The sequence below is a fragment of the Streptomyces sp. NBC_00385 genome, assembly GCF_035917155.1.
Taxonomy (GTDB): domain Bacteria; phylum Actinomycetota; class Actinomycetes; order Streptomycetales; family Streptomycetaceae; genus Streptomyces; species Streptomyces poriferorum.
This window is the reverse complement of sequence record NZ_CP107951.1, coordinates 5,516,854-5,744,486: the sequence shown is the minus strand read 5'-3', so window position 1 is coordinate 5,744,486 and position 227,633 is coordinate 5,516,854. Positions and strand designations below refer to the sequence as shown.

Annotated in this window: 213 protein-coding genes, 5 tRNA genes, 4 pseudogenes and 1 riboswitch (2 of these 223 only partly in view); of the genes and pseudogenes, 111 read left to right on the top strand and 111 right to left on the bottom strand. The window is 70.5% G+C overall.

Translation table 11 applies throughout. The annotated features are described in order from the left end of the window. Both mmsA and OG959_RS25710 read right to left on the bottom strand, forming a co-directional pair. On the bottom strand, window positions 1–1,049 hold the 5' portion of the coding sequence (mmsA, locus tag OG959_RS25715) for a CoA-acylating methylmalonate-semialdehyde dehydrogenase (RefSeq protein WP_326662126.1). Its footprint begins 451 nt before the window's first position; 1,049 of the gene's 1,500 nt are visible here — the first part of the coding sequence; its start codon is at window positions 1,047–1,049; its stop codon lies beyond the left edge, outside the window. 188 nt (window positions 1,050–1,237) lie between these two features. Beyond that, a pseudogene (locus OG959_RS25710) lies at window positions 1,238–1,621 on the bottom strand (5-deoxy-glucuronate isomerase); the annotation flags it as partial. 39 nt (window positions 1,622–1,660) lie between these two features. Between OG959_RS25710 and OG959_RS25705 the strand changes: the two are divergent. The 5 genes and pseudogenes from OG959_RS25705 to OG959_RS25690 all read left to right on the top strand — a co-directional run bounded on the left by OG959_RS25705 (window position 1,661) and on the right by OG959_RS25690 (window position 5,435). Further along, window positions 1,661–2,032, top strand: coding sequence for a peptidoglycan-binding domain-containing protein (locus tag OG959_RS25705; protein ID WP_326662125.1), 372 nt, complete (start codon window positions 1,661–1,663; stop codon window positions 2,030–2,032). Window positions 2,033–2,306: 274 nt separating this feature from the next. After that, the gene (locus OG959_RS25700; protein ID WP_148018752.1) at window positions 2,307–2,504 is read left to right on the top strand and encodes a helix-turn-helix transcriptional regulator; all 198 of its coding nucleotides are present in this window, start codon (window positions 2,307–2,309) and stop codon (window positions 2,502–2,504) included. Between the two features lie 160 nt (window positions 2,505–2,664). Then, a complete protein-coding gene (locus tag OG959_RS25695; protein WP_326662122.1) occupies window positions 2,665–2,973 on the top strand; it encodes a heavy-metal-associated domain-containing protein in 309 nt (102 codons plus the stop codon). A 105-nt stretch (window positions 2,974–3,078) separates the two neighbouring features. Next, window positions 3,079–3,249 (top strand): annotated as a pseudogene (locus OG959_RS38740) (cation transporter); the annotation flags it as partial. A gap of 272 nt (window positions 3,250–3,521) precedes the next feature. After that, window positions 3,522–5,435: a copper-translocating P-type ATPase gene (locus OG959_RS25690; RefSeq protein ID WP_442805623.1), complete on the top strand. Its 1,914-nt coding sequence runs from the start codon at window positions 3,522–3,524 to the stop codon at window positions 5,433–5,435. A 552-nt stretch (window positions 5,436–5,987) separates the two neighbouring features. On the opposite strand, the gene OG959_RS25685 is transcribed toward OG959_RS25690, so the two are convergent. Together OG959_RS25685 and recD2 are read right to left on the bottom strand one after the other, a co-directional pair. Continuing rightward, a complete protein-coding gene (locus tag OG959_RS25685; RefSeq protein WP_148018755.1) occupies window positions 5,988–7,286 on the bottom strand; it encodes a citrate synthase in 1,299 nt (432 codons plus the stop codon). 366 nt (window positions 7,287–7,652) lie between these two features. Continuing rightward, entirely contained in the window at window positions 7,653–9,920 is a 2,268-nt protein-coding gene (gene recD2, locus OG959_RS25680) for an SF1B family DNA helicase RecD2 (protein WP_326662119.1), read from the bottom strand. Window positions 9,921–9,985: 65 nt separating this feature from the next. On the opposite strand from recD2, the gene OG959_RS25675 reads away from it, so the two are divergent. The 3 genes from OG959_RS25675 (at window position 9,986) to OG959_RS25665 (ending at window position 11,345) form a co-directional block, all read left to right on the top strand. After that, complete coding sequence (locus OG959_RS25675) at window positions 9,986–10,285, top strand: hypothetical protein (protein WP_326662117.1); 300 nt, start codon at window positions 9,986–9,988, stop codon at window positions 10,283–10,285. Further along, on the top strand, window positions 10,282–10,752 hold the full coding sequence (locus OG959_RS25670; RefSeq protein ID WP_326662115.1) for a hypothetical protein: 471 nt from the start codon (window positions 10,282–10,284) through the stop codon (window positions 10,750–10,752). Before OG959_RS25675 ends, OG959_RS25670 begins: the two co-directional genes overlap by 4 nt. 68 nt (window positions 10,753–10,820) lie before the next feature. Next, window positions 10,821–11,345, top strand: a complete 525-nt coding sequence (locus tag OG959_RS25665) for a hypothetical protein (RefSeq protein ID WP_326662113.1) — start codon at window positions 10,821–10,823, stop codon at window positions 11,343–11,345. A 13-nt stretch (window positions 11,346–11,358) separates the two neighbouring features. Here OG959_RS25665 and OG959_RS25660 read toward each other — a convergent pair whose 3' ends face one another. After that, window positions 11,359–12,012: an NAD(P)-dependent oxidoreductase gene (locus OG959_RS25660; RefSeq protein WP_326662112.1), complete on the bottom strand. Its 654-nt coding sequence runs from the start codon at window positions 12,010–12,012 to the stop codon at window positions 11,359–11,361. 101 nt (window positions 12,013–12,113) lie between these two features. On the opposite strand from OG959_RS25660, the gene OG959_RS25655 reads away from it, so the two are divergent. Further along, window positions 12,114–12,494 carry a winged helix-turn-helix transcriptional regulator gene (locus OG959_RS25655; protein WP_442805622.1) on the top strand — a complete coding sequence of 127 codons (381 nt, stop codon included), beginning with the start codon at window positions 12,114–12,116 and terminating at the stop codon, window positions 12,492–12,494. Window positions 12,495–12,502: 8 nt separating this feature from the next. Here OG959_RS25655 and OG959_RS25650 read toward each other — a convergent pair whose 3' ends face one another. Beyond that, complete coding sequence (locus OG959_RS25650) at window positions 12,503–12,919, bottom strand: VOC family protein (protein ID WP_326662111.1); 417 nt, start codon at window positions 12,917–12,919, stop codon at window positions 12,503–12,505. 94 nt (window positions 12,920–13,013) lie between these two features. On the opposite strand from OG959_RS25650, the gene OG959_RS25645 reads away from it, so the two are divergent. Further along, a complete protein-coding gene (locus OG959_RS25645) occupies window positions 13,014–13,328 on the top strand; it encodes a hypothetical protein (protein ID WP_326662110.1) in 315 nt (104 codons plus the stop codon). On the opposite strand, the gene OG959_RS25640 is transcribed toward OG959_RS25645, so the two are convergent. Then, window positions 13,303–14,085 carry a transposase gene (locus OG959_RS25640; RefSeq protein ID WP_326662108.1) on the bottom strand — a complete coding sequence of 261 codons (783 nt, stop codon included), beginning with the start codon at window positions 14,083–14,085 and terminating at the stop codon, window positions 13,303–13,305. The genes OG959_RS25645 and OG959_RS25640 overlap by 26 nt on opposite strands. Before the next feature lie 483 nt (window positions 14,086–14,568). Between OG959_RS25640 and OG959_RS25635 the strand changes: the two genes are divergently transcribed. Further along, entirely contained in the window at window positions 14,569–15,612 is a 1,044-nt protein-coding gene (locus tag OG959_RS25635) for a MarR family transcriptional regulator (protein ID WP_326662106.1), read from the top strand. A 119-nt stretch (window positions 15,613–15,731) separates the two neighbouring features. Further along, window positions 15,732–17,198 (top strand): NF041680 family putative transposase, encoded by a 1,467-nt coding sequence (locus OG959_RS25630; RefSeq protein WP_326662104.1) that lies wholly within the window; start codon window positions 15,732–15,734, stop codon window positions 17,196–17,198. A gap of 37 nt (window positions 17,199–17,235) precedes the next feature. Here the strand turns inward: OG959_RS25630 and OG959_RS25625 are convergent, their stop codons facing one another. From OG959_RS25625 to OG959_RS25615, 3 genes are all read right to left on the bottom strand, one after another. Continuing rightward, a complete protein-coding gene (locus tag OG959_RS25625) occupies window positions 17,236–17,601 on the bottom strand; it encodes a hypothetical protein (protein WP_326662102.1) in 366 nt (121 codons plus the stop codon). Between the two features lie 308 nt (window positions 17,602–17,909). Beyond that, window positions 17,910–18,251, bottom strand: a complete 342-nt coding sequence (locus tag OG959_RS25620; RefSeq protein ID WP_326662100.1) for a hypothetical protein — start codon at window positions 18,249–18,251, stop codon at window positions 17,910–17,912. Continuing rightward, the gene (locus OG959_RS25615; RefSeq protein WP_326662098.1) at window positions 18,248–18,574 is read right to left on the bottom strand and encodes a hypothetical protein; all 327 of its coding nucleotides are present in this window, start codon (window positions 18,572–18,574) and stop codon (window positions 18,248–18,250) included. The genes OG959_RS25620 and OG959_RS25615 overlap by 4 nt, the downstream gene beginning before the upstream one ends. Window positions 18,575–18,754: 180 nt before the next feature. Here OG959_RS25615 and OG959_RS25610 point away from each other — a divergent pair, with 180 nt between their 5' ends. From OG959_RS25610 to OG959_RS25595, 4 genes are all read left to right on the top strand, one after another. Further along, window positions 18,755–19,594 carry a helix-turn-helix domain-containing protein gene (locus OG959_RS25610; RefSeq protein ID WP_326662097.1) on the top strand — a complete coding sequence of 280 codons (840 nt, stop codon included), beginning with the start codon at window positions 18,755–18,757 and terminating at the stop codon, window positions 19,592–19,594. Next, a complete protein-coding gene (locus tag OG959_RS25605) occupies window positions 19,566–19,790 on the top strand; it encodes a DUF397 domain-containing protein (protein WP_326662096.1) in 225 nt (74 codons plus the stop codon). The genes OG959_RS25610 and OG959_RS25605 overlap by 29 nt, the downstream gene beginning before the upstream one ends. Window positions 19,791–19,905: 115 nt before the next feature. After that, complete coding sequence (locus OG959_RS25600) at window positions 19,906–21,000, top strand: UDP-N-acetylglucosamine--N-acetylmuramyl-(pentapeptide) pyrophosphoryl-undecaprenol N-acetylglucosamine transferase (RefSeq protein ID WP_326666600.1); 1,095 nt, start codon at window positions 19,906–19,908, stop codon at window positions 20,998–21,000. Window positions 21,001–21,093: 93 nt separating this feature from the next. After that, on the top strand, window positions 21,094–21,411 hold the full coding sequence (locus tag OG959_RS25595) for a putative quinol monooxygenase (RefSeq protein WP_326662095.1): 318 nt from the start codon (window positions 21,094–21,096) through the stop codon (window positions 21,409–21,411). A gap of 233 nt (window positions 21,412–21,644) precedes the next feature. On the opposite strand, the gene OG959_RS25590 is transcribed toward OG959_RS25595, so the two are convergent. From OG959_RS25590 to OG959_RS25580, 3 genes are read right to left on the bottom strand one after another with little or no spacing between them, the layout of a single operon-like run. Then, window positions 21,645–22,472, bottom strand: a complete 828-nt coding sequence (locus OG959_RS25590; protein ID WP_326662093.1) for a sugar phosphate isomerase/epimerase family protein — start codon at window positions 22,470–22,472, stop codon at window positions 21,645–21,647. Next, complete coding sequence (locus tag OG959_RS25585) at window positions 22,469–23,614, bottom strand: dihydrodipicolinate synthase family protein (protein ID WP_326662091.1); 1,146 nt, start codon at window positions 23,612–23,614, stop codon at window positions 22,469–22,471. Before OG959_RS25585 ends, OG959_RS25590 begins: the two co-directional genes overlap by 4 nt. A 37-nt stretch (window positions 23,615–23,651) precedes the next feature. Continuing rightward, complete coding sequence (locus tag OG959_RS25580) at window positions 23,652–24,803, bottom strand: Gfo/Idh/MocA family protein (protein ID WP_326662089.1); 1,152 nt, start codon at window positions 24,801–24,803, stop codon at window positions 23,652–23,654. A 150-nt stretch (window positions 24,804–24,953) separates the two neighbouring features. On the opposite strand from OG959_RS25580, the gene OG959_RS25575 reads away from it, so the two are divergent. Both OG959_RS25575 and OG959_RS25570 read left to right on the top strand, forming a co-directional pair. Continuing rightward, a complete protein-coding gene (locus tag OG959_RS25575; protein ID WP_326662087.1) occupies window positions 24,954–26,018 on the top strand; it encodes a LacI family DNA-binding transcriptional regulator in 1,065 nt (354 codons plus the stop codon). Window positions 26,019–26,103: 85 nt separating this feature from the next. After that, window positions 26,104–26,892, top strand: coding sequence for a sugar phosphate isomerase/epimerase family protein (locus OG959_RS25570; RefSeq protein ID WP_326662085.1), 789 nt, complete (start codon window positions 26,104–26,106; stop codon window positions 26,890–26,892). A 111-nt stretch (window positions 26,893–27,003) separates the two neighbouring features. Here the strand turns inward: OG959_RS25570 and OG959_RS25565 are convergent, their stop codons facing one another. Next, window positions 27,004–27,402 carry a VOC family protein gene (locus OG959_RS25565; protein WP_326662082.1) on the bottom strand — a complete coding sequence of 133 codons (399 nt, stop codon included), beginning with the start codon at window positions 27,400–27,402 and terminating at the stop codon, window positions 27,004–27,006. Between the two features lie 92 nt (window positions 27,403–27,494). Between OG959_RS25565 and OG959_RS25560 the strand changes: the two genes are divergently transcribed. Then, complete coding sequence (locus tag OG959_RS25560; protein WP_326662080.1) at window positions 27,495–28,496, top strand: helix-turn-helix transcriptional regulator; 1,002 nt, start codon at window positions 27,495–27,497, stop codon at window positions 28,494–28,496. A 70-nt stretch (window positions 28,497–28,566) separates the two neighbouring features. On the opposite strand, the gene OG959_RS25555 is transcribed toward OG959_RS25560, so the two are convergent. Next, window positions 28,567–29,502 carry an EamA family transporter gene (locus OG959_RS25555; RefSeq protein ID WP_326662078.1) on the bottom strand — a complete coding sequence of 312 codons (936 nt, stop codon included), beginning with the start codon at window positions 29,500–29,502 and terminating at the stop codon, window positions 28,567–28,569. Between the two features lie 114 nt (window positions 29,503–29,616). On the opposite strand from OG959_RS25555, the gene OG959_RS25550 reads away from it, so the two are divergent. After that, entirely contained in the window at window positions 29,617–30,525 is a 909-nt protein-coding gene (locus tag OG959_RS25550; protein WP_326662076.1) for a LysR family transcriptional regulator, read from the top strand. Window positions 30,526–30,534: 9 nt separating this feature from the next. On the opposite strand, the gene OG959_RS25545 is transcribed toward OG959_RS25550, so the two are convergent. The 3 genes from OG959_RS25545 to OG959_RS25535 are packed head-to-tail and all read right to left on the bottom strand — an operon-like array spanning window position 30,535 to window position 35,350. Then, entirely contained in the window at window positions 30,535–31,671 is a 1,137-nt protein-coding gene (locus OG959_RS25545) for a hypothetical protein (protein ID WP_326662073.1), read from the bottom strand. A 42-nt stretch (window positions 31,672–31,713) separates the two neighbouring features. Continuing rightward, window positions 31,714–32,865: a hypothetical protein gene (locus OG959_RS25540; RefSeq protein ID WP_326662071.1), complete on the bottom strand. Its 1,152-nt coding sequence runs from the start codon at window positions 32,863–32,865 to the stop codon at window positions 31,714–31,716. Window positions 32,866–32,902: 37 nt separating this feature from the next. Next, window positions 32,903–35,350 carry a hypothetical protein gene (locus OG959_RS25535; protein ID WP_326662070.1) on the bottom strand — a complete coding sequence of 816 codons (2,448 nt, stop codon included), beginning with the start codon at window positions 35,348–35,350 and terminating at the stop codon, window positions 32,903–32,905. Between the two features lie 400 nt (window positions 35,351–35,750). Between OG959_RS25535 and OG959_RS25530 the strand changes: the two genes are divergently transcribed. Beyond that, a complete protein-coding gene (locus tag OG959_RS25530) occupies window positions 35,751–37,601 on the top strand; it encodes a glycoside hydrolase family 3 protein (protein ID WP_326662069.1) in 1,851 nt (616 codons plus the stop codon). An 84-nt stretch (window positions 37,602–37,685) separates the two neighbouring features. Then, the gene (locus tag OG959_RS25525) at window positions 37,686–38,063 is read left to right on the top strand and encodes a hypothetical protein (protein WP_326662068.1); all 378 of its coding nucleotides are present in this window, start codon (window positions 37,686–37,688) and stop codon (window positions 38,061–38,063) included. A gap of 38 nt (window positions 38,064–38,101) precedes the next feature. On the opposite strand, the gene OG959_RS25520 is transcribed toward OG959_RS25525, so the two are convergent. Together OG959_RS25520 and OG959_RS25515 are read right to left on the bottom strand one after the other, a co-directional pair. Beyond that, entirely contained in the window at window positions 38,102–39,577 is a 1,476-nt protein-coding gene (locus OG959_RS25520) for a S28 family serine protease (RefSeq protein WP_326662065.1), read from the bottom strand. 98 nt (window positions 39,578–39,675) lie between these two features. After that, the gene (locus OG959_RS25515) at window positions 39,676–40,092 is read right to left on the bottom strand and encodes a hypothetical protein (protein WP_326662064.1); all 417 of its coding nucleotides are present in this window, start codon (window positions 40,090–40,092) and stop codon (window positions 39,676–39,678) included. A 184-nt stretch (window positions 40,093–40,276) separates the two neighbouring features. Here OG959_RS25515 and OG959_RS25510 point away from each other — a divergent pair, with 184 nt between their 5' ends. After that, the gene (locus OG959_RS25510; RefSeq protein WP_326662063.1) at window positions 40,277–40,768 is read left to right on the top strand and encodes a hypothetical protein; all 492 of its coding nucleotides are present in this window, start codon (window positions 40,277–40,279) and stop codon (window positions 40,766–40,768) included. A gap of 15 nt (window positions 40,769–40,783) precedes the next feature. On the opposite strand, the gene OG959_RS25505 is transcribed toward OG959_RS25510, so the two are convergent. The 5 genes from OG959_RS25505 to OG959_RS25485 all read right to left on the bottom strand — a co-directional run bounded on the left by OG959_RS25505 (window position 40,784) and on the right by OG959_RS25485 (window position 50,026). Beyond that, window positions 40,784–44,524, bottom strand: coding sequence for an ABC transporter ATP-binding protein (locus OG959_RS25505; RefSeq protein WP_326662061.1), 3,741 nt, complete (start codon window positions 44,522–44,524; stop codon window positions 40,784–40,786). Between the two features lie 140 nt (window positions 44,525–44,664). After that, complete coding sequence (locus OG959_RS25500) at window positions 44,665–46,080, bottom strand: nucleobase:cation symporter-2 family protein (protein ID WP_442805621.1); 1,416 nt, start codon at window positions 46,078–46,080, stop codon at window positions 44,665–44,667. After that, window positions 46,077–47,519, bottom strand: coding sequence for an amidohydrolase family protein (locus OG959_RS25495; RefSeq protein ID WP_326662059.1), 1,443 nt, complete (start codon window positions 47,517–47,519; stop codon window positions 46,077–46,079). The genes OG959_RS25500 and OG959_RS25495 overlap by 4 nt, the downstream gene beginning before the upstream one ends. 100 nt (window positions 47,520–47,619) lie before the next feature. Beyond that, the gene (locus tag OG959_RS25490) at window positions 47,620–48,621 is read right to left on the bottom strand and encodes a 2OG-Fe(II) oxygenase family protein (protein ID WP_326666596.1); all 1,002 of its coding nucleotides are present in this window, start codon (window positions 48,619–48,621) and stop codon (window positions 47,620–47,622) included. A 403-nt stretch (window positions 48,622–49,024) separates the two neighbouring features. Continuing rightward, window positions 49,025–50,026 carry a serine hydrolase gene (locus tag OG959_RS25485; protein ID WP_326662057.1) on the bottom strand — a complete coding sequence of 334 codons (1,002 nt, stop codon included), beginning with the start codon at window positions 50,024–50,026 and terminating at the stop codon, window positions 49,025–49,027. Between the two features lie 162 nt (window positions 50,027–50,188). Between OG959_RS25485 and OG959_RS25480 the strand changes: the two genes are divergently transcribed. Continuing rightward, window positions 50,189–50,548 (top strand): type I-C CRISPR-associated protein Cas8c/Csd1, encoded by a 360-nt coding sequence (locus OG959_RS25480; RefSeq protein WP_326662055.1) that lies wholly within the window; start codon window positions 50,189–50,191, stop codon window positions 50,546–50,548. A gap of 47 nt (window positions 50,549–50,595) precedes the next feature. On the opposite strand, the gene OG959_RS25475 is transcribed toward OG959_RS25480, so the two are convergent. Both OG959_RS25475 and speB read right to left on the bottom strand, forming a co-directional pair. Next, complete coding sequence (locus OG959_RS25475) at window positions 50,596–52,281, bottom strand: thiamine pyrophosphate-binding protein (RefSeq protein ID WP_326662053.1); 1,686 nt, start codon at window positions 52,279–52,281, stop codon at window positions 50,596–50,598. Next, window positions 52,278–53,288 (bottom strand): agmatinase, encoded by a 1,011-nt coding sequence (gene speB / locus OG959_RS25470; RefSeq protein ID WP_326662051.1) that lies wholly within the window; start codon window positions 53,286–53,288, stop codon window positions 52,278–52,280. Before speB ends, OG959_RS25475 begins: the two co-directional genes overlap by 4 nt. Window positions 53,289–53,462: 174 nt before the next feature. Here speB and OG959_RS25465 point away from each other — a divergent pair, with 174 nt between their 5' ends. From OG959_RS25465 to OG959_RS25455, 3 genes are all read left to right on the top strand, one after another. Then, a complete protein-coding gene (locus tag OG959_RS25465) occupies window positions 53,463–54,908 on the top strand; it encodes a PucR family transcriptional regulator (RefSeq protein WP_326662049.1) in 1,446 nt (481 codons plus the stop codon). A 202-nt stretch (window positions 54,909–55,110) separates the two neighbouring features. Beyond that, window positions 55,111–56,361, top strand: coding sequence for a hypothetical protein (locus OG959_RS25460; RefSeq protein ID WP_326662047.1), 1,251 nt, complete (start codon window positions 55,111–55,113; stop codon window positions 56,359–56,361). Further along, window positions 56,333–57,103 carry a hypothetical protein gene (locus OG959_RS25455; RefSeq protein WP_326662045.1) on the top strand — a complete coding sequence of 257 codons (771 nt, stop codon included), beginning with the start codon at window positions 56,333–56,335 and terminating at the stop codon, window positions 57,101–57,103. The genes OG959_RS25460 and OG959_RS25455 overlap by 29 nt, the downstream gene beginning before the upstream one ends. Before the next feature lie 115 nt (window positions 57,104–57,218). Here OG959_RS25455 and OG959_RS25450 read toward each other — a convergent pair whose 3' ends face one another. Continuing rightward, window positions 57,219–58,733, bottom strand: coding sequence for an MDR family MFS transporter (locus tag OG959_RS25450; RefSeq protein ID WP_326662043.1), 1,515 nt, complete (start codon window positions 58,731–58,733; stop codon window positions 57,219–57,221). A gap of 26 nt (window positions 58,734–58,759) precedes the next feature. Further along, window positions 58,760–59,356, bottom strand: coding sequence for an NADPH-dependent FMN reductase (locus tag OG959_RS25445; protein ID WP_326662041.1), 597 nt, complete (start codon window positions 59,354–59,356; stop codon window positions 58,760–58,762). Between the two features lie 126 nt (window positions 59,357–59,482). Between OG959_RS25445 and OG959_RS25440 the strand changes: the two genes are divergently transcribed. The 4 genes from OG959_RS25440 to OG959_RS25425 all read left to right on the top strand — a co-directional run bounded on the left by OG959_RS25440 (window position 59,483) and on the right by OG959_RS25425 (window position 63,487). Beyond that, window positions 59,483–60,235 (top strand): TetR/AcrR family transcriptional regulator, encoded by a 753-nt coding sequence (locus tag OG959_RS25440; RefSeq protein WP_326662039.1) that lies wholly within the window; start codon window positions 59,483–59,485, stop codon window positions 60,233–60,235. A 148-nt stretch (window positions 60,236–60,383) separates the two neighbouring features. Beyond that, entirely contained in the window at window positions 60,384–61,541 is a 1,158-nt protein-coding gene (locus OG959_RS25435) for an acyl-CoA dehydrogenase family protein (protein WP_326662037.1), read from the top strand. Between the two features lie 18 nt (window positions 61,542–61,559). Further along, the gene (tesB, locus tag OG959_RS25430) at window positions 61,560–62,447 is read left to right on the top strand and encodes an acyl-CoA thioesterase II (RefSeq protein WP_326662035.1); all 888 of its coding nucleotides are present in this window, start codon (window positions 61,560–61,562) and stop codon (window positions 62,445–62,447) included. Window positions 62,448–62,485: 38 nt separating this feature from the next. Next, entirely contained in the window at window positions 62,486–63,487 is a 1,002-nt protein-coding gene (locus OG959_RS25425; protein WP_326662034.1) for a cation diffusion facilitator family transporter, read from the top strand. Here OG959_RS25425 and OG959_RS25420 read toward each other — a convergent pair. Beyond that, the gene (locus OG959_RS25420) at window positions 63,484–64,656 is read right to left on the bottom strand and encodes an epoxide hydrolase family protein (RefSeq protein ID WP_326662032.1); all 1,173 of its coding nucleotides are present in this window, start codon (window positions 64,654–64,656) and stop codon (window positions 63,484–63,486) included. The genes OG959_RS25425 and OG959_RS25420 overlap by 4 nt on opposite strands. A gap of 63 nt (window positions 64,657–64,719) precedes the next feature. Between OG959_RS25420 and OG959_RS25415 the strand changes: the two genes are divergently transcribed. Further along, entirely contained in the window at window positions 64,720–65,697 is a 978-nt protein-coding gene (locus OG959_RS25415; protein WP_326662030.1) for a helix-turn-helix transcriptional regulator, read from the top strand. A gap of 16 nt (window positions 65,698–65,713) precedes the next feature. Here the strand turns inward: OG959_RS25415 and OG959_RS25410 are convergent, their stop codons facing one another. Both OG959_RS25410 and OG959_RS25405 read right to left on the bottom strand, forming a co-directional pair. Then, window positions 65,714–66,493, bottom strand: a complete 780-nt coding sequence (locus OG959_RS25410; protein WP_326662028.1) for a phosphatase — start codon at window positions 66,491–66,493, stop codon at window positions 65,714–65,716. Between the two features lie 73 nt (window positions 66,494–66,566). Next, window positions 66,567–67,190: an SACE_7040 family transcriptional regulator gene (locus tag OG959_RS25405; RefSeq protein ID WP_219569532.1), complete on the bottom strand. Its 624-nt coding sequence runs from the start codon at window positions 67,188–67,190 to the stop codon at window positions 66,567–66,569. Window positions 67,191–67,323: 133 nt separating this feature from the next. On the opposite strand from OG959_RS25405, the gene OG959_RS25400 reads away from it, so the two are divergent. Genes OG959_RS25400 through OG959_RS25385 form a run of 4 tightly spaced genes read left to right on the top strand, consistent with a single transcriptional unit; the run spans window position 67,324 to window position 73,174 of the window. Then, window positions 67,324–68,931 (top strand): carboxyl transferase domain-containing protein, encoded by a 1,608-nt coding sequence (locus OG959_RS25400; protein WP_306070148.1) that lies wholly within the window; start codon window positions 67,324–67,326, stop codon window positions 68,929–68,931. A 7-nt stretch (window positions 68,932–68,938) separates the two neighbouring features. Beyond that, on the top strand, window positions 68,939–71,026 hold the full coding sequence (locus OG959_RS25395) for an ATP-binding protein (protein WP_326662025.1): 2,088 nt from the start codon (window positions 68,939–68,941) through the stop codon (window positions 71,024–71,026). After that, a complete protein-coding gene (locus tag OG959_RS25390; protein WP_326662023.1) occupies window positions 71,023–72,000 on the top strand; it encodes a hydroxymethylglutaryl-CoA lyase in 978 nt (325 codons plus the stop codon). Before OG959_RS25395 ends, OG959_RS25390 begins: the two co-directional genes overlap by 4 nt. Before the next feature lie 7 nt (window positions 72,001–72,007). Then, window positions 72,008–73,174 (top strand): acyl-CoA dehydrogenase family protein, encoded by a 1,167-nt coding sequence (locus OG959_RS25385; RefSeq protein ID WP_219569530.1) that lies wholly within the window; start codon window positions 72,008–72,010, stop codon window positions 73,172–73,174. Window positions 73,175–73,178: 4 nt separating this feature from the next. Here the strand turns inward: OG959_RS25385 and OG959_RS25380 are convergent, their stop codons facing one another. After that, window positions 73,179–73,454 carry a hypothetical protein gene (locus OG959_RS25380; protein WP_326666595.1) on the bottom strand — a complete coding sequence of 92 codons (276 nt, stop codon included), beginning with the start codon at window positions 73,452–73,454 and terminating at the stop codon, window positions 73,179–73,181. 363 nt (window positions 73,455–73,817) lie between these two features. On the opposite strand from OG959_RS25380, the gene OG959_RS25375 reads away from it, so the two are divergent. The 9 genes from OG959_RS25375 to OG959_RS25335 all read left to right on the top strand — a co-directional run bounded on the left by OG959_RS25375 (window position 73,818) and on the right by OG959_RS25335 (window position 80,096). Continuing rightward, the gene (locus tag OG959_RS25375; RefSeq protein WP_326662020.1) at window positions 73,818–74,612 is read left to right on the top strand and encodes a GntR family transcriptional regulator; all 795 of its coding nucleotides are present in this window, start codon (window positions 73,818–73,820) and stop codon (window positions 74,610–74,612) included. Beyond that, window positions 74,609–75,277 carry a YdcF family protein gene (locus OG959_RS25370; RefSeq protein ID WP_326662018.1) on the top strand — a complete coding sequence of 223 codons (669 nt, stop codon included), beginning with the start codon at window positions 74,609–74,611 and terminating at the stop codon, window positions 75,275–75,277. Before OG959_RS25375 ends, OG959_RS25370 begins: the two co-directional genes overlap by 4 nt. 267 nt (window positions 75,278–75,544) lie before the next feature. Beyond that, a complete protein-coding gene (locus OG959_RS25365; RefSeq protein WP_326662016.1) occupies window positions 75,545–76,102 on the top strand; it encodes a hypothetical protein in 558 nt (185 codons plus the stop codon). Between the two features lie 139 nt (window positions 76,103–76,241). Then, entirely contained in the window at window positions 76,242–76,940 is a 699-nt protein-coding gene (locus tag OG959_RS25360; protein ID WP_326662014.1) for a GNAT family N-acetyltransferase, read from the top strand. Between the two features lie 39 nt (window positions 76,941–76,979). Further along, on the top strand, window positions 76,980–77,198 hold the full coding sequence (locus tag OG959_RS25355; RefSeq protein WP_326662013.1) for a type II toxin-antitoxin system VapB family antitoxin: 219 nt from the start codon (window positions 76,980–76,982) through the stop codon (window positions 77,196–77,198). A 119-nt stretch (window positions 77,199–77,317) separates the two neighbouring features. Beyond that, complete coding sequence (locus OG959_RS38735) at window positions 77,318–77,620, top strand: hypothetical protein (RefSeq protein WP_442805620.1); 303 nt, start codon at window positions 77,318–77,320, stop codon at window positions 77,618–77,620. Then, on the top strand, window positions 77,617–77,976 hold the full coding sequence (locus tag OG959_RS25345) for a hypothetical protein (protein ID WP_326662009.1): 360 nt from the start codon (window positions 77,617–77,619) through the stop codon (window positions 77,974–77,976). The genes OG959_RS38735 and OG959_RS25345 overlap by 4 nt, the downstream gene beginning before the upstream one ends. Before the next feature lie 111 nt (window positions 77,977–78,087). After that, window positions 78,088–79,119 (top strand): ABC transporter substrate-binding protein, encoded by a 1,032-nt coding sequence (locus OG959_RS25340; RefSeq protein WP_442805619.1) that lies wholly within the window; start codon window positions 78,088–78,090, stop codon window positions 79,117–79,119. Window positions 79,120–79,121: 2 nt separating this feature from the next. Continuing rightward, window positions 79,122–80,096, top strand: coding sequence for a siderophore-interacting protein (locus tag OG959_RS25335; RefSeq protein WP_326662007.1), 975 nt, complete (start codon window positions 79,122–79,124; stop codon window positions 80,094–80,096). On the opposite strand, the gene OG959_RS25330 is transcribed toward OG959_RS25335, so the two are convergent. Beyond that, the gene (locus OG959_RS25330; protein WP_326662005.1) at window positions 80,023–81,684 is read right to left on the bottom strand and encodes a beta-N-acetylhexosaminidase; all 1,662 of its coding nucleotides are present in this window, start codon (window positions 81,682–81,684) and stop codon (window positions 80,023–80,025) included. The two genes, OG959_RS25335 and OG959_RS25330, sit on opposite strands and share 74 nt — an antisense overlap. Before the next feature lie 330 nt (window positions 81,685–82,014). On the opposite strand from OG959_RS25330, the gene OG959_RS25325 reads away from it, so the two are divergent. Together OG959_RS25325 and glmS are read left to right on the top strand one after the other, a co-directional pair. Next, window positions 82,015–82,290 (top strand): hypothetical protein, encoded by a 276-nt coding sequence (locus OG959_RS25325; protein WP_148018800.1) that lies wholly within the window; start codon window positions 82,015–82,017, stop codon window positions 82,288–82,290. Window positions 82,291–82,399: 109 nt separating this feature from the next. Further along, window positions 82,400–84,229 carry a glutamine--fructose-6-phosphate transaminase (isomerizing) gene (gene glmS / locus OG959_RS25320; protein ID WP_326662003.1) on the top strand — a complete coding sequence of 610 codons (1,830 nt, stop codon included), beginning with the start codon at window positions 82,400–82,402 and terminating at the stop codon, window positions 84,227–84,229. 580 nt (window positions 84,230–84,809) lie between these two features. Here glmS and OG959_RS25315 read toward each other — a convergent pair. Beyond that, complete coding sequence (locus OG959_RS25315; protein ID WP_326662001.1) at window positions 84,810–85,331, bottom strand: universal stress protein; 522 nt, start codon at window positions 85,329–85,331, stop codon at window positions 84,810–84,812. A gap of 377 nt (window positions 85,332–85,708) precedes the next feature. Between OG959_RS25315 and OG959_RS25310 the strand changes: the two genes are divergently transcribed. The 5 genes from OG959_RS25310 (at window position 85,709) to OG959_RS25290 (ending at window position 90,139) form a co-directional block, all read left to right on the top strand. After that, complete coding sequence (locus tag OG959_RS25310; RefSeq protein ID WP_326662000.1) at window positions 85,709–86,002, top strand: hypothetical protein; 294 nt, start codon at window positions 85,709–85,711, stop codon at window positions 86,000–86,002. A 391-nt stretch (window positions 86,003–86,393) separates the two neighbouring features. Beyond that, window positions 86,394–87,641, top strand: a complete 1,248-nt coding sequence (locus OG959_RS25305) for a helix-turn-helix domain-containing protein (RefSeq protein WP_326661999.1) — start codon at window positions 86,394–86,396, stop codon at window positions 87,639–87,641. A 10-nt stretch (window positions 87,642–87,651) separates the two neighbouring features. Continuing rightward, a complete protein-coding gene (gene orn / locus OG959_RS25300) occupies window positions 87,652–88,254 on the top strand; it encodes an oligoribonuclease (protein ID WP_148018804.1) in 603 nt (200 codons plus the stop codon). A gap of 126 nt (window positions 88,255–88,380) precedes the next feature. Next, window positions 88,381–88,453: transfer RNA gene (locus OG959_RS25295), tRNA-His, on the top strand. A gap of 135 nt (window positions 88,454–88,588) precedes the next feature. Further along, a complete protein-coding gene (locus OG959_RS25290) occupies window positions 88,589–90,139 on the top strand; it encodes an FMN-binding glutamate synthase family protein (RefSeq protein WP_326661996.1) in 1,551 nt (516 codons plus the stop codon). Window positions 90,140–90,143: 4 nt separating this feature from the next. On the opposite strand, the gene OG959_RS25285 is transcribed toward OG959_RS25290, so the two are convergent. From OG959_RS25285 to OG959_RS25270, 4 genes are all read right to left on the bottom strand, one after another. Then, entirely contained in the window at window positions 90,144–91,127 is a 984-nt protein-coding gene (locus OG959_RS25285) for an MBL fold metallo-hydrolase (protein ID WP_326661994.1), read from the bottom strand. Continuing rightward, entirely contained in the window at window positions 91,111–91,701 is a 591-nt protein-coding gene (locus OG959_RS25280) for a winged helix-turn-helix domain-containing protein (RefSeq protein WP_326661993.1), read from the bottom strand. Before OG959_RS25280 ends, OG959_RS25285 begins: the two co-directional genes overlap by 17 nt. Before the next feature lie 203 nt (window positions 91,702–91,904). Further along, window positions 91,905–92,450 carry a hypothetical protein gene (locus OG959_RS25275; protein ID WP_326661992.1) on the bottom strand — a complete coding sequence of 182 codons (546 nt, stop codon included), beginning with the start codon at window positions 92,448–92,450 and terminating at the stop codon, window positions 91,905–91,907. Between the two features lie 1,202 nt (window positions 92,451–93,652). After that, window positions 93,653–93,985, bottom strand: coding sequence for a helix-turn-helix domain-containing protein (locus OG959_RS25270; RefSeq protein WP_326661990.1), 333 nt, complete (start codon window positions 93,983–93,985; stop codon window positions 93,653–93,655). Window positions 93,986–94,381: 396 nt separating this feature from the next. Between OG959_RS25270 and OG959_RS25265 the strand changes: the two genes are divergently transcribed. The 4 genes from OG959_RS25265 to OG959_RS25250 all read left to right on the top strand — a co-directional run bounded on the left by OG959_RS25265 (window position 94,382) and on the right by OG959_RS25250 (window position 97,234). Beyond that, a complete protein-coding gene (locus tag OG959_RS25265; RefSeq protein WP_326661989.1) occupies window positions 94,382–95,116 on the top strand; it encodes a DUF6879 family protein in 735 nt (244 codons plus the stop codon). Between the two features lie 9 nt (window positions 95,117–95,125). Further along, window positions 95,126–95,962, top strand: coding sequence for a helix-turn-helix domain-containing protein (locus tag OG959_RS25260; protein ID WP_326661987.1), 837 nt, complete (start codon window positions 95,126–95,128; stop codon window positions 95,960–95,962). A gap of 228 nt (window positions 95,963–96,190) precedes the next feature. Next, on the top strand, window positions 96,191–96,496 hold the full coding sequence (locus OG959_RS25255; protein WP_326661985.1) for a hypothetical protein: 306 nt from the start codon (window positions 96,191–96,193) through the stop codon (window positions 96,494–96,496). Between the two features lie 555 nt (window positions 96,497–97,051). Continuing rightward, window positions 97,052–97,234: a hypothetical protein gene (locus OG959_RS25250; protein ID WP_326661983.1), complete on the top strand. Its 183-nt coding sequence runs from the start codon at window positions 97,052–97,054 to the stop codon at window positions 97,232–97,234. 240 nt (window positions 97,235–97,474) lie between these two features. Here OG959_RS25250 and OG959_RS25245 read toward each other — a convergent pair whose 3' ends face one another. Then, window positions 97,475–98,314 carry an SDR family oxidoreductase gene (locus OG959_RS25245; RefSeq protein WP_326661981.1) on the bottom strand — a complete coding sequence of 280 codons (840 nt, stop codon included), beginning with the start codon at window positions 98,312–98,314 and terminating at the stop codon, window positions 97,475–97,477. 92 nt (window positions 98,315–98,406) lie between these two features. On the opposite strand from OG959_RS25245, the gene OG959_RS25240 reads away from it, so the two are divergent. Further along, window positions 98,407–98,778 (top strand): winged helix-turn-helix transcriptional regulator, encoded by a 372-nt coding sequence (locus OG959_RS25240; protein ID WP_326661979.1) that lies wholly within the window; start codon window positions 98,407–98,409, stop codon window positions 98,776–98,778. Window positions 98,779–98,859: 81 nt separating this feature from the next. Here OG959_RS25240 and OG959_RS25235 read toward each other — a convergent pair whose 3' ends face one another. From OG959_RS25235 to OG959_RS25215, 5 genes are all read right to left on the bottom strand, one after another. After that, window positions 98,860–99,891, bottom strand: a complete 1,032-nt coding sequence (locus tag OG959_RS25235) for a LacI family DNA-binding transcriptional regulator (RefSeq protein ID WP_326661977.1) — start codon at window positions 99,889–99,891, stop codon at window positions 98,860–98,862. Between the two features lie 249 nt (window positions 99,892–100,140). Next, a complete protein-coding gene (locus OG959_RS25230) occupies window positions 100,141–101,601 on the bottom strand; it encodes a GH1 family beta-glucosidase (protein ID WP_326661975.1) in 1,461 nt (486 codons plus the stop codon). Between the two features lie 122 nt (window positions 101,602–101,723). After that, a complete protein-coding gene (locus OG959_RS25225) occupies window positions 101,724–102,644 on the bottom strand; it encodes a carbohydrate ABC transporter permease (protein ID WP_219569510.1) in 921 nt (306 codons plus the stop codon). A gap of 15 nt (window positions 102,645–102,659) precedes the next feature. Continuing rightward, on the bottom strand, window positions 102,660–103,649 hold the full coding sequence (locus tag OG959_RS25220) for a carbohydrate ABC transporter permease (RefSeq protein WP_326661972.1): 990 nt from the start codon (window positions 103,647–103,649) through the stop codon (window positions 102,660–102,662). 229 nt (window positions 103,650–103,878) lie between these two features. Then, on the bottom strand, window positions 103,879–105,207 hold the full coding sequence (locus tag OG959_RS25215) for an ABC transporter substrate-binding protein (RefSeq protein ID WP_326661970.1): 1,329 nt from the start codon (window positions 105,205–105,207) through the stop codon (window positions 103,879–103,881). Between the two features lie 678 nt (window positions 105,208–105,885). Here OG959_RS25215 and aspT (OG959_RS25210) point away from each other — a divergent pair. The 3 genes from aspT (OG959_RS25210) to OG959_RS25200 are packed head-to-tail and all read left to right on the top strand — an operon-like array spanning window position 105,886 to window position 110,945. Next, window positions 105,886–107,562 carry an aspartate-alanine antiporter gene (aspT, locus tag OG959_RS25210; RefSeq protein WP_326661968.1) on the top strand — a complete coding sequence of 559 codons (1,677 nt, stop codon included), beginning with the start codon at window positions 105,886–105,888 and terminating at the stop codon, window positions 107,560–107,562. Further along, complete coding sequence (gene aspT, locus OG959_RS25205; RefSeq protein ID WP_326661966.1) at window positions 107,563–109,266, top strand: aspartate-alanine antiporter; 1,704 nt, start codon at window positions 107,563–107,565, stop codon at window positions 109,264–109,266. It begins immediately after the preceding gene. Between the two features lie 17 nt (window positions 109,267–109,283). Next, complete coding sequence (locus OG959_RS25200; RefSeq protein ID WP_326661965.1) at window positions 109,284–110,945, top strand: bifunctional aspartate transaminase/aspartate 4-decarboxylase; 1,662 nt, start codon at window positions 109,284–109,286, stop codon at window positions 110,943–110,945. A gap of 38 nt (window positions 110,946–110,983) precedes the next feature. Here OG959_RS25200 and OG959_RS25195 read toward each other — a convergent pair whose 3' ends face one another. Then, window positions 110,984–111,688, bottom strand: coding sequence for a FadR/GntR family transcriptional regulator (locus OG959_RS25195; protein WP_442805618.1), 705 nt, complete (start codon window positions 111,686–111,688; stop codon window positions 110,984–110,986). A gap of 211 nt (window positions 111,689–111,899) precedes the next feature. Between OG959_RS25195 and OG959_RS25190 the strand changes: the two genes are divergently transcribed. After that, window positions 111,900–113,642, top strand: coding sequence for a 2-isopropylmalate synthase (locus OG959_RS25190; protein WP_326666592.1), 1,743 nt, complete (start codon window positions 111,900–111,902; stop codon window positions 113,640–113,642). 168 nt (window positions 113,643–113,810) lie between these two features. On the opposite strand, the gene OG959_RS25185 is transcribed toward OG959_RS25190, so the two are convergent. The 3 genes from OG959_RS25185 to OG959_RS25175 form a co-directional block, all read right to left on the bottom strand. After that, the gene (locus OG959_RS25185; RefSeq protein WP_326661962.1) at window positions 113,811–115,301 is read right to left on the bottom strand and encodes a glycoside hydrolase family 18 protein; all 1,491 of its coding nucleotides are present in this window, start codon (window positions 115,299–115,301) and stop codon (window positions 113,811–113,813) included. A 129-nt stretch (window positions 115,302–115,430) separates the two neighbouring features. Next, window positions 115,431–116,882 (bottom strand): sensor histidine kinase, encoded by a 1,452-nt coding sequence (locus tag OG959_RS25180; RefSeq protein ID WP_326661960.1) that lies wholly within the window; start codon window positions 116,880–116,882, stop codon window positions 115,431–115,433. Further along, window positions 116,879–117,589: a response regulator transcription factor gene (locus OG959_RS25175; RefSeq protein ID WP_326661957.1), complete on the bottom strand. Its 711-nt coding sequence runs from the start codon at window positions 117,587–117,589 to the stop codon at window positions 116,879–116,881. The genes OG959_RS25180 and OG959_RS25175 overlap by 4 nt, the downstream gene beginning before the upstream one ends. A gap of 89 nt (window positions 117,590–117,678) precedes the next feature. On the opposite strand from OG959_RS25175, the gene OG959_RS25170 reads away from it, so the two are divergent. Then, on the top strand, window positions 117,679–118,224 hold the full coding sequence (locus tag OG959_RS25170) for a hypothetical protein (protein ID WP_326661955.1): 546 nt from the start codon (window positions 117,679–117,681) through the stop codon (window positions 118,222–118,224). A 57-nt stretch (window positions 118,225–118,281) separates the two neighbouring features. Here OG959_RS25170 and OG959_RS25165 read toward each other — a convergent pair whose 3' ends face one another. Together OG959_RS25165 and OG959_RS25160 are read right to left on the bottom strand one after the other, a co-directional pair. Then, window positions 118,282–119,208, bottom strand: coding sequence for a spermidine synthase (locus OG959_RS25165; protein ID WP_326661953.1), 927 nt, complete (start codon window positions 119,206–119,208; stop codon window positions 118,282–118,284). A gap of 98 nt (window positions 119,209–119,306) precedes the next feature. Then, window positions 119,307–119,777 carry a hypothetical protein gene (locus tag OG959_RS25160; protein WP_326661951.1) on the bottom strand — a complete coding sequence of 157 codons (471 nt, stop codon included), beginning with the start codon at window positions 119,775–119,777 and terminating at the stop codon, window positions 119,307–119,309. A 241-nt stretch (window positions 119,778–120,018) separates the two neighbouring features. Here OG959_RS25160 and OG959_RS25155 point away from each other — a divergent pair, with 241 nt between their 5' ends. After that, entirely contained in the window at window positions 120,019–121,380 is a 1,362-nt protein-coding gene (locus OG959_RS25155; protein WP_326661949.1) for a tetratricopeptide repeat protein, read from the top strand. Between the two features lie 177 nt (window positions 121,381–121,557). On the opposite strand, the gene OG959_RS25150 is transcribed toward OG959_RS25155, so the two are convergent. Further along, entirely contained in the window at window positions 121,558–122,154 is a 597-nt protein-coding gene (locus tag OG959_RS25150) for a histidine phosphatase family protein (protein ID WP_326661947.1), read from the bottom strand. 319 nt (window positions 122,155–122,473) lie between these two features. Between OG959_RS25150 and OG959_RS25145 the strand changes: the two genes are divergently transcribed. The 7 genes from OG959_RS25145 to OG959_RS25115 all read left to right on the top strand — a co-directional run bounded on the left by OG959_RS25145 (window position 122,474) and on the right by OG959_RS25115 (window position 128,893). Next, window positions 122,474–123,445, top strand: a complete 972-nt coding sequence (locus OG959_RS25145) for a phosphatase PAP2 family protein (RefSeq protein ID WP_326661945.1) — start codon at window positions 122,474–122,476, stop codon at window positions 123,443–123,445. Then, a complete protein-coding gene (locus tag OG959_RS25140; RefSeq protein ID WP_326661944.1) occupies window positions 123,351–124,517 on the top strand; it encodes a hypothetical protein in 1,167 nt (388 codons plus the stop codon). Before OG959_RS25145 ends, OG959_RS25140 begins: the two co-directional genes overlap by 95 nt. Next, complete coding sequence (locus tag OG959_RS25135) at window positions 124,508–126,115, top strand: hypothetical protein (protein WP_326661943.1); 1,608 nt, start codon at window positions 124,508–124,510, stop codon at window positions 126,113–126,115. Before OG959_RS25140 ends, OG959_RS25135 begins: the two co-directional genes overlap by 10 nt. Beyond that, window positions 126,112–127,446: an AAA domain-containing protein gene (locus tag OG959_RS25130; RefSeq protein ID WP_326661941.1), complete on the top strand. Its 1,335-nt coding sequence runs from the start codon at window positions 126,112–126,114 to the stop codon at window positions 127,444–127,446. The genes OG959_RS25135 and OG959_RS25130 overlap by 4 nt, the downstream gene beginning before the upstream one ends. A 123-nt stretch (window positions 127,447–127,569) precedes the next feature. After that, window positions 127,570–127,911, top strand: a complete 342-nt coding sequence (locus tag OG959_RS25125) for a hypothetical protein (RefSeq protein WP_326661939.1) — start codon at window positions 127,570–127,572, stop codon at window positions 127,909–127,911. A gap of 198 nt (window positions 127,912–128,109) precedes the next feature. Continuing rightward, window positions 128,110–128,829 (top strand): bifunctional DNA primase/polymerase, encoded by a 720-nt coding sequence (locus tag OG959_RS25120; protein WP_326661937.1) that lies wholly within the window; start codon window positions 128,110–128,112, stop codon window positions 128,827–128,829. After that, window positions 128,820–128,893, top strand: a tRNA-Lys gene (locus OG959_RS25115). Before OG959_RS25120 ends, OG959_RS25115 begins: the two co-directional genes overlap by 10 nt. Before the next feature lie 60 nt (window positions 128,894–128,953). Here the strand turns inward: OG959_RS25115 and OG959_RS25110 are convergent. Further along, on the bottom strand, window positions 128,954–130,168 hold the full coding sequence (locus OG959_RS25110; protein WP_326661935.1) for a M6 family metalloprotease domain-containing protein: 1,215 nt from the start codon (window positions 130,166–130,168) through the stop codon (window positions 128,954–128,956). A gap of 418 nt (window positions 130,169–130,586) precedes the next feature. On the opposite strand from OG959_RS25110, the gene OG959_RS25105 reads away from it, so the two are divergent. Continuing rightward, a complete protein-coding gene (locus OG959_RS25105; RefSeq protein ID WP_326661933.1) occupies window positions 130,587–132,452 on the top strand; it encodes a putative bifunctional diguanylate cyclase/phosphodiesterase in 1,866 nt (621 codons plus the stop codon). Between the two features lie 14 nt (window positions 132,453–132,466). On the opposite strand, the gene OG959_RS25100 is transcribed toward OG959_RS25105, so the two are convergent. After that, a complete protein-coding gene (locus OG959_RS25100; RefSeq protein ID WP_326661931.1) occupies window positions 132,467–133,564 on the bottom strand; it encodes an LLM class flavin-dependent oxidoreductase in 1,098 nt (365 codons plus the stop codon). A 120-nt stretch (window positions 133,565–133,684) separates the two neighbouring features. After that, window positions 133,685–134,464 (bottom strand): maleate cis-trans isomerase family protein, encoded by a 780-nt coding sequence (locus tag OG959_RS25095; protein WP_326661928.1) that lies wholly within the window; start codon window positions 134,462–134,464, stop codon window positions 133,685–133,687. Between the two features lie 210 nt (window positions 134,465–134,674). On the opposite strand from OG959_RS25095, the gene OG959_RS25090 reads away from it, so the two are divergent. The 6 genes from OG959_RS25090 to OG959_RS25065 all read left to right on the top strand — a co-directional run bounded on the left by OG959_RS25090 (window position 134,675) and on the right by OG959_RS25065 (window position 139,954). After that, window positions 134,675–135,634 (top strand): D-2-hydroxyacid dehydrogenase, encoded by a 960-nt coding sequence (locus OG959_RS25090; protein WP_326661926.1) that lies wholly within the window; start codon window positions 134,675–134,677, stop codon window positions 135,632–135,634. A 256-nt stretch (window positions 135,635–135,890) separates the two neighbouring features. Next, window positions 135,891–136,793 (top strand): ectoine/hydroxyectoine ABC transporter substrate-binding protein EhuB, encoded by a 903-nt coding sequence (ehuB, locus tag OG959_RS25085; RefSeq protein ID WP_326661924.1) that lies wholly within the window; start codon window positions 135,891–135,893, stop codon window positions 136,791–136,793. 19 nt (window positions 136,794–136,812) lie between these two features. Beyond that, a complete protein-coding gene (gene ehuC, locus OG959_RS25080; protein WP_326661922.1) occupies window positions 136,813–137,547 on the top strand; it encodes an ectoine/hydroxyectoine ABC transporter permease subunit EhuC in 735 nt (244 codons plus the stop codon). Beyond that, complete coding sequence (gene ehuD, locus OG959_RS25075; RefSeq protein WP_148018841.1) at window positions 137,544–138,188, top strand: ectoine/hydroxyectoine ABC transporter permease subunit EhuD; 645 nt, start codon at window positions 137,544–137,546, stop codon at window positions 138,186–138,188. Before ehuC ends, ehuD begins: the two co-directional genes overlap by 4 nt. Further along, window positions 138,178–139,029 (top strand): ectoine/hydroxyectoine ABC transporter ATP-binding protein EhuA, encoded by an 852-nt coding sequence (gene ehuA / locus OG959_RS25070; RefSeq protein ID WP_326661920.1) that lies wholly within the window; start codon window positions 138,178–138,180, stop codon window positions 139,027–139,029. Before ehuD ends, ehuA begins: the two co-directional genes overlap by 11 nt. A 166-nt stretch (window positions 139,030–139,195) precedes the next feature. After that, window positions 139,196–139,954: an IclR family transcriptional regulator gene (locus OG959_RS25065; RefSeq protein WP_306070182.1), complete on the top strand. Its 759-nt coding sequence runs from the start codon at window positions 139,196–139,198 to the stop codon at window positions 139,952–139,954. A gap of 119 nt (window positions 139,955–140,073) precedes the next feature. On the opposite strand, the gene OG959_RS25060 is transcribed toward OG959_RS25065, so the two are convergent. The 7 genes from OG959_RS25060 to OG959_RS25030 all read right to left on the bottom strand — a co-directional run bounded on the left by OG959_RS25060 (window position 140,074) and on the right by OG959_RS25030 (window position 149,373). Then, complete coding sequence (locus OG959_RS25060; protein WP_326661915.1) at window positions 140,074–141,687, bottom strand: glycoside hydrolase family 13 protein; 1,614 nt, start codon at window positions 141,685–141,687, stop codon at window positions 140,074–140,076. A gap of 71 nt (window positions 141,688–141,758) precedes the next feature. Further along, entirely contained in the window at window positions 141,759–144,281 is a 2,523-nt protein-coding gene (locus OG959_RS25055) for a CBM35 domain-containing protein (protein WP_326661913.1), read from the bottom strand. A gap of 69 nt (window positions 144,282–144,350) precedes the next feature. After that, the gene (locus OG959_RS25050; protein WP_326661911.1) at window positions 144,351–145,238 is read right to left on the bottom strand and encodes a carbohydrate ABC transporter permease; all 888 of its coding nucleotides are present in this window, start codon (window positions 145,236–145,238) and stop codon (window positions 144,351–144,353) included. Between the two features lie 11 nt (window positions 145,239–145,249). After that, entirely contained in the window at window positions 145,250–146,248 is a 999-nt protein-coding gene (locus tag OG959_RS25045; protein WP_442805617.1) for a carbohydrate ABC transporter permease, read from the bottom strand. Continuing rightward, window positions 146,245–147,618, bottom strand: coding sequence for an extracellular solute-binding protein (locus OG959_RS25040; protein WP_326661907.1), 1,374 nt, complete (start codon window positions 147,616–147,618; stop codon window positions 146,245–146,247). Before OG959_RS25040 ends, OG959_RS25045 begins: the two co-directional genes overlap by 4 nt. A 143-nt stretch (window positions 147,619–147,761) precedes the next feature. Next, window positions 147,762–148,772 carry a LacI family DNA-binding transcriptional regulator gene (locus OG959_RS25035; protein ID WP_326661905.1) on the bottom strand — a complete coding sequence of 337 codons (1,011 nt, stop codon included), beginning with the start codon at window positions 148,770–148,772 and terminating at the stop codon, window positions 147,762–147,764. Window positions 148,773–148,857: 85 nt separating this feature from the next. Next, window positions 148,858–149,373 (bottom strand): hypothetical protein, encoded by a 516-nt coding sequence (locus tag OG959_RS25030; RefSeq protein WP_326661904.1) that lies wholly within the window; start codon window positions 149,371–149,373, stop codon window positions 148,858–148,860. 246 nt (window positions 149,374–149,619) lie between these two features. On the opposite strand from OG959_RS25030, the gene OG959_RS25025 reads away from it, so the two are divergent. Continuing rightward, window positions 149,620–149,693, top strand: a tRNA-Lys gene (locus tag OG959_RS25025). A gap of 130 nt (window positions 149,694–149,823) precedes the next feature. Continuing rightward, the gene (locus tag OG959_RS25020) at window positions 149,824–151,353 is read left to right on the top strand and encodes an MFS transporter (protein WP_326661902.1); all 1,530 of its coding nucleotides are present in this window, start codon (window positions 149,824–149,826) and stop codon (window positions 151,351–151,353) included. Here OG959_RS25020 and OG959_RS25015 read toward each other — a convergent pair. From OG959_RS25015 to OG959_RS25000, 4 genes are all read right to left on the bottom strand, one after another. Beyond that, a complete protein-coding gene (locus tag OG959_RS25015) occupies window positions 151,333–153,009 on the bottom strand; it encodes an AMP-binding protein (RefSeq protein ID WP_326661900.1) in 1,677 nt (558 codons plus the stop codon). The two genes, OG959_RS25020 and OG959_RS25015, sit on opposite strands and share 21 nt — an antisense overlap. Before the next feature lie 26 nt (window positions 153,010–153,035). Continuing rightward, entirely contained in the window at window positions 153,036–153,626 is a 591-nt protein-coding gene (locus OG959_RS25010; RefSeq protein ID WP_326661898.1) for a lytic polysaccharide monooxygenase auxiliary activity family 9 protein, read from the bottom strand. 158 nt (window positions 153,627–153,784) lie between these two features. Beyond that, window positions 153,785–156,175: an SPFH domain-containing protein gene (locus OG959_RS25005; RefSeq protein WP_326661896.1), complete on the bottom strand. Its 2,391-nt coding sequence runs from the start codon at window positions 156,173–156,175 to the stop codon at window positions 153,785–153,787. 25 nt (window positions 156,176–156,200) lie between these two features. Continuing rightward, on the bottom strand, window positions 156,201–157,535 hold the full coding sequence (locus OG959_RS25000; RefSeq protein WP_326661894.1) for a peptidoglycan-binding protein: 1,335 nt from the start codon (window positions 157,533–157,535) through the stop codon (window positions 156,201–156,203). Window positions 157,536–157,718: 183 nt separating this feature from the next. Here OG959_RS25000 and OG959_RS24995 point away from each other — a divergent pair. The 3 genes from OG959_RS24995 (at window position 157,719) to OG959_RS24985 (ending at window position 162,210) form a co-directional block, all read left to right on the top strand. Further along, window positions 157,719–157,792: transfer RNA gene (locus tag OG959_RS24995), tRNA-Lys, on the top strand. Window positions 157,793–158,365: 573 nt separating this feature from the next. After that, window positions 158,366–160,279 (top strand): glycosyltransferase family 2 protein, encoded by a 1,914-nt coding sequence (locus OG959_RS24990; protein WP_326661892.1) that lies wholly within the window; start codon window positions 158,366–158,368, stop codon window positions 160,277–160,279. Then, window positions 160,276–162,210: a galactose oxidase-like domain-containing protein gene (locus OG959_RS24985; protein ID WP_326661891.1), complete on the top strand. Its 1,935-nt coding sequence runs from the start codon at window positions 160,276–160,278 to the stop codon at window positions 162,208–162,210. The genes OG959_RS24990 and OG959_RS24985 overlap by 4 nt, the downstream gene beginning before the upstream one ends. A gap of 34 nt (window positions 162,211–162,244) precedes the next feature. Here the strand turns inward: OG959_RS24985 and OG959_RS24980 are convergent, their stop codons facing one another. The 9 genes from OG959_RS24980 to OG959_RS24940 form a co-directional block, all read right to left on the bottom strand. Next, entirely contained in the window at window positions 162,245–163,282 is a 1,038-nt protein-coding gene (locus OG959_RS24980) for a glycoside hydrolase family 6 protein (RefSeq protein ID WP_326666590.1), read from the bottom strand. 352 nt (window positions 163,283–163,634) lie between these two features. Further along, the gene (locus OG959_RS24975) at window positions 163,635–164,366 is read right to left on the bottom strand and encodes a class F sortase (RefSeq protein WP_326661890.1); all 732 of its coding nucleotides are present in this window, start codon (window positions 164,364–164,366) and stop codon (window positions 163,635–163,637) included. A gap of 1 nt (window position 164,367) precedes the next feature. Then, complete coding sequence (locus tag OG959_RS24970) at window positions 164,368–164,931, bottom strand: hypothetical protein (RefSeq protein WP_326661889.1); 564 nt, start codon at window positions 164,929–164,931, stop codon at window positions 164,368–164,370. Window positions 164,932–165,053: 122 nt separating this feature from the next. Continuing rightward, window positions 165,054–165,842 (bottom strand): HAD-IIA family hydrolase, encoded by a 789-nt coding sequence (locus OG959_RS24965; protein ID WP_326661887.1) that lies wholly within the window; start codon window positions 165,840–165,842, stop codon window positions 165,054–165,056. 160 nt (window positions 165,843–166,002) lie between these two features. Then, window positions 166,003–166,725 (bottom strand): phosphonatase-like hydrolase, encoded by a 723-nt coding sequence (locus OG959_RS24960; protein ID WP_326661885.1) that lies wholly within the window; start codon window positions 166,723–166,725, stop codon window positions 166,003–166,005. After that, entirely contained in the window at window positions 166,722–167,846 is a 1,125-nt protein-coding gene (locus tag OG959_RS24955) for a TIGR03364 family FAD-dependent oxidoreductase (RefSeq protein ID WP_326661883.1), read from the bottom strand. The genes OG959_RS24960 and OG959_RS24955 overlap by 4 nt, the downstream gene beginning before the upstream one ends. Before the next feature lie 159 nt (window positions 167,847–168,005). Beyond that, window positions 168,006–168,770 (bottom strand): GntR family transcriptional regulator, encoded by a 765-nt coding sequence (locus OG959_RS24950; RefSeq protein WP_326661881.1) that lies wholly within the window; start codon window positions 168,768–168,770, stop codon window positions 168,006–168,008. Window positions 168,771–168,861: 91 nt separating this feature from the next. Further along, window positions 168,862–169,974, bottom strand: coding sequence for a hypothetical protein (locus OG959_RS24945; RefSeq protein WP_326661879.1), 1,113 nt, complete (start codon window positions 169,972–169,974; stop codon window positions 168,862–168,864). A gap of 150 nt (window positions 169,975–170,124) precedes the next feature. Further along, window positions 170,125–171,288 (bottom strand): ROK family transcriptional regulator, encoded by a 1,164-nt coding sequence (locus tag OG959_RS24940; RefSeq protein ID WP_326661877.1) that lies wholly within the window; start codon window positions 171,286–171,288, stop codon window positions 170,125–170,127. 55 nt (window positions 171,289–171,343) lie between these two features. Between OG959_RS24940 and OG959_RS24935 the strand changes: the two genes are divergently transcribed. Then, window positions 171,344–172,507, top strand: coding sequence for a Gfo/Idh/MocA family oxidoreductase (locus OG959_RS24935; RefSeq protein WP_326661875.1), 1,164 nt, complete (start codon window positions 171,344–171,346; stop codon window positions 172,505–172,507). Beyond that, window positions 172,504–172,983 carry a heme-degrading domain-containing protein gene (locus OG959_RS24930; protein WP_326661873.1) on the top strand — a complete coding sequence of 160 codons (480 nt, stop codon included), beginning with the start codon at window positions 172,504–172,506 and terminating at the stop codon, window positions 172,981–172,983. The genes OG959_RS24935 and OG959_RS24930 overlap by 4 nt, the downstream gene beginning before the upstream one ends. A gap of 183 nt (window positions 172,984–173,166) precedes the next feature. Here OG959_RS24930 and OG959_RS24925 read toward each other — a convergent pair whose 3' ends face one another. The 6 genes from OG959_RS24925 to OG959_RS24900 all read right to left on the bottom strand — a co-directional run bounded on the left by OG959_RS24925 (window position 173,167) and on the right by OG959_RS24900 (window position 178,046). Further along, the gene (locus tag OG959_RS24925; RefSeq protein WP_326661871.1) at window positions 173,167–174,027 is read right to left on the bottom strand and encodes a fumarylacetoacetate hydrolase family protein; all 861 of its coding nucleotides are present in this window, start codon (window positions 174,025–174,027) and stop codon (window positions 173,167–173,169) included. A 135-nt stretch (window positions 174,028–174,162) separates the two neighbouring features. Next, the gene (locus tag OG959_RS24920) at window positions 174,163–174,933 is read right to left on the bottom strand and encodes a YidC/Oxa1 family membrane protein insertase (protein WP_326661869.1); all 771 of its coding nucleotides are present in this window, start codon (window positions 174,931–174,933) and stop codon (window positions 174,163–174,165) included. 130 nt (window positions 174,934–175,063) lie between these two features. Further along, window positions 175,064–175,399 carry a DUF6412 domain-containing protein gene (locus tag OG959_RS24915; RefSeq protein ID WP_326661867.1) on the bottom strand — a complete coding sequence of 112 codons (336 nt, stop codon included), beginning with the start codon at window positions 175,397–175,399 and terminating at the stop codon, window positions 175,064–175,066. A gap of 96 nt (window positions 175,400–175,495) precedes the next feature. Further along, entirely contained in the window at window positions 175,496–177,022 is a 1,527-nt protein-coding gene (locus OG959_RS24910) for a sodium:solute symporter family protein (protein WP_326661865.1), read from the bottom strand. Then, the gene (locus OG959_RS24905) at window positions 177,019–177,177 is read right to left on the bottom strand and encodes a DUF3311 domain-containing protein (RefSeq protein WP_326666588.1); all 159 of its coding nucleotides are present in this window, start codon (window positions 177,175–177,177) and stop codon (window positions 177,019–177,021) included. Before OG959_RS24905 ends, OG959_RS24910 begins: the two co-directional genes overlap by 4 nt. Before the next feature lie 62 nt (window positions 177,178–177,239). Next, on the bottom strand, window positions 177,240–178,046 hold the full coding sequence (locus OG959_RS24900) for a class E sortase (RefSeq protein WP_326661862.1): 807 nt from the start codon (window positions 178,044–178,046) through the stop codon (window positions 177,240–177,242). 125 nt (window positions 178,047–178,171) lie between these two features. Between OG959_RS24900 and OG959_RS24895 the strand changes: the two genes are divergently transcribed. From OG959_RS24895 to OG959_RS24885, 3 genes are all read left to right on the top strand, one after another. Next, window positions 178,172–179,173 carry an SEC-C domain-containing protein gene (locus tag OG959_RS24895; RefSeq protein WP_148016840.1) on the top strand — a complete coding sequence of 334 codons (1,002 nt, stop codon included), beginning with the start codon at window positions 178,172–178,174 and terminating at the stop codon, window positions 179,171–179,173. A gap of 71 nt (window positions 179,174–179,244) precedes the next feature. Continuing rightward, window positions 179,245–179,502: an Arc family DNA-binding protein gene (locus tag OG959_RS24890; protein WP_326661859.1), complete on the top strand. Its 258-nt coding sequence runs from the start codon at window positions 179,245–179,247 to the stop codon at window positions 179,500–179,502. Then, a complete protein-coding gene (locus OG959_RS24885; RefSeq protein WP_326661857.1) occupies window positions 179,499–179,879 on the top strand; it encodes a hypothetical protein in 381 nt (126 codons plus the stop codon). The genes OG959_RS24890 and OG959_RS24885 overlap by 4 nt, the downstream gene beginning before the upstream one ends. A gap of 51 nt (window positions 179,880–179,930) precedes the next feature. Here the strand turns inward: OG959_RS24885 and OG959_RS24880 are convergent, their stop codons facing one another. After that, entirely contained in the window at window positions 179,931–180,803 is an 873-nt protein-coding gene (locus tag OG959_RS24880; protein ID WP_326661856.1) for a helix-turn-helix transcriptional regulator, read from the bottom strand. Window positions 180,804–180,960: 157 nt separating this feature from the next. Between OG959_RS24880 and OG959_RS24875 the strand changes: the two genes are divergently transcribed. The 3 genes from OG959_RS24875 (at window position 180,961) to OG959_RS24865 (ending at window position 182,755) form a co-directional block, all read left to right on the top strand. Beyond that, window positions 180,961–181,815 carry an SDR family oxidoreductase gene (locus tag OG959_RS24875; RefSeq protein WP_326661854.1) on the top strand — a complete coding sequence of 285 codons (855 nt, stop codon included), beginning with the start codon at window positions 180,961–180,963 and terminating at the stop codon, window positions 181,813–181,815. Window positions 181,816–181,868: 53 nt separating this feature from the next. Next, window positions 181,869–182,102, top strand: coding sequence for a 4-oxalocrotonate tautomerase family protein (locus tag OG959_RS24870; protein WP_326661852.1), 234 nt, complete (start codon window positions 181,869–181,871; stop codon window positions 182,100–182,102). A 155-nt stretch (window positions 182,103–182,257) separates the two neighbouring features. Further along, on the top strand, window positions 182,258–182,755 hold the full coding sequence (locus OG959_RS24865) for a GNAT family N-acetyltransferase (protein ID WP_326661851.1): 498 nt from the start codon (window positions 182,258–182,260) through the stop codon (window positions 182,753–182,755). A gap of 35 nt (window positions 182,756–182,790) precedes the next feature. On the opposite strand, the gene OG959_RS24860 is transcribed toward OG959_RS24865, so the two are convergent. Next, window positions 182,791–183,297 carry a nuclear transport factor 2 family protein gene (locus OG959_RS24860; RefSeq protein ID WP_326661850.1) on the bottom strand — a complete coding sequence of 169 codons (507 nt, stop codon included), beginning with the start codon at window positions 183,295–183,297 and terminating at the stop codon, window positions 182,791–182,793. Window positions 183,298–183,723: 426 nt separating this feature from the next. Between OG959_RS24860 and OG959_RS24855 the strand changes: the two genes are divergently transcribed. Both OG959_RS24855 and OG959_RS24850 read left to right on the top strand, forming a co-directional pair. Continuing rightward, window positions 183,724–184,080 carry a hypothetical protein gene (locus OG959_RS24855; protein WP_326661849.1) on the top strand — a complete coding sequence of 119 codons (357 nt, stop codon included), beginning with the start codon at window positions 183,724–183,726 and terminating at the stop codon, window positions 184,078–184,080. Window positions 184,081–184,150: 70 nt separating this feature from the next. After that, a complete protein-coding gene (locus OG959_RS24850) occupies window positions 184,151–187,297 on the top strand; it encodes a DUF3427 domain-containing protein (RefSeq protein WP_326661848.1) in 3,147 nt (1,048 codons plus the stop codon). 76 nt (window positions 187,298–187,373) lie between these two features. On the opposite strand, the gene OG959_RS24845 is transcribed toward OG959_RS24850, so the two are convergent. From OG959_RS24845 to OG959_RS24835, 3 genes are all read right to left on the bottom strand, one after another. Continuing rightward, a complete protein-coding gene (locus tag OG959_RS24845; protein WP_326661846.1) occupies window positions 187,374–188,132 on the bottom strand; it encodes a hypothetical protein in 759 nt (252 codons plus the stop codon). A 491-nt stretch (window positions 188,133–188,623) separates the two neighbouring features. After that, entirely contained in the window at window positions 188,624–188,818 is a 195-nt protein-coding gene (locus OG959_RS24840) for a DUF397 domain-containing protein (protein WP_326661844.1), read from the bottom strand. Continuing rightward, window positions 188,818–189,663, bottom strand: a complete 846-nt coding sequence (locus OG959_RS24835; protein ID WP_326661842.1) for a helix-turn-helix domain-containing protein — start codon at window positions 189,661–189,663, stop codon at window positions 188,818–188,820. The genes OG959_RS24840 and OG959_RS24835 overlap by 1 nt, the downstream gene beginning before the upstream one ends. 202 nt (window positions 189,664–189,865) lie before the next feature. On the opposite strand from OG959_RS24835, the gene OG959_RS24830 reads away from it, so the two are divergent. Further along, the gene (locus OG959_RS24830; protein WP_326666587.1) at window positions 189,866–190,528 is read left to right on the top strand and encodes an ATP-binding protein; all 663 of its coding nucleotides are present in this window, start codon (window positions 189,866–189,868) and stop codon (window positions 190,526–190,528) included. A gap of 660 nt (window positions 190,529–191,188) precedes the next feature. Further along, a complete protein-coding gene (locus tag OG959_RS24825) occupies window positions 191,189–192,313 on the top strand; it encodes a cell wall protein (RefSeq protein ID WP_326661840.1) in 1,125 nt (374 codons plus the stop codon). Here the strand turns inward: OG959_RS24825 and OG959_RS24820 are convergent. Continuing rightward, the gene (locus OG959_RS24820) at window positions 192,295–192,672 is read right to left on the bottom strand and encodes a hypothetical protein (RefSeq protein ID WP_326661838.1); all 378 of its coding nucleotides are present in this window, start codon (window positions 192,670–192,672) and stop codon (window positions 192,295–192,297) included. The two genes, OG959_RS24825 and OG959_RS24820, sit on opposite strands and share 19 nt — an antisense overlap. Window positions 192,673–192,822: 150 nt before the next feature. Between OG959_RS24820 and OG959_RS24815 the strand changes: the two genes are divergently transcribed. Together OG959_RS24815 and OG959_RS24810 are read left to right on the top strand one after the other, a co-directional pair. Further along, complete coding sequence (locus OG959_RS24815) at window positions 192,823–193,419, top strand: hypothetical protein (protein ID WP_326661836.1); 597 nt, start codon at window positions 192,823–192,825, stop codon at window positions 193,417–193,419. An 84-nt stretch (window positions 193,420–193,503) separates the two neighbouring features. Continuing rightward, window positions 193,504–193,890: a nuclear transport factor 2 family protein gene (locus OG959_RS24810; protein ID WP_219572367.1), complete on the top strand. Its 387-nt coding sequence runs from the start codon at window positions 193,504–193,506 to the stop codon at window positions 193,888–193,890. Window positions 193,891–194,393: 503 nt separating this feature from the next. On the opposite strand, the gene OG959_RS24805 is transcribed toward OG959_RS24810, so the two are convergent. After that, window positions 194,394–195,011 (bottom strand): CGNR zinc finger domain-containing protein, encoded by a 618-nt coding sequence (locus OG959_RS24805; protein ID WP_326661832.1) that lies wholly within the window; start codon window positions 195,009–195,011, stop codon window positions 194,394–194,396. A 188-nt stretch (window positions 195,012–195,199) separates the two neighbouring features. On the opposite strand from OG959_RS24805, the gene OG959_RS24800 reads away from it, so the two are divergent. Then, entirely contained in the window at window positions 195,200–195,943 is a 744-nt protein-coding gene (locus tag OG959_RS24800; RefSeq protein ID WP_326661830.1) for a metallophosphoesterase, read from the top strand. A gap of 39 nt (window positions 195,944–195,982) precedes the next feature. Here OG959_RS24800 and OG959_RS24795 read toward each other — a convergent pair whose 3' ends face one another. Next, entirely contained in the window at window positions 195,983–197,299 is a 1,317-nt protein-coding gene (locus OG959_RS24795; protein ID WP_326661828.1) for a hypothetical protein, read from the bottom strand. A 158-nt stretch (window positions 197,300–197,457) separates the two neighbouring features. On the opposite strand from OG959_RS24795, the gene OG959_RS24790 reads away from it, so the two are divergent. Then, complete coding sequence (locus tag OG959_RS24790) at window positions 197,458–197,832, top strand: hypothetical protein (RefSeq protein ID WP_326661826.1); 375 nt, start codon at window positions 197,458–197,460, stop codon at window positions 197,830–197,832. Window positions 197,833–197,908: 76 nt separating this feature from the next. Here OG959_RS24790 and OG959_RS24785 read toward each other — a convergent pair whose 3' ends face one another. After that, entirely contained in the window at window positions 197,909–198,880 is a 972-nt protein-coding gene (locus OG959_RS24785) for a tetratricopeptide repeat protein (protein WP_326661824.1), read from the bottom strand. A 243-nt stretch (window positions 198,881–199,123) separates the two neighbouring features. Here OG959_RS24785 and OG959_RS24780 point away from each other — a divergent pair, with 243 nt between their 5' ends. After that, entirely contained in the window at window positions 199,124–199,747 is a 624-nt protein-coding gene (locus OG959_RS24780) for a histidine phosphatase family protein (protein ID WP_326661822.1), read from the top strand. A gap of 37 nt (window positions 199,748–199,784) precedes the next feature. Here OG959_RS24780 and OG959_RS24775 read toward each other — a convergent pair. Further along, window positions 199,785–199,892: pseudogene (locus OG959_RS24775) on the bottom strand (MerR family DNA-binding transcriptional regulator); the annotation flags it as partial. Between the two features lie 174 nt (window positions 199,893–200,066). Continuing rightward, window positions 200,067–200,453: a winged helix-turn-helix transcriptional regulator gene (locus OG959_RS24770; RefSeq protein WP_326661820.1), complete on the bottom strand. Its 387-nt coding sequence runs from the start codon at window positions 200,451–200,453 to the stop codon at window positions 200,067–200,069. Window positions 200,454–200,560: 107 nt separating this feature from the next. Between OG959_RS24770 and OG959_RS24765 the strand changes: the two genes are divergently transcribed. Next, entirely contained in the window at window positions 200,561–201,496 is a 936-nt protein-coding gene (locus OG959_RS24765; protein WP_326666586.1) for an NADP-dependent oxidoreductase, read from the top strand. A 50-nt stretch (window positions 201,497–201,546) separates the two neighbouring features. On the opposite strand, the pseudogene OG959_RS24760 reads toward OG959_RS24765, so the two are convergent. Then, window positions 201,547–202,164 (bottom strand): annotated as a pseudogene (locus tag OG959_RS24760) (trypsin-like serine protease); the annotation flags it as partial. Beyond that, complete coding sequence (locus OG959_RS24755) at window positions 202,086–202,562, bottom strand: cytidine deaminase family protein (RefSeq protein WP_326661818.1); 477 nt, start codon at window positions 202,560–202,562, stop codon at window positions 202,086–202,088. The pseudogene OG959_RS24760 and the gene OG959_RS24755, both read right to left, overlap by 79 nt. Before the next feature lie 164 nt (window positions 202,563–202,726). On the opposite strand from OG959_RS24755, the gene OG959_RS24750 reads away from it, so the two are divergent. Further along, the gene (locus OG959_RS24750; protein ID WP_326661816.1) at window positions 202,727–204,400 is read left to right on the top strand and encodes a cellulase family glycosylhydrolase; all 1,674 of its coding nucleotides are present in this window, start codon (window positions 202,727–202,729) and stop codon (window positions 204,398–204,400) included. Between the two features lie 52 nt (window positions 204,401–204,452). Here OG959_RS24750 and OG959_RS24745 read toward each other — a convergent pair whose 3' ends face one another. From OG959_RS24745 to OG959_RS24735, 3 genes are all read right to left on the bottom strand, one after another. Further along, window positions 204,453–205,061 (bottom strand): dihydrofolate reductase family protein, encoded by a 609-nt coding sequence (locus OG959_RS24745; protein ID WP_326661814.1) that lies wholly within the window; start codon window positions 205,059–205,061, stop codon window positions 204,453–204,455. Between the two features lie 202 nt (window positions 205,062–205,263). Then, entirely contained in the window at window positions 205,264–205,656 is a 393-nt protein-coding gene (locus OG959_RS24740) for a hypothetical protein (protein WP_326661812.1), read from the bottom strand. 138 nt (window positions 205,657–205,794) lie between these two features. Beyond that, on the bottom strand, window positions 205,795–206,379 hold the full coding sequence (locus OG959_RS24735; protein WP_326661810.1) for a GNAT family N-acetyltransferase: 585 nt from the start codon (window positions 206,377–206,379) through the stop codon (window positions 205,795–205,797). A gap of 126 nt (window positions 206,380–206,505) precedes the next feature. Here OG959_RS24735 and OG959_RS24730 point away from each other — a divergent pair, with 126 nt between their 5' ends. Continuing rightward, window positions 206,506–208,383: a serine/threonine-protein kinase gene (locus OG959_RS24730; RefSeq protein WP_326661808.1), complete on the top strand. Its 1,878-nt coding sequence runs from the start codon at window positions 206,506–206,508 to the stop codon at window positions 208,381–208,383. A gap of 72 nt (window positions 208,384–208,455) precedes the next feature. Further along, window positions 208,456–208,926 (top strand): GNAT family N-acetyltransferase, encoded by a 471-nt coding sequence (locus OG959_RS24725; RefSeq protein WP_326661806.1) that lies wholly within the window; start codon window positions 208,456–208,458, stop codon window positions 208,924–208,926. A gap of 68 nt (window positions 208,927–208,994) precedes the next feature. Here OG959_RS24725 and OG959_RS24720 read toward each other — a convergent pair whose 3' ends face one another. From OG959_RS24720 to OG959_RS24710, 3 genes are all read right to left on the bottom strand, one after another. Then, on the bottom strand, window positions 208,995–209,561 hold the full coding sequence (locus OG959_RS24720; protein ID WP_326661805.1) for a hypothetical protein: 567 nt from the start codon (window positions 209,559–209,561) through the stop codon (window positions 208,995–208,997). Window positions 209,562–209,625: 64 nt separating this feature from the next. Further along, on the bottom strand, window positions 209,626–210,216 hold the full coding sequence (locus tag OG959_RS24715) for a TetR/AcrR family transcriptional regulator (protein ID WP_326661802.1): 591 nt from the start codon (window positions 210,214–210,216) through the stop codon (window positions 209,626–209,628). Continuing rightward, entirely contained in the window at window positions 210,213–211,724 is a 1,512-nt protein-coding gene (locus tag OG959_RS24710) for an MFS transporter (RefSeq protein WP_326661800.1), read from the bottom strand. Before OG959_RS24710 ends, OG959_RS24715 begins: the two co-directional genes overlap by 4 nt. Window positions 211,725–211,924: 200 nt before the next feature. On the opposite strand from OG959_RS24710, the gene OG959_RS24705 reads away from it, so the two are divergent. Continuing rightward, complete coding sequence (locus OG959_RS24705; RefSeq protein ID WP_018517962.1) at window positions 211,925–212,227, top strand: hypothetical protein; 303 nt, start codon at window positions 211,925–211,927, stop codon at window positions 212,225–212,227. A gap of 194 nt (window positions 212,228–212,421) precedes the next feature. Here the strand turns inward: OG959_RS24705 and OG959_RS24700 are convergent, their stop codons facing one another. Further along, window positions 212,422–213,816 carry a DUF445 domain-containing protein gene (locus OG959_RS24700; protein ID WP_442805616.1) on the bottom strand — a complete coding sequence of 465 codons (1,395 nt, stop codon included), beginning with the start codon at window positions 213,814–213,816 and terminating at the stop codon, window positions 212,422–212,424. A gap of 146 nt (window positions 213,817–213,962) precedes the next feature. On the opposite strand from OG959_RS24700, the gene OG959_RS24695 reads away from it, so the two are divergent. Beyond that, complete coding sequence (locus OG959_RS24695) at window positions 213,963–215,207, top strand: SGNH/GDSL hydrolase family protein (RefSeq protein ID WP_326661795.1); 1,245 nt, start codon at window positions 213,963–213,965, stop codon at window positions 215,205–215,207. A 10-nt stretch (window positions 215,208–215,217) separates the two neighbouring features. On the opposite strand, the gene OG959_RS24690 is transcribed toward OG959_RS24695, so the two are convergent. The 4 genes from OG959_RS24690 to OG959_RS24675 all read right to left on the bottom strand — a co-directional run bounded on the left by OG959_RS24690 (window position 215,218) and on the right by OG959_RS24675 (window position 218,656). Next, window positions 215,218–215,910 (bottom strand): DUF1707 SHOCT-like domain-containing protein, encoded by a 693-nt coding sequence (locus OG959_RS24690; protein ID WP_442805756.1) that lies wholly within the window; start codon window positions 215,908–215,910, stop codon window positions 215,218–215,220. Between the two features lie 61 nt (window positions 215,911–215,971). Beyond that, the gene (locus OG959_RS24685) at window positions 215,972–216,964 is read right to left on the bottom strand and encodes an ABC transporter ATP-binding protein (protein WP_326661792.1); all 993 of its coding nucleotides are present in this window, start codon (window positions 216,962–216,964) and stop codon (window positions 215,972–215,974) included. 29 nt (window positions 216,965–216,993) lie between these two features. After that, a complete protein-coding gene (locus OG959_RS24680) occupies window positions 216,994–217,863 on the bottom strand; it encodes an ABC transporter permease (protein ID WP_326661791.1) in 870 nt (289 codons plus the stop codon). Next, a complete protein-coding gene (locus OG959_RS24675; RefSeq protein ID WP_326666585.1) occupies window positions 217,856–218,656 on the bottom strand; it encodes an ABC transporter permease in 801 nt (266 codons plus the stop codon). The genes OG959_RS24680 and OG959_RS24675 overlap by 8 nt, the downstream gene beginning before the upstream one ends. 172 nt (window positions 218,657–218,828) lie before the next feature. On the opposite strand from OG959_RS24675, the gene OG959_RS24670 reads away from it, so the two are divergent. Continuing rightward, a complete protein-coding gene (locus OG959_RS24670) occupies window positions 218,829–221,237 on the top strand; it encodes a transglycosylase domain-containing protein (protein ID WP_326661790.1) in 2,409 nt (802 codons plus the stop codon). Between the two features lie 2 nt (window positions 221,238–221,239). Here the strand turns inward: OG959_RS24670 and OG959_RS24665 are convergent, their stop codons facing one another. From OG959_RS24665 to OG959_RS24655, 3 genes are all read right to left on the bottom strand, one after another. Further along, window positions 221,240–221,560, bottom strand: a complete 321-nt coding sequence (locus tag OG959_RS24665; protein WP_018555875.1) for a DMT family transporter — start codon at window positions 221,558–221,560, stop codon at window positions 221,240–221,242. A gap of 37 nt (window positions 221,561–221,597) precedes the next feature. Further along, window positions 221,598–221,663, bottom strand: a riboswitch (guanidine-III (ykkC-III) riboswitch). A gap of 55 nt (window positions 221,664–221,718) precedes the next feature. Beyond that, entirely contained in the window at window positions 221,719–222,057 is a 339-nt protein-coding gene (locus tag OG959_RS24660) for a GroES family chaperonin (protein WP_136325477.1), read from the bottom strand. 69 nt (window positions 222,058–222,126) lie between these two features. Further along, complete coding sequence (locus OG959_RS24655; RefSeq protein WP_326661788.1) at window positions 222,127–222,447, bottom strand: DUF3618 domain-containing protein; 321 nt, start codon at window positions 222,445–222,447, stop codon at window positions 222,127–222,129. Window positions 222,448–222,574: 127 nt separating this feature from the next. On the opposite strand from OG959_RS24655, the gene bcp reads away from it, so the two are divergent. From bcp to OG959_RS24630, 5 genes are all read left to right on the top strand, one after another. Then, entirely contained in the window at window positions 222,575–223,042 is a 468-nt protein-coding gene (bcp, locus tag OG959_RS24650) for a thioredoxin-dependent thiol peroxidase (protein ID WP_219574234.1), read from the top strand. 151 nt (window positions 223,043–223,193) lie between these two features. Further along, the gene (gene proP / locus OG959_RS24645) at window positions 223,194–224,690 is read left to right on the top strand and encodes a glycine betaine/L-proline transporter ProP (RefSeq protein WP_326661785.1); all 1,497 of its coding nucleotides are present in this window, start codon (window positions 223,194–223,196) and stop codon (window positions 224,688–224,690) included. 161 nt (window positions 224,691–224,851) lie between these two features. Then, window positions 224,852–225,505 carry an HNH endonuclease gene (locus tag OG959_RS24640; protein ID WP_326661783.1) on the top strand — a complete coding sequence of 218 codons (654 nt, stop codon included), beginning with the start codon at window positions 224,852–224,854 and terminating at the stop codon, window positions 225,503–225,505. Continuing rightward, window positions 225,502–226,170, top strand: a complete 669-nt coding sequence (locus tag OG959_RS24635) for an HNH endonuclease (RefSeq protein WP_326661782.1) — start codon at window positions 225,502–225,504, stop codon at window positions 226,168–226,170. The genes OG959_RS24640 and OG959_RS24635 overlap by 4 nt, the downstream gene beginning before the upstream one ends. Before the next feature lie 47 nt (window positions 226,171–226,217). Then, window positions 226,218–226,301: transfer RNA gene (locus OG959_RS24630), tRNA-Leu, on the top strand. 61 nt (window positions 226,302–226,362) lie between these two features. Here the strand turns inward: OG959_RS24630 and rdgB are convergent. From rdgB to rph, 3 genes are all read right to left on the bottom strand, one after another. Further along, entirely contained in the window at window positions 226,363–226,965 is a 603-nt protein-coding gene (gene rdgB, locus OG959_RS24625) for an RdgB/HAM1 family non-canonical purine NTP pyrophosphatase (RefSeq protein ID WP_326661781.1), read from the bottom strand. Window positions 226,966–226,997: 32 nt separating this feature from the next. Further along, on the bottom strand, window positions 226,998–227,393 hold the full coding sequence (locus OG959_RS24620) for a hypothetical protein (RefSeq protein ID WP_306082119.1): 396 nt from the start codon (window positions 227,391–227,393) through the stop codon (window positions 226,998–227,000). A gap of 100 nt (window positions 227,394–227,493) precedes the next feature. Further along, window positions 227,494–227,633, bottom strand: the end of a protein-coding gene (gene rph / locus OG959_RS24615) for a ribonuclease PH (RefSeq protein ID WP_326661777.1). The gene runs 598 nt beyond the window's last position; 140 of the gene's 738 nt are visible here — the last part of the coding sequence; its start codon lies off the right edge, out of view; the stop codon is at window positions 227,494–227,496.

The following is a 227,633-nucleotide window of genomic DNA, read 5'->3' as shown; positions in this document are numbered from 1 at the left end:
CCGTCGAGGACGACGTCGGCGCCCTGGGCGGCCGCGCCCGTGACGTAGGAGGCGACCTTGTCGCGGTGCGTGGCGGTGATCAGCGGGCCCATCTCGGACGTGGGGTCGTTGCCGGGGCCGATCTTGATCTTCTCGGCGCGGTCCTTGATCCGGGCGACCAGGTCGTCGGCGACGGAGGAGACCGCGACGACGGCGGAGATCGCCATGCAGCGCTCACCGGCGGAGCCGTAGGCGGCGGAGACGGCGGCGTCGGCGGCGGCGTCGAGGTCCGCGTCCGGCAGGACCAGCATGTGGTTCTTCGCACCGCCGAGCGCCTGGACGCGCTTGCCGTTCGCGGACGCGGTGGCGTGGATGTAGCGGGCGATCGGGGTCGAGCCCACGAAGGAGACGACGGAGACGTCCGGGTGGTTCAGCAGGCCGTCGACAGCGACCTTGTCCCCGTGCAGCACGTTCAGGACACCGTCCGGCAGACCGGCCTCGGAGGCCAGCTCGGCAAGGAGGTTGGCGGCCGACGGGTCCTTCTCGCTCGGCTTGAGGACGAACGTGTTGCCGCAGGCGATGGCCAGCGGGAACATCCACATCGGGACCATGGCGGGGAAGTTGAACGGCGTGATGCCGGCGACGACACCGATCGACTGGCGGATCGAGGAGACGTCGACCCGGGTGGAGACCTGGGTGGACAGTTCGCCCTTGAGCTGCGTGGTGATCCCGCACGCCAGCTCGACGATCTCCAGACCACGGGCGACCTCACCGAGCGCGTCCGAGTGCACCTTGCCGTGCTCGGCGGTGATCAGCGCGGCGATCTCGTCGCGGTGGGCGTCCAGCAGCGCGCGGTAGCGGAAGAGGATAGCGGTGCGGGTGGACAGCGACGAGGTGCCCCACGTCGCGTACGCGTCCTTCGCCGCGGCCACCGCGGCGTCGACCTCGTCCGGGGACGCGAGTGCGACCTGGGTGGTGACGGCTCCGGTGGCCGGGTCCGTGACCGGGCCGTAGTTGCCCGACGCGCCCTCGACGGTCTTGCCACCGATCCAGTGGTTGACGGTCTTCATACTGTGTCTCCTTCAGAGGTGGCGGCGTCGGTGGGTGAGGTGCCGCTCCCTGATCCGGCCAGGATCTTCAGCACCCTCCTACGTGAACATCCCACCACGCCCGTGCCGGAGGGGGGCCCGACACTGTGTCTGCCGTTTCGGTACCCGCGTAGACAGAAGGAGGGCGGCCCGGAGGCGTCCCGGAGGCCGCACCGGCCCGCCGCCCGGGCCGGGGGCGGGGCCCGACGGGATACCTCCGGCGCGGGGCCGTAGCGAGCGGGGAGCTTCGCTCGCACTTCGCTCCTGCCAGGGCGAAGCGGCCGCCTGCGCCGGAGGCGATCTGTGCATGGGCGTCACGCGGTACGTACGCGAAAGGCGGGCCCCCCGCTGAACACGCTCATCCGGCCCAGCAGTTCAAAGATCTCATCTGAGGTGTGCACCGTACAGCCACCGGTCAACGGCAGTACGGTCCACTCGCCCTCCCCGGTGACAAGTGCGTGAACTCCTCCCCGCTTCAGTTCCCGGCGGCCGTCGGGGAGTGACGTGACGGCGGTACGCGGTGTTGTCCCCGAAGAGAGGACGGGGCACGCCACCCGGCCACCGTCACCGCATCGTTCGAGGAGTACCCCACCGTGATCCGTACGACTCCGTCGTTCCGCCGCTCGGCCCGGGGCTCGGCCCTGGCCGCGCTCGTCCTGGCCGCCGCTCTCGCCGCGGCACCCGGCGCCGCCGCCGACGAGAGCAACGCGACCCCGCCCGGCTCCAGCCCCGTCTGCGCCTTCTACGACGGGGACGGGCTGACCGCCTTCGGCGAACAGGGCGAGCGCGTCTCCCAGGTGCAGTGCATGCTCGCCAACCGGCGCTACCTGCCGTGGGAGGCGGTCGACGGCGTGTTCGGAGCCCGGACCCTCGCCGCCGTCCAGCGCTTCCAGGCCGACCACCCGCCGCTCGTCCCGGACGGCCTCGTCGGCCCGCGCACCTGGTCGGCGCTCTGGCACGCCTGACGGCCGGGGTGCGCCCGGGCCTCTCGGGCGCACCCACGGGGCCGTCCAGGCGTTCGGGGCCTGTTCCCTGTGCTCCTTCTGTCTCAGTGGTGACCCCTTCGTCACGCATGTCTCCGTTACGCGGGTTTTCCGTCACAGGCGGTCGACAGGCCCACCCCACCTCCCGTCGCCCTCGTTCACCGGCCAGAGGCTGAGTGATCAACAGCGTCCGTGCCGCAGCTCCCCCGACGGCCCCCAGGCCACCGCTGCGGCGCAGCGCAGAGAGGTGGCACGTATGACGGACAGAAGGCTCTGGTCCTACAAGGACATCGCCGCGCACATCCGGGTGCAGCCGGACACCGTCCGCTCCTACCGCAAGCACGGTCTCCTGCCGGCACCGGACCACGTGGAGGGCGGAAAGCCCTACTGGTACGCGGACACCGTCCGCGCCTGGGTCGCCGCCCGCCCGGGCAATCGGGGCCGGCGGGAGTGACCACCCGCTCACCCGGTTGGCCCACAGCTCCCGGGGACCACTCGCCTTCATACCCCCTAGGGGTATATAGTCGGTGAGTGTGGAAGCGCACCGGCCTTCCCGGAGTCCCCTTGGGCCCCTTCCGCCACTTCCATTTGTGCTCGTCGAAGAGGAGAACACGATGACCGCCGAGACCCAGCTCCCCCAGGCGACCGGCTCCTGCTGCTCGCCCACCGGTTCCTGCCACGACAGCGCGGACACGGGCGCCGAGCAGGGCGGCGTGACCACCGTCTACCAGGTGACCGGCATGACCTGCGGGCACTGCGAGGGCGCGGTCTCCGAGGAGATCTCCGCCATCGAGGGTGTCACCTCGGTGAAGGCCGTGGCGTCCACCGGGCAGGTGACGGTGGTCTCCCAGTCCCTGCTGGACGACGAAGCCGTGCGCGCCGCGGTCGACGAGGCGGGTTACGAGCTCACCGGCCGGGCCTGACCGCATCGGGATCCACGGCACCCGCATCACCCCTTCGCCGCCGGGCCGGGCCGACCAGCAGATACTGGTGGGGCACGGCCCGGTCGGCGTTTCAGGAGTTCGGACATGCACAGCGCAACAGATGTCGAGGTCGCGGCGGCGGAGAGCTCGCGGGCCGAGCTCACGATCGGCGGGATGACCTGCGCGTCCTGCGCGGCCCGCGTCGAGAAGAAGCTGAACCGGATGGACGGGGTCAGCGCCACCGTCAACTACGCGACGGAGAAGGCCCGGGTCTCCTTCGGCCCGGGAACCGGCCTCGCGGACCTGATCGCCACGGTCGAGAAGACCGGCTACACGGCGAAACCGGTCCCCCGCCCGGCACCGACGCCCCCGCCCCGATTCCCTCCGCCCCGGCTCCGCCCGCCACGGCAACCGCACCCCCGGCACCGGCACCGGCTACAGACGAGGACACCGAGACCCGTGCCGGCGCCGGCACCGGCGACGGCCCCGCCTCCGCTCTCGCCGCTCTGCGCCAACGGCTCATCGTCTCGGCCGTCCTCGCCGCCCCCGTGGTGCTGCTCGCGATGGTCCCGGCCCTCCAGTTCGACAACTGGCAGTGGCTCTCCCTCACACTCGCCGCCCCCGTCGTCATCTGGGGCGGGCTGCCCTTCCACCGCGCCACCTGGACCAACCTCCGGCACGGCGCGGCCACCATGGACACCCTGGTCTCGGTCGGGACCCTCGCCGCCTTCGGCTGGTCACTCTGGGCCCTGTTCCTCGGCGACGCCGGAATGCCCGGCATGCGGCACGGCTTCGACTTCACGGTCTCCCGCGCCGACGGGGCCTCCACCATCTATCTGGAGGTCGCGGCCGGGGTCGTCACCTTCATCCTGCTGGGCCGCTACCTGGAGGCGAAGTCCAAGCGGAAGGCCGGTTCCGCCCTGCGGGCGCTGATGCACCTGGGTGCCAGGGACGTCGCGGTCCTGCGGGACGGTACGGAGGTACGCGTCCCTGTGGGCCGGCTCGCCGTCGGCGACCGGTTCGTCGTCCGTCCCGGCGAGAAGGTCGCCACCGACGGCACCGTCGCCGAGGGGGCGTCGGCGGTGGACGCGTCGATGCTCACCGGCGAGTCCGTCCCCGTCGACGTGCGCCCCGGGGACTCCGTCACCGGCGCCACCGTGAACGTCTCCGGACGGCTTGTCGTCGAGGCCACCCGGGTCGGCGCCGACACCCAGCTGGCCCGGATGGCCCGGCTCGTCGAGGACGCGCAGAACGGCAAGGCCGAGGTGCAGCGGCTGGCCGACCGGATCTCGGCGGTGTTCGTCCCCGTGGTCCTGATGATCGCCCTGGCCACCCTGGTCGCCTGGCTGCTGGTGACGGACGACGTGACGGCCGCGTTCACGGCCGCCGTCGCCGTACTGATCATCGCCTGCCCGTGCGCCCTGGGCCTCGCCACCCCGACCGCCCTCATGGTCGGCACCGGACGCGGCGCCCAGCTCGGCATCCTCATCAAGGGCCCCGAAGTCCTGGAGACCACCCGCCGCGTCGACACCATCGTCCTCGACAAGACCGGCACCGTCACCACCGGAAAGATGACCCTCCAGGCCGTCCACACCGCACACGGCGTCGACGAGACCGACGTCCTGCGCCTGGCCGGAGCCCTGGAACACGCCTCCGAACACCCCATCGCCCAAGCCGTCGCCACCGGAGCCACCGACCGCACCGGCACCGCACTCCCCACCCCCGAGGACTTCACCAACATCCCCGGACTCGGCGTCCAGGGCATCGTCGAGGGCCACACCGTCCTCGTCGGCCGTCCCCGGCTGCTCGCCGACGCCGGAATCGACCTGCCCGAGGCGCTGGCCGCCGCGATGACGGAGGCCGCCGCTCAGGGCCGTACCGCGATCGCGGTCGCCTGGGACGGCGAGGCACGCGGTGCCCTCGAAGTCGCCGACGCGGTCAAGGAGACCAGCGCGGAGGCGGTCGCCGACCTCCGCGCGCTCGGCCTGACACCGATCCTGCTGACCGGCGACAACCGGGCGGTCGCGGAATCCGTGGCCCGCGCCGTCGGGATCGACGAGGTCCGCGCCGAGGTGCTCCCCGAGGAGAAAGCGCACGTCATCGAGCGTCTCCAGGCCGAGGGGCGTTCGGTCGCCATGGTCGGCGACGGGGTCAACGACGCCGCGGCACTGGCCACCGCTGACCTCGGCCTGGCGATGGGCACGGGTACGGACGCCGCGATCGAGGCGAGCGATCTGACGCTCGTTCGTGGAGATCTCAAGGTGGCAGCCGATGCCATCCGGCTCTCCCGGCGCACCCTGGCCACCATCAGGGGCAACCTTTTCTGGGCATTCGGCTACAACGTTGCTGCTCTACCCCTTGCGGCATTTGGCCTGCTCAACCCTATGATTGCGGGAGCGGCGATGGCCTTCTCCTCGGTCTTCGTCGTGACGAACAGCCTGCGCCTGCGGTCCTTCACGTAATTTCCACAAAGAGACTTAGATCACACCGGTTCAGGGGTAACCATTCGGCGGGTTCGCGAGTCTAAGAGTGCGATGCCAAAGGATGTCTTGGGGGACGTCCGACGGAGGGTCTTGGGGGACGCTCCGGGCAAGCGTTGGCCGGGGCACGTGCACCGGGGAGCTTTGAGCGGCCCTCCCGTCGGTACGTACCCCGGCAGACCGCAGGCGGCACGCGCCGGCGGCACGAGGAAAAGCGCAGGACCAGCAGGACCAGTACGACCCAGCAGTACCGAGGAACCCAGGAGCTTCGGCTCCCACTGAACGCCCGGCCGGATCCCGTGGGGGGAATCCGCTCCGGGAAATGGGAAGCGCCTCGTTGTCGGCCCGTGGGGGGATCGACGGCGGGGCGCTTCTCGCTTTCCGGCGGGAGCGCTCCCGCCGGACACGCGGGACCGCGTAGAGGTACCCGGGCAAGCAAATCGCCCCGGACACCGCGCTCTGTGCGAAAGCGCGGCAGTCGGGGCGAAGGCAACCGGCCCACGGGGCCGGGGTGGTGCGGGGGTCGTCCTGAGGTCAGCGGCCCTCGACCGGGACGAAGTCGCGCAGGACCTCGCCGGTGTAGATCTGGCGCGGGCGGCCGATACGGGAACCCGGCTCCTTGATCATCTCGTGCCACTGGGCGATCCAGCCCGGAAGGCGGCCGATCGCGAAGAGCACGGTGAACATCTCGCTCGGGAAGCCCATGGCCCGGTAGATCAGACCGGTGTAGAAGTCCACGTTGGGGTAGAGGTTGCGCGAGACGAAGTACTCGTCGGAGAGCGCGTGCTCCTCCAGCTTGAGCGCGATGTCGAGCAGCTCGTCGGACTTGCCGAGCGAGGACAGCACGTCGTGGGCCGCGGCCTTGATGATCTTGGCGCGCGGGTCGAAGGACTTGTACACCCGGTGGCCGAAGCCCATCAGGCGGACGCCGTCCTCCTTGTTCTTCACCTTCTGGATGAAGCTGTCGACGTCGCCGCCGTTGGCCTGGATGCCTTCCAGCATCTCCAGCACCGACTGGTTGGCGCCACCGTGCAGGGGGCCCCACAGCGCCGAGATGCCGGCGGAGATCGAGGCGAACATGTTCGCCTGCGAGGAGCCGACCAGACGCACGGTGGAGGTCGAACAGTTCTGCTCGTGGTCCGCGTGCAGGATGAGCAGCTTCTCCAGCGCCGAGACGACGACCGGGTCCGGCACGTACTCCTGGGCGGGGACCGAGAAGGTCATGCGCAGGAAGTTCTCGACGTAGCCGAGGTCGTTGCGCGGGTAGACGAACGGGTGACCGATCGACTTCTTGTACGCGTACGCCGCGATGGTCGGCAGCTTGGCCAGCAGCCGGATCGTCGAGAGGTGACGCTGCTCCTCGTCGAACGGGTTGTGGCTGTCCTGGTAGAACGTGGACAGCGCGCTGACGACCGAGGACAGCATGGCCATCGGGTGGGCGTCGCGCGGGAAGCCGTCGAAGAACCGCTTGACGTCCTCGTGCAGCAGCGTGTGCTGGGTGATCTCGTTCTTGAAGGCCGACAGTTCGTCGACCTTCGGGAGCTCACCGTTGATGAGCGTGTACGCGACCTCAAGGAACGTCGACTGCTCGGCGAGCTGCTCGATGGGGTAGCCGCGGTAGCGCAGGATGCCCTGCTCGCCATCGAGGTAGGTGATGGCCGATTTATAGGCAGCGGTGTTGCCGTATCCGCTGTCCAGCGTCACCAGACCGGTGTTCGCCCGGAGCTTCCCGATGTCGAAGCCCTTGTCGCCGACGGTGCTGTCGATCACCGGGTAGGTGTACTCGTCATCGCCGTACCGCAGTACTACAGCGTTGCTGGTGTGCTCGCTCACGTCATCCCTCACCGACGTAGTGCCTCTTCTTCGAGGTTCCCTGACTGTCTCCACCCTCCCCCATTTGGCTCAGGAGAGTGCACTCGGGGTCGTCCATTGGACCTACTCGCGGCACTGAGTGCCGCGAACTTATTCATCCTGCCCCCTTGACTGCGGTTGCGGAAGACCTCCGTGATGTTTCCCACCGATTTGATCGATCATTTTTCGGAGCGTCCGGCAATCGGGGGGTGGAAGAAGGAGCGGGGCTGGGTGCGTGCAGCTGCGAGGCGGAGGATTGAGGCATGGCGGAGCCATGGAGATTGACGACAACGCGGCAGATGCGCGTGCCCAGCCCCGCGACGCCACCCCCCGATTGCCGGACGCTCCTCAGGAGGATCCTCCTTCCGCGCCTCCGCGCAGCCGGTGATCCAGCGCCGTACAGCGCCTGCCTGCGGAAACCGTGCGGACCGCCTGGCCGATCGCCTGCCGGGAGCCGACCAGCACGACGAGCTTCTTCGCCCTCGTCACGGCGGTGTACAGCAGGTTCCGCTGGAGCATCATCCAGGCGCTCTTCGTCACGGGGATGACGACGGCCGGGTACTCGCTGCCCTGGGAGCGATGGATCGTCATGGCGTACGCGTGGGACAGCTCGTCGAGCTCGTCGAAGTCGTAGCTGATCTCCTCGTCCTCGTCCGTCAGCACGCTCAGCTTCTGTTCGTCCAGGTCGAGAGCGGTGACGACGCCGACGGTGCCGTTGAAGACACCGTTCTCCCCCTTGTCGTAGTTGTTGCGGATCTGGGTGACCTTGTCGCCGACGCGGAACACCCGGCCGCCGAACCGCTTCTCGGGCAGATCGGGGCGGCCCGGGGTGATGGCCTGCTGGAGCAGCCCGTTGAGATGGCCGGCTCCGGCCGGGCCCCGGTGCATCGGCGCGAGCACCTGCACGTCCCGGCGCGGGTCGAGCCCGAACTTGGCCGGGATACGACGGGCCGCCACGTCCACGGCCAGCACCCCGGCGTCCTCCGTCTCGTCCTCCACGAAGAGGAAGAAGTCGCTGAGCCCCTGGGTGAGGGGCGGTACGCCGGAGTTGATGCGGTGGGCGTTGGTGACGACGCCGGACTGCTGGGCCTGGCGGAAGATCGTGGTCAGCCGGACCGCCGGGACGGGGCTGCCGTCGGCGAGCAGATCCCGCAGCACCTCCCCCGCACCGACCGAGGGCAGCTGGTCCACATCGCCGACCAGCAGCAGATGGGCGCCGGGCGCCACGGCCTTGACCAGCTTGTTGGCGAGCAGCAGGTCGAGCATGGACGCCTCGTCGACGACGACGAGGTCGGCGTCGAGCGGACGGTCCCGGTCGTACGCCGCGTCTCCGCCCGGCTTCAGTTCCAGCAGCCGGTGCACGGTGGACGCCTCGGCACCCGTCAGCTCGGAAAGCCGTTTGGCCGCCCGCCCGGTGGGAGCCGCCAGCACCACCTTGGCCTTCTTCGCGCGGGCCAGCTCCACGATCGACCGGACGGTGAACGACTTCCCGCAGCCGGGCCCCCCGGTCAGCACGGCCACCTTCCGGCTGAGCGCGAGCCGTACGGCGGCCTCCTGCTCGGGCGCCAGTGTCGCCCCCGTGCGCCCGGCGAGCCACTTCAGCGCCGCGTCCCAGTCCACGTCCCCGAAGGCCGGCATCCGCTCCTCCGGCGTCCGCAACAGCCGCCGCACCTGGGCGGCCAGGGCGATCTCGGCCCGGTGGAAGGGCACCAGATAGACGGCCGTGACCGGCTCACCGCCCTCGGGCGACGGCACCTTCTCCCGTACGACGCCCTCCGGCTCCGCGGCGAGTTCGGCCAGGCACTCGATGACGAGTCCGGTGTCGACCTGGAGGAGCTTGACCGCGTCCGCGATGAGCCGCTCCTCGGGCAGGAAGCAGTGCCCCTGATCGCTGGACTGCGACAGCGCGTACTGCAGCCCGGCCTTCACCCGCTCCGGGCTGTCGTGCGGAATGCCGACGGCCTGGGCGATCCGGTCCGCGGTCAGGAAGCCGATGCCCCAGACGTCGGCGGCCAGCCGGTAGGGCTGGTTCTTCACGACGGAGATCGAGGCGTCCTCGTACTTCTTGTAGATACGGACGGCGATGGAGGTCGAGACGCCGACGCTCTGGAGGAAGACCATGACCTCCTTGATCGCCTTCTGCTCCTCCCACGCGGCGGCGATCATCTTCGTCCGCTTCGGCCCGAGCCCGGGGACCTCGACCAGGCGCTTGGGCTGCTGCTCGATGATGTCGAGGGTGTCCACGCCGAAGTGGGTGGTGATCCGGTCCGCCATCACCGGCCCGATGCCCTTGATCAGTCCGGAGCCGAGGTAGCGGCGGATGCCCTGGATCGTGGCCGGGAGGATCGTCGTGTAGTTCTCGACGGTGAACTGCTTGCCGTACTGCGAGTGGGAACTCCAGCGCCCCTCCATCCGCAGCGACTCACCGGGCTGCGCGCCGAGCAGCGACCCGACGACGGTGAGCAGGTCGTTGCTCCCCCGGCCGGTGTCGACGCGCGCGACCGTGTACCCGTTCTCCTCGTTGGCGTACGTGATGCGCTCGAGTACGCCTTCAAGGACGGCCATGTTCGGCGTGGCCGATGCCGTGGGTGACGTCGTGGAGGGCCTGGTGAACATGGTCGTGACGGTACCGGGCGGGGCTGACAGCGCGAGAGCGTAACACTCAGTGTTACGGTGGTGTCATGGCAACCGAGCGCTTTTCCATCAGCATGTCGGCCGAGGTCCGCGACCGGATCAGGGAGCATGCTGCGGCTGCCGGACTCGATGTCTCCACGTTCCTGACGATCGCCGCCCAGGCGCAGATGGACCAGCAGGACCGCGTCAGGAGAGTCTTCAAGCCCTTCGAGGAAGCTCGCGAGGAGGCCGAGGAACAGGCAGGAACCGGCACTTGGGCCGGCGACGAGATCGAGCCGACCAGGGAAGAACGAGCGGAGGTCGAAGCGATCCTCGGCCGGTCCTCCCACGATGAGGCCGCGGCATGACTCTCGTTGTCTACGACACCGGCATGCTGATGGCGCTGGTGAGCCAGGACCGCCGGGCGCACATCCTGCACAAGGGCTTCGTCGCAGCCGGTGGACACCAGCCGGTCGTTCCTGGCCCCGCCCTCTCCCAGGCCTGGCGAACAAGCCCGAAGACCGCCTACGCGTGGAAGCGTCTTCTCGCCGATGTCGTCGTATTTCCCGGGACCAGGGCCCGCTTCCCCCTTGAGCAGGTACCCCGCTGCCTCCCCTGTGCAGGGGGAATGACCGTCGAGGACTGGAAGACGATCGGCGACATGATCGGTACCGCCGCGCTGCCTCCCAAGAAACGTCCCGACCCGGTGGACGCGCTGGCCGTCTTCGTCGCTGCCGCACACGGCGGGGGCGCCGTGCTGACCTCCGACGCCGACGACATCAAAGCGTACGCCGCCACCCTGCCGAGGGCCGACGTCTCGGCCGTGGCCGTCTGAGCAACGGGGCCCAGAGCCCCAGAGCAGTCCGTATCGACCTTGTCAGAGGCCGTGGTTACGCTGCGGGCATGAGCAACAAGACATGGGATGCCCTGGCGGCCACCCCCCTTCCGGAAGTGCGGCGCCGCGCGACCGTCATGGACAAGCTCGCCGAGGTCGAACCGGTGACGGTGCCCGGCGCACACCGTCTGGCGTGGAACGACCGCGGCGGCCAGTCGGCCGTCTGGTACTTCGCGGAGGACGGCCGCGCGCTGCTGCTGACGTTCGACCACGAGTCGGACCTGAATCTGTTCGCCGAGGACGATTTCGCCCTCCAGGAGTCCTTCTACGAGGGCGTTCCCGACTCCCTCGTCGCCCTGGTCCGCGGCCGTCCCGAGAACTACGAGTCGCTGAACCTCACCGACCCCGCGACGGGCCGGACGATCCACTACGCGGGCGGCGTCTTCTGGTACGACGGCGCGCGCTGGCACGTGGCCGACGGCGTGGCAGAGCACTGCCGCCGCGAGGACATCGACCTCTTCAACGAATCCGGCTTCGACTACTGCCTGCGCGGCTACCTCTTCGGCCAGGAGTTCACCCCGGAGGCTCCGTAGCCACGGGCTGCCGTCAGCCCGCCACCGCGGTGAGCGAGCGGTGGTGCTTCGGCGTCTCGATCTCGTCGATCAGCGCGACCGCCAGGTCCGCGTACGAGAAGGACGGAGCGCCGTCGGCGATCACCTGCTCGCCGCCCGTCCGGTACCGACCGGTCCTTGGGACCTCGTTGTCCAGCATCACCGGCGGCGGGGCGACGACGAGCCAGTCGATGTCCGTCTCGGCGGCTCGGAGCGCGTCGAGTTCCGCGGTGTGGCCGAGCGAGAAGGCTCTGGCCTCCTCCGGGAAACCGGGGGCGTCGTGGACCGCCACGCCGGGAGCGGTCTCCAGCGTGCTCCCGATCCCGATCAGGACCAACCGTCCGACCCCCGCACGGGCCAGGCCGTCCAGCAGGGCGTGGGCGGCGCTCACGTAGAACTCGTCCGAAGGCATGTCGAGCCGGCCTGCCGCGCTGATCACCGCGTCATGACCCGCCGCGACTTCGGCGACGCTGTCGGCCCGGGTGACGTCGCCCGCGACGATCGTCACGCCGGCACCGGCCAGGTCCGTGTACCCGGCCGGGTCCCGCACGACCGCGGTGACCCGGTGACCTCGGGCCACCGCTTCGGCGACCGTATGCCGACCCGCACGTCCGCCCGCTCCGAAAACGACGATGCTGCTGCTGCTCATGGGGATCCCCTCACCAAGGCCCGCCGACCGCCGGCCGATGCAGCGGACGCTAGCCCCGCACCCCATGGTTTCCGCAACGATAGTTACGTACGCTCGTCAGGGTGAGCCAACCACTTGATCCCGAAATGTTCACGGGCTGCTCCCACACCACCTCGCCGTTCCGGATCGGTGGCAAATGGACCCCGAAGATCATCCGGTGCCTGGAGGCAGGCCCCCGGCGCTTCTCGGAACTCGAGGTCCCGCTGCACGGCATCACGCCGAAGGTGCTGACCGAGACGCTGCGGTCGATGGAGCGGGACGGCCTGGTAACCCGTACCGTCGGCGGCGGAGTCCCGCCCCGCGTGGACTACGAACTGAGTTCGCTCGGGCGGACGTTGCTCGGGCCGATGGCGGCCTGCTGCGCGTGGGCGGCGGCGCATCTGCCGGAGCTGGAGGACGCCCGCGAGGCGCACGCGGGTCCGGCGCACAGCACCGCTCCCTGAGGGACTCCTCAGGGAGCGACCCGGGTGTCAGGCGTCGGCCCGTCACCACCGCTGGGCGCGTGACTCAGGTCCACCACACAGAAGATGTTGCCGTCCGGGTCGGCGAGAACGACGAAGTCGGGATCGGGAGGGTAGTGGTCCCAGTCGACGGCTCGCGCGCCGAGACCGACCAGTCGGCGGACTTCGGCCTGCTGTTCCTCGACCGTGTCCGTGAAGAGGTCCAGATGGATCCGGGGGTGCGGCTCGGCCGGGGAAGCGCTGCGCAGCAGGCCGAGGGCTCGGCCGGAGCCATCGGGATGAATGAGCGTCCGCCACGTCTCGCTCTTCCACTCCTCGGCAGCCACGAGGTTCAACGCCGCGGTCCAGAAGGCCACTGCGCGGGGAATGTCCGTGACACCGATGACGGGGATTCCTAGTCTCAGCATGGACGCGAGCCTAAGAGCTGTCCCGTAATGCAGGTCGCAGATCGACCGCTGGATACTGGTCGCAGGTGTTGGGCTGGTTGCGAAGGGGGTTCTGGTGGTTGGCCTGCGGGTTGAGGCGGTCCGGTGGGTGGATGACGCGTTTCCGGGCTGGGTAGAGGTGCAGTTCAGTGACGCGAGGGGCAAGCGTTGGTCCTTGGTCGACAAGGCCCCGGCCTTCGGTACAGCAGAGGAGCTCGGGCCGTGCTCTGACTATCCGCTGGCAGTGAGCGTCGCCTGCGCGATGGTCGAGACCGCGACAGCAGACTTGGAGGACGACGCCGTCGTCACTGTTTCCACCTCCGGGCATGGCATCACCGCCCCCACCGGGGAAGACGAGTTCAGCGTCAGACGGAGCCAGCTCGTTCCGTGACGGCGAGGTTGTGCAGCCGGGCGATGCCGAGCATGGCGGTGTGAACGCCATTGCCCTTCAGACGGCAGTCACGGAGGATCTTCCAGGCCTTCATCCGGGCAAAGACATGCTCGACGCGGGCGCGGACCTGCTTGTGGGACTTGTTGTGGGCCTGTTTCCAGTCGGGTAGATCCTCTGCCTTGCGGCGGCGGTGCGGCATCACCAGCCCAGTCCCCGGGTAGCCGCCGTCGGCGATGGTCATCGTGTTGCCGACGGCGGCCTTCGCGCCGGACTCTGCCCAGGCCCAGCAGTCGTTGCGATTGCCTGGTAGTCGTCGGCCGACCACCACGACCAGGCGGCTGTCGGCGTCGATGACCACCTGATGGTTGGTGGAATAGCGATAGTTCTTCAACTGCTCAGCGACCTTGTGGTCCCGCGTGGGCACCAGGGTGCCGTCCAGGATCAGCACCGCGTCCTTGGCGAACCGCCGGCGGGGATGCAGCGCAAGCCTCGGGCCGAGGTCATCGATCACCCGGTCCGCAGCCGACTTCGACACACCGAACAGCGGGGCCAGTTGCCTCATCGTGAGGTTCGTCCGCCAATACGCGGTGACCAGCAGCACCCGGTCCTCCAACGACAGTTTCCATGGCCGGCCCCGGCCTGAGGAGCCAGCACCCTCACGACGCAGCGCGGTCAGCAACTTGCCGAAGGCGCGCGGGCCCAGCCCGGTGAACGGGGCTATCCAGAGCGACTCGGAGGCCGTGATCACACCTGACACGGGCGAGATCATCGCAGAGCAAGATCACTTACGGGACAGCCCTTAGGCGGTGCCCCGGCCTGATCACCGGCCCACGCTACGACCGCCCGAGCGCGCTCCGGGGCGTAGGCCGGGCGCCGACGCCCGAAGATCGACACTCGGAGCTCGGAGCTCGGAGCTCTCCAGCTTCGAACAGCGTGCGAACCTGCTCACTCCTTCAGGGGTACGAGAAGAAGCGCGGGCCCGACGCTTGAGCTCCGAGATTCGAGGGTCGAGACGCGGGCTCCGAGATTCGAGCGGTGCAGTTATCCGGAAGGAAAAGAAGGGGATTGGGCAAACCCTCCCCACCTCCCCGACCCGTAACGCTCAGCAAGTGTGACTATTCGTGATCAGGTTGCGGCGCGCTGTCACGAATGCATACGTTGCCCTCAACAAGTCGACCCCGACACGGTGTTGTTCGCACCGGCCGGGGTCTCACCCAAAGATCGATCGGAGCTCGACCTCGTGGCTATCGAGAACCTTAGCCCTGCCCCGCGCACACCCGCAGCTTCGCACCCGTACGGCAAAGCCAACCCCAGCTACGGCAAGCGCACGGTCTCCGAGCAACGTCCTCCCAGCGCCGCTGACTTCGCACCGCTGCCGGAACGCGAGCGCTACGTCGCCGGGTATATCGACCGGCTTCCCGACGGAAGCGCCATGGACGTCAAGTCACTGGCCAAGGCGCTCCCCTTGTATGGGCAGATGGCCGTCGGCAGCGCCCTCCGCGCCCTGAGCACGGCCGGTCACCTGCGTCGCGTGCGGTGCCAGGTCGTCGACGCGGAGAGCCAGAGCCGCTGGGTCACCCGAACCTTCTGGTCCCGTACCTCACGCGACAGCGAGTGGTGGAACGCCTTCGCCCAGGCCGGGTCCGCCCCACTGCTCCGGCCTGCTGCACCATCGGACGAGCCCGCGGCTGAGGAGTTTCGAACAGCTCAAGCCGAGCCGGTGCGGCAACCCGAGCGCCCGCACCCCGCTCCCGCGCCTCCCACACCTGCCGCGCCGCTCGTGCCCCGGCAGCGGTCCGTGGCCGAGGGGAACCCGGCCGCCCCCTCGCCCGCGTACCTCGCCCTGGCCCAACTCGGCCGCAGGGAGCCCCGGCTGACCCTGTCGGCCACCGACTGCGCGGTGCTCGAGGAGCTGGCCTCCGCATGGCTGGACCGCGGCGTGAACACGGACTACCTCACCCGGGCCCTCACCGCCGGCCTCCCCGCGCAGGTCGACTCCCCCGTCGGCTTCGTGCGCCGTCGACTCATCGATAAGGTCCCGCCCGGGCTGCCGGCCACGGCGTCACATCAGGCACCGGACGGCCCTGTTCGCCGCATCATGATGGAGTGCACCGAATGCGGCATGCCCGGCCGGTCCGAAGCCCTTCCCGACGGCCTCTGCCGCGCCTGCCGGGCGCCTGCCCAGGCCCCCGGCGACGCCCCGGAGACCCTCACCGAAGCGCCCGTCGAACGCGACATCAACGCACTGGTCGGCAACCTCCGCAATCTGATGCGGACACCCTGACCTAAGCTTGTTCTTTTTCTTCTGGCCTCGAACGGCGTCTCGTACTGAGTCGCTCACCTGGGGATTCACAGGACACAGGGGCGGCCTTCGCCTGATCCTGTGCTCCGACCAGGGTGCACATGACCACGACGAAGGCCGTAAGGGTGAGTCTGCTGTCAGTTGCTGTCCGGAGGGAGGCGTTCGCGGAAGCGTCACGCTTCCGGGGAGAGTTCTACGAGTGTCTGACCGCCCGGCGCGACGAGTTGTTCGAGCTGACCGATGCGGTGCTGTGTGCGGATGGTGCTGTGAAGTCCCCGGTGGACCTGACGCTGTTGCCCGAGCATCGTCGCGGTCACGGAGCGATGTGCGGTGGCTTGAACCACGGCCGGATCGACGTCGACCGGCTGCGGACGGTGCTGGCCGGCCTGCCGCTGCCGCGCTTCGACGGCGGGCGCCTGGTCCTGGCAGTCGATGTGTCGCCATGGCTTCGCTCAGACGCGCCCTGCTCGGCGGAACGCCTTTTCTGCCACGTCTACGGCCGGGCGAAGACGGCCTCGCAGTTCATCCCGGGCTGGCCCTACTCCTTCGTGGCCGTTCTGGAGCCGGGTGCCACCTCCTGGACCGCGATCCTGGACGCGGTCCGGCTCGGCCCTACCGACGATGCGACCGCGGTCACCGCCGCCCAGCTCCGAGGAGTGGTCGAGCGGCTCATTGCCGGGGGCCAGTGGCAGACCGGAGACCCGCACATTGTGATCGTGAGCGACGCCGGCTATGACGTCACCCGCCTGGCCTGGGTCCTGCGCGATCTGCCAGTCGAATTAGTCGGCCGGGTCCGCTCCGACCGTGTCATGCGTCTGCCGAAGCCACCGAGAGGGCCAGGTGTCAGCGGCCGGCCGCCCAAGCACGGGCCGGAATTCCGCTTCAGTAAGCCGGAGACCTGGTCCGAGCCCGCGATCACCACCGTCACCGACACCACCAACTACGGAAAGGCCGAGACCCAGGCATGGGATCGGGTCCACCCAAGGCTTACCCACCGTTCCTCATGGCTTGACCACGACGGCGAACTCCCCGTGGTGGAAGGCACGTTGATCCGACTGAAGGTCGAACATTTGTTGAAGGACCGGGACGCCCCGCCCGTGTGGTTATGGTCCTCCAAGACCGGGGCCACTGCGGACGACGTGGACCGCTTCTGGCAGGCATTCCTCCGCCGCTTCGACCTGGAGCACACCTTCCGCTTCGCGAAGCAGACCCTCGGATGGACCACCCCAAAACTCCGCACTCCCGAGGCTGCGGACCGCTGGACCTGGATCCTGATCGTCGCTCACACCCAGCTCCGGCTCGCACGTCCCCTCGCCGAAGACCTCCGCCGGCCGTGGGAGAAACCGACCACCTCCGACCGGCTCACCCCGGCCCGGGTCCGCCGGGGGTTCAGGAACATCCGCGCTCACCTCGCCTGTCCGGCCCGTGTTCCCAAACCTCGAGGCACCGGACCCGGACGGCCACCCGGCGTTAAGAACAAGCACCGAGCGCCCCGCTACGACGTCGGCAAGACCGTCAAACGCCCCGAGACCCTCAAAGCCATCGGCAGAGCCGGTAGATCCTGGTAGATGCCGACCTCGCGACGCTCGAGGGTCAAGATCAATCTCACCAGACGATGACACCGCCGCCCTCGGCTTTGGCGCGTACGGAGGCGGCAACGATGTTGTCGAAGCATTCGGTGACGTACTCCGTGCCGTAGCCGCTGACCACCCCAAGATGATCCAAGTACGGGCGTACCGCTCCGCACTCGGCCAGGAAGGCATCGATCTCCCTCGGCTCGACCTGGAGGTTGTCGCCATCGAGCCGGGGAAAGAAGTGAGCCCCAAGCACCCGAACCGCCTCAGAGCCCCATAGCTTCTGGCGAGCGCTCTCGAATCCAGCCCTGGTCTTGTTGTAGTCGTCGTCAGGATCTTCCAGAAGGGTCCACTTGCCGTTGGCTTCGTATATGAAGGTGTCCACATTGAGGCTCATGCGCTGATTCTCCGCAGCAAGTCCGTGCCGAGTCGACTGGATTGCAGCTACCGCGCCACGGCTGGCACACAGGGCAGGCATTTCGACACTCTGGTAGCTCTGCGTGACGCCCGTAGATAAAGAACAAGCTAAGGGCTGTCCCGCAATTCCTGGTGGATCAGCGCGCGGCGTCAGATGCGGTGCATCGCAAGGCGGAGAGGCGCCCGCATACTGGATGTATTCGGGCGTTTCGACAACGCGGCGAGGTGCCGTAGCTGTCGTCGTGCGCCCGCCAGGAATTGCGGGACAGCCCATAGCCTCCCCCTGGACTACTCGTCGAGTGCGTGCGCCACGGCAGGCGCGGCCTCGACCCGTGCAAGCCGCGCACCACGGCTCTCCGCAACCCGCTTGACCTCCCGCAGGGACTCGGTCAACCGGCGGGCGAGAAAGTGGATTTCCGGCCCGGTGACCTTCCGGTCCGCCAGGAGGCCGGCGGCGTGGCCGAGCAGGTCGCCTGCCATGCCGAGCTGGATGCCCTCGATGTCGTCCGCCATGCGCGACACGTAGCCGTTGCCGTCCCCGAGGACATAACACGGCTTGCCCTCCGGCCCGGTCCATGGCAGCAGCCTGATCGTGTCGGGGCCATCTTCCTTGTGTCGCTCGCTGTTCATGCGGCGACCTCGACTCCGTGCACGGCGAGCCGAAGCGTGCGCCGGCGGGCGCACCGGCGCTGCTCCTTGACGGCCACCCGAGCCGCCTCCGCGGCCAGTTGCCGCTCGTGCGCGATCAGGTACGGCCGGACGAGCGGGCTGTCCTCGCCGCGCGGCGGCCTCTCGCCGGTTTGGTGCGTGGTCGGCCCGGCTACGTAGTCGCAGGAGTACGGGTACATGTACGTGTACGGGGAGGCGTCCCGCTCCTGCGGATTCCGCCGCCTGGAGCGGATGTCCAGGAACCGCAGCAACGGCTCGAAGAGTCGGGCGATAGCGTGCTTCACGTCAGCCTGCTTTCTCAGGGTGGCCACGCCCCCGGGCCGTTCATGGCGGTCGCGGGGGCTTCTGCGGCGCACGTCCGCTGCTTTCTGTAGCGAACTCATCACAGGTTGGGGTCGCGGATCGCTACGCTGCCAGGGGGTCGGGGATGACAGCACGTTTGTCAAGACGGGGAGTTGGATCGCATGGGGACGAAGCGAAGGCCGCGTACGCCTCGGGAGAAGTACGGCGAGGAGCTGAAGTTACGGCGGATCGCGGCGGGGCTGACGCAGGAGGCGCTGGGCGAGGTGGTGGTCTGCTCTCCCACGCTGATCAGTCATTGGGAGGCGGGGCGGCGGCTCCCCAAGCCGGATGACGCCCGACGCATTGATGTCGCACTGGGCACAGACGGCTTCTTCGCCCGGTGGCTGGAGGACCTGGATTCGAAGTTCGCCCAGTTCTTCACGCCGGTAGCCGAGTTGGAGTGCGAAGCCACGGAAGTACGTCTATACGGCCTGTCTCTCATCCCCGGCCTTCTCCAGACCAGCGCATACGCTCGCGCTGTGTTCCAGGCGTATCGCCCCAACTACCGGGCGGATGAGCTTGACGAACTCATTGTCAACCGCATGGAACGCGGCCGGACACTCAGAGAGTCCGCAACCCCGATCGCATGGGCACTTCTCGACGAGGCATCGCTTCGACGGCGCATCGGAGGCCCGCAGGTCATGGCGGAGCAACTACGTCAGGTCGCAGATATGACGGAATCCGGCCGTCTGAGTCTACACGTGCTGCCCTTCGCGACAGGAGCACACGCGCTTCTGGAAAGCGCCCTCTATCTGCTGGACTTCGCGGATGCCGCTCCACTTGCGTACGTCGAGGGGCTTCGCACAGGGAATCTGATGGACGATCCGGCGTTGGTGGCTGCCTGCCAGGCGTCCTACACTCTCGCCCTGAGCGAGGCGGCCTCCCAACGGAATTCGGTGGACCTCGTCAGGGCCATCGCAGAGGAGCACGAACATGCACAGGATCAACCACACCGCCGCTGAGGCAAGTGCACTGACCGGTTGGGTCAAATCCAGCTACAGCGGAGGGTCCAATGGCGATTGCCTTGAAGTCGCCTCCGGCCACACCGGCGTCCCCGTCCGCGACAGCAAGGCCCCCACCGGACCCGCCGTCGTCTTCTCCCCCGCCGGCTGGTCAGCGTTCGTCCAGGCAGTCAAGGGTGACCACTTCACAGCCTGACTCCTACTGCGCCTCGCAGCCAGTACCGTGCGCAGATGAACAGTGCTTCCCCATCACTCGCGCCTTCCGTCTGATCGTCACAGGCGGTGGAACCGGCGGCCACACATATCCCGCCCTGACTGCTGTCCGTACGTTGCAGGAGCAGCTGGCCGGTGAGGGCCGGACGCTCGATGTGTTGTGGATCGGGACACCTGAGGGTCTGGAGGCCCGGATTGCACCGGCAGAAGGCATCGCCTTCGCCACCGTCGCGACCGGCAAGATTCGGCGCTCCAGCAATCCGTTGAAGATGCTGAGCCTGGCCAACGCGAAGGACATGGCGCGCGTGCCGCTCGGCGTGATCCAAGCCCGCAGGATCATCTCGAAGTTCCGGCCCGACGTCGTTCTCGCCACGGGCGGCTACGTGGCCGTTCCCGCTGGGCTGGGCGCCCGCCTGTGCCGACGCCCCCTGGTCCTTCATGAGCAGACCGTTCGCCTGGGGCTCGCGAACCGCAAGCTGGCGGGCTCGGCCACAAGGATCGCGGTCTCTTCGGAGTCGACGGTGCCGCTACTGCCGGAGGCGGTCCGGGGCGCTGCGGTCGTGACGGGTAACCCGGTGCGTCCTGAGGTGTTCTCGGGGCACCCGGACAAGGCAGTGGAGGCTCTGGGTCTCACGGCCTTCGACCGGCGGCTTCCCACCATGTACGTCACTGGCGGTGCGCAGGGATCGCAGCAGATCAACGACGTCGTACGGGAGTCCCTGCCCTGGCTACTGGAGCGGGCGAACGTGATCCACCAGTGCGGGCCCGCGAACGTGGAGAAGCTGCGCCATCACGCGGCGGGCCTCTCGCTGGAACTTTCGGGCCGCTACCACCTCACCGGATTCATGGGCCCGGAGCTCCCTGACGTACTGGCGCTCGCTGACGTCGTGGTCTCCCGCAGCGGCGCCGGCACGCTTGCTGAGCTCACGGCGCTGGGCAAACCCGCCGTTTTCATCCCGCTCGCCTCTTCGGCCGGGAACGAACAGGCCCACAACGCCCGGCACCTGGCGGAGTCCGGCGCTGCTGTCGCGCTGCTGGGAGAGGTGACGGTGGCGAGCCTCGCCGACGCGGTGGGCCCGCTCCTCACGGATCCTGGTCGTCGGGATGCGATGGCGAATCGGGCCCGGGCGCACGGGAGGCCGGACGCTGCGGCCAGGCTCGTGGATGTGATCCTGTCCGCTGCGTTCGGCTGACGCGAGCCCGGGACGAACCTCAGCCGCCTTGCCGTGCTGTCACTGACTTCGGTCCGTGACAGTCGCCGGGCCGCCAGCCATAGGGTGTGCGTCATGGAATCGAACATACTCGTGGTTGCCGATGTGACATGCAGTCCGGAGAACGCCGTTGAGTTCAGCCAGGTATTGCACGAATTCGCTGCCGCGTGCCGCGAGGAGCCGGGTTGTCTCTCCTATGACGTGTTCCGCTCCGAGGACACACCTGAGCGGTACGTGAGCATCGAGAAGTACGCCGACTCTGTGGCATTCGCGGCTCACCGCGATTCCGACCACTTCCGCGAGATCGGCCTCGCCCGTCTGATGCCGCTGGCGACCGCACGCGACGTGCGGATGTACGACCAGCCTCGCGAGGTCCCGCCCGCGGAACGTTAGCGGGCCGTAGACTAGTTGGCGCCGGTCTCCTACCCCGGACGGCGAAACGGGGCCCGGTCTCTCGACCGGGCCCCTCTCGCTCTCCCCCTGTCAGGCGCCTCCCGATCCCCCCGGACCCCTCCCCGGAAGCTCCTGACTACACATACGACACGGCAGGGCACGGAAGGGTTGCACGCCGGGGCAATCTTTTTGCCTCCGGAGTCGGAGGCGGCGGAAACCGCCCGGTCAGGGCGTCAGCAGGCATGCTCCACATACCGGGCGGCGACCTCGGCCAGGACCTCGGCGCCGTCGCGTGCCCACAGGTCCTCGTTGAAGATCTCCACCTCGATCGGACCGTCGAAGCCGGTGGCCTCCACCGCCGTGCGGAAGGCGCGGAAGTCCACGCTGCCGTCGCCGAGTTGGCCGCGGCCCAGCAGGACGCCCGCAGGGAGCGGGGTGATCCAGTCGGCGAGCTGGAAGGAGTGGATCCGGCCTGCCGCTCCCGCCCGGGCGATCTGGGCGGGAGCCTGGTCGTCCCACCAGAGGTGGTACGTGTCGACGACCACGCCGACCTGTTCGGCCGGGAAGCGTTCCGCGATGTCCAGGGCCTGGGAGAGGGTGGAGACCACGCAGCGGTCCGAGGCGAACATCGGGTGCAGCGGTTCGATGGCCAGGCGTACGCCTCGTTCGGCCGCGTAGGGGGCCAGTTCGGCGAGCGCGTCCGCGATGCGTTCGCGGGCGCCGTACAGGTCCTTGCTGCCCTCCGGGAGGCCGCCGGAGACCAGGACCAGGGTATCCGTGGACAGGCCCGCCGCCTCGTCGAGCGCCGCGCGGTTGTCGTCCAGGGCGCGGGCCCGCTCGGCCGGGTCGAGGGCGGTGAAGAAGCCGCCCCGGCACAGGCTGGTGACGGACAGGCCGGAGTCGGAGAGGAGACGGGCCGTCGCCTCCACGCCGTACTCCTGGACGGGGGCCCGCCACAGGCCGACCTTGCCGATGCCCGCCTTCACGCAGCCCTCGGCGAGTTCGGGCAGCGACCACTGCTTGATGGTCTCCTGGTTGATGGAGAGCCGGCCGTCGCTCATCGGGTACCTCCGTTGACCGTCACAAGCGCGCGCATCCGGGACTCGGCCAGTTCCGGATCGGGGAACAGGCCCAGCTGGTCGGCCAGTTCGTACGCCTTCGCCAGATGCGGCAGCGAGCGGGCCGACTGGAGGCCACCCACCATCGTGAAGTGGTCCTGGTGGCCGGCCAGCCAGGCGAGGAACACCACGCCCGTCTTGTAGTAGCGGGTGGGTGACTGGAAGAGGTGGCGGGACAACTCGACGGTCGGGTCGAGGAGTTCGCGGAATCCCTTGGTGTCGCCCGTGTCCAGGACCCGTACCGCGTGCGCGGCCAGCGGACCGAGCGGGTCGAAGATGCCGAGCAGGGCGTGGCTGAAGCCCCGGTCGTCGCCGGCGATCAGCTCGGGGTAGTTGAAGTCGTCCCCGGTGTAGCAGCGCACCCCGCTCGGGAGACGGCGGCGGACGTCGATCTCGCGCTCCGCGTCGAGGAGGGAGATCTTGATGCCGTCGACCTTGTCGGGGTGTTCGGCGATGACCTGGAGGAACGTGTCGGTGGCCGCGTCCAGGTCGGTGGAGCCCCAGTAGCCGTCGAGCGCGGGGTCGAACATCGGGCCCAGCCAGTGCAGGACGACCGGTTCGGTGGCCTGACGCAGGAGATGCGCGTACGTGTCCAGGTAGTCCTGCGGGCCCTTCGCCGCGGCGGCGAGTGCGCGCGAGGCCATCAGGATGGCCTGGGCGCCGCTCTCCTCGACGAGGGCGAGCTGCTCCTCGTACGCGGAGCGCACCTCGGCGAGCGTGGCCGGGCCGGCGGGGAGCTGGTCGGTGCCGACGCCGCAGGCGATGGCGCCGCCGACGGACTTGGCCTCGGCGGACGAGCGCCGGATGAGCTCGGCCGCGCCGGCCCAGTCCAGGCCCATGCCGCGCTGGGCGGTGTCCATCGCCTCGGCGACACCCAGACCGTGCGACCAGAGGTGGCGGCGGAAGGCGAGGGTGGCGTCCCAGTCGACGGCGGCCGGTGAGTCGGGGCTGATGTCGGCGTACGGGTCCGCGACGACGTGGGCCGCGGAGAAGACCGTACGGGAGGCCAGCGGCGCTCCGCCGGGGGCGAGGTCGAGCGGAGTGGCGCGGGGCTCGTACGGGCCCTGCGGGAGGTGAATCGTCATGCCGTCAACTCCGGTGGTTCCTGCGGGAAATGGAAGGTCACAGGGTCAGCTCCGGCACGTCGAAGCGGCGGCCCTCGGCGGAGGACTTGAGGCCGAGCTCGGCGAGCTGGACGCCGCGGGCGCCGGCCATCAGGTCCCAGGCGTACGGCTCGTCGAGCACGATGTGGCGGAGGAACAGCTCCCACTGGGCCTTGAACCCGTTGTCGAAGACGGCGTTGTCGGGGACTTCCTGCCACTGGTCGCGGAAGGACTCGGTGACCGGGAGGTCCGGGTTCCAGACCGGCTTGGGGGTCGCCGAGCGGTGCTGGACCCGGCAGTTGCGCAGGCCCGCGACGGCGGAGCCGTGGGTGCCGTCGACCTGGAACTCGACGAGCTCGTCGCGGTTGACCCGGACCGTCCAGGAGGAGTTGATCTGGGCGACCGCGCCGCCCTCCAACTGGAAGATGCCGTACGCGGCGTCGTCCGCGGTCGCGGCGTACGGCTTGCCGTGCTCGTCCCAGCGCTCGGGGACGTGCGTCTGGACGTGCGCCTGGACGGTGGTGACCCGGCCGAACAGCTCGTGGAGCACGTACTCCCAGTGCGGGAACATGTCGACGACGATGCCGCCGCCGTCCTCCGCGCGGTAGTTCCAGGAGGGGCGCTGGGCCTCCTGCCAGTCGCCTTCGAAGACCCAGTAGCCGAACTCGCCGCGCACGGAGAGGATCTCGCCGAAGAAGCCGCCGTCGATGAGGCGCTTCAGCTTCAGCAGGCCCGGCAGGAAGATCTTGTCCTGGACGACGCCGTGCTTGATGCCGGCGTCGCGGGCGAGGCGGGCGAGGTCGAGGGCGCCCTCGACGTCCGTGGCGGTGGGCTTCTCGGTGTAGATGTGCTTGCCCGCCGCGATGGCCTTCTTGATCGCCTCGACGCGCGCCGAGGTGACCTGCGCGTCGAAGTAGATGTCGATGGTGTCGTCGGCGAGGACCGCGTCCAGGTCGGTCGACCACTCGGTCAGGCCGTGCTGCTCGGCGAGTGCCTCCAGCGCGTGGGCGCGGCGGCCGACGAGGACCGGCTCGGGCCACAGCACGTCGCCGTTGCCGAGATCGAGGCCGCCCTGCTCGCGGATCGCGAGGACCGAGCGCACCAGGTGCTGCCGGTATCCCATGCGACCCGTGACGCCGTTCATGGCGATGCGCACTGTCCTGCGTGTCACGAAAGTTCCTCCATACAGCCGTAGCAAGCGCTTTCTATGCGGTATGACGCTAGCCTGCCGACAGCGGCCTGGACAAGAGGGGGCGCGCTGATTGGTTTGGTCCACTCCTGCTTCGGTCCCATCCCCCTCATCACTCCTCGGAGGAATGCGATGACAGTCACCCTGGCGGACGTGGCGGCTCGCGCCCGGGTGTCCCCGGCCACCGTCTCCCGTGTGCTGAACGGCAACTACCCGGTGGCGGCGTCCACCCGGGAGCGGGTCCTGCGTGCGGTGGACGACCTGGACTACGTGCTCAACGGGCCCGCGAGTTCGCTCGCCGCGGCCACGTCCGACCTGATCGGGATCCTCGTCAACGACATCGCCGACCCGTTCTTCGGGATCATGGCGGGCGCGGCCCAGACGGAGATCGGCGGTCCGGGCGACGGTTCGGGCCGGGCGGGCGGCGAGAAGCTCGCGATCGTCTGCAACACCGGTGGCACCCCGGAGCGCGAGCTCACCTACCTGACCCTGCTCCAGCGCCAGCGCGCCGCCGCGGTCGTCCTCACCGGCGGCGCGGTCGAGGACCCGGCCCACCAGGCCGCGGTCTCCGCGAAACTGGCGAAACTCGCGGACGCGGGCACCCGGGTGGTGCTCTGCGGGCGCCCCCCGCTGGCCGACAACACCTCCGTGGTGGCCGCGCTGGCCTTCGACAACCGCGGCGGCGGCCGGCGTCTCACCGAGCACCTGCTCTCGCTGGGCCACCGGAGCATCGGCTATGTCGCGGGCCCGGTGGAGCGGACCACGACCCGCCACCGGCTGGAGGGCCACCGCGACGCGATGAAGACCGTGGGGCTCGTGGGCGACGAGGAGCGGCTCACCGTGCACGGCTCCTACGACCGGCGCTCCGGCTACGACGCCACGGTCGAACTCCTGCGCCGCGAACCGGAGATCACCGCGGTGGTCGCGGCGAACGACACGGTCGCCCTGGGCGCCGCCGCGGCGATCCGCGACCGCGGTCTGCGCATCCCCGAGGACATCTCGGTGGCGGGTTTCGACGACCTGCCGTTCTCCGTGGACGTGGTCCCGGCCCTGACGACCGTACGGCTGCCGCTGTTCGAGGCGGGAGCCCGGGCGGGCCGGCTGGCGACGGGCAAGGACGCTCCGCCGCCGGGCGGCATCGCGACGATCGCCGCGGAGCTGATGGTGCGCGGGTCGACGGCCGCGCCCCGGGGATGAGTCGGGCGGCGGGGAGCGGGGTACGCGCCGGACGCGCCCCGGTCCGTACGGTGCAGGGGCACAGACCGACGGAAGGAACACGCACGTGAAGCTCGCCTTCTCCACCCTCGGGGTTCCGGGACTGCCGATGGCCGAGGTCATCCGGCTGGCCGCCGAGCACGGCTACCAGGGGGTGGAGCTGCGCGCCCACCCCGAGGAGCCGGTGCACCCCGGCCTCACGAAGGCCGAACGGGCCGCTGTCGCCGATGAGTTCAAGCGGGGCGGGGTCGAGATCCTGACCGTGGCCGGTTACGTACGGGCGGCCGCCGAGGGCGACGACCAGCCGGTGCTGGACGAGCTCGCCGGGCTGATCGAGCTGGCCCACGACCTGGGCGCGTCGAACGTCCGCGTCTTCCCGGGCGCCGGCGACCAGGACCCCGACGCCGCCGACGCCACGGCCGCTCGCCGGCTGGCCGCCGCCGCGCCGTACGCCGCCGACCTGGGCGTACGCGTCCTGCTGGAGACCCACGACTCGCACCGTGCGGGGCTCGACGTGGCCCGGGTGGTCGGCGCGGTGGGGCACGGGAGCATCGGCGCGCTGTGGGACGTCATGCACACCTGGCTGGCGGGCGAGGAGCCGGTGGCGAGCCATGCAGTGCTGGCCCCGCACCTGGGATACGTACAGGTGAAGGACATCGCCTCGGCCGAGGACACCACCCCGGTGGCCCTGGGCGCGGGGGTGCTGCCGCTGCGGGCGTGCCTGGACACGCTCGACGCGGGCAGCTGGGTCTGCTGGGAGTACGAGAAGCGCTGGCACCCGGGGGCGGCGGAGCTGCCGGGGATGCTCGCCGCGGGGCGCGAGCACCTGTTGCGGCTGGGGGCTCCGAAGGGCTGAAGCGGGTGCGGGGAGAGTCCCCGTCCACGAGCAGCAGGTCGTCCCCCCGCAGGCCCTCGGCGGCCCTGGGCGACCTCAGCGACCTCAGCGACCTCAGCGACCTCAGCGACCTCAGCGCGCGAACTTCTCGATGGCGGACGGGGTGACGGGGGTGAAGAAGTTGACGAGGTTGCCGTCAGGGTCGCGGAACAAGAGCGCGCGGTTGCCCCAGGGCATGGTGGTGGGCTCGTTGACGAAGTCCTCAACGAAGCCGGTCAGGTTCTTGTGCACGCTGTCCACGTCGTCGACAAGGAATTCGAGGATGACGCTGTGGTTCTCGGCCGGGCGGGCGGAGCCGGGCGCGAACAGAGGGACGGTGCGGGTGCTGCCGATCGCGAGGGTGGCGGAGGTGGTCCTGAGCTCGGCGAAGTCCTCGTTGGACCAGTCGGCAGGTACTCCGGTGGCGCGCTCGTAGAAGTCGACGAGGCGGGCGACGTCGCCCGTGATGATGCGGACAGAGACGAAGTCCATGGGTTCTCTCCCTGGTCGGCCGGTGTTTCCGATCGCACGCTACGTCGGATACCGGGCGGAATCCGCCCGGTATATGCGGGAGACTTCTGGCCATGCCTCGACCCATTGCTCGCGTGCTCGCCCTGCTGGAACTCCTGCAGTCGGGCGGCATCCGGACCGTGGCCGAACTCGCCGATCGGCTCGACGTCGACGAGCGCACCGTGCGGCGCTATGCCGGCCACCTCGTCGACCTCGATGTGCCCGTCGAGTCGGTACGCGGCCGCTACGGCGGCTACCGGCTCGCCCCCGGTTACCGCATGCCTCCGCTCATGCTGAGCGACGACGAAGCGCTCGCCGTACTGCTCGGCCTGGTCGCGGGGCGGCGGGCAGGCCTGACCACGGCGACGGGCACGGCAAACGAGACGGCGGCGGCCAAGATCAGGCGCGTGCTGCCCGAGCGGCTGAGCCACAGACTCGACGCCGTGCTCGGGTCCCTTGCCTTCACGGCTCCGCCCGGCGAGGCAATCGCCCCGGAATCCACGGTCCTGCTCTCGATCGCCGACGCGGTGAACCATCACCGGCCGATCTCGATCGGGTACACCGCCGCCGACGGCCGGCGCAGCGAACGCACACTCCACCCGCACGGGGTCGTCGCCCACTCGGGCAGGTGGTACGTAACGGCTGCGGATCTCACGACGGGCGAGGACCGGACGTTCCGGCTGGATCGCATCACCGGCGTGAGAACCGTGCCCGGCTCGTTCGAACCGCCTGCCGGACTCGACCCGGCGAAGCGCGTTCTGACAGGGCTCGCGACGGCTCCGTACCGGCATGAGGTGACCCTGCGGGTCCAGGGGACGGCCGAGCAGATCCACACCCGGCTTCCCGCCGGCGTCGCGATCGTGGAGGAGCTGCCGTCCCCGAGCAGCGCGGATCCGGAGACCGAGGGCTGGTCGCGTGTAGAGCTGCGGGTGGACCGGCTCGGCTGGCTGCCTGCCGTACTCGCCTCGCTGGACCGGCCCTTCGTCATCGAACGTCCGGATGAGCTCCGCGGCCTCGTCGAGGCTCTCGCCGAACGCCTCACGCACTCTGCCCGGCGAAGCCCACCTCGCGTATGACGGATCGGTGAGCCCCTGTGCCGGTCAGCCCTGAGCCCCTCGGCGACGTGGGCTGTTGGGTACCGACGGCCTACGGCACGTTTCCGACGTACTCCGGCTGCCCGGCTACGGGGGCCGGCTCGGGCGTCTCCGGCGCGGCGGCCCGCGTCCGCCGCGCCCCCGCGAGCGAGGTCAGCGCCACCCCGCCGACCAGCAGCGCCGCCGCGCACCACCGCAGCGGGCTCACCGATTCGCCGAGCAGCAGCGCGGCCGACGACATCCCGAACACCGGCACGAGCAGGGTGAACGGGGCCACGGACGAGGCCTGGTAGCGGCTGAGCAGGAAGCCCCAGGCCCCGAAGCCGAAGATCGTGACGACCCAGGCGACGTAGACGATGATTCCGGCGCCGCTCCAGTCCAGCGCGGCGAGCGCGCCCCGGTCGCGGTCCCAGCCCTCGAAGAGCAGGGACAGGCCGAGCAGCGGCAGGACGGGCACGGTCGAGACCCACACCATGAAGTTGAGGGAGTCGGGCGGAGCGGCCCGGCGGGTCAGGACGTTCGACACGCCCCAGCAGGCCGCCGCGGCGATCACCAGGACGAAGGCGAGCACGGGCCCGCTCGCCCCCTCGTCGACGGCGGCCACCCCGATGCCGGAGAGCGCCACCGCCATCCCCAACAGCTTCACCTTTCCCGGCCGTTCACCCAGCGCGAGTGCCGCGAAGAGCGCGGTGAAGACCGCCTGGACCTGAAGGACCAGGGAGGAGAGCCCGGCGCCCATCCCCCGGTCCATCCCGATGAAGAGCAGACCGAACTTGGCCACGCCCAGGGCCAGCCCCACCCCCACGATCCACTTCCACGCGACCTTCGGCCTGCCGACGAAGAACACGGCGGGCAGGGCGGCGACGAGAAAGCGCAGGGCCGAGAAGAGCAGCGGCGGGAAGTGGTCGAGCCCGAGCTCGATGACGACGAAGTTGACGCCCCAGAGGGCGGCCACCAGGGCGGCCAGGGCGATGTGGAGGGGACGCATGTTCCGAGGATCGCGTGCGCTGACCATGTAGCACCAGCACGGATTTCTTCATGGTGAAATTGAGCGTTGCTAATGAATGAATCGATGGGCCCCTCTGGGACCCCGGAGGCTACGGTGCTCGATCTCGCCCGGCTGCGTGCCCTGCACGCCATCTCCGTCCACGGCTCCGTCGCGCGTGCGGCGGCCGCGCTCGGCTACACCCCGTCGGCGGTCTCGCAGCAGATCACCAAGCTGGAGCGGGAGACCCGTACGACGTTGCTTGAGCGGCGCGGACGCGGGGTCGCGCTGACCGAGGAGGCCGTCCATCTGGCCGCGACCGCCCAGGAGTTGCTGGCGATCGTGGAGCGCGCCGAGACCTCGCTGGAGGAGCGCCGGGGGCTGCCGACGGGCCGGCTGTCGATCGGCGCGTTCGCCTCGGCGGCCCGCGGGCTGCTGCCCGGGGTGCTGGCGGAGCTGGACCGCGAGCACCCCGATCTCGACGTGCGGCTGACGGAGGTCGACCCGCATCTCTCGGTGGACCTGGTGGCCAAGGGCGTGATCGACCTGGCCGTCGCGCACGACTGGGACATCGCCCCGCTGCCCGCCCCGGAGGGCGTGGCGCAGGCGGACATCGGGGACGACCGGTGCGATCTTCTGGTGCCCGCGGGCCACCGGCTGGCGGGCCGGGACGGGGTGCGGCGCGAGGAGCTGGCGAAGGAGCGGTGGATCTGCCAGCCGCCGGGGACGGTCTGCCACGACTGGCTCGTCCGGACGCTGCGTACGGCGGGCTACGAACCCGATATCCGCCACCAGGCCGAGGAGAACCACACCCAACTCGCCCTGCTCGCCGCCGGACTCGGGGTGGCGATGATCCCCCGGCTGGGGCGCGGGCCGCTGCCGGACGGGGTGGTGGCGGTGCGGATCGATCCCGTACCGGTGCGGCGGCTGTACGCGCTGTGGCGTACGGAGGCGGCCCGCCGTCCGGCGATCACGGCGGCCGTCTCGGCGCTTCAGGCGCATGGGGCGGACGTGGGGCTGCGGTGACGGGTCCGCTCAGATCGCTCCCGCCTCCTTGAGACGACGCAGCGCAGCCACGCTGCGCGGGTCGATATCCCCGGAGAGGGCCAGGAAGCGCTCCGCGTCCTCGGCGGCGAACCCGCGGAGCACGTACTGCTCCGCGAGGTCCACGGCCCATGGAGCGAGGTCGACCGGCTCCCGCCGCGCGTCGCAGAGCCAGGAGAACATCGAGCCGGCGAGCCATGCGCCGATGCGTGTCGTCCACCGCTCGGCGAAGTCACCGTCGGCCTCCAGAGCCATGCGTGCGGCCTCACGGCGGACTTCGGCCATGCGCTCCCGGGTGACGGTCCGCGGGTGCGGCATGAGATCCCGCAACAGCATCCTCACGCGGACCCAGTCGGGCGCCGCCTCCGGCTCCTCATCCCCCAGGGTCACCATCTCGGGCGGCGGCTCGGGGGCAGCCGGCCGCCGGGCCGGGAGGAGTGCTTGCAGGGCGGCGCGGACAGCGGTGGCGTTCTCCCGGTTCATCGCGACCTGGGGCCATCGGCCGTCCATCCCCCAGGCATCGGCCGGGCTGCGTACCTCTGGCGGCAGCAGGGGGGTCTCGCCCTCCTGGGGCTGTCGGCCCAGCGCGTGGTTGCGCGGCTTGCGTAGTTTCATGAGCCATTCGCGGACGGTCTGCCGGTCCTCACGGTCCAGCGTGTCATCGGCTACGAGGCGCAGCAGTGCCGCCTCACCGTGCGGTGTGCCCAGCCCATGCAGCAATCTCGCCGCAGGGGACGCGTACAGGTTCAGCCCGAGCCAACGCTCAGCCAGCGCGGCAGCCCACTCGGTTTCCCGTAGCCCGGTCGCCCCCAGGCGCTCGTTCAGGGACTCCAGCAGATGCTGCACTGCGGAGATCCGGCGCTCCCGGTCACGCTCCTGCGCGAAGAGATGTTCCTGCTCCTGCGTGAGCGGCGGATGCGGTTCGGGGACCTCCGTGCTCCGGTACTGCTCCCACAGATCGTCCGACCAGTCGTCCGGTTTGGCGCGCAGCACACGCTCTTCGGCGTCTGCGTGCTCGTACAGCTCCCACAGCTCGTCCGTCCACTCGGCCGTCGGCGGCTCGTACGCGTCGAGCGCTGCCGCCAAGGCCTCCAGATACGGCCGCTCACTTCCGCCGCTTTGTCCCACGAAGCTCCCGGGTACTCCATCGCTGTCTTGGGGTCCTTCGGCTCACCGGTCATGCGCGCGTGGCCCAGCTCCCTGATCCCGCCCCGCCTCCGCCCGCCGAATCCACTCCTCGGCCTCCTGAGCAATCCAGGTGGCGATCCACCCCACCCACCGCTCGATGAACTCCTCCTCCCCTGCTTCCTCCCCTGCCTCCGGCACGCCCGGCACTCCGACGAAACGGCACTCCGCGACGGCCCGTGTCATCCGCTCACGGGTCACATGACGTGCGTACGGCACCAGAGGCCGCAGCACCGCACGGATCTCCAGCCACTGCGGCTCGTCCTCGTCGCTCTCCTCGTTCCAGTCCGACTCGGGCCCCGGGGTGTCGGCCCGGCGCAGTGGCTCGCATGCCGCAACGATCCGTGCCGCGCGGTCCAGACGCCACTGGTCCGGTTCGGTGTCCGGCCAGACGAATCCCTCGGCCCACCCGTAGGGCAGTTCTCGCACGACCGCCGGCAGCAACGGCTCCTCGCTCTCGCCCGGTTCGGCAGCAGCCCACTCCTCGGCCCGCGGCAGCCGCAGGCTCCGCAGCCATCGCCGCGCCCAGGCCCGGTCGTCATCACCCAGGCTCTGCGTCCGGGCGATCCGGAACAGAGCTCCTTCCGCTGCCTCCGGAGTCCTGGCCCCCAGCGTATGCAGCAGCGTCACCGCCGTGTCGGTCTCGACCCGACCCCGCGCGCTGCGCTCGGCCGTCGCCACCGCTCGCTCCGGATCCAACAACTGCGCCGCCTGCCGTTCCAGCCAGCCGAGCGCATCGTGCGCAAGCCCTCCGATGACGGACACCGCCCACCACCTCGCCATCTCCGCCACGACGCCGTCGCCCGGCCACGCATCGGTACCGGGCGCCTGCCAGGAACGGAACGCGTCCTCGAAGGTGTCCGTACACAGCTCACCGAACGTGGGCATGAGGACATTGAGCCGGGTGCCGAGAGCGTCCTCGAAGTCCCAGTAGAGCTCCCAGACCGAGTCCGGCCATTCCGGCGGCGGCCCCAGAGCCGACCGGGACACGGCCGCCACCTCAAGTACTCCGTATACGTCCCGCTCCGTCTCGGCGGTGTGCGCCAGCTCACCAACAGCACTGGTACGGCGGTGCGTCGTATCGCACCACGGGGAGGGCAGACCACTCGCGGCAGGGGTCAGCAGGTGTCCAGTCAACGGCCGTCGGTCCTTCGCTGATGCGGCGTCGTATCGGTCATGCGACACCTAGTTCCCTCATCACATCATTCGGGTGCTTCTTACCCAGGCCGCGGAGATAGCCGTCCTTCGCGGCCTGGTCCATTCCCCGAGTCCGCTCCTGCACCGCGTTGTCCATGGCCTTGAGCTGCTGCGGGGTGAAGTCCGTTCCCGCGATCCTTGCCCCGACGTCGCTTTGAGCCATCTGCGAAGCCGGTGTGCCGGGCGGTCGAATCCTGCCTTCGGGCTTCTTGCTCTTCGCCTTCTGGAACCGGTCGAATATCTTGGCCCAGCCGTCCCGGGTCTCGATCTGATAGCGGGCCCGACGGCCGGCGCCGTCTCCCGCTTCCCGCTGCCACTTCCCCAGCGCCTCGATCTGCCTGGACGTCGATGCCTGCGTCGTGGCGTTCCCGGTGTTCTTGACCTCGACGACGTGAGTACGGCCGTCCTTTCCCCGGTAGATCACGTCGGCGTCCGCAATACTCCGTGCGTCCAGTTCGCCGCCCTTGCCGTCCGGCTCCTTCAACCGCTTGGCCCCGGTGCCCAGGGCGGAGTAGACGATGGCTCCGTCAGCGACCTCTTCCTGCGCGACCCTTCGCGCAGCGTTCGCCTCCGCCAGCCCTTCGGCAAGTTTGTCCTTGTTCGGGGCATTGAGGACTTTGTAGGCCAGCATTTCTCGGCTGAGGCCCTGGACGTTCTTCTGCCCCATCAGCTCAGTGACGTGCGCGAGCGCGTCCGCGGCTTCCTTCTTGCTGTATCCCTTCGAGTCCCAAGCCGGATCATCCTCGGCCCGAGCCAGGAAGTCGTCCAGAGCCTTGGGCTGAACCTTCGGCCCCTCCTTGCCTTCGCCCTTGGCTTGGCGCATCGCCTCGCGCAGCACTGCCTCCTGCGCATCGAGGGCCTCCTGCTGGGCCTCGCGGGCGGACTTGACGGCCTCGTCGCCCGGGCCGCACTCCGCGGCACTCGTACGGACGACGGTTCCCGTCACACCGCCACGGAACACGGCCGGTGCGGCGTGCACCCCTTGGGGGCCGGGGCGGACGGCTCCGCCGGCGGTCCCGGTGACAACGACGCGTCCCGGGGCCATCGCGATGTTCTTGCAGGCCTTCTTCTGGCTCTCACGCGCCTTCTCGGCCGCGTCGTCCGCGTGCTTCTGCGCCTCGTCGGCGAACTTCTGAGCCTCGCTCAGATCGCCGCGTTTCGCCGCTTCGTCAGCCTTGCCGGCCGCTTCGGCGGCTCGTCCCACCGCCGTGTCCGGGAACTTCGGCTTCTTGATCTTGCCCAGCTTGGTGAACTTCTTGAAGGTCTTGGGGGAGAGAATGCCCACGACCCCGAGAATCGTGTTCCCGCCGGCTGCCCCGTAGTTGCCCTTCTTCCAGTTCTCCTTGTCGACGAACATGTCGACACCCAGGTCCTTGGCGAAGCCCAGCCCCTTCTTCGTGCCCTCCCAGGCGGCCCCGAGCTTGTCCCCCTTCTTCCACTTCTCGGAGACGCTGCCGCCCTTCTTCTTCCACCAGTCCTTGGTGTAGCCCGTCAGGCCGTTCCAGCTGTCCGTGACGACCTTCTTGGGATTGGTGATCACCGCGAACGTGTCATTGACGAGCCCGGTGAACGGGGACACGAAGAAGCCCCGGGTGTGGTCCCACCAACTGCGGTCGTGCCGCTCGTCAGGTATCAACGGCTCATCGGGGTCCTCCTTGAAGTCGTCGTTGTCGACCTCACGCTCCAGCGGTCCGGGCGCGATCGGGCGCGTGCCACCGTCCCCGCTCACGACCACTACATCGCCCGCATCACCCGAACCGCCGGTGCCACCGGTGCCGCCCGAACCGCCACCGGAGCCGGTCCCGCCGGCATCTCCGGCCTCCGCCGGATCCCCCGCTTCCACATCCGCGCCACCACTACCGCCACCACTGCCACCACCGCAGTCGCCGCCCCCGCCGATCCGGCACACCTGGGCGCCGATCTTCCCCGTCAACTCCTGGCCGATCCCCGTCGCCACGAGCCCTCCGACGACCGCCACGACCACCAGGACCAGGCCCAGGTACTCCATCGCCGTCTGGCCAAGATCACGCCGCCACAGAATCATCCGCTCGATACGGAAAGCCCTCGGCATCTCACGCTGCCCGACCGGCAACGCGAACCAGTCACGCACCTCCGGCCGGCGCAACAGCACCAGCACCGCGATCGGAATCGCGGTCTGGGTGACCCCGCGATAGTCCATGTGCAGCAGCGACACGAACGACAGCCACAACAGCCAGCACTGCACAGCCACCAGCCCGCGGGCCACCCACTCGCCACCCCGCACCGCACGCCGGGCCAGCACCACACCGACCACGCTCGGCAGCGAGTCGTACACCAGCACGCCCAGCAGCTCGCCGTTGACGTAGGACACCATCGACAGCACGGTCATCACGTACAGCAGGGTCAGCCCGGCCTGGACCCACTGCAGGCCCTGAACCCACAGCAAAGACCTCGGCAACGGGACGCGCCCGGCCGCCGGTTGACCGCCGGATCCGCTCCACGCACCGCGATCGCCCTGACCAGCGCTCGCAGGCCTCGACCCCGCATTCACCGCGCGTTCGACGGACTCCGCCCAACCCCCACCCGCACCATTCATGCTCGTACACTAATGCGAATATCGCTGGCCCCGCATGGGCCCCTGGGCCCAACGGCCGCCAACTGTGCCCGAGTTCGCACTGGAGACCACCCCCGCGCCCGGATGCCGCCCCGCACGGGCACGCCCCCGGCCCCTCAGGACGCGCTCAAAACGGTCCGGACCCTTGACCGGAAGTTATTTTCTGTATATCCGTGATCCTTGGCAGTTTCTTTCAACCCCCTCGTCATCGAGTACGGCCGAAGGAGCTCACGTGCACGACCGCACCTCCAGACGCACCCTCCTCACCGCCACCGCGGCAACCGCCGTCGCGGCGGCTGCGGGCATGGCAGCCGCCCCCGGCGCCCTCGCCGCCCAGAAGTCCGCCAGCAGCAGCCACACCTCCGCCGCCACCACGCAGCGGCTGAAGCGGCTCATCTCCCGGATGAGCCTGGAGGAGAAGGTCGGCCAGCTCTTCGTCATGCGGGTCTACGGGCACTCCGCGACCGAGCCCGACCAGGCCGACATCGACTCCAACCTCGCCGAGATCGGGGTGCGTACCGCCGCCGAGATGATCGCCAAGTACCACGTGGGCGGCATCATCTACTTCGCGTGGGCGCACAACACCCGCGACCCGCACCAGATCGCCGATCTCTCCAACGGCATCCAGCGGGCCGGGCTGGCGGGGCCCAACTCCGTGCCGCTCCTCATCTCCACCGACCAGGAGCACGGCATCGTCTGCCGGGTCGGCGAGCCCGCCACGCTGATGCCGGGCGCGATGGCGCTGGGCGCGGGCGGTTCGCGGTCCGACGCCCGCCGGGCCGGGCAGATCGCCGGCGCCGAGCTGGCCGCGATCGGGATCTGCCAGAACTACGCACCGGACGCGGACGTCAACGTCAACCCGGCCAACCCCGTGATCGGCGTACGGTCCTTCGGCTCCGACCCGCAGTCCGTGGCCGGCCTGGTGGCGGCCCAGGTGAAGGGGTACCAGAGCGCCGGGATCGCCTCCACGGCCAAGCACTTCCCCGGCCACGGCGACACCAGCACCGACAGCCACACCGGGCTTCCGGTCATCACCCACACCCGCGAGCAGTGGGCCGAGCTGGACGAGCCGCCGTTCCGGGCGGCGATCGCCGCGGGCATCGACTCGATCATGACGGCGCACATCGTGGTCCCCGCGCTCGACCCGGCCGAGGACCCGGCGACGCTGTCCAGGCCGATCCTCACGGGGATCCTCCGAGAGGAACTCGGCTACGACGGCGTCGTGGTCACCGACTCGCTCGGCATGGAGGGCGTGCGGACGAAGTACGGCGACGAGCGGGTCCCGGTGCTGGCGCTGCAGGCCGGCGTCGACCAGCTGCTCAACCCGCCGAGCCTGGAGGTGTCGTGGAACGCCCTCCTGGCGGCCGTCAAGAACGGTGAGGTCAGCGAGGCCAGGCTCGACGAATCGATCCTGCGCATCCTGCGGCTGAAGACGAAGCTGGGGCTGTTCGACGACCCGTTCGTCAGTCGGCGGGGTGTGGACCGTACCGTCGGCACCCGGTCGCACCTCGCCGCCGCCGACCGGATCGCGGAGCACACCACCACGCTGCTGGCCAACGACGGCGCGCTGCTGCCGCTGTCGCGTCGCTCGCACCGGAACCTGCTGGTGGTGGGGGCCGATCCCGCCTCCCCGTCCGGCACGACGGGGCCGCCGACCACCACCCTCGCGGAGGCGTTCGACGAGCTGGGGTACACGGCCACGGCCCTGCCCACCGGTACCACCCCGACCAGGGCGGCCATCGACGCGGCGGTGGCGGCCGCGCAGGGCAAGGACGCGGTGGTCGTGGGGACGTACAACGTCTCGGCGACGAGTGCGCAGAGGACCCTGGTGCGCGAGCTGGCGGCGACCGGTGTCCCGGTGATCACGGTCGCGATCCGCAATCCGTACGACATCGCCCAGCTGGCCGGGACCGGATACGCGGCGAGTCTGGCCTCGTACTCGTGGACCGACGTCGAACTGCGGGCTGCCGTCCGGGTGATCGCGGGCCGGGCCGAGCCGGAGGGCCGGCTCCCCGTGCCGGTACAGCGCGCGGACGATCCGGCACAGGTGCTGTATCCGGTGGGCTACGGGCTGACGTACTAGCGGGGCGCGGCCGGTGGCGATCGTGTGCAGTGTGCACGATCGCCACCGTTGTCCTGTCCGCCCGGTCTCCCTACACTCGAAGGCATGAAGCCACAGCGGCTCGGGAGGCTCAGCCTCCGGCTCGATGCTCTGTACTGTCTGGTCCTGGGGTCCGTCGTGGCTCTGACCGCACCCGCGACCGTGTCCGCCGTCCCGCTGCCCCTGCCGCTGATCGTCGCGGTCGGGGCCGCGGTCGTCGTGTGGGCGGGTCTGGTGGAGTGGATGCGGGCGAAGCTGCCTCAGCCGCTCGCCCTGCGGATCGTGTTGACCGCCAACATCGCGGCGACCGTGCTCGTCGCCGCGCTGGCCGTGGCCGCCGTCCCCGTACTCGCGGCGCTGGTGATCCTGACCGTCGCCGTGGACATCGCGCTGTTCGCCGGCAGCCAGGCGGTCGCGCTCACCAGGCTGCGTACCGCGGCCTGACCCGCGCCGGCTGCCACCGGCGCGGGTCACGTCACGCGTTACGGGCGCCTGGTGCCGAGCCGGTGCTCGGTCGTCAGGTCCTTCTTGTCGAGCCGCGCGTCGAACTTCGCGAGCGGCTTCGCCTTCGCCGGGTCCGCCTGGACGGCGGCCGGGGCGACGCCCGCCCAGCGCAGGATGGCCGCGGTGGCCGTGGCGTTCTGCTCCGGGGACAGACCGGCGACGTTCGAGCCGTGGTTGCCGCCGGGCACCGTGAAGACGTAGCTGTCACGGGCGCCCTTGCCGAGCCGGAAGCGCTCGGCGCCCCACGGGTCGTTCTCCCCGTACACGTACAGCATGTGGCTGGCGTGGTTCTTCACCCAGGTGTCGACGTCGCGCATCACCGAGGGCTGGAACTTCATCGGGATGGAGCTCGGCACGAAGGTGCGCGGCGGCTGGTAGCCGTAGCGGCTCAGCTTGCCGGTCCAGGGCTGCTTGATGTCGGGCGAGCCGAGCTGGGTGCCGGCCTGGTAGTAGTACGGCGTGTAGTTCGCCAGGCCCTGGTCCGTGTAGAACGAGAAGCCGGAGATCGAGTCGATCGAGTCCCAGATGGCCTGGTCGGTGGCGCTCTTCGCGTCGGCCGGGATGGTGTCGCAGTCGGCGAGCAGGCTGTACTGCCAGTACGCCCAGACGTAGTCCATGACCACGGCCTCGTAGGCCTTGTCCAGATTGCCGACGGTGGTGAAGGTGTAGCCGTTGTCGGCGGCGTACTGCTGGTACTTCTTCTCCAGCGGGGTACGGCGGACCAGCGCCTCGCGCTGCACGCCCTGGAGCCGGTCGCGGCACTCCTTGGTGCCGACGTTGGCGAAGAACCGGTCGTACGCCGAATCCTCCTTGTTGACCACGTCGTTGGGCGCGACGTAGGCGACGACGCCGTCCATGTCCTTCGGGTAGAAACGCTCGAAGTACGTGGCGGTCATGCCGCCCTTGGAACCGCCGGTGGTCAGCCAGTTCTTGGAGTAGATCCGCTTCAGCGCGGTGAAGACCCGGTGCTGGTCACTGGCGGCCTGCCAGATGTCGAGCTTCGACCAGTCGGCGGGCGACGGACGCGACGGGGTGAAGAACCGGTACTCCAGCGAGACCTGGTTCCCGTCGATGATCCGGGTCGGCTCCGAGCGGCTGGGGCTGGTGGAGACGTTGTAGCCGCCTGTGTAGAAGACCGTCGGGCGGGACGTGTCCTTGTGCAGCACCGTGACGCGCTGCTGGAACGTGCCCTTGGACGGGTGCCGGTGGTCGATCGGCTGGGTGTAGTTGAGGACGAAGTAGCGGTATCCCGCGTACGGCTTCTCCTCGATGAGACTCATGCCCGGGATGGCCAGGATGCGGTCCTTGATGTCCGTGCTCGTACCGCTGTCACTGACGGCGGAACGGACCGCGGCCGGTTCTGCGGCGGTGGCCGCCCCGGCCGAAGCACCCGTCGCACTCACTGTGCCGATGAGCACCGCGAGCGACAGGAACCCTCTGAGCGCCTTGCGCATACACCCTCCCCTTGATTCACAACAGACGTCGTGAACCTAGCGGGGCAATACCCGTACCACCAGACCCTGTTGCCCGGGCATGCACACGCGTCACCCGGTCAGCACAGGATCCAGCCCGTGGTTCCGGTCTTTCCGGCGACCGTGCCCGAGGCCCGGACGCAGCGGTTCAGGGCGTGCACGGTCACCGGTCCGGCCCGCTGGGTGAAGGAGCCGCTGTCGACGACGGGCCGGCCGCCGCGGGGCTGGATCTGTACGGACATCGGGCGCCGCGTGCCGGGCTTGGCCGCCACGGCGACGGCGCAGGCGTAGGAGCGGGTCCGGTAGACGCGCAGCTCCCCCGTCGCGAACTTCACCGTCTTCGCGGGCCGTCCGGCGCACACCGAGGCGGCGTCGGCACTGCTTGCCTCCACACCGCCGACGACGAGCCCGAGAGCGGTCGTCAGAGCCAGAGCGAGCAGGCGGAACGCGCCCCCGCGTCCCCTGCGCCCGCCGTGTCTTTCGGTCCCTCTGGTCACCAGCAGCCCCATCGCCTCGTCGAACGCACAAGCCCCTACCCCACACCTGTACGCACACACGTGTATCTGCCTACGACGCGGGAGGCCATCCGGAGGTTGCACCCGGCGCGCTCCGCGTTCCTCCCGGCCGGACCGGCACACGATGGGCCCACCGGACAGAGCCGTACGAAAGGCAGGAACCGCAATGACCCGACTCCGCACCTCCGGGCGTCCTCGTGGCCGGCGCGTCATCGGCCGCACGCTGCTCGCCGCCGCTCTCCTGACCGCCGTGGCCGCCGTCCCGGCCGCCGCCGTCGTGCCGCAGGCCGCACAGGCCGCCGCCACGGTCCGCGCCGCGGCCCCGGCGTACCAGCAGGTCGTCCACTTCTACGGCGCCTACATCGACGCGGTCGCCATCGAGGGCGGCGGTGAACTGTCCGCCTCGTTGCGGGACTTCTACCTCACGCCCGGTCTCCGCGCCGAGCTGGGCGACTGGGAGGCGGCCCACGGCGCCGACGGTGTGCTGCACGCCCAGAACGCCCCGGCCGGCTTCCGCGTCAGCGGGGGCGACAGCGGCGCCGGGCACACCTGGTCGACGGTCCGGCTCACCTGGGGGCCGGCGGACGACCCCACGTACACGTATCTGAAGGTGCGGTCGGACCTGGCGACCGGGAAGATCTCCGGCATCCGTGAGTAGGGCGGAAGTCCGGTCTCAGACGCCCGCGGGCTCGTCCTCCCCTATGAAGGTGCGCCACAGCACCGCGTAGTGCCCGTTGCGGGCGAGGAGTTCGTCGTGGGTGCCGTCCTCGACGACGCGGCCGTGGTCCATCACCACGACCCGGTCGGCGCGGGCGGCGGTGGTGAGGCGGTGGGCGACGACGAGGGTGGTGCGCCGGCCCGCGAGGCGGTCGGTCGCCTGGTTGACGAGGGCCTCGCTGGCGAGGTCCAGGGAAGCGGTGGCCTCGTCGAGCAGCAGGATGTCCGGGTCGACGAGCTCGGCGCGGGCGAGCGCGATCAGCTGGCGCTGGCCGGCCGAGAGGTTGCGGCCCCGCTCGGCGACCTCGTGGAGGTAGCCGTCCTCCAGGGTGGCGATCATGTCGTGCGCGCCGACCGCCCGGGCCGACGCCTCCACCTCGGCGTCGGTGGCCTCCGGCCGCCCGTACGCGATGGCGTCACGCACCGTGCCGGCGAAGAGGTACGCCTCCTGGGGGACGACCCCGAGCCGGTGCCGGTAGGCCGTCATGTTCAGCGCGCGCAGATCGGTGCCGTCCACCGTGACCCGGCCGCCCGTCGGGTCGTAGAAGCGGGCGACGAGCTTGACCAGGGTGGACTTTCCGGCGCCGGTCTCGCCGACGAACGCGACCGTCTGGCCGGCCGGGATGCGCAGGCCGATTCCGGTGAGCGCGGCCTCCTCGCCGCCGTACGCGAAGGACACGTCCTCGAAGGCGATGTCGCCGCGCAGCGACTTCACGTCCTGCGGTTCGTCCCGGTCGGCGGTGGACGTCGGCTCCTGGAGGAGTTCCTGGATGCGGCCGAGGGAGACGGTGGCCTGCTGGTAGCCGTCGAAGACCTGTGAGAGCTGCTGCACGGGGGCGAAGAACAGGTCGATGTAGAGCAGGTAGGCGACCAGCGCACCCGTGGTGAGCGTGCCGTTGTCGACCCGGCCCGCGCCGACGATCAGTACGGCGGCGGCGGCCACCGACGACAGCAGCTGGACGAACGGGAAGTACACCGAGATCAGCCACTGGCCGCGGACCCGGGCCTCGCGGTAGTGGTCGCTGCGGGCGGCGAACCGGTCGGCGCCGTCCCGCTCGCGGCGGAAGGCCTGGACGATCCGGAGGCCGGAGACGGACTCCTGGAGGTCGGCGTTGACGACGCTGATCCGCTCACGGGCCAGCTCGTACGCCTTGACGCTCTTGCGGCGGAAGAAGAACGTGCCGATGACCAGCACCGGCAGTGTCGCGAAGACGACCAGGGCGAGCTCCACGTCCAGGACCAGCAGCGCGACCATGATCCCGAAGAACGTGACGACGGAGACGAAGGCCGTGACGAGACCGGTCTGGAGGAACGTGGACAGGGCGTCCACGTCCGTCGTCATCCGGGTCATGATCCGGCCGGTGAGCTCGCGCTCGTAGTAGTCCAGGCCGAGGCGCTGGAGCTGCGCGAAGATCTTCAGCCGCAGCGAGTAGAGCACGCGCTCGCCGGTGCGGCCGGTCATCCGGGTCTCGCCGGTCTGGGCCGCCCACTGCACCAGGACGACGAGGAGGCCGAAGGCGGAGGCCGTCCAGACCGCGCCGAGTGCCAGCTGGGTGACTCCGTCGTCGATGCCGTTCCTGATCAGTACGGGCAGCAGCAGGCCCGCCCCGGCGTCCACGGCCACCAGCGCCAGGCTGACCAGCAGCGGCAGCCCGAAGCCGCGCAGCAGCCGACGGAGCCCGTAGGACTCCTCGGCGTGCACGGCGCGGGCCTCGTCGATGTCCGGGGTGTCGGTCGCCGGGGGCAGGGCCTCGACCTGGGCGAGGAGCTCGGGCGTGGCGGGGGTGCCGGCCGCGTCGGTCTCGCGCTCCTCCTCCTTGCGGACCCACAGCTCGGGCGTGATGCCCCGTTCGGCGTCGAACTCGGCGTCGATCTCCTCCTGGAGCGCCCGGTCGTCGGCGGGGTCGGTGGCCGCTGCCCTGGAGAGGTGGCCGGGCGAGGAGCCGCCCAGTTCGTCCGGGTCGGTGAGCAGGCGCCGGTAGAGCGCGGAGCGGAGCTCCAGCTCCTCATGGGTGCCGATGTCGGCGAGCCGGCCGTCCTCCAGGACGGCGATCCGGTCCGCGAGGCCCAGCGTGGAGCAGCGGTGGGCGATCAGCAGGGTGGTGCGGCCGGCCATGACCTGGCGCAGCGCGTCGTGGATCTCGTGCTCGACGCGGGCGTCGACGGCGGAGGTGGCGTCGTCGAGGAGGAGCAGCCGGGGGTCGGTGATGATGGCGCGGGCGAGCGCGACGCGCTGGCGCTGGCCGCCGGAGAGGGTGAGTCCGTGCTCGCCGACCTTGGTGTCGTAGCCGTCGGGCAGATCGGCGATGAACCGGTCGGCACGGGCGGAGCGGGCGGCCTGTTCGATCTGTTCGTCGGTGGCGTCGGGAAGCCCGTAGGCGATGTTGGCGCGGATGGTGTCGGAGAAGAGGAAGCTGTCCTCCGGTACGAGGCCGATGGCGGCCCGCAGCGAGTCGAGGGTCAGTTCGCGCACGTCGTGGCCGCCGACGAGGACGGCACCGTGCGTGACGTCGTAGAAGCGCGGCAGCAGCAGCGAGACGGTCGACTTGCCGCTGCCGGACGCGCCGACGACGGCGACGGTCTCGCCGGGTTCGATGGTGAGCGAGAAGCCGTCGAGGACGGGGCGGTCCTCGGTGTAGCCGAAGCGCACGTCGTCGAACTCGACGCCTGCGGGGATACCGGCCGGCAGTTCCTTGGTGCCGTCCTGGAGGGACGGTTCGGTGTCGATCAGTTCCAGTACGCGCTCCACACCGGCGCGGGCCTGCTGGCCGACGGTGAGGACCATGGCGAGCATCCGGACCGGGCCGACGAGCTGGGCGAGGTAGGTGGAGAAGGCGACGAACGTACCGAGGGTGATCTCGCCGCGGGTGGCGAGCCAGCCGCCGAGGGCGAGCATCGCGACCTGGCCGAGCGCGGGCACGGCCTGGAGCGCGGGGGTGTAGCGGGAGTTCAGCCGGATGGTGCGCAGCCGGCCGGCGAAGAGCCTGCGCCCGACCTCGCGCAGCTTGCCGGTCTCCTGGTCCTCCTGCCCGAAGCCCTTGACGACGCGGACACCGGAGACGGCCCCGTCGACGACTCCGGCGACGGCGGCGGCCTGCGACTGGGCGTACCAGGTGGCGGGGAAGAGGCGGGTGCGGGAGCGGCGGGCGATGTACCAGAGGGCGGGGGCGACGGCGACGGCGATGAGGGTCAGCAGCGGCGAGAGCCACGCCATGATCACCAGGGAGATGAGGAAGAGCAGGACGTTCCCGATGGTCATCGGGAGCATGAAGAGCAGGCTCTGGATCAGCTGGAGGTCACTGGTGGCGCGGCCGACGACCTGTCCGGTGGAGAGCTCGTCCTGGCGTCTGCCGTCGAGGCGGGTGATCGTCCCGTACATCTCGGTCCGCAGGTCGTGCTGGACGTCGAGGGCGAGCCGGCCGCCGTAGTAGCGGCGGATGTACGTGGAGACGTACACGAGCACGGCCGCGACGATCAGCAGTCCGGTCCAGACGGCCAGGGACCGGGTGTGGCCGACGACCACGTCGTCGATGATCACCTTGGTGACGAGGGGGACGAGAGCCATCACCGCCATGCCGGCGAGCGACGAGCCGAGCGCCAGCAGCACGTTGCGCCGGTAGCGCCAGGCGTAACCGCTCAGCCTCCGTGCCCAGCCGCGGGGCTGCCCGCCGCTTCCTTGCTCGCCTGCGTCCGACACGCGGTGCCTCCCGATCGACCTGCTCTACCGGAAGGCACCAACGCGGTGTGCTGCGGATTTCATCCCGCTGCAACAAATACGGGACCTTCGACGTAGGTCCTCTCGTTCGGATCCGGCCGGGCCGGAGGAGACGCGGTCCGCTACGTCCGGGCCGGTTCGGTGGCCGCCGGCACCGGGCGGGCCGTGAGCCGCCCCAGATGGTGGAAGAACAGATTGAGCAGGACGGCCGACAGCGTGCCGAGCATGATGCCGCTCTCGAAGAGCACCTGGAGCTGCCGCGTGGGCATGTGCTCCGCGAACTGGGGATAGGCGGTGGGCAGGAAGCCGATGCCCAGGCTCGCCGCGACCAGCACGGTGTTGCGGCCATCGGAGAGGTCGGCCTTGACGAGGATCTGCACGCCGACGACGGCGATCGTGGAGAACAGGACGATGGTCGCGCCGCCCAGCACGGCGGCCGGCATGGCGGCGACCACCGCACCCACCTTGGGCATCAGGCCGAGGACCAGCATGAGCACGCCGGCCGCCGCGACGATCCAGCGGGAGGTGACACGGGTCAGCCGCAGCAGTCCGACGTTCTGCGAGTAGACCGTGGTCGGGAAGGAGTTGACCAGCCCGGCCAGGACGGTCGCCAGTCCGTCGGCGCGCAGGGCTCGGGTGATGTCCCGTTCGTCGACCTCCCGTCCGGCTATCTCTCCGACAGCGAAGAACTGACCGATGGACTCCACCGCGATGATCACGAGGACGAGGACGATCGCGAGGACGGCCATGACGTCGAAGCGCGGTGCCCCGTAGTGCAGGGGGGCCTGCATGCCGACCCAGTCGGCCTCGCCTATGCCGGAGAAGTCCGTACGCCCCACGGTCGCGGCCAGTGCCGTTCCGGCGGCGAGGCCCACGAGCACGGCGACGGAGGCGAGGAAACCCTTGGCGAACCGGGACAGCACCACGATCACCGCCAGAGTGGCCCCGGCCAGGCCGAGATGCGCGGGGGTGCCGAAGTCCGCTGCGGAGGAGTCGCCGCCGCCGACCTGCCGCGCCGCGACTCCCATCAGGGTCACGCCGACGATGATCACGATGGTGCCCGTGACCAGCGGAGGGAAGAAGCGGATGAGCCGGCCGAACACGGGTGCGACGAGGAAGAGGACCACCCCTGCCACGATCACCGCCCCGAAGACCGTGGGCAGTCCCGCCTTCCCACCGCCCGCCGCGACACCGACCGATACCAGGGAGGGCACGGCCGCGGTCGACATGCCCTGGACGACGGGCAGCCGGATGCCGATGCCCGGCAGGCCGACCGCCTGCAGCAGGGTCGCGGCCCCGCAGGCCACCAGCGCGGTGTTGATCAGGGCCGCCGTGTCGGCAGCGGACAGCCCCATGCCCTGAGCCACCAGAAGCGGCATGACCACGGCACCCGCGTAGAACGCGAGGACGTGCTGCAGGCCCAGCACACCGAGTCGCCACCACTGCGGCACCGCCTCGACCGGGTCGGCGGCACTCGTCCCGTCCCGCACGTGTCCTCGGCCCTGCTCCCGCGCCGGTTGCGTGTGTGTGTCGGTCACGATGTCGCCACCCTTCTCCGCCGGTCCTGGTTCCCGTCACGCCACGGCTCGGTCAGAGCCCCGAAATCCGCCCGCCGCACCAGGCGCTCCGCCCGCTCCCGGGCGTGCGCGGCCAGAGCCTCCTCGTCGACGCCCGGGCAGTGGCCGTTCTCGTACACGACGCGCCCGTCCACGAACGTCATCACCACGTCCGACGCACGGGCGGAGTAGACGAGCGCGGACACCGCCCGGTGTACGGGCTGCACCGCTGTTCCCGTCAGGTCCACGACCACCAGGTCGGCCGGCGCGCCCGGCCGGATCACCCCGCCGCCTTCGGTACCCGCGTACCGGGCACCGTCGCGTGTCGCGGCCTCAATGGCCTCCTCGCACCGCACGGCCGAGGGATCGAGCCTGCTCAGGCGCTGCCCGAACAGGGTCTGCTTCATCACCTCGAACATGTCCTGGCGGCCGCCTGCGCCGGGGCCGTCCGTGCCGAGGGCCACCACAGCGCCCGCGTCGCGCAGGCTGCGCCACGGCATCGCGCCGGAGGCCAGATAGGCGTTGGAGCAGGGGCAGTGAGCCACGCCCGTCCCGTACGCGCCGACCGCCTCGGTCTCCTCCTCGTCGAGCCACACCGCGTGGGCCAGTGTGGCGTGCTCGTCCAGCAGGTTCTCCCCCGCCAGCCAGGCCACCGGCCGTTCCCCGTACCGGTCCAGGAAGCTCTGCGGGTCCTTGGCCCCCTCACTGCAGTGGGTGTGCCAGCGGACCCCGTGCTCACGGGCGAGGGCAGCGGCTCCCCGCACGAGGTCCCGGTCGCCGTAGGAAAGGTTCAGGGGGGCGGGCCAGACGCGCACCCTGGACGCGGCGCCACGGGCGGCCATGCACTGCCGGGTGAGGTCGAGTTCCCGGTCGGTGCTGTAGCGGTAGAGAGCGGTCGGCAGGCCGCGTGCCTCCGCGACGGCCGTACGGTCGCCGAGCATGCCGCGGGCGACCGCCCCGCGCAGTCCTATCTCCTCGATCGCGTCGGCGACGGCCAGAACGGTCTCGGGGTCGCTGGGCGCGTAGTGGTGGTCGACGACCGTGGTGATGCCGGCCCGGGCGGCCTCCACGGCACCCAGTCGGGCGGCGATCCGGGCGTCCTCGGAGTCGAGGTGAATGGCGTACGGCCACATGAACTCGTTCAGCCACCGCCCGATGGCCAGGCCGTCACCGATGCCCCGGGCCAGACTCTGGAACAGGTGCGTGTGAGCGTCGGTGAAACCGGGCAGGACGGCGCTGCCACGGCAGTCGACGGTGCGGTGCGGCCGCCAGCGGGCGACCAGATCGGTGGTCGGGCCGACGTCGACGATGCGGTGGCCGTCGACGGCCACCGCCCCGTCGGGGTGAACGGTGCGCGCGTCGTCGACGGTGACCACCTGGGCGCCGGACAGCAGCAGCGTGCACGGACGTGGTGCGGACATGCGGGACCCCGCTTTCGTGCGTGGGTGTCGGAAAGGGCCGCCGCGGCCGCTCGCGTGAGCGGCCACGGCGGCGGAAGCCGCCTCTGCGGGCGGCCGTCCGTCAGCCGGCGAAGTTGGCGGCGATGCGCTGCCGCAGGTACTCCTCGGCGGTGATCGGCGCGTGGCGCCCGTCCGGCGCGGCGATCACCGCGTCCCGGTCGGCCTGCGCGAAGTAGGCGATGGAGTACCGCGGACCCTGGTCGTCCTGTGGACCGGGCGTGGCGACCCGGTGGAAATTGGACGGCAGGAGATCGCCGCTCCACCGCATGAGCATGTCGCCGATGTTGCAGGTGATGAGGTCGCCGCGAGCCGGTACGGGCGTCCAGGCGCGGCCGTCGGCCTCCTTGCCGGGGCACACCTGGAGACCGTCCTGCCCGTCGCGCTGGAAGAGGAGGGTCAGACAGTCGAAGTCGGTGTGAGCTCCGGCGCGCCACCCGCCGTCCGCCCGGCCGCGCGCCTGCTCGGGGACGGCGTAGTAGTGCAGCAGCCGCAGAGTGCTCTGGTGCAGGGGGCTGGCCGGATCATGCCGCCGGGCGAAGAAGTCACGCGCGAATCCGAGGCGTTCCGCGAAACAGGACAGCACCTGGTGGGCGACGGTGTGACAGCGGCGCTCGAATTCGAGCAGGGTCTCGCGGAATCCCGGCAGTTCGGCCTCGTCCGGCCACAGCCCGTCCATGTGCGGCCGGGTGAGCTGGTAGGACTCCTTCTCGTCCGGGGTACCGGTGGAGGGGCGTACCTGACTGCGGTACTCCCAGCCCGTGTTCAGACCCTTCTTGAGCGCGTTGCGGCTCTTGACGCCGACGGGCAGGTCGAAGTACGCCTCGGCCGCGGCGAACGCCGCGTCGGTCTCGGCCGGGTCGAGGCCGTGCCCCGAGAGCTGGAAGAAGCCGATCTCGGTGGCGGCCTGCCACAACTCCGCGGTGATATCGGCGCGGCGGGCTTCGAAGTCGGTCAGATCGACGACCCGGATGTCCCGGGCAGCGGTCGCGGTCCCGGTCGCGGCGCCCATCCGGCGCTCCCGGTCGAGCTCCTGCTCGGCCCCGGTCTCCCGCTCGGCGGGCATGCGGTACGGCTCTGTGGTCAACGTGGTTCTCCCTCTTCGCGGCGTACGCGGCCGTCGAGCCGGTACGCGGGGGAACGAAGCGCGGTCACCGCCCCCGGCGCTTCCACCGGCCCGCACGTGGCGGACCGGGCACGCACGCACCGGCCTTGCTGCCGGACGCGTCGTGAGCTTGCAGCCCCGGCGGGCGGATGAGCCCGTCGATCCCGGGAGCTGCGCGATGCCGAGAGTCTTGCGCCCGGGTGTTACGGGAGAGCTACGGAAGGTGTCCCCTGCGTTAAAGCGAAGGACCGGGAACCGGGCCGCATCGCCTCACCGATGCGGCCCGGCAAGGCGCACGGCCGGGCCGGCCTCGACGCGGCGTCCACTGCCGTGGGCCGAGGACACGGCCTGGGTCCCGGACGGACTACCGCGGGGACACGGTGAGCATCCGGCCGGCCGGCGCCTCGGGCACCGGCGGGATCGCCTCCTGGAGGAGGGGCGCCACGGTGGGGGCGTCCGCCCGGTGGAGGGTGCGGGCGGACAGGTCGTGCATGATGCGCGGTTTCGCGGGCGGCAGGTTCAGGTCCTTGTGGACGGCCTTGGCGACGGCCTGGATGGTGTTGACGCCGTCCGTCATCGTCTTGTTGTCCTGGGTGAGCACCGTGAGCACGTAGTCGTGGCCCTTGCCCGTGAAGGCACCGATGCTGTGGACCCGCCAGCCGTGGGTGGCACGCTGCAGCCAGCCGTTCTTGACCTGGACGGTGACGCCCGCCGGGGCCCCGGCGGGCGTGCCCCAGCGCTGACCGGAGACGACCTTGCGCATCAGGCCGAGCTCGTAGGAGCGGGCGCTGTCGGTGAGCACGGAGTTCTTCGCGGTGAGGAGGATCAGCAGCCGTTGCTCGTCCTGGGCGGTGATCTGGGTCAGCCCCCAGTAGCCGCCGGACCCGGGCACGGTGTGGGTCATCCCGGCCGCCTTGAGGAACGCGTTGACCTTGGTGACACCGAGCTGCTTCCACAGGGCGGTGGTCGCGTTGTTGTCGGACTTGGTGATCATCGCGGTGCTGAGGTCGGCCTCGCGCTGCGTGAGGTGGCGGCCCTGCTTGGCGTTGTCCCAGAGCAGCGTGGCCAGCACCGTCGCCTTCACGACGCTGGCGGAGTCGTACTTCGACGTGGCCCGGAGCGTGCACGTGGTCTTCGTGGTCCGGTCGTAGAGGGCCACCGCGGTGGTCGACGTGCGCCCCTTGAGCGCGGCGGTGATGTCCTTCGACAGCTTGGCTGCGAGGCCGGCCCGCGCCGAGGTGCAGCTCGCCGCCGGTGCGGCGGCCGCGGCAGGTGCCGCGGTGACCGCCACGGGTGCGAGCACTCCGACGGCGAGCGCGGCAGACAGTGCGCCGCGGGCACGTCGGGATATGCGGGGTGTCTTCATGTGTGTGGCTTCCCGTCCCCTGAGGTTCGTGGGCACGCCCCCGGCGTGCCCACTGGGTTGACTCGCGGGCGGGCGGAAAGTTGTACGCGCCGGGTGTCCGGCGTTCCCCGGCGGCCCGGGACGGGTAGGGATGGCCTCCGCCGGTGGAATCGGGGAGGGACCATGTCGGACGCTCAGCCCACGGATGCCTATCGTTGTGGGCAGTTGTACGCGGCGTTGGCCGCGCTGGAGCGGCTCGGCGCGCCGAACGCGAAGGCGTCGCTGGACCGGCCCGGTGCCCGGGCCACAGCGTCGAAGAACCCCCGGGGCGCGCTGAAGGACCACCTGGACCGAGTGGTGACGTACCTCATGCGCGCGCGGAACCAGCGCAAGGGGGAGGCGTCGGTGGCCATCTTCCGGTCCATACCCGACCTGCTGCCCCGGACCAGGGAGTTGCCCGGGTCACTGACGTCGGCGCAGCAGGAGGAGTTCTGCGACGGGTGGCACGCTCAGGTCCAGGCGCTGGAGACGGCCCCGCGCTGAGACGCACCCGTGCCCCTGGGCCACCGCCCCGGGGCACGGCAGGCTCTCTACAGGTGCGTCGGCGCGAACATCCGCAGCAGCGCCGGGAGTACGACGACCGAGGGGCCGGGCTGTGCGAGGGCCTTGGCCAGGTCGTCGGTGAGCGCCTGGGGGTTCGTACGGACCGCGGGGACGCCGAAGGACTCGGCGAGGGCGACGAAGTCCGGGCGGGACAGCTCCGTCGCGCTGGTCTCGCCGAACGCGTCCGTCATGTACTCGCGCAGGATGCCGTAGCCGCCGTCGTCGACGATCAGCCAGGTGACGGGCAGGTCGTACTGGCGGGCGGTGGCGAGTTCCGCGATCGAGTACATCGCGCCGCCGTCTCCGGACACCGCGAGGACGGGCTTCGTCCGGTCGGCGGCGGCCGCGCCGATGGCGGCCGGGAAGGCGTAGCCGAGGCCGCCCGAGCCCTGGGCGGAGTGCATGGTGTTGGGGTGACGGGCGTCGAAGGCGGCCCAGGCCCAGTAGCCGAGGATCGTCATGTCCCAGAAGCTGGGTGACGCGTCGGGCAGGGCGGTCCTGATCCCGGCGACGAGGCGCTGTTCCAGGGTGAGTTCCTGGCCGTCGAGCCGGTCCCGCACCCGGCCGAGCACCGCCGCGACGCGCTCGGCGGCGGCCGGGTCCCGGCGCGGGGTGACCGCTTCGAGGAGGTCGGCCAGCGCGTCGCGGGCGTCGGCGTGGATGCCGAGGGCCGGGTGGTTGGACTCCAGCTTCCCTGCGTCGGCCTCGATCTGCACGACGCGGCCGCGGGGCGCGAACGTGTGGTAGTTCGAGGAGAGTTCACCGAGTCCGGAGCCGACGACGAGCAGGACGTCGGCGTCCTCCAGGAAGTCCGTCGTGTGCCGGTCCTCGATCCAGGACTGGAGGGAGAGCGGGTGCTCCCACGGGAAGGCGCCCTTGCCGCCGTACGTGGTGACGACCGGGGCGCCGACCTTCTCCGCGAGGGCGCGCAGCTTGCCGGACGCGTCGGAGCGTACGACTCCGCCGCCCGCGATGATCGCCGGACGCTCCGCGTCCGACAGCAGGCGCGCCGCCACCGCGATGAGTTCGGGGCGTGCGTGCACCTCGCGCGGGGTGGCGTCCATCGCCGTGACGACGGGCAGGGTCGTCTCGGCGATGAGCACGTCCTCGGGGATCTCGATCCAGACCGGGCCGTGCGGGGCCGTGAGCGCGGACTCCCAGGCGGCGGCGATCGCGGAGGGGATCTGCGAGGCGGTACGGACGGTGTGCACGGACTTCACGATGTCGCGGAACGACGCCTTCTGGTCGCGCAGTTCGTGCAGATAACCGTGCCGGCCGCCGCCGAGGCCCGCGGTCGGGATCTGGCTGGAGATCGCCAGTACGGGGGCGGAGGCGGCCGCAGCCTCCTGGAGTGCGGCGAGCGAGGTGAGCGCGCCGGGTCCGGTGGACAGGAGGAGCGGGGCGACCTCGCCGGTGATGCGCCCGTAGGCGTCGGCGGCGAAGCCCGCGTTGTTCTCGACGCGCAGGCCGACGTAGCCGAGGGACGAGCGGCGCAGCGCGTCGAACATGCCGAGCGCGTGCTGCCCGGGCAGGCCGAAGACGGTGGTGGCGCCGAGGCCCTGGAGCGTCTCGACGACGAGGTCGCCGCCGTTGCGTCCGGGCGGCGGGTTCAGCGCGGCGGCGATCTGGGCGGGGGTGAGCTCGGGTCGCTCGTCGTGGTGGTCGTGGCTCACTTCTGTCGTGCCTCCGTGGTCCGGTCCTGGGCGTCCGCGATCGGGTTCCGGGCGTCCGCGATCTGGCGGGTCATGATCGTCGTCAGTTCGTACGCGGTGTGCGAGGCCGCGACGGAGGTGATCTCGGCGTGGTCGTACGCGGGGGCGACCTCGACCAGGTCGGCGGAGACCAGGTTGCAGGAGGACAGTCCGCGCACGATCTCCAGCAGCTCCCGGGAGGTGAGGCCGCCGGCCTCGGGGGTGCCCGTGCCGGGGGCGTGGGCCGGGTCCAGGACGTCGATGTCGATGGAGATGTAGAGCGGCCGGTCGCCGATGCGCTGACGCAGCTGGTCGGCGACCTCGTCGACGCCGCGCCGCATGACGTCGGCGGAGGTGACGATGCCGAAGCCCATCTTGGCGTCGTCGGTGAGGTCCTGCTTCCCGTACAGCGGGCCGCGGGTGCCGACGTGGGAGAGCGCGGACGTGTCGAGGACGCCTTCCTCGACGGCGCGGCGGAACGGGGTGCCGTGGGTGTACGCGGCGCCGAAGTAGGTGTCCCAGGTGTCGAGGTGCGCGTCGAAGTGGAGCAGCGCGACGGGGCCGTGCTTCTTGGCGACGGAGCGCAGCAGCGGCAGCGCGATGGTGTGGTCGCCGCCGAGCGTCATCAGCCGGGCGCCGGTGGAGAGGAGGTCGTCGGCGGCGGCCTCGATCGTCTCGACGGCCTCGTTGATGTTGAAGGGGTTGGCGGCGATGTCCCCGGCGTCGGCGACCTGGGCGAGGGCGAACGGCGAGGCGTCCTGCGCCGGGTTGTACGGGCGCAGGAGCCGGGATGCCTCCCGGATCGCGTTGCCGCCGAAGCGGGCGCCGGGCCGGTAGGAGACGCCCGAGTCGAAGGGCACCCCGACGACGGCGACCTCCGTGGTGCCGACCTCGTCGAGACGGGGCAGCCGCGCGAACGTCGCGGGTCCGGCGTACCGCGGGACGCGGGACGAGTCGACGGGGCCGCGCGGCGCTGCGTTGCTGCTCATGGGGTGGAGGGCCTTTCCTTCGTTCCTCAGGTGACGCGCTGGTTCGAGTGTGCCGGATCCCCCGGAGGGGCACGGAGGCGCGCGTACGGGTCAGCCCCGACGCTAAGCGGCCGGGGGGCCGCCCTAAAGTGTATGTTTCATCCATTGTGACCGTTTAGAACGGACGAACCATCCATGCCCGACTCCCCCGCCGGACCGCCCACCCCGCCCGTTCCGCTGGCCGGACTGCTGGCCCTGGAGGAGCTCGGGCTCCGCCTGATCGCGGGGCCGGCCGACGCCGAGCTGCTGTGGGTGCACACCTCGGAGATGGCGGACCCGTACCCGTATCTGCTCGGCGGCGAGCTGCTGCTGAGCGCCGGGGTGCTGCTCACGGACCCGGACACGTATGTGGCCCGGCTGGTGGAGGCGGGGGCGGCGGCGCTCGGTTTCGGGGTGCGGCCGGTGCACGAGGCGGTGCCGCCGGCTCTGGTCGCCGCCTGTGACCGGTACGGGCTGCCGCTGGTGGAGGTGCCGCCGGGAACCCCGTTCACCGCGATCGCGCGGGCGGTGTGGGGGCTGATGGCCGCGGCACGCCACCGTGAGCTGCGCCGGGTGACGCGGGCCCAGCAGGCCCTGGCTTCGGCGGCGGCGCGGCCGGACCCGGTCCCCGCGGTGCTGCACCAGCTGGCGGTCCGGCTGTCGGGGCGGGCGGCCCTGCTGGCGGCCGGCGGCGAGGAGCTGCACGCGGCGGGCCGGCCTCCGGACCCGGAGGTGCGGGCGGCCCTGACCCGGCTCGCCCGGGTGGTCGCCCCGGGAGCCCGCCCCGCGCCCGCCTCGGCCACCGACACCGTGGGCGGGGCGCATCTGTCGGCGTACGCGCTGGGCGGCGGGCAGGGGCTCGCCCTGACCCTGGCCACGGACCACCGCGAGGCGGGCGACCACACCGTCGCCGGGATCGCGGTCGTCCTGCTCTCCCTGCTGGCCGCCCCGCACCAGGGCGCCGGCGCGGCGGCACGCTCGGCGGCGCTCGTCCGGCTGCTGCTCGGCGCGGACCCGGTGGACGTCGCGCCGCTGCTGGACGGGGACGGGCGGTGGACGGTGGTGCACGCGCGCCGCAGCGACGGCGGTGCGGCGGCCCCTCTCACCGCGGGCGCGCTCGGTGCGGCCCTGGGCTCGGCGCTCGTGGACGCGGACCGGGGCGACGAGACGGTACGGGTCCTGGTCCCGGGCGGCGACCGGATCACCCCGCAGCCGGGCTGGACGCTCGGCGCGTCGGCACCCGTCCCGGCCGACGCGCTGGAGACCGCCGGCACCCGGGCCGCGCGCGCCCTCGGCCGGGCGGCGGCGACCCGCGCCCCGCTGGTGGTGGACGCGCCGGCGTCCGGCCTCGCCGCGCTGCTCCCGCCCGGCCCGGCGGCCGACCGCGCCCGCGAGCTCCTCGCCCCGCTCACCGGGCCGCTCGCCGAGACCCTGCGCTGCTGGCTCTCCCTGCACGGCAGTTGGGACCGCACGGCGGTGGCCCTGTCCGTCCACCGCAACACGGTCCGCCAACGCATCGCACGGTGCGGGGTGTTGCTGGGAGCGGACCTGGACGACATGGATGTGCGAACGGAGTTGTGGCTCGCCCTGCGGCAGGAGTGATCCCGCACCCTGGCCCGTACAGCAGATACCCGTTGCCCGCCGTGGGGCCCCGTGAGAGCATCGGGATTCTCGGCGGTCCGACTCCTTTCTTCCGCGCTTCTCCTCTGCGCCTCGCACGCGAAGGAAGTGAGTGCGGACCATTGCCATGTCCACGGGGGGTTTGAGCGATCTGCCGGGATCCGCGAAGGACAGGTACGGGTTGATGGACACCACAGAACGGACAGAGGCATGCCTCCACGCCGCGGGCAACGTCCTGGTCGCGCCCGCGGAACTGCATGGCCATGACGCGATCAGGGACTTCTTCGGGGAGACCGTCACGCCGGAGGACCTGGCTTCCGGTCCGCCCGAGCTCGCGCGTCGGACGGTCTACCTGTGTGGCGACATCTCCGGGATCAGCGGCGGCCAACTGCGAGCGGCCGCCCGGGTACGCGTCATCCGGGAGCTGTCACACGGCTACGACGGGAGCGTCGGCGAACCCTGGACGCCCGTCGGACTCGGCCGGGTTCCCCTCCGCGTACAAGGCGCCGGCGTGTACTACCGCCGGTTCTTCGATCTCGATGACGATCACTTCGGACGGATCCGCACGGAGCACTCGTTCCAGTCCCTGACGGAGTCCACCAAGACGGGAACGGCCCATCGCAGCGGAATCTATCTGACACCGGTCACGCGCCACGGTGACGCACTGCGTTTCCGTCTGCTCCGGTGCTCCACGAAACTCTCGGGTCCGACCGAGGACTTCGGCCCGACCGACACGCGCATCGTCGCGGCCCTGAACGAGGAGGCCGCCGCCCTGTTCCGGGATCAGGCGGCGCTGAATCACGTCCTCGCGCAGATCTACCACAACACCCCGGCCACGGAAGGGCGCAAGCAGTCCAAGGCCAGGATCTCGGCCCATGCGGACAAGACCAAGGACATGCCCGCCAACGGCATCATGGCCTTCTGCACCTTCTATGACGGACTCGACAAGCTGCGGCCTCTGGCCGAGGACACCTTCGACTACGGCGTGAAGGGTGCCAGCGGACTGACCCGGCTCCACTTCCGCCTCAAGGAGCCGGCCGGGAGCCACCAGAACCACGACGGGGCCGTGCTCCCCTCGCAGTTCACCGTGACGCTCCACCCGGGCTCCGTCTTCTTCATGCCGCTGTCCACCAACCGCCTGTACACGCACGAGATCCGGCCCTCGGCTCTGGACGCCGGACTGGTCCCGACCCGCCTGGGATACGTGGTGCGCTGTTCGAACGCCGAAGCCGTTCACCGGGGCGGCCGGACGTTCCTCGAAGCGGCCGGAGACCTGGTGGAGCTGGGGCCGCCCACACCGGCCGGCATGGACGAACTGCGCAGGCTCTACGCCGAGGAGAACCGGACCTCGTCCCACATCGACTACGGCGGCCCATTCGACTTCAGCATGAACACGGGAGATTATCTTGCCCCCGGAGTCCGGGATCTCGGATGAGATCCTCTCGTTCGCTGTGCCGAGCGAGGAGAACCTCTTTGCGGAGCTGGCCGCGTCGGCCCGTTGGGAAGACGCCGGAAAGGGCCGGCAAGGCGCCACGCTCACCAGGACCGACGAGGCGGGCGGGGTGCCTCTCGTGCGTACCACCACCCAGTACAGCAACCCGCCGCAGGGGTTCGGCGCGGTGCACGAACGGCTGGCGCGACGGATACAGGAACATGCGGCGCTTCCGGTCGGCTTCAACAACGCCCTCATCGAGAGCTACACGAACGACTGCACCACCATGGGCAGCCATTCCGACCAGGCCCTCGACCTGGCCGACGGTTCGTTCATCGCCGTCTTCTCCTGCTACCGGCAGGGCGAAGCGAGCCCGCCCAGGAAGCTGATCTTCGAATCAAAGGGTTCCGGTGCCGAGAAGTTCGAGATCCCCCTCACCCACCACGGTGTCGTGGCGTTCTCCGTCGACACGAATCGCCGGCTCCGGCACAGAATCGTGCTGGCCGCGCCCGACCGCGCGACGGACAACCAGTGGCTGGGCCTGACCTTCCGGACGTCGAAGACCTTCGTCCGGTTTCGCGAGGGACTGCCGTATCTCCCGCAGGGTGCGCGCCTCTTGTCGGCCGACGAGGACCAGAGGCGCGAGTTCTACCGACTGCGGCGGCGCGAGAACAAGGAAACGGACTTCGTCTATCCCCCGCTGACGTACACCGTCAGCGAGAGCGATCTGGTGCCGCCCGTCTGACCTGATGGCACACGCGAGGAGCCGCAACCAGGGCCCCTCCGCGTGGGTCAGGGCCCTGACCCACGCCGGCCGGCCACCCGACCGGAGTCTCCAGGATTCCGGCGGCGACGCCCCGTCACTCCTCCCGCAACGGCACCTCCCGCATCAGCCAGGCCACCACGAAGATCACACCCCCGAGCAGCGCCGCCCCCGCCAGTACCCCGTGCAGGCCGTCGGTGACCGCTGTCCGTACCGCGTCCCGGACCACGTCCGGCATGGCGCGTACCGCCTCCGGTGTCCAGGCCGTGCCGCCGTCCGGCATCCCGGACGAGTGGAGCCGGCTCGTGTAGACGGCGCCGAGCACCGCGATGCCGAGGGAGCTGCCGATCGTGCGGACGAGGGTGACGGTTCCCGTGGCGGCGCCCATGTCGCGGGGCGTCGCGCTGTTGATGGTGACGAGGAGCGTGCTCTGCATCAACAGGCCCATGCCCACGCCCAGTACGAGTGTCAGCGCCGAGGTCACCGCCGTGGGCGTGCCGGTGTCCACCGTCAGCAGGACGAGCGCGCCCACGGCCGTCAGCGCACCGCCGATGATGGGGTACGGGCGGATGCGGCCGCCGCCCGCGAGGAGCTTGCCGACCAGGAGTTGGGCGCCGAACATCCCCGCCATCAGCGGGAGCAGCAGCATGCCGCTGGCCGTCGAGGACGCGCCGCGTACGAACTGCATGTACTGCGGCAGGTAGGTGGCCGCCCCGAGCATGGCGGCGCCCACCAGGAACGTCAGCACCTGGGCGAGCGTGAAGTTGCGGTCGGCGAACAGGCGGGGCGGGATGATCGGTTCGGCGGCCCGTCGCTCGACCCGGGCGAACCAGGCCAGGGCGAGGGCGCCGGTCAGCCCGAGGCCGATGATCTGCGGCGACGACCAGGCGTACCGCGTACCGCCCCAGCTGCCCACCAGGGTGAGGGCCAGGATCGCGGCGCTGAGCAGGCCGGCGCCCGCGTAGTCGATCCGTGCCGTGACCGGCTCGGTGCGCAGGTGCAGACGCAGCCCGACAACGAGGAGGGCGAGGGCGCCGATCGGGATGTTGACGTAGAAGACCCAGCGCCAGTTCAGCTGGTCGGTGAGGAAGCCGCCGAGCAGCGGTCCGCCGACCAGGGCGACCGGCATCATCGCCCCGATCATCGCCTGCGAGCGGCCCGCCTGGGAGGGCGGCAGCATGACGCCGATGATGGAGATGGCACCGACCATGAGGCCGCCCGCACCGAGCCCCTGGACGGCGCGGAAGGCGATGAGCTGGCCCATGTCCTGGGCGAGTCCGGAGAGTACGGATCCGGCGAGGAACACCGCGACCGACCAGACGAAGCTGCCTTTGCGCCCGTACAGGTCGCCGAGCTTGCCCCAGATGGGCGTGGAGAAGGAGGCGGTGAGCAGGTAGGCGGTCACCACCCAGGACAGGTGGTCGAGGCCGCCCAGGTCGCCGACGATCGTGGGCAGGGCGGTGCCGACGATCGTGCCGTCGAGCAGGCCGAGCATCAGGCCCAGCAGGAGGCCGAAGAGGACGAGCTTCGACGGGCCTCCGCCCTCGTCGGCGGATGGCCGGGCCACCTCGGGTTCCGGCCGGTCGTGCGTGTCCTTCGTGTACTGGCTCATGATTGCCCCCGGTGCGTGAGGTGCCGTCAGGCGGCGTACGGGTGGGCGGCCCTGGCGTTCCGCAGCGCGTGCGCCCACCAGGCCAGCTGGTCCAGCAGCGCCTTGGCGGCCGTGTCGACCTGGTCGTCGTCGACGGTGCCGTCCGGGCCGAACACGCCGTAGGCGTTGTGGAAGCTGACCGTGTTGCGGATGGTCGTGGCGTTCAGCTCGGCCATGACGACCCGGAGCTGCTCCACGGCGCGCAGACCGCCGGAGAGACCTCCGTAGGACACGAAGGCGACCGGCTTGGCGTGCCACTGCTCGTTGTGCCAGTCGATGGCGTTCTTCAGGGACGCGGGAAAGCTGTGGTTGTACTCCGGCGTGACGAACACGAACGCGTCGGCTGCCGCCAGGCGCGGCGACACGAGGGCGAGGGCCTCCTCCGTGCCCGGTGCCGGCGGCTGACCGAACGCGGGGAAGACGGTGGGCAGCGGGGTCTCGGCGAGGTCGACGACGTCCGTGGCCATGTCGTCGCGCTGGGAGAGGTGGCCCTTCAGCCACTGGGTGACGACGGGTGCGAACCGGCCCTCGCGGGTGCTGCCGACGACGACGGCGACGCGGAGCTGCGGACGGGTGCTGGACATGGGATCCCCCTGGAACCACTGGATGTGTACAACGTATTTCCGTGCGTACAACGTATCCATCAATGTGTACGTTGTCCACTGCTGGATACGCTGTACGCTGACCGCTTACCCGAGAGGAGCCCGCCCGTGGCCGGTCAGAAGAAGGACAGCAGCGAGGACGGTGGCGGCAAGGGGCCCGACCTGTCCCTCTGGCAGCGCCTGGAACAGCCGGCGACCGCACCCCGCGCCTCGCTGACCCTGGAGCGGATCGGGACCGTCGCCGTGGAGATCGCCGACGCGGAGGGGTTCACCGCGGTCACGATGCGCAGGCTCGCCACGGAACTGGGGGTCGCCCCCATGGCCGCCTACCGCCACGTCTCCGGCAAGGACGACCTGTGGGCCCTGATGGCCGAGCGCGTGACCACGGAGATGCGGATCCCCGAAGAGGTGACCGGATGGCGCGAGGTGCTGCGCGCCTTCGGCGTGCTGACCCGGGACATGATGCTGCGGCACCCCTGGGTGGGGCAGCTGCCCACCCATCTCTTCGTGCTCACGCCCGGCCGGCTGGCCATCGCCGAACGGCAGCTGGCGGCGCTCGACGGCCTCGGCCTCGACGAGGACGCGATGATGGTCGCGTTCCGTACCGTCAGCGCCTTCGCCCATGGCGCCGCACAGTCGGAAGTGGCCCTGAAGGAGTGGACGGAGTCCGCGGGCTGGTCCTCCGGCGACGAGACCCGGCTGGGCCTGGCCCCGCAGATGATGTACCTGATGGAGACCGGCCGCTATCCCACGTACCAGCGCTACGGACGGCGCGCGACCCGCAAGGACGACGCGACCTGGGCGTTCGAGACGGGCCTGGACTGCGTACTGGACGGGATCGCCGCCCGCTTCGGCATCTGAGCCGGGCCGCGGGAACAGCGCCCGGCACCCTGCCCCACCGGCGTGCTCAGCATCACCCTGGACAGCCCCGGTGACCGCCGGGTAACTTTTAACCAAGGCTGAGCAAGCGCTTAGCCAAGCCGAGCGAAGCCGACCAGGGAGGCACCCCGTGCGCCGTACGGTATTCAACGAGGACCACGAGGCGTTCCGGGAGACCATCCGCGCCTTCATCGCGGCCGAGGTCGTGCCCGTGTACGACGAGTGGTTCGCGGCCGGCCAGGCCCCGCGCGACTTCTACCTGAAGCTCGGCGAGCTGGGTGTCTTCGGCATCACGGTGGACGAGGAGTACGACGGCGCGGGCATCGACTCGCACAAGTACGAAGCCCTCATCTACGAGGAGACCGCCCGCGCGGGCGTCTCCTTCGGCGGCTCCGGCGTGCACACGCTGCTCGGCCTGCCCTACATCAAGATGCTCGCCACCGACGAGCAGAAGAAGCGCTGGCTGCCGAAGTTCACCACCGGCGAGGAGATGTGGGCCCTCGCGATGACCGAGCCGGGCACCGGCTCGGACGTCGCGGGCATGAAGACCACCGCCAAGCTCTCCAAGGACGGCACGCACTACGTCCTCAACGGCTCCAAGACCTTCATCACCGGCGGCGTGCACGCCGACCGTGTGATCGTCTGCGCCCGCACCTCCGCCCCGCGCGAGGACGACCGCCGCTTCGGCATCTCCCTGTTCGCCGTCGACACGAAGTCCGCGGGCTACTCGATCGGCCGCAAGCTCGACAAGCTCGGCCTGCGGGTCTCCGACACCGCCGAGCTGGCGTTCGTCGACGTGAAGGTCCCGGTCGAGGACCTCCTCGGCGAGGAGAACAAGGGCTTCGGCTACCTCGGCACGAACCTGGCCTCCGAGCGCTGGGGCATCGCCTTCGGCGCGTACGCCCAGGCCGCCGCCGCCGTCCGGTTCGCCAAGGAGTACGTGCAGGACCGCACGGTCTTCGGCAAGACCGTCGCCTCGTTCCAGAACACCAAGTTCGAGCTGGCCGCCTGCCAGGCCGAGGTCGACGCGGCCCAGGCCGTCGCCGACCGCGCGCTGGAGGCGCTGGACGCCGGTGAGCTGACCGCCGCCGAGGCCGCCTCCGCGAAGCTGTTCTGCACCGAGGTCGCGCACCGCGTGATCGACCGCTGCCTCCAGCTGCACGGCGGGTACGGCTTCATGAACGAGTACCCGATCGCCCGCCTGTACGCGGACAACCGGGTCAACCGCATCTACGGCGGCACCAGCGAGGTCATGAAGTCGATCATCGCCAAGTCCATGGGCCTGTAGAGCGGCTACGTTCTCTCCATGAGCTCAGCACCAGACGCCCTGCTCGATCTGCTCGACCTGCTCGACCTGGAGCAGATCGAGCAGGACATCTTCCGGGGCACCAGCCGCTCGGCGATCGTGCCCCGGGTCTTCGGCGGACAGGTCGCGGCCCAGGCGCTCGTCGCCGCGGGCCGCACCGTCCCCGCCGACCGGCCCGCCCACTCCCTCCACTCGTACTTCCTGCGGGCGGGGGACCCGGGCGCGCCGATCGTCTACAGCGTCGACCGCATCCGGGACGGCCGCTCCTTCACCACCCGGCGGGTCGTCGCCGTGCAGCACGGGCAGCCGATCTTCCACCTCTCGGCGTCCTTCCAGACGGACGAGGAAGGGCTGGAGCACCAGGCGGACATGCCGGCCGCACCCGACCCCGAGACGCTGCCCACGGCCGCCGAGATGCTGCCTCGGTACGCGGACCGGTTCAGCGACCCCACCGTCGTGGACCGGCTGATCGAGGCCCGCGCCGCGGTCGACCTCCGGTACGTGGACGCCCCGCCGTTCGGCACCGTCGGCGAACCGCGCGAGCCCCGCTCACAGGTGTGGTTCCGTACCAACGGCAAGCTGGCGGACGACCCGCTGCTGCACGTCTGCATGGCCACGTACGTCTCCGACATGACGCTGCTCGACTCGGTGCTCCTCGCCCACGGGCGCGGCGGCTGGGCGGTCGGCGACGTGGTGGGGGCGAGCCTGGACCACGCGATGTGGTTCCACCGGCCGTTCCGGGCCGACGAATGGCTGCTGTACGACCAGGAGTCACCGTCCGCGTCCGGCGGGCGCGGCCTCGGCCAGGCCCGCATCTACACCCAGGACGGCCGGCTGGCGATCACCGTCATCCAGGAGGGCGTCGTCCGGGTCCCGCGCGGGAACTGAACGGGCCGCGGCCCGCCGATTCCGACATACTCCCCACCATGAGTGACGAGAAGTCTGCTGGTGGGGAGTCCACGTTCACCGTCATCGTCGCGGCGGCGGCCAACCTCGGCATCGCCGTGGCGAAGGCCGTCGCCGGGCTGATCAGCGGATCGAGCGCGATGCTCTCCGAGGCGGCCCACTCCGTCGCCGACACGGTCACCGAGGTGCTGCTGCTCACCGCCCTCAAGCGCAGCGAGAAGCCCGCCGACGAGGAGCATCCGCTGGGTTACGGGCCCGAGCGGTACATCTGGGCGATGCTGGCCTCCGTCGCCACGTTCGTCGGCGGCGCGGTCTTCTCGATCTACGACGGCATCCACACCCTGGTCGCGGGCGAGGAGCTCGGCGACCCGCTCATCTCGTACATCGTGCTCGCCGTCGCCTTCCTGCTGGAGGGCTTCTCGCTGCGCACCGGGCTCCGGCAGGTCCGCGGCGAGGCCGACCGGCTGGGCACTCCCGCCAAGCGCTACTTCCGGCTCACCCCGGACACCGCGGTCAAGGCCGTCGTGATGGAGGACTCGGCCGCGCTGGCGGGTCTGCTGCTGGCCGCGGGCGGGCTGCTCGGCGGCCAGCTCTCGGGTTCCGGGGTCTGGGACGGCATCGCGTCCATCCTGATCGGCGCGCTGCTCGTGTACGTCGCCTGGGTGCTCGGCCGGTCCAACGCGCAGCTGCTGATCGGGCGGCCGGTTTCGCAGTCGATGCGGGCAGGTGTGCGCGAGGAACTGCTCTCGGTGCCGCACATCATCGACGTACTGGAACTGACCACGCTCATCCAGGGACCGACCGAGATCCTGATCGCCGCGAAGGTCGACTTCCGGGACGTGGCCAGTGCCGAACAGGTCGAGTGGGCCTGCGAGGAGGCGGAGCAGCAGCTGCGGGAGCGCTATCCGTCGATCCGCCGGGTGTACCTGGACCCGACACCGGGTCTGGAACAGCGGCGCCGGGCCCGGGCCGCCGGGGGACATCCGGCGGCCGGGCCCGGCGAGGAACCGCCCGAGTTCTAACCGAGGCCGGCGAAGAACTCCCGGATGTCCTTGGTCAGCGGCTCGGGCTGTTCCATCGCGAGGAAGTTGCCGCCGCGGTCGAACTCGGTCCAGCGCACCACGTGGTGGTCGCGCTCGGCGAACCGGCGGATCGCGACGTCGGCCGGCAGGGCGACGGCCACGGCGGTCGGGACGGTGCCGCGGTCCTTCGGCGCCCAGGCGGAGGGGTCGTGGGCCATCTCGTAGTAGAGGTGCGCCGATGAGCCGGCCGTGCCGGTGAACCAGTACACGCTGATGTTGGTCAGCAGCTGGTCGCGGTCGACGGCGTCCTCGGGGAGCTCGTTCGCGGGGTCGGTCCACTCCTTGAACTTCTCGGTGATCCAGGCCAGCTGCCCCACCGGGGAGTCGTGCAGGCCGAACGCCAGGGTCTCGGGGCGGGTCGACTGGATGGCGTTGAAGCCCATCTTGTCGTCGCGGAAGTCCTGCAGGCGCTCCAGCCGGCTCTGTTCGGACTCGGTGAGGCCTGCGAAGTCCGCCGGGTCGTCCGAGGGGAAGGTGACCAGGCCGTTCACATGGATGCCCGTGACCGCCTCGGGGGCGAGACGGCCCATCTCCGCGGCGATCCAGGCGCCGCCGCCGTTGCCCTGGACGCCGTAGTGCGCGTAGCCGAGCCGGTCCATGAGAGTGGTGAACGCCGCGGCGATCCGGCCGGTGGTCCAGCCGGTCGAGGTGAGCGGGCCGGAGAAGCCGACGCCGGGGGTGGAGGTGACGATGACGTCGAAGTCGCGTGAGAGCGGTTCGATGACGTCGGTGAACTGGACGAACGAGCCGGGCCAGTCGTGGATCAGCAGCAGGGCGGGGGCGTCGGCCTTCGCCGAGCGGACGTGGGCGAAGTGGATGTCCTGCCCGTCGATCTCGGTGAGGAACTGCGGGAACTCGTTCAGCCGGGCCTCGGCCGCACGCCAGTCGAAACCGTCGGCCCAGTACGCGGCCAGGCCCGTCAGGTAGTCGGCGGGCACACCCCGTGTCCAGCCCTCGACGCCGGGCAGGCCGGTGTTCCAGCGGGTGCGGGCGAGGCGGTTGCGCAGGTCGTCGACGTCGGCCTGCGGGATCTCGATCCGGAAGGGGCGGATCTCCGTGGCGGCGGTGTCCTGGGCGGTGCGGGCTGCGGTGGCGCTGCTGTTCTCCATGACCAGAACTCTAGGATGGCATCAGGAAAGCTTCGTTCCTAATGAAGGAGCAGTGTTCGGGCCATGCTGGAAACCTCCGCACGCCTGCTCAGACTGCTGTCCCTGCTCCAGTCGCCGCGCGAGTGGCCGGGCACCGAACTCGCCGAACGGCTGGGGGTGAGCGGCCGCACCGTACGCAACGACATCGAGCGGCTGCGCACCCTCGGCTACCCGGTGGACGCCACCCGGGGATCGGCCGGCGGCTACCGGCTGGCCGCCGGGGCGGCGATGCCGCCGCTGCTGCTGGAGGACGACGAGGCGGTCGCGGTGACGATCGCCGTGCGCACGGTCGCGCGGAGCGCGATGCCGGGCATGGAGGAGACCTCGCTCCAGGCGTTGGCCAAGCTGGAGCAGGTGCTGCCGTCGCGGCTGCGCCGGCGGGTGCGGGCCCTTCAGGACTACACCGTGCCGGTCCCCGCCGACCGCGCCGATCCGGGCATCGGCACCGAACTCCTGATGACGCTGACAGCGGCCTGCCGGGACCGCGAACGGCTCCGGCTGGACTACCGGGACCATGCGGGGACGCCGACCCGTCGGCTGGTCGAGCCGCAGCGCGTCGTCAACTGGGGGCGCCGCTGGTACCTCGTCGCGTGGGACGTGGATCGCGACGACTGGCGGATGTTCCGGGTCGACCGGATCACGCCGCGCACACCTTCCGGCCCGCGCTTCACGCCGCGCGAGGACCCTGAGGGGGACGCCGCCGCCTACGTCGCGGGCAAGGCGTCGGCGGCGGCCTGGCGCCACCGGGCACGGGTCACGGTGCACGCGCCCGCGGCAGCCGTACTGGAGCGGATCAACCCGGCGGTGGGCGTGGTGGAGGCCGTCGACGAGCACACCTGTGTGCTGGCCACGGGAGCGGACTCGCTGGACGGCCTCGCCGTCCATCTCGGGCTGCTCGGTCACGACTTCACGGTGACGGAGCCCGCCGAGCTGGTGGACCACCTGCGCGGGCTCGCCGCGCGGTACGCCCGCGCCACCCCCGTACCGCCGGACGGGTCCTGATCCCCGGCATCCGGGGTCAGCGCAGCCCCGCCGCGTCCAGCAGGTACTCCGTCATCGGGTCGTAGAACCTCGGGTCCAGCACGTGGTCGTCCAGCGGGACGGCCACCTGGAGGGTGCCCTCGGCCTCCCCGAGGAACAGGGCCGGGTCGTTGCAGTCCGCGTAGCCGATGGCGTCCAGTCCGCGCTGCGCCGCGCACCCGGCCCAGCCGTGGTCGGCGACGACCAGGTCGGGCATGGGGCGCCCCTCCCGTTCCAGGGCGTCCAGGATCGCGGCCATCGGGGCCGGGGAGTGGGTGTGCCAGAGGGTCGCGCCCCGCTCCTGCACGGCGACGTCCGCGAACTGGAAGACCATGCCCTCGTCGGCCGTGAGCCCGGACGGGATGACCATGATCTCGCAGCCGGCCGCCCGCAGTGCGGCGGCGGTCTGCCGGTGGACGTCCAGGAGCCCGCCCGGGTGACCGGTGGCGAAGAGCACCCGCTCCGTCCCGTCGGCCGCCTTCCGCAGCCGGGCGGCGGCCCGGTCCAGGGCGGCGACGGTGAGCTCGGGGTCGATGGTGTCCTGGCCGAACCGGTGCTCCGGGTCGTCGCTGACGCCGCATCTCTCGGCCATGACCGCCAGGACGTCCTGCTCGTCGCGCCACCGGTCGCCGAGCTCGAGACCCAGCCAGAAGTGGCGGTCGCCGTTGGCGAGCTTGCGGTAGTGGGAGAGGTTGTTGTCGCGCGGGGTCGCGACGTCTCCCGCTATGCGCGTACGGACGAGGTGGTCGACGAGGGCGGCGCGGCTGGGTATCGGCATGAACCCATTGTGCCGTGGGATGTGCGCAGCGTGCCGGGCGTATTGAGGGGTGGGCGGCGGGTCCGGCCGCCGCTCAGACGGCCTTCGGCTCCCCCGCCGCGCCGAAGGCCCCCCGCGCCAGGCGGTGCAGCAGCGCCGCCGTGTCGGTGCGGCCGGGCAGCGCGCCGGGCCGGCCGAGGTGCGGGGTGGAGTTGAGCAGGCCGAACACGGCGTGGACGGTGGCACGGGCCTCGTGCTCGGGGAGTGCGGGGTAGAGGTCGCGGACGACGGCGACCCAGACCTCGACGTACTCGCGCTGGAGCCGGCGGACCCTCTTGCGGTCGGTGTCCCGCAGGCGGTCCAGCTCGCGGTCGTGCAGGGTGATCAGTGGGCGGTCGTCGAGGGCGAAGTCGATGTGGCCCTCGATGAGCGCGTCCAGGAGCGCCTCGGGGGACCTGTCACCGGAGGCGTCCTCGGAGACCCTCAGCTGCCCGCCGGCCAGCAGCCGCTCGCTGATGCCGACGAGCAGTTCGGCGAGCATCGCGTCCTTGCCCGGGAAGTGCCGGTAGAGGCCGGGGCCGCTGATGCCGACGGCGGCACCTATCTCGTCGACGCCGACCCCGTGGAAGCCGCGCTCGGCAAAGAGGCGGGCGGCCTCCTTGAGGATCTGCTCGCGGCGGGTGGGAGCCGCGACGCGGGCGGCGGCATGGGTGCTCATGAACAGTCATTCTAGACAGGTGCGTTAGCGGTCGTTAACCTATGGGATACGTTAACGCTCACTAACAACCTCCCCCCGCTACGGACGGGGCCGAGGTCGTCACACTGCGGTACGGGCAAGGGGGCTCGACAGGATGCAGCAGGCACCGGTGCTGGCGAGCGCGGCCGATCCCGCCTCGGAGGCCTGGCAGGCCAACGAGGCGGCGCATCACGCGCTCACCGACGAGCTGCGCAAGCGGCTCGCCACGGCCAGGCTCGGCGGGGGTGAGAAGGCCCGCGCCCGGCATGTGGCGCGCGGCAAGCTGCTGCCCCGGGAACGGGTGGACACCCTGCTCGACGCGGGCTCCCCCTTCCTGGAGCTGGCCCCGCTGGCGGCCGAGGGGCTGTACGGGGGCGCCGCGCCGGCCGCCGGGGTGATCGCCGGGATCGGCCGGGTCAGCGGCCGCGAGTGCGTGATCGTCGCCAATGACGCGACCGTCAAGGGCGGCACGTACTACCCGATGACCGTGAAGAAGCACCTGCGGGCCCAGGAGGTGGCGCTGGAGAACCGGCTGCCGTGTCTGTACCTGGTGGACTCGGGCGGTGCCTTCCTGCCGATGCAGGACGAGGTGTTCCCCGACCGGGAGCACTTCGGGCGGATCTTCTACAACCAGGCCCGGATGTCCGGGGCCGGGATCCCGCAGATCGCGGCGGTGCTGGGGTCGTGTACCGCCGGTGGGGCGTACGTCCCCGCGATGAGCGACGAGGCCGTGATCGTCCGGAACCAGGGGACGATCTTCCTCGGCGGTCCGCCGCTGGTGAAGGCGGCGACCGGTGAGGTCGTGACCGCCGAGGAACTGGGCGGCGGCGAGGTCCACTCCCGTACGTCGGGGGTCACCGACCATCTCGCGGAGGACGACGCGCACGCGCTGCGCATCGTGCGGAACATCGTGGCCACGCTGCCGGACCGGGGCGCGCTGCCGTGGTCCGTACAGCCGGCCGACGAGCCGAAGGTGGACCCCGCCGGTCTGTACGGCGCCGTCCCGGTCGACTCGCGCACGCCCTACGACGTACGGGAGGTGATCGCCCGGGTCGTCGACGGTTCGCGCTTCGCCGAGTTCAAGGCGGAGTACGGCACGACGCTGATCACCGGTTTCGCGCACATCCACGGCCACCCGGTCGGCATCGTCGCGAACAACGGCATCCTGTTCTCCGAGTCCGCCCAGAAGGGCGCGCACTTCATCGAGCTGTGCGACCAGCGCGGCATCCCGCTGGTCTTCCTGCAGAACATCTCGGGATTCATGGTCGGCCGCGACTACGAGGCGGGCGGCATCGCCAAGCACGGCGCCAAGATGGTCACCGCCGTCGCCTGCACGCGCGTCCCGAAGCTGACCGTGGTGGTCGGCGGCTCCTACGGCGCGGGCAACTACTCCATGTGCGGCCGGGCCTACTCACCCCGCTTCCTGTGGATGTGGCCCAACGCGAAGATCTCCGTCATGGGCGGCGAACAGGCCGCGTCCGTCCTCGCCACGGTCAAGCGCGACCAGCTGGGCGACGACTGGAGCGCCGAGGACGAGGAGTCCTTCAAGGCCCCGATCCGCGAGCAGTACGAGACCCAGGGCAACGCGTACTACGCCACCGCCAGGCTCTGGGACGACGGCGTGATCGATCCCATGGAGACCCGGCAGGTACTGGGGCTCGCCCTGACCGCGTGCGCCAACGCCCCGTTGGGCGACGCCGGCTTCGGCGTCTTCCGGATGTGAGGAACTGATGACGATGTTCGACACGGTTCTCGTCGCCAACCGCGGCGAGATCGCGGTCCGGGTCATCCGGACCCTGCGGGAGCTGGGCGTGCGTTCCGTCGCCGTCTTCAGCGACGCGGACGCGGACGCCCGGCATGTACGGGAGGCCGATACGGCGGTACGGATCGGCCCCGCACCGGCGGCCGAGAGCTACCTCTCCGTGGACCGGCTCCTGGAGGCCGCCCGCCGCACGGGCGCCCAGGCCGTCCACCCCGGTTACGGGTTCCTCGCCGAGAACGCGGGCTTCGCGCGGGCGTGCGCGGACGCGGGACTGGTCTTCATCGGGCCGCCCGCCGCCGCCATCGCCCTGATGGGCGACAAGATCCGGGCCAAGGAGACCGTCGCCGCCGCCGGCGTCCCGGTGGTGCCCGGCTCCTCCGGGAGCGAGCTGACCGACGGCCAACTGGCCGAAGCGGCGCATGAGATCGGCATGCCGGTCCTGCTCAAGCCCTCCGCGGGCGGCGGCGGCAAGGGCATGCGGCTGGTACGCGACGCGGCGCTGCTCGCGGACGAGATCGCCGCCGCCCGGCGCGAGGCGCGCGCCTCCTTCGGCGACGACACCCTCCTCGTGGAGCGGTGGATCGACCGGCCGCGCCACATCGAGATCCAGGTGCTGGCGGACGGCCACGGCAACGTGGTGCACCTCGGCGAACGCGAGTGCTCGCTCCAGCGCCGCCACCAGAAGATCATCGAGGAGGCGCCCTCGGTCCTGCTCGACGAGAAGACCCGCGCGTCGATGGGCGAGGCGGCCGTCCAGGCCGCCCGCTCCTGCGGCTATGTCGGCGCGGGGACGGTGGAGTTCATCGTCCCGGGCAACGACCCGGCCTCGTACTACTTCATGGAGATGAACACCCGCCTCCAGGTCGAGCACCCGGTGACGGAGCTGATCACGGGCCTCGACCTGGTCGAGTGGCAGCTGCGCGTCGCATCCGGCGAACGACTCCCGTACGCCCAGCCAGACATCACCCTCACCGGTCACGCGGTCGAGGCCCGGATCTGCGCCGAGGACCCGGCCCGCGGCTTCCTGCCCTCGGGCGGCACCGTGCTGGCGCTGCACGAACCACAGGGCGGCGGGGTGCGCACGGACTCGGGGCTCGCCGGGGGCGGCGAGGTCGGCAGCCTGTACGACCCGATGCTGTCGAAGGTGATCGCGTACGGCCCCGACCGGGCGACGGCACTGCGCCGGCTGCGGGCGGCGCTCGCGGACACGGTGGTCCTCGGCGTCCCGACCAACGCGGGCTTCCTGCGCCGGCTGCTCGGCCACCCGGCCGTGGTGGCGGGCGAGCTGGACACCGGCCTGGTGGAGCGCGAGGTGGACGCGCTGGTCCCGGACGGGGTACCGGAGGAGGTGTACGCGACCGCGGCGCTGCTGCGGCAGCACTCCCCCGGACCGGCCCGCACGGATGTCTGGACCGACCCCTTCTCGGCCGGTGACGGCTGGCGCCTGGGCGGCACCCCGGCGCGTACGGTGCGGCACTTCCGGATCCCCGGCCACGACCCGGTCCAGGTGGGCCTGCGGCCGTGCGGCGCGGGCGCTGAGCTGACCTTCGGCCACGTCGGGGAGGGCGCCCGGCCACCGCTCCCCGCCTCCGGCACCTGCGGCCCCCTCGGCCCGCTGCCCGGCAGCGCGGAGTCGGCCAGGACCCTGTCCGTCGACGGGGGCCGGATCACGCTCGAACTCGCCGGTGTCACCCACTCGTTCGCGTACGCCACCTCCCCGGATGGCCACTGGCTCGGCCGGGACGGCGACGCCTGGCACGTCCGGGATCACGACCCGGTGGAGGCGTCGCTGTCCGGCGCCGCCCGCTCCGGTGCGGACACGCTCGCCGCGCCCATGCCCGGGACGGTCACCGTGGTGAAGGTGGCCGTCGGGGACGAGGTCGCGGCCGGGCAGAGCCTCCTCGTCGTGGAGGCGATGAAGATGGAGCACGTCATCTCCGCCCCGCACGCCGGCACCGTGACCGAACTCGACGTGACCGCCGGGACCACGGTGGCCATGGACCAGGTACTGGCCGTGGTCGTGCCGCTGGCCACCACCACCGGGGAGGAAGCATGACGCGCACCGACCGCACCCTGCCGATGACCGTGGCCGCACCGGACCTGCCCGCACGGGTCCGTATCCACGAGGTCGGCGCCCGTGACGGGCTGCAGAACGAGAAGGCGGTCGTGCCGACCGAGGTGAAGGCGGAGTTCATCCGCCGGCTCGCGGTCGCCGGCCTCGGCACGATCGAGGCGACGAGCTTCGTCCATCCCAAGTGGGTTCCCCAACTGGCCGACGCGGAGCAGCTGTTCCCGATGCTCGGCGACATAGGGGATGTGGGCGACGTGGCGTTGCCGGTCCTCGTGCCGAACGAGCGGGGACTGGACCGGGCCCTGGCGCTCGGCGCCCGCCGGATCGCCGTCTTCGGCTCCGCGACGGAGACCTTCGCCGCGCGCAACCTCAACCGCACGATCGACGAGTCGCTCGCCATGTTCGAGCCCGTGGTGGCCCGGGCCAAGGCGGACAAGGTGCATGTGCGCGGCTACCTGTCGATGTGCTTCGGCGACCCGTGGGAGGGCCCCGTCCCGGTCCACCAGGTCGTCCGGGTCGCCAGGGCGCTGATGGACCTCGGCTGCGACGAGCTGTCGCTCGGCGACACGATCGGGGTCGCGACGCCCGGCCACGTACAGACCCTGCTGTCGTCGCTGAACGAGTCGGGGGTGCACACCGACACGATCGGGGTGCACTTCCACGACACGTACGGCCAGGCCCTGTCCAACACGCTGGCCGCGCTCCAGCACGGCGTGTCCACCGTGGACGCCTCCGCGGGGGGCCTCGGCGGCTGCCCGTACGCGAAGAGCGCGACCGGAAACCTCGCCACGGAGGACCTGGTCTGGATGCTCGACGGCCTCGGCATCGAGACCGGGGTCGACCTCGACGAGCTCACCGCCACGAGCGTGTGGCTCGCCGGACACCTGGGCCGACCGAGCCCGTCCCGTACCGTCCGCGCGCTCTCGGTGCAACAAACACAGTCCCACAAGGAGCAGTGATCCCCCGATGTCCCTGGACCACCGGCTGACCGCCGAGCACGAGGAACTCCGCCGCACCGTCGAGGAGTTCGCCCACGACGTGGTCGCGCCGAAGATCGGCGACTTCTACGAGCGCCATGAGTTCCCGTACGAGATCGTGCGCGAGATGGGACGGATGGGCCTGTTCGGGCTGCCGTTCCCGGAGGAGTACGGCGGGATGGGCGGCGACTATCTCGCCCTCGGTATCGCCCTGGAGGAGCTGGCCCGGGTCGACTCGTCGGTGGCGATCACCCTGGAGGCCGGGGTCTCGCTCGGCGCGATGCCGGTGTTCCGCTTCGGCACGGAGGAACAGAAGCGGCAGTGGCTGCCGAAGCTCTGCGCGGGCGAGGCGCTCGGCGCGTTCGGCCTGACGGAGCCGGACGGCGGCTCGGACGCGGGCGGCACCCGGACGACGGCGGTGCGCGACGAGGCGACGGGCGAGTGGGTGATCAACGGCTCCAAGTGCTTCATCACCAACTCGGGCACCGACATCACCGAATTGGTCACGGTCACGGCGGTGACCGGCCGCAAGGAGAACGGCGCCCCGCTCATCTCGTCGATCATCGTGCCGTCCGGCACCCCCGGCTTCACGGTCGCCGCCCCCTACTCCAAGGTCGGCTGGAACGCCTCGGACACCCGCGAGCTCTCCTTCTCGGACGTCCGCGTCCCGCTGGAGAACCTGCTGGGCGAGGAGGGCCGCGGCTACGCGCAGTTCCTGCGGATCCTGGACGAGGGCCGGATCGCCATCTCGGCGCTGTCGACGGGCCTGGCGCAGGGCTGTGTGGACGAGTCGGTGAAGTACGCCGCCGAGCGGCACGCGTTCGGGAAGCCGATCGGCTCCAACCAGGCGATCCAGTTCAAGATCGCGGACATGGAGATGCGGGCCCACATGGCCCGGATCGGCTGGCGCGACGCGGCGTCCCGCCTGCTGGCGGGCGAGCCGTTCAAGAAGGAGGCGGCCATCGCCAAGCTGTACTCCTCGACCGTGGCGGTGGACAACGCCCGCGAGGCGACCCAGATCCACGGCGGCTACGGCTTCATGAACGAGTACCCGGTGGCGCGGATGTGGCGCGACTCCAAGATCCTGGAGATCGGCGAGGGCACGAGCGAGGTGCAGCGGATGCTGATCGCGCGGGAGTTGGGCATGTCGGCCTGACGGATCACGGGGCGGAGCCGGTGACGGGACCGGCTCCGCCCCGTCCGCGCCCCGGCAGACCCTTGTGCTGCTGCTTCCAGAGCGCGGTGATCGCCCGCAGTTGCCGATGCTCGTACGCCGTACCGGGCCGAACCGATGCCCATCGACTCTGCCAGGAGACACCGGTGGGGCGCGACAGCGTGACTATCTGACCCACGAACGCGTCAACGACGCCGACCATGTCATGCGCCCGGTCGAACACGACCATCCCGATCCGGATTTCCGTCGGACCGGACGGCATGCTCACGCCTCACCCTCCAAATCCACATAGTCGAGGCAGAGCGAGTGCCCGCACTCGCACGGCGGCCAGCGAAGCGCTGCACCGGGCACCATGTCGGCACCCTCCGCTCCGGGGTCGGCCTTGGGAACGATGAGGACACCATCTGTCCCGAATCTCCCTGTCAGCTGCGACAGCCTCTGCCGCGCCCTACCGGCGTCCGTCATGCCACGACACCTCTCAGTCGACCCGCACCGACCATTGAGTAATCCCTTCAGTCCTAGGACTGCGACCCCAAAACTTGATGGTGGACCATAGTCCCGAGACTGTCAACAGTCTTGGGACTGTGCTTGACTGCCTCTCGAGAGCTGGCGAGAGGAGTTGCGCATGGCACCCAAGTGGCGAGAGCTGGCGGACAGGCTGGCCGACCAGATCCGAAACGGCGCCTACGCACCGGGGCAGCGGCTGCCGCACATCAGAGACCTGGTCGAGGCGGGCGAAGGTTCCAAGTCCACGGTTCACGCGGCATACAAGGCCCTGGAGGCAGAAGGGCTGGTCACCTCGTCGCGCGGGCACGGCACCGTCGTACGGCAGACGCCCCCGCTCAAGCGCCTCGGCATCGACCGGTACGACAAGGTCAAGTGGCGCGACGGCGACGAGGTGGCCTTCATCGCGGACCGCGTGGCCTCCGGGCGCACCCACAACCGCGACGACCAAACACAGACCGTGGCACGTGTCGAGGCCCCACCCGCCGCCGCTGTCGCGCACGGACTGGCCCCCGGCTCCTTCGTGTACGCCCGCGCACGGCTCGTGAAGGAGGCCGGGCAGCCGACGCATGCACTGACCAGCTACTACCGTCCCGAGCATGTAGAAGGGACCCGCATCGTCGATCCCGCTCCGGGCCCCGCGGGCCGCGGCGGCGGCTTTCGCGTGCTGTACGACGCGGGTTACGAGATCGACCGCATGCGAGAGGAGCTCTTCGCGCGCATCCCGACCCCCGAGGAGTCCAAGCTGCTCATGCTGCCCAGCGGTGAACCGGTCGTCGAACTGCACAGGACCGCGTACACGGCCGACGGAACCGTCGTGGAGTTCGCGATAGGCGTGCACGCGGCCTCACGTTTCAGATGGTCGTACGACTTCGAGGTTCCGGACTCGTCCCACGGCGAGGGTGAGCCACGTTGATCTCCACTCAGTCCCGTTCGGATGCCCAACTCGTCTGGGACCACCACCTGATGCACCACGATCCACGCCCCTGCTCGGTCGCGATCGGGCTCGGAAGCCATGACCTCGGGGTCGCGGATGCGGCCGTGGATCTCTACCAACGGGGCATGACGCCCCTCATCGTCTTCACCGGCGCCACCAGCTGCACCACGCGTGCACGCATGCCCCGTGGCGAAGCCGTGCACTACCGGGAACGGGCTCTCGAACTCGGCGTCCCCGACAGCGCCCTCCTCACCGAACCGCGTGCCCGCAACACGGGCGAGAACATCAGCTTCTCCCGTGCGTTGCTCGACGAGGCCGGTGTCGTGGTCTCTTCCGTGCTGCTCGTCAGCAAGCCGTACGAGGAACGGCGCGTCCACGCCACCGCGCGCAAACTGTGGCCGGGAGTCGAGTTCGTGAGTGCGTCGGCCCCTGTCACGTTCAAGGAGTACCTGGCGTCCATCCAGGACGACCGCATGGTCATCGACATGCTGGTCGGCGCATTGCAGCGCCTGATGATCTACCCGGCTCAGGGCTTCATGGCCGCCGACCCCGTTCCCGACGAGGTGACCGCCGCGTACGAGCGGCTGCGCCGAGCGGGCTTCACGAGCCGGCTGGTCGCGGACGGCACCGGTACGCCTTTCTGAGGCGTCCGTACACCTCGTCAGGATTCGACGGCTGCGGGCCCGGCGTGGCAGAAGCGGGAGACGCCGCGAGGCTCGGCGGAACTCGGAATCCCGGTAGACGGCCGCGTCGCGGCGTCCACCCCGCGCCGTGGCGTCGTTACGGCATCCTACGAGCACGCACGTTGCCGGAGTCCGGCATGTCGCGAGCTGACGAACCCGGCATAGCGTGACGGCCGTGCCCGCCGCCAGCACCGGCCGGGCAAAAGGGCGTCATGAAGGAGGACCGTGATGTTCCCCATCGCTTGGGGGGTGGTCGCGACGGCCTTCGGCTGGATCATCGCGACCGATTTCCGGGGAGCCGCCCATCGCTTTCACGCGTATTCCCACGCCGCCACGCCGTTCAGCGGTGCCGGGGAGCCGCCGCTGGGCGTCGGCTTCCTCCGCATGCTGGCAGGCGTGTTCGCCCTGATCGGCCCGGTCGTCCTGGTCAGCGGACTCATGGACGTGTGGCGCGGCAGGGCGGGGCCGGGCGATCTGCCACCGGCTCCCGCCTGGTTCGTCGTGGCGGAGGCGGCGGTCGTCGGTGCCGTCCTGCTGAGAACCTGGCGGCGTTCCGGAGTGCTGCGCCGCGAGTGGGATGCCGGCAACGTCCTGGGGCGTACGGCTCTTGCCGTTCTCACGGCATCGGCGGTCGCCTTCACAGTGACCTTGGGCTTCGGCTGGGACATGTGGATGATGGCCAGTTGGCTGGTAGGTGGCTTGTGCGGGCTGATCCTGTTGTCGAGCGGCCGGCCGGGCACCCCGCCGGAGACCGGATTCACCTCTGCGGACTCGTCGGATTCCTGAACACGCGACACCGCTGCGTCGGCACCTCGAGCGGATACCGACGGCGTCGGCGCAACGGCGCGGAAATCGGGCCCCCTACGGCCGGACCGGCCCCGCAACTCGTTCGACAGCCGTCCGCCGTCCCCGGCAGAGTCGGCCCATGAAGCCTCACGCCTGGCCCCTGTACGGCCTCCGCATCCGCACCCCGCGCCTCGAACTGCGCCTTCCGACACTGGAATTGCTGGACGAGCTGGCCTCTGTCGCCACCGACGGGGTGCACGCGCCGGACGCGATGCCCTTCACCGTTCCCTGGACCGACTGCCCGCCCGCCGAGCGCGGCCGGGCGGTGTTCCAGCATGTGCTGGGCACGGTCGCCAACTGGTCGGACGGGGAATGGGTGTTGAGCCTCGCGGTGGTGCACGAGGGCCGGGTCGTGGGACGGCAGGACCTGACGGCGAAGAACTTCGCGGTGACCGGGGAGGTCAGCACCGGTTCCTGGCTGGGGCTGGCACACCAGGGCCGGGGCATCGGCACCGAGATGCGGGCCGCCGTCCTGCACCTCGCCTTCGCCGGCCTGGGCGCCGGTGTGGCCGTCTCGTCCGCGATGACCGACAACCCGCGCTCGCTGGGCGTCTCGCGCCGGCTCGGCTACCTCCCGGACGGGCTGACGGTCGCGGCGCTGCGGGACGAGCGGGTCACGCTCCAGCGGCTGCGCCTGGAGCGCGCGCGGTGGGAGGAGCAACGCTCGGTCGAGGTCACGGTCGAGGGGCTCGACGGCTGCCGGGAGATGTTCGGCGTATGCGGGCCCCCCAGGGATAGTCGGCGCGTCTGGCAAGGCACGCCACGCGATATATACTGAGTCGAGCCATATATACAACCCGCCGTCCGGGAGGCCCCCGTGTCCAAGACCCTCGTGGACGTCGACGATCAGATGCTCGCCTTCGCCCAGCAGCAGCTCGGCACGTCCACCAAGCGGGAGACGATCAACCGCGCGCTGACGATAGCCGCAGCCGTCAGCGCGGACGACCGCGCGCGAGCGCTGCGATGGCTGCAGGACAACGCGGACCAGTTCCTGGACTTCGACGTCCTCGAAGAGCGGGAGCGGTCCGGCCTGTGACGTACCTCGCCGACACGTCCGCAGTCTGGCGCCTGCTCCGCAAGCAGGTCGGGGACCCATGGCCGCAACGCGTTTCCCAGGGGCTCGTATCCCTGTGCCCACCCGTCGAGGCCGAACTCATGCCGGCTCTTCGGGCGGACCGCGATCACGAACCCTTCTTCACGATGCTCGGCCAGACCTTCGGCTGGGTACCGGCCCTCGAGGACCCCTGGCCGAGGATCATCGACGTCCAGCGCGAGCTGGTGCGGATCGGCCACCACCGGGGCCCCTCGCCCATCGACATCCTGATCGCCCTGACAGCGCGGCATCATCGGCTCGCCGTGCTCCACGTGGATGACGACTTCGGCTCCATCGCCAAGGTCTGCCCCGACATCGTGACGGTGCGGCTCCAGCCCCTGGACGGCGGGGCCTCCGGCGCATGACCCTCCTCGTGCACACCTACGTCCGCGGCAGGAGCGGCAAGGACCACTTCCTGGAGGACCCCGAGCACGGCCTCACCCTCGCCGGTTTCGAGAGCAGCCGGACCAAGCTGTGGGGCTCGCGGCCGGTGCGCGAGCTCGGGGCCCGGTTCTTCCCGGAGCTGGCCACCGCCAACCTCTGCGTGGACCCGGAGGACGTCCCGGCCTTCCTCGCCGAGTGCGGGCTGCTGCGCGACCACATCGCGGAGCTCGCCGCCCACAGCGGCTACGCCGACGACTACGTGGCGGCACGGCTGGCCAACATCACGGCCGCCGCCGAACGGGCCCGGGACGTGGACGGCGGCGTCATCGTCTGGTGAGCCCGGGGGTACGGGACCGGGGCACAGGCTCGACAGTTCGTGAGGTTAGGCTAACCTTCGCTCGAACTTGTCACCGGCCGGCCTCCGGCTCGTACGAAAGCGGACCCCGTCATGCGCACTGCCCGAGTGTCCCGTCCCACCCGCCGCGGCCTGCTGGCCATGGGCGGCGCCGTCGGCCTGGGCGCCGTGCTGGCGGCCTGTGGTGACAGCGACTCCAAGGACTCCGGTTCCACCGGCTCCAAGAGCGCCGACGCCGGACCGTGGAGCTTCAAGGACGACCGCGGGCAGACCGCCGAGGCCAAGTCCGTCCCGAAGAACATCGTCGCCTTCACGGGTGTCGCCGCCGCGCTCCACGACTACGGCGTCGAGGTCAAGGCCGTCTTCGGCCCCACGAAGGCCGCCAACGGCAAGGCCGACGTGCAGGCCGGCGACCTGGACATCAGCAAGGTCGAGATCCTCGGCAACGTCTGGGGCGAGTTCAATGTCGAGAAGTACGCCGCGCTCGGCCCGGACCTGCTGGTCACCGCGATGTGGGAGAAGGACGCCCTCTGGTACGTGCCGGACGCGTCCAAGGACAAGATCCTCAAGCTCGCCCCGAGCGTCGCCCTGTGGGCCGCCCAGACCACGATCCCCAAGGCGATCCAGCGCCACGAGGACCTCGCCGCCTCGCTCGGCGCCGACGTCAAGGCCAAGACGGTCACCGACGCCAAGGCCCGCTTCGAGAAGGCCGCGGCCCGGCTGCGCGCCGCCGCGAAGTCCAAGCCGAACCTCAAGGTCATGATCGGCTCGGCCAGCCAGGACCTCTTCTACGTCTCGCTCGCCAAGATGTCCGCCGACACCCTGTACTTCCAGGAGCTGGGCGTGAAGTTCGTCGAGCCGAAGGTGGACGCGGCGGGCTTCTTCGAGAGCCTGAGCTGGGAGAACGTCGACAAGTACGGGGCCGACATCATCATGATGGACAACCGCTCCTCGGCCCTGCAGCCGGACGCCCTCACGTCCAAGCCGACCTGGGCGCAGCTGCCCGCGGTCAAGGCCGGCCAGGTCATCCCGCGCACCACCGAGCCGATCTACAGCTACGACAAGTGCGCGCCGATCCTCGAGGACCTCGCGAAGGCCATCGAGGACGCGAAGAAGACCGCCTGACCATGACGACCGCCGCGCCCGCCACGCCGCCCGTCGACCCCTTCCGGCTCTTCGGCCTGACCGTCCTGCGCACGGAGCGGCTGAGCCCGTCCATGCTCCGGGTCACGTTCGGCGGACCGGGGCTCGACGGGTTCGCCTCCGGGGGCCGCGATCAGAGCCTGTCGCTGTTCCTGCCGCACCCCGGACAGCCGGAACCAGTCGTTCCGGTCGATAACGAGGGCAACTGGTTCGGCCCCTGGCGAGCGCTTCCGGCCGAGGAGCGGGCGGTGCTGCGCTCGTACACGGTCCGCGCACAACGTCGTACCGGCGGCGGTTCGGCCACCGAGATCGACATCGATTTCGCGCTCCACGAGGACGGCGGTCCGGCCTGCCGCTGGGCCGCCGCCGCCTCCCCCGGTGACGTGCTGAAGGCGCTCGGACCGGCCGTCGAGGACAACACGGCCGTCCGCTTCCGCCCGCCCGAGGACACCGACTGGGTGCTGATCTGGGCCGACGAGACGGCGCTGCCCGCCGCGACGGCCGCCCTGGAGTGGCTGCCGGCCCATCTGCGCGCGCGGGTCTGGCTGGAGGTCACGCACACCGAGGACCGCCTGGCGATCGACACCGCGGCCGACGCCCGGATCAGCTGGCTGGTGCGGGACGAGGACGCGCCGGACGCCGTGGAGGCCGTGCGCGCGGCCGAACTGCCCGAGGGAAACCCGTACGTCTGGATCGCGGGCGAGGCGTCCTCGGTACGCACACTGCGACGCCACCTGGTGCGCGAGCGCGGCATCGACCGCAAGCGGGTGACGTTCGTCGGCTACTGGCGCCGCGGCCTGAGCGAGGAACAGCTCCGCGAGGAAGCCGCCTCAAGCCCGTCCGGCGGCCGGGGGCCTCACGCCCCCGGCCGCCGGACGGCCCCGCTCACCCAGCCGCAGCCGGCTCCGCCGGCCACGGCACCTGGGGCGACCGGTAGTAGTCGATCCCCAGCGCGGTGAACCGCGGCCCGAGCGCCGCGAGGCGCTCCTTGTACGTGTCCCAGTCGTGCGTCTCGGCCGGGGACCAGCCCAGCTCCGCAGCCCCGGGCAGCCGCGGGAACGCCATCACGTCGATGTCGTCGCTGTCGGTCAGCGTCTCGGCCCAGATCGGCGCCTCGACCCCGAGCACCGCGTCCGCCGGGGTGTCGGCGAGGTAGGTCGCCGGGTCCCAGTCGTAACTGCGCTGCACCTCGACCAGACCGGCCCACTTCAGGCCCAGCACGGTGTCCTCGTTGTACTTCATGTCGAGGTACACCCGGTCCGCCGGCGACAGCACGAGCTTGGTGCCGTTCTTCGCCGCGTCCGCCACCTGCTGCCGGTCCGCGGCACTCGTCTTGTCGTAGCCCCAGTACTGGGCGACCGCGCCCTTGACCGGCGTCGCGCCGGTGAGCTGGTGCCAGCCCATCACGGTCTTGCCGTGCTTGCCGACAGCGGCCTGCGCCCTCTCCATGATCTTGGCGTAGTCCTCGTGGCTGGTGGAGTGCGCCTCGTCACCGCCGATGTGGATGTACCGGCCGGGGGTCAGCGCGGCCACTTCCCCGATGACGTCGTCGATGAACCGGTACGTGACGTCCTTGCCCGCGCACAGCGAGCTGAACCCGACCTTGATCCCGGTGTAGAGCGGCGGCGCGATGCCGTCGCAGTTCAGCTCCGCGTACGAGGCGAGAGCGGCGTTGGTGTGGCCGGGCATGTCGATCTCCGGCACCAGTTCCATGTAGCGGGAGGCCGCGTACCGCACGATCTCCTTGTACTGGCTCTTGGTGTAGTAGCCGCCGGGCCCGCCGCCGACCTCCGTGGAGCCGCCGTACGTGGCCAGGTTCGGCCAGGAGTCGATGGCGATGCGCCAGCCCTGGTCGTCGGAGAGGTGCAGGTGGAAGGTGTTCATCTTGTACAGCGCGATCTGGTCGATGTAGCGCTTGACCTCGTCGACGGAGAAGAAGTGCCGCGAGACGTCGAGCATCGCGCCCCGGTAGGCGTAGCGCGGCGTGTCGGTGATGCTGCCTCCCGCGACCTTCCAGGGCCCCTTCTGGCGGCTGTCGCTCTCGACCTGGGCCGGCAGGAGCTGACGCAGCGTCTGGACGCCGTGGAAGAGCCCTGCGGGCTTCCGGGCGGTGATGGTGACGGAGCCGTGCCCCGCCGTCAGCGTGTAGCCCTCGGCGCCCAGTTCGCTGTCGCGGGAGCCGAGCCGGAGCCGGATGCCGTCGGAGCCCGCCCGTTCGGTGACCGGCAGGGCGTATCCGGTGGAGGGGCGCAGCACCCCCGCCAGGTACTCGCCGATCTTGCGGGCCTCGCCGGACGAGCCGTCGACGCGGATCCTTGTCGCGCCGGTGATGGAGTACGGGGACCCCCCCGGCCTCACCTCGGCGGGGGCGGGCACGACCTGGCCCAGCGGACGGGGCGCCGACGCGGCGGAGCCGCCGCCCGCCGCAGATGCCGAGGGGGTCGCGCAGGCGGCGGAGATTCCGGCCGCCGTGACGAGGAGCAGCGAGCCGAGAAGACGGGGTAGAGCACGGGGAAGAGCACTGCGCTGCGTCGTGTGCAGTCTCACAGCCGGGTCCCTTTCTGCTGGATCACACCTGGATCTCCTGACCATTCGCACCGTCGCCATGCGTACCCCCTGCCTCACGGATGGTCAAGGTGTAGACCACTCCCCCTTGTCGCCCGCACATGAACGTGGCCGACCGTCCGGGGCGTGTGGCCGAATTCATCCCGTCGGCCCCCACAGCCGCTCCGCGCTCGGCCGTTCCGGGGCACACGCGTCGCCCGCAGACGCTCCGGAATCACCCAGAACGGAAAAACGAGCGCCACTCGACCGCATATCTGCCCGATATCGGGCAGGATTGTTGCGCTGGAGCTCCGCCGGAAGCAATATCGACGGGTGCTCGAACGCCGCTCGTCGCATGACGACCTCATTGACCACCTGGTACGCAGCACCGCGCTCCCACGCGGTGAGGCAGCCCGGGTGATCCTCGACGTACTGGCCTATTTCGACGAGACGACCGACGTCTTCGTCCGCCGCCGCCATCGTGAGCTGCAGTCCGGCGGCCTGGTCAACACGGAGATCTTCGAACGGATCTCGGCCGAGCTGCCGCACCGGGCGGTGGCGCCGCCGGAGCTCTCGCTCCGCCAGCTGCGCCGCATCGTCTACGGCTGAGACCGGCGGACCCGACCGGACCGGCGGACCCGACCGGACCGGACCGGACCCGCGGCCGGGCACCCACTTACTTGCTTGTACCTGTACGTCGATGGAGGGCAGAGGCTCTATGTGCGGAATCGTCGGTTATATCGGAAAGCGTGATGTGGCCCCGCTGTTGCTGGAGGGTCTGCAGCGGCTGGAGTACCGGGGTTACGACTCCGCGGGCATCGTCATCACCGGGAAGCCGGCCGCCGGCAAGCCCGCCGCGCTGAAGATGGTCAAGGCCAAGGGCCGCGTCCGTGAGCTGGAGTCGCGGGTACCCAAGCGCTTCACCGGCACCACCGGCATCGCCCACACCCGCTGGGCCACGCACGGCGCCCCGAGCGACGAGAACGCCCACCCCCACATGGACGCCGACAACAAGGTCGCCGTCGTCCACAACGGCATCATCGACAATGCCTCCGAGCTCCGCGCCAAGCTCGTCGCCGACGGCATCGTCTTCCTCTCCGAGACCGACACCGAGGTGCTGGTCCATCTGATCGCCCGCTCCCAGGCCGTCACCCTGGAGGAGAAGGTCCGCGAGGCGCTGAAGTCCGTCGAGGGCACGTACGGCATCGCCGTCATGCACGCCGACTTCAACGACCGCATCGTCGTCGCCCGCAACGGCTCCCCGGTCGTGCTCGGCATCGGCGAGAAGGAGATGTTCGTCGCCTCCGACGTCGCGGCCCTGGTCGCGCACACCCGCCAGATCGTCACCCTGGACGACGGCGAGATGGCCACCCTCAAGGCCGACGACTTCCGTACGTACACGACCGAGGGCTCGACCACGACGGCCACGCCCACCACGGTGGAGTGGGAGGCCGAGTCGTACGACATGGGCGGCCACGACACGTACATGCACAAGGAGATCTCCGAGCAGGCCGACGCCGTGGACCGCGTGCTGCGCGGCCGTATCGACGACCGCTTCTCCACCGTGCACCTGGGCGGCCTGAACCTGGACGCCCGCGAGGCCCGCGGGGTCCGCCGGATCAAGATCCTTGGCTGCGGCACCTCGTACCACGCGGGCATGATCGGCGCCGGCCTCATCGAGGAGCTGGCCCGCATCCCCGCGGACGCCGAGCCCGCGTCCGAGTTCCGCTACCGCAACCCGGTCGTGGACCCCGACACCCTGTACGTCGCGGTCTCCCAGTCCGGTGAGACGTACGACGTGCTGGCCGCGGTCCAGGAGCTCAAGCGCAAGGGCGCCCGGGTCCTCGGCGTCGTGAACGTCGTCGGCTCGGCGATCGCCCGCGAGGCCGACGGCGGCATGTACGTCCACGCGGGCCCCGAGGTCTGCGTCGTCTCCACCAAGTGCTTCACCAACACCGTGGTCGCCTTCGCGCTGCTCGCCCTGCACCTGGGCCGCATCCGCGACCTGTCGGTCGCCGACGGGAAGCGGATCATCGAGGGGCTGCGCAAGCTGCCCGAGCAGATCGGTCAGATCCTCGAGTCGGAGGGCGAGATCAAGAAGCTCGCCGAGGAGTACGCGGGCGCGCAGTCGATGATGTTCATCGGCCGTGTCCGGGGCTACCCCGTCGCACTGGAGGCCTCCCTGAAGCTCAAGGAGATCTCGTACATCCACGCCGAGGCCTACCCCGCCTCGGAGCTGAAGCACGGCCCGCTCGCGCTCATCGAGCCGGCGCTCCCCACGGTCGCGATCGTCCCGGACGACGACCTGCTGGAGAAGAACCGTGCGGCCCTGGAGGAGATCAAGGCCCGCAGCGGCCGTATCCTCGCCGTGGCCCACCGTGAGCAGGAGAAGGCCGACCACACGATCATCGTCCCGAAGAACGAGAACGAGCTGGACCCGATCCTGATGGGCATCCCGCTGCAACTCCTGGCCTACCACACGGCGCTGGCCATGGGCCGGGACATCGACAAGCCGCGCAACCTGGCGAAGTCCGTCACGGTGGAGTAGCCACGTCCCCGCATACGCGCCGCGAGCGGCCCGGCACCCACGTCCTGTGGGTGCCGGGCCGCTCCCGCGTGCGGGCGGGCGATCCCGCATGCCAACAGCGGCAATCCCGGGGCGAGACGGCCGGGGCGCGGTCGCCGGTGTTTGCCGCAGCGACGCCGTGGGCCACGGCGGACCCTCTTCGAAATCCGGGCGGAACAGAGGGTCGCCGCCGACCCCGGATGCATGCGATCGTGCTGTTCCCCGTGACGCTTATGCATCCTTCACACACGCGCAATAGGCATCTACGGACCGGTAGCTTCGTTTTTTCCGCTGTTTCCGTAGTCGAGTTGACGCCATGTCGGCCCTCTCCGGACGGAAAGAGACCGGCGGTTGACCGAGGTCGGATCACGACGGACGCACAGCGGACCCAAAACAGACCACCCGCTCCCGGCTGACGTGGGAACGGGCGGAACAGGCCCCGAAGCCAGGGCGACTGCGGGCATCCGGAACCGGGCCTACGGGACGGTCCACGGGGCAACGTCGTGGGACAGCCTTGCGGGACGGTCACGGGACGGCCGTACGAGCGGCCTCACGAGACGGCTTACGGGATGACGACGACCGGGCGCTGCGCGCGGCGCGCCAGCCGGCCCGCCACCGAGCCGAAGATCCGGCCGACGATCCCGTGTGTGGAGCCGACGACGATCGCGTCGGCCGAGTACTCCCGGCCGACCTCCTCCAGCTCGTGGCAGATGTCCCCGCCGCGCTCGACGAGCACCCACGGCACCTCGGAGAGGTAGTCCGCGCAGGCGAGCTCCAGACCGAGGACCTCGGTGCGGTGATCGGGGACGTCCACGAAGACGGGTGGCTCGCAGCCCGCCCAGACCGTGGTCGGCAGCCGGTTGGCGACATGGACGATGATCAGGCCGGAGCCCGTCCTCCGGGCCATGCCGATGGCATAGGCGAGGGCCCGCTCACTGGAGGTCGAGCCGTCGAAACCGACGACGACACCGTGCCGGAAGGCGGGATCGCAGGAGTGGCGTGCGTCTTCGGCCGCCTGCTGGTCCGACCGGGGGTCGGCTACCTGCTTGCGGTCCGCGGGTTCGGGGATTTCGTGACCGGCCATCGGTGTCTCGGCGAAGAGAGTCCTCGTGAGGAGAGCGACGTGGGGAAGCTGCGTCAGCGGGCGGTGTTGCGGTGTCCGGGAATCATCTTCCCAACCCCTTACCCCCAAGGGTACGGCGCCACTCCTCCACTGCCCAGACCCGCGCAAAGCGCGTGCGACGTTCCACGGAGCATGCCCGAGACCTGCCCTGTATGGCAATGCCGGTTGCGCGGTACACCGACGTCGCGGGCCCCGGACGGCCGCAATCGGTGACGGGCCGGTGACCGCGTGGTGCCCGGTCCGTTAGCCACGTGTCCATGCCCCCGCAGGCCTGCCGCGGGGGTCCGCCGGCATTCCGTACCGACCGGAACGCCGACCGAACCCCCGGGGAGCATCACGTGCCCGCACCCGTCCCGCCCACGCATCCGGAACCCGCCGCGCAGCCGGCGACCGATGTGGTCCGCTGGGCGGTGTTCGGCTGCCCGCTGGTACCGGCCGTCCTCCTGGCCCACGGCGACTCCGCCGGCGGCGCCGCGGCCGTCGCCCTCGGCCTGGCCGCGATCACCGTGGCCTGCCGGGTCCTGCTCCGCCGGTCCGCCCGGACGGCCGCCCGCGAAGGGTCCGGTCCGGCCCTCCGCCCGACCGAGGGGGCGCACAGGAGTGAGCGCACTCCGCGGGTCGTGCGCCGGTAGAACGACTGATTTCCGCACACGCGACCGTATATTTTCAGCCAACTTCAGGACTCAGTCGAATCCTTGTCGAAATGGCCGATCAACCCCCTTGCCAGCAGGCAGGAAGAGACCAAGCGGTACGCTTCCACCCCATGGGGACGGGCCATGAACGCCAGGCGCACTTCCCTGCACGACTCACGAGTGAAACGCTTCGTGATCGAATGCTTCCCGCCAGGTTGCCTTGTCGACATAAAGCCGGTTGGTGAACTTGTCACGACGGCACCACGGGACGCAGTAGATTCGATCTTGGGTGTCGAAGGCTGGGGACTCGTGCACGACCGAGGGGACATGTGCAGGTGCGACAGGCCCGTAAGGACCAGGAAGACGCGAACACCGAGGGGGGCTTAGCGTCATGAGCCAGGACTCCGCCACCGCAACGGAGGCTGTACGGAAGCTGAGCGGGCGTCGACGCCGTGAGGTCGTCGCCGTGCTGCTGTTCAGCGGTGGCCCCATCTTCGAGAGCTCCATTCCGCTCTCGGTGTTCGGGATCGACCGCCAGGACGCGGGAGTTCCGCGTTATCGGTTGCTCGTGTGCAGCGGCGAAGAGGGACCGCTGCGCACCACGGGGGGACTCGAACTGACCGCGCCCTACGGGCTGGAGGCGATCAGCAGGGCAGGCACCGTCGTGGTGCCCGCCTGGCGCTCGATCACCTCACCGCCGCCCGTGGAGGCGCTCGACGCACTGCGCCGCGCCCACGAAGAGGGCGCACGCATCGTGGGGCTGTGCACGGGAGCCTTCGTGCTCGCCGCCGCCGGTCTGCTGGACGGCCGGCCGGCCACCACGCACTGGATGTACGCGCCGACGCTGGCCAAGCGCTACCCGTCGGTGCACGTCGATCCGCGCGAGCTCTTCGTCGACGACGGCGATGTGCTCACCTCCGCCGGTACGGCGGCCGGGATCGACCTCTGTCTCCACATAGTCCGCTCGGACCACGGCACGGAGGCCGCCGGGGCACTGGCCCGCCGGCTCGTCGTGCCACCGCGGCGCAGTGGCGGCCAGGAGCGCTACCTCGACAGATCTTTACCGGAGGAAATCGGCTCCGACCCGCTCGCGGAGGTCGTGGCCTGGGCGCTGGAGCATCTGCACGAGCAGTTCGACGTGGAGACGCTGGCCGCGCGCGCCTATATGAGCAGACGGACCTTCGACCGGAGGTTCCGCTCACTCACGGGCAGCGCACCGCTCCAGTGGCTGATCACCCAGCGGGTGCTGCAGGCGCAGCGGCTGCTGGAGACGTCCGACTACTCGGTCGACGAGGTCGCGGGCCGCTGCGGCTTCCGCTCGCCGGTCGCGCTGCGCGGACACTTCCGGCGCCAGCTGGGGTCCTCCCCCGCCGCGTACCGGGCCGCGTACCGGGCCCGTCGTCCGCAGGGCGGCGGTCCGGAGCAGGTCGTCACGGCAGCCGAATCGGTGGTGCCCTCCCAGGGCAGCGCCGTGAGCCGTCGCGCCCCGCTGCCGGCCCAGGCGGGTCCGTCCACGGCCGGTCCGTCGGGTCCGTCCACGGCCGTCGCGGACGCGGGGCGCGGGGAGCACGGGAAACCGGGCTCCGAGGCGTACGCCGCGGGCCGCCCGGCCCTGCCGGGACAGCGGAGCGCCCCGTAGGGTGGGGCGCATGAACGACCGCATGGTGTGGATCGACTGCGAGATGACCGGGCTCTCGTTGACGGAAGACGCACTCATCGAGGTGGCCGCACTGGTCACCGACTCGGAGTTGAACGTGCTCGGCGAAGGGGTGGACATCGTGATCCGCCCGCCGGACGCGGCGCTGGAGACCATGCCCGAGGTGGTGCGGCAGATGCACACCGCCTCGGGCCTCCTCGACGAGCTGGCCGCGGGCACCACCCTGGCCGACGCCGAGGAACGGGTCCTGGCCTACATCCGCGAGCATGTGAAGGAGCCCGGCAAGGCCCCGCTCTGCGGGAACACGGTCGGCACGGACCGCGGCTTCCTGTCGCGGGACATGCCGTCGCTGGAGGGCTACCTCCACTACCGGATCGTCGATGTCTCCTCGGTCAAGGAGCTGGCCCGCCGCTGGTACCCGAGGGCGTACTTCAACAGTCCGCCCAAGAACGGCAACCATCGGGCGCTCGCCGACATCCGCGACTCGATCACGGAGATGCGGTACTACCGCGAGGCGGTCTTCGTCCCGCAGCCGGGCCCCGACTCGGAGCGTGCGAAGTCGATCGCTGCGCGCCTGTCGCAGCCCTCGGCCTAGGTCCTTCCTGAAGCCGCTGGTCACGGCCCTTTCCGGGGCCGGGATCAGCGGCGGGGAAACGGGGGCGCGAGCACCCTCTCGGACCCTGTACACTTTTTCTCGGCCGGTCGGAAACGCCCGGACATGGTGGGTATAGCTCAGACGGTAGAGCACCTGGTTGTGGTCCAGGATGTCGCGGGTTCGAGTCCCGTTACTCACCCTGAATGATGAAGGGCCGATCCGCTCAAGCGGATCGGCCCTTCATCATGTGCGGGGCGTATCCCTCCGCGTCCGCCCTCCGCCCGCCGCGCAGCGGTGGTGTCGGGTATCGAGCAGTCGACGAGAGGAACGTTTCATGCGCGCTCGGAGCATCGGTGCGGCCGCCGCCGCGGCATTGGCCCTGGTGGCTGCCCGCGACCTCGTCCAGAAGAAGCACGCACTGCTCAGGAACTTCCCCGTGGTCGGACACGCCCGGTACCTGCTGGAGACGATCGGGCCGGAGCTGCGGCAGTACGTCGTGACGTCCAACGAGGAAGAGCGCCCGTTCAGCCGTGACCAGCGCACCTGGATCTACGCGTCGGCGAAGGAGGAGAACAACTACTTCGGGTTCGGAACCGACGTGGACGTCGAGCATGTGCAAGGGCACGCGTACGTGAAACAGCGGACGTTCGCCGGTGCGCTGCCCGATCTGCACGACCCGCAGAGCCCACTGCCCTCGGCCAAGGTGCTGGGCGGCCCGCGCGGGCGCGCCAAGGCGTTCCGGCCTGCGAGCGTCGTGAACATCTCGGCGATGAGCTTCGGATCGCTGTCCGGCCCGGCCATCACGGCGCTCAACAAGGGCGCGGCGCTGGCCGGCGCGATGCAGAACACGGGCGAGGGCGGCCTCTCGCCGTATCACCGCAACGGCGGGGACCTCATCCTCCAGATCGGGACGTCGTACTTCGGCTGCCGCAACGAGGACGGCACCTTCAGCCTCGACAAGCTCAAGGACGTGGTCGCGGGCGCCCCGGTCAAGGCGATAGAGATCAAGCTCTCGCAGGGCGCGAAGCCGGGGCTCGGTGGGCTGCTGCCGGGCGCGAAGGTGACCCCCGAGATCGCCGGGATCCGCGGCATCCCGGTCGGCGAGGACTGCGCCTCACCTTCTCGGCACACCGCGTTCCACGACGTCGACTCGATGCTCGACTTCGTCGAGCTGCTCGCCACCACTACCGGTCTGCCGGTCGGGATCAAGAGCGCTGTCGGGGAGATGAGCTTCTGGGAGGAGCTGGCCACTCTGATGGCGCGGGGTGATCGCGGGGTCGACTTCGTGACCGTCGACGGAGGCGAGGGCGGCACCGGGGCGGCACCTCTCATCTTCTCCGACTCGGTGTCGCTGCCGTTCCGGATGGGCTTCTCCCGCGTCTACGGTGCGTTCGCGGAGCGGGGTCTGACGGACGACATCACCTTCATCGGTTCCGGCAAGCTCGGCCTGCCGGAGAACGCCGTCGTCGCGTTCGCCTTGGGCGTCGACATGATCAACGTCGCCCGCGAGGCGATGCTGTCCATCGGCTGCATCCAGGCGCAGAAATGCCACACCGACAAGTGCCCCACCGGCATCGCCACCCAGGACCCGTGGCTGGTGCGCGGCGTCGACGCGCCCTCGAAGGCCACGCGCGCCGCCGTTTACCTCCGCACCCTGCGCAAGGAGCTGCTGAAGATCTCGGGCGCTGTCGGCGTCGCCCACCCGGCACTCATCACGACCGCCGACATCGAGATCATGAACGGCGACTACGAAGCCCGCACCCTGGCGAGCGTCTACGGCTACAAGGACGGCTGGGGCGAGCTCGGCCCGGAGCTCGCCCAGGAGATCACCGCGCTCCTCACCACCGAACCTGCCCCTGTCCGTGAGGCCGGTACTGACGTGTGACGAGTTACCGGTGGCCGGTGCCTGACCCGGGGCTCACGCCCGTCCGGCGGCGCCGGGTAAGCGCCGAGCGGAGCTTGTGGGCCAGGCCCCGGGCCATCAGACGGAGCTGGTCGACCGGGCGGGGCTCGTTGTAGAGGACGAAGTCGTCGAAGCGGTGGATGCCGCGCCGGCCGGCAACGGCCTCGGCGGCATCCCGGACGGCCGCGAGATCAGCCGCGGTGAGCTGGAGCGCGCGCTCGTCGGGCTGGTAGGTGGCGCCGAGGGGGTAGTCGCGGCCCGGCTCGCTCGTCATCTCGATGTGGCAGCCGAGCACGTGGACCACCGTGTGCGCCTCGGCGAAGACGACCAGGCGGGCCAGAGTGGCGCGGAAAGCGGTGAAGTCGAATGCGTACAACCGGCCGGGCAGGACCGTGTCGCCGGTGAACATGATGCCGGTCCACGGGTCGTGGACGGTGATGGCGCTCCTGTGGTGGCCGGGCGAACCGAGGACGCCCAGTGCCCGCCCGCCGAGGTCGAAGGTGACGGCCCCGGTCGGCCAGCGGTCTCCGAAGCCGAAGAAGGAGCGGACAGCCTCCTCCTCCCGGGCGACCACGGTGGTCTCGGGACGGTCGGCGAACTGGGCGTCGGCGGCCACGTGATCGCCATGCCCATGGGTGTGCGCGACTACCAGGCCGTACCGTTCGCGCGGATGCCCGTCCAGCCACTCGGTGATCAGCCGGTCGACGGTCGTGCGCAGCGGGAACAGTTCCGGGTCGGCGGTGGCACCGGTGTCCAAGAGCAGGGCGCGTTCGTTGCCGAACAACAGGAAGAGAAACGGGGCCTCGTAGTTGGTCCGCTTGCTCTGGCGGAGGATCACCGTGTGCTCGTCGTAGTGATGGACTTGGATCCTTGGTTCGTCCGCCGTGCCGTGGATCCAGGCGACATCGAGGGATCCCTTGGCCGGTGTCCCGGAGGTGAAGTCGATCAATCCGTCAGTGCTCCGATTCATGCTCACTGTCCCCCGATTCGAATGCTGGTAGCGGCGTGGCCGCCATGAAGTACCGGACGTGACGCTGCCCGGGCAAACGGTCCGCACTGTCCTTCTCGGTCCGCGCGACGTACGGCGCGAGAAGGGCCTTCCACTGTTCTCTGAGCTCGGCGGCCTCGTCGGCGGAGAGCAGGGCCACCGCCGTGACCATGACGCCTGCCTTCTGCCGCCAGCTCACACTCCCGGCGTCCCGGCGTCCCACGTGGTCGAGGATTGCCTGGGCCTCCCGTTCGACGACGATCCGCTCCAGCGCCGGCCCGACGTCCGGACTGTCATCGGCAGCGATCCGCATCTCCCGCCTCGGGTCGGGCACCTGCCAGGCCCGTTCCCGCCGGTCGCGGCCCGGACCGGCATCCTCCACGAAGCCGTACTTGGCGAGTTGGCGCAGATGGAAAGAGCAGCTGGCCTGCGAGACCTCCAACACCCGGCCGCAGTGGGCGGCTGTCGCGGGCCCAGCCGCGGTCAGTAGCTCCAGCAGATCGAGCCGGAGCGGGTGGGCCAACGCCCTGATTGCCTTCGGGTCACTGATCCTCATATCCCAAAGAATACTTTGGGATTCACTGATGCCAAAGGGTTCTTTGGTATCTCGCGATCGGCGCATCGCCGTGGCGCGCCCCGCAGTGGCCCGTCACTCCTTGCCGGACGCAGCCTGAACGATCGGCCGACGGCAGCCCTGGACCTGGCGACCGACTGCCGAATCCGGAGGGACCGACCGCTCAGGAGACACACGACCCGCCCTCACGTACACGCACCCACGCCCGTGCCCGTGCCCGTGCCGGGAGACGACGCTCCACCCCACTCGGCCAGCACCCGGTCGACGAGCCGGTTCGTGTACAGGCGGCGAGTGTCCCTCTCGCCGAGGTTCTCAAGGGCGACAAGGATCAGGCCCCGATCGGCAACGGCGGCCGAGCGGAGTTCGATGACCTCTTCTCGCGTCAGCCCGTCGACACCCGGCGACGGGCCGTCAGCACCCGCCAGGGCGACGACCTCAGCCGCCTCGGCCGACGATTCCCGTACGTCCGCAACAGCCCGGGAGAACGCCGCCGACGGGGGCGCAACGGCGTGCCCCTGCACCACCCGCCGATCGGGCCCGTCGGTCCGCCCGTCATGGTTCAGGGCCGCCGTGATGTACGCCGCCGGACGGGCCGGCCTCCAGTCGAGGGCGAGGCCGTGCAACTCGGCCGCGATGTCGTGGGCGCCGAGGCCACGGTCGATCAGCGGGCGCAGCGCGAACGCCAACCGGCGCAACCCCTCCGGCTGCGTCCAGGCAACCAGCGGGCGCACCTGCCGGGCGAGGGCGATGTCCCTGGCGACCTGGAGGGGGTGTCGTGGCGGCGGGCGGTTGCCGCTCTTCGAGGGCCTGGGGCTCCGGTCTCTCCAACCGCGCCCGGCCGCCGGGCCCCTCCCGCCACCCCTGCCCCTCGGACCCTGGGGAGTTGACGCGGTCGCGGACGTCGCGCGCTCGCGCGAGGTGTAGTTCAACCTCCCACTCGGATCAACCTTGGGCACGTCGTGGCGGGACCCGGGAGAATGGGGTGCACGCCCGCCTGAACTGGGCCTATCCACATCCGAGTTATCCACAGGGTGGCCTGCCGTTCGGAAGGCGTCCACGGCACGAGCCCGACCCGGGTCCGTCACCCCGACCACCCGCGCCCCGTACCCGACCCCCTCCAGCCGGTATCCCATCGCCTCGTCGTACACGGGCGGGATCGTCGCCGCGTAGATCGTCGCCGTACCCGCGTACGACCGGCCGGGTAACCGCAGGTTCCGCTTCGATCCGTGCCTCCGCCACACCAGCACGCCCAGCTCTCGCAGGACCCGGACATGCCGCTTCACCGTCGCCACCGACACCCCGCACCGGACAGCGGTGCGCTCCAGGTCGTACAGCACGAAGCCCAGCCGGTAATCCATCCGCCCGGCCAGATCCCGCGCGACAACCAGCGTCGTCGCCCCTGCCCCTCGGTGCAGGCGCGCCTCGACGAGCCACTCCACAGCACGCAGCCACACCCGCGGCTGCGCATGCCGGGACGCCGTGGCCTCAAGTTCCTGGAGAGCGCGGGGTACGGGGGTCCATGCCGGGTCCGGGCAGGCCGGAGAAGCGCAGCACGAAGCCGCGCCGGTGGGGTGGCGCATCACAGTCCGTGGGGTGAGGGGGCGGCCGCGCGGGCCGCAGAGTCAGCGGGGAGCGATCAGCAGACTTGCGCTACGAGGGCCGCCCTGACCGCAGCATCGGCGGGGCCCAGGGGAGCCCGGCCGGGCGGGAGGGGCCTCATTCGATAGCGCAGGAGTGGTCACCGCGTGGGCGATGGCCGAGCGATCCGCGACGAATCCCTCTCGCAGCTGGGAGTCGGTTCACCGATCAGCGGGGTGACGATCCGACGGTCACCGTAAGCGGGCATGTTCGATACGCTCATCGGAGCGCCTTTCTCTCTCAGGGATCTTGTGCGCTTCGGCCGGGCGGTGGTCAAGACCGCTCGGCCGTCTTCCTACTGCGCCGGGGACTCGTCGCCGACTGAACCCTCGGTGACAGCCTTTTTGCGTGCCTTCGTCCCCCACGCCCCGCCGTGACCTCGCTCGATGTCCTGCACCGTGCCGAGCGAGACCCCCAGCCGAGCGGCGATCTTTCGGTAGGACACCTTCTCGGCACGCAACGCGAGAACTGCTTCACGGCGCATCTCCCGCAGACGGGGCGCTCGCGCGCTGTGGTCCGCGAGGACTTGACTGATGGCTGCCGCCCTTTCGGTCGGATCCTCGATTCCCTCCAGCTCCGACAAGGCGTCAAATACCCGCTTCGCCACTTTGCTCACGTCGTCGGTCACGCCCGCATCCCTTCATGGGCGCGTCCCGGTTGACCAAGCGTATGCCATGCCATACGTTGGCGCCAAGACAGCCCGCTCTGTCGTGCAACAAAGCCCCGACCTGGTGGCGACACACCGAGTCGGGGCCATAGGAACCGGGCCGGTGACGACACACCGGGCCCGACACCCCGACAAGGCAATGACACGCCAAGCCGGGACCAGCCAGACCCCTGCTCCCAGCAGAAGACTCGCCATGCACCATCCTTCCACCCGTCGGACCCGCCGCGCGGCCGGGAGCAACAGCGCATGGCCCAACCGCAAGGGTGCGCGTGACACCCGGCATCCAGCTCTCTACGCACTGTTGCACCCAGGGCTTGTCTGGGTACGGTGCGCGGCACCCCTACCCAGGAGGCTTCAATGACCCGTTACCTGCGCAAGGTCGGCACCAACTCTGGCAACGACGGCTGCCCGACCTTGTACGAGGTCCCCGGAACAGACGGGTACGTGGTCCAGGGCGACCGCGTCACCGACCCCGGCGAACTCACCCAGCTGGACAACCTCACCTCCGACGAGGGCGCGGTTACCGTGCCCCGCGAATTGCTCGCCAACTTCGGGCCGAAGGAGCCGGTGCACGTGCCGCAGCTGATCAGCTTCGAAGAATTCGGCGCAATGTTCGCCAAGGTGAAGCATTCCGCTTGGCGTCTGGAGACCCGTCGTCGGTACGCCTCCGACGAGGCGACCGACACCTACCGTGAGTTCACTGCGGGCCGGACCGTGAGCTGGGACCTGGACGACGAATGGTGCACCAACCGCCGGGAGCGGTCGGAACTCGGGGTCAGGTTCGAGAGGGTGAGGATCCTGGACGAGCCACCCACGCCGGGGCAGCTGTACCTCCTCGACAACGCGCGGCGGAACACGGCGGTCGGAGAGGACATCCGCACGCTGTCCCGGTCCACGGCAGAGGAGTTGAGGTTGCCGGCCGAGGACTTCTGGGTCTTCGACAGCCGAGTCGTGGCTCTGCTGGTCTTCGACGACGAGGACCGGATGACCGGCGTCGAACTGATCACCAACCCGGTGGAGGTCCTGCGTTATGCGCAGGTCCGCGAGGCCGCTTGGCACCATGCCTCCCCGTACGACCAGCCGCGGAGGTAGCTTCGATACGTGAGCACGGACTATCAGCAGGCCAGGGTGTCTCTCGGTGCGCGGCTACGGGAACTGCGCGCCGAGGTCACCGGCCGGGACCTCGCGGCCCGCCTGGGCTGGCCGCAGTCGAAGGTGTCCAAGCTGGAGACGGGCCGGCAGACGGCCACGCCGACGGACCTCAAGGACTGGGCGGTGGCGACCGGGCACCCGGCAGTCGCCGGGGAGCTTCAGGCTCGACTGGAAGGGCTGGAGTCCCATACACGCTCGTGGCGCAGGCAGTTGCGGGCCGGACACAAACCGGTGCAGGACGCCCTCATGGTCGAGTACGAGCGGTCGACCGAGCTGCGCGCCTGGCAGAGCTCCATGGTCGTCGGGTTGCTCCAGACCCCGGACTACGCCCGTGCCCTGTTCGCGCGGTTCGCTGAACTCCACCGCGCACCCCGGGACATAGACGAGGCGGTGCGGTCCCGGATGCGTCGGCAGGATCTGCTGTACCAGCCGGGCCGGACGTTCCACATCCTGATGTGGGAGGCCGCACTCCACGCTGGAGTGTGTCCGCCCGCAGTCCTTGCCGCGCAGCTCGACCGGCTGGCCGGTGTGATCGGGCTGGACACGGTGAGGCTCGGCATCGTCCCGTTCGGCGCCCAGGTCGCGGTGCCGCCCGGCCCCGGATTCTGGATGTACGACGACCGGCTGGCCATCGTCGAGGACTGGCACGCGGAGCTGTGGCTGGACGACGAGCCGACGCTGACCGTGTATCAGCGGGTGTGGGACGCACTCAACGCGTCGGCGGTGTACGGGTCAACGGCACATCGACTGATCAGCAGGGCGCGGGCCCAGATCGTGCACCCGTGAGCATTGCCGGGAATCACCAAGGTGTGCCGGAGAATTTTCGAGAATCAGCGGAGACTCATATTCGCGTGACTCCCTAACGTGCAGGTCATGGCCTCACGGACACGTACTCCGGGATCGGAATGGCTGGCGCTCTCCTCCCCCGACCCGGTGAGAACACACCGGGCATGGGCTGCCGGAGAACTCGCCCGACTGCACTCGGGCCGACTGTGGACGGCCGTTGAAGCAGACGTGCGCCGATCGGTCGACGCGATGCAGCGCATCGGCCCGGACCGGCTCGGTCCGGTGCTCGTCCATCCGTCGGCGGACCTCGCATGGTGGCTCGTCCCGTGCGGGTCCGAGGAGGAGCTGGCGAGCGTTGACTTCCTGAGCGTTCACGCGGCCGGCCGGCCGCTCCGCTGCCCACCGGCCGAACGATATGTGGACGGCCTGGGATGGCTGGAGAAGCCGGACGGCTCCGGACGGCTCACCGACCCCGCCGTGCTGGGCGCCGCGTTCCGACCGGGTCGCCGGCTGCGGGCGGGGGCGTTCTGTTGAGCCCGCCCCTGACGGAACCGCTGCCGCCCGTCGCATCACTGTCTGCCCAGCAGCTGCGTGGCACCAACTGCGTTTGGTGTTCAGCCGAACTGACAGCGAAGACAGCCGTCAATCTCGGGGCCCGACCGGAGTACGAGGGCGCGTCCGTATTCATCTTTCCCCGACGCTGTCGGCCCTGCCCGAAAGAGGTACCCGGTGACTCACACCTCAGCAGGACGATGCAGCCCCGGCACCGGAGTGAGGACACATACAAGAAGTGGGTGGGCCACACGTACGTGTGTGAACTTTGCGGCCTTGGACTGTGCCCGGAGGGTCTGCGTCTGGGGCGGCAGTGGAGGCACGACCGTCGGCAGGAGGCGCGGCCGTGATCTGCGTCGACTGCGATCGGGTGATCACGGGAGCGTACGTCGTGGTTGCCGTCGGCGACTCGATGTCAGCGGCCCGGCAGGACTTCCACGCCCACCCGCCGCAGGCTCCGGACTGCCTGCCCCGCACCGAGCACAGGCGGAGGTTCCGTCGAGAGCTCGACGCCAAGCACTCCCCTCCGGAGCGGCCTTGAGCCGCGCAGACCGGGCCCCGGACTCGGCCACCGGGGCCGCGGTCATGGACCTGATCGTGCGGCTCGGGCGCGGCCACGGGACCACGGTCCTGATTGCCACGCACGAGGGGCAGGTGGCCGAGGCCTGTGACCGGGTGATCGGACTGCGGGACGGGCGGACGGTCACCGACTCGGGCTGACGAGGCCGCCCGGGGAAGGACGGGACCGGAACAGGGCCGGTGTACGGGGCGCGGGTGCGCCCCGTCCGGCCTCGCCCCCTGTGGACGAGCCGTCGGCCCGGCCGGGGTTGCCGGCTGCCACGGTCCCGGTGCCCGGGTCGAGAACCGCCGGACAGCGTCGCGGTGCCCCCTCCGGTCGGGCCCCCGTCGGCCGGCCGCGGAACGGCGAGCGCGAGGAGCCGTTCCCTCGGCGCCGACCGGTCAGCGGAACGCGGCGACGTGGCGGGCGGCCCAGTCGGCGAAGGAACCCGCGGGGCGGCCGAGGATCCGCTCGACGTCCGGGCTGATGCGCAGCTCGGCCGGGCTCGGGGAACCGATGATGTCCAGGGTGTCGTCGGCGAGCTCCCCCGGCATGCTCCGGCTCATGGCGGCCTTGGCCTCGGCGCGGGTGAGTTCGTGGAACGTCACCGGTGTGCCCAGCGCGGCGGCGATGGCCTCCGTCTGCCCGCGCGGAGTGATCACCTCCGGACCGGTCAGCTCGTAGGCGCCGCCGATGTGCCGGTCGTCCAGCAGGCAGGCCGCCGCGACAGCGGCGATGTCCGCAGGGTCGATGACCGGCACCCCGATCTCACCGAACGGCGCGGCGACGAGCCGTCGCGTGCGGACGGACTCGGCCCACCACAGGGCGTTGGAGGCGAAGCCGCCCGGCCGCAGGATGGACCACTCCGGGCCGGACTCGCGCAGCACGTCCTCCAGCTCGCGCATCGCGATCCGCGTCGAGCCGAAGGGCCTGGTCACCACGCCCAGCGTGGAGAGCAGGACGACCCGCCGGACCCCGGCGGCCACGGCTTCGCCGATGATGTCGGCGGGGCCGGCTCCGGCGGCGTGCAGGTCGCCCGAGAGCAGCAGGAACAGTGCCTCCGCCCCGTCCAGCGCGGGCTTGAGGCCGGCCGGCTCGGCCAGGTCGGCCACCACGTGACGGACGCCGTTCGGCACCGGCGCCGTGTGCCGTGACACGGCCGTCACCTCTCGGCCCGCCTCGGCCAGCGCCTGCGTCAACGGCCGGCCGATGTTTCCCGTAGCCCCGGTCACCACGATCATGATCTGCTCCCTGTCGGTTGCCCTTTGTCGCCTGCACGCTAGGAGCAAGGACTAACTTTTGGTAAGGGCATACCTTTGGGTAAGCTCATGCCATGACGGGAAGCGTGCAGGACAGGCAGGCCGGGGCGGGGAAGCCGTATGACGTGTTTCACACCGACTGCCCCGCCCGGAACGTGATCGACCACGTGACCAGCAGGTGGGGCGTCTGGGTGCTGATCTCGCTGCGCGGCAACGGCCTCCGGTTCTACGAGCTGCGCGAGAGCATCCAGGGCATCAGCGAGAAGATGCTCGCCCAGACGCTGCGCGCGCTGGTCCAGGACGGCCTGGTCTGGAGAGAGGTCGAGCCGACGACGCCACCCCAGGTCACCTACGGGCTGACCGCGTTCGGCCGGGAGGTCCGCGAGCCGCTGACGGACCTGTTCGACCTGGTCACGCAGCGGCTGTCACCGAGCAGCGCGGGATAGCGCGGTACGCACAGAGCACGCTCATGCCGCCGATCGCGGAACGACCCGACGGCATCCCCGCGGCTTCCCCCGCCGCCACCCTCACGACGAGTCCCGGACCACCAGCTCGGTCGGCAGCACGATCTGCGGGCGCTCGGCGCTCTCGCCCGCGATCTGCTCCAGCAGCACCCGGGTCATCGCCCGGCCCATCTCCTCGATCGGCTGGCGCACGCTCGTCAGCGCCGGGTCCATGTGACGGGCCACGGCCGAGTCGTCGAAGCCGATGAGGGCCACGTCGTCCGGGATGCGCCGGCCGGCCTCGCGCAGCACCTGGCGGGCGCCCGCGGCCATCAGGTCGGACGCGGCGAAGACCGCGTCCACGTCCGGGCGGCGGGCGAGCAGTTCACGCATGGCACGGACGCCGCCCTCCTCGGAGAAGTCGGCCGGGGCGATCAGCCGCTCATCGGGTTCGTGGCCCGCGTCGGCGAGGGCCTTGCGGTAGCCGTCGAGGCGCCGCTGGGAGGCGTAGACGTCCAGCCGGCCGGTGATGGTCGCGATGGAGCGGCGGCCCCGGGAGACGAGGTGCTCGACGGCTCCGCGGGCGCCCTCGAAGTTGTCCGAGTCGACCGAGGGCAGCGGCTCGGTGGCGGACCTGCGGCCGTTCATGACGGCGGGCATGCCGAGCTGTTCCAGCAGATCGGGCAGCGGGTCGTCGGCGTGCACGGAGACCAACAGGACGCCGTCCACGCGGTGCGCGGTCAGGTACTGAGCGAGTCTTCGGCGTTCCCGGTCGCTGCCGACGAGGGTGAGCAGCAGCTGCATCTCGGTGTCGGCGAGGGCCGCTCCCACGCCGCGGACGATGTCGGAGAAGTAGGGCTCCGCGAAGAAGCGGCTCTCCGACTCGGGAACGACGAGCGCGATGGCGTCCGTCCGGTTCCCGGCCAGGGCGCGGGCCGCCCGGTTGGGTACGTACCCGAGCTCGGCGACGGCCGCCTCCACCGCCTCGCGCGTGTGCGCGCTGACCCGTGGTGAACCGTTGATGACCCGCGAGGCGGTGCCGCGCCCCACCCCTGCCCGTGCCGCGACCTCTTCGAGCGTGGGCCGGCCCCCGCTCCGTACTCGCGCTGCCGTCATGGCTGCCTCCCGTTCGCGGTCAATTTCTCACAGTCGGATAACCAAACCAAGTCCTGGCGTTGGCTCCCTTGACACTCGACGGGACCGGCCCGCCCTTCCACGGGCCAGATCGTGGGAGCGCTCCCACTCTACGCGCGTGGCCAACGGGGCCGCGCAGGTGGCGGGGGTGGACGGAGAAAACGGCCGCGAACACGACGGAGACCCGGCACGGGGCCGGGTCTCAGAAGTGGCGCAGGGATCGGAAAAGGATCAGGAAAGGCCCGCCGACGGCAGGGCGTGGCGCCGGATCACATCGGAGTACCAGTGGGCACTCGCCTTGGGGATGCGGCGCTGGGAGGCGTAGTCGACGTACACGGTGCCGAAGCGCTTCGAATAGCCGTACGCCCACTCGAAGTTGTCCATCAGCGACCACAGGAAGTAGCCGCGGACGTCCGCACCGTCCGCCACCGCACGCTGCACGGCGTCGAGGTGGCCGTGCAGGTAGGCGATCCGCTCGGGGTCCTCCACCCGGCCCTCGGGCGAGACGTAGTCGTCGAAGGCGGCGCCGTTCTCCGTGACCATCAGCGGCAGGCCGGGGTGGTCGCGGGTGACGTCCATCAGCAGGTGGTAGAGGCCGTCGGGGTCGATCGACCAGTTCATCGCGGTGCGCTCCTTCCCCTCGGCGAGGTGGAAGGCGACGTGCTCGGAACCGGGCCACGGGGAGAACGCGCTGGCGCCGTGGACATCGTTGCCAGAACCGCTCTCGCCCTTCTCCGGCAAGGAGACCAGCGTCGGCGTGTAGTAGTTCACGCCGAGGACGTCGACGGGGCGCGAGATCGCGGCCAGGTCGCCGTCCTGGACCAGCTTCGACCAGTCCACCAGGTGCGCGGTGTCGGCGAGCAGGTCCTCGGGGTACTCGCCGCGCAGCATCGGGCCGGTGAAGATCCGGTTGCCGACCGCGTCGATCCGGCGGGCGGCGTCCGCGTCGGCCGCGCTCGCGGTCAGCGGGCGGACCTGGTGGAGGTTGAGGGTGACCGAGGTCTGCGCGCCAGCGGGGAGTTGATCGCGCAGAACCTCGATCGCCCGGCCATGGGCGAGGTTGAGGTGATGGGCCGCCCGCAGAGCGGCGGCGGGCTCGGTGCGGCCGGGGGCGTGCACACCGGATCCGTATCCGAGGAAGGCCGAGCACCACGGCTCGTTGAAGGTGGTCCAGGTCGCGACCCGGTCGCCGAGCGCGCCCGCCATGATGGCGGCGTAGTCGGCGAACCGGTCGGTGGTGACCCGCTGGGGCCAGCCGCCGGCGTCCTCCAACTCCTGGGGCAGGTCCCAGTGGTAGAGGGTCGCGACGGGGGCGATGTCCGCTTCGAGCAGTTCGTCGACGAGCTTGCGGTAGAAGTCCAGACCGCGCTCGACGGCGGGACCGCGGCCGGTGGGCTGCACCCGGGACCAGGAGATCGAGAAGCGGTACGCCTTCAGCCCCAGCTGCTTCATCAGCGCCACGTCGTCGCGGAAGCGGTGGTAGTGATCGGCGGCGATGTCGCCGGTGTCACCGTTGTGGACCTTGCCGGGGGTATGGCTGAAGGTGTCCCAGATGGAAGGGGTGCGGCCGTCCTCGGCAGCGGCGCCCTCGACCTGGTAGGCGGCGGTGGCCGCTCCCCAGACGAAGCCCGTCGGGAATCGCGTTGCCTCGGGCGCCTGCTTCGGGGCGATGTCGGGTCGTACGGCAGTCATGCGGGAGCGCTCCCAGGGGTGGACGGACAGGGGCGGGAAGTGGAACTCCGGAGCCCGTACGGTCCGCGGGGCGGGCGCGGGCCGTGCGGGGCATCCGGGGAAAGAGGCGGGCCGACGCGAGGTCAGCCCTTGACGGCACCGGACATGATGCCGCCGACGATCTGCTTGCCGAAGACGACGAACACCACGAGCAGCGGCAGCGTGCTGATCAGCCCGCCGGCCATCACGATGCTCTCGTCGGGGGTGTAGGAGGCCTTCAGCTGGCCGAGGGCGACCTGAAGGGTGGGGTTCTGCTGGTTCAGCGCGAGGTAGGGCCAGAAGAAGTCGTTCCACGCCTGGACGAAGGTGAGCATGCCCAGCACCATCATGGCGGGGCGGGCCACCGGAAGCACGACGCTGCGCACGATGCGGAAGTTGCTCGCACCGTCGATCTTGGCGGCCTCGATCAGCTCGTACGGCAGCGCCTCGGTCAGGTACTGCCGCATGAAGAACACGCCGAACGCGCTGACCAGGGTCGGGAAGATCACCGACTCCAGGCTTCCGCTCCAGCCGAGGTCGGACATCATCATGAACAGCGGGACAACGCTGAGCTGCGGCGGGATGGTCAGCGTCGCGATGACGCCGGTCATCAGGGCGCCGCGGCCGCGGAAGCGCATCTTGGCGAAGGCGTAGCCGGCCAGGGTGCAGAAGAAGAGCGTCGCCAGCGTGATGCAGCTGGAGACGATGAAGCTGTTGAGGATCGCCTTGCCCAGGTGGGCCTGGTTCCAGGCGGCGTCGAGGTTGTGGAACAACCGGTCGCCGGGCAGGAACGGCGGCGTGGAGGCCAGTACTTCGTCCTGGGTGTGGGACGCGGCCACCAGGGTCCAGTACAGCGGCAGCAGCGAGCCGATGCCGACGACGGTCAGCGCGATGTAAGCGAAGGGACCGCCCTTCAGCTGCTGCCCGGCACCGGGCTTGAAACGGCTCGCGCGCTTCGGCGCACGGTGCGCGGTGCGCGCCGGGAGGACGGGGGCCGGGACTTTGGTGGGGCTGGTGATGGTCATGGATATCGCTCCCGGTCAGACCGCGGATTTGCGTACGAAGCGGCCGATGAGCCAGTTGACCGCGGCGATGATCAGCAGGAGGGCGAGCATCGCCCAGGCCACTGCGGCGGCCGGACCGAGATGCCCCAGGTTCCAGCCGTAGTTGTAGAGGTAGATGCTGAGGGTCTCGTACTGGTTCTCGTTGCCGCCGATCGCGCCGAGGGTGCCGCCCTCCAGCAGCAGGGGCTCGCCGAACAGCTGCATGGAACCGATCGTCGAGATCACGATCGTGAACAGGATCGTGGGCCGCAGCGAGGGAATCGTCACCTTGAGGAACTGCTGCCAGCGCGAGGCTCCGTCGAGCGAGGCGGCCTCGTACAGATCGGACGGCACGGCCTGCATCGCGGCGAGGTAGATCAGGGTGTTGTAGCCGGTCCAGCGCCAGATCACGATGACGGAGATGGCGATCTTGGACGTCCAGTGGCCGTTGGCCCAGTTGGTGTCACCCAGGCCGACGAACTCCAGCGCCCAGTTCAGCAGACCGCCGTCGGCCCGGAAGACCAGGGCGAAGACGAGGGCCGCGGAGGCCACCGAAGTGGCGTACGGGGTGAGGATGACCGTCCGCCAGAAGGTGCTGGCACGGAGCTTGTAGTTCAGCAGGTGGGCCAGGCCGAGCGCGACGAGCAGCTGCGGGACCGTCGACATGACACCGATCAGGAAGGTGTTGCTGACGGCCGTCCAGAACTCCGAGTCGTGCAGGATCTTGTCGAAGTTCTCCCAGCCGACCCACTCCATCTGGTCCAGGCCGGTCATCTCGACCCGGTGCAGGGCGATCCAGCCGGTGTAGATCAGCGGGTAGAGGCCAAAGGCGCCGAATACGAGGAAGAACGGGGCTATGTAGGCGTACGGCGATGCCTTGTCGTCGAACCGCCAGAGGCGGCTGCGCCAGGTCTGCCGGCGGGCGCTCACCGGCTTCTTCGGGGGTGGCGGGGCGTATGCGTCCCGGGTGGGAGTCGAGGTGGCCACGGGCGGGAGTCCTTCCCTGGATTGCTTGGTACCCGGGTACGGGGCCGGGCGGGATGGGCCGGGGCCGTCGGCGACACGCGGGTGCGGTGGGCTTCCACGGGGCGGCCGGGAGGTACCCGGTCGCCCCGTGCAAGCCCTCCGCGGGGCTTACCGCTCCTCGGCCCCGGTGCCCCATGGAGTGGGGACACGCAGGTGCGGGCGGCCCGGGGGCCGCCCGCTTCTACGACCGTCAGCCGATCGCCTTGTCGATCGCGTTGGTCGCTGCCTTCCACGCGTCGTCGGGCTTGGTGCCGCGCTGCTCCATGTTGTTGATCTGGGTGGAGATGGTGTCCTTGATGATGCCGTCCTTCGGGCCGAGAACGGTCTCGGGGATGGACTTGGCCTCGTCGGCGTACAGCTCACCGATCGGCGCGTTGTTGAAGTACTCGAGCTTTGCGGTCTTCACGTCGGGCAGGTCGTACGCGCCCTTGTTGGACGGGAAGCTGCCGATCGCCTTGAAGACGGCGGCCTGCTGCTCGGGGGCGGTCAGCCACTTGACGAGCTCACCGGCCTCCTTGACGTGCTTGCCGGCCTTCGGGACTCCGAGGAAGGAGCCACCCCAGTTGGCGGCGGTCGCACCCGGGGCGGTGGTGATGTCCCACTTGCCCTTGTTGGCGTCACCGGCGTTCACCGAGATCTGACCGGCCATCCAGGCGGGGCAGGCGACGGTGGCCATGGTGCTCTTGCGCAGGGCGGCCTTCCACGGGTCGCTGAACTGGGCGAGGCCCTGGGTCAGCTTCTTGTCCGCGGCCTCGGCCGCCAGGTCCCAGCCCTGCTTGACGCTGGGGCTGTCCTTGTAGATCGCCTCGCCGCTCTCGTCGTAGTACTGCTTCGCGTTCGAGCTGACGACGGCGTTGTACATGGCGCTCGCGGAGTCCATGAAGTACGTGCCCTCGGGCGCGTTCTTCTTGTACTCCTCACCGAGCTTGAGGTAGTCCTCCCAGCCCCCGGCGATCTTGGCGGCGACTTCCTTGCGGTCGGTCGGCAGACCGGCCTTCTTGAAGAGCTCGGTGTTGTAGCAGAGCGACATCGGGCCGATGTCGGTGCCCGCGCCGATCACCTTGCCGTCCTTGGTGGTGGCCTGCTTCTCCTTCCAGGACACCCACTCGTTGACGTCGATGACCTTGCTCAGGTCGGCGAACTGGTCCGCCTTCGTGTCGACGAGCTCCTTGATGCGCCCGACCTCGAGGCCCTGGACGTCGGCCAGCCCGCTGCCCGAGTTCAGCTGCTGGAGCAGCTTGGGGTAGTAGACCTTCTCATCGGCGGTGGTGTCTTCCTTCACCGTGATGTTCGGGTGCAGCTCGTGGTACTTCTCGAAGAGGCCGGCTTCCTTGTAGCCGAACTGCCCGAAGTCGGCGACGGTCAGCGTGATCTTCCCGTTCGCGTCGGAGGACGTGTCGTCCGACGAGTCGGAGTCACTGCCGCAGCCGGTCAGCAGCAAGGCCGAAGCGGTCAGGCCCGTGGTGGCCAGAACCGCGACTCTGCGGCTGCGACCGGCAACGGTGCGGGTGATACGCATTCCACTACTCCTTGTTCCAGGGTGGGACTGGCTCACTGCGTGGCATACGCGCTGGTGAGTGCGGGTGCCAGTTGGTTCAGGGGGGAGGACACGGGCAGTGCCGTTCGCACGAGATTTCCTCATGCGATGTGGGAGCGCTCCCATGCGCCGATGTCGGAAGGTTGCTGCCTGGGAGGGGTGGGTGTCAAGAGTTGAAGACGCTTCCGTTGCGCGAGCGTGTCCTGCAAGTCACGAGACCGTGTCCGGCCGAAGGCTTGCCAAAGCGCACACTTAAGGGAAGCGGATGGAGTGATTCCTGAATTCCCGCAGGTGAAAGCCCTGTTGAGAGTGGATCTTGCAGCCATGGCCGGGAAGCGGCCCTGATCGCACCAGTTTTCCGGCACGCCCCCGAAACACCCCTCCCCACCCCCGATTCCCTGGGCGGCGCCCGCCGGAAGGTGAACGGGGTGCCGCACCCAGGGGCCACCCAGAGGCACCTCAGCGTTCTTTCCCCGAAGCCGATCACCGAACGGTGGCCGAGAACAGCAGCCGGGCCGATGACCGAACAACGCCCCCCGGGGTCGCCGTTACGGCTCCAGCGACACCAGTGAACCGGACATGCCGGTCATCTCACACTCTGTTAATTTCACCCTTATGTGCCTAATGATCACTTCTGTCACCCAGGATGGGTGACGCCTGATGGGAGTAGTCCGCGACCATCCCGAACTTGCTCTCTTCCTCTGTCTGTCCCTCGGCTACCTCGTGGGCAAGATCCGCGTCGGCCCCATCACGCTCGGCGGTATCTGCGGCACCCTGATCGTCTCGCTGCTGATCGGCACCCGGCACGTCAGCGTGAACGAGGACGTCAAGACGGTCTTCTTCGCGCTGTTCATCTTCTCGCTCGGCTATCTGGCCGGGCCTCAGTTCTTCGCCAACCTCAACCGCAGGAGCCTGCGCTTCTTCGCCCTGTGCCTGATCGAACTGGTCTGTGTGCTCGGCATCGCCTTCGGCCTGGCCAAGGCGTTCGACCTCGATGTGGGAACCGCCTCGGGCATCCTGGCGGGCGCGGCGACCGAGTCCGCCGTGGTCGGTACGGCCACCGAGGCCATCGGCAAGCTCGACGACCTGACCGCCACCCAGATCACCCAGTACCAGGGGCACGTGGCCACCGCGTACACCGTCTGCTACCTCTTCGGCCTGGTCACCATCGTGCTGTACACCAGCCAGATCATGCCGATGCTGCTGCGCATCAACCTGGCGGACGCCTCGCGCGAACTCTGGGAGAAGATGCGCGGCGGCGTCCGCGGTCTGGAGTCCGACGAGCGCGAGGCGCTGCCCAGGACGGTCGGCCGCACCTTTCTGGTGACCGTGGCGGACGGCCGCCGGATCGGCGAGCTGGAGGCCTCGCTCGGCGGCGGCGTCACGGTGGAGGGCGTCAAGCGCGGCAGTGTGCTGCTGGACCCCTCCCCCGACCTGGAGCTGACCCTGAGCGATCTGGTCCAACTGGTGGGCCGGCGGCGCGGGATCATCGCGGCCGGCCGGGCGATCGGCCCGGAGACCCCGGCCGTGCCCGGCCTCGACACCCCGCTGGCCACCCGTCAGGTCGCGGTGACCGAGAAGGCCACCGCCGGGTCGACCATCGCCGAGCTGGAGCGGGACCACCCCGAGTTCCGCCGGGACGGCGTGTACATCACCGACGTGCTGCGCAACGACCAGCATCTGCCCGCGTCGGCCGAGACGCAGGTGGAGCGCGGTGACGTGCTGACCCTGGTGGGTGCGCGCGCGGGCCTCAACAAGCTCGTCGCGAAGATCGGCGCCGTCGTGAAGAACGACGCGACGGACTTCGTCTACCTGGGCCTCGGCATCGTGGCGGGTTCGCTGCTCGGCCAGATCGTCGTCCGGATCGGTGACATCCCCTTGTCCCTCGGCACCGGCGGCGGCTGTCTGGTCTCCGGGTTGCTCTTCGGCTGGTTCCGCTCCCGCAGGCAGACCTTCGGGGCCTTCCCCCCGCAGGCCGCGAACACGCTGAAGGACCTGGGTCTGGCCATCTTCATCGCCTGCACCGGGCTGACCGCCGGGCCCCAGGCATGGCCGCTGCTGAAGGAGTACGGCGCGCTCCTGCCGTTCGCCGGGATCGCCATGGTGCTGATCCCCGCGACCATCTCCCTGATCGTCGGGCTGACGGTCCTGAAGATCGAGAAGCCCCTGCTGATCGGCGCCATCGCGGGCCAGCAGTGCTCGACCCCGGCGATCACCTCCATCACCCAGGTGGCGCAGAGCTCGGTGCCGCTGCTCGGTTACACGATCACGTACGCGCTCTCCAACTTCCTGCTGCCTCTGACCGGTCCCATCCTCGTCGGCGTCCTGGGGGCCTGAATGATCGATTTCCTCAACCGCAACATCTTCACGCCCCATCCCGAACTGCTGGTCTTCCTGGTCGTCGCGCTGGGATTCCTGATCGGGAAGGTCCGCTACAGGGCGATCGCGCTCGGTGCCGTGACGGGCTGTCTGGTCGCGGGCCTGGTCCTGGGGGCACAGTTCAAGATCCAGATCGACGGCACGGTGAAGAACCTCTTCTTCATCATGTTCCTGTTCGCACTCGGCTACCGGGTCGGCCCGCAGTTCTTCCGGGGCCTGAGGAAGGACGGGCTGCCGCAGGTCGTCAACGCCGTCGTGGTCTGTGTGACCGGGCTGCTGGTCTCCTGGCTCTTCGCCGTCCTGCTCGGCTACGGACCCGGCCTCGGCGCCGGGCTCATGAGCGGCGCGCTCACCCAGTCGGCGGCGATCGGTGTCGCCCAGGACGCCATCGGCACCCTGCCCGGTCTCTCCTCCGCCGAAGTGAAGTCGGAGCAGAACCTGGTCGCGGTCGGGTACGCCGTCACGTATCCGCTCGGCACCATCCTCTGCGCGATGCTCCTCGCCAACGTGCTGCCCCGGCTCTACCGCCGGGACCTGGCGAAGGAGAGCGCGGAACTGGCCGCGGAGCTGGACGCCCCGGACGAGGACCCGGACGAGGGCGAGGGCTACTACGAGACCGTGCTGCGCGCCTACGTCGTCGAGCGCCACGACCTCGTCGGCCGCAGCATCGCCGACTTCGAGGCCCAGCAGCAGGCACTCGGCCGCCGCGTGTACATCACCCAGGTCCGGCGCGAAGGAACGATCCTGCCGCAGACCCAGTCCCTCGTCCTGCGGGACGGCGACACCGTCGCGGTCAGCGCGCTGCGGCACGACCTGGTGGACTTCGACGCCCGTACGCACGTGGGCCCGGAGGCGGACGACGTGGCGTTGCTCGGGTACCGGACCGAGACGCTGCACGTGGTGGCGTCCGAGAAGGCGCAGCTGGGCAGGTCGGTGGAGGCGCTGCGCCGGGAGCCGTTCATGGCCGGTGTCTACATCGAGAAGCTGTACCGCGCCGGCGCCGAGTTCCCCTTCCGGCTCTCCACCCCGGTGGAGCGCGGCGACACGCTGGTGCTGACCGGTCCGGAACGGCTGGTCGGCCCGGCGGGCAAGGAGCTCGGCAAGCCCGTGCCGACCAGCTTCGCGACGGACATGGTGTGGGTGGGCCTCGGCATCTTCCTCGGCGGCTGCATCGGCATTCCGGCGCTGACCGCGGGCGGGGTGCCGATCTCGCTGTCCACGTCGGGCGGCGGGCTCATCATGGGTCTGGTCTTCGGCTGGATCCGGGGCAAGTACCCGACGTACGGGAACGTACCGCCGGGCGCCCAGTGGTTCATGGACACCCTGGGCCTGTGCATGTTCGTCGCGGTGGTCGGCATCAACGCCGGCCCCAGCTTCACCAGCGGTCTCTCGTCGGCGGGCTGGGGGCTGCTGCTCCTTGGGGCCGTCGCCACCGTCGTGCCGCTGCTCGTCGGATTCCTGGTGGGTCACTACATCCAGAGGATCAGGTTCCCGATCCTGATGGGGGTGCTGGCCGGCGGCCAGACCACCACGGCGGCGATCGGCGCCGTCAACGAGACGTCCAAGTCCCAGATCCCCACGCTCGGTTACACGATCCCGTACGCCGTCGGCAATGTGCTGCTGACCGTGTGGGGCGCCGTCATCGTCATCCTCAACCACTGAACCGCGGGAGCGCAGACATGCCCAAGGCCAGCCTCAGCCGTGCGGAGATCCGCTCGTTCGCCCAGCTCAGCCCGTTCGAGCTGAAGGACAGATTCATCACCATCGCCCAGTCCGAGCAGAGCGACAAGCCCGGCCAGAAGGGCAAGACGATCCGGGCCATGCTGAACGCGGGCCGCGGCAACCCGAACTGGGTCGCCACCGGCCCCCGGGAGGCGTACCACGCGCTCGGCTACTTCGCGATCGCAGAGTCCCGCCGGGTCTGGACGGCCGACAACCTGGGCGGGATGCCGGAGGAGGCCGGCTGCGCGGACCGCTTCGCGCACTTCGTGCGTACGCATCCGGAGCTGCCCGGGATCGAGCTGCTGCAGGCGGGCATCGACCTGGCGGTCAAGCGCTTCGGTTTCGTGCCCGACGCGTTCGTCCACGAGCTGGCGGACTCGTCGATCGGGGACAACTACCCGGTGCCGGGGCGGATCCTGCCGCATGTCGAGCAGATCGTGCGCGGGTACGTGGCGGACGAGATGTTCGACCACCGGCCGCCGGAGGGGCAGAACCTCAGCCTGTTCGCGACCGAGGGCGGCACCGCCGCGATGTGCTACATCTTCGACTCGCTCCTGAAGAACGGGATCCTGCACAAGGGCGACCGCATCGCCCTGATGGTGCCCGTGTTCACCCCGTACCTGGAGATCCCCGAACTGGACACGTACGGCTTCGACGTCGTGCACGTCGAGGCGAACCTGTTCACCGAGACCGGGGTGCGGCAGTGGCGCTACCCGCCGGAGGAGATCGCCAAGCTGGCCGACCCGTCCGTCCGGATGGTCTGCTGCGTCAACCCGAGCAATCCGCCGTCCCTGGCGCTCGCCCCGAAGGTCGCCGAGCAGATCGTGGGCATCGTCGCCGAGCAGAACCCGAACCTCATCGTCGTGACGGACGACGTCTACGGGACCTTCGTCGAGGGCTTCCGTTCCCTCGCCGCCGACCTGCCGCGCAACTCCCTGCTCGTGTACTCGTACTCCAAGCACTACGGCGCCACCGGCTGGCGGCTCGGCGTCATCGGACTGCACGACGACAACGTGATCGACGACCTGCTGGCCGCGCAGGGTGCCGAGGAGAAGGCACGCCTGGACAAGCGGTACGGGTCGCTGTCCCTGCATCCGGAGGAGATGCGGTTCATCGACCGGCTGGTCGCGGACTCCCGTCAGGTGGCGCTCAACCACACGGCGGGGCTTTCGCTGCCGCAGCAGGTGATGATGACGCTCTTCTCCCTCTTCGACATGCTGGACGAGGGCCAGGAGTACAAGAAGCGGATCCGCGCCATCGTGCGGCAGCGCCTGGAACTCCTGCTGGAGGGCGCGCACATGAAGATTTCCGAGGACCCCAAGCGGGCCTCGTACTACATCGAGCTGGACCTGCTGGCCGAGGCGGAACGCACCCTGGGCAAGGAGTTCGCCGACTACCTGGAGCAGAACTACGAGCCGGTCGACCCGTTGTTCCGGCTGGCCGAGCAGACGTCCGTGGTCCTGCTGAACGGCGGCGGTTTCGACGGACCGGAGTGGTCGGTCCGCGTCTCCCTGGCCAATCTGGACGACCTGGACTACCTGAAGATCGGTCACCAGCTGCGGGCGATCTTCGACGAGTACGCGCAGGAGTGGCGGGCCTCCGGGACCGGGGCGGCGTAGGCCCCTTCGTTCGGATCGGACCGGATCGGGGAGCGGGATCAGGCCGCGCGCAGGCGGTCCAGGGTGTGCTGGAGCTCCGCCTGGGCGGCCCGGCCCGCGGACTCCGCGTCACCCGCCACCACGGCGGTGACCAGCGCCCGGTGCTGCGCGTCACCGTGGTGCGGGTCGCCGCGGCGCAGCCCGAGCAGGTCCACCAGGTCGATCAGGGCCTGCCGCAGCACGGGCGCGAACTCGGCGAAGAGATCGGTGAGTACGGGGTTGTGGGCGGCCGCCACGACCGTCCGGTGCAGGGCGATGTCGGCGTCCACGAACGCGGCGTCGTCCGGGCCCGCGCCCGCCGCCCGCCTGGCCGCGAGCGCCGCGTCCAGGGCGATCAGGTCCTCGTCGGTGCGGCGCCGGGCGGCGAGGCGGGCGGCCTGGACCTCGATGAGCATGCGGACCTCGTAGACGTCGGTGACCGCGGCCCGCCGCAGCCTGACCGGCCACTCCTCCGCCTCGTGGTCGGCGATGACGAAGACACCGGCGCCCTGGCGGGACCGGAGCAGCCCGAGCGTGGCGAGCGTACGCACCGCCTCGCGCACGGTGGAGCGGCCCACGCCCAGCGTCTTGGCGAGTGTGGTCTCGCCGGGGATCTTCGTGCCGACCGGCCAGTGCCCCTCGGTGATCTGCGCGCGCAGATGACGTGTCGCCTGTTCGACCAGGGGGCTGGGGTGGAGCGGGCCGAGCGAGGACACGGGATTCACCTGTCAGGTTGTCTGAGGACTTGGTTTCTGACTACTGTACCGATCATGACGTACGGCGGTCTCCTCCTTCTCGGCTGCCGCGGCGGGGCCTGAAGCGATCGGCACCCCGCCGCGGGGTGCCGTGCTGTGCCGGTCGCATCCGGCGATGCGAAACGAGACCGCGTTCATGTCCGAGCTCACGTCCGAGTCCCTGTCCGACGTCATGTCACCGATGCACAGCTTCCCCACGATCTGCACGCCCCGCGGGCCCGTACCCGAGGCGTCGCCCCGCTGGAACCCGCAACGCTCCAGCTCGATGCCCTCGCACCGCTACCGGCCTGCGTTCGACCGCGTCGACATCCCGCTGACCGGACGGAGCTGGCCGCAGGCCCGTATCGACCGCGCCCCCCTCTGGGTCCCCGTCGACCTGCGCGACGGCAACCAGGCCCTGGCCGAACCGATGGACACCCCGCGCAAGCGACGGATGTTCGACCTGCTCGTCTCGATGGGCTACAAGGAGATCGAGATCGGCTACCCGTCCGCCAGCCGCACCGACTTCGGCTTCGTGCGGCATCTGGCGGAGAGCGGGGCCGTGCCCGACGACGTGACCGTGGTCGTCTTCACCCCGGCCAAGGCCGAGCTGATCGAGCGGACCTTCGAGTCCGTCGCGGGGATGGACCGGGTGGTCGTCCACCTCTACATCCCGACCGCGCCCGTCTGGCGCGACGTCGTCCTCGGCCGCGGCCGGGCCGAGGTGCACGGCGTGGTGCTGGACGCCGCGCGGCAGATGGACCGGCTGGCACGGGCGAGGCCCGGGGCGGACATCCGGTTCGAGTTCTCTCCCGAGGTCTTCATCCTGACCGAGCCCGACTACGTGCTGGAGATCTGCAACAGCCTCACCGAGCTGTGGGACGCCTCGCCGGACCGGCCGGTCATCCACAACCTGCCGGCCACGGTGGAGATCGCGACACCGAACGTGTACGCGGACCAGATCGAGTACATGCACCGCCACCTGGACCGGCGCGGCTCCGTGATCCTCTCCGTCCACCCGCACAACGACCGCGGTACGGGCGTGGCCTGCGCGGAGCTCGCCGTACTGGCGGGGGCGCAGCGGGTGGAGGGCTGCCTGTTCGGCAACGGGGAGCGCACCGGCAACGTCGATCTGGTCAACCTGGCCCTCAACCTCCATGCCCAGGGGGTCGACCCGATGATCGACTTCTCGGACATCGACGAGATCCGCCGCACGGTCGAGCACTGCAACCGGCTGCCGGTGCCGCCGCGCCATCCGTACGGCGGCGACCTGGTGTACACCGCGTTCTCGGGCACCCACCAGGACGCGATCAGCAAGGGCTTCGCCCATCACGCGAGCAGCGGCTCGGAGCTGTGGTCGGTGCCGTACCTGCCGATCGATCCGGCGGACGTGGGGCGGACGTACGAGGCGGTCATCCGGGTCAACAGCCAGTCCGGCAAGGGCGGCATCGCCCACCTGCTGCGGAGCAGCCACGAGGTGGACCTGCCGGCCCGGATGCGGGCGGACTTCTCCCGTACGGTGCAGGACGCGACGGACGACAGCGGTCTGGAGGCCACGCCCAAGGACCTGTGGGACCTGTTCAACGCGACGTATCTGGCCCCCGGCCGGGACGGCTCGGTCGCCCTGACCTCCTGGTCGGCGGAGAGCGGCCCGGCGGGTGAGCACCGCTTCGTCTGCACGCTGCGGGTGGAGGGGCGCGAGGGCGATTACGAGGGCACGGGCGACGGCTCCGTGTCCGCGTTCACGGACGCGCTGGAGGGTGCCGGGGTGAAGGTCACGGTCCTCGACTTCGCGGAGCACGGGACCGCCGGCGGGCTGGTCACGGCGTACGCGGAGTGCCGGGTCGGCAAGCGGGTGTGCTGGGGCGCGGGCCAGGACGCGTCGGGCGTGGCCGCGTCGGTGGCGGCGGTGCTGTCGGCGGTGAACCGGGCACACATCCTTTGAGCCCGTCCGGCGATCGAGGACGCCTTTCAAGCCCGTCCGGCGATTGAGGACGCCCGGGCGGGCCGCGGACAAAGGGGCGCGCACCCCGGCCGGGTGGGGGGAGTGTGGGGGCCGGCCGGGATGCACGGGCGGGGGAAGGTGGCTAGGTGTGGGCGCTCCTTGTGGGCGCTACTTGTACGCGCCGAACGCCTTCGTGAAGGCGAGCGGCTCCTGCGCGATGGAACTGCACGAGGCGTCCGCGGACGGCTTCGGCCCGCCCGCGCACTCCTTGTCCCGCGTGCCCGACCACATCGCCAGCCAGGCGAGGCCCTTCTCCTTGGCGAAGGTCACCAGCTGGGTGGCGTCCTCCACCTTGAAGATCTCCGTGGCCACGTCGTTCACGCCGATCATCGGCGTGACGGCGACGGTCTTCCACGCGTCCGCGTCGGAGAGGCCCAGCACACCCTTGATCTGGGCCTGGGTGGCCGTCGCCGCCTGGATGGCGTAGGTGCCCATGTCGCCGCTGTACGAGGCGCCGTAGTCCATCGCCATGACGTTGACCGCCCCGACGTCCACGCCGTTCTTCTTCGCGTCGGCGATCAGGTCCACGCCGGGCTGGGTCAGGCCCTCGGGCATCACCGGCAGGGTGAAGGAGACGTCCAGGCCGGGGTGGGACTTCTGGAGCTGGGCGATGGCCTGGGAGCGGCGGGAGTTGGCCGCCGTGTCGGGCAGCGCCCCGCCCTCGATGTCGAAGTCGACCTTGGTCAGCTCGTACGTGTCGACGACCTTGCCGTACGCCGTCGCCAGGTCCGCGGCCGAGGCGCAGTTCAGCGCCAGCTCGGACCCGGAGGCACCGCCGAAGGAGACCCGGACATCCCCGCCCGCCGCGCGCAGGGCGCCGATCTGGGAGGCGACGTGGTCGTCACCGAGTCCGGTGACGCCGCCCCAGAGCGGGGCGCAGCTGCCGCCGGAGGTGATGAAGGCGAGGGTGAACTGCTTCACCCCGGTCCTGGTGGCGGTGTCGACCAGGTCGTACGCCGGGTAGAGCGAGGTGTCGACGTACGGGGCGAAGCCCGCGCCGCCGGCCGTACCGCCGCCGGCGGTCCCGGTGGGGGTCGGTGTGGGAGTCCCGGTGGCGGTGGGCTCCTCGGTCGGGGTCGCCGAGGCGGTGGGGGTGGCCGGGGCGGTCGGGGTGGGGGTCGCGGTCTCGGTGGGGCGGCCGCTCGGTTCCGGTGTCGCGCCGGTGTCGACGGAGCACGCGGTGTCGTCGATGAGGCAGCCGGTGGGGTCGGCGGCCGTGCCGTCGGAGCTGGTGACGAAGCCGATGGTGACGGACTTGCCGGCGGCGAGTTCCTTGTCCCAGCTCGCCGGCCTGACGGTGACGTGGCTGCCGCTGACGGTGTGCTCGCCGTTCCACAGGGAGCTGATCCGCGTGCCCGCCGGCAGGTCGAATTCGAGCGTCCAGCCGGACTTGGCCCGGTCGGTGTCGTTGGTGACCACGTACTGCCCGGTGTATCCACCGGTCCAGCCGCTGGTCCTCGTGTACGCGGCGCCGACCGCCGCCGCCTGGGCCGTGCCGGTGAGGGCGAAGACCGTGCCGCCGATCACGGCCGCGGCGACGACCGCGCCGATCGCCTTGGTCCTGGTGCTCGCCTTGCGCCGGTGCGTGCTGGTGCCCATCGCGTTCCTGCCTCGTCATACGGAAGTGGGGGATGCGGGAGCACGCTAGCCGCACCGAATCCGACAAACAGCATGATCCGGACCGGAGTTGATGTTCTTAGGGTTGGCTTAAGGAGCGCATCGGCCGCACTAAAGGTTCGGGCCCGCGCCGGAGCGGAACCGGGGCTTTCCGCCGCGTCCGGTCACGCCGCGCCGCGGCCGTCCCACCCGGTGGCCGCGCCCGCGCCGCTGCGGCCGCTGCCCGTCGAGCCCGATCCAGAGGCGCACCTCCGTGCCGCCGAGCACCGAGCGCCCGATCCGCACGTCGCCGCCGGTGGACTCGGCGACCCGGCGGACGATGTCGAGGCCCAGTCCGGTCGAACCCACCGCCCCCCGCGCTCCGCCGCGCCCACTGCCGCCGCGTACCAGTGCGGCCTTCGGGTCCGCTATGCCGCCACCGGCGTCCGAGACGAGCACGATCACCGCGTCGCCGCTGTGGTGGACGTCGACGGCGAAGGCGGTGCCCTCCGCGGTGTGCCGGAAGACGTTGCCGAGCAACGCGTCGAGCGCGGCTGCCAGTTCGGGCCTGGCGACCGGAATGCGTACCGTGCGGTCGACTCCCGCGAGGCGAACCTCGCGGCCCTCGTCCTCCGCCAGCGCGGACCAGAAGTCCATCCGTTCACGGATCACCTCGGAGGCGTCGCATCCGGCCCCGGGCCCGCCGTTCTGTCCCTGGGTCTGGGGGCGCTGTTCCCGGGCGGTCCTGATGATCGTGTCGACCTCGCGCTCCAGCTGCTGGACGGCCGCCCTGGTCTGCTCGGCCGCCGGTCCCTCGCCGAGCGAGGCGGCGTTGAGCCGGAGCACGGTGAGCGGGGTGCGCAGCCGGTGCGAGAGGTCGGCGGCCAGTTCGCGCTCGTTGGCGAGGAGCTGGACGACCTGGTCGGCCATGGAGTTGAACGCGGTGGCGGCGGACCGCAGTTCGGTCGGCCCCTCCTCCGGCACCCGGGTGCCGAGCCGCCCCTCCCCCAGGTCCTGCGCGGCGCCCGCCAGACGGCGGGCCGGTTCCACCATCCGTACGCCCAGCCGGTCGGCCACCGCGACCGAGCCGACGATCAGCGCGATGCCGACGCCGGCCAGCATCAGCCAGGCGGTGGCGACCCCGTTGGAGACCTCGTCCTCGGGTACGAACACCTCGACGACGGCGATGCCCCCGGAACCGAGCGCGGTCGGCTGGAGCAGCGCGGAGCCGCCCCTCACCTCGGTGATGGAGGCGCGCCCCGACTCCCGTACCGTCTCCAGGTCCTCGCGGGTCGCGCGCCGGCTGCCGATCTCCACCGCCACACCGCCGGCCTCGTCGGACGCCGGGATGTGGACGGCCATCCTGTCCGCGGCCCCGGGTTCGGTGGTGAGCACGGCCCTTTGGAGCTGGGCACGGTCGGTGGTGATGGAGAGCGAGGGGCCGATCGTCGCGGCCTGCCGTTCGGCGTCGGTGAACGCGCGGTCGCGCGCCATCTCCTTGACGACGAGGCCGAGCGGCACGGCGAACGCGACGACGACCATCACGGTGACGGCCAGGCAGACCTTGACCAGGGCCCATCTCATGCGGGCTGCTCCGGGGGTGCGGCGGGCGGCTGGAGCTTCACGCCGACGCCCCGCAGGGTGTGCAGATAGCGGGGCCGGGCGGCGGTCTCGCCCAGTTTCCGGCGCAGCCAGGACAGGTGGACGTCGATGGTCTGGTCGTCCCCGTAGGACTGCTGCCAGACCTCCGCGAGGAGTTCCCTGCGCGGGACGACGACGCCCGGCCGGCCGGCGAGGAAGGTCAGCAGGTCGAACTCGCGCCGGGTGAGGTCGAGTTCCCTGCCGTCGAGTTGGGCCTGGCGCCGCAACGGGTCGATGGAGAGTCCGCCGACCTGGATGACGCGCGGCGGCGGGGCCTCGCCGCCCGCCGCCCGCGAGCGGCGCAGCACGGCGGCCATCCGGGCCGAGAGGTGCTCCACGGAGAACGGCTTCGTCAGGTAGTCGTCGGCACCGTCGTTGAGCAGCCGGACGATCTCGCTCTCGTCGTCGCGCGCGGTCGCGATGATGACCGGCACGTCGGTGATGCCGCGCAGCATCTTCAGCGCCTCGGCGCCGTCGAGATCGGGCAGCCCGAGATCGAGGATGACCACGTCGAACCGGAAGTGGGCGACCTCGCGCAGCGCTTCGAGCGCGGTACCGACGCTCCGCACCGTGTGGGAGGCCTCGGTCAGGTGCCGGATGAGGGCGGAACGTACGAACTGGTCGTCCTCGACCACGAGCACACTTGGCATGGGCGGCACCGTACGCCATCGGGCCCGGTGCGGTCCGCTCGGTGGCGGTAGTGGGGACAGGACGGGGCCCGTGGTGCAGGATGTGCCGGATGCAACGAGGTCTCGTACACGCGCTCGCGTGGTCGCTCGCCACCGGCGCCGCGGTCACGCTGTCGTGGTGGGGTGTGCACACCGTGATGGCGGGCACGGCGTACGACCCGCCGCGCGCGGTGCCGATCGAGGCGGGTGCCCGGAGCGACCGGGACAGCACCGAGAACCTGTCGTCGTCCACGCACCGCCCGGAACCGTCCCCGTCGAGGAGTCCGTCCGCCACCCGCCGGGCCACGGCCGCCCCGAAGCCGTCCGCGACCGTGTCCGGGACGCCGTCACGCACCCCCACCGGCACGCCGCGGCCGACGGCCACGGCGTCGGGCACGGCGAAGAGTTACCAGACGGACGGCGGGCGGATCGTCTTCGAGCTCGGCACGGACTCGGCGAAACTGGTGTCGGCGACTCCGGAGCAGGGCTGGTCGGTGCAGGTGTGGACGAACTCGACCTGGATCCGGGTGAACTTCACCCGGGACGACGGCACGACGGTGTCCGTCTTCTGCACCTGGAACGACCATCCGCCGCAGGTCCAGATCGTGAAGTCGTGAAGTCGTGACGCCGCGCCGGTGAGGGGCAGCCTCCGTCGTGAGGCCTCCGCTCCCCGGTCAGTCGAAGGCGGACGGCGGCGGCGCGGGTGAGGGCCGGGCGTCCGCGTCGTGAACGGCGGCCGCGCCTCCGGTGAAGTCGGCGAGCGCCCGCCCGTGTTCGACCCGGCCCGGATGGGGATCGGTCGCCACCCTGCGGGTCAGCTCCGCGGCCTTCGGTGCCACGTCCGAGGCGAGCAGCACCGCGTTGCCGAAGCGCCGGCCGCGGAAGACGGTCGGGTCGGCGGCGAGCGCCAGCTCGGGGAAGACGGTCGCGGCGGTGGCGATCTGGCCGCGGAGATGGGCCAGCGGCGGCCCGTCGGCGAGGTTGGCCGCGTACGTCCCGCCGGGCTTCAGGACGCGGCGCACCTCGGCGAGGAACTCGGTGCTCGTGAGGTGGGCGGGCGTACGGGCCCCGCTGAAGACGTCGGCGATGACGAGGTCGGCCCAGCCGTCCTGGATCTTCCCGAGCCCGGCGCGGGCGTCGGTGGCGCGGACCCGGATCCTGGCATGCGGGTCCAGCGGCAGCTCCCGGCGCACCAGCTGGACGAGGGCGGCGTCCACCTCGACGATCTGCTGGGTGGAGCGGGGGCGGGTCGCGGCGATGTAGCGGGCGAGGGTGAAGGCCCCGCCGCCGAGGTGCACGACGTGCAGCGGCTGCCCGGGCGGGGCGGCCAGGTCGATGATGTGGCCGATGCGGCGCTGGTACTCGAAGGAGAGGTACGTCGGGTCGTCCAGGTCCACATGGGACTGCGGGGCGCCGTCGATCGTCAGGGTCCAGGCGCGTCGGCGTTCCCGGTCGGGGACGAGCTCGGCGAGGCCGCCGTCCACGGGTTCGGTGACGTTGCCCTCGGGGCGCCCGGAGCCGCGCGCCGCCTTGCGGTCGGTCCTGCGGTCCGCGCGCTGCTTGCGGTCGCCCGCGCCGCCGGCCGCTCCTCGACGTGCCACTGCCCCTCGTCCCTGCTCACTGCTCATCACGTCCGGGGCCGGTCGGGGACCGGCCGTGACGGGCTGATCAAGGCACCCGTCGTCCGGCCATTATGAGCTCAGCGGCAGTTGTCGGCCGCTTCGATCAGGCGGGCCGCCTGGTCGAGCGCGGCCCGCAGCACGGCCGGGTCGGTGACCGGGGTGTCGTGGGCGGGCGGCAGCAGCCATCCGCTGCCCGGGGCCGGCGGCTCGGCGGGGATGCGCAGCCCGCGGCCGTCGGTCTGCGTACAGGCGCTGCCCGGTACGTCCCAGGCCTGCGCGGTGCCGGGGGGCACCAGGAAGCCGAGCGTGGCGCACGCCCCGTCGTGGAGCACCGGCCCGACGGCCTCCTGGTCGGCGCCGCGCCGCAGGATGTCGACGGCCTCCAGACCCTGGCGGGCGGGGACCGTCACGAGGTCGCAGGGTTCGGGTGCCGGGGGCGTGCCGGGGACGCCGGGCTCCTCGGCAGGTGCCGTGGTGCCGGTCGTCGCCGTGGTGGCCACCGTCGTCGCGGTCGTTCGCGAGCCGGTCGCCGTACCGAGGTGCAACAAGGGACCTCTCCTCTCATCGCCGGGCGGAGCCGGACTCCGTCTCCTCATGGACCAACGCGCCGACCGCGTCAAGGGCTACGGTGCAGCACCGCGCCAAAGGGTGGCAGTTCATGGCGGATCGTGGGCGAGATATCCGATTTGTTGGCAAACGCAGTGTGTGCGTCTCGTCACAGCAGGTACGTTCTTGCTCCGCCGGGACACCGGAAACAGGCGCCCGGCTTGCACCAGAGAGGGCCCCGCCATGGTGTCGACACGGGCAGTTCCCAACATCGCCTTCCGGCGGCTGCGCGGACAGCGCTCCGCCGGGGAGTTCGCTGCCGCGGTACGCAGGTCCGCTCGCGAGATCGGTGAGCAGGTCGCGTGCGACGCCCGGTACATCGGACGCGTGGAGTCCGGCGAGATCCGCTGCCCCAACTACGCGTACGAGCGGGTCTTCCTGCACATGTTCCCCGGGGCGAACCTGGCGGACCTGGGCTTCTCACCGCGCGAATCGGTACGCGGCCGGGGGGCCCGGACCGCCTCGGACGCCCCGCGCCCCCCGACTTCCCCGCTGCTCGTGCTCGGCAGCGACACCGATGAGGAGAGCGACGTGCTGCGTCGCGCATTCATGACGAGCGGCACCACCGCGGTGGCGGCCGCCTCCCTGGGCCTGGGTCTCGGCGGCGCGGCCGCTGCCGCCGTGCCCGTACAGCGCCGGGTCGGCGAAGCGGAGGTGGGTGCCGTCGAGAAGGCGGTGCGGCAGATCCGCCTGCTCGACGACCGGCACGGCGGTGACGGCCTCTACCGGCGGGCCTCGCAGCCCCTGCGGGCCGCGTACGCGCTGCTCGACTCCGGCACCGCGACCCGCCGCTCCACCGCGGACCGGCTGCACACGGGCGCCGGTGAACTGGCCATCTCGGTGGGCTGGCTGGCCCACGACTCGGGCCGGTTCGACGACGCCCGCTCGCACTACGCGGAGGCGCTGGCCACCGCACGGCTGGCCGGGGACCCGGCGCTGGAGGCGCACGCGTTCTGCAACGCGTCGTTCCTGGCACGCGATACGGGCCGGCCGCGCGAGTCCGTACGCGCGGCGGAGGCGGGGCAGCGGGCCGCACGGCCGCTCGGCTCGCCGCGGCTGCTGGCGCTGCTCGCGCTGCGGGAGGCGGGGGGCCGGGCCGGGCTCGGGGACCGTACCGGCTGCGAACGGGCGCTGGGCCGGGCGCACACCGCGTTCGGGAAGGGGCCGTCCGCGGCGGACCCGGAGTGGATGACCTTCTTCCGGGAGGCGGAGCTGGAGATGCTGGAGGCGCAGTGCTGGTCGGCGCTGGGCGACTGGTCCAGGGCCGCGCGCCACGCACGGCGCGCGACGCGGCTGCAGGACCCGCACTTCACCCGGAACCTGGCGCTGTACCGCGCCGAGCTGACCACGGACCTGGCGCGGGCGGGCCTCACGGAGGAGGCGGCGGCGACGGGCCACCGGGTGCTGGACCTGCTGGACCAGGTCCAGTCCTCCCGGATCCGGTCGATGCTGGCGGACGCGGTGACGGTCCTGCGCCCCCGGGGCCGGGGCTCGGTGGACGTCAAGGACTTCCTGGACCGCCATGCGATGTCCGCGGGCGTGTAGGGCGGCGACCCCGTCGGGTCCGGCCGCGCGATCCAGCCCGTCCGGCGCTTGAGGACGGAACCGTCAGGCCGGACCGGGGCGCGCGATCCAGCCTGCCCGGCGCTTGAGGGCAAAGACCCGCGCCCCGGACCGGGCGCAGGGTTCCGTCCTCGAACGCCGGACAGGCTGAAACAGCCCCTACCGCTCCAGGTGCCCCGTGTCGTTCCACCGCTCCAGCGCCGGCGCCCCGTAGGCCCAGCCCAGGACCGACAGCGACGTCGGGTCCAGCCGGATGCGCGCCGCGAACGACGCGTCCTCGCCCAGCCACCGCGACCCCAGCACCCGCAGGATGTGGCCGTGGCCGAAGACCAGGACATCGCGGTCGGCCGACCGCGCCCACTCGACGACCTCGTCGGCCCGGGCCGACACCTGGGCCAGGGTCTCGCCCTCCGGCACCCCGTCGCGCCAGATGAACCAGTCCGGGCGGATCGCCTTGATCTCGGCCGGTGTCATCCCCTCGTACGCCCCGTAGTCCCACTCCATCAGCGCGTCCCACGGCTCCGCCCGCTCGCCGAACCCCGCGATCGCGCACGTCTCGGACGCCCGCACGAGCGGGCTGGTGCGGACCTCCAGGCCGGGCAGGTCCGCCCACGGCCCCCGGTGCAGCCGCTCACCGAGCAGCTTGGCCCCCTCGCGTCCGGAGTCGAGCAGCGGAATGTCCGTCCTGCCGGTGTGATTGCCCTTGACGGACCATTCCGTCCGGCCGTGCCGGGCCAGCAGGATGCGCGGTGCCATGTGCGGATCTCCCTGAAAAACTGAGACCTGAGATGCGGGATCTGAGATCTTGGACTTCGACGGGGACGAATCCGTCCGGGTGGGAACGGATGGGGCGAGTACGACGGGCGGAGCGGGGAAACGGATCGTCCGGATTTCCATCATCGCGTACCTTCGCGTGAGGCAACCTGGGGGGCCGCACCGGCGTCCCACAGACCACAGACGAATCCGAGCAGCTGAGGGGCACCGAAAGGGCACCCCGGGCGAACCGCGGCCGCACCGCACCGTACGGTTGAACGCCCGCCGTCGGCCGCATGAACACATGATGGAGAACTTCCGGATGCCGCATGCCACCACCGCGCCCGTGCCGCGCCACCGGCTCCGCTGGTGGACCGAGCTCCCGCTGCTGGCCCTGGTGTACGGGGCGTACTCGGGCGGCAGACTCCTGGTCAGGGGCGACGTGTCCACCGCCGTCGACCACGGGCTGAGCATCCTGGATCTCGAGAAGGCGCTCTTCCTCAACGCCGAGCACCCGCTCAACCGGCTGTTCACCGCGCACCCCTCGATAGGCATACCCGCGGACTTCGCCTACGCCTCCCTGCACTACCTGGTCACCCCGGCCGTCCTGATCTGGATGTTCCGCCGCCACTCGGCCGCCTACCGCCGGGCCAGGACCTGGCTGATGACCTCCACGATGCTCGGCCTCATCGGCTTCACGCTGATGCCGACCTGCCCGCCGCGGCTGCTGGCCGCCGGGCACGGTTTCGTCGACACGATGGCCCAGTACAGCTCGTACGGCTGGTGGGGCACCGAGGCGAGCGCGCCGCGCGGCATGGGCGGCATGACCAACCAGTACGCGGCGATGCCGAGCCTGCACGTCGGCTGGGCGCTCTGGTGCGGCATCCTCCTGTGGCGCCACGGCAGGCACCCGCTCCTGCGGGCCGCCGGTATCGCCTACCCGCTCATCACCGTCATCGTGGTGATGGGCACCGCCAACCACTACTTCCTGGACGCTGTCGCGGGAGCCGCCGTGATGGGCGTCGGGGCGCTGCTGGCCAGGCCCGTGCTGCGCCTCGCCGACCGGGTCAAGGACGCGGTCCAGGCCCGATTCGCACGGGTGTCCCCCGCCATGAAGTCCCCGGATGTCAGTGCCGGATGCAAGACTTCCGCGGGTGAGCGAATCCCCGGCCAGCGGACCTCCTCCGCAGATCCCACCGATGCAGCAGCACCGGCCGGCCCACCTGCCCCGGCCGATGTCCCGGCCTCCGCGGGAAGAGCCGCAGGCGGTGACGCTGCGAAGGCGGCTCGCTGAGCTGAGGGGCCCGGCCGTCGCGCCCCGTCCGCTGGACGCCCGCGCGCTGGCCGCCCTGGCCGCCAACCCCGGCTGCAAGCGGCGCGCCCTGCTCGACGGGGCAGGGGTCGACAAGGGCGCGCTCGCCACCGCGCTCGGTTCACCGGCCGCCTTCGGCCAGTCCCAGTTCGCCTTCATGCGGGGCAACGCCTTCGAGGCCCGCGTCAAGGCCGACGGGGGTACGGAGCTGATGCGCCTGCTGCACCAGGGTTTCGGCGAGTCCGGCGAACCGCCCCGGGACGTCTCCGTACCCGATCTTTCGGCCGCCGGTCCCGAGGGCCGTGCCGCCCGCACCGCGCTCGCGCTGCGCGAGGCGACCGGGTCGGGCGGCTGGGCGCTGCTCGACCATCCGATGCTGGCCCTGGAGGTGGCGGGCTCCCCCGCCTACCTGGAGCCGGACGCCGTGGTGGTCCACCCCGACGGCACCTGGACGGTCGTCGAGATCAAGTCCTTCCCCATGATCGACGGTTCCGCCGACGCGGCGAAGGTGGGCGCGGCCGCCCGCCAGTCCGCCGTGTACGTCCTGGCGCTGGAGCGGGTCGCGGCGGCGACGGACGGCGCGGAGGTCGGCCACCGGGTGCTGCTGGTCTGCCCCAAGGACTTCTCCAACCTGCCGACCGCGTCCGTCGTCGACGTACGCAAGCAGCGCGCGGTCACCCGTCGCCAGCTGACCCGGCTCACCCGCGTCGAGGACATCGCCGCTGCCCTGCCCGAGGGCACCACGTTCGATCCGGAGTGCTCCCCCGAGGAGCTGGACACCGCGGTCGAGTCCGTCACCGCGGCCTACGCACCGGAGTGCCTGGCCGCCTGCGAGCTGGCCTTCCACTGCCGGGCGAAGGCCCGCGCCGCCGGTGCGGTCGAGGCGCTCGGCCGGAGCGTGCGGGGCGAGCTCGGCGGACTGACCACGGTCACCGGGGTACTCGCGGCGGCCGCGGGCAAGGAGGGCGATCCGGCGGACCCGACGGTCGCCGCACTGCTCCGCGCGGCCGCGCTGCGCGCCGAGGCTCTGGAGGGCAGCACCGCATGTCGCTGATCGGCACCCTGGCCCGGCTGGAGGCCGTGGAGAGCGGTCGCGCCCGGCCGATGGCCACCGTCCGCCACCGCCGTCTCGGCGACCGGCCGCTCGTGCTCGTACCGCTCACCACCGCGGGCGAGGCCGGCGCCCCGCTCGGCGCGCTCGTCGGCACGGACCGGGACGCGCCCCGGCTGCTGGCCGTGGCCCAGCCGCGCGACCGGGACCTGCGGTTCGCGTTCCTCGCCGAGCTGGCCGAGGCGGTCCTGCCGTACATCGAGTCGTACGCCGACGTGATCGAGCCCGCCGAGCGCAGCGAGACCGACCCCGGCACGGGCAAGAAGGTCAAGGTCGAGACCGAGCTGTGCACGGACGCGGCGCAGCTGATCGTGCCGAGCCGGGCCGGTATCGAGTTCGTCCGGCTGCTGGGCCGCTCGATGCGGTTCCGGCGCACCGCCGAGGACGATCCGGACACCCCGTATCCGGCGCCCGCCCGGGTTCCGCTGCTGGGCCGCTGGCTGACGCACTACGGGGAGCGGGCCCGGGTGCCGGGCTCCTCACTGCTGCTGGCGGGCACCGATCTGCTGGGCAGGCACTGGGCGACCGGCCAGTCCTCCCTGGAGGACCAGCACCTGGGCGCCCTGCTCGCCTGGATCGACCCGCCGGCGGGTGAGTCCGGTGCCGAGGCCGCGCTCCGTGCCGAGCTGGCCAGGGACGCCGGGGGCCAGCTGCTGTGCCCCCCGGCCGGACCGGCCACCGACCCGGACTTCGACAACCGGCTGCTGGCCCCCGCGATCGAGACGTACGACCGGGCCCGCACCTCGCTGGCCGCCGCCGAGGACGGTCTGGCGGCCGATGCCCGGCTCGCCGAACTGACCGCGGCCGAGCGGGAGATCCGGAAGCTGCTGGCCGGAGTGCTGCGGCCGACCTGGGACGCGGTGTGGCAGGGCCTCGACCTGCTGCGGGAGCTGCCCGAGGGGTCCCGGGTTCAGGACCGCTGGACCCGCGACCGCTGGTCGTTCACCGGCCATCGCGACCGGGTGCGGGCCGGTGAGCCGCCGCAGCCGCGCCGGGACGACGCGGTGACGGCGGCTCGCAAGCTGGCGGCGCGGGAGACGGCGCAGGCGCAGCTGGAGGCCCAGGAGGCGCTGGACGATCCGCTGGTGCTGGCCGGCCGGCGGCTGGCGGGCGAGGCGTTCCTCGGCGAGGTGACCGCGGTGGAGATGGCGTACAGCGAGTCCAAGCGCCCCTCGCCGCGCCCGCTGGTCACGGTCCGCACGGCGGAACAGCCGCATCTGGGCGAGCGTGTGAAGGTCTACCGCTCGCTGGACGGCAAGCCGCAGACCGCCGAGTTCGCGGGCTACGGCCCGGCCGAGGACGACCCGGCCCCCGCGCTGGTGCTGCGGATCACCGACCGGATGGGCCGTGGCAAGGAGCCCGCCCCGGGTTCGGTGCCGGAGCCCGGTGAGGTCATCGCCTGGACGCTCTTCGAGCACGACCAGCGCGGCGGCCCGCAGTTGCCGGACGCGGAGGAGACCCCGTGGACCCACGGCGGTCCGCCGGGCGGCGTGGCGGCTGCCGAGCACCCTGACCCCGTGACCACGGAGGACCTGTTGTGACGGCCGTATTCGACCCGGGCGCCGCAGCGGGCCTCGCCACCTCCCGGATCCTGGACGACACGCTGAACGGTTCGGCCCGCGGCATCGTGGTGGACTCCCCGCCGGGTGCGGGGAAGTCGACCCTGGTGGTGCGTGCCGCGCTGGAGCTCGCCGCGGCCGGGCGCCCGCTGATGGTGGTCGCGCAGACGAACGCCCAGGTCGACGACCTGGTGGTCCGGCTCGCCGAGAAGGACCCCGGCCTGCCGGTCGGCCGGCTGCACAGCAACGACTCCGATCCGTACGACAAGGCGCTGGACGGTCTGGCGAACGTGCGGAAGTCGGCGAAGGCGGGGGATCTGGCCGGCCTCGACGTCGTCATCTCGACGGCGGCGAAGTGGGCCCATGTGAAGAACGTCGAGCCGTGGGGCCATGCGATCGTCGACGAGGCGTACCAGATGCGCTCGGACGCGCTGCTGGCCGTGGCCGGGCTCTTCGAGCGGGCGCTGTTCGTCGGTGATCCGGGCCAGTTGGACCCGTTCTCGATCGTCGGCGCTGACCAGTGGGCCGGGCTGAGCTACGACCCGTCGGCCAGCGCGGTCACCACGCTGCTCGCGCACAACCCGGAGCTGCCGCAGCACCGGCTGCCGGTCTCCTGGCGGCTGCCGGCCTCGGCGGCGCCGCTGGTGTCGGACGCGTTCTACCCGTACACGCCGTTCCGCAGCGGTACGGACCACGGCGACCGGCTGCTGTCGTTCGGCGTCGCGTCCGACGGCTCGGCGGCGGACCGGGTGCTGGACGAGGCGGCGGAGTCGGGCTGGGGTCTGCTGGAGCTCCCGGCCCGGCACACCCCCCGCACCGACCCGGAGGCGGTGCGGGCGGTGGCCCTGGTGGTGCGCCGACTGCTGGACCGGGGCGGCGCGGCGACCAGCGAGCGCTCCCCGGACCCGGCCCCGGTGACGGCGGACCGGGTCGCGGTCGGTACGGCCCATCGCGACCAGGCGGCGGCGGTGCGGGCGGCGCTCGCCGAGCTCGGGGTCACCGGGGTGGCGGTGGACACGGCGAACCGGCTCCAGGGCCGTGAGTTCGACGTCACGGTGGTGCTGCACCCGCTGTCGGGCCGCCCGGACGCCACGGCGTTCCATCTGGAGACGGGGCGGCTGTGCGTGCTGGCCTCCCGCCACCGCCACGCCTGCGTCGTGGTGTGCCGTGCGGGCGTCTCGGACCTGCTGGACGAGCACCCGTCGACGGAGCCGGTCCAGCTGGGCGTGACCGTGAAGTTTCCGGACGGCTGGGAGGCCAACCACGCCGTGCTGGCCCATCTCGCGGAACACCGGGTGCGCTGGGGACGTTGACGGCGGGGGCGCGTGGGGGCACGACGGATCACGGGCGGTCCGGCGCGCACCCCTGAAAGCGCCCTTGCGGCGGGCTGGACAATAGAGGGTGGCCGTCGGGCCCACCGGAGGAGGAAGAACCACATGGCACAACCCGAGCGGAACGAGCAGCAGCGGCTGCGCCCCGCACCCCTGCTCTTCGAGCCGTCGGCGGCGGTCGCCGATCCTGAGCACTTCTTCGACCTGGAGTCGATGGAGGATCCGAAGGAGCTGCTGAGCCGCGCCACCGAGCTGACGCTGGCCTTCCGTGCCGCGACGGACCGGGCGGTCGAGTTCCAGGCGATCGCGGCGGCGCAGCTGGCGGATCCCCGCCGGTTCGACCGGCTGACGACCGCGGACATCGCGCGGCGGGCGGAGTGGACCGAGGACTATGCGGTGAAGATGGTCGAGTTCGGCCGCAGCCTGCTGAACGAGCCGAGGCCCTGACGCCCGAAAGGGCCGGCCCTACGCCCGGACGGGTCTGAGCTCCGAGCCCGTCGCAGTCCGTGCGACGGGCCCCGCGATCACTCCGGGTACAACCGTTGGCATATGCCAGGTGCGCAAGATACTCCTCACCACCCCAACCTGTCCCGATTTCCGACAACTCTCGGAATCCGGGTGATCACTCCGGGTAGACCTGTGCGTATGACCGCATGGCTGCCAGACGAAACGACCCTGCATCACGGCCACGGGCCCCACCACCACGCCGGTGAGGAGGCCGACATCTTCGCCGTCCTGCGCGAGCAGGCCGGTAATCAGGCGGCCCAGGTGACCGCGGCCGGCGCCGCCTGGCTGGCCGGGGCGGCCGCCTATCCGCGCAGCACCCTGGCGCAGTGGGAGTCGCACCCCTCCGCGCCCGGCGTCCTGCCGTGCGGTTCCGCCTTCGACGTGGTGAACGTGCCCACGCTCTTCGGGCGGCGCATGCTGGAGCACCTGTGGGCCGACGGCCCGGGCTCCGGCCCGGTCGCCACGCACCGCGGCCGGATGCTGCTGTTCGCCTCCCCCGGCACGGCCCAGCGGCTGCCCTCGCTGCTGGACTGGGAGGAGTGGGGATCCGGTCCGGGAACGCGGTCCGCCGGGGACCCGCCGGAGCCGCAGGACGGTGGCCCGAGAGTGCCCCCGCTGCTCTGTCACGGCGCCGGGGACGCGGTGACGGTCCCGCCGCTGACCTGCGGCCCGTCCGCTTCCGGGCCTCGTTGGGTGGTCGCCCCCGACACCCGCAATCCGTGGCTCCCGGGGCCGGACGTCCTGCTCTGGGCCTGTGTCCGGGTGGCCCGGTCGGTGCCGTCTCCGGCGCCTCGGATTTCGATTTTTCCTCCCACGGATCAGGGTGCTAAGGTCTACGACGTCAGCAGGCGCCGCTAGCTCAGTTGGTTAGAGCAGCTGACTCTTAATCAGCGGGTCCGGGGTTCGAGTCCCTGGCGGCGCACAGACGGAGGAAGCCCCCTCGCTCTCGCGAGGGGGCTTCTTCGTTGTCACCGCCGTACTCTCACGTTCCCGTGGTGATCCGGATGGTCCACGCGCCCGAAGGCGTCCGGTCGGCGACCTCGATCGTGGTGTGACCGCCGGGGACGGAGTAGGTCTCGCCGACCCTCAGCGGGGCGTCCGCGAGCGGCGGATAGACGGACCGGTCCCAGCAGGCGTCGGTGTCGGGGTGGGTGTCGAGGACGTCGACCGGGCCGCCGCCCGAGGCCGTCTCGTTGCGGATCCGGTAGAGCAGGACGCCCTCGGTGCAGGTGGCCCTGTCGTTGCCGGTGGCGCTGCGGGCCTCGATGGCCACGGCGCTGCCCTCGCCGGTCCTGATCACGGCCAGCCGGGTCCCGATGGACGCGCCGGGCACGGGTACGGCCGCCATCGGTTCCAGGGTGACGACCCGGTCGCTCTGGATGCAGGTCACCTGCCGGTCGTCGAGCCAGCCCAGCTTCCACTTGTGCCAGCCGAAGAGGTCCGGCGAGAGACCGAACTGACTGCCCATGACGTCCCAGTCGCCGACGTACGTGTCCCAGTCACCCTTGCCGTCCGAGGGCCGGTGGTAGAGGTCGGGCAGGTCGAAGACGTGTCCGGTCTCGTGGGCGAGGACGTTGTGGTCGGGCGGGTGCTGTTCGAAGACGGTGACGACGCGCCTGATGTCCTTGCCGTCGGCGTGCAGCGGGCGGTCGAAGTTGACGACCTTGGTGGCATCGGAGTCGACACCCGGGGCGTCGGGGTCGGCGACCAGGTAGACGATGTCGTACTTCGAGAAGTCGACGGTGGGGTCGGCCACGTCGATCGCGTCGCGCAGGTAGGCACTGCGCCGGTCGTTGTCCCAGTCGCGCTGTATCCCGTACCAGACCGACGGCTTGGGCATCCGGATCCACTGTCGCTGGGGGTGCGGGCGCAGGGTGAACTTTCCGTACGAGGCGCGCTGGAAGAACTGGGTGGTGGCGGGGAAGTGGTCGGCGGCGAGTTCGGCCGGGGTGGTGGCGGGCCGGGCGTCCGGGAAGGAAAGAAAGACCATGACCGCGTCGAGGGTGTGGTCGGGGCGCGGATAGGCGCCGTTCCAGCTGTCCACGCCGAGCGAGTGGTGGACGTCGGTCCGGGGCAGCGCACAGGGGGCCGCCTCTCCGGAAGCGGCCACGGCGGGGCCTGCGACAAGAGAAGTGGCTGCGAGTGCGAGGAGGGAGATCAGTCCGGCCGCCACCGCGCGGGGGCTGGGTCTCTCCACCCCTCCGGGCCCTTGCTGACGCGGCACATCTACCTCCGGTGCGGGGTGCGGGCTCCAGGACCCTCCTGACTACCTTGTGGCGTTTCGCGAGGTACGTCCTGTTGGGCTGCACCAGTCGGGTCAGCGGCCGAACCGCGCACAGGTTTCACGGACAGTCACAATCGATCACCGAAGCATCGGGACAGACCAGAACCGCGCAGAAACAATCAGTCGCGGGCAAACCGGGTCACCCCGCGAATGGCTCAAGCACGGCAGACGCGGGGTCCGTAACCGTCGGGGCGCTGGAACGGCCGAGGCGCCAGCCTCTATGCTTCACCTCGCTGTCCTGCGCGGTTCCCGCCCCTGACAACGGCGCTCCACGCGGCGGGCCAGTCCGACCAGAGGCGTCCGGGACAGAACTGCACGGCGGGAGCGAACGGTGAGCGGAACCTCCGAAGGGCCCAGGCCCGCGGCGGGCACAGCAGCCCCTTCCCCACCGCCGACCCTCACGGAGCGTGACGACATGTGGCCGTCCGCCGGGTCGCCGTCCGAGCTGCACGACTACCGGGCCGCGTTCAGGGCCGCGACCCTCCCGATGGCCGTCGTCGACCACGAGGGCCTGATCGTCACCGCCAACGAGGCCCTGGCCGCCCTGACCGGTGTCGGAGCGGCGGCCCTGACCGCCCAGTCCGCATCCGATCTGGTCGATCTCGCCGCGGACGGCCGCACCTGGCACGCGTACCGCGAGGTGCTGCACGGCCGGCGCTCCCGCTTCCGCTGCACCCGCCGGCTCAAGCACCCCGACGGGCGCTCGCTGTGGGCCGAGATCACCGTCGTTCCGATGACCGCGGCCCCCGAGCAGGGCGCCGGCGCCGCGCCCCGCCAGGTGCTGCTCTCCGTCGCCGACGTCAGCGACCGGCGCGAGCTCCAGAAGCGGCTGCGCCACCTCCAGATGCACGACCCGGTGACCCGGCTGCCCAACCGGACGCTGTTCTTCGAGCGGCTCTCGGCGGTCCTGGAGACGACCCCGTACCAGGACGACAGCATGCCCGGACGGGGCCGGATCGGACTCGTCTACCTCGACCTGGACGGCTTCAAGGCCGTCAACGACACCCTGGGCCACCGGGTCGGCGACCGACTGCTGGCCGCCGTCGCCGCCCGGCTCACGGACTGCGCCGAGCAGGAGGGCCCGCATCCCACGGGCGCCCATCTGGTGGCGCGCCTGGGCGGGGACGAGTTCGCGATCCTGGTCGAGGAGTCCACCGGTACGCAGCAGCTGACCGACCTCGCCCGCACGGTGCTCGCCGCGTTGCAGCAGCCCTTCGACCTGGCAGGTCAGCGGCTCTCGGTGTCGGCGTCGATCGGCGTGGTGGAACGGCCCGTCGCGGGCACCTCGGCCACGGGTCTGATGCAGGCGGCGGACACGACGCTGTACTGGGCGAAGGCGGACGGCAAGGCCCGCTGGACCCTCTTCGACCCCGAACGCAACGCGCACCGGATGACCCGGCAGGCCCTGTCGTCCAACCTCCGCCCGGCGGTCGAGCGCGGCGAGTTCACCATCGAGTACCAGCCGCTGGTCTGCATGGCCGACGGAGTCGTACGGGGGGTGGAGGCGCTGGTGCGCTGGAACCACCCGCAGTTCGGCATGCTCTCGCCGAATCGGTTCGTCGCGATCGCCGAGGAGGACGGCTCGATCGTGCAGCTCGGCCGCTGGGTGCTGCGGGCGGCCTGCCGGCAGGCGCGACGGTGGCAGCTGGACCACCCGGACGAGCCGCCGCTGTTCATCAGCGTCAACGTCGCCGTACGCCAGGTCTGGGATTCCGACCTGGTCACCGATGTCGCGGAGATCCTCGCGGAGACCGGCCTGGACCCGGCGCTGCTGCAACTGGAGCTGACGGAGTCCGCGGTGATGGGGTCGGCCGGCCGGCCGCTGCAGGCCCTCCAGTCGCTCAGCGACATGGGCGTCCGGATCGCCATCGACGACTTCGGGACCGGCTACTCCAACCTCGCCTATCTGAGCCGCCTGCCGGTCTCCGTCCTGAAGCTGGACGGCGCCTTCGTGCGCGGTTTCCGGTACGAGGACGGTACGCATCCCAGCCCCGCCGACGAGACGATCGTCGAGGCCATGGTCCAGCTGGCCCACCGCCTGGGCCTGACCGTCACCGCGGAGTGCGTGGAGACGGCCGGCCAGGCGGAGCGGCTGCGCCGGATCGGCTGCGACACCGGGCAGGGCTGGCTCTACTCCCGCGCGGTCGCCCCGGAACGCATCGCGGAACTGCTCGGCGCCCGGTCCTTGAAGGCCTGAGCGCCGGCAGCCTCTCAGGCCCCCGGCAGGCCGTACGCGTCCGCGATGAGGCCGTAGCTGCGCAGCCGGGCCTCGCCGCCGTGGGCGTTGGCGGTGATCATCAGTTCGTCGGCACCGGTGCGCTTGGCCAGGTCGTCGAGGCCGGTGCGGACCTCGTCCGCGGTGCCGTGGACGATGTTGACGAGCCAGCTGTCGACGAACTCCCGCTCCATGGGGCTGAAGGCGTACGCCTCCGCCTCCTCGGGCGTCGGGACCAGGCCGGGGCGGCCGGAGCGCAGGCGGAGCATCGACAGCGCGCCGGTCAGCACCTGGCGGCGGGCCTCCCGCTCGTCGTCGGCGGCCAGGGCGGCGACGCCGATCAGGGCGTACGGGGCGTCCAGCACGGCGGAGGGCTTGAAGGACTCGCGGTACAGCTCCAGGGCCGGAATGGTGTTCTGGGCCGAGAAGTGGTGGGCGAAGGCGAAGGGCAGGCCGAGCATGCCGGCCAGCCGGGCGCTGAAGCCGGAGGAGCCGAGGAGCCACAGCGGCGGGCGGCCCGGGGACTGGACGCCGCCCTCGGAGGTGGCCTGGACGGGGCCGGGGACCGCGTGGATGCGGGCGTAGGGGTGGCCGTCGGGGAAGTCGTCGTCCAGGAAGCGCGTCAGCTCCATGAGCTGCTGCGGGAAGTCGTCCGCGCCCTCGTTGAGCCGCTCGGTGCGACGCAGGGCGGCCGCGGTGGCGCCGTCGGTGCCGGGGGCGCGGCCGAGACCGAGGTCGACGCGGCCGGGGGCCATGGCCTCCAGGGTGCCGAACTGCTCGGCGATGACGAGCGGGGCGTGGTTGGGCAGCATGACGCCGCCGGAGCCGAGCCGGATGCGTTCGGTGTGGGCGGCGGTGTGGGCCAGGATCACGGCCGGCGAGGACGAGGCGACGCCGGGCATCGAGTGGTGCTCGGCGACCCAGTAGCGGTGGAAGCCGCGGCGTTCGGCGAGCTGGGCGATCTCGACACCGGTACGCAGGGCCTGGGTCGCGGTGCGGCCCTGGCCCACGGTGACGAGGTCAAGCACCGAGAGGGGCACGGGTGCCGTCCCCTCCGCCTTGCCACGGATCTCGTCGCCTCGAATCTCGTCCACGTCCTGGCCTCTCCGGTGGTGCGTCTGGTCCGGAGCAGTGCAACAGGAGGTGGTCTCCGCTTATTCCCGGTCCGCTTGTTCCCGGTCCCCTTGTTCCTCCCGCCGGCCGCGAAGCCGGGCTCAGGGCCGCTTGCCGTGGGCGTAGGACCGTCCGCTCCCCCATTCCACCGGGGCGGGCGGCGATTCGCGGGCCTCGAAGAGGGCGCCGAGCCGGGGCGACCAGGCGGGGCGGTCGGCCAGTCGCAGGGCCTCCCGGGTGGCTACCTGGTTCGCGGTGAGGACGGGCTTGCCGAGGAACTCCTCCAGGGCGGGGAGGTGGCTGACCGTGTGCAGGGCCGTGTCGGGCAGCAGGACGGCGTCCGCCTCGGGGCGGTCGGCCGCGGCGGCCAGTTCCTTCAGCCGGTCGAGCCCCCAGCCCGCGGCCTCGGCGGCGCCGGTCACGCCCGCCGCGTGGGTGGCGACCACCTCCATGCCCGTGGACCGGAGGAAGGCGCTGAACTGCTCGGCGATGGCCTCGGGATAGGTCGCGGCGACCGCGACCCGGTTGGCACCCAGCTTCTTCACGGCGTGGACGAAGCCGATGGACGTACTGGAGGCCGGCACGCCCGCCGCCCGTGCCACGGCCATGACCTGGTCGTGGGCTCCCTGCGGCCCGTACAGGAAGCTGCCGCCGTCGCACGCCCAGACGACGGACTGGACCCCGGAGCGCTGGAGCTCCTCGACGCCGGCGGCGAGCCGGCCCGGGGTGCCGAGCTCGCGCAGGGCGTCCTCGCGATAGGCGTCGTCGGGGCTCTCGGTGTGGCGGACGACGAGCCTGATGGTGCTGTCGAGCAGGATCTCCATGCGCGGGTAGTCGTCCTCCGCGAAGTGGCCCGGGTAGAGGAATCCGACGGTCGTCATGTCCACCCTTCCTGTTACTGCTCCTGTTACTGCTCCTGTTGCTGCCGGTACTGCGGGTACTGCCTGTACTGCGTTTTACCGCTTCTCATCCCAGTATTCCCCCATCCGCCCCGGTCACCGCTCCGGCCTGTTGACGAGGTGGGGCGCGACTGCGAGCGTGGTGCGTCCGCAGCCTCAGCCGACCCCAGCCGACGCGGAGGAACCGCCCCCATGCCGGAGCCCGTCCTGCTCGTCCTGGACGCCGATCCGCCGCCCCGCCTCGGCGCGCTGACCGGGCGGGTGCACGTCCGGCACACCGACGCCGCGGGCCTGGCCGGGGCGCTCCCCCAGGCCGACGTCCTGCTGGTCTGGGACTTCACCTCGGACGCCGTCCGGGCCGCCTGGCCGGGCGACGGGCCGCGCCCTGCCTGGGTCCACACCGCGAGCGCGGGTGTGGACCGGCTGCTCTGTCCGGAGCTGGCGGAGAGCGACACGGTGGTGACCAACGCGCGGGGCGTCTTCGAACAGCCGATGTCCGAGTACGTGGCGGGCCTCGTACTGGCGTTCGCCAAGGACCTTCCCGGCACCCTGGACCTCCAGCGGCGCCGCCGGTGGCGCCACCGCGAGACGGCCCGGGTCGCGGGGTCGCGTGCGGTGGTCGTCGGTGCCGGTCCGGTCGGGCGGGAGATCACCCGGCTGCTGATGGCGCTCGGCGTCGAGGTGGCGCTGGTGGGCCGCACGGCCCGGCGCACGATCCACGGCGCCGGGGATCTGGACCGGCTGACCGCCCGGGCGGACTGGGTGATCTGCGCGGCACCGCTGACCCCGCGGACGTACGGGATGTTCGACAGCAGGTTCTTCGGGCTGATGCAGCCATCTGCCGTGTTCATCAACGTGGGGCGCGGTCCGATGGTGGTCCAGGACGATCTCGTCGGCGCGCTGCGCAGCCGGTGGATCGCGGGGGCGGCGCTCGACGTGTTCGAGCGGGAGCCGCTCGGCCCGGACAGCCCGTTGTGGGACGTACCCGGCCTGATCGTGTCGCCGCACATGAGCGGCGACGCGGTGGGGTGGCGGGACCGGCTGGGCGAGCAGTTCGTCGCGATGTACGAACGCTGGGAGGCCGGCGAGCCGTTGCCGAACGTGGTGGACAAGCGGCTCGGCCACATCCCGAGCCCGGACACGGAAGGGTGATCCCAACCCGGGCCGTCCGCGCCCCACTTCGCCACCCCATGACGGACATCTCCGGATAACACACCGTCATTCACCTTACCGTGCAAGGAAATACACACCGCGCACGATCCGTCGCACTCCGCCCATGTTCGGACACGGGAAGGTCACCCTCCGGCCACCGTTCGGTTACATGCGACTTCCTCCTGCATAGACGTACGGGATCGGGCAGGCGCCAACCCTGTCCGGACTGTTCGACCCCTCCAGGAGATTGCGAACCATGGCTGACTTCCCGAACCTGTCCCGCCGGGGCTTTCTCAACCGATCGGCAGCCGTGGGCGGTCTGCTCGTCGTCCCCGGCCTGCTCACCGCGTGCAGCAAGACCGGCGCCGACTCGGCGGACGGCGAAGGGGCGCTCGACAAGCTCCGCAAGCAGGGCTTCGTCCGGGTCGCGTACGCCGACGAGGCCCCGTACGGCTACATGGAGGGCAAGCAGCTCAAGGGCGAGGCGCCCACCCTGCACCGGGAGATCTTCAAGGCGCTGGGCGTGGACGAGCTGCGCCCCACACTCACCGAGTTCGACGGACTGATCCCGGGGCTTCAGGCCAGCAAGTACGACGTGGTCAGCGCCGGCATGGCGATCACGCCCGAGCGCTGCGCCAACGCCCTCTTCTCGGAACCCGAGTTCATCTCGCCGACCGCGATGATGGTGAAGAAGGGCAACCCGAAGAAGGTCACCGACCTCGCCTCCGCGAAGGCCGCCGGGATCACCGTCGGCGTGATGGCGGGCGCGGTCGAGTCCTCGTACGCCGAGGGCGCGGGGATAGCCAAGGACAAGATCAAGTCGCTGCAGAAGGCGCAGGACGGCGCGGACGCCGTCAAGGGCGGCCGGGTCGACGCCTTCCTGCTGACCGGCATCTCGCTGCGCTGGCTGGCGAAGACCAACCCGGAGACCGAGGTCACCGAGGCCTTCCTGCCGGAACTCGACGGCGTGAAGCAGTACAGCCCGGGCGGCGCCGTCTTCCGCAAGGGCAACGAGGAGCTGCGGGACGCGTTCAACCGTGAGCTGAAGAAGATCGTCTCCGACAGGTCACGCTATGTGGAGCTGCTGCGGGACTACGGCTTCGGGGCCACCGAGCTCCCGCCTGCCACGCTGAAGACGGCCGATCTGTGCAAGGGCTGACAGGGACGGGACCCGCCGCATGAATGATTTCTTCTCGGCCTTCGCCGACGACCTTCCGCAGCTGCGGTCGGGCCTGTTGGTGACCCTGGAGGCCACCGTCCTGGGCGCCCTGCTGGCGCTGTTCCTGTCGTTCGTCCTCGGCCTGATGTCGATCAGCCGGGAGCTGGTGGTGCGGGGTGTCTCGCGCGTGGTCGTGGAGTTCTTCCGCGGCACCTCGCTGTACGTCCAGCTGTTCTGGCTCTACTACGCGATGCCGCCGCTGACGGGGTACGAACTCACTCCGCTGCTCTGCGGCGTCGTCGCGTTCGGCCTCAACTACGGGGCCTACGGGGCCGAGGTGGTGCGCGGCGCCATCAACTCCGTACCGCGGGCCCAGTACGAGGCGGCGGTCGCGCTGAACATGACGCCGCTGCACCGGATGCGCAAGGTGATCCTGCCCCAGGCGTGGGCGCAGATGATCCCGTCCTTCACCAACCTCTTCATCCAGTTGCTGAAGTGCACACCGCTGCTGTGGCTGATCTCGGCGGCCGACCTCATGACCGTGATCGAGAAGCTGCGCACCCGCACGGGTGAGACCCTCACCGCATATCTGACCCTGCTGGCCTGCTACTTCGTCCTGGCCTACGCGCTGACCCTGCTGATGAACCTGCTGGAGCGCTCCGCCAAGCGGCGGCTCGGTCTGGCGACCGGCGGGGGAAGCCTGCTGAAGTCCCGCAGCGCGGTGACGGCCCCGGCCGCGGGAGGTGCCCGGTGAACGAGGGATTCGACTGGAACGCGGCCGGCGACGCGCTGCCGCTGATCCTTCAGGGATTCAAGGTCACCCTGCTGGCCACGGTGCTGGGGACGCTCGTCGCCGCGGTGCTCGGGCTGGCGATCGCGGTGGCCGGACGGGCCCCGAGCCGGTTCGTGACCGTGCCGGTGAAGGTGGTGATGGAGTTCATCCGCTCCACCCCGCTGCTGGTCCAGCTGGTCGGCGCGGCCGCGCTGTTCACCTCGGTGGAGCCGCTGACCATCGGCATCGTGGTGCTCGGCATCCACTACGCCACGTACACCTCGGAGGTGTACCGCGCCGGGATCGACGGTGTGCCGAAGGGCCAGTGGGAGGCCTGCCGGGCGCTGTCGATGACACCCCGCCGGACCTGGCAGGCCGTGATCCTGCCGCAGGCGGTGCGCAACGTACTGCCCGCACTCGGGAACTACGCGATCTCGATGTTCAAGGAGACCCCGTTCCTCGCCGTGATCACGGTGCAGGAGATGGTCTTCGAAGCCCGTAAGTACGGGGGTGACCACTTCGCGTACACCGAGGTGTTCACACTTGCCGGACTGGTGTTCCTGGTCGCGAGCTACCCCACGTCACTCCTGATGAGGAAGCTGGAGAAGCGCCTTGGCCACTGAACCCCTCCCCCTGCAGAAGACCGCGGCCACGGCCCCCGAGGACGCCGTCGCGGTACCCGCCCCCCGGGACACCGGGCACCCGCTGGTCCGCTTCGACAACGTCGTCAAGCGGTACGGCGACCATGTCGTCCTCGACCAGCTGGACTTCACGGTCGAGCGCGGCGAGCACGTCACCCTGATCGGGCCCAGCGGCTCGGGCAAGACCACGATCCTGCGGCTGCTCATGACGCTGGAGAAGGTCAGCGACGGCGTGATCCGGATCAACGGCGATCCACTGACCCACATGCAGGCGGCGGACGGCTCGCTGAAGCCGGCCTCCGAGAAGCACCTGCGCGAGGCGCGGAAGAAGATCGGGATGGTCTTCCAGCAGTTCAACCTCTTCCCGAACATGAAGGTGCTGCAGAACATCACCGAGGCTCCGGTCAACGTCCTCGGCATGGACCGCGACAAGGCGGAGACCCGGGCCCGGGAGCTGCTCGACCTCGTCGGGCTGTCCGCGAAGGTCGACGCGCATCCGTCCCAGCTCTCCGGTGGCCAGCAGCAGCGGGTCGCGATCGCCCGGGCGCTCGCGATGGAGCCGGAGATCCTGCTCCTGGACGAGGTGACGTCCGCACTGGACCCGGAGCTGGTGGCCGGGGTGCTGGACCTGCTGTGCGACATCGCCAGGAACACCGACATCACCATGCTGTGCGTGACCCACGAGATGAATTTCGCCCGGGACGTGTCGGAGAAGGTACTGATGTTCGACGCGGGACGGGTCGTGGAGTCGGGTTCGCCGGAAAAAATCTTCTCCGATCCCGAACACGAACGTACTCGCGAATTCCTCAACGCGGTGCTGTGACCTCGGCATCCGTCGATCGTCTTTGACTCTGGCATATGCCATGCGGGTGCGCCCCAGCTGACGGGGCCGGGGCGCACCGGCCAGTAGTCAACAGCCGCCCCTGAAAGGCCTCTTGGCGGCTATCGTGGTGGCAGAGCTTGCGGTCACAACCTGGTAGGGGGAAACCGTGGCGTTGAAGCCCGAACCGACCGCACCGTTCCATTCGGTGCAGTACGCCCTGCGTGTTCTCGAAACGGTCTCCAAGCACGGCAACGGTGTGACGGACACCCAGATCGCCCGGGAGACGGGACTGCCCGTCGGGCATCTCGCCTCCCTGCTGCTGACGCTGCGCCGTGAGGGGTACGTCGAGCAGATCACCGACGGTGCGTACGTCACCGGTTCCTCGCTGCTGCTCCTCGGCTCGGGCGCGGCCCGCCGGCAGGCCCTGGAGGCCAAGCTCCAGCAGACGCTGGTCCAGCTGCGGGACTCGGTGGGCGCGGCGGTCTACATCAGCCGGTACGTGGACGGCGAGATCCGGGTCACCCAGTACGCCGACGGCCCGCGGACGCCCGCGGTCAACGAGTGGGTGGACTTCCGCTCGGCGGCGCACGCCTCGGCGATCGGCAAGTGCCTGCTGACGCAGCTCGACCAGAACGGGCGGCGCGACCACCTCTCGCGGCACAAGATCGCCCGGCTGACCTCGCGGACGATCACGAGCGAGCGGGTCCTCTTCTCCAAGCTGGACAGCCAGCCGGCGACGGTGCCCGTGCTCGACCTCCAGGAGTACGCGGTGGGCACGGTGTGCGCCGCGGTGCCGCTGACGGCCGGGGCGTCGGCGGGATGCCTGGCCCTGTCCCTGCCGGTCGAGGACGCGCATCGGCTGCGCGCTGCGGCGGACGCGCTGAACCGGCGGGCGGCGCCGGTGCTTCTGTCGCTGGCGCTCTAGCCGGAACGGGCCCGTCCGGCGCTGTCCTCAAACGCCGGACGGGCTTGAGTTGGCCCGGCAGCCCCGGAGCACCGTCCGTCCTCAAACGCCGGACGGGCTTGAAGAGGCCGGGGCGGTGCCTACCGTTCCAGCCACACCGCCGTGTCGCGCGGCACCACCCCCGGCTCGTCCAGCTCCGCGCTGGCCAGCAGCACCCTCGCATCCGGCGGAAGCGTCACCGGATCCCCCAGGTTCACCAGGCAGCGGAACGAACCGCCGCGGTCGAAGCAGATCGCGTCCGGGCCCGCGTCCACCCAGGTCAGGGTTTCCCCGAGCGCGGTGAGCCGCTCGCGGCGCAGGGCCAGGGCGGCCCGGTAGAGGGTGAGGAAGGAGTCCGGGCCTGCCTCCTGCGCCGCTACGCTCAGCTCCGCCCAGTCCGCCGGCTGCGGCAGCCACGGGGCCTGCGAGCCGGCCGGGGAGAAGCCGAGCGACGGCCCGCCGGACTGCCACGGCAGCGGGATGCGGCACCCGTCGCGGCCCCGGTCCGCACCCCCGGACCGGGCGAAGGTCGGGTCCTGGATCAGCGCGTCCGGCAGGTCCTGCACCTCCGGCAGCCCGAGCTCGTCGCCCTGGTACACGTACACCCCGCCCGGCAGGGACAGGGTCAGCAGCGCCGCCGCCCGCGCACGGCGCCGGCCGAGCACGGCGTCGCTCGGGTCGAGCAGCCGCTTGTCGCCCATGTCGAACGACGTGTCCTCGCGCCCGTACCGCGTGACGTGGCGGATCGTGTCGTGGTTGGACAGCACCCAGGTCGGGGGCGCGCCGACCGGCGCGTGCCCCGCGAACGTGGAGTCGATGACGCCGCGCAGCGCCGCCGCGTCCCACGGGCAGCACAGGAAGTCGAAGTTGAACGCGGAGTGCAGCTCGTCGGGGCGCAGATAGCGGGCCGTCTGCTCTGCGGCCGGGAGCCAGACCTCGCCGACGAACGTCCGGTCGCCGTCGTAGGAGTCGAGGATCTTGCGCCAGGAGCGGTAGATGTCGTGGACGGCGTCGCAGTCCTGGTAGGGCAGGTCGGTGAGGTCGGGGTCGGGGCCGACATCGGGCAGTCCGGGCTTCTTCGCCAGGCCGTGCGCGACGTCGATCCGGAACCCGTCGACGCCCCGGTCCAGCCAGAACCGCAGGACGTCCTCGAACTCGGCCCGCACCTCGGGGTGTTCCCAGTTCAGGTCGGGCTGCTCGGGCGCGAACATGTGGAGGTACCAGGGTCCCGCGCTGCCGTCCGCCTCGGTGATCCGGGTCCAGGCGCTGCCGCCGAAGTAGGAGATCCAGTCGTTGGGCGGCAGTTCGCCGCTCGCGCCCCGGCCGGGGACGAACCAGAAGCGTTCGCGTTCCGGCGATCCGGGGCCCGCGGCCAGTGCGGCGCGGAACCAGACGTGCTGGTCGGAGCAGTGGTTGGGGACCAGGTCGACGAGCACCCGCAGTCCGTGACCGTGCGCCTCCGTGATCAGCCGCTCGGCCTCGGCGAGGGTGCCGAAGAGCGGGTCGATGTCGCGGTAGTCGGCCACGTCGTAACCGCCGTCGGCCATCGGCGAGGTGTACCAGGGGTTGAACCACAGGGCGTCCACGCCGAGTTCCCGCAGATACGGCAGCCGGCTGCGGACCCCGGCGAGGTCGCCGGTGCCGTCCCCGTTGCCGTCCGCGAAGCTGCGTACGTAGATCTGGTAGATCGCGGCGTGCCGCCACCAGTGGGTCACTGAGACTCCTTGTTCGGTAAGGGGGTGGTGCGGGCGGCCGCCGTCAGGGGCGGCCGCCCGCACCGGACGGGCTACCAGCCGGTGTTGCCGGTGCCCCGGGTGATCGCGAAGCCGCCGGCGGCAAAGAGCCCGCCGTCGGTGGCGCCGCTGACGGTGACGCCGGAGAAGGTGCCGGCTCCCGCGGAGTTGATCTCGATGCCGTACGAACCGGCCCGGTCGACCTTCAGGCCGTCGACGGTCAGGGCGGCGACGTTCTTCTGCCAGCTGATGAGCAGACCGCTGTAGGTGCTGTCGAGGACGTCGTTGTCCTGGAGGAGCACGGGGGCGGTGATGTCGGAGGAGTCGGCGTAGATCCAGAGTGCGCCGAGCCTGCTCTGCCAGTTGGGTTCGTAACCACCGGTGCGGGTCAGGGTGTTGCGCAGCACGGACGTGGTGCCGCTGAACGGCACGGGGGCGAACCGGCTGCTGATCGCGATGCCGGCGGAGCCGGTGACCGTGTCGGCGAGGAGGTTGTCCTCGACCCGGTTGGCGTGGCCGCCGTAGATGCCGACCGTGTTGGCGAGCAGCGGGAGCTGCACGGTGTTGAAGCGGAAGACGCAGTCGGTGACGGCCTGGGCCTCGGAGAACATCGCGAGTCCGTCGTCGCCGGTGTTGCGGATGCTCGACTGCGAGACCTCGCTGCCCGCGGTGCCCTTGTGGAGGTTGACGCCGTCCGCGAAGGTGTCGCGGATGCGCAGCCCGGTGGCGAGGAGGCCGGTGGTCGGGGCGTCGATCCAGAGACCGACCTTGGTGTGCTCGATCCAGAGGTTCTGCAGGGTCGAGCCGTCGCCGAAGTCGCCCTCGACCGCGGCGTCGAAGTTGGCGTCGTCCCGGTAGGAGACGTCACCGGCGATCATCAGGTCCTGGACGTTGCTGGTGCCGCCGCGGCCGAAGAGGCCGCCCTTGCCGTTCTTGCCGCGCAGCACGGTGTGCCACTGGCCGGCGCCGCGCAGGTCGGCCCCGATGAGGTCGATGTGGCCGGAGATGTCGTACGTACCGGAGGGCAGCCAGAGGCCCTTGCCCTGGGAGGTGGCGGTGGAGAGGGCCGAGTTGAGGGCGGCGGTGTCGTCCGTGGAGTCGTCCGGTGTGACACCGAGGGTGGTGGCGGAGACGAATCCGGTGGCGGGCATGGTGAGCGCGGCCGGGGCGCTCTCGGTCTCGACGAGGTCCAGGGTGTAGGAGGCGGCGGTGTCGCCCGCGTCCTTCTGGAACGTGAGCACGGTTCCGGCGGGGAGCTCCCTGCCCAGCAGGGTGCGGGTCTCGTCGAAGAAGTGGTGGCCGGAGCCCTGGGACGGGTCGTTGTTGTACGGGTAGCCGCCGTAGACCCAGCTGTACTCGGAGCTGAGCGGCAGGTCCTTGAGCGCGGTGCCGTCGGCGTAGACGCTGAGCGTGGCGTCGGTTCCGGTGCCGGCCGCGTTGTCCGGCAGCGAGTAGCGCAGGGTCAGCGCGTTGGCGGGCTTCGTCAGGGTGAACCGCACGTACTCGCCGGTGCTGTCGAGGACGACGGCCTTGCGGCCGGATGCCTCGGACGGCACGGAGAGGTAGGTGCGGTCGGGGCCGACGGTGGTGGCGTTGGTGCTGCCGTTCTCGGCCTCGTAGGCGGTGTACGGGAGGGTCGCGCCCCTGGTTCCGGAGGGGGTGGAGCCGGTGACGGCGATGCCGTCGAGCTGGTAGTCGCCGTTGTCACCGGTAGCGGTGCGCAGGGTGAGGCTGTTGAGTGCCGCGCGCAGGGGGACGTCGGTGGCTGCGGTGGCCCAGGCGCCGCCGGTGCCGGGCAGGGTGAGCCGGCGGACGGTGGTGCCGTTGGCCTGAAGGGTGGTGGTGGCCGCGGCGCTGCCCGGGGTGCGGTAGCGGACGGACAGCGGGAAGGTGGCGGCCGCGGGTGCGTTGACGGAGAAGACCGCGCGGGCTCCGGTGGCGGTGAGGCCGGAGAGGTAGGCGCTGCCCTCGTAGCCGGTGGCGGTGGTGGCCTTCGCGGCTCCGCCGGAGAAGAAGGCGTCCTCTGCCTGGTGGGTCAGGGTGGTGGGGCCCGGGTCGGTCGGGGTGGTGGGGGTGGCCGGGGTGGCGTTGTCGAGGTTGACGTTGCCGCTGTCGGACGTGGTGAACGTCCAGGTGACGGTGTTGTCGCCGGCCCGGTAGCCGACCGCTTCCTCGTGGGTGGCCCAGGTGTCCCAGTTCGCGGTGGCGGGGAGGCTCACCTGGCGGAGCCGGACGCCGTTGACGTACAGGCTGAGCGTCATGGTGGCGGTGGTGCCGTTGGCGTACCGGAGGGCGATGGACCCGGCGCCGGCCGCTTCGGAGTGCACGGTGAACGCCACGGACGCGGCGCCCTTGTTGGCGTCGGTGAAGCCTCCGACGAAGCCGCTGCCGGTGTAGCCGGGGTGTTCGGTGGAGACGGCGGCTCCGCCGGACAGCTGCGCGGACTCCGCTTCGAGGACGGAACCGGCGGCCTGTGCGGTGGCCGTGGCTCCGTACAGCAGGGCCGCGAGCATCGACAGGAGCAGCGGCAGTACGGTCCGCAGGGCGTGGGAGCGCTTTCTTGGTGCAGGAGACACGGCTGTGTGTCCTTCCTGTGTGGGGGAATCCCGGGGGTGGTGCCCGAGGGCACGCGGCGGGGCCCTGGGTCAGCCCTTGAGGCTGCCCGCGGTGAGGCCCGCGATGATGTGGCGCTGGAAGACCAGGAAGAGGACGAGCAGGGGCACGGCGGCCATGGCCATGCCGGCCAGCAGCTGGTTGGCGGGCATGAACTCCGACAACCGGTTGAGGGCCACGGTGATCGGCTGCTTCGCCTCGTCGGGCAGGACGAGCATCGGCCAGAGGAAGTCCTTCCAGACGCCGACGATCGCAAAGATGGAGACGACGGCGAGCACCGGCCGCGACAGCGGCAGGATCACGGAGACCAGCACCCTGAGCGTGCTGGCGCCGTCGATCCGGGCGGAGTCGAGGAGCTCGGTGGGGATCTGGTCGAAGAACCGTTTCAGGATGAAGATGTTGAAGGCGTTGGCGGCGGCGGGCAGCCAGATCGCGAACGGGGTGTTGATCAGGTTGACGTGGAACAAGGGCACGTCGACGACGGTCAGATATGTCGGGACGAGCAGCGCGGACACGGGCAGCATCAGGGTCGCCAGCATCATCCCGAGGACCACGTTGCCCAGCACCGGCCGCAGTTTGGAGAGCGCGTACGCGGCGGAGACGTCGACGAGCAGCTGGGTGAGCCAGGCGCCGAGCGCGAGGATCAGGGTGTTGAGGAAGTAGTGCCCGAGGCCGACGTTGCTCCAGGCGTCCGCGTAGCTCTCCGGGTGCCAGCTCTGCGGGAGCAGCGTGGGGTTGGGGTCGGCGAGTTCCGCGGACGACTTCATCGCGCCCGTCGCCATCCAGTACAGCGGGAAGACGAAGGTGAGCGTGAAGCCGATCAGGGTGAGGACCAGCACGAAGCGGTAGAGGAACCGGCCGGTGCGGCGGTTCATCTCGGCGGGTGCGATCAGGGTGCGTGCGGGGGTTTCGGCGGCCATGGTGGTTCCTCTCAGCCCTTGGTCCGGGTCAGGCGCAGATAGACGCCCGCGAAGAGTCCGAGCACGACGAACAGCAGGGTGCTCATGGCGCTGGCCAGGCCGAAGTCGTTGTAGACGAAGGCGTAGCGGTAGAGCAGCAGGAGCACGCTGACGGTGGCGTCGTCCGGACCGCCGCCCGTGAGCACGAAGGGCTCGACGAACACCTGCATGGTCCCGATCACCTGGAGCAGCAGCGTGATCATCAGGATGAAGCGCATCTGCGGGACGGTGACGTGCCACAGCCGCTGCCGGATGGTCGCCCCGTCCAGCTCGGCCGCCTCGTACAGCTCTCCGGGGATGCCGCCGAGGGCGGCCAGATAGATCAGCGTGGTGGTGCCCATGTTGGCCCAGGTGGAGACGAGGACCAGGGAGACCATCGCGAGGTTCTCCGACTCCAGCCACTGCTGGGCGGGGAGGTGGAGGACCTCCAGGGCGTTGTTGAAGAGCCCGGGTCCGGGATCGTAGAACCAGCGCCACAACAGCATGGTGACGATGGGCGGCAGCATCACCGGCAGGTAGACGGTCATGCGCAGATACGCGCGCCCGTGCCGCAGTTCGTTGAGGACGACGGCGGTGGCGAACGGGGCCGCGAAGCCGAAGACCAGGGCGAGCAGGGTGAAGTAGCCGGTGTTCTTCCAGGCGGTGAGGAAGAGCGGGTCGTCGAACAGCCGCTGGAAGTTGTCCAGTCCGACCCACTCGGCGGGCTGGGCGAAGGTGACCTGCTGGAATCCGAGGAGCGCGCCCCGCACGATCGGGTACCAGGAGAACAGGGCGAAGCAGAGGATTCCTGCGGCGAGGAAGAGGTACGCGACGAGGTTCTCGCGGACCGCCCGGCGCAGCCGGGAGCTTCCGGGCCGGGGGGCCTCGGCGGTACGGGGCGGGGCCGGGGGCCCGGCCCCGGCCGGGTCCCCCTGTTCCCGTCCGGCGCTCTTCGCCACGGCGGAGGTGAGCGGCGGCACGGTCATCGTCACTTCACCGTGGCGAGGATGGTGTCGGCCTTCTTCGCCGCGTCCTTGAGGAGCTGGTCGATGTCCGCGTCCTTCTTGGTCAGCACGGACTGCATGACGCCGTCGAGCACGGTGTAGAGCTGCTGGGCGTTGGGCGGCTCGACCTTGGTCGCGACCTGGGCGTTGCGGTCGACGAAGGGCTGGTAGTTCTTGACCGGGGTGTTGGCGTACTGCGCGTGGATCCGGTCGACCTCGGCCTGGGTGTCACCGGCGAACAGCCGGGGCTGCGGGAGTCCGATCGGCACGCCGTCCGTCTTGGCCCGCTTGCTGTCCACGGCCTCGCGCTCGGGGCTGCGCAGGTATTTCCACTGCACCCAGGCGAGACCGGCCTTGATCTTCTCCGGGGAGGCCTTCGGGTTGAACATGAACCCGTCGCCGCCGCCGAGCGTCGCCGTGCCGGGCATGGCGGCCAGGCCGTAGTCGTCGTAGCTGCGCTCGAACTGCTTGACGATGGTGGGGATGTTGTCCGGTCCCGCCATGTACATCCCGAGCTTGCCGGAGCCCATCATCTTCTGGACGTCGGCTATCTCCAGGAGCTGGCGGGTGCCCATGCTGTTGTCGGTCCATCGCATGTCGTGCAGCGCCTGGAGGGCCTTGTGCCCTGCGTCGCTGTCGAAGGCGGCCTTCCACGTGCCGCTCTGCCGCGTCGCGACGTCGCCGCCCATGGAGTAGATCCATGAGGTGAGGTGCCAGCCACCCTGGTTGTTCTTGCTGTAGTCGGCGTATCCGACCGTGCCGTCGCCGAGCGCGCTGATCCTCTTGGCGGCGGTGCGGACCTCTTCCCAGGTGGTCGGCGGCTGGTCCGGGTCGAGGCCGGCCTTCTTGAACAGGGCGCGGTTGTAGAGGAGCCCGAGCGAGTAGTTGCCGGTGGGCAGTCCGTACGTCTTGCCGTCGGCGTCCTTGAAGACCTTGAGCAGCGCGGGGTCGATGTCCTTGAAGAAGGGCACGTCGGCTACGTACTTGCTGATGTCGGCGCCCTGACGGCGCTGGATCAGCCCGGCGGGGTCGGTGAAGTAGACGTAGTAGACGTCCTCCAGCTGACCGCCCGCGAGTTTCGCGGCGAAGGTCTTCGGGTCCATCTGGCCCTCGCGGGCGTCGATCCTGATCTTCGGGTGGCTCTTCTCGAAGGCTTTCACGTCCTCCATGAAGTTCTTGCGGTCGACCGGCTGCGTCTTGGCCGGCATGCCGTTGACGCTGATCGTCACCACGCCGTTCTTGTCCACTCCGGAGGACGAGGAGGAGGAACCACCGCAGGCGGTGAGAGCGAGGGACAGGGCGACGGCCGTCGCCGAGCCGAGAAGCTGACGTCTGCTGATGCCGGACGAGCCATCCATGCGAATCGTGCCTTCCTGGGTGCGGGGCTGTCGGACCCCGAGCGCTTTGAGCTGCGCTGAAGGTAGAAGCCGGTTACGCAAGAAGTCAATGCATCAACGCAAGAAAGTAATTTTCTTGACCTCGGGCGGTAACGCCGCCGTGATCAGCGAGGGCGTGCGGCGGTCGAGCCGCGGACGATCAGCTCGGTGTCGAACATCATCAGGTCGTTTGCACTGGCATGGCCGTCGATCTGCGCCATGAGCGCGGCGACCGCGGCCGTCGCCATGGCCTGGATGGGCTGCCTGGCCGTGGTCAGCGGGGGCTCGGTGGCCACCATGAACGGGGAGTCGTCGAAGCCGACGACCGAGAGGTCCTTCGGTACCGAGAGCCCCTGCCTGCGGGCGCCGCGGACCGCTCCGAGCGCCAGCGCGTCGCTTGCGCAAACGATCCCGGTGACCCCTTCGGCCAGCAGCCGGGGCAGCGCGGTGGCGCCGCCCTCCATAGTGAACAGCGCATGCGCCACCAGTCGCCGCCAGTCGTCCGGGGCCACCCCGCGCCGGCTGCAGAAGCCCGCGAACCCGGCGAGCTTCCGGGCCGACGGGACATGCCCGAGCGGCCCGAGGATCATCCCGATCCGCTCGTGCCCCAGCGCGCCCAGGTGCGTCAGCGCCTGCTCGGCGGCCAGGGCGTCGTCCACCCGGACCTGGGCCACGCCCAGGTTCTCGTCCGCCGCGTTGAGCAGCACCATCGGCACCTTGCGCTCCCGCAGCGCCCGCCCGTGCTCGGGGCCCGCGTCGGCGTAGCTCGCTCCGATGAAGACGATGCCGCCGATGTTCTGGTCCAGCAGCATCTCGATGTAGTGCGCCTCGGAGACGCCGTCGGCGGTGCGGGTGCACAGCACGGGTATCAGCCCGCGCTTGTTGAGCAGTCCGCACAGGGCCTCGGCGAACGCGGAGAAGATCGGGTTCTGCAGGTCGGGCACGACCAGGCCGATCAGCGCCGCGCGCGGGGAGCGGTAGCGCAGCGGCCGTTCGATGCCGCACACGTCCAGCGCGCTCAGCACCGCGTCGCGTGTCGTGCTCGCCACGTCCGGGCTGCCGTTGAGGACGCGGCTGACCGTCGCCTGGCTGACACCCGCGTACTCGGCCACCTGGGAGAGTCGTCGTTTCGTCACGGGCCCACCCTACAAAGCTCTGCGCAAAAAGAAAGATCACTTACGAAAGAAAATGACTTTTCTTGAGGCGCGGACCGCTCAGGGGTCAGGCGGCCCGGCAGAAACCCGCGGCGCCGGCCGGGTCCAGGGCCCGGGCTTCCGCCGCGCGCACGGGACGTCCGGCGGCCCCGACCACCGAACGGTTGCGAGCGAAGACGACGAGGCGCAGCACCGCGAACCGCGCGACACCGGCGAGCGCGGAGGCGGACAGGTAGACGGCCTGCTCCAGCACGGCCCCCGGCGCGTCCACCAACCGCTGGAGCGCGAACATCGCCACACAGGTCACCGCGTACGCCGCCGCGGCCGACCCGGCCGACTGCCCGTGCTGCCGCCAGGTCGCACGGCCACCCGCACCGAAGGTGAAGCGGGCGTGCAGCTCGGTGGCCAGAAGCGTGGACACCACGGTGATCAGGGCGTTGGCCAGGGCCCACGGCATCCAGGAGGCCGAGGCCGCCACGGCAAAGCTGGAAGCGACCCCCACTCCACCACCACAGAGCACGAAGCGGGCGAAGGCGGCGAGGGCACCAGGTGCCGCCGACTGCTGCTGCTGCATTGCCTGCATGACGCGTCCCCCTTGACAGTCCACCGCACCTGAAGCGAGAGCCCTTCGCTCCGCACAGCCGAGGGCTCATTTCGCAGTGGTGCCACGATGGCACATGAATGGCGCCACTGCGAGGCCAATATGGCACCCCTCGGCACCCGCATTGACGTCACGATGCGGCCGGGATCACAAACGCGCAGGTCACCAGGGATACGCAGGTGTGTCGTCAGCACCCCTGGAGACCAGGTATTATTTTCGAGTCAGCAAGCGCCGCTAGCTCAGTTGGTTAGAGCAGCTGACTCTTAATCAGCGGGTCCGGGGTTCGAGTCCCTGGCGGCGCACAGACACCACACGAGGCGGTCTCCGTTCCACGGAGACCGCCTCGTGTGTTTTGTGCTGCCCGTCGCCATGTACAAACGTTTTACACATTCGTACTAGACACTTGTTTTAAACGCTCGTATATTCCCTGGCATGACGAACCCTACGAGCACCGAAGCCCGTCCCGGCGATCTCGCCGGCCGTCGGGAGTGGACCGCCTTCGTGGTCCTGCTCCTTCCTCTCCTCCTCGTCTCCATGGACGTGTCCGTCCTCTTCTTCGCGATCCCCTCCATCGACCGGGACCTCGCACCCAGCGCCACCCAGCAGCTCTGGATCTTCGACGTGTACGCCTTCGCGCTCGCCGGTCTCCTCATCACGATGGGCTCGCTCGGTGACCGGATCGGCCGGCGCAAGCTCCTGCTGTTCGGCGCGGTCGCCTTCAGCACGGCATCGGTCGGCGCCGCCTACGCCACCAGCCCGGAGATGCTCATCGCGGCCCGCGCGCTGCTCGGGATCGGCGGGGCGACCCTGATGCCGTCGACCATGGGCCTGGTGCGGAACATGTTCCGCGACGAAAGGCAGCGCGGCCGGGCCATCGGCATCTGGTCCGGCGCCATGGCGGGCGGGATCGCGCTGGGTTCGGTGCTCAGTGGCGTCATGCTGGAGCACTTCTGGTGGGGCTCGGTCTTCCTCATCAACGTGCCCGCGATGGTGCTGCTGCTGATCCTGGTGCCGGTCCTGGTGCCGGAGTTCAAGGACCCGGACCCCGGGCGCTTCGACTTCCTGAGCGTGCCGCTGTCCATGGGCGCCGTGCTGCCGGTCGTCTACGGGGTCAAGGAGACCGCCGCCGAGGGGATGGACCTGCGCAACGGTCTGGTCATCGCCGCCGGTCTCGTCGCCGGCCTGTTCTTCGTCCGGCGTCAGCGCACCCGCACCGACGCCCTGATCAGCCGGGAACTGTTCCGTGACCGGAACTTCGCCGCCGGGATCGGGCTGAACGCGCTGGCCTCGTTCGCCATGATGGGCTCGTCCTTCTTCACCACGCAGTACCTGCAGTCGGTGCTCGGGATGAGCACGATGGAGGCCGCGCTGTGGAGTCTGGCCCCGTCCCTGGCGGTCGGCGCGGCCGCGCCCGCCGCCGCCGCGATCGCCCAGCGGACCGAGCGCGCCCGGGTGATCTGCGCCGGCTTCGTCATCGCCGCCGCCGGATTCGGTGTCCTCGCCCTGTCGGGTACGGACTCCCTGGCGATCCTGCTCATCGGCTCGGCCGTGATGAGCTGCGGGATCGTCACCGTGATGGCGCTCGTCTCCGACCTGGCCATGTCCACCAGCCCGCCGGAGAAGGCCGGCTCGGCGGCTTCGCTGCTGGAGACGGGGCAGGAGTTCGGCGGGGCGATGGGGATGGCACTGCTGGGTGCGGTGGCGACCGCGGTCTACACCGCGGACATGCCGGGCTCCGCCCCGGAGGTGGCCCGCAAGACACTGCCGGGGGCCCTGTCCACCGGTGACGGCTCACTGATCGCGGTCGGGCGGGACGCCTTCGTCCACAGCATGCAGTACGCCGCGGTGGCCGGCGGGCTGCTCCTGCTGGTCGGGGCGGTGCTGGCGGTGACGCACCTGCGACGGGCGGCCTCGCAGCCCGGCGTCCCGGAGGCCTCCGCCTCAGAACCCTCCCCCGTGTGAGGACAGCAGATCATGGCGCCCGTGCTCCTCGTACTCCCGTACCAGCGTGCCGAGTTGTCCCTCCCCGAACGGTTCGTACGCACCGCCGCCCCCGTTCCACCACAGCGGCCCCCCGGACCAGAACCCCTCCCGGCGCAGCCCGACCCGGTGCACCTTGTTCGTCGCCGTCACCGGCATCGACCGGACGACGCGCACGAACCGGGGGGCCATCTTGGTCCCCAGGTCGGGCTGGTCCCGGAGGAAGGCGGCGAACGCCTCCGGGTCGAACCGCGCGCCGTCGCGCAGCGCCAGCGCCGCCATGACCTGGTCCCCCGCGACCGGGTCGGGCACCGCGTAGACCGCGACGGCCACCGCGTCGGTCCAGCGGGCCAGGATGTTCTCGATCATCGCGGCGGCCAGGTTCTCGCTGTCGACCCGCAGCCGGTCCTCGGTGCGGCCCGCGAAGTACAGGAAGCCGTCGGGGTCGCGGAAGAAGAGGTCTCCGGTCCAGTACCAGCCGTCGCGCACCCGGGCGGCGTCCGCCGCCTCGTTGCGCCAGTAGCCCTCGAAGGGGGTGCGGCCCCGGTTGACCAGTTCGCCTATGGCGGCTGCTCCGTTGACCAGGGTGCCGCCGGGGCCGAAGACCGCGGCGACCCGCTCCCGGCCGGTCTCGGGGTCGACGACCGCGAGATCGTCGCGGTCCGACGCCCGGCCGATCGCGCCCGGCGGGGTGTCCGGCGTCCGCTGGATCGCCGCCCCGCCCTCCGAGGAGCCGTACCCCTCGACCAGCCGCACCCCGAACCGTTCCCGGAAGCGGGCCGCGTCCACGGCGCCCGCCTCGGTGCCGAAGCCGAGCCGCAGCGGGTGCTCACGGTCGTCGGGGCGCTCGGGAGTGGCCAGCAGGTACTGCACGGCACGGCCGACGTACGTGAAGTACGTGGCGCCGTGCGCGCGTACGTCGTCGAGGAAGCCGGACGCGGAGAAGCGGCGGCGCAGAGCGACGGAGGCTCCGGCGGACAGGGCGGGGGCCCAGTCGGCGATCACCGCGTTGCCGTGGAACATCGGCATGCAGATGTAGTGGACGTCCTCGCCCCGGATCCCGAAGTGGTCGACGAGCGACCGCCCCGCCGCCGCCAGCCGGCCCTGGGTGCAGATCGCGGCCTTGGGCGCACCGGTGGACCCGGAGGTGAAGTAGAGGAGCATCCGGGTCGCGGGGGCAGGCCGCTTCAGGACGGCGTCGCCCGGCTGCGCCCCGGCGTAGGGGGCGAGGAGCGCGGCGTACGCGTCGGTGTCGGTGACCAGGACGCGTACCCCCGGCAGCACGAGGCCGTCGAGGAGCGGCAGGTGGGCGCGCTCGGTGATCAGCACCCGGCATTCGGTGTGCAGGATGTCGCGGGCCAGTTCGGCGCCGCGGCGGGTGGGGTTGATGCCCGCGACGGCGGCCCCGGCCAGGGCCGCCGCGCTCAACCACAGCGGGAATTCAGGGGTGTTGTCGAGCAGCACCCCGAGGTGCGGTTCGCTGCCCGCCGGCAGCAGTTCCGCCAGGAGCGCGGCCCGCGCGGCAGCACCCGAGGCGACCTGATGATGAGTGAGGACGGTGCCCTCGTGTCTCAACCCGGGCCGGTGGTCGCCCCATTGGCGCTGAACGAGCTCCGCGACGGTGCCTGCGCTCCCCATGGCGCCGCACGGTAACCGACCAGGCGTCAGAACTGAACATCCGAGCACGAGTAGAACGCGTTGGCCGTGTCGGCGACGTTCCACACGCTGAGGATGATGTGCTTGCCGGTCTTCTGGGTGGGGATGGTGCCCTGCTGGGTCAGGGTCGCCGGGGGCTGCTGGTTGTTGTACGGAACCGTCATGAACGGCTGCGCTTCCAGGTCGGAGCGCTTGAGCGGCTTGGTGGGGTCCCAGCCGTTCTTGGTGATGTAGTAACGGAAGTCCGACGTGGCGTGCCGGGCGGTGAACTGCCAGCGGAAGCTGAAGCCCTGGCCCGCGGTGACCTTCGTGGCGGGCCAGTTGCCGCCACGCGGGTCGTCGAGCTGGGCGAACTCGCCGTGTCCGGCGGAGCAGATCGCACCGTCGGCGGGTCCGGCCGCCGGGAAGCCCTTGGGGCCCTCGACACTCTGCGGCTCCCACTGGATGTTGCCGCAGCCCGTCACCGTGCCGTTGGCACACAGCTTCTGGCGGCTGATGGGGTTGTCCGTGTAGCCATGGCTGCTGGCACTGCTGGTCGCGAACATCGAAACGCTCGCTACCGCAAGGCCGACCAGGGCCGCGCCTGTCTTCTTACGCATTGCTGCCGCTCCTCGGAGACGTGGGGGAAGTTCCATGAGCACTGCTACGCGCGTGTCGTGCGGTCTAGACCAAGGCCTAGATTATTGACGCAGCATGAACATGTCCAGACCAATGAGAGCTGGATTCCGGTTGCCTCCGAGGCGCCGGGCAGAAGGGTTCAGGCGCTGTCCCCACCACTGCGGCCGGTGTAGAAGGCCACCGTCAAGTCCTTGACCAGGGACTTGCGTTCGTAGTCGTCGAGCTCCACGAGGCCCCGGGCGGTCAGCCGGTTGACGGTGTCGTCCACGGCATCCACCACCGAAGTCAGCACGCTGTCACGGTGCTTGGCGTCGATGGCCGCGATCCGGCGCCGCTGCATGGCCGCCGCCACCTCGGGGGCGTACTCGATCCCGGTCGGCTGCGCGGAGTACACCTCGACGCCGACCGGTTCGCAGTCCGCCTTCAGCATCCGGGTCAGCGCGTCGCCGACCGCCTCCGCGTTGCGCAGGGTGTGCGCGTCCTCGTGGAAGGCGTCGGCGGGCAGCTGGGACAGGACCCGCGCCATGGCCGCCTCGACCTGCTCGCGCAGGTACTCCTCGTGGTCCTCGATCCCCAGCGTCGCCCGCACGGTGTCCTTGACCCGCCACACGACGAGGACGACGACCCGCAACGCGGTGCCGTTGGCGTCCATCGCGGGCAGCGGCTCGCTGCGCCAGTGCCGCAGCCGCACATCGACCCGGCGCCGCAGCAGCAGCGGGCTGACCCACATCAGCCCGGTCCGCCGCACGCTGCCCCGGTACCTGCCGAAGAGCGTGAGCACCCACGTGTATCCGACCCGCCCCCGGCTCAGACCGCCGAACGCGAAGAGCACCACGGTCACCAGCAGCGCGAGCCCCGCCCAGGTACCGATGCCGAGTCCGTCGTACGGGCGTGCTCCGACCCCGATCCGCGACAGCACCCGGGCCGGCAACGCGCCGGTCCACCACAGGACTCCGCCGGTCACGGCGATCCCGCCGAAGCCGGTCAGCACCGCGACCCAGCCGGGCAGCGACGGCCCCGGCCGCTCGTGGAGCCGGGGGTCGGCGTCCGGCGCGGGCCGGGTCGAGGGCCGCACCTGCGAGGTCCTCGGCACCGGCGCCCGCCGGACACCGGCCGGCTGCTCGCCTTCGGGGACCCTGCCCACGACGGTGGCCGGCAGCGCGGCCGCGTCCGCCCCGGCCTCGTGCTCCTCACGGAAGAGCAGGTGCACGGGGATGGAGGCGGTGCGCTCGTTGGCGATGACCGCCTGGTGCCGGCCGGTGTCCGCACGGGCATCGGTACGGAACTCGCCGGTGTCCTCACCGGTGAACATGAGGGAGGGCGAGGCGGGGGCGGGGCCCGGCCGCGATCCGGACCCGGGTCCCGGCCCCGGCACGGACGCGGAGACCTCGGGGGCTGCGAAGACCTCGGGACCTGGGGCGACCTCGACGAGGGCCGCGGAGGGCTCGGGGGCTGCGGCGGCCTCGGGGACTGCGGCGGCCTCGACGGCCACGGCGGGCTCGGGGACCTCCATGACCTCGGGGGCCTCATGCGCCTTGTGGACCTCGGGGTCCTCATACGCCTCGCGGGCCTCGCAGACATCGCGGACCTCATACGCCTCGCGGGCCTCGCAGACATCGCGGACCTCATACGCCTCGCGGGCCTCGCAGACGTCGCGGACCTCATACGCCTCGCGGGCGTCGCGGGCGTCGCGGGCGTCGCGGGCGTCGCGGGCCTCGTGGGCCTCGTGGGTCTCGTGGGCCTCGTGGGCCTCGTGGATCTCGTGAACCTCGTGGGCCTCGCGGGCGTAGTGGATCTCGTGAACCTCGCGGATCTCGCGGGCCTCGCGAACCTCGCGGGCCTCGCGAACCTCGCGGGCCTCGCGAACCTCGCGGGCCTCGCGAACCTCGCGGGCCTCGCGGACGTCCGGAGCCTCATGCGCCTCCGGAACCTCGCGCACCTCGCGCACCTCCGGTGCAGGCGCCGGCAGCAGTTCCGAGACATGCGCCCCGGCATCGCGCAGCAGCGGTGGCCCCGCGGTACCGGCTTCGGCGGCCTTCCGGAACACCGGGCCGCGGTGCGCGGCCTCCGGCTCCGGGGCGCTCCCCGTCGCCTCCATGGCCGGTCCCGCCACCGGCGCCCCCACCGACGCCGGGACCGACACCGATGCCGAGGTCGCCCCGAATCCGGCTCCCCCGGGTTCACGATCACCCTCGCCCGGCACCAGGTCGAGCACGAGGTCGACGACGGAGTCCGGCCCGGACACCGGCACCGTCCCCCCAGGCACCCCGGCCGAACCCGGAACGGGAACGGGCACGCCCGGCCCCGCATCCGGCACACCCGGCCCGCCCGCGTCCGGCGGCTCGTCCTCCATCGCCCAGCCGCCCGAATCGGCGCGCTCCCCCGCCGCCGCCCAGGCATCCGTGACCCGGCCCGCCCCTTCCGGGCCCACCCACTCCCGTACCGGGACCGCCCCGTACCTCTCCTCCCCGTACTCCGGGTTCTCCCGGTTCTCCGGGTTCCCGGAGCTGTCCGACACCGTGGATCGCATTCCCGCCTCCGTCATGTGCGTCGTGTCACGCGAAGAGTCGCCGCCAGGTCTCCGGACCCGGATAGCCGTCGGCTTCCGTGCCCCGCCAGCCCTGGGCCTTCTGGAAGGCCTCGACATTGCGTCGGTCCGCCTCGGTCCACCGAGAGCTGGGGCCCGACAGGTAGTACTTGCCGTATCCCTTCTTCACCAACTGTTTGCCGAGCTTGTCGACATGGCTGTTGGACTGACCCGGCCTGAAATAGCCCCGTCCCGGGAAGGCCGGGACCGCGGTGGAGCCGCCGGGCCCGGCCGAGCCGCCCGCGGCGGGGATGTCGTGGCCGATTCCGTTCACCAGCAGGCGCCAGGTGTCGGGGCCGGGGATGCCGTCGGCCTCCTTGCCCTTCCAGCCCTGGGCCTTCTGGAACGCCTGGGTGGCCAGCCGGTCGGCGCTGCCCCAGGCAGGGCCGGGGCCGACCTTGTAGAAGCGCTTGCCGCCCCGGTCGACGAGCATCTTGCCGAGCCGGGTGACGTAGTCGTTCTTCGTGCCGGCGCCGAACTTCGCGGCACCCGGGAACTGTGTCTTCGAGGAGGCGCTGCCACCGCTTCCGCTCGTCAGCCCCTTGTAGCGGTAGGCGACGTAGCTGCCGGAGTTGGTCCAGTACGCCATGGGCGTCGTCTGCTTGCGGGTGTGCGGTTTGGTCTGCTCGTACGCCGTGTAATGGGTGTGCGTGTAGTCGGTCCAGCCGCCGAAGACGGTGACGTGCGAGCCCTTCCCGGGGTCGGCCGGGTTGTGGAAGAGCAGGATGTCGCCGGGCTGCAGTTCCTCCCGGGCGATGCGCGTCCCGTAGGTGGCGAGGCTGCCGGTCCATTCGTTGCCGGGCAGGTTCCAGGCCATCGACACATAACCGGAGCAGTCCTGGCGGTACCCGTCCGACCAGTACTTCGTCATGCTGTACGGAACCTGCGCGGTGACCCACTTCTTCGCGCGGTTGATGATGTCGGCCCGGGTGGTCGTGCGCAGCGTGGAGGTCGACGTCTGGGACGCCGGTGGTCCCGAGGCTCCCGCACCCTGCAGTGGTCCCGGTCCGCCCTGTGGGCTGTCCGGCCCCGGCTCGTCCGGTCCGTCGACCGCGTCGGCCGCCTGGCCCGGGTCCGTCACCGGAGCCGGGTCGGCCGCCGCGCCGGCGGCTTCCGCGAGACCGGAGCCCAGCACCACTCCGGCGGCGGTGACCAGCACCATCGCGCGCCGCGCGCCGTGCGCGGCCGGGTGCCCTCCGTACCGCGTCGGCAGTCCGGCGGCAGCGGCGCGCCGTTGGACGGCGCATCCCGCACAGGTGCAGTCGATGGCAGGTACGTACTCCTCGAAGGCCGGCACAGTCATGCGATTCCCTCCGCACTCGTCAAGATCTTTGGGCGCATCTGTACGGGCGTCAGTGTCTCAACTCTCCTGACATATCGCATTTTGACGGATAGAAGAGAAAAAACGACCATCCGACAGGCCGTGGCGGAGGGGAAATGGTCAGGAGCACGGCCGCAGATCGGGTAGAGTTCTCCAGGTCAGCAGGCGCCGCTAGCTCAGTTGGTTAGAGCAGCTGACTCTTAATCAGCGGGTCCGGGGTTCGAGTCCCTGGCGGCGCACGCAGAGTCAAGGCCCCCTCACCACGCGTGAGGGGGCCTTTCTCGTTCCCGCGCCCGCCACCCCTCGCGCGAACACCTCCCCCCACCCGCCGCACAGGCGCCACCCGGTGAACACTTTGCTCACGCACAGCTCGCACCCGCCCGACAGGCAGCCACCACCCGGCACCGGGACGGCGCGCGGCGCTCTCGTCCGCACCCTCATACGCCCTCACACCACCTCTTCACAAGAGCCCCACAAATCGCGCGTATGAGCGGGTAATAACCCCTTTCGCCCTTGCGGTGAGGGCTGAGGTCGGCCAGTCTGTCTGGGAGTCGTCGGCGCCAACCACGCCGATGAGACGCATAGTTGGGGGAATCGGAGAGCAGGATTCCGGTTGTGTTCGACGCAAGGGGGAGGCGTCGTGCACAAGCAAACGCCGAGCAGGCATCATGCAACCGGAAGGATGCCGTTCCTTGTCTCACGAACGGTGACCCGCCACTGAGCCGTCGGCCGCGTTCCAGGGGGACACGCGGAGGACGAGACGAAACGACCGAGCGACCACGCAGCCCCGCCTGCGTGCAGGGGGATGACCCATGACGTCGACGCCGCCAGGCGCCCGGCAGGACCACGACCCGTCCCGGACGACACAGCTTCGGATACCCCCGCAGCTGCGGACCGGGGGCCAGCGGCGGCGACAGGGGAAAGCGCTGCCACGGTACGACTACGAGCACTACAGCCGGCTCGCCGGGCCTCTGACCCAGCCCGACCCCACCCGGCCGTACACCGTGAAATACCGCTCGCTCCTCTCCCAGGAGCCCCACCGGATACGCGCGGCCCTCCTGCTGGGGGCCGCCCCGCTCGTCTCGCTCGGCCTCTTCGCCTGGCTGATGCAGCCCGAGCACTGGACACAGCGCGATCCGAACCTCAAGAACGACACGCTGCTGATCCTCGACATCGTGATGCTGGTCTCGATCGGACTGATCGAGCTCTTCCGCACCCTGAACGTCCTCTCCAACGCGCACGCCACGCTGGTGGCGCGCGACCCCGTCCCGGTCGTGCCGGAGACCGGCACCCGGGTCGCCTTCCTCACCTCCTTCGTCCCGGGCAAGGAGCCCCTGGAGATGGTGACGAAGACCCTGGAGGCCGCCGTCCGCATCCGCCACCGCGGGCTGATGCACGTCTGGCTCCTCGACGAGGGCGACGATCCCGCCGTGAAGGACGTCTGCCTGCGGCTCGGGGTGCACCACTTCTCCCGCAAGGGCGTGGCGCACTGGAACCAGGCCAAGGGCCCGCACCGGGCGAAGACCAAGCACGGCAACTACAACGCCTGGCTCGACGCCCACGGTGACGCGTACGACTTCTTCGCATCGGTCGACACCGACCACGTCCCGATGCCCAACTACCTGGAGCGGATGCTCGGCTACTTCCGCGACCCCGACGTCGGCTTCGTCATCGGCCCGCAGGTGTACGGCAACTACGACAGCTTCGTCACCAAGGCCGCCGAGTCGCAGCAGTTCCTCTTCCACGCGCTGATCCAGCGCGCCGGCAACCGCTACGGCGCCCCCATGTTCGTCGGCACCAGCAACGCGGTGCGCATCAGTGCCCTCAAGCAGATCGGCGGCCTGTACGACTCGATCACCGAGGACATGGCGACCGGCTTCGAGATGCACCGCGCCCGCAATCCGCACACCGGCCGCAAGTGGCGCTCGGTGTACACGCCGGACGTGCTGGCCGTGGGCGAGGGCCCGACCGCGTGGACGGACTTCTTCACCCAGCAGCTGCGCTGGTCGCGGGGCACGTACGAGACGATCCTCAAGCAGTACTGGAAGGGCTTCTTCTCGCTGCCCGCGGGCAAGCTCTTCAATTACACGATGATGATCATCTTCTATCCGATGTCCGCGATGAACTGGATCCTCGCGGCCCTCAGTTGCGCACTGTTCCTGGGCATGGGCGCCTCCGGTGTGCAGATCGACCCGACCGTCTGGATGATGCTGTACGGCAACGCCTCGGCGCTCCAGATCGGCCTGTACATCTGGAACCGCCGGCACAACGTCTCGCCGCACGAGCCCGAGGGGTCCGGCGGTCTCGCCGGCATGATGATGTCCGCGCTCTCCGCGCCGATCTACGCACGCTCCCTGATGGACGCCGTACTGCGCCGCAAGAGCTCCTTCGTCGTGACACCCAAGGGCGACTCGTCGAGTCCGGACACCCTCTTCGGGACCTTCCGCATCCACCTCTTCTTCATCCTGGTCTTCGCCGGCTCCATCGCGGCGTCCTTCGTCCTGGGTCACAGCCACCCGGCGATGCTCACCTGGGCCGCGCTGGCGCTGCTGATCACGGCGGCGCCGATCTTCGGCTGGCGGTACACGATGCGGGCCGAGAAGAAGAAGCGCCGCGCGGGCCCGCCGCCGCCGAGCGGACCACCCGCCCACGCCCAGCAGGAGAAGCCCCACTGGGCCGGCAACGAACAGACCATGCAGATCGCCCTTGGGGGACGTAAACAATGAAGTACCGTCCGAGCCGCCGTACCCGCCGCATGGCGATCAGTACGGCGGTGGTTCTCGCGCTCGCGGGAGCGAACGGGCCGTGGCTGTACCGCTTCAGCACCGAGCGCTACCACGCGTACAAGATCAACCAGGCCGACTACAAGGCGGCCAACGGCCACTGGGACTTCCTGGACATCCCCTCCGAGTTCCGGATCAACACGATCCACGCGGCGCTGCTGCACACCGGCAAGGTGCTGCTCGTCGCGGGCTCGGGCAACAACCAGAAGAACTTCGACGCGAAGAGCTTCCGTTCGGTGCTGTGGGACCCGGAGACCAACGCCTTCAAGAACATCCCCACGCCCAAGGACATGTTCTGCGCCGGTCACACCCAACTGCCCGACGGCAAGCTCCTCATAGCCGGCGGCACCAAGCAGTACGAGAAGCTCAAGGGTGACGTCACCAAGGCCGGCGGCCTGATGATCGTGCACAACGAGGACCCGGACAAGCCGATCACACTGCCGGCGGGCACCCGGTTCACCGGCAAGGCCAACGGCAAGACCTTCGTCACCAAGGACCCGGTGCTGGTGGAGAAGGCCAAGAAGGTCTTCGACAAGAACACCGGCGCCTTCCTGCGCAACGACCCCGGTCTCGGCCGCATCTACGTCGAGGCGCAGAAGTCCGGCACGAAGTACGAGACGGGCGCCGAGGACAACTACCGAATAGCGGGTCTGTCCGGCTCCGACACCCGCAACGTCTACGGGATCGCCCAGAAGCTGGCCCTCGACAAGAAGGACTTCCAGGGCATCCGCGAGGCCTTCGAGTTCGACCCGGTGGCGGAGAAGTACATCACCGTCGACCCGATGAACGAGGCACGCTGGTACCCGACGCTCACCACGCTGGAGGACGGCAAGGTCCTCGCCCTGTCCGGCCTCGACGAGATCGGGCAGATCGTCCCCGGCAAGGACGAGATCTACGACCCGGAGACCAAGGAGTGGGAGTACACCGGCATCGTCCGGAAGTTCCCCACCTATCCGGCGATCTTCCTGCTCAATGACGGCAAGCTCTTCTACTCCGGCTCGAACGCGGGCTACGGCCCCGCCACCGTCGGCCGCGACCCCGGCGTCTGGGACCTGGCGACGAACAGGTTCACCAAGATCCCCGGCCTCAGCGATCCGGACAAGATGGAGACCTCGGCGACCGTACGGCTGCCTCCGGCCCAGGACGAGAAGTTCATGGTGATCGGCGGGGGTGGCGTCGGCGAGTCCGACAAGTCCAGCGAGAAGTCCCGGCTGGTCGACCTCAAGGACGCCGATCCGGAGTTCAAGGACGGCGCCTCGCTGGACGAGGGCACCCGCTACCCGAGCGCGTCCCTGCTGCCCGACGACTCCCTGCTGGTCACCGGCGGCTCCAACGACTACCGCGGCCGCGGCGGTTCCGACGTGCTGCAGGCGCGGCTGTACGACGCGAAGTCCGACACGTACCAGCGGGTGGCCGACCCGGCGGTGGGCCGCAACTACCACTCGGGGTCCGTACTGCTGCCCGACGGCCGGGTCATGATCTTCGGATCCGACTCGCTCTACTCCGACAAGGCCAACACCCGGCCGGGCGTCTTCGAGCAGCGCATCGAGATCTACACCCCGCCCTACCTGTACCGCGACTCACGGCCCGAGCTGACCGCCGGACCGAAGAAGATCGAGCGCGGGAAGACGGCGGTGTTCACCACCAACCAGGCCTCGTCCATCAAGTCGGCGAAGCTGATGCGGCCGAGCGCGGTCACCCATGTCACCGACACCGACCAGCGCTCGGTGGCGCTGGACCTGAAGCAGAAGGACGGCGAGATCTCGGTGACGGTGCCGGGGAACCGTGCGCTGGTGCCGTCGGGCTGGTACATGCTGTTCGTCACCGACGACAAGGGCACGCCGTCCGAGGGGACGTGGGTGGAGGTGCCGTAGGCGTCTCCCGCGGCACCGGACCGGACCCTCCTCCTTACTCGGTGCCGCGGGCCAGCCCCAGCGCGTACTCGGGCCACCACGCGCCCGCCTTCGGGCCGCCCCGGCAGTCGCCGTCGGACTCTCCCGGCCGCTTGATCCAGAGGTACGCGTCGACCAGCTCGTCGCCCGTGGACGTCGTCGGCGTCTCGCCGAGCGCCCGGCCCGGCGGGTTGCACCAGTTCTCCTCGGGGGCGCCGCCGGTGTACGGGCCGTTGCCGTTGCGGCTGGTGTCGATCACGAACGGCTTGTTGCCGACCTTCGCCGACAGCTGCTTGCCGAAGTCCTTGCTGACCGCGGTGGTCTGGAAGTTGGAGACGTTGACCGCGAACCCGTCGGCCGCGCCCAGACCCGCCTGCTGGAGCGGCTGGAACAGTGCGTCCGGGGTGTGCCAGCCCGCGTTGCCCGCATCCAGGTAGACCTTGGTGCCCGGCAGCTGCTTGAGCCGCTCCACCGCGCCCTTGAGCAGGTCGTAGCGCTCCTCGTGGAACTCCTGCGGGGTGCACCCGTCGACCAGGTGCAGCACCGCGTCCGGCTCCAGGACCACGGTCGCGCCCCGGTCGCCGATGCCCTTGGCCACGCTGTCCAGCCAGGCGCGGTACGCGTCTCCGTCGGCGGCGCCGCCCTTGGAGAACTGGCCGCAGTCGCGGTGCGGGATGTTGTAGAGGACCAGCAGCGCCTCCCGGTCGGCCTTCTGGGCCGCCTCCGTGAAGCCCTTCGCCTCGGCCTCCGGATTGTCCGTGCCGATCCACTCGCCGACCGGCTGCCGGGCGATCCGGCGGATCAGGGCGGCGTCCTTCTCGTTGCCGTCCTCGGTGTAGCGGCCGACCTGCCGGGCGGCGTTCCCGTCGGGGTTGACCCAGTACGGGTCGGCGCCCTTGGGCTGCTGGCCGATGGCCGCCGGGTTCTTGCCCCCGGATCCGCCGTCACCGTCGTCGTCACCGGAAGAGCCGCATCCCGCGAGCAGCAGCACGGCGCCTGCCGCGGCCACGCACAACCCTCGCATGCCGAACCGGCCGTTGTGACTGCCGTACATCCACTCCCCCTCGGGTGCGACGGCGGTGCACTGTCGCATCGCCGTCCATCCTGGCACAGCGCCCGGGACCGGCCCTGGCCCTCACGGCTTCGTCGAAGAGCTGTTACGGCGGGTTCACCACGCTCTGCCCCGGCGGCCGCGTGCGGAGGGTGACCGGTTATCGACGTAACGTCAGAAACGGGCTGGGTCCGGGAAGTTCGTGCCCCTACAGTGGGGCGTGCGGCGGACCCGGCCGCCACCGACCTCCCGTGTCCGCGCCGGGCCACTCCCGCGGCCCGCGCCCCGCGGTCGAGGAACCGGCCCGGCCGGCGCCCGGAGAACCGGGCAGCCGGCCGGGCCGGATACCAGCCGCTCAGCCGCCGGCCGGCGCACCCGCCTTGCCGACCGCCTCCTTCTCCGCCTCGGCCCGCACCTGCTCCCGGGACTTCTCGCCCGTGAGGTAGGCCGAGACGACGACGTTCGCCGTGTACGACTTCGACGCACGGTCGTACGTGCCGCCGCAGGTGATCAGCCGGAGCTCGGCCCGGCCGTCCTTGCGGGGCCCGTAGGCCTTATGCGCGTTGAAGCGTTCGCGGGTGAAGACCTGGACGTCGTCGATGGTGAACTCGGCGACGCTGCCGTCGGCCCGGGTCACCTCGACCTCGGCGCCGGGGCGGGCCGCGCTGAGCCCGTAGAAGACGGCCGGTTTGGTCTCGGTGTCGACATGGCCGACGAAGAGGGCCGGTCCCTTGGCGCCGGGCTCGGTGCCGGCGCCGTACCAGCCGACGGTCCGGGGCGTGTCGAAGGACGGCGGTTCGATCGCCCCGTCCTCGTCCAGGCCCCGGGAGACGACGGGGGCCCGGATCCCGATCGACGGGATCTCGACACTCCGCGGCGCCACGCCCTCGATCGGGTCGTGGGCCGGTGGCAGCGGGACGCCGAGCGGCCGGCCGACCGCGGCGACGTCGCCGGTGGTCGGCGCGGAGCCGACGCCGGAGCCGCTGGTGATGCCGCGGCCCCAGAGCCACAGACCCAGCAGGAGTACGGCCCAGGCCACTCCGGTGAGCAGCCTGCCGTGCCCCGCCGAGTGGTCCGAGGCGGACACGTCAGTCGATGGCCGGGCGGCGGCGTCGCACGCTGCGGAAGGCTACGGCGACGGCGGCGACGGCGGCCAGGGCGAGGCCGACCACGGCGTGCACGGTGCCGGGGCCGTCCTGTTGGGCGGTGGCCTGGTCGGCGAGCACGGCGGTACCTCCGCCACCCGCGCGGACCGGGGCGACGGGCATGGGCCGGTTGCGGTGGACGACGGTCAGCACGGCGGACGCCTTGAGGTGCTTGTCGCCCTTGCAGACGACCTGGACGTCGTAGTCGCCGGGCTCGGCGTCCGAGCGGACCCGGGCCTCGGCGAACAGCGTCCGGTCGCCGCCGGGCGAGAAGCGCGCCTCGGAGACGAAGGCGTCGGAGCTGCCCTTGGCCTCCTTGCCCTTGCAGCCGTCGACCTCCAGGTCGACCTCGCTGCCCGGGGAGACGGAGGACGGGGAGAGCGTGAGGGTGGCCCGGGACCGCGAGTCCTCGCGGTCCGAGTCGGAATTGGCCAGTGCGACGGAAGCGGGCATCAGGGTCGCCGCGGCCACCGCGGCGGCACAGAACGTGACGGGTATCGAACGCATCGTGAACCTCCTGATGGAAGGTTCACGCGTGCCGGGGCTTTCCGCATCCGCAGGGCCCGGCCGCTGGGCCGGTGGAGTGCGGGGCGGCGGGCCCGCCGCCCCGCTCCCCGCACCCGGCCGGGTCAGGCCACGTCGATGAGTTCGACCAGGTCGGCGATGGAGTCGACGACCGTGGACGGCCGGAACGGGTACTTGTCGATGTCCGCCACCGTAGTGAGTCCGGTCAGCACCAGGAAGGTCTGCATGCCCGCCTCCAGGCCGGCCAGCACATCGGTGTCCATCCGGTCGCCGATCATGGCGCTGGACTCGGAGTGGGCGCCGATCGCGTTGAGGCCGGTGCGCATCATCAGCGGGTTGGGCTTGCCCGCGAAGTAGGGGGCCTTGCCGGTCGCCTTGGTGATGAGGGCGGCGACGGAGCCCGTCGCGGGCAGCGGGCCCTCGGCGGACGGGCCGGTCTCGTCCGGGTTGGTGCAGATGAAGCGCGCCCCGTTGTTGATCAGCCGGATCGCCTTGGTGAGCGCCTCGAAGGAGTACGTACGCGTCTCGCCGAGGACCACGTAGTCGGGCTCGTGGTCGGTGAGGACGTAGCCGATGTCGTGCAGCGCGGTCGTGAGCCCCGCCTCGCCGATGACGTAGGCCGTGCCGCCGGGCCGCTGGTCGTCCAGGAACTGGGCGGTGGCCAGTGCGGAGGTCCAGATGTTCTCCACGGGGACGTCGAGGCCCATACGGCTGAGCCGGGCGTGCAGGTCCCGGGCGGTGTAGATGGAGTTGTTGGTGAGGACCAGGAAGGGCAGCCCCGAGTCCCGCAGCCGCTTGATGAAGGCATCCGCGCCGGGGATCGGCGTCCCCTCGTGGATCAGGACTCCGTCCATGTCGGTGAGCCAGGACGAGATCGGCTTGCGCTCTGCCATGTGGGACTCCAGTTGCCGTACGCCAGGTGCGGGGACGCCGGCGGCACCGCGCTGTGCAGCGCCGACGGCTCCGATTTTAGGCGGTTCGTTCGACGGGAGATACAGCCTGATCATGGTGGAGGCGGGAACGTCGCCGCCGCGGGCGGATCGGTGCCGCCCGTCAGGCCTCGGCCCGCGCGATCAGGCCGGGGAGTTCGGCGACGGAACCGAGGACATGGGTGGCTCCGCTACGGGTCAGCTGATCCTGGTCGTGGGCACCGGTGAGGACTCCCGCGACGATGCCGGCCCCGGAGCGTACGCCGCTGAGCATGTCGTACGAGGTGTCCCCCGCGACGACGGTCCGGCGGACGTCGTCCACCGCGCCGGTGCGCAGGAACGCGGCGAGGACCATGTCCGGGTAGGGGCGGCCCCGGCCGCCCGCGTCGGCCGGGCAGAGGGTCAGGGCGACCAGGTCCTGCCAGCCGAGTGCGGCGAGGATCGCGTCCTGGGTGGGGCGGGCGAAGCCGGTGGACAGGACCACGGTCCGACCCTCGGACGTGAGCCGTTCGATGGCTTCGCGGGCGCCGGGGACGGGTGCGATACGGCCGCCGTCGACCAGTTCTCCGTACGCCTCCTCGAAGGCCGCGTTGGCCTGCTGCGCCAGGGTCTCCTCGCCGAACAGATGGCGGAAGACGGTGATCTTGGACTCGCCCATGGTGGCGCGCACGTACGCGAGCTTCTCCGCGTGGTCGGCGGAGCCGGGCTCCACGCCGAGCCGGGCGGCCGCGGCGGCGAAGGCCTGCTCGACGAGGCCGCCGTCGGCGACGGTGGTGCCCGCCATGTCGAGGACGATCAGATTCAGCGGGGCGTCGTTCAGCGGGGCGTCGTGGTTCAACTTCTTCACCAGTTCAGTTCGTTGGCGGTCGTTTCGGCGATGGCGGGCGAGCAGGTCATGCCGCGGCCGCCGGGCCCGGTGACCAGCCAGACGCCGTCCCGCACCTGCTGGCGGTGGACGACGCGGCCGGTGTCGGTGCACTGGGCGTAGACCCCGGCCCAGCGGTGCCGGATGCGCGGCAGCGGGCGGCCGAGGAAGGACTCGACGACCGCGGTGAGGTGCTCGTACGGCTCCTCGACGGTGTCGAAGGAGAAGGGGTGCTCGTATTCATGGGTGTCGCCGATGGTCAGTCCGCCGTCGCGGCGCTGCACCATCAGGAGCTGCATCCGGTGTGCGGCGGCGGTGGGGTCCTGGGCCTGTCCGGCGTTGAGCGCGTCGAGCGCCTCGCCGCGGTAGGCCGGGTAGTAGCGGAAGCTGTCGGCGTCGGCGACGGACGTGGTGAGCGGCTCGCCGAGCGGGTCGGTCTGCATCATCTGGAGGCGGACCCGCCGCACGGGCAGGTCCGGTCCGGCCAGCTCGCGGACGAGGCCGCCGAGCCAGGCGCCGGTGGCGAGGACGACGGCGTCGCCGGTGTGCACATCGCCGTGGTCGTCACGGACGGATGCCGTTGCGACGACTTCGCGCACCTCGCGGCCGCCCAGGTAGGTGTACCGGCCGGAGGCCAGCAGCGCCTGCTTCAGGGCGAGCTGGGCGGTGCGCGGTTCGACGGCCGCGTCCCGCTCGCACCACAGCGCGGCGGCGAAGTCGCCGCGCAGGGCGGGGTTGACCGCGCGGGCCTCCCCGGCGGTGAGCAGCTGGTAACCGCGGGCCGCCGCGTCGGGCCGGGCGACGGCCGCCTCGGCGACGGCGGTCTCCCGTGCGGTGCGGACCGGGGTGAGCGAGCCGCAGGCCCGGAACCCGAGGTCCGGCACCCGTGCGCCGATGGACTCCCACAGCTCACGGGCGCGGAGTGCGGTCTCCAGCTCCTCGCCACCGGCCCGGCCGCTGACCCATATCTGTCCGAAGTTGCGGAGCGATGCCCCGCGCGCCTCGCTCTCGCGCTCGATCTGGACGACCTCGTGGCCGCGGTTCACTGCGTGCCAGGCGTGCATGGTTCCCACCACGCCGGCTCCTACGACGATGACCCTCACGACGGCAACGCTCCTCGGTGCGGATGGCCCGGATGAATCGGCGGGGCAACGGGAGGATGAACCGAGCCTCAAATCTGGACCAGACCCGTTACCTTCCTGTGATCGTAGGGGGTCGGCGTGCGGCACGCCCGGGCGGGGTGTCCGGCGGGGTGCGACCGCTCAGCCGCGTCCGTCGAGGTGGGTGGTGAAGGAGAACCGGTCGCCGCGGAACAGCGTCCGCACGCGCTCCAGCGGCCGGCCGTCCGCGTCCCGCGAGAGCCGGTGGATCAGCAGCATGGGCAGGGCGGGCGGCGTGCCGACGAGCAGCGCCTCGCGGGGTGTGGCGAGCACCGTCTCGATGCGCTCGTCCGCGTCGCCGAACGAGACGCCGAGCCGGTCGTGCAGATAGGCGTAGAACGAGGAGCCGGCGTCGAACTCCTCCCTGAGGTCCGGCACCCGGGCGACGCTGACGTACGTGCTCTCCAGGCCGACCCGGTCGTCGTCGGCGAGCAGGACCCGCTCCAGGTGCCAGACCGGCTCCCCGGGCTCCGTTCCGGTCTCGGCGGCGAGTGCCTCGGGGCAGGGGAACCGCTCCAGCCCGATGAGGCGGCGGCCCGGTGTGCGGCCCTGGCGGCGGACGCCCTCCGTGTAGCTGGCGAGGGCGAGCGGCTGTTCCATCTTGGGGCCCGCGACCACCGTGCCGCGGCCCTGCCGGGCCAGCCGCCCCTCCAGAATCAGTTCGCGCAGGGCCTGGCGCACGGTCTCGCGCGACACCTCGTAGCGCTGGGCGAGATCACGCTCCGGCGGCAGCGCGTCGCCCTCGCCCAGCTCGTCGACGAGGGTGGAGACTCTCGCCTTGACGGCGTAGTACTTCGGGATGCGGCCGTGCTCCGGGATGCCGGAGCGGATCGGTGCGCCAGGTGCCTGGTCGTACGGGAAGTCCACGGGCCGATGGTGGCAGACGGACATGAACACCGGTGGTCGCGGCGCCGGGACGCGGCCGGAAGCCACCGTCGGTCTCCGGGGACGGCGGGGGTCAGCGGGGGGTGCGGCGCATGCGGCGGGCGCCCAGTACTACGGCGCCGCCGCCGATCAGGAAGCCGGCGACGGTGAGGCCCGGCAGGGGGATCGGGACCTGGATTCCGGTTCTGGCGAGTTCCGGCACCCCGGCCGGATCGCGGCCGGGTGCGACCGGGCGCGGGGTGGGGCTGGAGTCGGGCCGCCCGGTGAGGCCGCCGCCCTCCTCCGCCTCGCCGGGTACGTCGGTCGTGCCGTCGTCCGTCGGGTCCCCGCTGCCGTCGTCCTCGATCACGGTGAACGGGTAGTCCTCGGACTCGCCGACCCACTCCCCGTCGAGGGCCTCGCCCCCGGGGCCGCTGTCGGCGCGCTGTCGCTGGACGATCGCGGCGTTCGCGGTGATCCGGCCGGGGCTGGTGTCGGAGGTGAACGCCAGCCTGACCTGGACGGTGACGGTCCGGCCGGCCGGCACGGTGAAGCCGGCGAAGGAGTCGTCGCCCTCGCCGCCGAAGACGCCGATGTGTTCGTCGCGGTCGGTCGTCTCCCAGCTGACGCGGTGTTCGACGCCGGGGTGGGCGCGCTCGGAGAACTCCAGCTGGATCTGGTCCGAGGTCAGGGCGCGGTCCTCGTCGGTGAGGACCAGGACCGGGTGGATCGCGCGGCAGGACTCCGCGGTGGTGTTGGTCAGGTCCAGGAACCAGGTGCCGTAGCCGCCGCCGGAGGCGTACGTGTCCGGGCCGCCGTGGATCCGGGTGTCGATCGGGAAGTCGGCGGCCCCCGGGTCACCACAGGCCGGCTGCTGGTCGGCGGAGGCGGCGTCCGGGGCGGAGGCGGCTTCGGGCACGGACGCCGGGTTCACGGAGGCGGCGTCGGGGGCGGACGCCGGGTTCAGGTTGGCGGCCGGGGTGGAGGCCGGATGGCGCTGCGGGGCGGCCGCGGCCGGGCCGCCGAGGACGACGGCGGGCACGACGCTCGCCGCGGCCAGCCCGAGCACGAGTCCGTGCCGGGTACGGCCGGCCGCGGGGGGCGGCGGCGACGGCGGGTGCGACGGAGCGGGGTGCTCGGGGGAGGAGGAGGAGGAGGCCGGCGAAGAGGACGGCGAAGGTGTCGCGGGGGGCGGTGTGGGGGGCATGGCGGGGCAGCCTTCACTTCTCGCGGAAACGGTCGGCTCGCCCCGGGCCCGGAGTTCACCGGCAGGAACCGCGACCGTGTCATGGGGACGCGGACGGGCCGCCGCCGACATGCCGGGGAGTCCTCCGCCCGGCCGCCCGGGACCCCTCGATCAGCCCAGTTCCGTACCGTCGGGGACGGGGCCCGCGGAGGGTGCAGCCGGCTCTCCGCCCCCGCCCGCGGTGCCGGCGACCCGGCCGAACAGCGGGGCGAGGATCAGTTGGGCCGCCCCTTCCGCGACCGGCCGCTCCCCGCCGCCCGCGGCGACGACCGGTACGGGCGCCCCGTCGGCCCCGCCCTGCCGGGCCCGCTCGTCGAGCACCGCGCGTACCCCTCTGACGTACGCGTCGGGGTCGGCGGCGACAAGACGTCCGCCCAGTACCACCCGGTCGATGTCGAGCAGCCCGACCAGATTGGCGGCGCCGGTCCCGAGCACCCGTGCGGCCTCGGCGACGTCACCCCGCTCCACGGCGGCCAGGCAGAGCGCCTCGATGCAGCCGCGCCCGCCGCAGCTGCACCGGGCGCCGTCCAGCTGGACGGTCTGGTGGCCGAACTCCCCCGCCCCGGTACGGGCCCCGCGGTGCAGCGCCCCGCCGAGCACCAGCCCGGAGCCGAGGCCGGTGCCCAGGTGGAGGTAGGCGAAGTCGGCGGGGTCCGGCGCCTGGAGGGCGAGCCCGAGAGCGGCGGCGTTGGTGTCCTTGTCGATGACGACGGGCAGCCCGGTCCGCGCGGCGAGCTCGTCCCGGAGCGGGTAGCCGTCCCACTGCGGGAACCCGGTGACGCGGTGCAGGACCCCGCCCCGGTGGTCGAGCGGCCCCGGTACGGCGACGCCCACCCCGAGCACCGACTGCGCACCGTCGCCCCGCACGGCGGCGACGGCCCCGGCCGCCGCCGCGAGCACCTCGTCCGCCGGGGCGCCGAGGTCCAGGGGGGCCGTATGGCTCGCGGCCACCGTGCCCGCGAGGTCGACGAGCACCACGGTCAGCTCGTCGCGGTCCAGGTGCAGCCCCACCGCGTGGGCGGCGTCCGGGACGAGTCTCAGCACGGTGCGCGGCTTGCCGCCCGTCGAGGCGCGGTGCCCGGCCTCGGCGGCCAGGTCCTCGGCGCGCAGCCGGGCGGTGATCTTGCTGACGGCCTGCGGGGTGAGGCCGGTCCGCGCGGCGAGTTCGAGCCGGCTGATGCCGCCCTCGCCCGCCGCCCGCAGCAGGTCGAGCACGAGCGCCGCGTTGTGGCTGCGCAGTGTCGGCAGGTTCGCGCCGCTGTTACTCCTGTTCACGGACCCATTGTCTCCTGCGCTTGCACTTTGGCAACAGCGTTGCCAAAGTGGAAGCATGACTGCCCACGTGACTCACGAGACCTCCGGATCGTCCGGGACCCCCCTGCGCGTCGGACTCGTCGGCTACGGCCTGGCGGGTTCCGTCTTCCACGCCCCCCTGATCACCGCCACCGAGGGCCTCGTCCTGGACACGGTCGTCACGTCGAACGAGGAGCGCCGGGAGCAGGCCCGCGCCGAGTTCCCCGAGGTGCGGTTCGCCGCCTCGCCGGACGAGCTGTGGGCGCGGGCGGACGAGCTCGACCTGATCGTGATCGCGTCGCCGAACAAGACCCACGTCCCGCTCGCGACGGCCGCGCTGAAGGCCGGTCTGCCGGTGGTCGTGGACAAGCCGGTCGCCGGTACGGCCGCCGAGGCCCGGGAGCTGGCGGCGCTGGCCGAGGAGCGCGGGCTGCTGCTCTCGGTCTTCCAGAACCGCCGCTGGGACAACGACTTCCTCACCCTGCGTTCACTCGTCACCAACGGTGAGCTGGGCGAGGTGCAGCGCTTCGAGTCGCGCTTCGAGCGGTGGCGCCCGCAGCCGAAGGGCGGCTGGCGCGAGTCGGGCGATCCGCAGGAGATCGGCGGGCTGCTGTACGACCTGGGCAGCCATGTCGTCGACCAGGCGCTGGTCCTGTTCGGCCCGGCGGACCGGGTGTACGCGGAGTCGGACGTGCGCCGCCCGGGCGCGGCGGCCGACGACGACACGTTCCTGGCCATCACCCACACCAGCGGGGTCCGCTCGCATCTGTACGTCAGCGCGACGACGGCCCAGCTCGGCCCGCGTTTCCGGGTGCTCGGATCGACCGCCGGGTACGTCAAGTACGGCCTCGACCCCCAGGAGGCGGCCCTGCGCGAGGGCACGCGCCCGTCGGCCCGGGTGCCGTGGGGTGTGGAGGACGAGGCGCTGTGGGGCCGGCTCGGTTCGGGCGAGTCCCCGCTCACGGGCGGCGGCACCCCGGTGCGTACGCTGCCGGGCGACTACCCCGCGTACTACGCGGCGGTCGCCGACGCGCTGCGCGGCAAGGGCGAGAATCCGGTGACCGCCCTCCAGGCCGCCGCCGCGCTGGACGTTCTGGAGGCCGCCCGCCGCTCGGCCCGCGACGGCGTCACGGTCGCCCTGCCCCAGGCCTCCGCCTCCGTATCCGCCACCGCTCACGCCACCGAGGAGCAGTCCGCATGAACCCCACCGCTCCGACCATCTCCGAGCTGATCGCCCAGGAGCGCCGGCTGACGCTGCCGCATTTCGGCTACGACGACGCCTACGCGCTCGGCGGCCTGCTCGTAGCCCTGGCCCGGGAACGGCACGCCCCGGTCGCGATCGACATCCGGCGCGGGGCCCAGCAGCTGTTCCATGCCGCGCTGCCCGGTTCGAGCGCGGACAACGACGCGTGGATCGACCGCAAGCGCAAGGTCGTCGAACGGTACGGCGAGAGCTCGTACCTGGTCGGGACGCGGTTCCGGGCCAAGGGGACGACCTTCGACGAGGCCTCGCGCCTGGACCCGGACACGTACGCCGCGCACGGCGGCTCGTTCCCGATCGCGGTCGAGGGCGCGGGCGTCATCGGCTCGGTCACGGTGTCGGGCCTGCCCCAGGCGGAGGACCACGCACTGGTGGTCGAGGCGCTGGAACAGTTCGCGACGCAGATCAGCGACTGATCGGTTTCCCGGCACGCCGGAGGGGTGGGGGCTGCCGCCGGGCAGCCCCCACCCCTCCGATCTTTTCCAGCGCAATCGCGCATCGAGCCGAGCCTGCGACCAAGCCCAGCCGGGCAAAATCAAGCCCGTCCGGCGCTTGAGGACGAAGCGGCTCCCCGGGCGCACCCCGGGCCCGAAGGCCCCCTACGCCCCCTTCAGCTCCTGCCGCTGCCGCCCCAGCCCCGCGATCTCGAGCTCCACGACATCCCCCGCCCGGAGATACGGCTTCGGGTCGGGCTGCCCCATCGCGACCCCCGCCGGCGTACCGGTGTTGATCACGTCGCCCGGGTAGAGCGTCATGAAGTGACTGAGGTAGCGCACGACCTCGCCGACGGGGAAGATCTGGTCGGCCGTCGTGCCGTCCTGCTTCAGCTCACCGTTGACCCAGAGCTTCAGCGGCAGCGCCTGCGGGTCGGCCACCTCGTCCGCCGTCACCAGCCAGGGGCCCAGCGGGTTGAACGTCTCGCAGTTCTTGCCCTTGTCCCACGTGCCGCCGCGCTCGATCTGGAACGCGCGCTCGGAGACGTCGTGCGCCACCGCGTATCCCGCGACGTGCGCGAGCCCTTCCTCCGCGGAGTCCAGGTACCGGGCGGTGCGCCCGATCACGACGGCGAGCTCGACCTCCCAGTCGGTCTTCTCGCTGCCGCGCGGCACGAGCACGGTGTCCTCGGGCCCGACGACCGTGTCCGGCGCCTTGAAGAAGAGGATCGGCTCGCCCGGTATCTGGGCGCCGGTCTCCGTGGCGTGGTCGTGGTAGTTCAGCCCGATGCACACGATCTTGCCGATCCGGCCGAGCGGCGGGCCCACCCGCAGCCCCTCGGCGTCGAGCGCCGGCAGCTCCCCGGGCGCGGCCGCGGCGGCCCGTACCCGGGCGAGCGCGTCCTCGTCGGCGAGCAGCGCGTCGTCGATGTCGGTGACGATGCCCGACAGGTCACGCAGGGTTCCGTCCTCGTCCAGCAGCGCCGGACGTTCCGCACCCGCTGTACCCACACGAAGCAACTTCAACGGTCTGTCTCCCTCGGTCGAGATCGGGCCCGTCGGATGGGTTGCGGCCATCGCAGGCTTGTCCGATCCTCCAAGACATCCGATCACCCCGCAAGACCCTGTTCACACACTGGACCGGCGCACTCGCGTCCGCGATTACGCCGCGGTGGCCATGGCGGCGCCGGCCGCCGGCATGTCGCGGTACAGGTAGGCCCGCTCGATCGCGGTCCAGGTGGTGCTGGTGACGACGTACAGCGCGGCGGCCAGCGGCACGAAGGCCACGGTGAAGAGCGTGAAGAAGGACATCAGCGGCATCACCTTCGTCATCGCACCCATGCCCGGGACCGGCTGTCCGTCGGGGCCCGTGGCCGGGGTGACGGGGTTGGCGGCCATCTGGCGCTTGGTCCGCCCGTAGTTGAACGTGGCGACGGCGGCGACGATCACGAACAGCCCCACGTACACGAGGCCCTGCGCACCGAACATCCCGCCGTCCGCGAGCGCGTCGCGCCAGCGCTCGCCGAGCGGGGCGCCGAAGAGCTGGTGGCCGAGGAGTGCGTTGGCCTCGTCGCCGATCTTCGTACTGGAGAAGAGGTGGTAGAGCAGGAAGAAGGCCGGCATCTGCAGGAGGCTCGGCAGGCAGCCGGAGAGCGGGGAGACCTTCTCCTCCTTGTGCAGCTCCATGAGCGCCTTCTGCATCCGCTCGGGGTTCTTCTTGTGCTTCTTGCGCAGCTCGGCGATCTGCGGCTGGAGCCGCCGCTGCGCCTTCTGCCCACGCGCCGCGGCCCGCGACAGGGGGTGCACGGCGAGTCGTACGAGTGCCGTGAACAGGACGATCGCGGCGGCGGTGGACGCGTTCTGGAAGAGCGGGTGGAGCGCGTCGGCGAGCGCGCCGACCAGGCTGGCGAATGCGGACATGAAGGCGGACATGGATGAGCCCTCCGGGGGTCTCGTCGTGCCGGGAAGTGGATCAGCTTCGGCATGACGATCCGCGCGGGGCGCCCGTGCGTACGCGCACAGGGGCGTACGTACCTGGGGCGGAAAGGAGGAGGCGAGAGCCCTACGCGGCCGTCAGGAGGACGAGGCCGGGGGCTCGGGGGCGGCGGCGCCCCTTGGCGTCGGGGTCCCGTTGCGGGAGGAACGCGGTGCGTTTCTCCCGGTCGCGCATGGCGGTACGGACCCGGGTGCGGGGCACCGGGGCGGCGCAGCGTGCGCTGATGACCGAGCAGGCGACGAGCGCGGTGCCGGCGGCCGCGGTGGCGGCGAGCGCCACGGCGGCGGAGAGGCTGCCGCCCTCGGCGAGCAGGACCTCGGTGAGGAAGAAGAGCAGGATCCCGGCGGGCCTGAGGACCCGGGCGAGGCCGCCACGCATGCGCTGCTCGGCGCTCACGTCCATGGCTCCTCCCCCTTCCGTTCTCCTGCGGCCGCTGTCCTGCGAACGCTCCCGCGCGACGCGCGATACGGGTCCGCACGGCACTTCAACCTTTAACCGTTATACACGATCGGCTTTCAGGGACAGCTCTTCCTCGTCATCGGTCTCGTCCTCGATCCCGTCCCGCGCGAGCACCTCGTCGTCCGGCCGTGCGTCGTGCTCGCGCGGACCGGCGTACGTCACCGCGAGCGCGACGGCCAGGTTGGCGCCGAGCGCGATGATGCCGGCGTTCACCCCCCACACCGGGTCGTTCTCCGTGAACACGAACCCGCAGACCACGCCCACCCCGACGACCAACCCGCTCATCGCCCCGAGCAGCGTCAGCCGCCGCCACATCAGCCCCAGCAGCACCATGGGGAGCAGCTGCGCCATGCCCTCGTACGAGATCAGCGACAGCCGTACGAGGGTGTTCGGCGCGGTGTACGTGAGCAGCAGCGCCAGGCCCCCCGCGACCACGACGACCACCTGGGCCGCGCCCTTCTGCCGCCGTTCCCAGCGCGGGACGAGCGAGAGCACGCTGCGCCCCCACATCGTGCCGATGACCAGCATGAAGACGGCCATCGGCACGATCGAGGAGAGCGCGGCGGCGACGCCGATGATGCCGACCGACCAGGCCGGCAGCGAGTCGACGACCAGCTTGAAGAGCGCCAGGTTCGACTCGGCGCCGACGAGCCCCGGCACGACGAAGAGGGCCGCCATGCCGAGCAGCATCGGGACGAACAGCAGGACGTTGTACGCGGGCAGCCACATCGCGTTGCGCCGCAGCACGTCGGCGTCCTTCGCACCGAGGTAGCCGGCGACGGTCGTCGGGAAGATCACCACGGTCAGCGAGTTGAGGAAGGAGGTCGTGATGAACCAGGCCTGTCCGAGGCCGCTGTCCCCGTGCCCGGGGAAGGTCAGCCACTCGCTCTTCTCGGTGACGAGCCGGTCGAGGAAGGGCCCGTACCCGTCGAAGTAGTGCAGGGGTACATACACGGCGAGGAAGCCGAGCGTGGCGATGACCAGCACGTCCTTCAGCACGGACACCCACGCGCTGCCGCGCAGCCCGCTCACCACGACGAAGCCGGTGGTGACGGCGAAGGCGATGAAGTAGGCCCAGTTCAGACTGATGGCGCCGTAGGAGATCGTCGAGACGACGACGCCCATGCCGGTGATCTGGAGCTGGATGTACGGGAGCAGGAAGACGGTCGCGAGGACGGCGACGAGCGCCCCGAGCCAGGGCCGGCCGAAGCGGTGCGCCACCATGTCGGTGATGCCGACGAGCCCGTGCTTGCGCGCGTACGCCCAGAGCATCGGCCCGACGACGTAGCCGACGGCGTAACCGCAGGACATGTACGCGACCACGTACAGGACGGGCGCCCCGTAGTTGTAGCCCCAGCCGGCGGCGCCGAGGTAGCTGAAGCTGGTGTAGCCCTCGCCCGCCATGAGCACCCAGATGAAGACGGTCCCGAGGCTGCGCCCGCCCACCGACCACTCGGCGAGCCCGCCGCCCTCTCCCCCGCGTCTGCCGCGTACGGCGAACAGCCCGAGGGCGACGGTGGCGACCATGAAGACCCCGAAGACGGAGGTCGCGACGGCGGCGTTCACCGGCGGTCACCCCGCCGGGCCAGCCATACGGCGACGGGCGTGAGCAGCGTCGCCCCGAGCAGCCAGAAGAAGAGGAACGGCAGCCCGAGAACGACGGGATCGACCCGGTTCACGAACGGCAGCGCCCCCAGGTAGAGCACGTAGGGGACCAGCAACCACAACAACTGCGGACGTCGTCTGAGCACGTCAGAGAACCTTACGACCTCTCCCGCGATGCTCAGCGCTCCCGTACGCCGGTCAGCTTGCCCCACACCACCAGCCGGTACCGGGAGGTGAATTCGGGTGTGCACGTCGTCAGCGTCAGATAGGACCCGGCGCTCCGGTAGCCCACGTACGGCTTCACATTGCTGCGCGGCACGGTGGCGATGACCCCGCTGTCGCCGGGCTGGGTCCGGGCGAGGGTCTTGTCGACGGTGTACGTGTACACGGCGTCGCGGGTCTCGACGGTGATCCGGTCGCCGGACCGCAGCCGGTTGATGTAGCGGAAGGGCTCGCCGTGCGTGTTGCGGTGCCCGGCGAGCGCGAAGTTGCCTGAGCCGCCGGGCTGCGCGGTGCCCGGGTAGTGACCTACGTACCCCTTGTCCAGGACGCCCTGCTTGCTGATGCCCTGGGCGACGGGCGCGGTCAGCCCGATGCGCGGGATGCCGAGGACGGCGTACGCCTGGGACCGCCGGGGCGCGGACGGGCCACCGGCCCCGGCGCCCCCTCCTCCCGCGTCCTTCTCCCCCACGACGGGACTGTCCCCGTCCACCGCCTCCTGCGACTGCGGCTGCTCCGCCACCGGCGGATCGGTGGCCTCCTCCGGCTCCCCCCAGTCCCGCTGAAGGGCGTGCACGGTGTCGGCGGCTTCGGCACGCGCCTGCCGGTTGGTCCACCACAGCTGATGGGCGACGAGCAGCAGCAGGACGACGCCGAGCGTCACCACCAGCTCCGCGCCCGTCCACAGCCCGCGCGCGGCCAGCCGCCTCCCGCGCACGTCACGCTGCACCACCACCGGTATCCGCTCACCTGTCCGCTGACGCACGGCCCGCACGATAGGCCCAAGGCCCGCAACTCTCCAGAGCCGTAACAAGGCTCACCCACCGGCGTCGCCTTTCGGAGCCGCAACATCCCTCCGTGCCGCGCCCGGACGGCAGTACCGTGTGGTTCATGCGCCCCGACACGCCTGCCGACCACACCACCGAAGCCGAGCGCCTGCTGCGCACCGCGGCGCAGTACCCGGAGGACCACGAACCGCTGCTCCTCCAGGCAGCGGCCCATCTGGAACTCGCCGGCGACCGCGCCCGTGCCACCACGCTCTACGACTCCCTGCTCAGCGACCCCGACACCGAACACCCCCACCTGGTGAAGGCGCTCAACGCCGCCAACCTGTGGGAGTACGGCCACGAGGCCGAGGCCCGCGCGATCATCGACGGCATCCGCGCGGCCGCCCCGCCGGAGGCGGCGCCCTGGGAGATCGCGGCCGAGACCCTGGAGGCCCACGACGAGCTGGAGTCGGCCCACGACTACTTCTCCACGGCCCTCACCCTGCTCATCGCCCCGGGCGAGGAAGTCCCGTACGCCACCCAGTCGCTGCTGACCGGCCGCCACCGGGTACGCCGCCTGATGGGCGTCACGCACGACGCCTGGGACGAGCTGGCCGACGCCCTCCACACCGCGGCCGTCCCGCTGGACGAGCTCCACGACCCGAAGCGGCTGTGGGCACTGGGCTCCTCGGACCCGGGCGAGCTCCGGGCCGAGATCACCCGCCTCCGCGCCGAACTGGGCACGTACCGCACGGCCCTGTCCCGCCCGTTCCCGGTGGCGGTGCTCCACTGGCCGGAGCCCGAACTGCGCGAGCTCCTCACCGCGTACCCCGGCCTCGGCAGCGAGTACGCCTCGCACCCGGACCACCTGGCCCTCCTGGAGGCGGCCCTGCGCGACCTCCATGCGGCGGGGACCCCGAACCTCGGCATCGTGACGGGCACGGTCCCGTCGTACGAGGCGTTCGCCGCCTCCGAGGCCGCCTCCCCGTCCGACCCGGACCTGCTCCCCCAGTACGCGACGACCCTGGCGGCCCGCGGCCGTGCGGTGCCGTGGCCGCCGGCGAGGAGCGCGGCGTGCTGGTGCGGCTCGGGGCGGTCTTATCGGGACTGCCACGGAGGGGCGTAGGCGAACGCCAGTTCCCCTGTACGGGTACGGGTACGTACCCGTACCCTTTTGGTATGAGAAGGAGTACGACCATGCCCGACGCCAACGTCCGCATCCCCGAAGAAGCCAGGGACCGGCTCGCGGAGATCGCGGCTGCCGAGGGTCTGTCCCTGCGCGCCTACCTGGCCCGTCTGGCCGACACCATGCTGACCCCGGCCGAGCGCGCCGAGCGCGCTGAACGAGCCCGCGCCACTCTCCAGGAGTGGAATGGCTATGCCCCCACCCCTGCCGAACAGAGCGAACTGGACAGTGAGCTGGACCGCAGGCTGGCCCAGGTGACAAATCGGTGACCGATGCCATGCACATCGTCCTGGACGCCACGGCGATGACAGCCGCCGGCCAGGGCAACATCCTCGCGTCCCGCCTCATCCACCGCGCGCATGCCGAACCCGGCTGGTTTCTCTACGCGCCGACCTGCGCGCTGGTCGAAGCCGACCGGGCCCGCCCCGGAACCGCCGAGCACCTGGCAGCCCTGCCCGGCATCACCGTGCTCGACCTGGACCTCCCCGCAGCACTGGCCGTGGCGCAACAGGAGACCTGGTCAACAGCCCACAGCCGACACGCCGCCCAGCCCACCGCCGACCGCCCTGACGGCGCTGTCATCGCGACCACCACCCCTCAGGCATGGCAGAAGGAGCCGGTCCGGGTCCTCGACCTGAACCCGTAATTCCACGAGGCGCCGGCGGCAAGTACCAGGTCGGGGAACCGCCAAGGGCTCTCACCGGGTCGCCGGCTCCGCGACGCCCAGCTCCTGGGTCCCCACGACAGACAGCAGTTCCAGCTGCTCGGCTCCCGGGCTTCCGGGTGGCGCGGTGAACCACAGCAGGCGTTGCCGTCCGTCCTCGCTGAGCAGGTTGTAGCAGTCGAGCTCGATGACGCCGAGCATGGGGTGGACGATCCGCTTGTGGTCCGTGCGGCGCACCGCGACATCGTGCGTGTCCCAGAGGGCCGCGAACTCCGGGCTGCGGCGGCGTAGCGCGGCTACCATCTTCGTCACCTCGGTGTCCCGGCCGCCGCGCCGGCCGGCCGCTGCCCGGAGGTCGGCCACGAACACCCGGGAGTGGCGCGGGTGGTCCTCGGGCGGGTAGATCTCGCGCGCCTGCGGGTCGGTGAACCAGCGGTACACGAAGCTCGCCGCCGGGCCGCGGTGTGCCGGGGACCTGCCGAGCAGGGTCCGGGCGAGGTCGTTCTCCACCAGGGTCTCGTGCAGGTCGGTGATGACACGCGCGGGCGTGTTGGACAGCCGGTCCAGGAGTCCGAGGAGCGCGGGCTGCACGTGTGCCGACGGTCCGTGTGCCGACGGGGGGACCGGCCGTTCGGCCAGGTGGAAGAGGTGGTCGCGCTCGTCGCCGTTCAGACGCAGGGCTCGGGCGAGGGCGGCCACGGTCTGGGCGGAGGGCTGCACGCCGTTCTTAGCGCCGCCGCGTTCCAGCTCGGTGTAGTAGTCGACCGACAGCCCTGCCAGCTGCGCGACTTCCTCGCGGCGCAGCCCGGGGACGCGACGACGCGGGCCGTGCGGGAGACCGACCTCGGCGGGGCGGATGCGGTCGCGTCGTGTCCTGAGGAAGGCGCCGAGTTCTGGAAGGTTCACCCCTCCATGGTCACTCGTATGCCGGAGCACAGCCAGGGGGTGGCGTCCCCTGGGTAGACGCAGCCCTGGCTGGGGACGGGGAACCGGACGATCGTGGAAGACGCAGCAGGGCAACGGCAAGGCCGCGGCCCGAGCCCTCTTCCCCCAGGAGTCAGCCATGCCCACCCCCGCATCCCCCGCCTCCGACCCTTCCGCCGCATCCCCCGCCTCCGACCCTTCCGCCGTTTCCCCCGCCTTCCCCGCCTCCGCCGACGGGACCGCCGCCCCGTCCCAGTCCTCCGCCTCTCCCCGCGTCGCGATCGTCACCGGCGGCTCGCGCGGCATCGGCCGCCGGACCGTCGCCCGGCTGGCCGCCGACGGGTACGCCGTCGTGGTCGGCTACGCCGGCAACCAGGTCGAGGCCGAAGCCGCCGCGAAGGAGGCCGTCACCAACGGCGGCCGGGCGATCACCGTGCGCGCGGACGTAGCCGACGAACACGCGGTCGCGGCCCTGTTCGACGCGGCCGAAGCGGAGTTCGGCGGCGTCGACGTCGTCGTGCACGCGGCAGGGCGGATGCACCTGGCGCCGATCGCCGAGCTGGACCTGGCCGTCCTGGACGACCTGCACCGCACCAACGTCCGCGGCACGTTCGTCGTCGTCCAGCAGGCCGCCCGGCGGGTGCGCCCCGGCGGTGCGGTCGTGACGTTCTCCACGTCCGTGGTGGGGCTGGCCTTCCCGGGCTACGGCGCGTACGCCGCCGGCAAGGGCGCGGTCGAGGCGCTGACGCTGATCCTGGCCCGGGAACTGCGGGGCCGGGACGTCACCGCCAACACCGTCGCGCCCGGCCCCACGGCCACCGACCTGTTCCTGGACGGCAAGGACGAGGAGACCATCGCCCGCCTGGCCGCCCAGCCCCCGCTGGAGCGCCTCGGCACCCCGGCCGACATCGCCGAGGTCGTCGCGTTCCTGGCCTCCCCGGCCGGCCACTGGATCAACGGACAGGTGATCCGCGCCAACGGCGGAATCATCTGAACCACCCGCAGGAAGCTGCCTGCAAGACCCCACTGAGAAAGGAACAACCAGCCATGCCCTTCGCCAACTTCAAGGTGCCCGAGAAGACCCTCACCCCGAAGCAGAAGGAGGAGATCGTCACCCGCACCACCGAGCTGTTCGTCGAGATCTACGGCGAACGCGCCCGCAACACCACCATGGTTCTGGTCGAAGAGGTCGCCGACGGCGGCTGGGGCATCTCCGGCAACGTCCTGACCCTCGCCATGCTCGGCGGGGCGACACCAACCGACACCCGCGACGACGCCTGACCGCACCGGCCGTCATGAGGCGGTTCGCGGCGTGAACCCGGCACCCGGCTCTCCCGCGTCGGACCACGGACACGCATGATCGGCCGGCCAGTTCCCCACCGTCCTCCACCCACCGGCACCCACCGGCACCCACCGGCTCCGCATACGCTGCCACCATGCCCGAGCTGCAGCGCCTGCACCCCGACCACGCCCCGGCCCTCCTCGCGTTCGAGGAGGAGAACCGGGCGTTCTTCGCGGCCTCGGTGCCGGACCGCGGCGACGCCTACTTCCACCGGTTCGCAGCGCACCTCGCGGAACGCCTCGCCGAACAGGCCACGGGCGTCTGCCACTTCCACGTCCTGGTGACACGGGACGGCGAGGTGCTGGGCCGCTTCAACCTGGTGGACGTGGCGGAGGGCGAGGCCGAACTGGGCTTCCGCCTGGCGGAGAAGGCCACGGGCCGCGGCCTGGCGACGGCCACGGTCCGCCAGTTGTTCACGCTCTGCACGACGACGTACGCCCTGACGACGCTCCGCGCGGCGGCCACCCTCACGAACACCGCGTCACGGTCGGTCCTGACCCGGACGGGGTTCGTCCCGACGGGAGAGGAGCCGGTGCTGGGCGGGGAGCGGGGGGTCGGCTACGTACGGGACTTGAGGCCGGCTGACAGCTGACCCGGGCGACTGGGCCCGCCCCTCCTTCCCTCCCTTCAGCGGCCAGAATCGTCAGCGGGCCGGAGCACACGGAAGTCGCCCAGCTGGATCCTCATGTCGAAGTCCCGGTGGCTCAGCCGCCAGCCGGTCCCGGTACGGATCCATCGGTCGTCGTACTCACCCATGCACTCGAAGAACCTGCCCCGCATGGCGCCGGCCCCCACGTGATGAACCCGGGCGTAGCTGAGGCTCCGTGCCCGGTCCCCGTCGATGGTCACCCGGGTGTTACCGAGGAGGTGCTGGGTCGCTCCGCAGCCGCCGAGATGCCCCTGCATCACGGCCACGATCTCGTCGATCCCCGTCCGGTGATAGCCCGTCCCGTCGGCGGTGAAGGTGTTCCGGATGGTGTCCCAGTCGCGGGCGTCGATGGCGGCCTGCAACCGGTGGAGCCGGTCGAGCACGGCCACGCGGTCCTGGGCCTCGCCCTCAGCGGCTGCCGTCCCGTCCTCCAGTTCTCGCAGCCTGCGCTCCAGCAGGGCGAGGCGGTCTTCGAGGCCGCTCATGGGGCCCGCTCCCTTCGGCCGACCCGGCGCGCGATGCCCGCCCGCCGTTCGTCCGCCTTGTGTAGCGTGCGCGCGGCACACCGCGACCGGACCGGTCCCACCCACCGGTCACCGGGACCCGACCGGATCTCTCGCGCATCCCGGGCGGCGGACATGACCGACATACATCTGGCCATATGCACGCCGTCCGCCCACCATGGCTTCCTGAAGCGTGGACCACTGCGGGGGAAGGGCCACCAGATGAGCACGAACGACCCGGGCACACCCGACAGCCCCCGGCCGCCTCAACGCGCCCGAGCCCGCAGCAACCCGGCCCCCGGCAGTCCGCCACCTCTCCCCCCGCACCCGCCAGGCCCTGCCGGACGGGTCAGCGGTGCACCATCCACCGGTGGCCTGGTTCCCCGCCCGGTCAGCCGCCTGCGCACCATGCTGATCATCCTCGGCTGCCTCCAGGCCCTCCCCGGCCTCAGCCTCATCATCAGAAGGGACGACTTCGCCACCAGCATCTGGGACGAGCCCGACGACGCGCACTCGGGCACGGTCGTCCTCGTCGGCGTGCTCGTCCTGGCGGTAGCGGCGTGGGGCATCACCACGGCCTTCAGGTTCGCGACGCGTCGGCCCGGCGTGCTCACATCGGCCAAGGCCTACAGCTGGACAGGAGTGCCCTACGCCCTGCTCATGCTGTTGCTGTCCCCGGTCCTCGGCACGGTCGTGCTGGTCCTGGTGATCCTGGTGATCGTCCTCCCGAACCGCCCTGAGTGCAGGGCTTGGTTCGGCGGCTAGTGGGACCAGGATTGTCAGTCTCCCTTGATACAACTGCGTACATAGGTATCGCGATGAGGGGGAATCGGCCATGCCCAGCCAGGCTTCATCAGGGGACGCGGCACCCGTTGCCGGGCTGCACGAGACGCTGATCACCCGGCGGCTTGCGGAACAGATGAAGCAGCTAGACGAGGCGGGTTGGCACTCGATCGACGGCATCGTGGGAGTCGAGTCCACGCCTCACGTCCTGTCCCGCCACATCGCGAACGCCGTGCGCCAGGTGCTGCAAGGCCTCAAGCCCGCGGAACAGGTTGTAGCCGCGAACCACATCCTCGAATCTCTCAGCACTGTTGAAGGTGCCGCCGAGGGGGCCGATGTCGTCATCGACGGCCCTCGGCAGCTACTCGCTGTCGCAGAGCAGGAAGCGCCGGGCGTCTACGCCATCCGACCTGCCACTCCCCTCGCCGAGACCGCGCTCATCACCAACTCGCCCGAGGATCCGAGTTTGGGCTTTGAGCTCCGGGCGGAGCTGGCCACGGCCGACCGCGTTGACCTGCTCTGCGCGTTCGTAAAGTGGCATGGCCTACGAGTGCTTGAACAGGCGCTGACGTCTGCCCGGGATCGCGGCGTCCCCATCAGAGTTCTCACCACCACGTACATCGGAGCCACTGAACGCCGCGCCCTCGACCGACTGGTCCGCGAGTTCGGTGCTGAAGTGAAGGTGAACTACGAGCTCCGCTCGACTCGCCTGCATGCCAAGGCATGGCTCTTCCGCCGGAACAGTGGCTTCGACACGGCGTACGTCGGCAGCTCCAACCTGTCGAAGGCCGCACTCCTCGATGGGCTCGAATGGAACGTGCGGCTGTCGTCGATAGCCACCCCATCGGTCCTGCGGAAGTTCGAGGCAACCTTCGACGCCTACTGGAGCGAGCGCTCCTTTGAGTCGTACGACCCCGATATCGACGCGCAACGATTGGACGAGGCCCTCTCTCACGCCGGTGGCCCCGCCGGGCAGCAGGGCCGCAATGTCATCACGCTCTCCGGGCTGGAAGTGCGTCCGTACCCCCACCAGCGCGACATGCTAGAACGCCTGGAAGTCGAGCGCACCGTTCACGGGCGGAGCCGTAACCTGCTCGTCGCGGCCACTGGCACGGGGAAGACGGTGATGGCAGCTCTGGACTACAAGCACCTCCGACACAAATTTGGGCGAGATCTCCGCCTGCTCTTCGTTGCCCACCGCAAGGAGATCCTGGAGCAGTCCCTCCGCGTCTACCAGAATGTGCTGGTCGATGCGAACTTCGGCGAGCTCCTCTACAGCGGCGAAGTGCCCGAGGACTGGAATCACGTCTTCGCGAGTGTTCAATCGCTCAATGAACGTGCCTTGGAGCGCCTTGCTCCAGATCACTTTGATGTCATCGTGATCGACGAGTTCCATCACGGCACCTCGACGACCTACCGCAGAATCATGGAGCATTTCGCCCCACAAGAGCTCCTCGGGCTCACGGCCACTCCCGAACGCATGGACGGGCTGGACATCCTGGCTGAGTTCTTTGACGGCCGGATCGCAGCCGAGATGCGGCTCTGGGAGGCCCTTGAGAACGAACTCCTGAGCCCGTTCCACTACTTCGGCGTCACCGACAACACTGACCTGAGTGCCCTCACCTGGAAGCGCGGAGCATACGACACGACCGCTCTCAGCAACCTGTTCACAGGTAACGATGCCCGGGCCAGGCTCGTCGTCAAGGCTGTGAAGGACAAGGTCACTGACCCCGGAACCATGCGGGCGCTGGGCTTCTGTGTCTCCGTGGCACATGCCCAGTTCATGGCTGACTTCTTCGGACGTGCCGGGCTCAGCGCCGTGGCCCTCTCCGGCGAGACACCCAAGCATGAGCGCAAGGCGGCACTCGAAGAGCTCCGCTCGGGGACGCTCCAAGTAATTTTCTCGGTAGACCTGTTCAATGAAGGGCTCGACATCCCCGATGTCGATACCCTCCTTCTTCTGCGGCCGACCTCTAGCGCCACGGTGTTCCTTCAGCAACTTGGACGTGGGCTGCGCCGCACCGAGAACAAGGCAGTCCTCACTGTTCTCGACTTCATCGGTCAGCACCGCAAGGAGTTCCGGTTCGAAGAGCAGTTCCGCGCCCTGACCAACCTGACGCGAAATCGTCTCCTCGCCAACATCGAGGACGACTTCCCCCAATTGCCGTCTGGCTGCCAGATCATCCTTGAAACGAAGGCCAAGGCTCTGATCCTAGACAACATCCGCAACCAGATCAGCGTCAACGTCACCCAGCTCGCCCGCGAGGTCGCGGCGTACGCGAAACCGAAGCTCGCGGACTATCTCAAGGAGAGCGGTCGAGAGCTCAAGGAGCTCTACCGAGGCAACGGAAACTCTTGGACGGGCCTCCTCCGACGCGCCGCACTCCTCGATCCGACCGCCCCCGACGGCGAGGCAGCACTCCTGAAGCGCGTATCGGCGTTCCTCCATGTCGATGACCCTGCACGCGTCGCGGCGTACACCAAGCTCCTCATCGACAACGCCCCCACGTACGACCAACTGACCGCCCAAGAGCAGGCGTACGCCCGCATGTTCTTCTTCTCTCTCTGGCCTTTGGGCGGCGACTTCACGAGCTACCAAGAGGGCTTCGACACCCTGCGCACACAGCGTGCCTTCCGAGACGAAGTCGGCCAGGTCCTGGCTCACGTCCTCGACCTGGCCGACCATCTTCCGCTGCCGCTACTCGGCACACATAGCGATCTTCCCTTGGCAGTTCACGCCTCGTACAGCCGCGAAGAGATTCTCCCCGCACTGGGTCAGTCCGGCGTCGACGGCTTCATGCCCGGGCACTTCCGCGAGGGCGTGAAGTGGTGTGAGAACCTCCAGACGGACGCCCTTCTCATCACTCTGGAGAAGGGCGAGAAGGACTTCTCTCCTGAAACTCGGTACAAGGACTACGCACTGAACGAGTTCGAGTTCCACTGGGAGTCCCAGAACCAAACATCAGATACGTCCGCCACAGGCCTTCGCTACCAAACACACCGAGAGAAGGGGACTCACGTGTTCCTCTTCGTCCGACGCTACAAGAAGACGGACATCGGAGGCCCTCAGCCCTGGATGCTGCTAGGCCCAGCCGATTACGTCACGCACAAGGGCAGCAAGCCCATAGCGATCACTTGGAAGCTGCGCCACGAGATGCCAGCAGACGTCTGGACATACTCAGCAATCGCCGCGGGGTAATCCCCCTTGAGCTGGTCAACAGCCTAGAGACTTCCCTCCGAGGTTTCACGTCATGCAGAGCAAGCTGGGCCCTCACTCACCCCCCACATCCAGCAGCCTCCTCGCTCTTCATCGTGGATTGATCAATCAAAAGAGTCACCCATGCTTCCACTCCTTTAAATTTACTCAAAGGACTCGCAACATATGGCACAGGCCCCCTTTCATCCCGATACCACCTACGGCCTTCCGAGTCATTGAATCTAATTCCTTCCACGTTCCATTGAGTGAACTTTGTATCCGCTTGCGAATCCTTAAAATCCGCTAGCTGGTCGCGAAAGGAGCTCAGAGGGAAACTCAAGCGAGTGCACGGCGGGAGTACTCTTACCATCAGTTCGAGACCTTTGGTGCGAATTCCGGTCACCCCTGCCCCGGTGACATAAAGCCACGGGTTCACTACAGCATCGGGTGATCGATTCTGCATGTATATCACCCCTGCACCGAAGTCCCCATACACCTGCCACACCATGATGCGCGACGCTTGCGCCCTTCCCTCTCTCTCAGCATTCTCTGTTGACTGGGTCAACGCGTCTTCAGACGTTCGTGCCTGATAGTAGGTTGCGATAGCCGTGAACCCAATAGATGCAACTCCCAGGACTACGCCAACAATGGTGGCAATCTTGGCCCAGTCAAAGCGCTTCCACCAATGCACCGAATTCCCCGGGGCGATCGCTTCGCCCGTTGGGACACCCGACTGGCCCTCGTCGCTTGCTGATTGATCGACCGCAGCGCGCTCCGTGCGCACGCCGACTCGCGAATTCGTCACACCAACGCCTTGCACGCCCTCGTCCTGCGCCACCCGCGCACGCGCCTGCTGCGGGCGTGGACGCTGCCGTGCTAATCGGAGCCGCACCCGCCGAACTTCAGGACTCGACACCGCATCCCCTCCATCGGTTGTACTACGTGACGTGCGGAGCTTGCCATCTTCAATTCGGACGCAGTGGGCAAATGCAAGCGCGCTTAGTGTGGCGGATACCGCTCTGGGAGGTGAATGAGATCGGCGCCGGCACACGTTCGGTGGGCAGATCTCGTACATCGAAGGGTACCGATAGCAATTCCGCCAGGCAGGGCCTTCGACAAGATGAGCATGGCAGGCTTGAGCCACAGGGAGGGAGAGACGGTGCCACAGCGGGCCCAACCCTCGGGCGCGCCCTTCCCTAAGGGTGCCCGAAACGCTCTTCACGAGGGGATCGGCATTGCGACTGCCCGCCCGCGACCGGAGGGTGGCACTGGTGTAGCGGTGCGGCTGCGGCTGCGGCTGCCCGGCCACCCACCGAACGCAGCGCTACGTCAGTGCAACTCGCCCTCACGCACCGATCCGACAAAGTGCACCCACGCCTCGGGGCCAACCTGAAAGTGACTGCCGCCCGGACGCTTACTGTCTCGCACGTAGGTGCCGACGGTGGTGAAGGCAGTTTCAACGCACTCCGTGCCACTACCGCCGCTGTAAGACGACTTGAACCACTGGGCACCTTCGTGATCCATCACAGCTCCTCGCACACCTGGTTCAGGAGCGCGGCAGAAGACTGGGGGTCCAGCGCCTGCGCGCGCAAGTACTCGAACGCCAACTTATAGCGTTCGAGTTCCTGCGGCTTCTCCATGAACAGCCCGCCGCCGATGATGTCCACGTAGACCACATCAAGTTCCGGCGTTGCCCCACCCAGGATGACGAAGCTGCCAACTGCGGCGGCGTGCGCGCCCGCCGCGAACGGCAAGATCTGAATGGTGACGTTGGGCTCGGCCGAGACGGTAAGTAGGTGCCGCAACTGGTCGTGCATGACGGAGAGCCCTCCGACCATTCGTCGGATGACGGCCTCATCGATCACTGCCCAGAGGTGCGGAGGCTCGTCGCGCGTAAGAAGCTCCTGGCGCTTCATCCGGATGTCGACCATGTGATTAATCTCTTGGTCCGTGCATCTCATCTCTGAAGCACGGTGAACTGCCTCTGCGTACGCACGCGTCTGAAGCAGCCCAGGGACATACATGCAGGCGTAGTGCCCCTCGCTCACCACCTCGTCTTCGAGCGTGAGCATGAGATTCATAGACTCGGGGATGGGGTCAGCAAGGGAACGCCACCACCCTTGAATGCGAGCTCCCTTAGCCAGGCCGACCAGTGACTCTCGCTCCCGATCAGAGGAGCCGTACTCGCGGCAAAGGGCGTCCACGGCCGGCCACTTAACCGTTCCCTCCTTCGTCTCATACCGACTCAGAGTGGCTTTTGAGATGCCTACGCGGGCGCCTGCCTCCTCCAATGTGAGGCCGCTCGCCTCGCGGAGTCGACGCAGATCGGCTCCCAGTTGACGCCTGCGCGTGGTCGGTCCAACTGGCATGGATTCGGCCCTTCAAGTCGGTATCGGAGAGGGTGCCTGGGAGCGAGTCTTACAGGCAAGGTGGCGCACGCCGGGGGCGTGCGCCAACGGAGCGCGCTCCCGAAAGCGGCTTCCGAGAGTTCCATTTTGAGAGTTTCACCATCACTGTATGAAGAGCAACGGGCGCGCAAGGTAACCGTTGAGCCAGTGAAGGGTGACCGGTATGAGTGGATGTCGCTTTGGTGTCGAGCGTAAGCGGTGGGAACTTCCTTTCCTTGCTGAGGCGGAGGAGCTTGCCGGCCTGCGGCGAGCGACGCGTCGGCACCTTGAGCTTTGGGGGCTCTCATCGATGGTCTACGCGGCTCAGGTCTGCGTAACTGAGCTCACAAGCAACGTCATCAAGCACGTGGGCGCGGGGACCTCGGCCTGCCTGGCGGTGAGCATGAACGGGGGTTGCTTGCGTATTGAGGTGAGCGACTCTGACGGTCAGCAGCTTCCAACGCTTGCCCGAGCAGCCGGCCTGGATGAGGGAGGGCGGGGCATGCAACTGGTGGAGGGAACGTCTTCCCGGTGGGGAGTGATCGTGCGTGGCGTCTCCAAGACGACATGGTGTGAACTCGCCACGGGGTTGCAGTCGGCCGACGGTCATGTCGCTAATGAACAGGTAGCCAAGGCAGAGGCCCTTCTGGGCCTCTGCGGGTTGGCTGAACGCCGGAAGTCCTCGCAGGCCAGGCCAACGAGCGTTCAGGAAGCTGCGGAGGTGGCCACCGACTTGATCGCAGACCTTCTCCTCTGGCTGAGGGCACATGGCTGCGACGCTGACGAGGCCCTTGACCGTGCACAATTCCTCTTCGAGGCCGAGTCCGAGGCAGAAGGGGCGGCGTGAGTCCTGGGCCCCTCGGATCACGGCCTCCGAGCGTGCATGCCCCCGGGATGTTCGGCCTGACCGTCGAACCGGTCGAGCAGCAGTCCGTCGCGGATCACCTACACGCCCGGAGTTGGCCGCCCCCGCCCCGGCCGAACAGCGAGCCAAGCCCTGATCGTGCTCTCCCGCCACGCAGGCGAGCGGCCGAACTGATCGTCAGGGAGAGGGAAGTCGGCTGGCCGCAGGCGGAGTTCGTCGGTCACGCGCCTGCGGGTGCGCTTGAGATACAGGCGGACGGTGGCGGCCGTGATCCCCGCGACCTCCGCGACCCCCCCGGTGTCGAGCAGTCGCTCGGGTGGGCTTTCCATGTCTCTCCTTTGCCTCCACGTCGTGGAGGCAAAGATACCGAGAGGTCGACGGACGGCAGAAGCGTCACCCCTGTCGAATCTCCCTGATCCGCCACATGTTTGACCCTGTCATGGGATCATTCATGTGTCGGAAACCGCCCGTGCCCCGACCTTCTGCCGCACGTCCTGTCATGCGCCCGGTGCTTGCGCCCCGGCCCACCCTCCCTCCCTTCCCTGGACAGTGATGCGTCGTGTTCTCGGCGCGGCCCCGCGCCGCGTCTCTCAGCCATGCCCGGACCCCGACTGGCAACCCGTCACCCGCCCGTTCCAGGAGGTGTCCACGACCGCCGCCCGGCATGCGCAGCCGCGGGCCTGGTTGCGTGCCGTGGTGTGGCTGGTCGAGGAGGCCCGGCTTCATCCGAGGGCGGGCGAGGCGACGTTACGCATCGCGCGGGACCTGGCCGGGCGGATGGATTACACCGCGGGAACCGTGCTGTACGACCTCGACGGAACGGCTGCCCGCTGCGCTCTGTCGCGGGCGACGGTCAAGCGCCATGTCGGATACCTGCGGGAGCTGGGAGCGCTGGTCTGGTTGCGCCACGGGTCGCGACGCAACCTGCGTCTTCCCGGGCGTCCGTACGCGGGTACGGCGACGATCTACGCGGCCACCATCCCGTACGCCTACGACCGGGCGCACGGCAACCGCATCGACGGTCAGGGGTTCGGGGCTCGGGTCGTCGGGGTACCGGTGGTGCCCGTGCAAACCTTGGCGGCGGGCGGTTCCGGCCGTCGGGGGCGTGAGCCCCAATCTCTCGCCGCCCGCCCCCGCAAACCTGTAGTCGAGGTAGACGGGGCGGTTCAAGACACCCCGCGCAGGCGCGAGAGGCCCCGAACCGCCTCCCCTCCCGAGAACTCGACGCCGAGAAGCCCGCTCCAGGTCGCCGCAGACATCCGGACCGCCGCTCAGGTCCGGCCGCACGTCCCCTGGACCCAGGGCGAGGGCTTACGCCGACTCGCCTACGCCCTGCGGCCGTTGATCGACCAGGGCCTCAACGCCCACGACATCGCCGCCGAGCTGACCTCCTGGTGGATCAACTGGCGCCCCGCGCGGCCCGCCGCGTACATCACCGCACAGCTCCGCAACCGGACCGGTGTCGCTCCGCACGAAGACCTGGCGGCCGAAGCTGCCCACCAGCACGCCGCCGGGCCCGCCCATAACCCCGCATGGCAGGCGTGGCTCCGGCAACGCGCCACAGCAACGGAGTGCCACGAACCACAGCGCACCGACGACGACCGCCGCCATGCCCGCCTCTACGGCTGGGACCGATGGGTGGAGATCGCCGAGCACTACGCCGCGGACCCTGACGACGCCCTCGACCTCTACGGCACCCGCCTGTGCGGCTACGCGGTCAAGCGCGCCTCGGAGATAGGGACAGGCGTTCAGACGCACGCGTCGTGACGGCGCAGGGATCTGGGATCAGAGCATTTCCGCTCACACCAACACACGCGGTGCACGGCGTATACCTGTGAACGTCGGGTCGTACTCGGCCCCAGCTGGTCACCGTCCACCCGAAGCGGCAGATCAGCCGCCGCGTGCAAGGTGCAGCTCGACAGGGTGGCGATCGACCGGCCCTCGCTGTCCAGGAGCGCCTGCCGCTCACCGACGTACTCCAGGCCCTCGGTCTCCTCGGCGTACTCGGCGAGCAGGCAGGTCGTGGCCGTCTTCCGGCCGGCCAGGACCAGAGCGTTCAGCGCGGCGCGCATCTCGCCGGGATGGCCCAGCTCCAGTGCGCGCATGCCGTTGACTCGCGGCCACATGATCCCTCCACCACGTTCGGAGCGGTTTGTCGGCCCCCGGAGCCTGGGGCTTTCCCGCAGCATGACCCTTTGGCTCGTGAGTCACCCGCCCTTCCGGAGGGCACCTCCTACCCTTCGTGGTGTCATCCCGGCCCGCGAGAGGATTCATCTGTGTGTGACGAGCGGTTGAAGGAGTTCTCCCGGCAGCGGCTCGGCGGACGTCCCGTGCCGGAGGACGTACGGCTCCTGGCGACCGCGCAGTGGGAGGGACACGGGCACCCGTTCGAGCAGTTCGGCATCAGCATCCTGGAGCCCGGTGCCCCGCACCCGCTGGCCGACTTCAGCTATCTCGGTGAGAAGGAGCGTGCCGACCCCGACATCATGGCCAACTGTGCGGCCTCCGCGCAGATGGCCACGTATCTGCAGGCCGTAGCGCAGGACGAGGACGGCAGCTTCTACGGGTACTGGCTGCACCCGCAGCAGCGGGTGGACCGGCAGCCGCCTCCGGTCGTCAAGGTCGACTCGGAATTGACGTACTGGGAACTGGGCGGGCGCACCTTCTCCGAAGCCTGTCTGTACGACATTGCGTTCGACGATGAAGAGCTGTTCGCGGAGGTGGCCGCAGCGCTCGTGAAGCTGCATGTCTCCGTTTCCGCCGGGTCCGGTGAGGGCCTCGGCGAACTGCCCGCCGATCCCGCCCCGGAAGACGTGCACAGGCGGCTCTACTACGCCGAGCGGGAGCGGCTCGGGCTGCCTGCGGAGAGCTAGTGCCGTGACCGGGATGGTTCACCGTGGCCGGGAGACGGCTCACGGGACGAGCGCGGTCCGCGAGACGACTGGTATTACTGGTGCATGCAGGAACAGCAGGAAGAGACCGCGCGGTCCGCGATCGACACGTTCATCTCCGCGTTCAACGCCTCGGACGACAGCTATGTGACGGCGCTGCTCTCCCAGGCCCTCACCTCGGACGTGGTCTTCTGGGGGCCGTTGGGCCGCAGTGAGGGGATCGAGGCGGTCGAGCGGTTCGTGCTGGACATCCGGCGCCACCCCGCGGGGACCGGCACCATGGTGCGCTGTTCAGCGGTGGACATGCCGGACGAGTGGGCCCGGTACAAGTGGGTCTTCACGACGCCGGATGGAGGCCCCCGCCTGGCGGGAACGGACGTCGTCCATCTGCGGCGGAACCTCATCGACCAGGTCATCGTCTTCGCGGGGGAGATCGAGCCGTCCGCCTCCTGAGTCATTCTCCTCCGGCGCCGTCCTTCTCCTGAACCGGCCCCGTTGGGGGCTCCGCGTCTGCCCGGCCGAGATCATCTTCACAACGCTTCGGCCGTCCGCGCTTGGCCACGAGCGGACCGATGATGCGCTGTGGCTGTGTAAGTTCGCGGTTGGTCAGGCTGCGGTGTTGAGGGGGCGCCCCAAAGGTTGCCGGTTGGGGAACGAGGCATCCACGGAGAATCCGCCGGGCTGATGGACCTGCGGCACGATGTCGAGAAGGTCCGTGGACGGCTCCGACGCGCGGACCGGCAGGTGGCGGCCGGTGGCTGTGGGCCTCTTGCGCTGCTGCGCCGGCACATGTCCGTCGCCCGCCGGTAACTCGGGCCGGCGGCCCCGCCCGGGAACCTCCGGAAACGGCGCACTCGTCAGCTGTTCCCCTCGTCGGCCGCAACACCCGTCGCCCCAGGCAGACATCATCCCGGCTCGCCTCATCCCGGTCGAGGGCTTCCGTGCGATCAGGGCGATCAGGACGAGACAGAGCCGCCCTCCGCCACCGTGCGCTGCCGCCTGTAGTGGCGGGCCGCCCGGGCGCGGTTGCCGCAGGACGGCTTGCACCACTCCTGGCGCCCGTGGCTCTTCACGAAGTAGCGCACGCAGCGGGGCGCGGTGCACGAGCGCAGCTGCTCGCGCTGCGGGCCGCTGAGGAAGTCGATGGCGGATCGGGCCAGGGCCGCGAGGAGCCGTACGTACGGGTCGGTCTCCGCGGACAGCAGTCGGGTGCCGGGAACTCCACCGGCAGGCCAGTCCAGTTGAGGGGCCACCGGTTCGCGCGCGGCGACCGCGTTGAGGTGGGCCACGGCCCGGTCGGCGGGCATCAGGCGGTGGGCGTCCGCGGGGCTGGGCGGAGCGGGGCTGACCGCCTGGGCGAACAGGGCCCGGACCGCCTGCCGGAGCTCGATGACGCGGAGCCTGAGGTCCTCGTCCGCGGTGAGGTCCGCGGCCGGGGCGTGGGCGGCCGGCAGATCCGCCTGCCGCTGGATCCAGTGCGTCGTCCCCTGGACCGTGGCGAGGTCGTCGGCGACGCCGCCGTCGCCGTCGTGGCGAACCGTGCTCGCCAGTTCCAATGCCAGCCAGCGCTCCACGGGGCAGCCCCTTCCGTCTCGGTTCCGGTCGTCGACCACTTGATCACATCCCTGCGCACACCCTAGGGTCTCTAACGGAAAAGACGAAAACTTCCGTTAGAGGCGGGGGCTCAGTGCCTTCCTGCTCCGCCGCGGCAGTGGACGTCGGCCTGGCCCGCCATAGAACCGCCATAGAAGGAGACTGCGGAATGACGCTGCTTGCACAGATCAGCGACCTGCACCTGGACGGCAGCGAGAGGGCGACCCGGCGCGCCACCCTCGTCATGGACTACCTGCGTGCCCTGCCGCACCCGGTGGACGCACTCCTGGTCACCGGGGACATCGCCGATCACGGCACGGAGACCGAGTACGAGGAGGCGGCTCGGATCCTGGCCGCCCCCTTCCCCGTGCTCACCTGCCCCGGGAACCACGACGCCCGGCCGGCGTACCGCAAGGCCCTGCTCGGAATGGCGCCCGAGCAGGGCCCGATCAACCAGGTCCACCACGTCTCCGGCACCGCCGTCCTGATGTGCGACTCCACCATCCCGGGCCGTGACGAGGGGCGGCTCGACACCGAAACGCTCGCCTGGATCGACTCCACCCTCACCGCGCTGCCGCAGGACACCCCGGCCCTGATCGCCTTCCACCAGCCGCCCGTCGCGCTCCACCACCCCCTGCCCGACGCCGGCATGCTCCAGGAGCCCGGGCAGCTGGCCGACCTGCTCGCCGCACATCCGCGGGTCGCCGCCGTCCTCACGGGTCACGCCCACACGGCGGCCGCCTCCACCTTCGCCGGACGTCCGCTGATCGTCGGGCCGGCCATCACGTGGACCCTGCGCATGCCCTGGGAAGGCGACCGGGCCGCGGACCGGGACCAGCCGCCCGGCCTCGCGTTCCACGTCCTGGACGACGAACGGCGACTGACCACCCACTACCGCGTCGTGCTCCCCTGAGCAGTCGCGCGCACGGGGAAGGCTTCGGGATCGGGCGGCTCAGTCGGCTGCACGCATCGCGACCAGGCTCGAACCGTGCGCGTACACAAGGCGGTTGCTGAGGAAGAACGCAGGGCCGCTGGTGGTGCGTCGCCAGGTGATCTTCCCGTAGACGTCGGCCGCGATGATCTCGCCCCTTCGGCCCTTCCCCGGGACGTACCAGATGCCTGGCCCCACCTCCTGCGCGGCGGGGACCAGTTCTGACGGGAGGCGTCGGGGGGCTGTGGCCGGCGCGTGCCGCGGGTCGCGGTGGCTCCCGTCCGCCCGATAGGCGAGCACCTGGCCACCGTAGGCGACGGGGTACTCGCCGGGCTTCAGGCTCAGGTAGAACTTTCCGCTGTCGTCCCCGACCAGGGCGCCCGCCGAGTCCGGCAGGGTCAGCCGGGATTCCTCGATGAGCGGGATCGACGGATCCCTGCGGCAGCCTTCGTGGACGGCCGCCTGGGGCTGGTCCCAGGTGAAGGTGCGTTGCCAGGCCGGGGCGGTCGTCTCGGGTTCGAGGTCGTACGCCGCTGCCTGCGCGCGGCAGCCGGGCCCCTGCGGGGCTGTGACCACGACGATGCTGTAGAGGGTGGGAAGCACCTGCGCGATGTCACCTTCGGGCAACTCGACGGGCCTTGACCGGAGCCGGTCCTCATCGTCCCAGAGGGTCACGAGTCGGCCGTCGGCGACGAACACCAGCGGATCACATCTCCGCCAGTAGTGGTCCGCACGTCCCGCGCGGTCCTGGGCGCAAGGGGTGGCGAAGACGGCCGGGCCGCGGGTTCGGTGCTTCCACCGGACCTGGCCGGTATCGGCGTTCCAGGCTGTCAAGGTGCAGGAGGATTCGGGCAGGCACGTGGCGGCCACCGCCACACGCGTTCCCGATGCCGACGTGACAGTGACGTACCGCAACTCCCCAGGAGGACGAGCCGGAGGGTGGGCGAGCTCCGCGAAGCGGCCGGTCATGGGGTCGAGCGTCGCGATGAACGGCAACCGGCCCGGCACGGCCGCGCCGATGAGCGTCAACCGGCCCTCGGACGGACTGGCGACGGCGTGCACCTGCCCCGGCCGTCCGGTGAGGGCGAACCGAGCCGGCAGCCTCGTACGCCAGAGAACCTCCCCGCTCTCATCGATCCTCGCCACCACTCTGCCCTGCCCGATGACCCCCAGTCGCCAGTTCACCAGCGTCCAGCCGCCCGAGGCATCCGTCGGCACGGGCAACGGCACACGAAAGGCGTCCTCGACACCCTCGTACCACTCGACGCGCGGCGGAGCGTGTACGAAGCAACCGGCGAGCAACGGAAGAAGAACCAGAAGACCGAACAGTCTGCGCATGAAACCCCCTGCACCACCCTGTACGGGCGCACCACTCGTAGGGAGCACGAATGACGACCGATTCGGTCACGGAACGGAGATCGCCCCGCGCTCGCGCCCGTACGCGGCAACCGTTCAACTCCCGCCGCTCAGCGTGCACATGGCGCTAGGGTCGCCGGATGGGACTCTTCAGCCGCCGCAAGGAAAGCAGCAACGGAACGCACCGACTGCTGCTGATGAAAGACGGGCACGTGAAGAACGTGCCGACCTCCCTGTTCGGGATGGAGCTCGTGCAGGAGGTCAGCCGCCTCCTGGGATCCGAGCACATACGGTCGACCAGGATCAGTGACGAACTGACCCTCTGGCACTCCGAGATCGCGCCCGGCCGGCCCCACCCGGGTGCGCCCAACCCGGCGGCGAGCAGCCTCGCAGCCGAGCACGGTTCGCCTCCGGTCACCGGGCCCGCCGTGGTCACCGGCGAGATGCTGTACGGGTCTCCCTACCCGCTGGACCCGGACCGGGCGGCGCAGATGGCGACCCGCCTGGGCGGATAGCGGTCGGCTGCACACGTACGAAGGGTGGTCGGCCGCGCACGCACGAAGGGCGGTCGGCCGGTCCGGCCACGAGCGTCTACCGCCCGTGGCCCTCGTCCTCCTGTCGCGACAGCGCCTCTTCGGCCTTCCGGCGCCACGCCCGCGCCTGCCGGGTGTACCCCGCCCGCTCCGAGAGGTTCGCCAGCCGGACCATCGCACCGACGTGCCCGGCCTCGGCGGCCTTCTCGTACCAGCCCTGCGCCGCGTGCAGATCACGGTCCCGTTCCCTGGAACGCCCCAGCGTGAAGCACGCGTCGGCGTCCCCCTTCCGGGCGCGCCCGGTCAGCCACGCGTCGAGTTCGGCGACCACCTCGGCCCGGCTGAGCAAGGTCGCGAGCAGGCGGGCCCCCTCGTCGTCGCCGGCCCTGGCCGACTTGCGGTACCAGGACTTCGCCGCCTCCCGGTCGCCCTGTTCCAGGGACAGGGCGCCCAGGGCGTTCATCGCTGCGGTGGATCCCTCGTCCGCCGCCCGCCGGGCCCACCGTGCGGACTCGTCCACGTCGCCCCGCAGGTACAGCAACTGCCCCAGGGCGTAGGCCGCGTCGGCAAGCCCCGCCTCGGCGGCCCGGCGGTACCAGCTCTCGGCCTCGGCTTCGGCGCCCCGCTTCTGACACAGTTCGCCGAGGACGGCCATCGCGTTCGCGTTTCCACCCTCTGCCGAACGCCGGTACCAGCGGTCGGACTCGACCTGCTCGCCGCGCAGCCGCAGGAGATACCCGACCATCTCCATCGCGCGCACATGCCCGCCACCGGCGGCCTCCCGCAGCAGCGCCTCGGCCTCGGCCCGCCTCCCCCACTCGTGAAGCAGTACACCGAGGGTGGCGGTCGCATCGGGATGCCTCATCTCGGCCGCCATACGCAGCCAACGTTCGCCGCCGGGCCGGTCGTCGTGCGTGCCGAGATGCAGGCCGTACCGGAACATCGCGGCGGCGTCCCCCGCCTCGGCTGCCTCACGCAGACGACCGTCCTCGTCGCCGGCCGGCCCCTCGTTCCCCGAACTCCCCCGCATGAGACGCCCCCTTGGGATTCCTGGCACTCGACTGGTCCCGTGAGACGGTGGTGGCCGCTCCCGCGGTTCCGGCCCATGCGGAGGGTGCTACGGGGCATGTCGCACTGTCCTCTCGCCGGTCTCCGCCCGTAGCCACTCCCCTGCCGCACGTCCTCGCCCGGGACGGGAACCACGCGGGCTTGTCGCGGCGTCCGTTCAGGTACTCGTACGATCTCCGACAGACTTCCGGAGGATCTCGCCTCCATGACCGGAACAGCCACCCGCTACCTCTACCTCACGCGACACGGTGAGTCCTCACCGGACGAGAGCGAGCTGACGGAGAGCGGGCGACGGCAAGCGGTACTGCTGGGGCAGCGGCTCCGGGGCTGCCCGCTCACGGCCATCCACCACGGTCCCCTTCCGCGGGCCACGCAGACCGCCCGGCTGATCCATGAGCAGCTCGACGGCGTTCCCCTCCAGGTGTCCGAACCGGCCGGGGACTACGTTCCGTACCTGCCGGAACGGCACGAGCTGCCGCCGGAGTCGGCCGACGCCATGGTCGCCCGACTGGCCGAGTTCCCGGCCCAGGAACGCGAACAGGGGCCGGAGCTGGCCCGGCAGGCGCTCGTCCGGTTCACGGGGGCGGTGGACGGGGACCGGCCGCGCCATGAACTGGTCGTCACCCACAACTTCCTCACCAGCTGGCTCGTGCGGGATGCCCTCGACGCCCCGAAGTGGCGGTGGATGGGCCTCTACCACGCCAACGCCGCCCTGACCGTGATCAAGTACGAGCCCGGCCGGCCCGCCGCCGTACTCCTCTACAACGACACCGGGCATCTGCCCACGGAGCTGCGCGCGGCCTGCTTTCCGGCCGAGCTTCGCATCTGAGGGGGCGTCGAGGAGGCGTGTGCGTCGGCGGGGCTGGGTAGCGGTAGCCGCCTGCGCCGATCCGGGCCGGCGAGAGCACGCCGACATCGTCGTCATGGCGCAGGGTCCGGGCGGTCACACCCGGCATCCGGGCGACCTCCGCGATCGGCCACTCCCTTGCCGCTCCCTCACGAACGCGTTACCGGGCCGGTCCTACCGGCCCTGGTCAGGACGGTAGAAGCTGCCGCAGCGGCAACGTCAACCCCGGATCCAGGCTTACCCGAATCCGGCCGGCCGCCGTGTGTGCGGCCCGCCCTCGTTCCCGGGGAGGCCGGCGCGGTCAGGTCGTCGCGTCGTAACCGGCCCGGGCCGCCAGGACCTCGTCCATGTTCTGCTCCGCCCACGCCTTGATCGTCCGCATCACCGGGACGAGGCTCTCGCCGAGCGGGGTCAGGGCGTAGTCCACACGGACCGGCACCGACGGGGTGACGGTGCGGGTGACCAGTCCATCGCGTTCGAGGGCGCGCAGGCTCTGGGTGAGCATCTTCTGGCTGACGCTCACGAGGGTCCGCGACAGGTCGGTGTAGCGCCGCGGTCCGTCGGCCAGCGCGTTGATGATCAGGCTGACCCACTTGTTGCTGATCCGGTCCAGCAGGTTCCGGGCGGGGCACTGGGCGAGATAGGCGTCGTACGCGGCAACGGCCTCGGAGCGGGTGGTCGTCGTCATGGCTCACCTTCCGGTGCGAAAGGCACCTTGAAGTGCCTTCTTCCTGATGGAGAGTAGCTCTCCATAGGGTCGTGAACATCAGCGGATCCGAGCGAGGGGAGTCGCGCATGCGCGCGGTCGTGGTGCGAACGGTAGGTGGCCCCGAGGCCCTGGAGGTGGTGGATGTACCGGTGCCGGTCCCCGGTGTCGGTCAGGTGCGGATACGGGTCGAGGCCGCGGCCGTGAACCCGGTGGATCTCGCGACACGTTCCGGGGACCTGATCACGGCCGGCCTGATGGCGACGCGTGACGTCATCGGCATCGGGTGGGACGTCGCCGGGCGGATCGACGAAGTCGGTCCAGGGGTGACGGCGTTCGCCGAGGAGGACCGGGTGATCGGGGTCCGGGACCGGCTGGACGTCCCGTTGGGCACCTACGCCGAGTACGTGGTGCTGGACGCCGACGCGGTCGCACCGGCCCCCTCCCGGCTGACCGCCGTCGAGGCGTCGACCCTGCCTCTGAACGGGCTCACCGCCCTCCAGTCCCTGGACCTGCTCGCCCCGGATCCGGGCGCGACCCTGCTGGTGACGGGTGCGGCAGGCGCGGTCGGCGGCTACGCGGTGGAGCTGGCCGCGCTGCGCGGGGTGCGGGTGGTGGCGGGTGCCGCGGCGCACGACGAGGTGTTCGTGCGGAAAGCGGGAGCCCGGTGGTTCGTACCGCGGGAGGCCGATCTCGCCGAGGCCGTACGCGAGTTGATCCCCGGCGGTGCGGACTGCGCCCTGGACGCCGCCGTGGTCGGGCTGCCGGCGCTGGGAGCCGTACGCAATCACGGCGCCTTCGTCGCGGTCATCGGGGGTGCCGCGCCCCTTCCGCTCCGGGGGATCAGCGTGCACGAGCAGTGGGTCGCGGCCGACGGCGCCGCGCTCGCCCGGCTCTCCTCCCTCGCCGGCAGCGGGCAGCTCACCCCGCGTGTCGCCGACACGATGCCCCTCCATGAAGCGGGACGGGCCCACCGCCGGCTGGCCGAGGGCGGGCTGCGGGGGCGGCTGGTCCTCGTCCCCTGAACGCAGGGCCGGGGAGACGGCAGGCCGCCGTTCGTCACGGTGTGAAGGAGCTCGACGCGGGCGGTGATCCCCGCGGTGCTGGTCCGGGTCTCGTCGATGCCGAAGCAACCGCCTTGGAAGGACTGGCTGTTCAGGGCCACCAGCTGTGCGGAGGCGCCGGTGCCACGGAGGACCGGGCCGCCCGAGTCACCCATGCACGCGGCGGCGTCCTTGCCGGTGACGGCCGCCGTGGTGGCGGCGGCCGTGGTGGCGGCGGCCGAGTCCACGGTGTAGGTGCCGGTGTGCAGGTTCAGCGGCGCCCATTCGTCCTTGGTGCGTCCGTATCCCGCGAACTTCAGCTCCTCGCCCGCCGCCGGGGCGGCGGTGGCCAGGGTGGCGGGGGCGACGTCGGTGACGGGCCGGTCGAGGAGGGCCAGGACCACGTCACGGTCGGTACGCGGCACCAGCTCGACGACCTTGCGCTGGGCGCCGGAGGCGGAGGTGAGGTCGGTGCGGCCGATCGTCGCGGTCACGCTCGCCGTCGGGACCCCGCCCCGGCGCACTCGCCCCGACCGCACCCCTCCCTCGAAGGAAGGGACGTCCGCGCCGCTCACACAGCCGGGCGTCCGCCCTCGGCCACTTCGACGGAGTTCACGCCGAAGGGGTGCGCTCCCCCCTCGATCGTCCACCCGGCGGCAAGCGGCATGAGGTCCCTGATCCGGACGCTCCGCAGGCCCTCGGGTGTGGGCAGGATGACCCGGATGCCCGGGTGGTAGTCGAAGAGCACCTGGCGGTCCCGGCCGCACGGGTCGAAGACGCCCCGTTCGAAGTTGCCCACCGCGACGATCGTCGTGAGTTCCCGGGCGCCGGACGCGCGGGCATGCCCCAGCGCGACGAGTTCGGCGCACGGGCCGCCGGTGAAGTGGTAGACGTTGATGCCGCCGTAGATCTTCCCGTCGGCTCCACGCACGGCGGCGCCCATGGTGTGTGCGCCCTCCTCGCCGTCGGTGTTGGCGTCGACAAGTCGCTTGGCGAAGGCGATGAGTTCGAGGTCGTCGGGTGTCAGCTCGCGGCAGGGAATGTCCATGCCGTGCATCGTAGAACGCGCCCGCAACCGAATCCGTCCGATGTATTGACGTGCCCCTGACTCAATGGCTTCATAGGAGCGCGCAAATGTGGGAGCGCTCCCACACAGCTTGGAAACGTCTGTCGATGCTCAGCTCTTGATCCCGCTCACCCCCTGGAGCCGCAGTGAGAACAGCAGGAAGTACGCAGCAGAACCCAGCGCGCAAGCATCCCGTCACCGCCCTCCTGACCGCCCTGGTCACCCTCTTCGGGCTCGTCGCCCTCGGCGGCCTCGCCCCGGCACAGGCCGCCACCGCCGCCGCGACCGGGCTGCACATCAGTGACGGCCGCCTGGTCGAGGGCAACGGCAACGACTTCGTCATGCGCGGGGTCAACCACGCCCACACCTGGTACCCCAACGAGACCCAGTCGCTGGCCGACATCAAGGCGACGGGCGCCAACACCGTCCGCGTCGTGCTCTCCGACGGCTTCCGCTGGAGCAAGAACGGGCCCGACGACGTCGCCGCCGTCATCGCACAGTGCAAGGCCAACCGGCTCATCTGCGTACTCGAGGTGCACGACACCACGGGGTACGGGGAGGACACCGCGGCCGGCACGCTCGATCACGCCGCCGACTACTGGATCAGCCTGAAGGACGTCCTCGCCGGCCAGGAGGACTACGTCATCATCAACATCGGCAACGAGCCCTGGGGCAACACGGATCCGGCCGGCTGGACCGCTCCCACGACCGCCGCGATCCAGAAGCTGCGCGCCGCCGGGTTCGCGCACACGATCATGGTGGACGCGCCCAACTGGGGCCAGGACTGGCAGGGCGTCATGCGGGACAACGCCCAGGCCGTGTACGACGCCGACACCACCGGCAACCTGATCTTCTCGATCCACATGTACAGCGTCTACAACACCGCCCAGAAGGTCACCGACTACCTGAACGCCTTCGTGGACGCCGGACTGCCGCTGCTCATAGGGGAGTTCGGGGGCCCTGCCGACCAGTACGGCGACCCGGACGAGGACACGATGATGGCCACCGCCGAGCAGTTGAAGCTCGGCTACATCGCCTGGTCCTGGAGCGGCAACACCGACCCGATCCTCGACCTGACGATCGGCTTCGATCCCACGCAGCTCAGCTCCTGGGGTGAGCGCATCTTCCACGGCGCCAACGGCATCGCCCAGACGTCCCACGAGGCCACCGTCTACGGCGGCGCCACGGAGGACGACACCGAGGCCCCCACCGCTCCGGGCACCCCGGTCGCCTCCGCGGTGACGGACACCTCCGCCGCCCTGACCTGGACCGCGTCCTCCGACAACGTTGCCGTCACCGGCTACGACGTCGTCCGCGTCAACGGAGGCTCGGAGACGACCGTCGCCGCGTCCGCCACCACCGGCGTCTCCGTCACCGGCCTCACCGCCGACACCGCGTACACGTTCGCCGTGTACGCCCGCGACGCCGCCGGAAACCGCTCGGCGCGCTCGGCCACGGTGGCCGTCACCACGGACGAGGGCGGCACCACGCCGGGCGTCGGCTGCTCCGTCGGCTACCGCGTGGTGAACCAGTGGTCGGGTGGCTTCCAGGGGGAGATCACCATCCGCAACACCGGCACCACCACGATCGACGGCTGGACGCTGGGCTTCGCCTTCGCCAACGGCCAGACCGTCACCAACATGTGGGGCGGAACGCCCACCCAGACCGGCGGTTCGGTGAAGGTCGCCCCCGCGTCGTACACCTCCACGATCGCCGCGAACGGCTCGGTCACCGTCGGCTTCACCGGCAGCCAGAGCGGTACGAACGCGGCCCCGGCCGCCTTCACCCTCAGCGGGGCGAGCTGCTCCGCCGCCGCGTAGCACGGCAGGCGCACGACGCCGGCCGGTGGAGGCCATCGCCTCCGCCGGCCGGTCAGTCGCCGACGGTCTTCTTGGCGCTCTCGTACGTGAGGAACGCCGCGCCGCTGTCGAGGATCCTGTGGTGCGTGAGCGTCCAGGCGTTCGGCTCGAACGTGGCCTTGTGGGAGAAGAGCGGGATGCCCGCACCGATCGTCATCGGGCTCAACTTGACGATGAGCGTGTCGATCTCGGTGGACAGGGAAGCGGCCAGCTCACCGCCGCCGACGAGCCAGATGTCCTTGCCGTCCTCCTGCTTCAGCTCCCGCACCCGCGCGACCGGATCGGTGGCGACGATCTCCACGGCGGGGTCGGGGCTCTCGCCCAGCGTGCGGGAGAAGACGAGGTGCCGCAGATGCGGATAGGCGTCCGTGACACCGGCCTTGAGGCCGACCTCGTAGGACCGCCTGCCTTCGACGACCGTGTCGAAGTGCGTGCCCGGCGCCGTGATCGAGAGCGCGGCGCGGGCCGGCCCGGGAAGGGTCTCCGGGTACTCGGCGATCAGGTGCGCGACGTAGTCCTCCGGAATCGGCCAGAACCCGTCCGGGCCGGTGGGGTCGGCGCCGTCCGGACCGGCGATGAAGCCGTCGAGGGTGGAGGCGATGTAGTACACGAGCTTGCGCACGAAGGGCCTTTCGTCCGTCGGCCGGACGCCGCCGGATCGGCACCCGTCGGCAGTCATGATCAAACAGACGTGCCCCGGCGCGCAACGGGAAGGGTGGCTTCCGCACGGGGGTGAGCTCCCGGCCCTCGCAGGTGACCGTTCACGCCGGAGCACTGCGGCCCCCACCGTGTGGCGAGGGCCGGCAGTGTCGTGGGACAAGCGGTCAGGAGGCGCCGACGGACCTGTAGTCGATCATGACCTCTTCGCCGCCCTTGGTCCGGAAGGTGTAGACGAGGAACCTGTCGTCCTCGTCCAGGTCTCCGCCCTTCCAGGGGGTGCAGTAGTTGGCGCTGTGCCCCGCCGTGGTCACGGTTCGGATCCATACGTAATCCGAGTTCATCAACTTCGCCGTGACGCCGTAACCGTCAGCGCTGTTGTCGCAGGCCCTCATCGCGTCGCCGGGCGTGGAACCGGACGGGTTGGGGTTCCACTGGGCGTAGCCGTAGCTGGCCGCCGGGATGGTCGTGGCCGCCGAGGCCGCCGTCGACATCGTGAGGACGAGAACACCGCTCGCCAGGACTGTGCCGATCGCCTTGGTCTTCGCGCCGATACGCATCAGACCGTCTCCCTCCCTATCGGGGCGAGCCGAGCCTGCCGCCCCTCGAACACGCGATCATGCCTCAGCCGGACCGCCGGGTCCATCGGGTAAGTCCGTTGTCCGCAGGGACAGTCGGTCCGCTCTGCCGGGTCGGTGTCAGGCACCGGGACGGACCCGGGCGTGCAGATGTGCGTCGTGCCGGCCGTCCGCCTGCAGCCACGCGGAGCGCCGGATGCCCTCTGCCTCGAAGCCCGCTTTCTGCGCCACCCGGCACGACGCGCGGTTGGCGGTCGCGTGCTCCAGTTCGATCCGGTGGAAGCCCCACTCGTCCATCGCCCAGCGCGTCACCACCCTGACCGCCCGGGTGCACAGCCCCCGCCCGCGCGCCGACGGGACCGTCCAGTAGGCGAGTTCGGTCGTGCCGTCCCGAAGGTCGAAGGACTTCAGGGAGAGCCGCCCCAGCAACGCGTCGCTGCCCGCCTCGACGAGTGCCCAGTGCGCGCCGGTACCTGCCTCCCACTCGCCCCGCCACGCGGCGATCCAGCCTTCCGCCTCGGCCACGGAGTCGGCTCTGCGTACGTGCCACCGCTGGATCTCCGGATCTCGGAACGCCTCTCGCACCGCCGCGGCGTCGGTGAGCAGCCAGGGCCGCAGCCGCGCGTCGTCCCCCACGGGCAGGGTGGGGTGACCGGTCACGGCCAGGGCACCTGAAGGGATCGCGGGGGCAACCAGGGACGGCATGAACGGCATTGTCACAGACCCGCCCGCAGGAACGTACGAACTGCCCGGAACATACGTACTGCGCCCGGCGGGATTTGGATAAGGTTCCGTCTCTACAGCATTGCTCTCCGGGGGAGTTATGAGTTCATGAGCGGTCAGCAGCCACAGCGCGGCAGCGCCTCCCAGGTCTTCCAGCCACTGGCGGGTGACGACCCGGTCACCATCGCCGGATACCGGCTCGCCGCCAAGCTCGGTGCGGGCGGCATGGGCAAGGTGTATCTCTCGTACACGCCCGGCGGGCGGCCCGTCGCCATCAAGGTGATCCGTCCCGAGTTCGGCGAGGACCCCGAGTTCCGGCGCCGGTTCGCGCAGGAGGTGCAGTCCGCACAGCGTGTGCAGGGGCTGTTCACCGCGCCCGTCATCGACGCCGACACCAACGGTGCGCAGCCGTGGCTCGCCACCGCGTACGTGCCGGGGCCCTCGCTCGCCGACGCTGTCGTCGCCCACGGGGCGCTGCCGGTCGAGGCCGTGCTGCTGCTGATCGCCGGTATGGCGGAGGCGCTGCACGTCATCCACGGGGCGGGCATCGTGCACCGCGACCTCAAGCCGTCGAACGTGCTGCTGGCCGCCGACGGTCCGCGCGTCATCGACTTCGGCATCGCGTACGCGGCCGACGCGACCTCGCTCACCGGCAGCGGCGTCACCATCGGCACCCCGTCGTTCATGGCCCCGGAGCAGGCCGCGGGGCGCCGGGTCACTCCGGCCACCGACATCTTCGCGCTGGGGCAGGTCGCGGCGTTCGCGGCCACGGGTTCACCGGCCTTCGGTGAGGGGACCTCGCACGGGGTGCTCTACCGGATCGTCCACGAGGAGCCGGACCTCACCGGTGTCCCGGAGCGGCTGATGGAGCTCGTCAGCCGTTGCCTCGCCAAGGACGCGGAGGCCAGGCCCACGGTCGCCGAGGTCATCGCGCTGTGCCAGACGGCGAACGCGGAGACGGTGCTGCGGCGCCCCGAGGACTGGCTGCCGAGCCCGGTGGCCGCCGACATCACCGTACGGGCGGCGGCCCCGGCCCCCGTCCAGACCCCGCCGCCTCCGGCCGCCGCCCCGGCCGCTGCCCCGTCGGCCGGCCATGCGCCCACGGCCCCGGCGGCTCCGAGCACGCCGCCTCCGGGGTTCGGCCCGCCGGTCACGCCGCCGCCCGGCCACGTGCCGCCGGTTTCGCAGAGCCCGCAGGTTTCGCAGACACCGGCGCCGCAGCACCCGTATCCGGCGCAGACACCGGCCGCGCAGGCGCACACGCCGGCGCCGTTCCCCGCCGCGTACCCGGCACAGGCCCAGACGCACCCCGGGCACCTTCCGCCCCAGGGTCCCGCCGCGCCGCAGCCCGCCAAGCGCCGCGGTGGCCGGGTCGCCGCCATCGCCATCGCCGTCGCGCTCGTCGTCGGCGTCGCGGGCGGCGGAACGGCGTACTTCCTGCTCAAGGACGACGGGAAGTCGTCGCAGAGCAGCGACTCGCCCAAGGGCGGCAGCACCCCCACGAAGAAGAGCGGCTCGACGCCGACCCCCGCCGCGGAGGAGGAGGGCGAGGACGGGAGCTCGGGTGCCGCGACGGATCCGATGCCTTCCACGACGGTGGACCCCGAACCCGCCGACTTCACCGGCATCAACCTCACCCTGGGCTACCACCTGACGCTGGGCGACGACGACGTCCGCCCGCAGGACGGCGAGGATGCCGGGTACGAACTCACCTACGACTCCGGCGGTTACCTCCAGGCGGAGGCCGAAGGCGGGAAGCTCGTCCTGCTCGACCCGGGGCAGCAGGGGTCGTTGGACATCTGCCGGGCGGAGACCCGGTTCGCCGACGAGATCGGTGTGGACAAGCTCACCAAGGGGCGACAGGTCTGCGTCATCACGGGTACGGGGCACCTGGCTCTCTTGACGTACCAGGGCCACTCCTCCGACGACTCGCCCAGTGACTACATGACGATCGACCTGACCGTCTGGCGCAACGCGGCCAGGTGACGGGCGCGTTGCGGGGGCGCCTCGGGACGTAATTCCGAGGCGCCTTCCCGCGCCCGAATGTAGGTTGCCGGGATGTCCTCATCGCTCCGGCTCGTGCCGGTCACCTCCGACAACGTCGAAGCAGCCTGCGCGCTCTCGGTCCGGCCCGACCAGAACGAGCTCGTCGAACCCGTCGCCTGGTCGCTGGCCCAGGCCTACACCACACCCGACATCGCGTGGCCCCGGCTGATCGCCGACGGCGAGACGTTCGTGGGCTTCGTGATGGCCTTCATCGGCGTGCAGTTCGCCCCCGGGACGCCCGACGACCCGTTTCGTTCCGGGCTCTGGCGGCTGAACATCGACGCCGGGCAACAGGGGCGCGGATACGGGCGGTTCGCCGTCGAGGCCGTCAACGACGAGCTGCGGGGGCGGGGAAGCACGCGGACGACCGTGACGTACGTGCCCGGTGCGCACGGGCCCGAGGAGTTCTACCGGAAGCTCGGTTTCCGTCCTACCGGTGAGTTGAGCGGGGACCAGGTGGTCGCGGAGCGTGAGCTGGCGTAACCGAGGTGCAGGGGCGGGGCGCCTGCGGCGGGCTGGGAGGTACGCGGAGACGTGCGCGCCGCAGCTCGTCAGCGGTAGTCCTCCGGGTGGCCCTGCATCCAGGTGTTGATGCGGTCGCGCGTGCCGAGCAGTTGCTTGCGGTGCTCCTCCAGACTGGCCGTGGAGGTGTCACCGGCCAGCGTGGTGCGCAGTGCGCTGATCCAGGCCATCGGCTCCTTGAAGTGGTTCGGCCCGCCGGCGTCGGCCTTCATCGACTTGTCCAGGCCGTTCAGTTCGTCGTTCACCCGGCCGAGGAAGTAGGCGCAGTTGCCGTCCCCGGGTGCGCAGCCGTCCTGGTACGTGGCCTGGAGGCCGGCGAAGGCGTCGCGTACCTCCTGAGGCCTGTTGATGGCCTCCTCCTGTGCCGCGTTCGCCGCGGCCGCCTCCGAGGCCTCCGCGTCGGCCGCCGACGCGGCCTCGTCCTGCTCGATCTCCTTGTTCACCGCCGACGCGTTCGCCGAGGGCGCCACGTACGGGACATCGTCCCCGGGGCCCTGTGACGTACTCGCCTCGGTGCAGCCGGCCAGGGCCCCCACCAGCGCGGCCGTCATCGCCAATGCGGCCGTGGACATACGGATGCGGACGCGAACAGACATGTGAGGCCCCCCTCGTCGGTTGGCCCAGACCATACCGCCCTGCCCTGCCGTGCCGCGCCGGTGATCAGCCCGTGATCAGCTTCTGGAGCGCGGGGGCGTAGAGGTCGGCGATGCGTTCCGGGGTGGCGAGCGCGCCCGCGCCCTCGCGGTGGAGGCTGAGCGTCGCGCCGAGGCCCAGGAGGTGGCCGGCCAGGAGTTCGGCACGCAGGGCGCGGTCGTGGCCGGGGAGGCGGGCGGTCAGGGCGGCGGTGACCTGTTCGTGGAAACGGTCGCGGAGCAGGGAGCGCTCGTCCTGGTTGCCGAGGGAGAACACAACGCGCAGGAGGGGATCCGACTTGAGGGTGCGGCGGTGCGTCACCAGGGTGACGACCATGTGGCGGCCCAGGGAATCCAGCGGCGCGTCGAAGAGTTCCGCGGCCGCCGGGCCGAAGTCGGCCACGGTGTTGAAGAGTTCCTCCTTGCGGCCGAAGTGCTTGACCACGAGGGACGGGCTCACCCCGGCATCCGCGGCGATCTTGCGGATCGTCACCTCGGCGTACGGGCGCTGGGTGAACGCCCGCCGCGCGGCGAGCAGGATCGCGTCCCGGCCGCTGCCCGCCTCCGCGGGGGCGACAGGGGCGACGGAGGCTGCCGCATTGGCCTGGCCGCCGGTCATGCGCCCTCCTGGAGTTCTTCGGTCCGCACACTCCTCCTGCGGGTGTCCGGTGCCTTGCGGCTCTCCTCGACCGTACCCGCCCCGGCCGGCCTCCGGCCCGGCAGGAACAGCGTCACGGCCAGGGCGGCGAGTGCCGCGCCCGCCGCGATGACGAAGACCAGCTGGTACGCGTGGAGCGTCGGAGCCGTCCTGCCGCCCGCCCGGAACGTGATGTTGGCCAGGACCGCGGCGACCGTCGCACTGCAGAAGGCCTGGCCGATCGAGCGCATGAGGGTGTTCAGACCGTTCGCCGCGCCGGTCTCACTGGCCGGGACTCCTCGCATCACGAGGGCGGGCAGGGCCGAGTACGCGATGGCCGTACCCGAGGCGACGACCGTGGCGCCCGCGATGATCAGCCACAGGCTGTGGCTGGTGAAGTACCGCACCCCGTAGCCGACGGCGATGACCCCGGCGGCGAGCGCGAGGCTGACCTTCGGGCCGTGCTTGGCCGATATCCGGGCCGAGACGGGTGACAGCGCGACCATCGCCACGCCGCCCGGCAGCAGGCACAGTCCGCTGACGACGAGCGAGGCGCCGAGCCCGTACCCCGTGGACTTCGGCTCCTGCACCATCTGCGCGGTGACCAGCGAGTTCGCGTAGAACGCGAAGCCGATCAGCAGGGCGGCGACGTTGGTCAGCAGGACGGCCGGGCGCGCCGAGACCCTCAGGTCGACCATGGGTGTCGTCACGCGGAGCTCGTACGCGCCCCAGAGCAGCGCCACGACCACCGCGGTCGCGAGCAGGCCGACCGTGCGGACGGAGCCCCAGCCCCAGTCGGCGCCCTGGGTGACCGCGAGCAGCAGACAGACGAGGGCGGCCGACAGGCCCAGCGCGCCGACCGCGTCGAAGCGGCCGCGGCTGCGCAGCGGGGATTCCGGTACGCAGCGCAGCACCAGAGCGATGTCGATGAGGCCGATCAGGCCGGAGACCCAGAACATCGTGTGCCAGTCGAAGTTCTCCACCACGAGCGCGGCGACGGGCAGACCGATCGCGGCGCCGATGCCGAGCGTCGAGCTCATCAGGGCGACGGCGGACAGGACGCGCTCGGGCGGCAGCTCGTCGCGCAGGATGCTGATGCCCAGCGGCACGACCGCGATCGCGGCCCCTTGCAGGGCACGGCCGGTGATCAGTACCCCGATGTGGGAGCTGACCGCGCACAGCACCGAACCCACGACCAGGACCGCGAGCGAGGCCACCAGCACCCGGCGCTTGCCGTACATGTCACCGACCCGGCCGAGGACCGGGGTGAAGACCGCACCGGTGAGGAGCGTGACGGTGACCAGCCAGCTCGCGGCGGCGGGGGTGGCGCCGGTCAGCTCGGGGATGTGCGGGAGCAGCGGCACGACGATCGTCTGCATGACGGCGACGACGACCCCGCAGAAGGCCAGCACACCGACCGCGAAGCGGGGGTGCGGGGGCCGGACGCCGGAAGGCGCGGGGGTGGCTGGGTCGGGCAGGTCCGCGGGCATGTGTCTCCGTACGGTGCTCGGCTGCCGGAGGGAGGGCAGAGACAGAGGGGTGCACGTTTGTTCACCCTCAGGGTAAACGCTTGTGCACCCCCTCGGCGACGGGATGCCGGAACGCCGCGTTAGCCTCGGATCCGAGAGCCGGTACGGGCGGATACGCCGCAGGTCCGGTGACGATCTACGAGAAGGCTGAGGTGGCTGCGATGGCGAAGGTTCCGGCAGCGGCGGTGGCGGCGGGCGGACTGGTCGGCGGCTACGCCGTCGCCCGGTGGACCAGGAAGCGGCCGCTGGGCGGGGTCGCGCTCGCCGCCGCGGGAGGCGTCGCCGCGTACGAGTGGAACCGACAGGCCGGACCGCGGGCCGCCGTCGCCCTGACCACCGCCTATGTGGCCGCCTTCGCGGGATCGCACCCGCTGGCCAAGAAGGTCGGCGCCTGGCCCGCGGTGTTCACCGTGGCGGGCACCGTGGCCGCCGCGTCCTGGGCCGTCACGCGCCGCGCCGCCTGAGCGGAGACTTTTTCGGCACGGCGTGAACACGGGCGGCCCGGCGCGCGTACTGATGGGCACTCCCCCGCGTAACCCGGGTGCGTATCCGAACGAATCGACAGGGCGGATACGCACCCGGCCCCCGGAGGACCGGTTTCAGGCCAACCTGAGGCGCCCCGCTCCCAGGAACCGCTCACGCGCCTCCCGGGCGCCTCTCACGCGCCGAACGCCCGGGACACCGAATAGATCGCCAGTCCCGCCAGCGCACCCACCACCGTGCCGTTGATCCGGATGAACTGCAGGTCACGCCCGATGTGGGCCTCGATCTTCTTCGACGTCTGGTCCGCGTCCCAGCCGGCCACCGTGTCGCTGATCAGCGACGTGATCTCCGCCCGGTACGTCGTCACGACATACACCGCAGCGTCCTCCAGCCAGCCCTCCACCTTCGCCTGGAGCCGCCCGTCCGTCGCCAGCCTGGCGCCCAGCGACATCAGCGAGGCGCGGGCCCGCAGCCGCAGCTCGCTCCGCTCGTCCTCCGCGGCCGCGATCACCATCTGCCGCACGGACGACCAGGCGGACGCGATGACGTCCTGGACCTCGCCGCGCCCCAGGATCTCCGACTTCAGCCGCTCCACCCGGGCCCTGGTCTCCGAATCCGTCTGGAGGTCGGCCGCGAAGTCCGTCAGGAACGTGCCGATCGAGCCGCGCGCCGGGTGCCCGGGCATGTCACGCATCTCCGTGACGAACCGCAGCAGTTCCTTGTAGACCCGCTCGCCCACCCGCTTGTCCACGAACCGCGGGGTCCAGCCCGGCGCACCGCCCTGCACCGCGTCCATCACCGAGTCGCCGTGCTGCACCAGCCAGTCGTGCGCCCGCACACAGACCAGGTCCACGACCTTGCGGTGGCCCCCGTCCGCGACGACCTTCTCCAGCATCTTGCCGAGACCCGGGCCGACCTCCGCCGCGTTCGCCCTCCGGGTGATCGCCTCACCGACCACCGCCTGCACATCCGCGTCACGGAGCACGGTGAGCGCACCCCGCAGCGCGGTCGCCAGCTCGGCCGTGACCCGGTCCGCGTGCTCCGGCTCCGCGAGCCAGGCACCCACCCGGCCGCCGATGGCGAGGGAGTGGATCCGGTCACGGACGACGCCGCCCGACAGAAAGTTCTCGCCCACAAAGGAACCGAGCGAGGCCCCAAGCTGGTCCTTCTTGCTGGGAATGATGGCGGTGTGCGGAATCGGCAGTCCGAGCGGACGCTTGAAGAGAGCGGTGACCGCGAACCAGTCGGCCAGCGCACCCACCATCCCCGCCTCGGCGGCCGCTGCGACGAAGCCCGGCCAGCCGCCCACCCCCTCGTTCTTCGCCCAGGTGGCGAGGACGTACACCAGCGCGACCAACAGAAGGAGGCCGGTGGCCGTGGTCTTCATACGGCGTACGCCACGACGCTTCTCCTCGTCTGCGGCCGTGTACGCGAACGAGGCGAGGGACGCCGACGGACGGGGCCCCGTCCGTCGCTCCGGCCCCTCCCCGGGGCCGCCCGGGCCCGCGCCCGTGCCGGTGTCCGCCGTGCCGGCCGCCGCGTCCTCGGCCGTGCCTTCGATCCGTTCCATCCGCTCCACCCGTCCGCGTAACCGTCGCCCCCGGCGCCCCGTACGCATTGTGCCTACCTGACCTACTCCCGGGCCGCACGTCGAGTTCCCCGAGCCCTGCCGCATCATGGGTCCGGCACACAAACGAATGAGGAGACACACCGTCCATGCCCAGGCGCCAGGGATCCGCCCTGCTCATAGCCCTCCTGGTGGGCACCGCCGCGCTCGCCGCCCTCGTGGCGTTCACCGGCTCCCTGCTGTTCTCCGAGCCCCGGGCCAAGGCCGTGGCCGCCGCGGGCCCGCAGGGCGTGACCCGCACCCCCGCCGCCCCGGCTCGCTCCACCGGCCTCTGGCTCGCCACCTGGGCGGCGGCGCCCGTCCTCGGCGCGACCGACCCGGAGCAGGGCCCGGACCCGAGCCTGCGCACCATCCGTAACGTCGTGCACACCAGCATCGGCGGCGACGCGGCCCGCATCACCCTCTCCAACCTCTTCGGTACGCAGCCGCTGCTCGTCGACCACGTCACCGTGAACGCGGTCCCGGTGACGTTCCGCAACGCCGCCTACGTGACGATCGCCGCCGGAGGACAGATCATCAGCGACCCCGTCGTCGTCCCGGTCGCGGCCGACGCCGATCTCGTGGTCACCCTGCGCACCCCCACCGCCCGGGGCCCGGTCACCGTCCACCCCAACAGCCACCAGACGTCCTCCACCGAGGGCCCCCAGGGAACCAGGCCCACCACCGACTGGCGCTACCTCACCGCGGTCGACGTGCGGGGCAGGGCCGCCACCGGCACGCTCGTGGCGTTCGGCGACTCGCTCACCGCGGGCAGCGGCTCCACCACCGACGCGAACAGCCGCTGGCCCGACGTCCTCGCCGACCGGCTGGCCGGCCGGTACGCGGTCGTGAACCAGGGCATCGGCGGCAACCGCATTCTCCTCAACGACGTCGGCCCGCGCGCCCTCGACCGGTTCGACCGTGACGTCCTGGCCGTCACCGGGGTGAAGACCGTCGTCATCGCCCTTGGCATCAACGACATCCAGGCCTTCCCGCAGGAAGGCGACCCCGCACGGATCACGGACGCCCTGCGCACCCTGACCGAACGCGCCCACGCCCGCGGGCTACGGGTCATCGGCGCGACCCTGATGCCGTACGAGGGCCAGGGCAACTGGACCCCCGCCCGGAACGCCGTACGCGCACAGGTCAACGCGGCGATCCGGGCCGGCGGAGTCTTCGACGAGGTCCTCGACTTCGACCGCGCGGTCCAGGACCCGTCGCGACCCAACCGGCTGCTGCCCGCGTACGACTCCGGCGACCACCTCCACCTGAACGACGCCGGCTACCAGCGCCTGGGCTCCCTGGCCGACGTGGCCTCCCTGCTGCGCGCCCAGCCGTCGTCGGACGCGCTGTAGGAAAGACCCCCTAAGGCCGGTCTCCGTCACCCTTCTCCAGCCGCGGACGCTCGGCGTCGCTCAGCCGCTGCCTCTCGGCGTCGCGCTCGCGCTGCTTCTCCGCCTTGCTCCGCTTACGCTCCACACCGACGCCGCCCATCAGCGCCAGGCCGGTGACCCGCACCCGGGGAGCATCGGGTGCGGGGAACCCGTCGTCCTTCGTGTGCTCCCCGAAACCGCCCATGATGCCGATCCCGCGGACCTCGACGTTCAGATCCGGCGGCACCGTCACCTGCATGCCACCCATGATCGCGAAGCAACGGACGACCACCTCGCCGTCCTCGAAGTTCGCCTCGCGCAGATCGATCTCTCCGCCGCCCCACATCGCGAACGCGGTGAACACCCGGCTGATCGTCCAGTTCCCCCGGCGGGAGAACCCGCCCCAGAACGCGAAAGCGCCCTTCGACGTGGCTGGCTTGCCGACCCGGTCCGACCAGCGGGCCAGCGAACCCGTCCGGGGCCGCTGCCCCGCGACGACCGGCGCCACGGCCCCGCCGCCGGGAGCGGGCAGATCACGGACGAGCGGTTCGAGCTCACCGTGCGTGCGGGCCTTGTACGTGGCGTCGAGCCGCTGCTCGAACTCCTCCATCTGCAGACGGCCCTCGGCCACCGCCTCGCGCAGAACCTCGGCGACCCGTTCACGCTCGGCATCGGAGGCACGCATCTCCGGAAGTTCGCTTGTCATACCGAGCAGCCTATTGAACGAGTCCGCTCCCGTCACCGCACTACAGGCCGGAGGCCGACGCGTACATCTTCGCGATCACGGCCTCGATGTCCGGCTCCCGCACGGAAAGATCCATCAACGGGTACTCCGCGGCGATCCGCGCCACCAGCGGCGCCGCCGACGCGGACGCCGGGAACGCCAGCCACTGCCGCACCCCCTCGACCTTCACCGTGCGCACCGAGTGCTCCGACTCCAGCACGATCGGCGGGAGTTCACGCTCCAGATCCACCACGAGCATCCGCTCGCTCTCCCCCACCTCATGCAGCCCGGCAAGCGCGCCGTCATACATCAGACGCCCGTGGTCGATCACCATCACCCGCTTGCACAGCTGCTCGATATCGGTCAGATCGTGAGTGGTGAGCAGCACCGTCGTACCGCGCTCCGCGTTCAAGTCCCGCAGAAAACCACGCACCTTGGCCTTCGACACCACATCGAGACCGATCGTCGGCTCATCCAGGTACAACACCTCCGGATCATGCAGCAGCGCCGCCGCGATATCGCCCCGCATCCGCTGCCCCAAAGACAACTGACGCACCGGCACATCCAACAGCGCCGCCAGATCGAGGAGTTCGATACAACGGTCCATGTTGACCCGGAAGCGGTCATCGGGAATCCGGTACATCCGGTGCATCAGCCGGTACGAGTCACGCAGCGGCAGGTCCCACCACAGCGTGGTGCGCTGCCCGAAGACCACACCGATGCGCTGCGCCAGCCTCGTACGCTCCCGGGACGGATCGATGCCCGCCACCCGCAGCGAACCGGCACTCGGGGTGAGGATCCCGGTCAGCATCTTGATCGTCGTCGACTTCCCCGCCCCGTTCGGGCCGATGTAACCGACCATCTCACCGCGCCCCACCCGGAAACTGATCCCGTCGACGGCCCGCACCTCCCGCCGTTCACTGCGCAGGAAACCCGTCCTGCGACGGACGTCGAAAACCTTCTCGACCCCGTCGAGCTCGATGAAGTCCGTATCCGTGTCCACGCGCACACCCATGTCCGTCGCCTCTTCCCGCTCGCCCCGCGTCAACTTCCCGTACTCCGGTACGCCCGCAGCCCCGCCCGCCACGCCAGGCCCGCGACCGCCCAGCACGCACCCGCCACCAGCGGCGGCAGGAACGCCACCCATTCCGGCAGGCCCAGCGGATAGTCCCGGCCCAGCACATACAGCGCCGGCAGCCAGTTCACGAAGGCCAGCGGGACGACGAACGTCACCCCGCGCACCAAATCCGTCGCGAAGACCGTCGGCGGGTACTGGAGCAGCGTGGCGCCTCCGTACGTGAAGGAGTTCTGCACCTGCGAGGCGTCCTGCGCCACGAACTGGAACGCCGCCCCGGCCACGAACACCGCGGCGAAGATCGCCGCACCGCTCAGCAGCATCAACGGCACCATCAGCACCTTCGCCACCGTCCAGTCGATGTCCAGCGTCACCAGCGCATAACCGAACACCAGCGCCCCCTGCGACACCCGCCCCAGCCTGCGCAGCGCGAACCGGTCCGCCGCCACCTGCGCGAGCACCGGCACCGGCCGCACCAGCAACGTGTCCAGCGTGCCGTCCCGCACCCGCCGGCCCAGCCGGTCCATCGACCCCATCAGCAGATCCGCCAGCCCGAACGCCGTACCCGCGGACCCGTACAACAGGGCGATCTCCGGCAGCGTGTAACCGCCCAGCACGTCGACGTGGGAGAACATCAGCAGGATCGCGACGAAGTCGAACGCCGTCGCCGCGAAGTTCCCGAACGTCGTCAGCACGAACGACGTCCGGTACGCCATCGTCGAGCGCAGCCACATCGCCACGATCAGCCCGTACGCCCGCACTCCCTCGACCACCCGCGACCGCGGGACGAACACCGCCCCGGGCTCCTCCCTCACGGCCACGTCCACCGACTCAGCCACCCTGAACCACCACCCTCCGCGTCGCCACCGACTGCAACAGCCGCCCCGCCAGCAGCAGCACCAGCGCCCAGCTCGCCTGGAACGCGTACACCCGCACCAGACCCCAGCCCGTGTGCTTCCCGAGGAACACGTCCGCCGGCACCTGGAGCAGCGCCGACCACGGCAACGCCCGCGCCACCTCGCCCAGCACCCCCGGGAACACGTTCAGCGGCAGCAGCATCCCCGAGAAGAACATCCCCGCCAGGAACGACATCTGCGCCGCCCCAGCCCCGTCCAGCAGCCAGAACGCCGACAGCGCCACCAGATAGCGGATCGCGAAACTCACCACGACACCCAGCGCCACCGCGACCAGGAAGGCCACCCAGATCCCCGGCGACCCGGGCATCGCCAGATCGAAGGCGAGCGAGCCGAAGATCATCGGCACGATGCCACGCCCCAGCAGATGAAACGCCGCTCGACCCAAATCACCCGCCAGCCACCACAGTTGAAGATCGACCGGCCGGTAGAGATCGACCGCGATATCACCCGTACGGATCCGCTCGATCAGCTCGTCCTCGAAGCCGCCGCCCATCATCACGCACGTCATCAGCAGCGCCTGGCCCAGCCACACATACGTGAGCGCCTGCGACATGTCGTACCCGCCGAGCTGCGGACGCTCGTCCCACAGCGCCGCATACGTGTACGCCAGAATGAAACCGAAGACGGTGTTGGTGAACACCCCCGCGGCCGTCTCGATCCGGTACGTGGCATAGCGCCGGAACCCGCCCGCCGCCACCACGGCATAGAGCCGCACCACAACCACCCCCCACGATCGGGGTGCCCCGCCGTGCGCGGACACCAAAGCGCAGGAGCCTAGTCCAGCCGGGGGAACCGCCGCGACCGCTTTTCCGAGGTCGATCCGATGGTTATTCCGCAGAAAAGTGCAGTATGGGGGAACTGACCGCGGCCGAGGAGTCTGCACCGACATGAGCGACGAGCCACAGCAGCCGAACGGGGACCCGGCAGACCCGGGCTGGACCCCCAGGGACCTGTCTGCCGACGCTGCCGCCCCCGCGGAACAGGGCACCCCGGCCAAGGGCGCGGGCAAGCAGAAGAAGCCCAAGCGCCCCAAACGCACCGGCTGGCGCCGCGCCATCCCCACCTGGCGCATGGTCCTCGGCGCCGTCGTCCTCATCGCACTGGTCCTGATCGGCGGATTCATCGCCGGCTACCAACTCGTCGAGATCCCGCCCGCCAACGCCAGCGCCACCGCCCAGTCCAACGTCTACCTCTACAAGGACGGCAGCGTCATCGCCCGCGACGGCGAGGTGAACCGGGAGAACGTCAGACTCGCCCAGGTCCCCCTCACCGTCCAGCACGCCGTGCTCGCCGCCGAGGACCGCGACTTCTACTCCGAACGCGCCGTCGACATCAAGGCGATGGTCCGGGCCGGCTGGAACACCCTCACCGGCAAGGGCAAACAGGGCGGCTCCACCATCACCCAGCAGTACGTCAAGAACTACTACCTGGGCCAGGAACAGACGATCGTCCGCAAGATCAAGGAATTCTTCATCGCGATCAAGCTCAACCGCGAGGAGACCAAGGACCAGATCTTCGAGGGCTACCTCAACACCAGCTACTTCGGCCGCAACGCCTACGGCATCCAGGCCGCCGCCCAGGCCTACTACAGCAAGGACATCGGCGACATCACCACCGCCGAAGGCGCCTACCTCGCCTCCCTGCTCAACGCCCCCAGCGCCTACGACGTCATCACCCACCCCGAGAACAAGCCCGCGGCCCTCGCCCGCTGGAACTACGTACTCGACGGCATGGTCAAGGAGGAATGGCTCGGCGCCGGCGAACGCGCCGCCCTCACCTTCCCCCTGCCCGGACCCGTCAAGCCCGCCAACAGCCTCTCCGGACAGCGCGGCTACATCGTCCAGGCCGTCGAGGACTACCTGATCCAGAAGGACATCCTCGACGAGAAGACCCTCGCCACCCGCGGCTACCGCATCACCACCACCCTGGAGAAGAAGAAACAGGACGCCCTCGTCGAAGCCGTCGACGACAACGTCATGTCCAAGACCAGCAAGAAGAACAAGGCCGACCGCAACGTCCGCGTCGGCGGCGCCTCCATCGACCCCGCCACCGGCCGCGTCCTCGCCATGTACGGCGGCATCGACTACACCCGGCAGTACGTCAACAACGCGACCCGCCGCGACTATCAGGTCGGCTCCACCTTCAAACCGTTCGTCTTCACCTCCGCCGTCGCCAACCGCTCCACCACCCAGGACGGCCGCCGCATCACACCCAGCACCATCTACGACGGCACCAACAAACGCATGGTCCAGGGACCCGACGGACCCACCGGGTACGACCCGGCCAACGAGGACGACGTCAGCTACGGCCCCATCACCGTCCGCACCGCCACCGACAAGTCCGTCAACGCCGTCTACGCACAGATGGCCGAAGACGTCGGCCCCGAGAAGGTACGCACCACCGCCATCGACCTCGGCATCCCGAAGGACACCCCCGACCTCACCGCATCACCGTCGATCGCCCTCGGCCCCTCCACCGCCAGCGTCCTCGACATGACCGAGGCCTACGCCACCCTCGCCGACCACGGCAGGCACGGCGACCACGTCCTCGTCGACCAGGTCACCAAGGACGGCGAGAGCGTCAAGCTCCCCGACCGCACCACCAAGCAGACCGTCACCCGCGAAGCCGCCGACACCACCACGTCGATCCTCCGGAGCGTCGTCGACGGCGGCACCGGCACCGCCGCCCAGGGCTCCGGCCGCCCCTCCGCCGGAAAGACCGGCACCGCCGAGGAGGACAGGGCCGCCTGGTTCGCCGGCTACACCCCCGACCTCGCCACCGTCATCGCCGTCATGGGCCAGGACCCCGACACCGGCGCCCAGAAATCCCTCTACGGAGCACTCGGCCTGCCCCGCATCAACGGCGGCGGCGCCCCCGCCCAGACCTGGGCCCAGTACACCCGCACCGCCCTGCGCGGCACCCCCGTCGCCAACTTCCGCCTCGACCTGGAACGCGGCACCGACGAGACCGAACTCCCCAGCGACGAGGACACCGCGCCCGGCACCACCGGACAGCCCTCCCGAACCCCCTCCAACACCGCACCCACCACGTCCTCCAGCGCCCCGCCCACCACCCCGTCCGCCCCGGAGACCACCCCCGGCACCACCGACAACCCCATCGGCGGCTTCACGAACGGCGGCACGGACACCGGCGGCCCCGACGGAGGCACCACAGGCGGCGAGGACGACGGCGGCGGGAACAACGGCGGAAACGACAACGGCGGCGCAGACAACAGCGGCGGAGGCCTCCTCGAAGGCGCCCGCGGCACCCGCGCCCCCGCCGCCGTCCGTCCGTGACGTCAGTGACCCGAAGTCGCCTTCAGCCCCACCACAGCCACCAACAGCAGACACACGAAGAAGATCCGGGCCGCCGTCACCGGCTCATGCAGCACCACCATGCCCAGCACCGCCGCACCCGCCGCACCGATACCGACCCACACCCCGTACGCCGTACCGATCGGCAACGTCCGCGCCGCATGCGACAGCAACAGCATGCTCGCCACGATCCCCAGCCCCGTGAACACACTCGGCCACAGCCGGGTGAACCCCTCGGTGTACTTCATCCCGATCGACCAGGCCACTTCCAGCAGACCCGCGACCACCAACAGAACCCACGCCATGACGGCACCTCCGACGACAGAACACACGAACAACACGGGTGCGTCGTCTTTACGGAAACCCGGTACGGCGCGTCTCGTCGGGGTCCCACCACCGTAGCAAAGAACAGGCAAAAGGCCTGGTGACAACGGTCACCAGGCCTCACACGCCACCATCGGGACTACAGATACAGGCCGGTCGAATCCACCGAACCCTCGAACCGGTCCGCGGCCACCGCATGCAGATCCCGCTCCCGCATCAGCACATACGCCACGCCCCGCACCTCCACCTCGGCACGGTCCTCGGGGTCGTACAGCACCCGGTCCCCCGGCTCCACCGTCCGCACGTTCTGCCCCACCGCGACCACCACGGCCCACCCCAGCCGGCGCCCGACCGCAGCCGTCGCCGGAATCAGAATGCCGCCGCCGGAACGCCGCTCACCCTCGGGCGAATCGGACCGGACCAGCACACGGTCGTGCAGCATCCGGATGGGCAGCTTGTCGTCGCTGTTCTCGCTCACGCCCCGCAACCTACCCGGCCGCGAGGCGAGCGCACGCCCTCGGGGGTCGTGAGATGCCGCCGGGAACGGTCAACGCTTCCCGCGCCGCCCCGACACGACGACCAGACCCACCACACCCACCACGAGCAACGCCGCCGGAATCACCCGCTCCAGACGCGGCGCACCGTCCTCCGACACGAACTGCGCCTTCACGTCCGACACCGTCCGGTTCACCGCGACGAACGCCCGCCCGGCCGTCCGGTCCACGGCCTCGGCCGCCTTCGCCTTCGCGTCACCAACGATCGTCTTCGGGTGCACCCGCACCCCGATCTCATCGAGCACCACCGCGAGCTGGTCGCGCCTGCTGATGATGTCCGCCTCGATCTGCGCAGGGGTCCTGGCATCCGACACTGCGCCGCCTCCGTGGTCCTCGTCCGGTAAACCTTCATCGACAGTCTGTCAGCTCGACCGCTCCCGCACCCGGCGGCACCCCTATTACGCTCGGTCCCGTACACCCCACGTACCAACGAGGAGAACCATGAGCGAGCGACTCAAGCCCGGCGACACCGCCCCCGCCTTCACCCTCCCCGACGCCGACGGGAACGACGTCTCGCTCGCGGACCACAAGGGCCGCAAGGTCATCGTCTACTTCTACCCGCGTGCGCTTACCCCCGGCTGCACCAAGCAGGCCTGCGACTTCACCGACAACCTCGACCTCCTCACCGCCGCCGGGTACGACGTCATCGGCGTCTCCCCCGACAAGCCGGAGAAACTCGCGAAATTCCGCGACGAGGAGAACCTCAAGGTCACCCTGGTCGGCGACCCCGCCAAGGAGACCCTGGAGGCCTACGGCGCCTTCGGCGAGAAGCAGAACTACGGCAAAACGGTGATGGGCGTCATCCGCTCCACGATCGTCGTCGACGAGAACGGCAAGGTCGAGCACGCCTTCTACAACGTGCGCGCCACCGGCCACGTCGCCAAGATCATCAAGGACCTCGGCATCTGAGCGAAGGCCAAACTGGCCAAAACCCCCCGCGGATTGGGCCGAACGGCCGAAACATGTGATGGACATCCCAATCCACGGGCGAATCGGTTTGCAACCGCCATGACCGCGCAGAAGCCTTTCCTGGAACACCCACCGAGGAAAGGACCCGGCCATGGCGGCCTCCGACCCCCACCAGGCGGCCGACCCCGAAGCGGTCAAACGCCACCCCGCCCTCTTCCGTGCCATCCGAAAGCGCCAGAACCCCAAGCTGCGCCGGACGGACATCACCATCACGGACGACCAGGCGGTCAAGCGCGCGGTCAAGGCGGCGTCACTCGGTAACGCCATGGAGTGGTTCGACTTCGGTATCTACTCCTACCTGGCAGCCACCCTGGGCCATGTCTTCTTCCCCTCCGGGAACGACACCACCCAGCTCCTCTCCTCCTTCGCCACCTTCGCCGTGGCCTTCCTCGTGCGACCCCTCGGCGGCATGTTCTTCGGCCCCATGGGCGACAAGATCGGCCGCAAGAAGGTCCTCGCCCTCACCATGATCCTGATGGCGGTCGGCACCTTCGCCATCGGCGTCATCCCCTCCCACGACACCATCGGCGTCGGGGCCCCCATCCTCCTCATCCTCTTCCGGATGCTCCAGGGCTTCTCGACCGGCGGCGAGTACGGCGGCGCGTCCACCTTCATCGCCGAGTACGCCCCCGACAAACGACGCGGCTACTTCGGCAGCTTCCTCGAATTCGGCACCCTCGCCGGATACGTCGGCGCCGCCGGCCTCGTCACCGCGCTCTACGCCCTGCTCAACGACACCCAGATGGAAGCCTGGGGCTGGCGCATCCCCTTCCTCGTCGCCGGCCCCCTCGGCCTCGTCGGCCTCTACCTGCGACTGCGCCTCGACGAGACCCCCGCCTTCCAGAAGCTGGAGGGCGGCACCGCACACGCCACCGAGGCGGCGGACGGCGTCGAGACCACCGCCAAGGGCGACCTCGCCAAGATCTTCCGCAACTACTGGCCGACGCTGATCCTCTGCATCTGCCTGGTCGGCGCGTACAACATCACCGACTACATGCTGCTGTCGTACATGCCGACGTACCTCTCCGACGAACTCGGCTACAGCGAGACCCACGGCCTGCTGATCCTGCTCGCCGTCATGGTCTTCCTGATGCTGATCATCAGCCAGGTCGGCAAGCTCTCGGACCACTTCGGCCGCAAGCCCCTCCTCATGACGGGCATGATCGGCTTCCTGGTCCTCTCCCTCCCCGCCTTCCTCCTGATCCGCCAGGGCAGCATCCCGGCCATCACGATCGGCATGCTGATGCTGGGCCTCTCCCTGGTCTGCATGCTCGGCACGATGTCCGCGGCGCTCCCGGCCCTGTTCCCGACGAACGTCCGCTACGGATCCCTGTCGGTGGGCTACAACCTGTCGGCGTCGATCTTCGGCGGTACGACCCCGCTGGTCATCACGGCCCTGATCAGCTGGTCGGGCAGCAACCTGATGCCGGCGTACTACGCGATGGCGGCGGCGCTGGTCGGTGTGATCGCGGTGGCCTGCATGAAGGAGACCGCGAACAAGCCGCTGGCGGGCTCGCCCCCGTCGGTGGAGACGAGCGCGGAGGCGGAGGAACTGGTCGCGGCCCAGACGCCGGACCCGAAGTTCTGACCCGTCCTGTCCCGCATGACGGAATGGCCCGCCCCGCTTCGGTTGCCGCCGAAGCGGGGCGGGCCATTCCGCATCTTGTCGGATATCGGACGTGACTCTCCGATAAACGGTTCGTTACTCCGTACGAGGCCGCGAACGGGCGGCCGGATGCGGAGGGGAACGTGCCAGCCAGCCCTTACACCCGCGAGCGGCTCTCGAAGGCCGTCTCATCGTCACGGACGTTATCTGAGGCATTGCCGAAACTGGGGGTCGACCCGAAGAGCCGCACCCGGGGCTACCTCCGGGAACGGATGCGGAAAATGGGGGTGAATACCGGGCATTTCGAACGCGAGGGGGCTCGCTGGACCAAAGACGTCCTCGAGCCCGTGGTCGCTGCGTCGAGAAGCGTGCATGAGGTAGTACAGCGTCTCGGTCTCGAGATGGTTGGCGGACACCACACCAACATCAGCCGCCGGATCAAGTCGTACGGCCTCGACACCTCCCACTTCGTGAAGCCCTCACGAGCAGGTGTCAAGCAGCGTCGCCGCACACCTCAGGAACTACTGGTCCAGGACAATTCACCTCATGCACGCCGCGTTCCCGGCGCCCGGCTCAAAGTCGCGATGACGGCGCTCGGCGTTGCGGAGCGGTGCGCCGACTGCGGGACGGAACCGATGTGGTGTGGCCATCCGCTGACCTTGGAGGTGGACCACATCAACGGCAGGTGGCGCGACAACCGACTGGAGAACTTGCGACTACTCTGTCCCAATTGCCACTCGACGACGGACACCTACCGCGGCCGCGGCAAGGGGCGCCGAGCAGGTGCTGGACTATGAGCGAGAGGCGTGCGTACACCCGCGAGCGACTGGTCGAGGCGGCCGAGCAATGCGCCGATGTCGACGCGGTCGTAGCGTTCTTCGGGACAACTCCCTACAACAGGCTGAAGAGGTACCTGCTCAACCGCTTTGCCCACTTCGGCATCGACATCTCCCACTTCCAGCGCTGCAACCCTGACGCCCACGTGACGCGTCCTGCGGTATCCGTTGTGCAGGGAGCAGTGGCAGCCTCTCGATCCGTCGCTGAGCTGCTCAGGAGACTCGGCCTTCCGGACAACCGGCGCCAGCGGGCTCTGCTGCGCGAGTGGATCATCGAGATGGGGCTTACGACCTCACACTTTCTCGGCCAGGCGCACCAGCGCGGTCTACCCGGCACCACGCCCCTCAAGCCCGCTGCCGAGGTCTTGGTCAAACACGAACGCAAAGGCCGCACGAAGGCCACGTTGCTACGGCGAGCGCTCGCCGAAATCGGCGTGCCTGAGCGGTGTGCGGGGTGTGGAACTGGCCCGAGCTGGCAAGGCAGGCGCCTGACTCTCGAGGTGGACCACATCAACGGCGACTGGGTCGATGACCGCGCCGAGAACCTTCGACTCCTCTGCCCGAACTGCCATGCCATCACGTCCACGTGGTGCCGCGGGGGCGCGCGCCGAACAGCGGCGGAGTGAGGCGCCTACCACCTCGGCGGCCTGCCCGGTACCATGTCAGGCGGCTAGCGGCGGTGGTGCAGAGGTGACACAGCAGACTTAGGATCTGTGGCCCGTGAAACGGCTTGAGGGTTCGAATCCCTTCCGCCGCACCGAAACGGCCTGTCCGCCGAATCATCGGCGGACAGGCCGTTCGTGGGTTCCGGGCTGCGCTCAGCCCACCAACTCCCGCACCACCGGCACCAGCCCCCGGAACGCCTTCCCCCGGTGGCTGATCGCGTTCTTCTCCGCCGGGGTCAGCTCCGCACAGGTGCGGGTCTCGCCCTCCGGCTGGAGGATCGGGTCGTAGCCGAAGCCGCCCGTGCCGGACGGGGTGGGGCGCAGGGTGCCGAGGAGGCGGCCCTCGACCACGCGTTCCGTGCCGTCGGGGAGGGCGAGCGCGGCGGCGCAGGCGAAGTGGGCCGCGCGGTGCGGGGTGTCGATGTCGGAGAGCTGGGCCAGGAGCAGGTCCAGGTTGGCCCGGTCGTTGCCGTGGGTGCCGGCCCAGCGGGCCGAGAAGATGCCGGGGGCGCCGCCGAGTACGTCGACGCAGAGGCCGGAGTCGTCGGCGATGGCGGGGTGGCCGGTGGCCTGGGCGAGGGCGTGGGCCTTGAGGAGGGCGTTCTCGGCGAAGGTGACGCCGGTTTCCTTGACGTCGGGGATCTCCGGGTACGCGTCCGCGCCGACGAGCTCGTGGGTGAGGCCTGCGTCGGCGAGGATCGCGTGGAGTTCGGTGATCTTCCCGGCGTTGCGGGTGGCGAGGATGAGGCGGGTCATGGGTCGATTATCGCCGCCCGGGTGGCTGTGGCTTACGGGGTGCAGACCTTGCCGATCTCCGTTGCCGCGTCGGTGACGGGGGTGATGTCGGGAGTGGCGTCGCCCTTGTCGATGGAGTCGCGGACGTTGGCGACGCCGGCCTGGAGGTCGTCGACGGCCTTGGTGAGGTCGGCGTCGTCGGTCTTGTCGCCGAGGTTGCCGAGTTCCTTCTCGATCTCGTCGAGTGATTCGGAGGCCTGGGTGGGGTCGCTGGAGGCGTTGGCGACGGCCTGCTGGAGGTTGTCGACGCTGGTGGCGATGGCGTCGGCGGTGCGGACGCAGTCGAGGGTCTTGTCGAGGGCGCTGCAGCCTGCTGCGGCGGTGACGGTGAGCAGCGTGGCGGTGATGGCCAGTGCGGTGCGGCGGTGGCGTCGGTGGCGCGTGGCCATGGTGGGTCCCTCCCCGGGTGCGGATGCGCGGACGGGCGCACGGTTCGACCCGTGCGCCCGTATTCGTATCGACGCTGTGCGTGGGGACTTGGTTGCTTCTTTACTCGCCGAGGGTGCGGGTGAGGGCGTCGTTCTGGAACCGGGTGAGGTCGACGCAGCCTGCGGTGGCGAGGTCGAGGAGGGCGTTCAGTTCCTTGCGGTCGAAGGGCTCGGCCTCGGCGGTGCCCTGGATCTCGACGA

Coding starts and splice junctions, on each gene's coding strand:
- proP (WP_326661785.1), top strand. CDS start 223,194: ATGGCGGCCTCCGACCCCCACCAGGCGGCCGACCCCGAAGCGGTCAAA.
- OG959_RS25225 (WP_219569510.1), bottom strand. CDS start 102,644: ATGACCATCACCAGCCCCACCAAAGTCCCGGCCCCCGTCCTCCCGGCG.
- OG959_RS25490 (WP_326666596.1), bottom strand. CDS start 48,621: ATGCCCGCCGAGCGGGAGACCGGGGCCGAGCAGGAGCTCGACCGGGAG.
- OG959_RS25090 (WP_326661926.1), top strand. CDS start 134,675: ATGCCGGAGCCCGTCCTGCTCGTCCTGGACGCCGATCCGCCGCCCCGC.
- OG959_RS25385 (WP_219569530.1), top strand. CDS start 72,008: ATGTCCCTGGACCACCGGCTGACCGCCGAGCACGAGGAACTCCGCCGC.
- OG959_RS25620 (WP_326662100.1), bottom strand. CDS start 18,251: ATGAACAGCGAGCGACACAAGGAAGATGGCCCCGACACGATCAGGCTG.
- OG959_RS25605 (WP_326662096.1), top strand. CDS start 19,566: ATGCACAGGATCAACCACACCGCCGCTGAGGCAAGTGCACTGACCGGT.
- OG959_RS25575 (WP_326662087.1), top strand. CDS start 24,954: ATGACAGTCACCCTGGCGGACGTGGCGGCTCGCGCCCGGGTGTCCCCG.
- OG959_RS25335 (WP_326662007.1), top strand. CDS start 79,122: ATGACGACCGCCGCGCCCGCCACGCCGCCCGTCGACCCCTTCCGGCTC.
- OG959_RS25650 (WP_326662111.1), bottom strand. CDS start 12,919: ATGCTGAGACTAGGAATCCCCGTCATCGGTGTCACGGACATTCCCCGC.
- OG959_RS24830 (WP_326666587.1), top strand. CDS start 189,866: ATGAGTGGATGTCGCTTTGGTGTCGAGCGTAAGCGGTGGGAACTTCCT.
- OG959_RS25290 (WP_326661996.1), top strand. CDS start 88,589: ATGCGCGCTCGGAGCATCGGTGCGGCCGCCGCCGCGGCATTGGCCCTG.
- OG959_RS25445 (WP_326662041.1), bottom strand. CDS start 59,356: ATGTCCAGCACCCGTCCGCAGCTCCGCGTCGCCGTCGTCGTCGGCAGC.
- OG959_RS24755 (WP_326661818.1), bottom strand. CDS start 202,562: ATGGACATTCCCTGCCGCGAGCTGACACCCGACGACCTCGAACTCATC.
- OG959_RS25145 (WP_326661945.1), top strand. CDS start 122,474: ATGCCGCATGCCACCACCGCGCCCGTGCCGCGCCACCGGCTCCGCTGG.
- OG959_RS25590 (WP_326662093.1), bottom strand. CDS start 22,472: ATGAGCGACGGCCGGCTCTCCATCAACCAGGAGACCATCAAGCAGTGG.
- glmS (WP_326662003.1), top strand. CDS start 82,400: ATGTGCGGAATCGTCGGTTATATCGGAAAGCGTGATGTGGCCCCGCTG.
- OG959_RS25140 (WP_326661944.1), top strand. CDS start 123,351: ATGCAGCAGCACCGGCCGGCCCACCTGCCCCGGCCGATGTCCCGGCCT.
- OG959_RS24890 (WP_326661859.1), top strand. CDS start 179,245: ATGCCCGACGCCAACGTCCGCATCCCCGAAGAAGCCAGGGACCGGCTC.
- OG959_RS24800 (WP_326661830.1), top strand. CDS start 195,200: ATGACGCTGCTTGCACAGATCAGCGACCTGCACCTGGACGGCAGCGAG.
- OG959_RS24935 (WP_326661875.1), top strand. CDS start 171,344: ATGACTGCCCACGTGACTCACGAGACCTCCGGATCGTCCGGGACCCCC.
- aspT (WP_326661968.1), top strand. CDS start 105,886: ATGGGAGTAGTCCGCGACCATCCCGAACTTGCTCTCTTCCTCTGTCTG.
- OG959_RS24765 (WP_326666586.1), top strand. CDS start 200,561: ATGCGCGCGGTCGTGGTGCGAACGGTAGGTGGCCCCGAGGCCCTGGAG.
- OG959_RS25265 (WP_326661989.1), top strand. CDS start 94,382: ATGACCCGTTACCTGCGCAAGGTCGGCACCAACTCTGGCAACGACGGC.
- OG959_RS24740 (WP_326661812.1), bottom strand. CDS start 205,656: ATGCGTATCGGCGCGAAGACCAAGGCGATCGGCACAGTCCTGGCGAGC.
- OG959_RS25495 (WP_326662059.1), bottom strand. CDS start 47,519: ATGTCCGCACCACGTCCGTGCACGCTGCTGCTGTCCGGCGCCCAGGTG.
- OG959_RS25700 (WP_148018752.1), top strand. CDS start 2,307: ATGACGGACAGAAGGCTCTGGTCCTACAAGGACATCGCCGCGCACATC.
- OG959_RS24915 (WP_326661867.1), bottom strand. CDS start 175,399: ATGGACGTGAGCGCCGAGCAGCGCATGCGTGGCGGCCTCGCCCGGGTC.
- OG959_RS25135 (WP_326661943.1), top strand. CDS start 124,508: ATGTCGCTGATCGGCACCCTGGCCCGGCTGGAGGCCGTGGAGAGCGGT.
- OG959_RS24860 (WP_326661850.1), bottom strand. CDS start 183,297: ATGAGCGGCCTCGAAGACCGCCTCGCCCTGCTGGAGCGCAGGCTGCGA.
- OG959_RS25485 (WP_326662057.1), bottom strand. CDS start 50,026: ATGAAGACACCCCGCATATCCCGACGTGCCCGCGGCGCACTGTCTGCC.
- tesB (WP_326662035.1), top strand. CDS start 61,560: ATGAGCTCAGCACCAGACGCCCTGCTCGATCTGCTCGACCTGCTCGAC.
- OG959_RS25405 (WP_219569532.1), bottom strand. CDS start 67,190: ATGAGCACCCATGCCGCCGCCCGCGTCGCGGCTCCCACCCGCCGCGAG.
- OG959_RS25015 (WP_326661900.1), bottom strand. CDS start 153,009: ATGGGGAGCGCAGGCACCGTCGCGGAGCTCGTTCAGCGCCAATGGGGC.
- OG959_RS25460 (WP_326662047.1), top strand. CDS start 55,111: ATGGACACCACAGAACGGACAGAGGCATGCCTCCACGCCGCGGGCAAC.
- OG959_RS25235 (WP_326661977.1), bottom strand. CDS start 99,891: ATGACGGCAGCGCGAGTACGGAGCGGGGGCCGGCCCACGCTCGAAGAG.
- OG959_RS25040 (WP_326661907.1), bottom strand. CDS start 147,618: ATGGATGGCTCGTCCGGCATCAGCAGACGTCAGCTTCTCGGCTCGGCG.
- OG959_RS24690 (WP_442805756.1), bottom strand. CDS start 215,910: ATGCGTGCCTCCGATGCCGAGCGTGAACGGGTCGCCGAGGTTCTGCGC.
- OG959_RS25660 (WP_326662112.1), bottom strand. CDS start 12,012: ATGAGCAGCAGCAGCATCGTCGTTTTCGGAGCGGGCGGACGTGCGGGT.
- OG959_RS24980 (WP_326666590.1), bottom strand. CDS start 163,282: ATGTACGGCAGTCACAACGGCCGGTTCGGCATGCGAGGGTTGTGCGTG.
- OG959_RS25560 (WP_326662080.1), top strand. CDS start 27,495: ATGCCTCGACCCATTGCTCGCGTGCTCGCCCTGCTGGAACTCCTGCAG.
- OG959_RS24785 (WP_326661824.1), bottom strand. CDS start 198,880: ATGCGGGGGAGTTCGGGGAACGAGGGGCCGGCCGGCGACGAGGACGGT.
- OG959_RS25625 (WP_326662102.1), bottom strand. CDS start 17,601: ATGAGCCTCAATGTGGACACCTTCATATACGAAGCCAACGGCAAGTGG.
- OG959_RS24620 (WP_306082119.1), bottom strand. CDS start 227,393: ATGGCCACGCGCCACCGACGCCACCGCCGCACCGCACTGGCCATCACC.
- OG959_RS24850 (WP_326661848.1), top strand. CDS start 184,151: ATGCCCAGCCAGGCTTCATCAGGGGACGCGGCACCCGTTGCCGGGCTG.
- OG959_RS25155 (WP_326661949.1), top strand. CDS start 120,019: ATGGTGTCGACACGGGCAGTTCCCAACATCGCCTTCCGGCGGCTGCGC.
- OG959_RS25185 (WP_326661962.1), bottom strand. CDS start 115,301: ATGGGCACCAGCACGCACCGGCGCAAGGCGAGCACCAGGACCAAGGCG.
- OG959_RS25375 (WP_326662020.1), top strand. CDS start 73,818: ATGGCACCCAAGTGGCGAGAGCTGGCGGACAGGCTGGCCGACCAGATC.
- OG959_RS24870 (WP_326661852.1), top strand. CDS start 181,869: ATGCCCTTCGCCAACTTCAAGGTGCCCGAGAAGACCCTCACCCCGAAG.
- OG959_RS24875 (WP_326661854.1), top strand. CDS start 180,961: ATGCCCACCCCCGCATCCCCCGCCTCCGACCCTTCCGCCGCATCCCCC.
- OG959_RS25610 (WP_326662097.1), top strand. CDS start 18,755: ATGGGGACGAAGCGAAGGCCGCGTACGCCTCGGGAGAAGTACGGCGAG.
- OG959_RS25585 (WP_326662091.1), bottom strand. CDS start 23,614: ATGACGATTCACCTCCCGCAGGGCCCGTACGAGCCCCGCGCCACTCCG.
- OG959_RS25420 (WP_326662032.1), bottom strand. CDS start 64,656: ATGGAGAACAGCAGCGCCACCGCAGCCCGCACCGCCCAGGACACCGCC.
- OG959_RS25245 (WP_326661981.1), bottom strand. CDS start 98,314: ATGATCGTGGTGACCGGGGCTACGGGAAACATCGGCCGGCCGTTGACG.
- OG959_RS25340 (WP_442805619.1), top strand. CDS start 78,088: ATGCGCACTGCCCGAGTGTCCCGTCCCACCCGCCGCGGCCTGCTGGCC.
- OG959_RS24735 (WP_326661810.1), bottom strand. CDS start 206,379: ATGCCGTCCCTGGTTGCCCCCGCGATCCCTTCAGGTGCCCTGGCCGTG.
- ehuC (WP_326661922.1), top strand. CDS start 136,813: ATGAATGATTTCTTCTCGGCCTTCGCCGACGACCTTCCGCAGCTGCGG.
- OG959_RS25010 (WP_326661898.1), bottom strand. CDS start 153,626: ATGCGTAAGAAGACAGGCGCGGCCCTGGTCGGCCTTGCGGTAGCGAGC.
- OG959_RS25000 (WP_326661894.1), bottom strand. CDS start 157,535: ATGACTGTGCCGGCCTTCGAGGAGTACGTACCTGCCATCGACTGCACC.
- OG959_RS25180 (WP_326661960.1), bottom strand. CDS start 116,882: ATGAGATGGGCCCTGGTCAAGGTCTGCCTGGCCGTCACCGTGATGGTC.
- OG959_RS25285 (WP_326661994.1), bottom strand. CDS start 91,127: ATGAATCGGAGCACTGACGGATTGATCGACTTCACCTCCGGGACACCG.
- OG959_RS25190 (WP_326666592.1), top strand. CDS start 111,900: ATGCACAGCTTCCCCACGATCTGCACGCCCCGCGGGCCCGTACCCGAG.
- OG959_RS25215 (WP_326661970.1), bottom strand. CDS start 105,207: ATGCGTATCACCCGCACCGTTGCCGGTCGCAGCCGCAGAGTCGCGGTT.
- OG959_RS25555 (WP_326662078.1), bottom strand. CDS start 29,502: ATGCGTCCCCTCCACATCGCCCTGGCCGCCCTGGTGGCCGCCCTCTGG.
- OG959_RS24810 (WP_219572367.1), top strand. CDS start 193,504: ATGCAGGAACAGCAGGAAGAGACCGCGCGGTCCGCGATCGACACGTTC.
- OG959_RS24865 (WP_326661851.1), top strand. CDS start 182,258: ATGCCCGAGCTGCAGCGCCTGCACCCCGACCACGCCCCGGCCCTCCTC.
- OG959_RS25630 (WP_326662104.1), top strand. CDS start 15,732: ATGACCACGACGAAGGCCGTAAGGGTGAGTCTGCTGTCAGTTGCTGTC.
- OG959_RS25150 (WP_326661947.1), bottom strand. CDS start 122,154: ATGGCACCGCGCATCCTGCTGGCCCGGCACGGCCGGACGGAATGGTCC.
- OG959_RS25020 (WP_326661902.1), top strand. CDS start 149,824: ATGACGAACCCTACGAGCACCGAAGCCCGTCCCGGCGATCTCGCCGGC.
- OG959_RS24790 (WP_326661826.1), top strand. CDS start 197,458: ATGGGACTCTTCAGCCGCCGCAAGGAAAGCAGCAACGGAACGCACCGA.
- OG959_RS24715 (WP_326661802.1), bottom strand. CDS start 210,216: ATGACCGGCGGCCAGGCCAATGCGGCAGCCTCCGTCGCCCCTGTCGCC.
- OG959_RS24990 (WP_326661892.1), top strand. CDS start 158,366: ATGACGTCGACGCCGCCAGGCGCCCGGCAGGACCACGACCCGTCCCGG.
- OG959_RS24770 (WP_326661820.1), bottom strand. CDS start 200,453: ATGACGACGACCACCCGCTCCGAGGCCGTTGCCGCGTACGACGCCTAT.
- OG959_RS24705 (WP_018517962.1), top strand. CDS start 211,925: ATGGCGAAGGTTCCGGCAGCGGCGGTGGCGGCGGGCGGACTGGTCGGC.
- OG959_RS25315 (WP_326662001.1), bottom strand. CDS start 85,331: ATGGCCGGTCACGAAATCCCCGAACCCGCGGACCGCAAGCAGGTAGCC.
- OG959_RS24635 (WP_326661782.1), top strand. CDS start 225,502: ATGAGCGAGAGGCGTGCGTACACCCGCGAGCGACTGGTCGAGGCGGCC.
- OG959_RS25030 (WP_326661904.1), bottom strand. CDS start 149,373: ATGCAGGCAATGCAGCAGCAGCAGTCGGCGGCACCTGGTGCCCTCGCC.
- aspT (WP_326661966.1), top strand. CDS start 107,563: ATGATCGATTTCCTCAACCGCAACATCTTCACGCCCCATCCCGAACTG.
- OG959_RS25415 (WP_326662030.1), top strand. CDS start 64,720: ATGCTGGAAACCTCCGCACGCCTGCTCAGACTGCTGTCCCTGCTCCAG.
- OG959_RS24795 (WP_326661828.1), bottom strand. CDS start 197,299: ATGCGCAGACTGTTCGGTCTTCTGGTTCTTCTTCCGTTGCTCGCCGGT.
- OG959_RS25400 (WP_306070148.1), top strand. CDS start 67,324: ATGCAGCAGGCACCGGTGCTGGCGAGCGCGGCCGATCCCGCCTCGGAG.
- ehuB (WP_326661924.1), top strand. CDS start 135,891: ATGGCTGACTTCCCGAACCTGTCCCGCCGGGGCTTTCTCAACCGATCG.
- OG959_RS25670 (WP_326662115.1), top strand. CDS start 10,282: ATGACTCTCGTTGTCTACGACACCGGCATGCTGATGGCGCTGGTGAGC.
- OG959_RS38735 (WP_442805620.1), top strand. CDS start 77,318: ATGCCGGCTCTTCGGGCGGACCGCGATCACGAACCCTTCTTCACGATG.
- OG959_RS24945 (WP_326661879.1), bottom strand. CDS start 169,974: ATGCCCCCCACACCGCCCCCCGCGACACCTTCGCCGTCCTCTTCGCCG.
- OG959_RS24670 (WP_326661790.1), top strand. CDS start 218,829: ATGAGCGACGAGCCACAGCAGCCGAACGGGGACCCGGCAGACCCGGGC.
- OG959_RS25390 (WP_326662023.1), top strand. CDS start 71,023: ATGACGCGCACCGACCGCACCCTGCCGATGACCGTGGCCGCACCGGAC.
- OG959_RS24965 (WP_326661887.1), bottom strand. CDS start 165,842: ATGGCAGAGCGCAAGCCGATCTCGTCCTGGCTCACCGACATGGACGGA.
- OG959_RS25230 (WP_326661975.1), bottom strand. CDS start 101,601: ATGACTGCCGTACGACCCGACATCGCCCCGAAGCAGGCGCCCGAGGCA.
- OG959_RS24665 (WP_018555875.1), bottom strand. CDS start 221,560: ATGGCGTGGGTTCTGTTGGTGGTCGCGGGTCTGCTGGAAGTGGCCTGG.
- OG959_RS25365 (WP_326662016.1), top strand. CDS start 75,545: ATGTTCCCCATCGCTTGGGGGGTGGTCGCGACGGCCTTCGGCTGGATC.
- OG959_RS25525 (WP_326662068.1), top strand. CDS start 37,686: ATGAAGCCACAGCGGCTCGGGAGGCTCAGCCTCCGGCTCGATGCTCTG.
- OG959_RS24780 (WP_326661822.1), top strand. CDS start 199,124: ATGACCGGAACAGCCACCCGCTACCTCTACCTCACGCGACACGGTGAG.
- OG959_RS25005 (WP_326661896.1), bottom strand. CDS start 156,175: ATGCGATCCACGGTGTCGGACAGCTCCGGGAACCCGGAGAACCGGGAG.
- OG959_RS24930 (WP_326661873.1), top strand. CDS start 172,504: ATGAACCCCACCGCTCCGACCATCTCCGAGCTGATCGCCCAGGAGCGC.
- OG959_RS24685 (WP_326661792.1), bottom strand. CDS start 216,964: ATGGGTGTGCGCGTGGACACGGATACGGACTTCATCGAGCTCGACGGG.
- OG959_RS25170 (WP_326661955.1), top strand. CDS start 117,679: ATGCAACGAGGTCTCGTACACGCGCTCGCGTGGTCGCTCGCCACCGGC.
- OG959_RS24725 (WP_326661806.1), top strand. CDS start 208,456: ATGTCCTCATCGCTCCGGCTCGTGCCGGTCACCTCCGACAACGTCGAA.
- OG959_RS25095 (WP_326661928.1), bottom strand. CDS start 134,464: ATGACGACCGTCGGATTCCTCTACCCGGGCCACTTCGCGGAGGACGAC.
- OG959_RS25305 (WP_326661999.1), top strand. CDS start 86,394: ATGAGCCAGGACTCCGCCACCGCAACGGAGGCTGTACGGAAGCTGAGC.
- OG959_RS25565 (WP_326662082.1), bottom strand. CDS start 27,402: ATGGACTTCGTCTCTGTCCGCATCATCACGGGCGACGTCGCCCGCCTC.
- OG959_RS24700 (WP_442805616.1), bottom strand. CDS start 213,816: ATGGAACGGATCGAAGGCACGGCCGAGGACGCGGCGGCCGGCACGGCG.
- speB (WP_326662051.1), bottom strand. CDS start 53,288: ATGAGCAGCAACGCAGCGCCGCGCGGCCCCGTCGACTCGTCCCGCGTC.
- OG959_RS25200 (WP_326661965.1), top strand. CDS start 109,284: ATGCCCAAGGCCAGCCTCAGCCGTGCGGAGATCCGCTCGTTCGCCCAG.
- OG959_RS25395 (WP_326662025.1), top strand. CDS start 68,939: ATGACGATGTTCGACACGGTTCTCGTCGCCAACCGCGGCGAGATCGCG.
- OG959_RS25345 (WP_326662009.1), top strand. CDS start 77,617: ATGACCCTCCTCGTGCACACCTACGTCCGCGGCAGGAGCGGCAAGGAC.
- OG959_RS24985 (WP_326661891.1), top strand. CDS start 160,276: ATGAAGTACCGTCCGAGCCGCCGTACCCGCCGCATGGCGATCAGTACG.
- OG959_RS25175 (WP_326661957.1), bottom strand. CDS start 117,589: ATGCCAAGTGTGCTCGTGGTCGAGGACGACCAGTTCGTACGTTCCGCC.
- recD2 (WP_326662119.1), bottom strand. CDS start 9,920: ATGTTCACCAGGCCCTCCACGACGTCACCCACGGCATCGGCCACGCCG.
- OG959_RS25510 (WP_326662063.1), top strand. CDS start 40,277: ATGACCCGACTCCGCACCTCCGGGCGTCCTCGTGGCCGGCGCGTCATC.
- OG959_RS24840 (WP_326661844.1), bottom strand. CDS start 188,818: ATGGATCACGAAGGTGCCCAGTGGTTCAAGTCGTCTTACAGCGGCGGT.
- OG959_RS25050 (WP_326661911.1), bottom strand. CDS start 145,238: ATGGCCGCCGAAACCCCCGCACGCACCCTGATCGCACCCGCCGAGATG.
- OG959_RS25520 (WP_326662065.1), bottom strand. CDS start 39,577: ATGCGCAAGGCGCTCAGAGGGTTCCTGTCGCTCGCGGTGCTCATCGGC.
- OG959_RS24820 (WP_326661838.1), bottom strand. CDS start 192,672: ATGTGGCCGCGAGTCAACGGCATGCGCGCACTGGAGCTGGGCCATCCC.
- OG959_RS25695 (WP_326662122.1), top strand. CDS start 2,665: ATGACCGCCGAGACCCAGCTCCCCCAGGCGACCGGCTCCTGCTGCTCG.
- OG959_RS24710 (WP_326661800.1), bottom strand. CDS start 211,724: ATGCCCGCGGACCTGCCCGACCCAGCCACCCCCGCGCCTTCCGGCGTC.
- orn (WP_148018804.1), top strand. CDS start 87,652: ATGAACGACCGCATGGTGTGGATCGACTGCGAGATGACCGGGCTCTCG.
- OG959_RS25280 (WP_326661993.1), bottom strand. CDS start 91,701: ATGAGGATCAGTGACCCGAAGGCAATCAGGGCGTTGGCCCACCCGCTC.
- OG959_RS25125 (WP_326661939.1), top strand. CDS start 127,570: ATGGCACAACCCGAGCGGAACGAGCAGCAGCGGCTGCGCCCCGCACCC.
- OG959_RS24920 (WP_326661869.1), bottom strand. CDS start 174,933: ATGTCCGCCTTCATGTCCGCATTCGCCAGCCTGGTCGGCGCGCTCGCC.
- OG959_RS25675 (WP_326662117.1), top strand. CDS start 9,986: ATGGCAACCGAGCGCTTTTCCATCAGCATGTCGGCCGAGGTCCGCGAC.
- OG959_RS24720 (WP_326661805.1), bottom strand. CDS start 209,561: ATGTCTGTTCGCGTCCGCATCCGTATGTCCACGGCCGCATTGGCGATG.
- OG959_RS25360 (WP_326662014.1), top strand. CDS start 76,242: ATGAAGCCTCACGCCTGGCCCCTGTACGGCCTCCGCATCCGCACCCCG.
- OG959_RS25665 (WP_326662113.1), top strand. CDS start 10,821: ATGAGCAACAAGACATGGGATGCCCTGGCGGCCACCCCCCTTCCGGAA.
- OG959_RS25425 (WP_326662034.1), top strand. CDS start 62,486: ATGAGTGACGAGAAGTCTGCTGGTGGGGAGTCCACGTTCACCGTCATC.
- OG959_RS25450 (WP_326662043.1), bottom strand. CDS start 58,733: ATGAGCCAGTACACGAAGGACACGCACGACCGGCCGGAACCCGAGGTG.
- OG959_RS24695 (WP_326661795.1), top strand. CDS start 213,963: ATGCCCAGGCGCCAGGGATCCGCCCTGCTCATAGCCCTCCTGGTGGGC.
- OG959_RS25595 (WP_326662095.1), top strand. CDS start 21,094: ATGGAATCGAACATACTCGTGGTTGCCGATGTGACATGCAGTCCGGAG.
- OG959_RS25410 (WP_326662028.1), bottom strand. CDS start 66,493: ATGCCGATACCCAGCCGCGCCGCCCTCGTCGACCACCTCGTCCGTACG.
- OG959_RS25480 (WP_326662055.1), top strand. CDS start 50,189: ATGTCGGACGCTCAGCCCACGGATGCCTATCGTTGTGGGCAGTTGTAC.
- OG959_RS25120 (WP_326661937.1), top strand. CDS start 128,110: ATGACCGCATGGCTGCCAGACGAAACGACCCTGCATCACGGCCACGGG.
- OG959_RS24895 (WP_148016840.1), top strand. CDS start 178,172: ATGCGCCCCGACACGCCTGCCGACCACACCACCGAAGCCGAGCGCCTG.
- OG959_RS24970 (WP_326661889.1), bottom strand. CDS start 164,931: ATGCGTTCGATACCCGTCACGTTCTGTGCCGCCGCGGTGGCCGCGGCG.
- OG959_RS24730 (WP_326661808.1), top strand. CDS start 206,506: ATGAGCGGTCAGCAGCCACAGCGCGGCAGCGCCTCCCAGGTCTTCCAG.
- OG959_RS25380 (WP_326666595.1), bottom strand. CDS start 73,454: ATGCCGTCCGGTCCGACGGAAATCCGGATCGGGATGGTCGTGTTCGAC.
- OG959_RS25240 (WP_326661979.1), top strand. CDS start 98,407: ATGACGGGAAGCGTGCAGGACAGGCAGGCCGGGGCGGGGAAGCCGTAT.
- rdgB (WP_326661781.1), bottom strand. CDS start 226,965: ATGACCCGCCTCATCCTCGCCACCCGCAACGCCGGGAAGATCACCGAA.
- bcp (WP_219574234.1), top strand. CDS start 222,575: ATGAGCGAGCGACTCAAGCCCGGCGACACCGCCCCCGCCTTCACCCTC.
- OG959_RS24855 (WP_326661849.1), top strand. CDS start 183,724: ATGCTGATCATCCTCGGCTGCCTCCAGGCCCTCCCCGGCCTCAGCCTC.
- OG959_RS24835 (WP_326661842.1), bottom strand. CDS start 189,663: ATGCCAGTTGGACCGACCACGCGCAGGCGTCAACTGGGAGCCGATCTG.
- OG959_RS25465 (WP_326662049.1), top strand. CDS start 53,463: ATGCCCGACTCCCCCGCCGGACCGCCCACCCCGCCCGTTCCGCTGGCC.